This is a genomic window from Nonomuraea sp. NPDC001699 (assembly GCF_053596455.1).
In genome coordinates, this window is the sequence record NZ_JBSFGF010000008.1 from 109,380 (window position 1) to 328,542 (window position 219,163).

220 protein-coding genes, 1 tRNA gene and 9 pseudogenes (2 of these 230 only partly in view) are annotated in these 219,163 nt (G+C 71.1%); 124 read left to right on the forward strand and 106 right to left on the reverse strand.

From position 1 onward, the window contains the following. From ACWCSU_RS24750 to ACWCSU_RS24775, 6 genes are all read left to right on the forward strand, one after another. A protein-coding gene (locus tag ACWCSU_RS24750) for a hypothetical protein (protein ID WP_449937820.1) crosses the window boundary here: on the forward strand, positions 1 to 463 show its 3' portion. It extends 242 nt beyond the left edge of the window; 463 of the gene's 705 nt are visible here — the last part of the coding sequence; its start codon lies off the left edge, out of view; the stop codon is at positions 461 to 463. 300 nt (positions 464 to 763) lie between these two features. Continuing rightward, positions 764 to 997, forward strand: coding sequence for a hypothetical protein (locus tag ACWCSU_RS24755; protein WP_449937822.1), 234 nt, complete (start codon positions 764 to 766; stop codon positions 995 to 997). Next, on the forward strand, positions 994 to 1,254 hold the full coding sequence (locus ACWCSU_RS24760; protein ID WP_449937823.1) for a hypothetical protein: 261 nt from the start codon (positions 994 to 996) through the stop codon (positions 1,252 to 1,254). The genes ACWCSU_RS24755 and ACWCSU_RS24760 overlap by 4 nt, the downstream gene beginning before the upstream one ends. A 127-nt stretch (positions 1,255 to 1,381) precedes the next feature. Beyond that, positions 1,382 to 1,939, forward strand: coding sequence for a cysteine hydrolase family protein (locus tag ACWCSU_RS24765; protein ID WP_449937824.1), 558 nt, complete (start codon positions 1,382 to 1,384; stop codon positions 1,937 to 1,939). Between the two features lie 99 nt (positions 1,940 to 2,038). Next, positions 2,039 to 2,620: an ArsR/SmtB family transcription factor gene (locus ACWCSU_RS24770; protein WP_449937827.1), complete on the forward strand. Its 582-nt coding sequence runs from the start codon at positions 2,039 to 2,041 to the stop codon at positions 2,618 to 2,620. Then, positions 2,620 to 3,924 (forward strand): MFS transporter, encoded by a 1,305-nt coding sequence (locus ACWCSU_RS24775; RefSeq protein ID WP_449937830.1) that lies wholly within the window; start codon positions 2,620 to 2,622, stop codon positions 3,922 to 3,924. Before ACWCSU_RS24770 ends, ACWCSU_RS24775 begins: the two co-directional genes overlap by 1 nt. 21 nt (positions 3,925 to 3,945) lie before the next feature. Here ACWCSU_RS24775 and ACWCSU_RS24780 read toward each other — a convergent pair whose 3' ends face one another. After that, positions 3,946 to 4,266 carry a DMT family transporter gene (locus ACWCSU_RS24780; protein WP_357708955.1) on the reverse strand — a complete coding sequence of 107 codons (321 nt, stop codon included), beginning with the start codon at positions 4,264 to 4,266 and terminating at the stop codon, positions 3,946 to 3,948. Positions 4,267 to 4,295: 29 nt separating this feature from the next. After that, positions 4,296 to 4,640, reverse strand: a complete 345-nt coding sequence (locus tag ACWCSU_RS24785; RefSeq protein WP_357708957.1) for a DMT family transporter — start codon at positions 4,638 to 4,640, stop codon at positions 4,296 to 4,298. Between the two features lie 125 nt (positions 4,641 to 4,765). Here ACWCSU_RS24785 and ACWCSU_RS24790 point away from each other — a divergent pair, with 125 nt between their 5' ends. Continuing rightward, on the forward strand, positions 4,766 to 5,230 hold the full coding sequence (locus ACWCSU_RS24790) for a MarR family winged helix-turn-helix transcriptional regulator (RefSeq protein ID WP_357708959.1): 465 nt from the start codon (positions 4,766 to 4,768) through the stop codon (positions 5,228 to 5,230). A gap of 55 nt (positions 5,231 to 5,285) precedes the next feature. Continuing rightward, positions 5,286 to 6,191, forward strand: a complete 906-nt coding sequence (locus tag ACWCSU_RS24795) for an NADP-dependent oxidoreductase (RefSeq protein WP_449937834.1) — start codon at positions 5,286 to 5,288, stop codon at positions 6,189 to 6,191. A gap of 11 nt (positions 6,192 to 6,202) precedes the next feature. Here ACWCSU_RS24795 and ACWCSU_RS24800 read toward each other — a convergent pair whose 3' ends face one another. Next, positions 6,203 to 7,045 carry a LysR family transcriptional regulator gene (locus tag ACWCSU_RS24800; protein ID WP_449937836.1) on the reverse strand — a complete coding sequence of 281 codons (843 nt, stop codon included), beginning with the start codon at positions 7,043 to 7,045 and terminating at the stop codon, positions 6,203 to 6,205. Positions 7,046 to 7,117: 72 nt separating this feature from the next. Here ACWCSU_RS24800 and ACWCSU_RS24805 point away from each other — a divergent pair, with 72 nt between their 5' ends. The 6 genes from ACWCSU_RS24805 to ACWCSU_RS24830 are packed head-to-tail and all read left to right on the forward strand — an operon-like array spanning position 7,118 to position 14,478. Then, a complete protein-coding gene (locus tag ACWCSU_RS24805) occupies positions 7,118 to 8,353 on the forward strand; it encodes an MFS transporter (RefSeq protein WP_364091767.1) in 1,236 nt (411 codons plus the stop codon). Between the two features lie 17 nt (positions 8,354 to 8,370). Next, complete coding sequence (locus tag ACWCSU_RS24810) at positions 8,371 to 9,678, forward strand: CHAT domain-containing protein (protein WP_449937838.1); 1,308 nt, start codon at positions 8,371 to 8,373, stop codon at positions 9,676 to 9,678. Between the two features lie 10 nt (positions 9,679 to 9,688). Continuing rightward, positions 9,689 to 10,048 (forward strand): hypothetical protein, encoded by a 360-nt coding sequence (locus ACWCSU_RS24815; RefSeq protein WP_357708970.1) that lies wholly within the window; start codon positions 9,689 to 9,691, stop codon positions 10,046 to 10,048. Further along, a complete protein-coding gene (locus ACWCSU_RS24820; protein WP_449937840.1) occupies positions 10,045 to 10,665 on the forward strand; it encodes a hypothetical protein in 621 nt (206 codons plus the stop codon). The genes ACWCSU_RS24815 and ACWCSU_RS24820 overlap by 4 nt, the downstream gene beginning before the upstream one ends. Next, positions 10,658 to 13,246 (forward strand): tetratricopeptide repeat protein, encoded by a 2,589-nt coding sequence (locus tag ACWCSU_RS24825; protein ID WP_449937843.1) that lies wholly within the window; start codon positions 10,658 to 10,660, stop codon positions 13,244 to 13,246. Before ACWCSU_RS24820 ends, ACWCSU_RS24825 begins: the two co-directional genes overlap by 8 nt. After that, positions 13,243 to 14,478, forward strand: a complete 1,236-nt coding sequence (locus ACWCSU_RS24830) for a hypothetical protein (protein WP_449937845.1) — start codon at positions 13,243 to 13,245, stop codon at positions 14,476 to 14,478. Before ACWCSU_RS24825 ends, ACWCSU_RS24830 begins: the two co-directional genes overlap by 4 nt. A 2-nt stretch (positions 14,479 to 14,480) precedes the next feature. On the opposite strand, the gene ACWCSU_RS24835 is transcribed toward ACWCSU_RS24830, so the two are convergent. Then, positions 14,481 to 15,014: a DUF1062 domain-containing protein gene (locus ACWCSU_RS24835; protein ID WP_449937846.1), complete on the reverse strand. Its 534-nt coding sequence runs from the start codon at positions 15,012 to 15,014 to the stop codon at positions 14,481 to 14,483. A 173-nt stretch (positions 15,015 to 15,187) separates the two neighbouring features. After that, positions 15,188 to 15,562 (reverse strand): VOC family protein, encoded by a 375-nt coding sequence (locus tag ACWCSU_RS24840; RefSeq protein ID WP_357708982.1) that lies wholly within the window; start codon positions 15,560 to 15,562, stop codon positions 15,188 to 15,190. Positions 15,563 to 15,720: 158 nt separating this feature from the next. On the opposite strand from ACWCSU_RS24840, the gene ACWCSU_RS24845 reads away from it, so the two are divergent. Continuing rightward, a complete protein-coding gene (locus ACWCSU_RS24845; protein WP_449937848.1) occupies positions 15,721 to 16,845 on the forward strand; it encodes a glycoside hydrolase family 26 protein in 1,125 nt (374 codons plus the stop codon). Here ACWCSU_RS24845 and ACWCSU_RS24850 read toward each other — a convergent pair. The 8 genes from ACWCSU_RS24850 to ACWCSU_RS24885 are packed head-to-tail and all read right to left on the reverse strand — an operon-like array spanning position 16,761 to position 25,540. Beyond that, positions 16,761 to 17,972: a glycosyltransferase gene (locus ACWCSU_RS24850; protein ID WP_449937850.1), complete on the reverse strand. Its 1,212-nt coding sequence runs from the start codon at positions 17,970 to 17,972 to the stop codon at positions 16,761 to 16,763. The two genes, ACWCSU_RS24845 and ACWCSU_RS24850, sit on opposite strands and share 85 nt — an antisense overlap. Beyond that, positions 17,969 to 19,132 carry a GNAT family N-acetyltransferase gene (locus tag ACWCSU_RS24855; protein WP_449937852.1) on the reverse strand — a complete coding sequence of 388 codons (1,164 nt, stop codon included), beginning with the start codon at positions 19,130 to 19,132 and terminating at the stop codon, positions 17,969 to 17,971. The genes ACWCSU_RS24850 and ACWCSU_RS24855 overlap by 4 nt, the downstream gene beginning before the upstream one ends. Further along, the gene (locus ACWCSU_RS24860) at positions 19,129 to 19,743 is read right to left on the reverse strand and encodes a hypothetical protein (RefSeq protein ID WP_397041825.1); all 615 of its coding nucleotides are present in this window, start codon (positions 19,741 to 19,743) and stop codon (positions 19,129 to 19,131) included. Before ACWCSU_RS24860 ends, ACWCSU_RS24855 begins: the two co-directional genes overlap by 4 nt. Continuing rightward, complete coding sequence (locus ACWCSU_RS24865; protein WP_449937854.1) at positions 19,740 to 20,840, reverse strand: glycosyltransferase; 1,101 nt, start codon at positions 20,838 to 20,840, stop codon at positions 19,740 to 19,742. The genes ACWCSU_RS24860 and ACWCSU_RS24865 overlap by 4 nt, the downstream gene beginning before the upstream one ends. Continuing rightward, positions 20,837 to 21,550 (reverse strand): polysaccharide deacetylase family protein, encoded by a 714-nt coding sequence (locus tag ACWCSU_RS24870; protein WP_449937856.1) that lies wholly within the window; start codon positions 21,548 to 21,550, stop codon positions 20,837 to 20,839. Before ACWCSU_RS24870 ends, ACWCSU_RS24865 begins: the two co-directional genes overlap by 4 nt. Then, positions 21,547 to 22,881, reverse strand: a complete 1,335-nt coding sequence (locus ACWCSU_RS24875; RefSeq protein ID WP_397041827.1) for a lipid II flippase MurJ — start codon at positions 22,879 to 22,881, stop codon at positions 21,547 to 21,549. The genes ACWCSU_RS24870 and ACWCSU_RS24875 overlap by 4 nt, the downstream gene beginning before the upstream one ends. Next, positions 22,875 to 24,176 carry an O-antigen ligase family protein gene (locus tag ACWCSU_RS24880; protein WP_449937858.1) on the reverse strand — a complete coding sequence of 434 codons (1,302 nt, stop codon included), beginning with the start codon at positions 24,174 to 24,176 and terminating at the stop codon, positions 22,875 to 22,877. Before ACWCSU_RS24880 ends, ACWCSU_RS24875 begins: the two co-directional genes overlap by 7 nt. Continuing rightward, positions 24,158 to 25,540: a sugar transferase gene (locus ACWCSU_RS24885; RefSeq protein ID WP_449937860.1), complete on the reverse strand. Its 1,383-nt coding sequence runs from the start codon at positions 25,538 to 25,540 to the stop codon at positions 24,158 to 24,160. Before ACWCSU_RS24885 ends, ACWCSU_RS24880 begins: the two co-directional genes overlap by 19 nt. Positions 25,541 to 26,106: 566 nt before the next feature. On the opposite strand from ACWCSU_RS24885, the gene ACWCSU_RS24890 reads away from it, so the two are divergent. Continuing rightward, complete coding sequence (locus ACWCSU_RS24890; RefSeq protein WP_449937863.1) at positions 26,107 to 28,104, forward strand: vWA domain-containing protein; 1,998 nt, start codon at positions 26,107 to 26,109, stop codon at positions 28,102 to 28,104. Continuing rightward, a complete protein-coding gene (locus ACWCSU_RS24895) occupies positions 28,104 to 29,462 on the forward strand; it encodes an extracellular solute-binding protein (protein WP_449937864.1) in 1,359 nt (452 codons plus the stop codon). Before ACWCSU_RS24890 ends, ACWCSU_RS24895 begins: the two co-directional genes overlap by 1 nt. Here the strand turns inward: ACWCSU_RS24895 and ACWCSU_RS24900 are convergent. Continuing rightward, entirely contained in the window at positions 29,448 to 30,059 is a 612-nt protein-coding gene (locus ACWCSU_RS24900) for a TetR/AcrR family transcriptional regulator (RefSeq protein ID WP_449937866.1), read from the reverse strand. The two genes, ACWCSU_RS24895 and ACWCSU_RS24900, sit on opposite strands and share 15 nt — an antisense overlap. A 66-nt stretch (positions 30,060 to 30,125) precedes the next feature. On the opposite strand from ACWCSU_RS24900, the gene ACWCSU_RS24905 reads away from it, so the two are divergent. The 4 genes from ACWCSU_RS24905 to ACWCSU_RS24920 all read left to right on the forward strand — a co-directional run bounded on the left by ACWCSU_RS24905 (position 30,126) and on the right by ACWCSU_RS24920 (position 34,981). Continuing rightward, positions 30,126 to 31,373, forward strand: coding sequence for a glycosyltransferase (locus tag ACWCSU_RS24905; protein WP_449937867.1), 1,248 nt, complete (start codon positions 30,126 to 30,128; stop codon positions 31,371 to 31,373). Positions 31,374 to 31,440: 67 nt separating this feature from the next. After that, complete coding sequence (gene murJ, locus ACWCSU_RS24910) at positions 31,441 to 33,012, forward strand: murein biosynthesis integral membrane protein MurJ (protein ID WP_449937869.1); 1,572 nt, start codon at positions 31,441 to 31,443, stop codon at positions 33,010 to 33,012. Positions 33,013 to 33,137: 125 nt separating this feature from the next. Further along, a complete protein-coding gene (locus tag ACWCSU_RS24915) occupies positions 33,138 to 34,349 on the forward strand; it encodes a sensor histidine kinase (protein WP_357709255.1) in 1,212 nt (403 codons plus the stop codon). Next, positions 34,337 to 34,981 (forward strand): LuxR C-terminal-related transcriptional regulator, encoded by a 645-nt coding sequence (locus ACWCSU_RS24920; RefSeq protein ID WP_397041847.1) that lies wholly within the window; start codon positions 34,337 to 34,339, stop codon positions 34,979 to 34,981. The genes ACWCSU_RS24915 and ACWCSU_RS24920 overlap by 13 nt, the downstream gene beginning before the upstream one ends. Here the strand turns inward: ACWCSU_RS24920 and ACWCSU_RS24925 are convergent. Beyond that, positions 34,966 to 36,147, reverse strand: coding sequence for a serine hydrolase domain-containing protein (locus ACWCSU_RS24925; RefSeq protein WP_449937871.1), 1,182 nt, complete (start codon positions 36,145 to 36,147; stop codon positions 34,966 to 34,968). The genes ACWCSU_RS24920 and ACWCSU_RS24925 overlap by 16 nt on opposite strands. A gap of 443 nt (positions 36,148 to 36,590) precedes the next feature. On the opposite strand from ACWCSU_RS24925, the gene ACWCSU_RS24930 reads away from it, so the two are divergent. Beyond that, positions 36,591 to 37,103: a GNAT family N-acetyltransferase gene (locus ACWCSU_RS24930; RefSeq protein ID WP_449937873.1), complete on the forward strand. Its 513-nt coding sequence runs from the start codon at positions 36,591 to 36,593 to the stop codon at positions 37,101 to 37,103. A gap of 86 nt (positions 37,104 to 37,189) precedes the next feature. Here the strand turns inward: ACWCSU_RS24930 and ACWCSU_RS24935 are convergent, their stop codons facing one another. Continuing rightward, positions 37,190 to 37,843 carry a TetR/AcrR family transcriptional regulator gene (locus ACWCSU_RS24935; RefSeq protein ID WP_449937875.1) on the reverse strand — a complete coding sequence of 218 codons (654 nt, stop codon included), beginning with the start codon at positions 37,841 to 37,843 and terminating at the stop codon, positions 37,190 to 37,192. A 119-nt stretch (positions 37,844 to 37,962) separates the two neighbouring features. On the opposite strand from ACWCSU_RS24935, the gene ACWCSU_RS24940 reads away from it, so the two are divergent. Continuing rightward, positions 37,963 to 38,916, forward strand: coding sequence for an alpha/beta hydrolase (locus ACWCSU_RS24940; RefSeq protein ID WP_449937876.1), 954 nt, complete (start codon positions 37,963 to 37,965; stop codon positions 38,914 to 38,916). Between the two features lie 13 nt (positions 38,917 to 38,929). Here the strand turns inward: ACWCSU_RS24940 and ACWCSU_RS24945 are convergent, their stop codons facing one another. Then, on the reverse strand, positions 38,930 to 39,904 hold the full coding sequence (locus tag ACWCSU_RS24945; RefSeq protein WP_449937878.1) for a helix-turn-helix transcriptional regulator: 975 nt from the start codon (positions 39,902 to 39,904) through the stop codon (positions 38,930 to 38,932). A 103-nt stretch (positions 39,905 to 40,007) separates the two neighbouring features. Here ACWCSU_RS24945 and ACWCSU_RS24950 point away from each other — a divergent pair, with 103 nt between their 5' ends. From ACWCSU_RS24950 to ACWCSU_RS24980, 7 genes are all read left to right on the forward strand, one after another. Then, positions 40,008 to 40,403, forward strand: a complete 396-nt coding sequence (locus ACWCSU_RS24950; protein ID WP_364091964.1) for a RidA family protein — start codon at positions 40,008 to 40,010, stop codon at positions 40,401 to 40,403. Positions 40,404 to 41,311: 908 nt separating this feature from the next. Next, positions 41,312 to 41,572, forward strand: a complete 261-nt coding sequence (locus tag ACWCSU_RS24955) for a hypothetical protein (protein WP_449937880.1) — start codon at positions 41,312 to 41,314, stop codon at positions 41,570 to 41,572. Between the two features lie 179 nt (positions 41,573 to 41,751). Continuing rightward, positions 41,752 to 42,348 carry an ECF RNA polymerase sigma factor SigK gene (sigK, locus tag ACWCSU_RS24960; RefSeq protein ID WP_449937882.1) on the forward strand — a complete coding sequence of 199 codons (597 nt, stop codon included), beginning with the start codon at positions 41,752 to 41,754 and terminating at the stop codon, positions 42,346 to 42,348. Continuing rightward, positions 42,345 to 43,109: an anti-sigma factor gene (locus ACWCSU_RS24965; RefSeq protein WP_449937883.1), complete on the forward strand. Its 765-nt coding sequence runs from the start codon at positions 42,345 to 42,347 to the stop codon at positions 43,107 to 43,109. Before sigK ends, ACWCSU_RS24965 begins: the two co-directional genes overlap by 4 nt. 218 nt (positions 43,110 to 43,327) lie before the next feature. Beyond that, on the forward strand, positions 43,328 to 44,824 hold the full coding sequence (locus tag ACWCSU_RS24970; RefSeq protein WP_449938367.1) for a molybdopterin-dependent oxidoreductase: 1,497 nt from the start codon (positions 43,328 to 43,330) through the stop codon (positions 44,822 to 44,824). Between the two features lie 44 nt (positions 44,825 to 44,868). Continuing rightward, entirely contained in the window at positions 44,869 to 45,492 is a 624-nt protein-coding gene (locus tag ACWCSU_RS24975; protein ID WP_449937884.1) for a fasciclin domain-containing protein, read from the forward strand. 154 nt (positions 45,493 to 45,646) lie between these two features. Further along, positions 45,647 to 46,309, forward strand: coding sequence for a fasciclin domain-containing protein (locus tag ACWCSU_RS24980; RefSeq protein WP_449937885.1), 663 nt, complete (start codon positions 45,647 to 45,649; stop codon positions 46,307 to 46,309). 207 nt (positions 46,310 to 46,516) lie between these two features. Here the strand turns inward: ACWCSU_RS24980 and ACWCSU_RS24985 are convergent. Continuing rightward, positions 46,517 to 46,867, reverse strand: a pseudogene (locus ACWCSU_RS24985) (Sua5 family C-terminal domain-containing protein); the annotation flags it as partial. Between ACWCSU_RS24985 and ACWCSU_RS24990 the strand changes: the two are divergent. Then, positions 46,757 to 47,059, forward strand: coding sequence for a tyrosine-type recombinase/integrase (locus ACWCSU_RS24990; protein ID WP_449938369.1), 303 nt, complete (start codon positions 46,757 to 46,759; stop codon positions 47,057 to 47,059). The pseudogene ACWCSU_RS24985 and the gene ACWCSU_RS24990 sit on opposite strands and share 111 nt — an antisense overlap. A 132-nt stretch (positions 47,060 to 47,191) precedes the next feature. On the opposite strand, the gene ACWCSU_RS24995 is transcribed toward ACWCSU_RS24990, so the two are convergent. Beyond that, positions 47,192 to 47,635, reverse strand: coding sequence for a winged helix-turn-helix transcriptional regulator (locus tag ACWCSU_RS24995; RefSeq protein ID WP_449937886.1), 444 nt, complete (start codon positions 47,633 to 47,635; stop codon positions 47,192 to 47,194). A 140-nt stretch (positions 47,636 to 47,775) separates the two neighbouring features. Between ACWCSU_RS24995 and ACWCSU_RS25000 the strand changes: the two genes are divergently transcribed. Beyond that, the gene (locus ACWCSU_RS25000) at positions 47,776 to 48,648 is read left to right on the forward strand and encodes an aldo/keto reductase family oxidoreductase (protein ID WP_449937887.1); all 873 of its coding nucleotides are present in this window, start codon (positions 47,776 to 47,778) and stop codon (positions 48,646 to 48,648) included. 18 nt (positions 48,649 to 48,666) lie between these two features. Here ACWCSU_RS25000 and ACWCSU_RS25005 read toward each other — a convergent pair. Then, a pseudogene (locus ACWCSU_RS25005) lies at positions 48,667 to 48,762 on the reverse strand (IS5/IS1182 family transposase); the annotation flags it as partial. A 195-nt stretch (positions 48,763 to 48,957) separates the two neighbouring features. Between ACWCSU_RS25005 and ACWCSU_RS25010 the strand changes: the two are divergent. The 5 genes from ACWCSU_RS25010 to ACWCSU_RS25030 all read left to right on the forward strand — a co-directional run bounded on the left by ACWCSU_RS25010 (position 48,958) and on the right by ACWCSU_RS25030 (position 53,708). After that, entirely contained in the window at positions 48,958 to 50,031 is a 1,074-nt protein-coding gene (locus tag ACWCSU_RS25010; RefSeq protein ID WP_449937888.1) for a DUF4158 domain-containing protein, read from the forward strand. A gap of 357 nt (positions 50,032 to 50,388) precedes the next feature. Continuing rightward, positions 50,389 to 51,606, forward strand: coding sequence for an IS30 family transposase (locus tag ACWCSU_RS25015; RefSeq protein WP_449937889.1), 1,218 nt, complete (start codon positions 50,389 to 50,391; stop codon positions 51,604 to 51,606). Positions 51,607 to 51,660: 54 nt separating this feature from the next. After that, the gene (locus ACWCSU_RS25020; protein ID WP_449937890.1) at positions 51,661 to 51,813 is read left to right on the forward strand and encodes a hypothetical protein; all 153 of its coding nucleotides are present in this window, start codon (positions 51,661 to 51,663) and stop codon (positions 51,811 to 51,813) included. 164 nt (positions 51,814 to 51,977) lie between these two features. After that, on the forward strand, positions 51,978 to 52,592 hold the full coding sequence (locus ACWCSU_RS25025) for a hypothetical protein (RefSeq protein WP_449937892.1): 615 nt from the start codon (positions 51,978 to 51,980) through the stop codon (positions 52,590 to 52,592). A gap of 402 nt (positions 52,593 to 52,994) precedes the next feature. Continuing rightward, on the forward strand, positions 52,995 to 53,708 hold the full coding sequence (locus ACWCSU_RS25030; protein WP_449938370.1) for a carbon-nitrogen hydrolase family protein: 714 nt from the start codon (positions 52,995 to 52,997) through the stop codon (positions 53,706 to 53,708). On the opposite strand, the gene ACWCSU_RS25035 is transcribed toward ACWCSU_RS25030, so the two are convergent. Then, on the reverse strand, positions 53,665 to 54,087 hold the full coding sequence (locus ACWCSU_RS25035; protein WP_449937894.1) for an ATP-binding cassette domain-containing protein: 423 nt from the start codon (positions 54,085 to 54,087) through the stop codon (positions 53,665 to 53,667). The genes ACWCSU_RS25030 and ACWCSU_RS25035 overlap by 44 nt on opposite strands. 123 nt (positions 54,088 to 54,210) lie before the next feature. Next, entirely contained in the window at positions 54,211 to 54,810 is a 600-nt protein-coding gene (locus ACWCSU_RS25040; protein WP_449937895.1) for a CGNR zinc finger domain-containing protein, read from the reverse strand. Positions 54,811 to 54,896: 86 nt separating this feature from the next. On the opposite strand from ACWCSU_RS25040, the gene ACWCSU_RS25045 reads away from it, so the two are divergent. Further along, a complete protein-coding gene (locus ACWCSU_RS25045; RefSeq protein WP_449937896.1) occupies positions 54,897 to 55,685 on the forward strand; it encodes an MBL fold metallo-hydrolase in 789 nt (262 codons plus the stop codon). A 104-nt stretch (positions 55,686 to 55,789) separates the two neighbouring features. Further along, positions 55,790 to 57,046 carry an MFS transporter gene (locus ACWCSU_RS25050; RefSeq protein ID WP_449937898.1) on the forward strand — a complete coding sequence of 419 codons (1,257 nt, stop codon included), beginning with the start codon at positions 55,790 to 55,792 and terminating at the stop codon, positions 57,044 to 57,046. A gap of 26 nt (positions 57,047 to 57,072) precedes the next feature. Here the strand turns inward: ACWCSU_RS25050 and ACWCSU_RS25055 are convergent, their stop codons facing one another. Further along, positions 57,073 to 58,551 (reverse strand): FAD-dependent monooxygenase, encoded by a 1,479-nt coding sequence (locus ACWCSU_RS25055; RefSeq protein WP_449938371.1) that lies wholly within the window; start codon positions 58,549 to 58,551, stop codon positions 57,073 to 57,075. 232 nt (positions 58,552 to 58,783) lie between these two features. Here ACWCSU_RS25055 and ACWCSU_RS25060 point away from each other — a divergent pair, with 232 nt between their 5' ends. From ACWCSU_RS25060 to ACWCSU_RS25095, 8 genes are all read left to right on the forward strand, one after another. Further along, positions 58,784 to 59,527, forward strand: a complete 744-nt coding sequence (locus ACWCSU_RS25060) for an SDR family NAD(P)-dependent oxidoreductase (protein ID WP_357709203.1) — start codon at positions 58,784 to 58,786, stop codon at positions 59,525 to 59,527. Positions 59,528 to 59,617: 90 nt separating this feature from the next. Then, positions 59,618 to 60,121, forward strand: coding sequence for a hypothetical protein (locus ACWCSU_RS25065; protein WP_449937901.1), 504 nt, complete (start codon positions 59,618 to 59,620; stop codon positions 60,119 to 60,121). A 90-nt stretch (positions 60,122 to 60,211) separates the two neighbouring features. Next, complete coding sequence (locus ACWCSU_RS25070) at positions 60,212 to 61,195, forward strand: AraC family transcriptional regulator (protein ID WP_397041858.1); 984 nt, start codon at positions 60,212 to 60,214, stop codon at positions 61,193 to 61,195. Between the two features lie 99 nt (positions 61,196 to 61,294). Then, a complete protein-coding gene (locus ACWCSU_RS25075; protein WP_357709194.1) occupies positions 61,295 to 62,518 on the forward strand; it encodes a styrene monooxygenase/indole monooxygenase family protein in 1,224 nt (407 codons plus the stop codon). Next, positions 62,515 to 63,015 carry a flavin reductase family protein gene (locus ACWCSU_RS25080; RefSeq protein WP_357709191.1) on the forward strand — a complete coding sequence of 167 codons (501 nt, stop codon included), beginning with the start codon at positions 62,515 to 62,517 and terminating at the stop codon, positions 63,013 to 63,015. Before ACWCSU_RS25075 ends, ACWCSU_RS25080 begins: the two co-directional genes overlap by 4 nt. A 551-nt stretch (positions 63,016 to 63,566) precedes the next feature. Further along, entirely contained in the window at positions 63,567 to 66,605 is a 3,039-nt protein-coding gene (locus tag ACWCSU_RS25085; protein ID WP_449937904.1) for a Tn3 family transposase, read from the forward strand. Positions 66,606 to 67,093: 488 nt separating this feature from the next. Continuing rightward, positions 67,094 to 68,089, forward strand: coding sequence for an alpha/beta hydrolase family protein (locus ACWCSU_RS25090; RefSeq protein WP_449938374.1), 996 nt, complete (start codon positions 67,094 to 67,096; stop codon positions 68,087 to 68,089). 151 nt (positions 68,090 to 68,240) lie between these two features. After that, positions 68,241 to 68,852 (forward strand): recombinase family protein, encoded by a 612-nt coding sequence (locus ACWCSU_RS25095; protein ID WP_449937906.1) that lies wholly within the window; start codon positions 68,241 to 68,243, stop codon positions 68,850 to 68,852. Positions 68,853 to 68,991: 139 nt separating this feature from the next. Here the strand turns inward: ACWCSU_RS25095 and ACWCSU_RS25100 are convergent, their stop codons facing one another. Continuing rightward, positions 68,992 to 69,747: a TetR/AcrR family transcriptional regulator gene (locus ACWCSU_RS25100; protein ID WP_449937908.1), complete on the reverse strand. Its 756-nt coding sequence runs from the start codon at positions 69,745 to 69,747 to the stop codon at positions 68,992 to 68,994. Between the two features lie 87 nt (positions 69,748 to 69,834). Between ACWCSU_RS25100 and ACWCSU_RS25105 the strand changes: the two genes are divergently transcribed. Both ACWCSU_RS25105 and ACWCSU_RS25110 read left to right on the forward strand, forming a co-directional pair. Continuing rightward, positions 69,835 to 70,779, forward strand: a complete 945-nt coding sequence (locus ACWCSU_RS25105) for an ATP-binding cassette domain-containing protein (RefSeq protein ID WP_449937911.1) — start codon at positions 69,835 to 69,837, stop codon at positions 70,777 to 70,779. Continuing rightward, positions 70,776 to 71,594: an ABC transporter permease gene (locus ACWCSU_RS25110; protein ID WP_449937913.1), complete on the forward strand. Its 819-nt coding sequence runs from the start codon at positions 70,776 to 70,778 to the stop codon at positions 71,592 to 71,594. The genes ACWCSU_RS25105 and ACWCSU_RS25110 overlap by 4 nt, the downstream gene beginning before the upstream one ends. Positions 71,595 to 71,606: 12 nt before the next feature. Here ACWCSU_RS25110 and ACWCSU_RS25115 read toward each other — a convergent pair whose 3' ends face one another. After that, entirely contained in the window at positions 71,607 to 72,257 is a 651-nt protein-coding gene (locus tag ACWCSU_RS25115; protein WP_449937916.1) for a response regulator, read from the reverse strand. Next, positions 72,254 to 73,495: a sensor histidine kinase gene (locus ACWCSU_RS25120; protein ID WP_449937917.1), complete on the reverse strand. Its 1,242-nt coding sequence runs from the start codon at positions 73,493 to 73,495 to the stop codon at positions 72,254 to 72,256. Before ACWCSU_RS25120 ends, ACWCSU_RS25115 begins: the two co-directional genes overlap by 4 nt. A 116-nt stretch (positions 73,496 to 73,611) precedes the next feature. Between ACWCSU_RS25120 and ACWCSU_RS25125 the strand changes: the two genes are divergently transcribed. The 4 genes from ACWCSU_RS25125 (at position 73,612) to ACWCSU_RS25140 (ending at position 77,321) form a co-directional block, all read left to right on the forward strand. Further along, positions 73,612 to 74,532 (forward strand): ABC transporter ATP-binding protein, encoded by a 921-nt coding sequence (locus tag ACWCSU_RS25125; RefSeq protein ID WP_357709177.1) that lies wholly within the window; start codon positions 73,612 to 73,614, stop codon positions 74,530 to 74,532. Continuing rightward, a complete protein-coding gene (locus ACWCSU_RS25130; protein WP_449937918.1) occupies positions 74,529 to 75,329 on the forward strand; it encodes a hypothetical protein in 801 nt (266 codons plus the stop codon). The genes ACWCSU_RS25125 and ACWCSU_RS25130 overlap by 4 nt, the downstream gene beginning before the upstream one ends. 19 nt (positions 75,330 to 75,348) lie before the next feature. Beyond that, entirely contained in the window at positions 75,349 to 76,524 is a 1,176-nt protein-coding gene (locus tag ACWCSU_RS25135) for an alpha/beta hydrolase family protein (RefSeq protein WP_449937921.1), read from the forward strand. 107 nt (positions 76,525 to 76,631) lie between these two features. Further along, positions 76,632 to 77,321, forward strand: a complete 690-nt coding sequence (locus ACWCSU_RS25140; protein WP_449937923.1) for a DUF4097 family beta strand repeat-containing protein — start codon at positions 76,632 to 76,634, stop codon at positions 77,319 to 77,321. A gap of 94 nt (positions 77,322 to 77,415) precedes the next feature. Here ACWCSU_RS25140 and ACWCSU_RS25145 read toward each other — a convergent pair whose 3' ends face one another. Together ACWCSU_RS25145 and ACWCSU_RS25150 are read right to left on the reverse strand one after the other, a co-directional pair. Beyond that, positions 77,416 to 78,792 carry a hypothetical protein gene (locus tag ACWCSU_RS25145; RefSeq protein ID WP_449937925.1) on the reverse strand — a complete coding sequence of 459 codons (1,377 nt, stop codon included), beginning with the start codon at positions 78,790 to 78,792 and terminating at the stop codon, positions 77,416 to 77,418. Positions 78,793 to 79,131: 339 nt separating this feature from the next. Continuing rightward, entirely contained in the window at positions 79,132 to 80,244 is a 1,113-nt protein-coding gene (locus ACWCSU_RS25150) for an epoxide hydrolase family protein (protein ID WP_449937927.1), read from the reverse strand. 65 nt (positions 80,245 to 80,309) lie between these two features. Here ACWCSU_RS25150 and ACWCSU_RS25155 point away from each other — a divergent pair, with 65 nt between their 5' ends. Further along, entirely contained in the window at positions 80,310 to 82,940 is a 2,631-nt protein-coding gene (locus ACWCSU_RS25155; protein WP_449937929.1) for an ATP-binding protein, read from the forward strand. On the opposite strand, the gene ACWCSU_RS25160 is transcribed toward ACWCSU_RS25155, so the two are convergent. After that, a complete protein-coding gene (locus ACWCSU_RS25160; RefSeq protein WP_449937930.1) occupies positions 82,846 to 84,117 on the reverse strand; it encodes an MFS transporter in 1,272 nt (423 codons plus the stop codon). The genes ACWCSU_RS25155 and ACWCSU_RS25160 overlap by 95 nt on opposite strands. A 100-nt stretch (positions 84,118 to 84,217) precedes the next feature. On the opposite strand from ACWCSU_RS25160, the gene ACWCSU_RS25165 reads away from it, so the two are divergent. Next, a complete protein-coding gene (locus tag ACWCSU_RS25165; RefSeq protein WP_357708416.1) occupies positions 84,218 to 85,303 on the forward strand; it encodes a DUF5937 family protein in 1,086 nt (361 codons plus the stop codon). A gap of 41 nt (positions 85,304 to 85,344) precedes the next feature. Here ACWCSU_RS25165 and ACWCSU_RS25170 read toward each other — a convergent pair whose 3' ends face one another. The 7 genes from ACWCSU_RS25170 to ACWCSU_RS25200 all read right to left on the reverse strand — a co-directional run bounded on the left by ACWCSU_RS25170 (position 85,345) and on the right by ACWCSU_RS25200 (position 91,286). Beyond that, positions 85,345 to 86,103, reverse strand: coding sequence for a hypothetical protein (locus ACWCSU_RS25170; protein ID WP_449937932.1), 759 nt, complete (start codon positions 86,101 to 86,103; stop codon positions 85,345 to 85,347). Positions 86,104 to 86,254: 151 nt separating this feature from the next. Next, entirely contained in the window at positions 86,255 to 86,719 is a 465-nt protein-coding gene (locus ACWCSU_RS25175; protein WP_449937935.1) for a hypothetical protein, read from the reverse strand. Continuing rightward, positions 86,706 to 87,302 (reverse strand): hypothetical protein, encoded by a 597-nt coding sequence (locus ACWCSU_RS25180; protein ID WP_449937937.1) that lies wholly within the window; start codon positions 87,300 to 87,302, stop codon positions 86,706 to 86,708. The genes ACWCSU_RS25175 and ACWCSU_RS25180 overlap by 14 nt, the downstream gene beginning before the upstream one ends. 271 nt (positions 87,303 to 87,573) lie before the next feature. Beyond that, a complete protein-coding gene (locus ACWCSU_RS25185) occupies positions 87,574 to 88,437 on the reverse strand; it encodes an alpha/beta fold hydrolase (protein WP_449937939.1) in 864 nt (287 codons plus the stop codon). Positions 88,438 to 88,597: 160 nt separating this feature from the next. Continuing rightward, complete coding sequence (locus tag ACWCSU_RS25190) at positions 88,598 to 89,212, reverse strand: TetR/AcrR family transcriptional regulator (RefSeq protein WP_357708409.1); 615 nt, start codon at positions 89,210 to 89,212, stop codon at positions 88,598 to 88,600. A 269-nt stretch (positions 89,213 to 89,481) separates the two neighbouring features. Further along, positions 89,482 to 90,138: a response regulator gene (locus ACWCSU_RS25195; protein WP_449937942.1), complete on the reverse strand. Its 657-nt coding sequence runs from the start codon at positions 90,136 to 90,138 to the stop codon at positions 89,482 to 89,484. Next, positions 90,135 to 91,286 carry a sensor histidine kinase gene (locus ACWCSU_RS25200; protein ID WP_449937944.1) on the reverse strand — a complete coding sequence of 384 codons (1,152 nt, stop codon included), beginning with the start codon at positions 91,284 to 91,286 and terminating at the stop codon, positions 90,135 to 90,137. The genes ACWCSU_RS25195 and ACWCSU_RS25200 overlap by 4 nt, the downstream gene beginning before the upstream one ends. 142 nt (positions 91,287 to 91,428) lie before the next feature. Here ACWCSU_RS25200 and ACWCSU_RS25205 point away from each other — a divergent pair, with 142 nt between their 5' ends. From ACWCSU_RS25205 to ACWCSU_RS25215, 3 genes are all read left to right on the forward strand, one after another. Continuing rightward, positions 91,429 to 91,806 (forward strand): peptidase inhibitor family I36 protein, encoded by a 378-nt coding sequence (locus ACWCSU_RS25205; RefSeq protein ID WP_357708405.1) that lies wholly within the window; start codon positions 91,429 to 91,431, stop codon positions 91,804 to 91,806. Positions 91,807 to 92,110: 304 nt separating this feature from the next. Continuing rightward, positions 92,111 to 93,172: a M23 family metallopeptidase gene (locus ACWCSU_RS25210; protein WP_449937947.1), complete on the forward strand. Its 1,062-nt coding sequence runs from the start codon at positions 92,111 to 92,113 to the stop codon at positions 93,170 to 93,172. A 7-nt stretch (positions 93,173 to 93,179) separates the two neighbouring features. Next, complete coding sequence (locus ACWCSU_RS25215; RefSeq protein ID WP_449937949.1) at positions 93,180 to 94,406, forward strand: hypothetical protein; 1,227 nt, start codon at positions 93,180 to 93,182, stop codon at positions 94,404 to 94,406. A gap of 162 nt (positions 94,407 to 94,568) precedes the next feature. On the opposite strand, the gene ACWCSU_RS25220 is transcribed toward ACWCSU_RS25215, so the two are convergent. Continuing rightward, positions 94,569 to 94,742: a hypothetical protein gene (locus ACWCSU_RS25220; RefSeq protein WP_449937951.1), complete on the reverse strand. Its 174-nt coding sequence runs from the start codon at positions 94,740 to 94,742 to the stop codon at positions 94,569 to 94,571. A gap of 252 nt (positions 94,743 to 94,994) precedes the next feature. Beyond that, positions 94,995 to 95,813, reverse strand: coding sequence for an MBL fold metallo-hydrolase (locus ACWCSU_RS25225; RefSeq protein WP_449937954.1), 819 nt, complete (start codon positions 95,811 to 95,813; stop codon positions 94,995 to 94,997). Between the two features lie 115 nt (positions 95,814 to 95,928). Here ACWCSU_RS25225 and ACWCSU_RS25230 point away from each other — a divergent pair, with 115 nt between their 5' ends. Together ACWCSU_RS25230 and ACWCSU_RS25235 are read left to right on the forward strand one after the other, a co-directional pair. Next, positions 95,929 to 96,534, forward strand: coding sequence for a helix-turn-helix domain-containing protein (locus ACWCSU_RS25230; RefSeq protein ID WP_449937956.1), 606 nt, complete (start codon positions 95,929 to 95,931; stop codon positions 96,532 to 96,534). Positions 96,535 to 96,627: 93 nt separating this feature from the next. Then, complete coding sequence (locus ACWCSU_RS25235; protein ID WP_449937959.1) at positions 96,628 to 97,707, forward strand: LLM class flavin-dependent oxidoreductase; 1,080 nt, start codon at positions 96,628 to 96,630, stop codon at positions 97,705 to 97,707. A gap of 59 nt (positions 97,708 to 97,766) precedes the next feature. On the opposite strand, the gene ACWCSU_RS25240 is transcribed toward ACWCSU_RS25235, so the two are convergent. Continuing rightward, positions 97,767 to 98,087 carry a TetR/AcrR family transcriptional regulator C-terminal domain-containing protein gene (locus tag ACWCSU_RS25240; RefSeq protein WP_449937961.1) on the reverse strand — a complete coding sequence of 107 codons (321 nt, stop codon included), beginning with the start codon at positions 98,085 to 98,087 and terminating at the stop codon, positions 97,767 to 97,769. A 33-nt stretch (positions 98,088 to 98,120) separates the two neighbouring features. Here ACWCSU_RS25240 and ACWCSU_RS25245 point away from each other — a divergent pair, with 33 nt between their 5' ends. Then, the gene (locus tag ACWCSU_RS25245) at positions 98,121 to 98,549 is read left to right on the forward strand and encodes a GNAT family N-acetyltransferase (protein WP_449937964.1); all 429 of its coding nucleotides are present in this window, start codon (positions 98,121 to 98,123) and stop codon (positions 98,547 to 98,549) included. A 286-nt stretch (positions 98,550 to 98,835) separates the two neighbouring features. On the opposite strand, the gene ACWCSU_RS25250 is transcribed toward ACWCSU_RS25245, so the two are convergent. Then, positions 98,836 to 99,378: a TetR/AcrR family transcriptional regulator gene (locus ACWCSU_RS25250; protein ID WP_397041876.1), complete on the reverse strand. Its 543-nt coding sequence runs from the start codon at positions 99,376 to 99,378 to the stop codon at positions 98,836 to 98,838. Positions 99,379 to 99,437: 59 nt separating this feature from the next. Between ACWCSU_RS25250 and ACWCSU_RS25255 the strand changes: the two genes are divergently transcribed. The 3 genes from ACWCSU_RS25255 to ACWCSU_RS25265 all read left to right on the forward strand — a co-directional run bounded on the left by ACWCSU_RS25255 (position 99,438) and on the right by ACWCSU_RS25265 (position 101,612). Continuing rightward, positions 99,438 to 100,607 carry an FAD-dependent monooxygenase gene (locus tag ACWCSU_RS25255; protein WP_449937966.1) on the forward strand — a complete coding sequence of 390 codons (1,170 nt, stop codon included), beginning with the start codon at positions 99,438 to 99,440 and terminating at the stop codon, positions 100,605 to 100,607. 71 nt (positions 100,608 to 100,678) lie between these two features. Beyond that, positions 100,679 to 101,161, forward strand: coding sequence for a cupin domain-containing protein (locus ACWCSU_RS25260; RefSeq protein WP_449937969.1), 483 nt, complete (start codon positions 100,679 to 100,681; stop codon positions 101,159 to 101,161). 28 nt (positions 101,162 to 101,189) lie between these two features. Next, positions 101,190 to 101,612 (forward strand): DUF4267 domain-containing protein, encoded by a 423-nt coding sequence (locus ACWCSU_RS25265; protein WP_449937972.1) that lies wholly within the window; start codon positions 101,190 to 101,192, stop codon positions 101,610 to 101,612. A gap of 59 nt (positions 101,613 to 101,671) precedes the next feature. On the opposite strand, the gene ACWCSU_RS25270 is transcribed toward ACWCSU_RS25265, so the two are convergent. Next, complete coding sequence (locus ACWCSU_RS25270; RefSeq protein WP_449937975.1) at positions 101,672 to 102,247, reverse strand: TetR family transcriptional regulator; 576 nt, start codon at positions 102,245 to 102,247, stop codon at positions 101,672 to 101,674. Between the two features lie 95 nt (positions 102,248 to 102,342). Between ACWCSU_RS25270 and ACWCSU_RS25275 the strand changes: the two genes are divergently transcribed. After that, on the forward strand, positions 102,343 to 102,564 hold the full coding sequence (locus ACWCSU_RS25275; RefSeq protein WP_449937978.1) for a hypothetical protein: 222 nt from the start codon (positions 102,343 to 102,345) through the stop codon (positions 102,562 to 102,564). 305 nt (positions 102,565 to 102,869) lie between these two features. Here ACWCSU_RS25275 and ACWCSU_RS25280 read toward each other — a convergent pair whose 3' ends face one another. Next, positions 102,870 to 103,892 (reverse strand): quinone oxidoreductase family protein, encoded by a 1,023-nt coding sequence (locus ACWCSU_RS25280; RefSeq protein ID WP_449937981.1) that lies wholly within the window; start codon positions 103,890 to 103,892, stop codon positions 102,870 to 102,872. Continuing rightward, on the reverse strand, positions 103,889 to 104,287 hold the full coding sequence (locus ACWCSU_RS25285; RefSeq protein ID WP_449937983.1) for a hypothetical protein: 399 nt from the start codon (positions 104,285 to 104,287) through the stop codon (positions 103,889 to 103,891). Before ACWCSU_RS25285 ends, ACWCSU_RS25280 begins: the two co-directional genes overlap by 4 nt. Here ACWCSU_RS25285 and ACWCSU_RS25290 point away from each other — a divergent pair. Beyond that, the gene (locus ACWCSU_RS25290) at positions 104,273 to 104,560 is read left to right on the forward strand and encodes a winged helix-turn-helix transcriptional regulator (RefSeq protein WP_449937986.1); all 288 of its coding nucleotides are present in this window, start codon (positions 104,273 to 104,275) and stop codon (positions 104,558 to 104,560) included. The two genes, ACWCSU_RS25285 and ACWCSU_RS25290, sit on opposite strands and share 15 nt — an antisense overlap. Before the next feature lie 112 nt (positions 104,561 to 104,672). On the opposite strand, the gene ACWCSU_RS25295 is transcribed toward ACWCSU_RS25290, so the two are convergent. After that, positions 104,673 to 105,119 (reverse strand): hypothetical protein, encoded by a 447-nt coding sequence (locus ACWCSU_RS25295; RefSeq protein WP_357708386.1) that lies wholly within the window; start codon positions 105,117 to 105,119, stop codon positions 104,673 to 104,675. 478 nt (positions 105,120 to 105,597) lie between these two features. Between ACWCSU_RS25295 and ACWCSU_RS25300 the strand changes: the two are divergent. Continuing rightward, positions 105,598 to 106,455, forward strand: a pseudogene (locus ACWCSU_RS25300) (zinc-binding dehydrogenase); the annotation flags it as partial. 87 nt (positions 106,456 to 106,542) lie between these two features. Here ACWCSU_RS25300 and ACWCSU_RS25305 read toward each other — a convergent pair. After that, the gene (locus ACWCSU_RS25305; RefSeq protein ID WP_357708382.1) at positions 106,543 to 107,517 is read right to left on the reverse strand and encodes a helix-turn-helix domain-containing protein; all 975 of its coding nucleotides are present in this window, start codon (positions 107,515 to 107,517) and stop codon (positions 106,543 to 106,545) included. Between the two features lie 175 nt (positions 107,518 to 107,692). On the opposite strand from ACWCSU_RS25305, the gene ACWCSU_RS25310 reads away from it, so the two are divergent. Continuing rightward, entirely contained in the window at positions 107,693 to 111,652 is a 3,960-nt protein-coding gene (locus tag ACWCSU_RS25310; RefSeq protein ID WP_449937989.1) for a S8 family serine peptidase, read from the forward strand. Between the two features lie 133 nt (positions 111,653 to 111,785). Here the strand turns inward: ACWCSU_RS25310 and ACWCSU_RS25315 are convergent, their stop codons facing one another. Further along, the gene (locus ACWCSU_RS25315) at positions 111,786 to 112,091 is read right to left on the reverse strand and encodes a DUF1330 domain-containing protein (RefSeq protein ID WP_357708380.1); all 306 of its coding nucleotides are present in this window, start codon (positions 112,089 to 112,091) and stop codon (positions 111,786 to 111,788) included. Between the two features lie 188 nt (positions 112,092 to 112,279). Here ACWCSU_RS25315 and ACWCSU_RS25320 point away from each other — a divergent pair, with 188 nt between their 5' ends. Continuing rightward, complete coding sequence (locus tag ACWCSU_RS25320; protein WP_449937991.1) at positions 112,280 to 113,182, forward strand: LysR substrate-binding domain-containing protein; 903 nt, start codon at positions 112,280 to 112,282, stop codon at positions 113,180 to 113,182. A gap of 157 nt (positions 113,183 to 113,339) precedes the next feature. On the opposite strand, the pseudogene ACWCSU_RS25325 reads toward ACWCSU_RS25320, so the two are convergent. The 3 genes and pseudogenes from ACWCSU_RS25325 to ACWCSU_RS25335 form a co-directional block, all read right to left on the reverse strand. Then, positions 113,340 to 113,585, reverse strand: a pseudogene (locus ACWCSU_RS25325) (M55 family metallopeptidase); the annotation flags it as partial. A 68-nt stretch (positions 113,586 to 113,653) separates the two neighbouring features. Next, on the reverse strand, positions 113,654 to 114,055 hold the full coding sequence (locus tag ACWCSU_RS25330; protein ID WP_449937994.1) for a hypothetical protein: 402 nt from the start codon (positions 114,053 to 114,055) through the stop codon (positions 113,654 to 113,656). 1,007 nt (positions 114,056 to 115,062) lie between these two features. Further along, on the reverse strand, positions 115,063 to 115,695 hold the full coding sequence (locus ACWCSU_RS25335) for a CGNR zinc finger domain-containing protein (RefSeq protein WP_449937996.1): 633 nt from the start codon (positions 115,693 to 115,695) through the stop codon (positions 115,063 to 115,065). A gap of 88 nt (positions 115,696 to 115,783) precedes the next feature. On the opposite strand from ACWCSU_RS25335, the gene ACWCSU_RS25340 reads away from it, so the two are divergent. The 5 genes and pseudogenes from ACWCSU_RS25340 (at position 115,784) to ACWCSU_RS25360 (ending at position 118,694) form a co-directional block, all read left to right on the forward strand. Next, complete coding sequence (locus tag ACWCSU_RS25340) at positions 115,784 to 116,119, forward strand: VOC family protein (RefSeq protein ID WP_449937998.1); 336 nt, start codon at positions 115,784 to 115,786, stop codon at positions 116,117 to 116,119. A 54-nt stretch (positions 116,120 to 116,173) separates the two neighbouring features. Beyond that, positions 116,174 to 116,563: pseudogene (locus ACWCSU_RS25345) on the forward strand (SRPBCC family protein); the annotation flags it as partial. 36 nt (positions 116,564 to 116,599) lie between these two features. Next, the gene (locus tag ACWCSU_RS25350) at positions 116,600 to 117,502 is read left to right on the forward strand and encodes an alpha/beta fold hydrolase (RefSeq protein WP_449938377.1); all 903 of its coding nucleotides are present in this window, start codon (positions 116,600 to 116,602) and stop codon (positions 117,500 to 117,502) included. 227 nt (positions 117,503 to 117,729) lie between these two features. Further along, positions 117,730 to 118,155: a hypothetical protein gene (locus tag ACWCSU_RS25355; protein WP_449938000.1), complete on the forward strand. Its 426-nt coding sequence runs from the start codon at positions 117,730 to 117,732 to the stop codon at positions 118,153 to 118,155. Between the two features lie 191 nt (positions 118,156 to 118,346). Then, positions 118,347 to 118,694 (forward strand): hypothetical protein, encoded by a 348-nt coding sequence (locus ACWCSU_RS25360; protein ID WP_449938002.1) that lies wholly within the window; start codon positions 118,347 to 118,349, stop codon positions 118,692 to 118,694. A gap of 74 nt (positions 118,695 to 118,768) precedes the next feature. Here the strand turns inward: ACWCSU_RS25360 and ACWCSU_RS25365 are convergent, their stop codons facing one another. Then, the gene (locus ACWCSU_RS25365) at positions 118,769 to 120,022 is read right to left on the reverse strand and encodes an FAD-dependent monooxygenase (RefSeq protein WP_449938003.1); all 1,254 of its coding nucleotides are present in this window, start codon (positions 120,020 to 120,022) and stop codon (positions 118,769 to 118,771) included. 67 nt (positions 120,023 to 120,089) lie between these two features. Between ACWCSU_RS25365 and ACWCSU_RS25370 the strand changes: the two genes are divergently transcribed. From ACWCSU_RS25370 to ACWCSU_RS25380, 3 genes and pseudogenes are all read left to right on the forward strand, one after another. Then, complete coding sequence (locus tag ACWCSU_RS25370) at positions 120,090 to 120,227, forward strand: hypothetical protein (protein WP_449938006.1); 138 nt, start codon at positions 120,090 to 120,092, stop codon at positions 120,225 to 120,227. Beyond that, a pseudogene (locus ACWCSU_RS25375) lies at positions 120,227 to 120,657 on the forward strand (DUF4158 domain-containing protein). The gene ACWCSU_RS25370 and the pseudogene ACWCSU_RS25375 overlap by 1 nt, the downstream one beginning before the upstream one ends. A 53-nt stretch (positions 120,658 to 120,710) precedes the next feature. Beyond that, entirely contained in the window at positions 120,711 to 121,337 is a 627-nt protein-coding gene (locus ACWCSU_RS25380; RefSeq protein WP_449938009.1) for a hypothetical protein, read from the forward strand. A 769-nt stretch (positions 121,338 to 122,106) separates the two neighbouring features. On the opposite strand, the gene ACWCSU_RS25385 is transcribed toward ACWCSU_RS25380, so the two are convergent. The 3 genes from ACWCSU_RS25385 to ACWCSU_RS25395 form a co-directional block, all read right to left on the reverse strand. Beyond that, on the reverse strand, positions 122,107 to 122,748 hold the full coding sequence (locus tag ACWCSU_RS25385) for a phage minor capsid protein (RefSeq protein ID WP_449938011.1): 642 nt from the start codon (positions 122,746 to 122,748) through the stop codon (positions 122,107 to 122,109). Positions 122,749 to 122,887: 139 nt separating this feature from the next. Next, the gene (locus ACWCSU_RS25390; RefSeq protein ID WP_449938013.1) at positions 122,888 to 123,397 is read right to left on the reverse strand and encodes a WGR domain-containing protein; all 510 of its coding nucleotides are present in this window, start codon (positions 123,395 to 123,397) and stop codon (positions 122,888 to 122,890) included. A gap of 78 nt (positions 123,398 to 123,475) precedes the next feature. Continuing rightward, positions 123,476 to 123,895 carry a DUF1330 domain-containing protein gene (locus tag ACWCSU_RS25395; protein ID WP_449938015.1) on the reverse strand — a complete coding sequence of 140 codons (420 nt, stop codon included), beginning with the start codon at positions 123,893 to 123,895 and terminating at the stop codon, positions 123,476 to 123,478. 171 nt (positions 123,896 to 124,066) lie between these two features. Here ACWCSU_RS25395 and ACWCSU_RS25400 point away from each other — a divergent pair, with 171 nt between their 5' ends. Next, on the forward strand, positions 124,067 to 125,395 hold the full coding sequence (locus ACWCSU_RS25400; protein WP_449938017.1) for a protein kinase domain-containing protein: 1,329 nt from the start codon (positions 124,067 to 124,069) through the stop codon (positions 125,393 to 125,395). A gap of 55 nt (positions 125,396 to 125,450) precedes the next feature. On the opposite strand, the gene ACWCSU_RS25405 is transcribed toward ACWCSU_RS25400, so the two are convergent. Continuing rightward, on the reverse strand, positions 125,451 to 126,278 hold the full coding sequence (locus tag ACWCSU_RS25405; RefSeq protein WP_449938019.1) for a MarR family winged helix-turn-helix transcriptional regulator: 828 nt from the start codon (positions 126,276 to 126,278) through the stop codon (positions 125,451 to 125,453). A gap of 313 nt (positions 126,279 to 126,591) precedes the next feature. Beyond that, positions 126,592 to 127,251, reverse strand: a complete 660-nt coding sequence (locus ACWCSU_RS25410) for a hypothetical protein (protein WP_449938022.1) — start codon at positions 127,249 to 127,251, stop codon at positions 126,592 to 126,594. Between the two features lie 321 nt (positions 127,252 to 127,572). Between ACWCSU_RS25410 and ACWCSU_RS25415 the strand changes: the two genes are divergently transcribed. From ACWCSU_RS25415 to ACWCSU_RS25425, 3 genes are all read left to right on the forward strand, one after another. Next, positions 127,573 to 127,701, forward strand: a complete 129-nt coding sequence (locus ACWCSU_RS25415) for a serine hydrolase (protein ID WP_449938023.1) — start codon at positions 127,573 to 127,575, stop codon at positions 127,699 to 127,701. 35 nt (positions 127,702 to 127,736) lie between these two features. Further along, positions 127,737 to 127,961, forward strand: coding sequence for a hypothetical protein (locus tag ACWCSU_RS25420; RefSeq protein ID WP_449938024.1), 225 nt, complete (start codon positions 127,737 to 127,739; stop codon positions 127,959 to 127,961). 117 nt (positions 127,962 to 128,078) lie between these two features. Next, entirely contained in the window at positions 128,079 to 128,339 is a 261-nt protein-coding gene (locus ACWCSU_RS25425; RefSeq protein ID WP_449938025.1) for a hypothetical protein, read from the forward strand. Here the strand turns inward: ACWCSU_RS25425 and ACWCSU_RS25430 are convergent. From ACWCSU_RS25430 to ACWCSU_RS25460, 7 genes are all read right to left on the reverse strand, one after another. Then, positions 128,331 to 131,060: a S8 family serine peptidase gene (locus tag ACWCSU_RS25430; protein ID WP_449938027.1), complete on the reverse strand. Its 2,730-nt coding sequence runs from the start codon at positions 131,058 to 131,060 to the stop codon at positions 128,331 to 128,333. The two genes, ACWCSU_RS25425 and ACWCSU_RS25430, sit on opposite strands and share 9 nt — an antisense overlap. 1 nt (position 131,061) lies before the next feature. Next, the gene (locus ACWCSU_RS25435; protein WP_449938028.1) at positions 131,062 to 132,252 is read right to left on the reverse strand and encodes a hypothetical protein; all 1,191 of its coding nucleotides are present in this window, start codon (positions 132,250 to 132,252) and stop codon (positions 131,062 to 131,064) included. 9 nt (positions 132,253 to 132,261) lie between these two features. Continuing rightward, positions 132,262 to 133,389 (reverse strand): S8/S53 family peptidase, encoded by a 1,128-nt coding sequence (locus ACWCSU_RS25440; protein WP_357708358.1) that lies wholly within the window; start codon positions 133,387 to 133,389, stop codon positions 132,262 to 132,264. After that, complete coding sequence (locus ACWCSU_RS25445; protein WP_449938030.1) at positions 133,386 to 135,638, reverse strand: hypothetical protein; 2,253 nt, start codon at positions 135,636 to 135,638, stop codon at positions 133,386 to 133,388. Before ACWCSU_RS25445 ends, ACWCSU_RS25440 begins: the two co-directional genes overlap by 4 nt. Then, positions 135,635 to 135,760 (reverse strand): hypothetical protein, encoded by a 126-nt coding sequence (locus ACWCSU_RS25450; protein ID WP_357708355.1) that lies wholly within the window; start codon positions 135,758 to 135,760, stop codon positions 135,635 to 135,637. The genes ACWCSU_RS25445 and ACWCSU_RS25450 overlap by 4 nt, the downstream gene beginning before the upstream one ends. A gap of 49 nt (positions 135,761 to 135,809) precedes the next feature. Next, positions 135,810 to 138,617: an ATP-binding protein gene (locus ACWCSU_RS25455; RefSeq protein ID WP_449938032.1), complete on the reverse strand. Its 2,808-nt coding sequence runs from the start codon at positions 138,615 to 138,617 to the stop codon at positions 135,810 to 135,812. Between the two features lie 137 nt (positions 138,618 to 138,754). Continuing rightward, entirely contained in the window at positions 138,755 to 139,393 is a 639-nt protein-coding gene (locus ACWCSU_RS25460) for a TetR/AcrR family transcriptional regulator (protein ID WP_357708351.1), read from the reverse strand. Between the two features lie 61 nt (positions 139,394 to 139,454). On the opposite strand from ACWCSU_RS25460, the gene ACWCSU_RS25465 reads away from it, so the two are divergent. The 3 genes from ACWCSU_RS25465 to ACWCSU_RS25475 all read left to right on the forward strand — a co-directional run bounded on the left by ACWCSU_RS25465 (position 139,455) and on the right by ACWCSU_RS25475 (position 141,847). Then, complete coding sequence (locus ACWCSU_RS25465) at positions 139,455 to 140,123, forward strand: class I SAM-dependent methyltransferase (RefSeq protein ID WP_449938033.1); 669 nt, start codon at positions 139,455 to 139,457, stop codon at positions 140,121 to 140,123. A 188-nt stretch (positions 140,124 to 140,311) separates the two neighbouring features. After that, complete coding sequence (locus tag ACWCSU_RS25470) at positions 140,312 to 140,782, forward strand: SAM-dependent methyltransferase (RefSeq protein ID WP_449938034.1); 471 nt, start codon at positions 140,312 to 140,314, stop codon at positions 140,780 to 140,782. Positions 140,783 to 141,331: 549 nt separating this feature from the next. Further along, positions 141,332 to 141,847: a DUF3592 domain-containing protein gene (locus ACWCSU_RS25475; protein ID WP_449938035.1), complete on the forward strand. Its 516-nt coding sequence runs from the start codon at positions 141,332 to 141,334 to the stop codon at positions 141,845 to 141,847. Positions 141,848 to 142,038: 191 nt separating this feature from the next. On the opposite strand, the gene ACWCSU_RS25480 is transcribed toward ACWCSU_RS25475, so the two are convergent. The 7 genes from ACWCSU_RS25480 to ACWCSU_RS25510 all read right to left on the reverse strand — a co-directional run bounded on the left by ACWCSU_RS25480 (position 142,039) and on the right by ACWCSU_RS25510 (position 147,693). Next, positions 142,039 to 142,275 carry a hypothetical protein gene (locus tag ACWCSU_RS25480; RefSeq protein WP_449938037.1) on the reverse strand — a complete coding sequence of 79 codons (237 nt, stop codon included), beginning with the start codon at positions 142,273 to 142,275 and terminating at the stop codon, positions 142,039 to 142,041. 410 nt (positions 142,276 to 142,685) lie between these two features. Next, on the reverse strand, positions 142,686 to 143,303 hold the full coding sequence (locus tag ACWCSU_RS25485) for a hypothetical protein (protein ID WP_449938038.1): 618 nt from the start codon (positions 143,301 to 143,303) through the stop codon (positions 142,686 to 142,688). Then, the gene (locus tag ACWCSU_RS25490) at positions 143,294 to 144,775 is read right to left on the reverse strand and encodes a hypothetical protein (protein ID WP_449938039.1); all 1,482 of its coding nucleotides are present in this window, start codon (positions 144,773 to 144,775) and stop codon (positions 143,294 to 143,296) included. The genes ACWCSU_RS25485 and ACWCSU_RS25490 overlap by 10 nt, the downstream gene beginning before the upstream one ends. Further along, complete coding sequence (locus ACWCSU_RS25495) at positions 144,772 to 145,629, reverse strand: ATP-binding cassette domain-containing protein (protein ID WP_449938041.1); 858 nt, start codon at positions 145,627 to 145,629, stop codon at positions 144,772 to 144,774. Before ACWCSU_RS25495 ends, ACWCSU_RS25490 begins: the two co-directional genes overlap by 4 nt. Then, the gene (locus ACWCSU_RS25500; RefSeq protein WP_449938042.1) at positions 145,614 to 146,462 is read right to left on the reverse strand and encodes a zf-HC2 domain-containing protein; all 849 of its coding nucleotides are present in this window, start codon (positions 146,460 to 146,462) and stop codon (positions 145,614 to 145,616) included. Before ACWCSU_RS25500 ends, ACWCSU_RS25495 begins: the two co-directional genes overlap by 16 nt. Then, positions 146,459 to 147,076 carry an RNA polymerase sigma factor gene (locus ACWCSU_RS25505; protein ID WP_449938044.1) on the reverse strand — a complete coding sequence of 206 codons (618 nt, stop codon included), beginning with the start codon at positions 147,074 to 147,076 and terminating at the stop codon, positions 146,459 to 146,461. Before ACWCSU_RS25505 ends, ACWCSU_RS25500 begins: the two co-directional genes overlap by 4 nt. A gap of 254 nt (positions 147,077 to 147,330) precedes the next feature. After that, the gene (locus ACWCSU_RS25510; RefSeq protein WP_449938045.1) at positions 147,331 to 147,693 is read right to left on the reverse strand and encodes a TetR/AcrR family transcriptional regulator; all 363 of its coding nucleotides are present in this window, start codon (positions 147,691 to 147,693) and stop codon (positions 147,331 to 147,333) included. Between ACWCSU_RS25510 and ACWCSU_RS25515 the strand changes: the two genes are divergently transcribed. Continuing rightward, a complete protein-coding gene (locus ACWCSU_RS25515; RefSeq protein WP_449938048.1) occupies positions 147,613 to 148,182 on the forward strand; it encodes a maleylpyruvate isomerase family mycothiol-dependent enzyme in 570 nt (189 codons plus the stop codon). The two genes, ACWCSU_RS25510 and ACWCSU_RS25515, sit on opposite strands and share 81 nt — an antisense overlap. 130 nt (positions 148,183 to 148,312) lie before the next feature. On the opposite strand, the gene ACWCSU_RS25520 is transcribed toward ACWCSU_RS25515, so the two are convergent. The 4 genes from ACWCSU_RS25520 to ACWCSU_RS25535 all read right to left on the reverse strand — a co-directional run bounded on the left by ACWCSU_RS25520 (position 148,313) and on the right by ACWCSU_RS25535 (position 151,134). Then, entirely contained in the window at positions 148,313 to 149,566 is a 1,254-nt protein-coding gene (locus ACWCSU_RS25520) for a hypothetical protein (RefSeq protein ID WP_449938050.1), read from the reverse strand. Continuing rightward, entirely contained in the window at positions 149,563 to 150,081 is a 519-nt protein-coding gene (locus ACWCSU_RS25525) for a SigE family RNA polymerase sigma factor (RefSeq protein ID WP_364101359.1), read from the reverse strand. Before ACWCSU_RS25525 ends, ACWCSU_RS25520 begins: the two co-directional genes overlap by 4 nt. Before the next feature lie 88 nt (positions 150,082 to 150,169). Next, a complete protein-coding gene (locus ACWCSU_RS25530; protein WP_449938380.1) occupies positions 150,170 to 150,571 on the reverse strand; it encodes an NUDIX hydrolase in 402 nt (133 codons plus the stop codon). Positions 150,572 to 150,894: 323 nt separating this feature from the next. Beyond that, a complete protein-coding gene (locus tag ACWCSU_RS25535) occupies positions 150,895 to 151,134 on the reverse strand; it encodes a hypothetical protein (protein ID WP_449938051.1) in 240 nt (79 codons plus the stop codon). Positions 151,135 to 151,193: 59 nt separating this feature from the next. On the opposite strand from ACWCSU_RS25535, the gene ACWCSU_RS25540 reads away from it, so the two are divergent. Both ACWCSU_RS25540 and ACWCSU_RS25545 read left to right on the forward strand, forming a co-directional pair. Further along, complete coding sequence (locus ACWCSU_RS25540) at positions 151,194 to 151,577, forward strand: hypothetical protein (protein WP_449938053.1); 384 nt, start codon at positions 151,194 to 151,196, stop codon at positions 151,575 to 151,577. 298 nt (positions 151,578 to 151,875) lie between these two features. Continuing rightward, complete coding sequence (locus ACWCSU_RS25545; protein WP_449938055.1) at positions 151,876 to 152,982, forward strand: serine hydrolase domain-containing protein; 1,107 nt, start codon at positions 151,876 to 151,878, stop codon at positions 152,980 to 152,982. 104 nt (positions 152,983 to 153,086) lie between these two features. Here ACWCSU_RS25545 and ACWCSU_RS25550 read toward each other — a convergent pair. Both ACWCSU_RS25550 and ACWCSU_RS25555 read right to left on the reverse strand, forming a co-directional pair. Next, a pseudogene (locus ACWCSU_RS25550) lies at positions 153,087 to 153,299 on the reverse strand (Tn3 family transposase); the annotation flags it as partial. A gap of 537 nt (positions 153,300 to 153,836) precedes the next feature. After that, a complete protein-coding gene (locus ACWCSU_RS25555) occupies positions 153,837 to 154,391 on the reverse strand; it encodes a hypothetical protein (protein WP_449938057.1) in 555 nt (184 codons plus the stop codon). A 3-nt stretch (positions 154,392 to 154,394) separates the two neighbouring features. On the opposite strand from ACWCSU_RS25555, the gene ACWCSU_RS25560 reads away from it, so the two are divergent. The 5 genes from ACWCSU_RS25560 to ACWCSU_RS25580 all read left to right on the forward strand — a co-directional run bounded on the left by ACWCSU_RS25560 (position 154,395) and on the right by ACWCSU_RS25580 (position 159,813). Continuing rightward, positions 154,395 to 154,616 (forward strand): hypothetical protein, encoded by a 222-nt coding sequence (locus ACWCSU_RS25560; RefSeq protein ID WP_449938059.1) that lies wholly within the window; start codon positions 154,395 to 154,397, stop codon positions 154,614 to 154,616. A 134-nt stretch (positions 154,617 to 154,750) separates the two neighbouring features. Beyond that, a complete protein-coding gene (locus ACWCSU_RS25565) occupies positions 154,751 to 156,721 on the forward strand; it encodes a right-handed parallel beta-helix repeat-containing protein (RefSeq protein WP_449938061.1) in 1,971 nt (656 codons plus the stop codon). 595 nt (positions 156,722 to 157,316) lie between these two features. Next, complete coding sequence (locus tag ACWCSU_RS25570; RefSeq protein WP_357706019.1) at positions 157,317 to 158,210, forward strand: carbon-nitrogen hydrolase family protein; 894 nt, start codon at positions 157,317 to 157,319, stop codon at positions 158,208 to 158,210. A 93-nt stretch (positions 158,211 to 158,303) separates the two neighbouring features. Next, positions 158,304 to 159,710, forward strand: a complete 1,407-nt coding sequence (locus ACWCSU_RS25575; protein ID WP_449938062.1) for a hypothetical protein — start codon at positions 158,304 to 158,306, stop codon at positions 159,708 to 159,710. 29 nt (positions 159,711 to 159,739) lie between these two features. Then, positions 159,740 to 159,813 (forward strand) — tRNA-Lys (locus ACWCSU_RS25580). 358 nt (positions 159,814 to 160,171) lie between these two features. On the opposite strand, the gene ACWCSU_RS25585 is transcribed toward ACWCSU_RS25580, so the two are convergent. Continuing rightward, positions 160,172 to 160,810 (reverse strand): TetR/AcrR family transcriptional regulator, encoded by a 639-nt coding sequence (locus ACWCSU_RS25585; protein ID WP_449938064.1) that lies wholly within the window; start codon positions 160,808 to 160,810, stop codon positions 160,172 to 160,174. 49 nt (positions 160,811 to 160,859) lie between these two features. On the opposite strand from ACWCSU_RS25585, the gene ACWCSU_RS25590 reads away from it, so the two are divergent. Both ACWCSU_RS25590 and ACWCSU_RS25595 read left to right on the forward strand, forming a co-directional pair. Then, on the forward strand, positions 160,860 to 162,155 hold the full coding sequence (locus ACWCSU_RS25590) for an MFS transporter (RefSeq protein WP_449938066.1): 1,296 nt from the start codon (positions 160,860 to 160,862) through the stop codon (positions 162,153 to 162,155). Continuing rightward, a complete protein-coding gene (locus ACWCSU_RS25595) occupies positions 162,152 to 162,571 on the forward strand; it encodes a hemerythrin domain-containing protein (RefSeq protein ID WP_449938067.1) in 420 nt (139 codons plus the stop codon). Before ACWCSU_RS25590 ends, ACWCSU_RS25595 begins: the two co-directional genes overlap by 4 nt. Positions 162,572 to 162,604: 33 nt before the next feature. Here ACWCSU_RS25595 and ACWCSU_RS25600 read toward each other — a convergent pair whose 3' ends face one another. Then, on the reverse strand, positions 162,605 to 162,859 hold the full coding sequence (locus ACWCSU_RS25600; protein ID WP_449938070.1) for a hypothetical protein: 255 nt from the start codon (positions 162,857 to 162,859) through the stop codon (positions 162,605 to 162,607). Positions 162,860 to 162,886: 27 nt separating this feature from the next. Here ACWCSU_RS25600 and ACWCSU_RS25605 point away from each other — a divergent pair, with 27 nt between their 5' ends. Beyond that, positions 162,887 to 163,219 carry a hypothetical protein gene (locus tag ACWCSU_RS25605; RefSeq protein WP_449938072.1) on the forward strand — a complete coding sequence of 111 codons (333 nt, stop codon included), beginning with the start codon at positions 162,887 to 162,889 and terminating at the stop codon, positions 163,217 to 163,219. Between the two features lie 469 nt (positions 163,220 to 163,688). Here ACWCSU_RS25605 and ACWCSU_RS25610 read toward each other — a convergent pair whose 3' ends face one another. Then, positions 163,689 to 164,099 carry a RidA family protein gene (locus ACWCSU_RS25610; protein WP_364101404.1) on the reverse strand — a complete coding sequence of 137 codons (411 nt, stop codon included), beginning with the start codon at positions 164,097 to 164,099 and terminating at the stop codon, positions 163,689 to 163,691. Between the two features lie 563 nt (positions 164,100 to 164,662). Between ACWCSU_RS25610 and ACWCSU_RS25615 the strand changes: the two genes are divergently transcribed. Both ACWCSU_RS25615 and ACWCSU_RS25620 read left to right on the forward strand, forming a co-directional pair. Further along, positions 164,663 to 165,568, forward strand: a complete 906-nt coding sequence (locus tag ACWCSU_RS25615) for an LLM class flavin-dependent oxidoreductase (protein ID WP_449938074.1) — start codon at positions 164,663 to 164,665, stop codon at positions 165,566 to 165,568. Positions 165,569 to 165,618: 50 nt separating this feature from the next. Further along, positions 165,619 to 167,043 carry an FAD-binding oxidoreductase gene (locus ACWCSU_RS25620; protein WP_449938077.1) on the forward strand — a complete coding sequence of 475 codons (1,425 nt, stop codon included), beginning with the start codon at positions 165,619 to 165,621 and terminating at the stop codon, positions 167,041 to 167,043. A 69-nt stretch (positions 167,044 to 167,112) separates the two neighbouring features. Here the strand turns inward: ACWCSU_RS25620 and ACWCSU_RS25625 are convergent, their stop codons facing one another. The 5 genes from ACWCSU_RS25625 to ACWCSU_RS25645 all read right to left on the reverse strand — a co-directional run bounded on the left by ACWCSU_RS25625 (position 167,113) and on the right by ACWCSU_RS25645 (position 170,526). Further along, positions 167,113 to 167,934 carry a CPBP family intramembrane glutamic endopeptidase gene (locus ACWCSU_RS25625; protein ID WP_449938079.1) on the reverse strand — a complete coding sequence of 274 codons (822 nt, stop codon included), beginning with the start codon at positions 167,932 to 167,934 and terminating at the stop codon, positions 167,113 to 167,115. Then, positions 167,931 to 168,179: a hypothetical protein gene (locus ACWCSU_RS25630; RefSeq protein WP_449938082.1), complete on the reverse strand. Its 249-nt coding sequence runs from the start codon at positions 168,177 to 168,179 to the stop codon at positions 167,931 to 167,933. The genes ACWCSU_RS25625 and ACWCSU_RS25630 overlap by 4 nt, the downstream gene beginning before the upstream one ends. 35 nt (positions 168,180 to 168,214) lie before the next feature. Continuing rightward, complete coding sequence (locus ACWCSU_RS25635; RefSeq protein ID WP_449938383.1) at positions 168,215 to 168,424, reverse strand: response regulator transcription factor; 210 nt, start codon at positions 168,422 to 168,424, stop codon at positions 168,215 to 168,217. Between the two features lie 53 nt (positions 168,425 to 168,477). After that, on the reverse strand, positions 168,478 to 170,022 hold the full coding sequence (locus ACWCSU_RS25640) for an apolipoprotein N-acyltransferase (RefSeq protein WP_449938084.1): 1,545 nt from the start codon (positions 170,020 to 170,022) through the stop codon (positions 168,478 to 168,480). Positions 170,023 to 170,220: 198 nt separating this feature from the next. Continuing rightward, a complete protein-coding gene (locus ACWCSU_RS25645) occupies positions 170,221 to 170,526 on the reverse strand; it encodes a hypothetical protein (RefSeq protein ID WP_449938400.1) in 306 nt (101 codons plus the stop codon). Here ACWCSU_RS25645 and ACWCSU_RS25650 point away from each other — a divergent pair. Further along, positions 170,449 to 170,703 carry an MmyB family transcriptional regulator gene (locus ACWCSU_RS25650; RefSeq protein ID WP_449938385.1) on the forward strand — a complete coding sequence of 85 codons (255 nt, stop codon included), beginning with the start codon at positions 170,449 to 170,451 and terminating at the stop codon, positions 170,701 to 170,703. The two genes, ACWCSU_RS25645 and ACWCSU_RS25650, sit on opposite strands and share 78 nt — an antisense overlap. 9 nt (positions 170,704 to 170,712) lie before the next feature. On the opposite strand, the gene ACWCSU_RS25655 is transcribed toward ACWCSU_RS25650, so the two are convergent. Then, positions 170,713 to 171,705, reverse strand: coding sequence for a hypothetical protein (locus ACWCSU_RS25655; RefSeq protein WP_449938086.1), 993 nt, complete (start codon positions 171,703 to 171,705; stop codon positions 170,713 to 170,715). After that, positions 171,702 to 172,661: a helix-turn-helix transcriptional regulator gene (locus ACWCSU_RS25660; protein ID WP_449938088.1), complete on the reverse strand. Its 960-nt coding sequence runs from the start codon at positions 172,659 to 172,661 to the stop codon at positions 171,702 to 171,704. Before ACWCSU_RS25660 ends, ACWCSU_RS25655 begins: the two co-directional genes overlap by 4 nt. Before the next feature lie 118 nt (positions 172,662 to 172,779). Between ACWCSU_RS25660 and ACWCSU_RS25665 the strand changes: the two genes are divergently transcribed. The 4 genes from ACWCSU_RS25665 (at position 172,780) to ACWCSU_RS25680 (ending at position 179,808) form a co-directional block, all read left to right on the forward strand. Beyond that, positions 172,780 to 176,637 (forward strand): S8 family peptidase, encoded by a 3,858-nt coding sequence (locus ACWCSU_RS25665; protein WP_449938090.1) that lies wholly within the window; start codon positions 172,780 to 172,782, stop codon positions 176,635 to 176,637. Positions 176,638 to 176,882: 245 nt separating this feature from the next. Then, on the forward strand, positions 176,883 to 177,896 hold the full coding sequence (locus ACWCSU_RS25670; protein WP_449938092.1) for a hypothetical protein: 1,014 nt from the start codon (positions 176,883 to 176,885) through the stop codon (positions 177,894 to 177,896). A gap of 68 nt (positions 177,897 to 177,964) precedes the next feature. Further along, positions 177,965 to 179,170 (forward strand): sensor histidine kinase, encoded by a 1,206-nt coding sequence (locus ACWCSU_RS25675; RefSeq protein WP_449938094.1) that lies wholly within the window; start codon positions 177,965 to 177,967, stop codon positions 179,168 to 179,170. Further along, positions 179,167 to 179,808, forward strand: a complete 642-nt coding sequence (locus ACWCSU_RS25680) for a response regulator transcription factor (RefSeq protein WP_357705999.1) — start codon at positions 179,167 to 179,169, stop codon at positions 179,806 to 179,808. The genes ACWCSU_RS25675 and ACWCSU_RS25680 overlap by 4 nt, the downstream gene beginning before the upstream one ends. A gap of 74 nt (positions 179,809 to 179,882) precedes the next feature. On the opposite strand, the gene ACWCSU_RS25685 is transcribed toward ACWCSU_RS25680, so the two are convergent. Continuing rightward, positions 179,883 to 180,467 carry a TetR/AcrR family transcriptional regulator gene (locus ACWCSU_RS25685; protein ID WP_449938098.1) on the reverse strand — a complete coding sequence of 195 codons (585 nt, stop codon included), beginning with the start codon at positions 180,465 to 180,467 and terminating at the stop codon, positions 179,883 to 179,885. A gap of 88 nt (positions 180,468 to 180,555) precedes the next feature. Here ACWCSU_RS25685 and ACWCSU_RS25690 point away from each other — a divergent pair, with 88 nt between their 5' ends. The 5 genes from ACWCSU_RS25690 (at position 180,556) to ACWCSU_RS25710 (ending at position 185,944) form a co-directional block, all read left to right on the forward strand. Beyond that, positions 180,556 to 181,188, forward strand: a complete 633-nt coding sequence (locus ACWCSU_RS25690; protein ID WP_449938099.1) for an NAD(P)-dependent oxidoreductase — start codon at positions 180,556 to 180,558, stop codon at positions 181,186 to 181,188. A 26-nt stretch (positions 181,189 to 181,214) separates the two neighbouring features. Beyond that, complete coding sequence (locus tag ACWCSU_RS25695) at positions 181,215 to 181,997, forward strand: SGNH/GDSL hydrolase family protein (RefSeq protein ID WP_449938101.1); 783 nt, start codon at positions 181,215 to 181,217, stop codon at positions 181,995 to 181,997. Positions 181,998 to 182,168: 171 nt separating this feature from the next. Next, on the forward strand, positions 182,169 to 184,328 hold the full coding sequence (locus ACWCSU_RS25700) for a hypothetical protein (protein WP_449938104.1): 2,160 nt from the start codon (positions 182,169 to 182,171) through the stop codon (positions 184,326 to 184,328). 401 nt (positions 184,329 to 184,729) lie between these two features. Next, on the forward strand, positions 184,730 to 185,062 hold the full coding sequence (locus ACWCSU_RS25705; RefSeq protein ID WP_449938106.1) for a hypothetical protein: 333 nt from the start codon (positions 184,730 to 184,732) through the stop codon (positions 185,060 to 185,062). Positions 185,063 to 185,383: 321 nt separating this feature from the next. Continuing rightward, entirely contained in the window at positions 185,384 to 185,944 is a 561-nt protein-coding gene (locus ACWCSU_RS25710) for a GNAT family N-acetyltransferase (protein WP_449938109.1), read from the forward strand. A gap of 222 nt (positions 185,945 to 186,166) precedes the next feature. On the opposite strand, the gene ACWCSU_RS25715 is transcribed toward ACWCSU_RS25710, so the two are convergent. Both ACWCSU_RS25715 and ACWCSU_RS25720 read right to left on the reverse strand, forming a co-directional pair. Continuing rightward, entirely contained in the window at positions 186,167 to 187,276 is a 1,110-nt protein-coding gene (locus tag ACWCSU_RS25715) for a serine hydrolase domain-containing protein (RefSeq protein ID WP_449938111.1), read from the reverse strand. A 677-nt stretch (positions 187,277 to 187,953) separates the two neighbouring features. Next, on the reverse strand, positions 187,954 to 189,009 hold the full coding sequence (locus ACWCSU_RS25720) for a tyrosine-type recombinase/integrase (protein ID WP_364101469.1): 1,056 nt from the start codon (positions 189,007 to 189,009) through the stop codon (positions 187,954 to 187,956). 149 nt (positions 189,010 to 189,158) lie between these two features. Here ACWCSU_RS25720 and ACWCSU_RS25725 point away from each other — a divergent pair, with 149 nt between their 5' ends. Continuing rightward, positions 189,159 to 190,322, forward strand: coding sequence for a hypothetical protein (locus tag ACWCSU_RS25725; RefSeq protein WP_449938113.1), 1,164 nt, complete (start codon positions 189,159 to 189,161; stop codon positions 190,320 to 190,322). A gap of 290 nt (positions 190,323 to 190,612) precedes the next feature. Here ACWCSU_RS25725 and ACWCSU_RS25730 read toward each other — a convergent pair whose 3' ends face one another. After that, positions 190,613 to 191,665, reverse strand: a complete 1,053-nt coding sequence (locus ACWCSU_RS25730; protein ID WP_449938116.1) for a recombinase family protein — start codon at positions 191,663 to 191,665, stop codon at positions 190,613 to 190,615. On the opposite strand from ACWCSU_RS25730, the gene ACWCSU_RS25735 reads away from it, so the two are divergent. The 3 genes from ACWCSU_RS25735 to ACWCSU_RS25745 all read left to right on the forward strand — a co-directional run bounded on the left by ACWCSU_RS25735 (position 191,664) and on the right by ACWCSU_RS25745 (position 193,637). Next, the gene (locus ACWCSU_RS25735) at positions 191,664 to 191,924 is read left to right on the forward strand and encodes a hypothetical protein (RefSeq protein ID WP_449938119.1); all 261 of its coding nucleotides are present in this window, start codon (positions 191,664 to 191,666) and stop codon (positions 191,922 to 191,924) included. The genes ACWCSU_RS25730 and ACWCSU_RS25735 overlap by 2 nt on opposite strands. Positions 191,925 to 192,084: 160 nt before the next feature. Continuing rightward, positions 192,085 to 192,651, forward strand: a complete 567-nt coding sequence (locus ACWCSU_RS25740; RefSeq protein WP_357981796.1) for an RNA polymerase sigma factor — start codon at positions 192,085 to 192,087, stop codon at positions 192,649 to 192,651. Continuing rightward, complete coding sequence (locus tag ACWCSU_RS25745; RefSeq protein ID WP_449938121.1) at positions 192,648 to 193,637, forward strand: CU044_5270 family protein; 990 nt, start codon at positions 192,648 to 192,650, stop codon at positions 193,635 to 193,637. The genes ACWCSU_RS25740 and ACWCSU_RS25745 overlap by 4 nt, the downstream gene beginning before the upstream one ends. Positions 193,638 to 193,729: 92 nt before the next feature. On the opposite strand, the gene ACWCSU_RS25750 is transcribed toward ACWCSU_RS25745, so the two are convergent. From ACWCSU_RS25750 to ACWCSU_RS25760, 3 genes are all read right to left on the reverse strand, one after another. Beyond that, on the reverse strand, positions 193,730 to 194,011 hold the full coding sequence (locus tag ACWCSU_RS25750; RefSeq protein WP_449938123.1) for a hypothetical protein: 282 nt from the start codon (positions 194,009 to 194,011) through the stop codon (positions 193,730 to 193,732). A gap of 174 nt (positions 194,012 to 194,185) precedes the next feature. Beyond that, positions 194,186 to 194,713, reverse strand: a complete 528-nt coding sequence (locus tag ACWCSU_RS25755) for a tyrosine-type recombinase/integrase (protein ID WP_449938125.1) — start codon at positions 194,711 to 194,713, stop codon at positions 194,186 to 194,188. Between the two features lie 39 nt (positions 194,714 to 194,752). After that, positions 194,753 to 195,361, reverse strand: a complete 609-nt coding sequence (locus tag ACWCSU_RS25760; protein WP_449938126.1) for a TetR/AcrR family transcriptional regulator — start codon at positions 195,359 to 195,361, stop codon at positions 194,753 to 194,755. A 356-nt stretch (positions 195,362 to 195,717) separates the two neighbouring features. Here ACWCSU_RS25760 and ACWCSU_RS25765 point away from each other — a divergent pair, with 356 nt between their 5' ends. Beyond that, on the forward strand, positions 195,718 to 196,278 hold the full coding sequence (locus ACWCSU_RS25765; RefSeq protein ID WP_449938127.1) for a hypothetical protein: 561 nt from the start codon (positions 195,718 to 195,720) through the stop codon (positions 196,276 to 196,278). A gap of 623 nt (positions 196,279 to 196,901) precedes the next feature. Here ACWCSU_RS25765 and ACWCSU_RS25770 read toward each other — a convergent pair. Further along, positions 196,902 to 197,264, reverse strand: coding sequence for a Tn3 family transposase (locus ACWCSU_RS25770; RefSeq protein WP_449938128.1), 363 nt, complete (start codon positions 197,262 to 197,264; stop codon positions 196,902 to 196,904). A 452-nt stretch (positions 197,265 to 197,716) separates the two neighbouring features. Here ACWCSU_RS25770 and ACWCSU_RS25775 point away from each other — a divergent pair, with 452 nt between their 5' ends. After that, the gene (locus ACWCSU_RS25775) at positions 197,717 to 200,476 is read left to right on the forward strand and encodes an AAA family ATPase (RefSeq protein WP_449938130.1); all 2,760 of its coding nucleotides are present in this window, start codon (positions 197,717 to 197,719) and stop codon (positions 200,474 to 200,476) included. Here the strand turns inward: ACWCSU_RS25775 and ACWCSU_RS25780 are convergent. Next, positions 200,436 to 200,999 carry a ferritin-like domain-containing protein gene (locus ACWCSU_RS25780; RefSeq protein ID WP_449938131.1) on the reverse strand — a complete coding sequence of 188 codons (564 nt, stop codon included), beginning with the start codon at positions 200,997 to 200,999 and terminating at the stop codon, positions 200,436 to 200,438. The two genes, ACWCSU_RS25775 and ACWCSU_RS25780, sit on opposite strands and share 41 nt — an antisense overlap. A gap of 176 nt (positions 201,000 to 201,175) precedes the next feature. Here ACWCSU_RS25780 and ACWCSU_RS25785 point away from each other — a divergent pair, with 176 nt between their 5' ends. From ACWCSU_RS25785 to ACWCSU_RS25815, 7 genes are read left to right on the forward strand one after another with little or no spacing between them, the layout of a single operon-like run. Beyond that, a complete protein-coding gene (locus ACWCSU_RS25785; protein WP_357705980.1) occupies positions 201,176 to 201,481 on the forward strand; it encodes a putative quinol monooxygenase in 306 nt (101 codons plus the stop codon). A 14-nt stretch (positions 201,482 to 201,495) separates the two neighbouring features. Next, positions 201,496 to 202,434: an alpha/beta hydrolase gene (locus tag ACWCSU_RS25790; protein ID WP_449938133.1), complete on the forward strand. Its 939-nt coding sequence runs from the start codon at positions 201,496 to 201,498 to the stop codon at positions 202,432 to 202,434. Continuing rightward, on the forward strand, positions 202,431 to 203,042 hold the full coding sequence (locus ACWCSU_RS25795) for a class I SAM-dependent methyltransferase (RefSeq protein WP_449938135.1): 612 nt from the start codon (positions 202,431 to 202,433) through the stop codon (positions 203,040 to 203,042). Before ACWCSU_RS25790 ends, ACWCSU_RS25795 begins: the two co-directional genes overlap by 4 nt. Continuing rightward, the gene (locus tag ACWCSU_RS25800) at positions 203,043 to 204,266 is read left to right on the forward strand and encodes a low temperature requirement protein A (RefSeq protein ID WP_449938138.1); all 1,224 of its coding nucleotides are present in this window, start codon (positions 203,043 to 203,045) and stop codon (positions 204,264 to 204,266) included. Then, a complete protein-coding gene (locus ACWCSU_RS25805; RefSeq protein WP_449938139.1) occupies positions 204,263 to 204,805 on the forward strand; it encodes a (2Fe-2S)-binding protein in 543 nt (180 codons plus the stop codon). Before ACWCSU_RS25800 ends, ACWCSU_RS25805 begins: the two co-directional genes overlap by 4 nt. Beyond that, positions 204,802 to 205,761, forward strand: coding sequence for an FAD binding domain-containing protein (locus tag ACWCSU_RS25810; protein ID WP_449938142.1), 960 nt, complete (start codon positions 204,802 to 204,804; stop codon positions 205,759 to 205,761). The genes ACWCSU_RS25805 and ACWCSU_RS25810 overlap by 4 nt, the downstream gene beginning before the upstream one ends. Then, positions 205,758 to 207,815, forward strand: a complete 2,058-nt coding sequence (locus tag ACWCSU_RS25815; RefSeq protein ID WP_449938143.1) for a xanthine dehydrogenase family protein molybdopterin-binding subunit — start codon at positions 205,758 to 205,760, stop codon at positions 207,813 to 207,815. Before ACWCSU_RS25810 ends, ACWCSU_RS25815 begins: the two co-directional genes overlap by 4 nt. Here the strand turns inward: ACWCSU_RS25815 and ACWCSU_RS25820 are convergent. Then, entirely contained in the window at positions 207,769 to 208,689 is a 921-nt protein-coding gene (locus ACWCSU_RS25820; protein WP_449938146.1) for an AraC family transcriptional regulator N-terminal domain-containing protein, read from the reverse strand. The two genes, ACWCSU_RS25815 and ACWCSU_RS25820, sit on opposite strands and share 47 nt — an antisense overlap. Before the next feature lie 167 nt (positions 208,690 to 208,856). On the opposite strand from ACWCSU_RS25820, the pseudogene ACWCSU_RS25825 reads away from it, so the two are divergent. Then, positions 208,857 to 209,446: pseudogene (locus ACWCSU_RS25825) on the forward strand (IS701 family transposase); the annotation flags it as partial. A gap of 90 nt (positions 209,447 to 209,536) precedes the next feature. Continuing rightward, positions 209,537 to 210,366: pseudogene (locus ACWCSU_RS25830) on the forward strand (IS982 family transposase). A 21-nt stretch (positions 210,367 to 210,387) separates the two neighbouring features. Here the strand turns inward: ACWCSU_RS25830 and ACWCSU_RS25835 are convergent. The 9 genes from ACWCSU_RS25835 to ACWCSU_RS25875 all read right to left on the reverse strand — a co-directional run bounded on the left by ACWCSU_RS25835 (position 210,388) and on the right by ACWCSU_RS25875 (position 216,680). Continuing rightward, a complete protein-coding gene (locus ACWCSU_RS25835) occupies positions 210,388 to 210,810 on the reverse strand; it encodes a S26 family signal peptidase (protein WP_364104161.1) in 423 nt (140 codons plus the stop codon). Next, positions 210,807 to 212,645 carry an ABC transporter ATP-binding protein gene (locus ACWCSU_RS25840; protein WP_449938148.1) on the reverse strand — a complete coding sequence of 613 codons (1,839 nt, stop codon included), beginning with the start codon at positions 212,643 to 212,645 and terminating at the stop codon, positions 210,807 to 210,809. Before ACWCSU_RS25840 ends, ACWCSU_RS25835 begins: the two co-directional genes overlap by 4 nt. Further along, positions 212,642 to 213,190 (reverse strand): TlpA family protein disulfide reductase, encoded by a 549-nt coding sequence (locus ACWCSU_RS25845; protein ID WP_449938151.1) that lies wholly within the window; start codon positions 213,188 to 213,190, stop codon positions 212,642 to 212,644. Before ACWCSU_RS25845 ends, ACWCSU_RS25840 begins: the two co-directional genes overlap by 4 nt. Positions 213,191 to 213,268: 78 nt before the next feature. Further along, complete coding sequence (locus ACWCSU_RS25850; protein WP_357705966.1) at positions 213,269 to 213,445, reverse strand: hypothetical protein; 177 nt, start codon at positions 213,443 to 213,445, stop codon at positions 213,269 to 213,271. 44 nt (positions 213,446 to 213,489) lie between these two features. Further along, a complete protein-coding gene (locus ACWCSU_RS25855) occupies positions 213,490 to 213,660 on the reverse strand; it encodes a hypothetical protein (protein ID WP_357705965.1) in 171 nt (56 codons plus the stop codon). A 27-nt stretch (positions 213,661 to 213,687) separates the two neighbouring features. Then, positions 213,688 to 213,876: a hypothetical protein gene (locus tag ACWCSU_RS25860; protein ID WP_357705964.1), complete on the reverse strand. Its 189-nt coding sequence runs from the start codon at positions 213,874 to 213,876 to the stop codon at positions 213,688 to 213,690. A 74-nt stretch (positions 213,877 to 213,950) separates the two neighbouring features. Next, positions 213,951 to 214,706, reverse strand: a complete 756-nt coding sequence (locus ACWCSU_RS25865) for a tetratricopeptide repeat protein (protein ID WP_449938152.1) — start codon at positions 214,704 to 214,706, stop codon at positions 213,951 to 213,953. A gap of 18 nt (positions 214,707 to 214,724) precedes the next feature. Next, positions 214,725 to 215,480, reverse strand: coding sequence for a hypothetical protein (locus ACWCSU_RS25870; RefSeq protein WP_449938154.1), 756 nt, complete (start codon positions 215,478 to 215,480; stop codon positions 214,725 to 214,727). A 615-nt stretch (positions 215,481 to 216,095) separates the two neighbouring features. Next, a complete protein-coding gene (locus ACWCSU_RS25875) occupies positions 216,096 to 216,680 on the reverse strand; it encodes a TetR/AcrR family transcriptional regulator (protein ID WP_357705960.1) in 585 nt (194 codons plus the stop codon). 140 nt (positions 216,681 to 216,820) lie between these two features. On the opposite strand from ACWCSU_RS25875, the gene ACWCSU_RS25880 reads away from it, so the two are divergent. Both ACWCSU_RS25880 and ACWCSU_RS25885 read left to right on the forward strand, forming a co-directional pair. Further along, positions 216,821 to 217,615: an SDR family NAD(P)-dependent oxidoreductase gene (locus ACWCSU_RS25880; protein WP_449938156.1), complete on the forward strand. Its 795-nt coding sequence runs from the start codon at positions 216,821 to 216,823 to the stop codon at positions 217,613 to 217,615. After that, positions 217,612 to 218,553, forward strand: a complete 942-nt coding sequence (locus ACWCSU_RS25885) for a DMT family transporter (RefSeq protein ID WP_449938159.1) — start codon at positions 217,612 to 217,614, stop codon at positions 218,551 to 218,553. The genes ACWCSU_RS25880 and ACWCSU_RS25885 overlap by 4 nt, the downstream gene beginning before the upstream one ends. On the opposite strand, the gene ACWCSU_RS25890 is transcribed toward ACWCSU_RS25885, so the two are convergent. Both ACWCSU_RS25890 and ACWCSU_RS25895 read right to left on the reverse strand, forming a co-directional pair. Next, positions 218,460 to 218,762 carry a glycosyltransferase gene (locus ACWCSU_RS25890; protein ID WP_449938161.1) on the reverse strand — a complete coding sequence of 101 codons (303 nt, stop codon included), beginning with the start codon at positions 218,760 to 218,762 and terminating at the stop codon, positions 218,460 to 218,462. The two genes, ACWCSU_RS25885 and ACWCSU_RS25890, sit on opposite strands and share 94 nt — an antisense overlap. Positions 218,763 to 218,867: 105 nt before the next feature. Beyond that, positions 218,868 to 219,163, reverse strand: the end of a protein-coding gene (locus tag ACWCSU_RS25895) for a hypothetical protein (protein ID WP_449938164.1). The gene runs 1,180 nt beyond the window's last position; the window shows 296 of its 1,476 coding nt (coding positions 1,181-1,476); its start codon lies beyond the right edge, outside the window — the gene reads right to left on this strand; its stop codon occupies positions 218,868 to 218,870.

The following is a 219,163-nucleotide window of genomic DNA, read 5'->3' on the forward strand; positions in this document are numbered from 1 at the left end:
CGTGGACGACGGCTCCGCCGCGCTGATCGTCCTGGGGGACCTGCGGACGAGGAACATCTACCTGGCCGGCGACGCCAAGCTGATCGTGCAGGGCCACGTGACGTCCGAGACGTTCGTCGGCGACTGGACCGACAAGCTGGTGATGATCCATGGGGACCTGCGCACCACCGTCTCGATCTTCTGGAACGAGTTCTGCCCTGACCTGGTCGCCGGCACCCTCCACGGCAGGATCCTCGCGCCGGCCTACCTCGACCTGTCCGACGTCCCTGTCGGCGCTCTGGCCGACCCGTCACCGCCGGCCCCGCTCGGCGAGCTTCTCGTGCCCGAACTGCTGATCACCGGCGCCCCCGGCCCCGACGACCTCACCGAGATCGGCGTCCGCGGCGACGCCCTCCGCGACCGCCTGCTGTCCGGCCTCCCTCTCACGATCGCACCATCCACCCCGGACGTCGATCGCGCATGACGGGCGTTTCCGCCGCACCGGCCTTGTCCCCCGAACCACCCACGACCCCAGGTCCCGGTCAGACATATTGACGACGTGCCTTCGACATGGGCCGCGGTTCACGCTTTGGAGGCGAAATCCGCGATCTACCGAAGGACGGTCATGTCATTCCAGCTCAGGAAATGCCGGAACTTACTGTCGGCGGCGGTCACCCTGACCGCGTGACGGCGCTGACCGGCGCCGCCACCGCCCAGGCCCCCCACCCCTGCCGCTGCCGCCGACCAGAGCGTCAGCACCGTACGGACCGGTGACGGGTTCGACGTGCTGATCGGCGGCCAGGCACGCGTCCACCTCGCACAACCGGAGGAGTCGGACGGCGTCGTGACCGCCGCCTGCCCCGGGCGTGTCGCCATCATCCCCGACCACGACGGCTCCCGCGTCGAGGTGCTGGGCCTGTCGGACGACGCGGGCGCGGCGTTCGTGGCCGCCTACCCCGACACGCGCGACGACCGTTCGACGGCCGCGGCTCGTGCGGCCCGACGACCGCCGTCATGACGATGGCCGGGTACCAGCTCAAGGAGTGGGGGCTGTGGGTGAACCACTACTCGCCCTACGGCCGCCACGTGACCGACGAGTACCGCTACAACAACACGACCTTCAACCGGACCGCGCCCGACTTCTCCGGCAACGGCTCGTGGATGGGGGCGCACGGCGCGGTCTACGACCCGAGGTGGGGCGCGGGCTGGGAAGACATGCGCGACCAGGTGTACGACACCGCCTACCTGCGTCCCGTCCAGCTCTGGGGCAACTGACCCGGCCTGCCCGCCCAAGGTCGGGTTGCTGATATCTCAGCGCCCTCCTACTGTGATCCCAGTTGTTCGCGGACGGGATTCCACATCCCTCCGTCGCGAACGCCGGACACCTTGGACGGAGTATGTCGTGACCACTGCACTCATCATCGGCGACATCCAGCGGGGCATCACGGGCGGTTTCCCGTTCGCCCGGCAGGTCGTGCCACCGCTCACCGAACTGCTCCCCCGCGCCCGAGCCGCCGGTGCCCTCGTGGTGTTCGTGCACTTCGCCTTCCGCGCCAACAGGACCGACGTGCCACCCCACAGCGCGCTGATGAAGTCGTTCTTCGAGGCCGGGGACGCCTTCCACGAAGGGTCGGCCGGGACCGAGCTCGACCTGCCGGTCACCGAGCAGGACGTCGTCGTGCTGAAGCGCCGCGCGAGCGCGTTCGCGGGCACCGACCTCGACCTGGTGCTCCGCGCGCGCGGCGTCACCACGGTGGCCGTGGCCGGGGTCGCGACCAGCGCGATGGTGGCCGCGACGTGCTACGACGCGGCCGACCGCGGCTACCGGGTGTCCGTGCTGCGGGACGGCTGCGGCGACGCCGACCCGGCCATGCACGACTTCTTCATGGACGCCGTCTTCCCGAGCCGGGGCTTCGACGTGGAGTCGTGCGACGGATGGCGCCCGTCGGCCGAAGCCTGAGCGCCGACCTGACGCCGGTCGGGCTCGGGGCCGCGATTGCAATCACTTCTTCGCGAACGACTCTTTGCGAAGAAGTGTTTGCGGTCTAGGCTTCAAGGCATGACCGAACCTCCCGAGAGCGTGGTCGTCCTCGATGCCAAGGGCCTGCGGGCGCTGGCCCACCCCGTACGGGTGCAACTCGTGGACCTGCTGCGCAAACACGGCCCGTCCACCGCCACCCGCCTGGCCGAGCGCCTGGGGGTGAACTCGGGCACGGCCAGCTACCACCTGCGCAGGCTCGGGGCCGCCGGGTTCGTGCAGGAGGACACCGAGCGCGGCAACGCCCGCGAGCGCTGGTGGCGTTCGGTCCACCAGGTCACCCGGCTCACCGACGACGAACTGTCGGAGCGGGAGCCCGAGGCGGTGCTGGCCTACATGCAGTCCATCGCCGCCCTGTACAACCTGCGCACCCAGCGGACGCTGAGCGAGCTGCAGACCATGCCGGCGGAGTGGCGGCGCGTGCTGGACCTCAGCTCCGTCGCGCTGCGCCTCACCCCGGAAGAGGCACAGCGGCTGCGCGGGGAACTGGCGGAGGTCGTCGCCCGCTACCGCCCCGACCTGCCCGGCCAGGACGCGCCCGAGGACGCCGCGCGGGTCTCGCTGATCACCCAGCTTCTGCCCGAGCTGCCCGAGGACGCGTGATGGGGCCGCGCGGGTCCTTACGCCCGATGGCCGGCCTGCTCGCGGCCATGACGGTCTCGCTGACCGGCACGCGGGTGTCGGCCATCGCCCTGCCCTGGTTCGTCCTGACCACGACGGGCAGCGCGGCGCAGACGGGGGTCGTGGCGTTCGCGGAGATGGCCCCGTACGTGCTGGTCAAGGCGCTGGCCGGGCCGCTGGTGGATCGGGTCGGGCCGCGCCGGATCTCGTGGGCCGGGGACGTGGTGAGCGCCACGGCGGCCGGGACGGTCGTCCTGCTGCACGCGCTGGACCTGCTGCCGCTGGGCGCGCTGCTCGCCCTCGTCGCGGCGGTCGGCGCGGCCCGCGGCCCCGGGGACCTGGCCAAGGAGGTCATGGTCCCCGAGGCGGCCGAACGCGGACGGGTGCCGCTGGAGCGGGCCACCGGGCTGATGGGCGTGACCGAGCGGCTGGCCCAGACGGTGGGCCCCGCGGCCGGGGGCGCGATGGTGGCACTGCTCGGCCCGCTGACCGGCCTGGTCGTGAGCGTCGTCTGCTTCGCGCTCGGTTCGGTGATCGTGGCATGGGCGCTGCCGCGCGGCATGGGCCACAGCGCGCCGGCCCAGGAGGCGCGGGAAGGATACTGGCGGCGGTTCGGCCAGGGGTTCACGTTCCTGCGCGGCGAACCGCTGCTGCTCTCCGTGGTCGTCATGGTCGGCATCACCAATCTGCTCGACGCGGCCTTCAGCCAGGTGCTGGTGTTCGTCTGGGCGAGCGAGTCCGGCCAGGGGGCCGCCGTGGTCGGACTGAACAGCAGCGTGGCGGGGTTCGCGGCCGTCGGCGGCAGCCTGGTCGCGGCCGCCGTGGCGCACCGGATGCCGCGCAGGCCGGTGTTCTTCGTGGCGTTCCTGCTCGCCGGGCCGACGCGGTTCCTCATCCTGGCGGTGGACGCGCCGCTGTGGGTCATGCTGGCGGTGTTCGCGGTGGGCGGGTTCGCCGCCGGATTCCTGAACCCGATCCTCGGGGCGATCTCCTACGAGCGGGTGCCCCGGCACCTGCTGGGCCGGGTCAACGCGCTGCGGGACTCCCTGGCCTGGGCCGGTATCCCGCTCGGGGGGCTGGTGGGCGGGGCGGCGGTGGTGGCCGCGGGGCTGACGCCGGTGCTGCTCGCCGGCGGCGCGGCCTACGCGCTCACCACGAGCCTGACGGGGCTGCGGCCCGAATGGCGGCAGCTGGACGGGCCGCACCGCCAGGGCTCGCCCACCGTGCCGGCGTCACACGAAGGCGCCGACCGGGCGGGCGCGGCCGGCGCCGAACGTTCCCCCTGACCTGGAGCCCGTTGTCGCGGGTCAGATCCCCGCCGAGATCTTCAGGAGCACCACGCCGCCGATGATCGCGGCGAACGACGCGAGCTTGGCCGGAGTGATCTTCTCCTTGTAGATGAGGGCACCGAGGACGACCGTGCCGATCGAGCCGATGCCGGTCCAGATGGTGTAGCCGACGCCGACGTCGAGGGTCTTCAGCGCCAGGCTCAGGGTGAAGATGCCGCCGGCGGCCGCCAGCAGGGTGAAGACGGAGGGCCACAGCCGGGTGAAGCCGTGGGTGGCGTTGGTGCCGAGCGCGAATCCGATCTCGAAGACGATCGCGATGGAGAGGTAGATCCAGGCCATGGTGACGTTCCTTAGGAAGTGGTGGGTGGTCAGACGGTGGCGGGCTTCGACGCGGACAGGCGGTCGGCGAGCTTGAGCCCGAGGACGCCGCCGATGATCAGGACGAAGGCCAGCGCCTTCCAGACGGTGAGCTCCTCCCCGAAGATCACCGAACCGAGCAGCACGGTGCCGACCGAGCCGATGCCGGTCCAGACGGTGTAGCCGACGCCGACGTCCAGGGTCTTCAGCGCCAGGCTCAGGAAGAAGATCCCGCCGGACGCCGCGGCGGCGGTCAGCAGGGACGGCCACAGCTGCGTGAAGCCTTCGGTGGCGTTGGTGGCCAGGGCGAAGACGACCTCGAAGACGGCGGCGACGAGCAGATAGATCCAAGCCATCTCGGACCTCTCCTTATATGTATGTATGTGCAAACTTCTGGCGACAGAGAGAAGCTTGCATGTGCATGTATGCTTTTGTCAATCCCGTCCGAGTGGCCGGGTCCTCAAAGAAGGAGGAGGCTTCCATGGCTCCGACGGCTTCCACCCCACCCCCGGCTCCGGCGCCCTCGGCGCTCTCCGAGGCTTGGAACGACGTCCTGCTGCTGCACGCCCGCGTGGAGAACGCCCTTGCCGTCGTCCTCCAGCGGCGGCACGGCATCGGCCTGTCGGAGTACCGGGCGCTCGGGCATCTCGCCACCTCGGCGGCCGGCGAGCTGCGCATGCAGGAACTGGCCGACAAGATCGGGCTCAACCAGAGCTCGGTGACCCGGCTGGTGACCCGGCTGAACACGGCGGAGTTCACGTACCGGGATGTGTGCCCGGACGACAAGCGCGGGGTCTACACCGTCATCACCGAGTCGGGCCGGACGCGCTACGCCGAGGCGAACGCCACGTACGAGGCGACGCTCAGGAACGTCCTGGAGGAGGCCGGACAGGCGGACCCGCGGCTCGTCCCGGCGTTGTCGGCCCTGGGCCTGCTGGACGGATGACCTGCCCCTTGTCCCCGGCAGAACCGGCCTGCCACCCGATATCGAGGAGTTGAACATGCGCACTGTTCGGATCACCCGCTTCGGCGGCCCGGACGTTCTGACGATCGCCGAGGCGCCCGCGCCCAGGGCACAGGAGGGCGAGGTGCTGGTACGCGTCGTCGCCTCCGCCCTCAACCCGGTTGACGACAAGACCCGTGAAGGGGCCATCGGCGAGGGCGCCCCTCCGCTGCCGATGACCTTGGGCTGGGAGCTTGCGGGCATCGTCGTGGACAGCCGGGAGGAGTCGTTGCCCGTGGGTGAGCGGGTCTTCGGCATGTCCCACCAGCTTGACACCGCCCGGGGGACCTGGGCCGACCTCGTCGCCGTGCCGGTCGGCTCGCTGGCCGTCGCGCCGTCGGCGGTCAGCCTGGTGGAGGCGGCGACGCTGCCGTTGCCGGGGCTCACCGCCCTGCAGACGCTCGACTGGCTGGACCTGCGGGCGGGCGAACGGCTGCTGGTGGCGGGCGCGGCCGGCGCGGTGGGCGGGCTGGCCGTGCAGCTGGCGCGGGCGCGCGGCGTACGGGTGGACGCCCTGGTCTCCAGGCCGGCCCAGGTCGAGGCGGCCCAGGAGCTGGGGGCGGAGTGGGCCACGACCGACCCCGCGGATCTTCCGTCCGCCGCCTACGACGCCGTCTTCGACACCTTCGGCGCCTTCGTCACCGGGGCCGTGGCCGACGGGGGCCGCTACGCCTCCGTCGCCACCCAGGCCGGGCCGGTGCCGGACCTGTCCGGCCGGTCGGTCCGCACCACCGTCAACCAGGTGCGCGAGGACGGCCCGGGGCTCGCCGAACTGGCCAAGGCGGTCGACGCGGGCCAGGTCCAGGCCCGGGTCGAGGCCCAGTACGGCCTCCAGGACGTACGGGCGGCGCACGAGCACTTCCGGCGCGGCCGGCTGACCGGCAAGATCGCCCTCTTGCTCTGAGGCCACGGCGCTCAGATCATGCGTCGCAACGCGGTCTCCACGGCGTCGATCAGCGGATCGCCCTCGGTCCGCGGATGCCGGGCGAGGCCGAGCTCGACGTCCGGCAGGGCGGGCAGGGCGCCGGGATCGTGGCAGGCCATGACCGGTTCGAGGTTGCCGGGCATGAGCGCCGCGACGCCGAGCCCGGCCCGCAGCGCGGCCAGCACGCCGGCCAGGCTGTTGCTCTCGAACACCGCCCGCCAGCGCCGCCCGGTGCCGTCCAGCGTCTCGACCACCGACCTGCGCCACGCGCACGTGCCGGTGAACAGCACCACCGGCAGCGGGTCGGCGGTCGGATCGACGCCCTGGCCGATCGCCCAGACCAGCGGGCGGCGCACGGTCCAGCGCGGCGGGCCGGGCAGGTCCGGCACCTCGTCGAGCACGAGCTGGACGCGGCCCGCGTCGTAGGCCTCCCGGATCGCGGGGCCGGAGAGGCTGAGCACCTCCAGCGTCGCGCCGGGGTGCAGCCGGGCCAGGTCGGCGAGGGCCTGCGGAAGCTGCGCCGCGGCCAGGTCCTCCAGCAGCCCGACGCCGCAGCGGCCGGTGAGCGCCCGCCCGGTCGCGGTGAGCGCCTGCGCGGAGAGCGCGAGGATGCGCTCGGCGTACGGCAGCAGCTCCTCACCCGCCCGCGTCAGCGAGACGCCGGACGGCGACCGGTGGAGCAGCGGGCGGCCGACGGCGCTCTCCAGCTTGCGCAACTGCTGGCTGAGCGCGGGCTGCGTGTGCCCGAGCGCGGTCGCGGCGCGGCTGATGCTGCCGGCCCGCACGGCGGTGACGAACGCCCGCAGCAGCCCGGTCTCCAGGTCTCTGACCATAAGCATTCATTATGGCCCCTCCAACGAAACAACGACTTCCTATGGTCTGGAGGATGACCTAGCGTCGCCCGGGTGACCGGATACAGACAGGTTCTCGCCGTTCCCGGAATGGCCGCGCTGCTGGGCGTCTCGCTGCTCGCCCGTGCCGCGATCACCGCCGACGTGACGGCGCTGACCATGTACGTCGTGCTGGGCCTGGACCTGGGCTACGTGGCGGCGGGCGGCGTCGTGGCGGCCCTGACCGCCGGGGTGGCGCTGGGCGGGCCGCTGCTCGGCCGCCTGATGGACCGGCGGGGGCTGCGGACCGTGCTGCTGGCGACCGTCGCCGCGCAGGTCGTGTTCTGGGCGAGCGTGCCGGTCCTGCCGTACGGGGCGCTGCTGGGCGCGGCCGTCGTGGCGGGGCTGCTGATGGTGCCGGTCCAGGCGGTGACCCGGCAGGCGATCGCCGCGATGACGACGCCGGGGCAGCGGCGGCCCGCGTTCGCGCTGGAGTCGGTGCAGGGCGAGCTGTCGTACCTGGTGGGGCCGGCGGTGGTCGTCCTGTGCGCGGCGCAGTTGTCCCCCGAGGTGGTGGCGTGGGGGCTCGGCGCGGTGATCGCGACCGGCGGGATCGGGGTCGCGCTGCTCAATCCGCCGCTGCGGGCCGAGGGCGAGCCGGAGGCCGGTGCGCCCGGGCGTACGCGGCGCCGGGAGTGGCTGGGCGGCCGGATGATCGCCGTCCTGACGATGGGGTTCGGCGCCACGGCGCTGCTCAGCGGCATCGACCTCGCCATCGTCGCCACGCTCAAGGAGGCGGGTCAGGTGTCCTGGGCCGCCGTGGTCGTGGCCGTGTTCGGCGTCACCTCCGTCGCGGGCGGGCTGATCCACGGCGTGCTGCCCCGGTCGCTGCCCACGTGGGCGCTGCTCGGCCTGCTCGGGCTGGTGACGATACCCGCGGGGCTGGCCCACGACTGGCGCTGGTTGTGCCTGGCCGTCGTCGGCGCCGGGCTGCTCACCGCGCCGACCCTGGCCACGGTGGCCGACGCGGTGAGCAGGCTGGCGCCGGCCGGTGTACGGGGGGAGGCGACGGGTCTGCAGGCGTCGGCGGCCAGCGCGGGCTTCGCGCTCGGAGCGCCGCTCGCCGGGCTGGCGGTGGACGCGTCCATGCCAGGTGGCGGCTTCGCGGCCGCCGGGCTGGCCGGCCTCGCCGCCGCCCTGGCCGGGGGCCTGCTGTCCCGCTCCCGGCGCCCGCGCGGCGGGCCCGGCGAACCGGGCTTCACCGACAGCAGCACCCCGGTTACAGTACGAGGGCCGACACAGGTCTCGTGAGGGCGTGATGCGATGTGATGCCCGACGGACGGGCGGAGGTGTCCCGCGCGGTCGACCGGCGCGTGGCCCTGGCCCGGGAGTGGGACGCGCTGGTCCGGCAGGTCCGCGAGCTCGACGGGTTCGGCGACTTCCTGCGGCCGCCGCAGCCGAGCAGTCTGCTGCGGGCCGCCGCGCACGGCCCGGTCGTCATGGTCAACCTCAGCCAGTGGCGCTGTGACGCGCTGATCGTGACCGCCGACGGCGTACGGGCCGTCCCGCTGCCCGGGGTGACGCTGACGGCGGTCGCCGAGCGGACCGGCGGCTACCTCCGCGTCCTGCGCGCCGTCGACCAGGCCGTCCACGACCTGTACGCCGCCAGGGAGCGCTACGACGACGGCGACCACACCCCGGAGGCGATCAGGCGCTACACCGGCGCCAAGCTCGCGCTCAACCGGGCCGCCGAAACCCGCGAGGCCACGCTCACCGAGCTGCTGGCCTGGCTCTGGGACGAGATCGCCGCGCCGGTGCTCGCCGACCTGCGCCTCACCGCCCCCGTGGCGGAAGGCACGCCCTGGCCGCATCTGTGGTGGTGCCCGACGGGGCTGCTGACCCTCCTCCCCATGCACGCCGCCGGTCATCACGACGGCACGGGCCGCGCGGTGATCGACCGGGCGATCTCCTCCTACACACCCTCCCTGCGCGCCTTACGCGCGGCCCGCCGGCCCCTCGACCCGAACCCCGGCGACGAGCGCATGCTGGTCGTCGCCCTTGAGCGGACGACCGGCACGACCCCGCTCACCGACGTGGCACGCGAGCGCGACCTGCTCACCTCCCTCTTCTCCTCCCGGGCGACGCTGCTGGAGGGCGAGGCCGCCACCACCGGCGCGGTGCGCGCCGAGCTGCCCCGCCACAGGTGGGCGCACTTCTGCTGCCATGGCGGCCAGGACCTCGCCGCGCCCTCGCAGGGCGGCCTGCTGCTGCACGACCGCGTCCTCACCATCGCCGACATCAGCGCCGACCTCAGCGCCGAGCCGTGCCGGGGCGAGTTCGCGTTCCTGTCGGCCTGCATGACGGCCACCGGCGGGGTGGACCTCGCCGACGAGGCGATCACGCTGGCCGCCGCCCTGCACCACACCGGCTACCGGCAGGTCATCGGCACCCTCTGGTCGGTGTACGACGACCTGGCGGCCGACGTCGCCGAAGCCGTGTACGCCGACCTGACCGCGTCCGGCCGGTTCGAGCCGGGCCGCGCCGCCCACGCCCTGCACCGGGCGGTCCACGGTCTCCGCGACGCGCGGGGGCTCCCGCCGAGCGCGTGGACGCCTTTCGTGCACCTCGGTCCCTGAAGGAGGGTCCATGACGGCCAGCGTCCCTTCGCCGGAGGACGGCGAGCCCCTGCCCTACAAGGAGGTCACCGACGAGGCATACGCCCGGCTCGCCGCCGGCAGCTTCACGGTGGAGGAGCCGCGTCCGGGCACGCTGATCCTGCGCGGGCCCTGCCCCCGCTGCCGGGCGCCCATCGAGATCCCGCTCGTCAGCGGCATCGTCCGGTCGCCGCGCGCCGTCGGCGAACGGCTGCGCCGCAGGCCGCGACCGCAGCAGGAGACGGTGGAGCCGATGATGTGCACCTGCGAGGACGACCACCCCAACCGGCCGGAGGGCCGCTACGGGTGCGGCGCCTACTGGACGCTCACCGTCTCGGCGGGCCCGCGGTGAGCCACGTCCTCTCCCCTGGTCCGGGCCCCGCCGGTCCGGCCCACCTGCTGGCCGCCCAGGACCGGGACCACCTGCTCCGTACCGAGCTGCCCAGGGTCCGCGAGGCCGCGGTCGCCTGGCGCAACGGTCTCGGCGGGCTGCTGGCCGCGCTCGTCGGCTTCAGCCTGATCAAGGGCCGGACGGACGTCGGGCAGCTCGACCGGGGATGGGCCGTCGTGGTCGGCGTGCTGCTGCTGATCGCGCTGGTCGTCGGCGCCGTGGCCGCGCTGCTGCTCATCCGCGCGGCGCACGGACGGCCCGCGGTCGCCCCGGCCAGGACGCTGCCGCCGCGCCGCGCCGCCGACCACCTCGAAGCGCTCGACTCGGCCGCCGCCCTGCGCCGCGGCATCGCGCTGACGCTGCTGTGCGCCGCGCTCCTCGTCGCTGCGATCGGCGCCACCTGGTACGGCCCCGAGGCCGGCAGGCCGTCCCTGTCGGTGACCACCCCGGCGGGCACGACCTGCGGGGCCGTCGTACGCGTCGCAGCGGGACGCGCCGTCCTGCGGACCAGGGGCGGGGAGGTCACCGCCGACCTCGCCGCGGCCACGGCGATCGAGGCGGTCGAGGCGTGTGCGTGACCGTGACAGGAAGGACGCCGACCGGCTCGTCCGGGCCGTGTGGCGGCGGATCTCCCGGTGCGTCGACCGCGGGGACCGCGACGCCTTCGCCGGCCCGTCCGCCCTGGCCGAGACGGCCGCGCTCATGGCGGTCACGGCGCCCGGCGAGCTCGGTGACGCGGCCCGGCAGCACCGGCTGGTCGAGACGCTGGGCTGGGCGTGCTGGTGTCTGTATCGTGTCGCGCCGGTCGAGCGGCTACCGTACCTGCAGCTCGCGCTGGTGTACTTCGAGACCGCGGTCCGGCTCGGGGGCACCCGGCTTCCCGAGCCCCTGAAGTCGGGGTTCGCCGCGGGGGCCGGGCACGCGGCGAACCTGTGGGGAGACCGCGCCCACGCGACGCTGACCGGGACGGCCGAGCCCGACGGACCGGCGCTGGACGAGGCGGTCGAGCTGCTGCGGCTGGCCATCGCCTACGCCCCGGACCACGACGACCCCACGTACGCCGGCGACCTGGCGAACCTGGGCGCCGCGCTGAGCCTGCGCCACCACCGGCGCGGGCACCCCGGTGACCTGCGGGAGGCGATCGCCGTCCTGGAGCGGGTCGCGGCGCGTGACGACGCCGACCTGCCGTCGGTCCTGACCAACCTGTTCCACGCCCAGCTCCGGTCGGTCCGGCTGAACGGCGGGACGACCCGGTACGCGCTCGCCGACACCGCCCAGCGGCTGGTGGACAGCACCGCTCCCGACGCCCCCGAACGCCCGGAGAGACTGATCTACCTGGCCACCTCGCTGGGCAGGGCCGCCGAGCGCACCGGCCGGGTCGAGGACCTCGAACGGGCCATCGCGGCCGGCAGGGAGGCGATCGGCCTCTCCGAGCACCGGCCGGAGCTCCGGCCCGCGGCCTACGGCGCCACGGCGGGCCTGCTCCAGGACCGGTTCGAGTCGACCGGCGACCGCGCGCACCTCGACGAGGCCGTGGAGCTCCTGCGCGCGGCCGGCCACATGCCGCCCGCCCCCGGCCTGGACGTCCAGGGGCTCCTGCGCGCGCTGGCCACACTGCTCGCCGACCGGTACCGCGACGGCCGGGCGTCCGCCGATCTCGACGAGGCCACCCGGCTGGCGCACCGGCTGATGGCCGAGGCCCCACCCGGCGGCGAAGACGCCCGCGAGGCACGAACCCTCATGGCGCGAGTCCTGGCCTTCCGCTTCGAGCACACCGGGGAGCTGGACAGCCTGCTGGAGGCCGTCCGCCTGATGCGCGAGGCCACCGGCGTGGCCCACAGCACCTCGGCCGACCACGGGCAACTGGCCGTCGTCCTGCGCAAGCTGCACGAACGCACCGGCAGCCCCGAGGCGCTGCGCGAGGCCATCGCGGCCCACCGCACGGCGATGGCCATGGCGCCCCAGGACGAGCACCGGGCGTCGTCCTCGTCCAACCTGGCCTTCGCGCTGCGCAACGAGTTCGAGCTCAGCGGCGACCGGCAGAGCCTCGACGAGGCGATCAAGGTCGCGGGCGACGCGGTCGAGGCCACCCCTGGGGACCCCGTCGAGCGCGTCGACCACCTCGTCAACCTGGCCACCGCGCTGCAGACCCGGTACCAGCACTTCGGCGACTCGGCCGACCTGGAACGTGCGGTGGACCTCTACCGGCGATCACTGACCGGCCCCCTGCCCGGCACCGACCAGCAGGTCACCTGCCTGCTGAACCTGGCGCAGGCGCTGCTCGACCGGCACGCGGCGCGCCGTTCGGACGAGGACCTGGCCGCCGCCGTCGCCCTCACCGAACGGGCCGCCGGCCTGCTGCCCGACGGCCATCCCCGGGTCCCGGCGGCCCTGGCCGGGCAGGCCCTGGCCCTGGCCGCCCGCGCCTCGGGCCCTGACCTGCGCCGGGCGATCGGCCTGCTGGAACGGGCGGTGGACGGCCTGCCCGACGACGACCCGATGCGCTCGTTCCTCCTGTCCAACCTGGGCAGATTCCTGCGCGACAGGTTTTCCGAGGCGGGCGACCCGGCCGACCTGCGCCGGGCGGTGGAGGTCTCGGAGGCCGGGCTGGCCCACACCCCGCCCGAATCGCCCTTCCACGCGCAACTCCTGCTGAACCTGGGCAGCGCCCACGCCGACCTGTTCGGCCAGTCGGGGGCGTCCGCGTCCGCCGACCGGGCCCTGGACTGCTGGCGGCGCGCCGCCCTGTCCCCCACGGCGGCCACGTCGGTACGGATGACCTGCGCGATCGCCTGGGCCCGGATGTCGGCCCGGCTGTCACCGGGGTCGCCCGGCACGATCGAGGCGTTCGGCACCGCGATCGAGCTGCTGCCCGTGCTGACCTGGCCGGGCCTGCCCCGTGACGACCAGGAGCGGATGTTGCGGCCGACGATGCTCCTGGCCGGGGACGCGGCGGGCGCCGCGCTCGACGCCGGTGACGCCGGCCTCGCGGTCGCCTTCCTCGACCAGGGGTGCAGCGTCCTGTGGTCGCACCTGCTCGCCACCCGCTCGGACCTGTCGGAACTGCGCGAGAGGGACCCGGCGCTGGCCGCCCGCCTGGACGCGGTCCGCCACCGGCTCTCCGGCTCCGAACCCGCCACGGGAGGAGGACTGCCGTGACGCGTGAGGAGGAGGTACAGGCCGCCTTACGGCGTTGTCTGGACGTGGCCGGGGACTCCGGGGAGCTGGTCTCGCGGCTCGCCGGAGAGCCGCTGGCGGAGACGGCCGCGTTCGCCCGGCGGCTGCACGACCTGCTCCAGGGCGCCGGGCCCGACGCCGGGGCGGCGGCGATGGTCGTACGGTTGATCGACCGGCGCCGGTCGGCAATGGCCGCTCTGGGGATCGAGCACTCGTTCGGCGAGCATGTGCCCGACAGGGTCCTGGACGGCTGGGACGCGCTGGTCGACGCCGACGGTCTCGCGGCGGCCGCTGCGGCGGTGGTCGAGTTCTCGATGACGGCGCAGGAGGAGTTCGACTCCTTCGCGCAGGTGCTCGTCGCCGACGCGCTGGCCCGCCAGGACGAGGTCAACGCAGTGCGCTACCACGCGCGGTGGGAGCTGCTGCGCGAGTGCCGGGCGATCGGCGTACCCGCGACCCTCGCCCGGCGAAGCATCCCCGGCCTCACCGACGCACTGCACGCGATGACCGCCTACGTGGCAGCCACCCCGCCCCCACCTCCCACCGTGCCCCCACCTCCCACCGTGCCCCCGCCTCCGGTCGTGGCCCCGGCGCCGATGGAGGAGGTGCTTCCCCCGGTGGTGCGCGCCCTGCTCCAGGGCGCCGCCGCCCTGGCGCACGCGCTGCCCGAACGGGACGCGGCCCCTCTCGACGGCGCCTCTCTGGATGCGGCTGTCGAGCTTGCGCGGTGGGCTCGGGAGGCGACGCCGGATCTGGCGCCGTACGCGCCGCTGCTCCGCGGCTTCCACGCGACACTGCTTCTTGTCCGGCACCGAAGGACCGGCGACCGGAACGACCTGGAGGCCGCCGCCGACGGCCTGCTCGCCGCGGTGGACGAGTCCGCCTGGATCGACCCGTACGCGCCCGTCCTGGTGGCGGCGGCGAACGTGTGCCTCGCCCGCCTCTGGAGGTCGGACGCCACGCACGACCGGCGACGCCTGGACGCCTTGATCGGCTGCCAGCGCGCCGCCGGGACGTTCGCCACGGGCGAGGCCGAGGCGGAGCTGTCGTGGTGGGCCGGCCGGATGAGGGAACTGGCCCGGTCCGGGACCGGATCGGTGACCGCCGCCGACGTCGCACGCCTGGAGAGGGCGCGCACCGCGCTCCCCGCCCGCGCCGGACCCGGTGGCGAGCTGCCGATCCCCCTCCTGCCGGCCCGATGGACCCGCCGCTGAACCTAGGGACTGATCAGGAGGAAGGAGAAGTCCTGTTTCGTCCTGCGGTTCGGCGGGATGTCGATCTTGACCCGGCGGGCGATCTCGTCCCGGCTGACGCCCAGCCCGAGGCCGATGAGCCGATCGGGACGCACTGGCACGGGATCGTCGAAGGTGACCATGACCCGAAGGGGCCACGGACTCTCGGGGACGGCGGGCGCGTGGAGTTCCCAGCACCCGTCCCAGTCGAGCGCGTACCGGTTGCGGCGGGCGGTCAACGGGTCGAGAAGGACCTGCGCGGCGAGGGACGGCGAGTTGGCCGAGTAACCGGCCAGCAGGCGGGGGGCCAGCGACCGGACCGGAACCCGGTCGTGGACGGTGAGCTTGCCGGTCCGGTCACAGGAAACGCAGTTGACCAGGAGCCAGACGTCGAGGAGCTTGCCGTTGGCGTTGACCCGGAACCTGCCGTCACCGACGGTGGCGCGGTCGGACGGGCAGGCCACGCACCGCAGGACGAGCAGGGGCAGGCGGGTGCGCCGCAGCACCCAGGGCAGCACGATATGAGGATGTGAAGACATGATCTCTCTGAAGACCTGACGAAGAGCACGGAAAACAGAGCCGACGGCGTCCGTCGGCGACCGATGCGCAGGAAGGTGTCAGGTCTAGAGAGCAGGCGGCGTCATGCGCGCGAAGTCCTCACGAAGGGATGGGGGCCGGTGGGGGCGGGGGCTCAGCTCAGGCGGGTGCGCAGCAGGCAGAACTCGTTGTCCTCGGGATCGGCCAGGACGTGCCACGGTTCTTCGCCGGTCTGGCCGACGTCGGCCGGGCGTGCTCCGAGCTTCAGCAGGCGTTCGAGTTCGGCGGCCTGGTCGCGGTCGGTGGCGTTGACGTCGAAGTGCAGTCGCAGCCTGCCCGTCTTGGGCTCGGTGGTGGGGCTGAAGACGAGTGTCGGCTGCAGCCCGCCGAACCCTTCCCGCGGCCCGATCTCCACCGCGCCGTCGTCCTCGGTGTCGAGCACGACGAAGTCCAGCACCTCGCACCAGAAGGCCGCGAGCCGGTGCGGATCACGGCAGGGGACGATCAGTTCGGAGATGCGGCTGGCCATGATCGGCACACTACCGGCGGCGGGTCGCACCCGGCCAACGCTTTACGGCCCGGGGTGACTCCCCCGTGCGGCCACCTTCACGATCACTTTTGCTGTGACTTGATCACCGGAGTTCTCTCTTTGGGTACGTGAGCTGATACACCCAGTAAGGGGGAGCGATGACCGTGAGGATAGCCTGGGTCTGCGCGCTGTTGGTCGTGATCGCCGTGGTGGTCCCGACGGCGCTGAAGGCGAAGCCGCGCAAGCAGCCATCCGCCGCCCGCCCTGACGTGTCCGGCGTCCCGTTCGGGGTGTTCCTCGCCTCAGACTGGCGCGGGCCGCACCTGATGAGCGCGTTCGAGGCGTGGCTGGGAGCGGAGGTCCGGGTGGGGCGGACGTACGTGCCGGGCGAGGCGTGGAACGCGCTGGGCGGGCCCGACTTCGTCCTGCAGCCCTGGATGCGGTGGCGGGCCGCCGAGCCGTCGCGCATGCTCGTGCTCAACGTGCCGATGGTCATGCCGAACGAGGGCGACCTCCCGGACGACACGGTGTCGGTGCTGCTGAACGCCGGCGCGGACGGCGCGTTCGACCCGTACTTCGACCGGCTGGCCCGGACGCTGGTCGCCGGGCACGCGCCGGACACGGTGATCGTCCCGGGCTGGGAGATGAACGGCCTGACCTACTCCAGCCGCTGCTCGGCCGATCCGCAGGCGTGGATGGCGTACTGGAGGCGGATCGTCACCGTGATGCGGGCGGTGCCGGGGCAGCGCTTCCGCTTCGACTTCAGCCCCAACCGGGGCCCGGACGCCATCGGCTGGACCGAGTGCTACCCCGGCGACGACGTGGTGGACATCATCGGCATGGACAGCTACGACCAGGGCCCGGGCCAGCAGTTCTCCGACTACGTCGACCAGCCGTACGGGCTGAAGGCGCAGGCCGAGTTCGCGTCCTCGCACGGCAAGAAGATCTCCTTCCCCGAGTGGGGGCTGTTCCGGTACGGCGACCGGCCGGAGTTCGTGCGCGCCATGCTCGACTGGATCGCCCGGCACGACGTGGCCTACCACTCGATCGTGGACTACTGCCCGCACGGCGTCTGGCGTTGCCCGGCCAACCCGAAGTCGTCGCGGGTCTTCCGTCAGCTCATGCGCGACCCGGGCTTCCAGCCGGGGCCGTCCGCGCCGCCGACGTTCCCACCGACCTTTGAGCTGCCGACGCCCCCTCAGCCCAGCCCGGCCGTCTCCTCCGTGGCCGTCTCCTCGGCTGCGGACGTCCCCGCCCCGGCGGCCGCGCCGGCTTCGGGCTGACCCGGCCGCGCCAGCCGCAGCGTGTGCGCGGCCAGCCGGTCGAGGGTGACGCCGAGGTCGAACTCGGCCGCCCGCGACGGCGCCGCCCGCTCCTCCTCGTGCCGCATGGCCGGGTCGGTCAGCCGGGCCACGATCGCCACGGCCAGCGCCGCCGGGTCCTGCGGCTCGACGAGCGCCCCGGTCTCCGGGGTGACCACCTCCGTGAGACCGGGGACGGCGGCGGCCACCACCGACCGCCCGGTGGCCATGGCCTCCAGCACGGTCAGCGGCAACCCTTCCCACCGGGACGGCAGCGCCACCAGGTCGGCGGCGGCGTACCAGGGCCGCGGATCGCCGCTCGCCCCCGGCATGAGGACGCCGGGCGGAGCGTCGCGGCGCAGCCGGCCGTAGTCGTCCCCGTCGCCGACGAGGGCGAGGCAGGCGTCCGGGACGTGGTCGGCGATCTGCGGCCAGGACTCGACCAGCAGGTCCTGGCCCTTCTGCCGGGTGATCCGGCCGACGCAGACGACCAGCGGCGCTCGCCGGGAAAGGCCCAGGTCACGGCGGGCGGCGAGGCGCTCGTCGGGCGTGGCGGGCGGGAAGCGGGCCAGGTCCACGCCGTTGCGCACGACGGTCAGCGGGCCGCCCACGCCCGCGTCCCGGGCCTGCCGGTACTCGCCCTGGCCGACGCAGAGCCCGAGCTGCGTCCACCGGGTGGCGACGCGTTCCCAGAGGGTGGAGGCGGTGGCGAGCGTCCCCCCGCAGGCCAGCCAGGACCAGCCGTGCGGCTGGAACAGCGTCGGCACGCGGCCACGCAGCACCGCCCGGCCGACCAGCCCGGCCTTGGAGGAGTGCAGATGCACCACGTCGGGACGGAACCGGCGCACGATGCGCCTCAGGGCGACGGCGGCGGCCAGGTCGGCCGGGTGCGGCGCCCGTGCGGCGGGCCACGGCAGGTGCGGCAGCCCGATCGCGGCCAGCCGCTCGCCGAGCCGCCCTCGCGGGGGTGCGGCGACGGCGACCGTCCATCCGCGCCGGCTCTGGTCGGCGCAGGCGCTCTCGACGTAGGCGGCGACGCCGCCCTCGGTGGGCTGGGTGACGTGGAGCACGCGCGGCGCCCGCGGGCCGCGCGGGACGAAGGACGTCATCGCGCCCTGCGCAGAACCCGGTCGAGCGCTTCCCACCGTCGGCCGAGCGCGCGGCCGCGCACCCGGTCGAGCCTCGCCCACCGCCCGCGGAGCGTCCGGCCGCCCACGCGGGCGCGGGCCGCGAGGGCGTAGGCCGTCGCGGCGGGCGTCCTGGCCAGCAGGAGCCGGTGGCTGACCGCGCACTGTCCGCCCCATTTGGTCTTGTGGGACTCGGCTCCGCGCAGCAGCGACATCGTCGGACGGCCCAGCTCGTGCGCGAGCCCGAGGTCCGTGCGGAGCAGCAGGGTCACGACGTCCACCTGGGCGCGCAGGTCGGGGTGGGTGCCGTAGAGGTAGCCGCCGACGAAGTCCTTGCCGACGATCACCAGGTCCACCGCGACGACCTGGCCGTCGAGGTGGTACTCGATCAGCCGCGCCTGCTGCTCGGCCACCAGCCGCCGGGCGGCGCGGGCCAGGTGGGCGCGGAAGCGCGGCCTGGTGTGCTCGACGTTGATGCCCCGGCCCTGCCACTGCAGGGCGTGCAGGTCGAGCAGGCGGGCGACGGCGTGCTCGGCCTCGGCGGCCGGGACGTCCCTGACCTGGATGGGGGCCTCGTCCACGCGTCTGAGCTCGCGGCGCAGCTTGTTCCCGTTCTTGCCGGGCAGCCCGGCGAGCAGCCGGCCGAGAGGGACGCCGGGCAGTTCGACGCACGTCGAGGCGGGCAGCCGCCAGGAACGGCCCGGCCAGGCCGCCGCGAGCCGTTCGGCGTCCGCGCCCGGCCGCACCTCGGGCAGGTCGAGCACGTCCCATCCGGGCAGCTCGGCGAGGGCCCGGCCGAGTGCCGCCGGGAGGTCGGGGTCCCCGTCCTCGATCAGGACGTCGGTGAAGTCGGACTGGTCGCCGCCGAGCGGCCGCAGGACGCGCAGTCCCGCCCGGCGCACGGTCATGACGGGGGCGGCGGCCACCAGCCGTCCCCTGCGGCGCAGCAGGACGGCGCTCAGGTTCGCGTTCCGGCCGTAGGTCTCCCACCACGACGACAGCCAGACGTGCGACTGGAACGGCGTCGCGGCCGGGGAGCGGTCGTGCAGGTCGGCCCACTCCCCCGCCAGGGCGCGCAGGCGGCCGGAGCCGGTCACGACCTCGGTGGCCAGGTCAGGGGTCTGCCGGGTCGTGGTCGTCATGCGGACACCGTGTCGGCCGGCCGGCGTGCGGGCGCGGCCTCCTGATCGTCCCGGCGCCCCCGGGCGGGGACCGCCATCCAGATCAGGGCGGCCAGCAGGAGCCCGGCGGCCGTGGCCACGGCGGTGGCGATCAGGGGCTGGGGCGAGCTGGGCGAGGCGGGCGGCACGGCCGGGGCGAAGCTGGACAGGCGGACGCCGGTGTCGGCGCTGTGCCGGTTGGCGTAGGCGGTGAGCGCGCTCGCCACGCTGTTGGCCCGCCTGGCGGCCTCCTCCGGGGTGCCGGCGATGGCGGCCAGCCGGATCAGCGGCGCGTCGGGCGAGGCCGACGCCTGCAGAGTGGTCCGCAGCAGCTCGCCGTCGGCCAGGTAGGCGTCGCCGTTCCCGGCGAGCAGGCCGGGGTGGACGGCCACCCTGGCGTAGGCCTGGGCGAAGTCGGCATCCTGCGTGGGGACGCCCTGCCGCGCCGAGCTGACCACCGCGTAGGCGTCGGCCGTGTAGACGGGCTCCTGGACCAGCGAGTACGTCAGCCCCGCCCCCATGCCGATCAGCGGGAGCGCGAGCAGGGACCAGGTGCGGAGCGCGCCGGCGGCGCGCTGGACCGGGTGAGTCATGACAGCCTTTCCTGGTGGCGCCTGGCGAGCAGGCGGTCGTAGAGGTCGTGTAGGCGCCGGGCTTGCCGGCGCACGTCGTAGCGGTCCAGGGCGGGGGGTGGCGGCAGGCGCGTGCGGGGCGCGGCGAGGAGCGCGGCCAGCTCGTCGGCCAGCCGGTGTGACGGCACCCGGCGGGCACCGGGCACGGCTCCGGGCTGCAGGTCGTCGATCGCCGGGCACGAGCCGTACAGCACGGGCAGGCCCGCGGCGAGCGCCTCGACGACGGCCAGCCCGAACGTCTCCTCCTGCGAGGGGGCGGCCAGCACGTCCATGGCCGACAGCAGGGCCGGCACGTGCGCGGTCTCCCCGGCGAACACGACGCGCCGCTCGACGCCGAGCCGCGCGGCCAGCCCGCGCAGCCGGGGCTGTTCAGGGCCGGTGCCGACGAGCAGGAGCACCGCGCCGTCCAGCCGCGGCAGCGCCTCGACGAGCAGGTGGAAGTTCTTGCCCGCCACCAGGCGGCCGACCCCGCCGACGACGAACGCCTCCGGCGGGATCCCCAGGCTCAGCCTGGCCGGTCCGGCGGCCCGCGGATCGTGGCGGAAGGCGGACAGGTCGACACCGTTGGGGATGGTGACCACGCGTGCGGGCGGCAGGCCCCAGCCGTGCAGCCGGTCGGCCACGGCCGGGGAGACCGCGACGACGGCATGGGTCAGGCGGGCCGTCGTGCGGTAGAGCGTGCGGATCGGCGCGGTGACGGGCCGTCCCTCGATGTGCCGGGCCCCGGCCGAGTGCTCGGTGGTGACGACGACCGGCACGCGGGCCAGCCGGGCGGCGAGCGGCGCGTAGACGCAGGCCCGGTACAGGTGCGCGTGCACGACCTGGTAGCGGCCGGCGCGCATGAGGGCGGTGAGCCGGGGCAGCGCGCGCAGGTCCCGGTTGCCGCCCATGCCCACGGCGCGTACGGGCGTCCCGCCGGCGCGGATGGCGTCGGCCAGGGCGCCGGGCCGGGTCAGGACGGCGACCTCGCTGGCGCAGTCCATGTGGGGCAGCAGGGTCCGCAGTTGCTGCTCGGCCCCGCCGGCGGCCAGCCCGGTGATGACGTGCAGGACCTTCATCGGGCCAGCCCCCAGCGCAGCCGGTGGCAGGCGTTCTTGGCGAGCAGCCGGGCGGCGGTGTCGCGGTCGCCGACGTAGCGGCGCGGCAGGGCGTGCGCCCCGGCGAGCCTGCCCGGACGGACGGCGCAGGCGTGCTCGTACCCGGCCCGTCGGACGGCGGCGACCTCGCGGGCGGTCAGCTCGCCGTAGGGATAGGCGAAACCGGTGACGGGGGCGCCGAGCACGTCCTGGAGCATGAGCTTGCTCGTGGTCAGCTCGTCGGCGAGCTCGCCGGGGCCGGCGGCCGGCAGGTGGGGGTGGCTGTGGGTGTGGGAGCCGACCTCCATGCCGGCGGCGGCCACCCGGCGCAGCGTGTCGGCGTCCATCAGGGGGCGGGGGGTGACGTCGCGGTCCCAGGCGTTGTGGCCGCCGATCCGGCCGGCGACGACGTAGACGGTCGCGGTGAAGCCGTAACCGGCCAGCACCGGGACGACGTCGGTGGCGAAGTCGGCGTAGCCGTCGTCGAAGGTGAGCCCGACGAGCCCGCGCCGGTCGCCCGGATGGTTCAGCAGCTCGTGCACCGAAACGCCGCGCAGCCCGCGCCGGGCGAGCCAGCGGATGTGCGCGGCGAAGCGCTCGGGGGTGACGACGATGTCGAAGGGGTCCTCGTCGCGTTCGGCGACGGAGTGGTACATCCAGATGAGCGGCAGCGCGCCGATGCGCGTGCTCATACGCGCTCTCCTTCCCTGACGGTCGTGACGGCCCTCCGGAACGGCGACAGGCCGAGGCGATGGAGACCGGCCAGCATGAGCGCGGCGGTCACGGTGATTCCGACGGCGTTGGCCAGGGCGATGCCGCCCTGCGCCATGCCGGGGACGAGCGCCACGGACAGCGTCGCGGTCAGGGTGAGGCCGGCGGCCATCGCCAGGGCCGGGTACCACAGCTCGCGCCCGCCCCCGGCGCAGAAGTAGGCCCTGCAGACCACGCTCACGACGGTGTGGCCCAGCAGGCCGATCGTGTACAGCCGCAGGACGTGCTCGGTGGCGGCGGCGTCCTGGTCGTCGAAGGCGCCGCGGTGCAGCAGCAGGCCCACGACCATCGGTGCGAAGGCGACCAGCAGCGCGGCGGCGCCGACCGTGACGGCCGCCGCCGTCGCCAGGTCGCGGGCCAGCAGCCGCCAGGCCCGTACGGTGTCCCCCGCGGCGATGCTGCGGGCCAGGTGGGGATAGGTGACGGTGGCCAGCATCAGCGAGACCACCATCGGCACCTGGGCGATCTTCTGGGCGTAGTTGAGATGGGAGATCGCGCCGGCGGGCAGGTCGGCGGCGAGCACGCGTTCGACCAGCACCTGCCCCTGCCGCAGCAGCGTGAAGGCGACGATGGGCAGCAGCGCGGCGACCGGCAGCACCAGGCGGCGGGGCATCCGGCGGGGCAGGCCGACGCGCCGCAGATACGCCGGCGCCTGCATGCCGACCATGAGGACGGCGCCCACCGCGACCCCCCACGCGGCGGCCCGCACGCCGAGCGTGTCGTGCCAGACGACCAGGCAGCCGACGAGGGCCACGTTGTAGGCCAGGCCGGTGGCCGCGGGCGGGCCGAAGACGTGATGGGCCCGAAGGGCCGCGCTGGCGTATCCCGCCAGCGCGAACGGCAGGACGCAGCCGCAGCAGATCCGCCAGCACTGCACGGCCAGCCCGGCCTGCGGAAGGCCGGGGGCCAGCGCCGCCACCAGCCAGGGCGCGAACGCCGCGGCGCACACGGCGACGGCGGCGAGCGCGGCGGCCAGGGCGGGCAGCGTCCGCTCCACCAGCGCCGCCCGCTGTCCGTCCCCGGTCGCCGTGCTGAACAGCGGGATCAGCCACAGGGCCATCGCCCCTTCGATGAGCAGCGGCGCGGCGGTCTCGGGGACGGTCCAGGCGACCAGGAAGGCGTCGGTGTCGGCGTTGGCGCCGAACAGCGCGGCCATCAGCAGGTCGCGTACGTATCCGAGGGCCGAGCCCGCGCCGACGAGCATCGTGGTGAGGGCCGCGGCGCGCAGGTCGGCCGCGCCCCGGCTCAGCACGCGGGCCGCCGCGACGGGAGCGCGGCGTCGGCGCGTCCCATCGCCAGGCCCAGCATGACCGACATGACCAGGCTGGTCGCGCCGCCGATGTCGGCGTAGGCGAAGTCCACCGCCAGCCACGTCATGAAGCCGGCGGCGCCCAGCCCCGCCGGGCCGGACCGTCCGGGGCGGGTGAGCGTGCGCACGAGCACCCCGCCCACGAGCAGCGCGAACGCCGACAGGCCGACGAGCCCCTGCTCGCTGAGCACCAGCAGGTACATGTTGTGCGGGGACAGCAGCGGCTGGCGGCGGTAGCCGCCGGTCGCGTCCTCGATGTCGCTGCCCGAGGACAGGGCCAGCGGCGCGTAGGTGTCACGCCAGGCGGCGAACCCCTTGGGGCCGACGCCGGTGACCGGGTGGTCCTGCCACATGCGGGCCGCCGCCTGCCACAGCTGGTACCGGTCCGACACCGATCTGTCGGGCTGGGCCACCGAGGAGGAGATGGAGGCGACGCGCTCGGCGACGACCCCGCCGGCGGGCCCGCCCAGGAGCGTCAGGAGCACGGCCCCGGCCGTGGCGGCGACGGCGGCCCCGACGGCCGGCCGTGCGCCGCGCAGCACGAGCATCACCGCCACGGCGCAGCCGACCGCGACCCAGGTGCCGCGGCTGAGGGACATGACGAGCGGCGGGCAGAGCGCCGCCGCGGCGATCAGGGCGGCGACGCGCCGGCGCGAGCCGCCGGCGAGCGCGACCGCCAGGGCGATGATCAGTCCGAAGCTGACCATGCTGGCCAGCGCCATGACCTCGCCCGCGCCGAACGTGCCGACCGCGCGGATCGGCAGGCCCGCGTAGGAGGCGCCGCTGCCCGTGAGCGCCTGCCGGCAGCCGATCACGGCCTGGACGAGCGACACGGCGGCGACGGCGCCGCCCACCAGCAGCAGGTCCGACCGCCGCCGTACCGCCACCGTCACGGCGACGGGGACCAGGACGAACACCTGGAGGAACCGGGCCAGGCCGGGCAGCGCGAGCAGGACGTCGGACGCCGTGAGGGCGGCCGCCGTCGCCGCGAGCGCCGCGGGTGCGACGAGCAGGACCCACCTGCCGGGACGCCCACCGCCCCGCGCCAGGCTCACCACCACGGACACCAGCAGCGCCAGCGACATCAGGTCGGCGACCTGCGGCTGGACGACGTCCGCGGCGTGCGGCGCGGCGGGCACGCACACCGCGATCACCGTCAGCGCGGCCCAGAAGCTCGGACGGGCCGGCAGTCGGCCCAGGGACGGCAGGAACGTCCTGATCACGATCGTCCCGGCCACAGCAGGCAACCGACCGTCCGGATCATGATCTTGATGTCCCGGCGCAGGGACCAGGTGTCGATGTAGTGGTTGTCCAGCCGCGCCCGGTCCTCGATCGAGGTGTCGCCGCGCAGGCCGTGGGTCTGGGCCAGGCCGGTGAGGCCGACGGGCAGGCGGTGGCGGCGTCCGTAGTGGTGGTCGCCGCGCGAGAACAGCTCCACGAAGTGCGGCCGTTCGGGCCGGGGGCCGACCAGGCTCATGTCGCCGCGCAGCACGTTCCACAGCTGCGGGAGCTCGTCCACGGAACAGGAGCGCAGCAGCCGGGCGGACCGGGTCAGGCTGGGGTCGTCGGCGATGCTCCAGCGGGTGTCGGACTCGCCGGCGCGCAGCGGGGCGAAGGTGCGGAGCTTGACGATCTCGATGGGCATCCCGGCGATCCCCACCCGGACCTGCCGGAACAGCACCCCTGGTCCTCCCTGCCTGCGCAGCAGCAGCATGCAGGCGAGCAGCACCGGGGCGCTGACGACCAGCCCGGCCGCGGCCAGCCCGACGTCCAGGGCGCGCTTGAGCGGCCAGGACGCGCGCCGCTGCGGCAACGGCCGCATGCGCAGCACCGGGAACCCCCGGACGTGCTCCCCCACGGGGACGAAGTCGACCAGCACGCCGCCGGGCTGCGGCGCCAGGTACACCGGGTAGCCCGCCTGCCGGGCCTGCTGCGCGAGCCGGTGGGTCTGCTCCTCGCCGCCCGGGGGCGGGGCCAGGACCACCACGCGGGCCAGGTGCCTGCGTGCCATGGTGAGCAGGGTCTCCGGGTCGTCCACGATCGGCTCGTACGGGGCCTGGCCCAGCACGTCGCCGGCGCCGCCGACGGGCAGCAGGCCGTACTCGGTGTGGCGCAGCAGGGTCAGCGCGAGGTTCCTGGCGTGCGCGCCGGAGCCCACCACCAGCGTGGGCACCAGTGCGCCGCGGCGGCGGGCCTGGCGCAGCACCGCGTAGACCAGTCCGCGCCCGGTCAGCGTCAGCCCGAGGTAGGCGACGACGACCCGCGACGACTCGCCCGTCCAGGTGATCAGCGTCGTCTCGTGGTCCAGGGCCACGACGGTCAGCGCGCCGGCGATCGCGGTGGCGCATCCCCCTCGCCACATCCATCCGTCCATGACGGACGGCGACAGCCGGATCCGGTACGTGCCGCCCGCCAGGTTCAGCAGGACGAGCAGCCCCGCCGCCAGGCAGGCGAGCAGCACGCCGTAACCGGCGTCGAGAACGGGCGCGGCCAGCGCGACGGCGTCGACGCTCGCGTCGGCCAGGGAGCAGATGGTCCAGCATGTCACCGGACGCCGCCGGCCGGGGGCGCGGCGGGAGGCGCCTCGCTGAGACAGCAGCATGCCCTTTGACGGGGAGTGCGGGAAGGGTTCTTCTTCCCGAAGGGGTGTGACCATATCTGCTCCATTGCAAAAAGACAACGGCGATCCATAAAGAGTGTGATATCCACGAACAGGGGATGGATATGACTGTCCTACTTATCGCGAAAATTCGCTCATCTTTGGCCTCCATTCCGATAATCGCCCTGATTCGCGGGCAGCGACCAACTTACTTGGCGGGTTCACAGGTACGGCCGTGTGGACGGGATGGCGTCCCACAAAGATTGCGAATTTTCGGGTGTCGCGAAGCTAGGCCATTTGTCCCGGTTCGCCGTTCAGGTAGCGATGAAGATCTTTGCCGGGGCATGGCGACGGTATGACGCAACCGGACGGACGGGTTCAGGAGGCGGGTTTCGGGAGGTCCGCGAGGGTCCGCGCGCCGGCCGCCCGGCGGTGGCGAGCGACCCGCGGGACAGTCCGAATGGGCATGACCGCCACACTTGGGGAGCCGGGCGGCTAGGCTCCCCAATCGCCACTGGCCCCCGTCCGCCGATTTCAGTACGTTCTCACTGGTCCCTACGGAAGCCCCCATGCCGTCATTACGTTCGCGTGAAGAGAACTCGCGCGACGGCGAGGACGACAGCCCGCCGCCGCGCCAGGACGCTCCGCGCGCCATCGCTGCCGAGACGGTGCTGAGCACTCTGGTGGGTGTGATCGTCACCCGGATATGGACGGATTTCACCGCCTTTGTGGAACAAATCCCCGGCGGCTACTACGTCGGGGTGTCTCTGCTCACCGGGGCGGTCTTCCTGACGATCTGGGCCGCTTCGCGACTGAGCCCGGCACGGGTCCGGGCCGCGGCCGCCGAGCGGGGCGCCCGCGCGTGGCGGTGGATCTGGCGGAAGACGCCCCGGGGCCTGCGCCGGGCCGCGCGGATGTTGCGCCTCAACCGCGCGGTCCGGCTGCTGCTGGCGGTCTACCTGGCCGCCGTCGCGGGGGCGTGCGTGGTCGCCGTGGGCGCGGGCGGCGTGTGGGCGTACCGGCGGCTGGGTCTCGGACCGTGCGATCCCCCGCAGGAGCTGACCGTCATGACCGCGCCGGAGAACGTGAGCGCGCTGCGGATCGCCGCCGAGGCGTTCGTCGGGAGCCGGTCGGAGCACGGTTGCGCGTTGCACCGCGTCTCGGTCTACCCGGAGGCGTCCGTCGAGGAGCTGGCCTACGGCTTCGACAACGACTGGCAGCGGGACGGCTACAACCAGAACGGCGACCCGTACACGCGGCTGCTCACCCCGCGTCCGGACCTGTGGGTGGCGACCACGGCGGCGGAGCTCGGCCTGGTGTTCGGCGGGGACGACCGGATCAGGGCCGCGCCCGTGCGGATCGAGCCCCTGGGCGACGCGGGCGCCGACCGGCTGACGCTGGCGGTGTCGAGCTCCCGCTACGGCGTGCTCAACCAGATCCTGCCCGCGCGCGGGCCCGGCCGCCGTCTCGACGCGGCGCTGGCGGCCGCCCGGGGCCGGCAGCGGATGCGCCTGACCTACCCCGAGCCGAGCCTGTCCGTCGCCGGGCTGGTCGCGGCCGCGCGGGTCGTGGACACCGACAGCGGCAGGGAGATCGCCCGCAGCGCCGGCCTCGGGGGAACCGTCGGGGAGACCTTGTGCCGGTTCCGCACGGGGTCGAAGGACGAGCGCGACGACCTCGCCTTCCTCGTGCCGTCCCGTGCCGTCGTGGACCTCAACGCCGGCCTGCCGGGCTCCACCCCCTGCCCCGGCAGGCAGCTCAGCGGCGGCGACGCCCTCATGGACGTGAAACCCGAGGCCGGCACGCTGATCACGCATCCCGTCCACGGGGTGAGCTGGCCCGGGGACGCGCCCGCGCGCATGGAAGCCGTGCGCGACCTGGCCGCCTGGCTGTCCCGGACGCGCCCGCTCGACACCCGCCCCGACCCGGCAGGCAAGGCGACCCAGGACGACCTGGGCATGGTCCGCGAGCGGATCGCCGCCAAGCTGCCGTCGGTGAGCGTCCAGGTGGCGCTGGACGGGTCGGGCTCGATGGCGGAGTCGCCCTCCTCCCTGCTGGCCAGGGTCCGGGACGCGCTCTCGGCCGTACGCGGCTCGCTGGGCAACGACGACCGGCTGTCCGTGAGCCTGTTCCACCGGCCAGAGCAGGGCGGGCGGGTGGTCAGGTTCGACCCCGAGGTCTACCACCGGCAGGACTGGGAGCGCCTGCAGTCGCGGCTCGCCGAGGCGCCGCGCGGCGCCAGGGACGCGCCGATCTCGCAAGCGTTGAGGGACCTGGGCCACGAACTGGACCCGCCCGGCAGGCCGGTCGTCGTGATCACCGACGGCGGTCCCTTCAGGTCCGACGAGAAGGACGACGACAAGGTGGCGCAGGCCCTCGAACGGGCGGCGCGCGACGCGGCCACCGTCCTGGACGTGCACGTCCTGGTGGTCGGCGACGCCGCCTGCCCGCCCGGACTCGGACCGGGGCCCGTCCCGGCCGGCGGGGTGACCTGCACCGCCGTGGCCCACAACAACCTGGAGGACGCCTTGCGCAACCTGGTCTCGGCGATCAGAGGGCGGCCCTGATGTCCGGCCGGCCGGTCGCCGAACGGGTGGCGGCGGGCGTCGCGTTCGTGGTGACGGTGTGCCTGCTGGCGTACCTGCTGGTCGCCGACCGCACCGCCCGGTCGGACCGCGTGTGCCCGTCCCATCTCCAGGAAGGGCTGCGGGTGGCGGCGGGTGACGACATCAGTGCCAGCACCTACCGGCGCGAGCTGTTCGACGAGTGGAACGCCCACCACCAGCCCCGCGTGACGCTGGTGGAGATGGGCGAGACCACCGACGACGAACGCAAGGAGATGGTCACCGCGGCCCAGGCGGGGCGATGCGCGTACGACGTCCTGGTCATGGACGTGGCCTGGGTGCCGGAGTTCGCCCGCAACGGCTTCCTGCGGGAGACCCCGCTGACCCCGCAGGAACGCGCGGCCTTCGTGCCGCAGGCCCTGCGCACCGGCGAGGTGGACGGCACGCAGTACGCCGTCCCCTTCGGCACCAACGTCCCGCTGCTGTATTACAAGTCGGGCCTGCCCTACCCCCGCACCCTGGACGAGTTCCTGGACCTGGCCTCCCGGCACCGCTACGCCGCCCAGCTCGACGACTACGAGGGCGGCACGGTCAACCTGCTGGAGGCGATGCTCTCCGGCGGCGGCGAGATCATGCGGGACGACCGCGTGGTGCTGGACGAGCCGGGCAACGCGGACAAGGCGCGGACGGCGCTGGCACGGTGGAGCACGATGACCCGCGCCGTCCTGGAGGACCGGCCGCGGTACGCGAGTCTGCAGGAGCGTACGAGCATGCGCGAGTTCCGCCGGCCGGACGTCGGCTACCTGCGCGACTGGGCGTTCTCCTTCCACGAGCTGGCCGCCGACCCGGCCCTGCGCCCCGCCTCCGGAACCCTGCGCTTCAAGGTCGGCAAGTTTCCCACCCACGGCACCCTGGGCGGTTTCAACCTGGCCATCGCCAGAGACTCCCCGCACGCGAAGGAGGCCATGGAGCTCATCCGGTTCCTGACCGGGCGGAAGCGCCAGAGCAGGCTGTTCGCCTGCGGCGGCTACCCTCCGGTGATCGAGGCCGTGTACGCCGAGTTCCGCGACCGGCCGACGGCCTGCCGGAAGACGACCACGGACCCGCCCGGCGACACCGTCGGCCCCCGGGAGCTCAGCGCGCTGGCCGGGGCCGTCCACGCCGGTCTCCAGGACACCGTCACCCGGCCCGCCTCCCCGTACTATCCGGCGTTCAGCGAGGTGTTCCGGAGCTGCGTCCGCCAGGCGGTGCTGAAGGGCCCCGACTCACCGCCGATCGACTACCCGGCCTTCGCCGCCGCCCTCCGCGCCGCGCTGGACGGCCGCCCCGCCGACCGGAACGCCTGTTCAGGCTCCACCTGAGGGCGCCTGAGGCCGTCCGAACAGCCGTTCGAGCTGGTGTTCGACGAGCGCCGCGGCGTCCTCGGCGGTGTAGTGGCCGATGACGATCGGGTTCACCAGGCCCTGGGCGAAGGCGAACAACATGGCCGCCTCCTTGACGGCGTCGACGTCGGCGGCCACCTGACCGGCCGCCTGGGCCGCCCTGAGCTGACCGGCGTAGAAGTCGAGGACGATCGGCAGGCCCGCGCGCAGCAGCGCCGCCAGCGGCTCGGCCACCACCGAACGCGCGAGGAAGGCCAGCCCGACGCGCGCCTCGAACCGGCGCTCCTCGTCCAGCGGCAGGAGTTCCAGGAGCGCCACGCGCAGGAGGCCGAGGGGGGTGCCGTCGTGCGCGGCGGCGGCGACCCGGAGGCTGATCCGGGTGTTGAGGTGCTGCAGGGCGAGCGTGAGCATCTCGTCCTTGCTGGCGAAGTAGTGCTGCACCGCGCCCATGGACATGCCCGCCTCGGCCGCGACCTCGCGCAGGCTGACGCTGTCCATGCCCTTGGCATCGATGACGCGATGCACGGCGTCGGCGATGTGCCGCCGGCGCGTCTCGTGGTCGACGATCTTCGGCATCGGTTCCCAGTTTTTGTCATGCGGTCGCATTGCGAAGCGAGCGCCCGCCTTTTACCATGCGAGTGCATGATAAACGAGGGCGAGGTGGACGTCGTGCGCGTACTGATCGTCGGGGTGGGCACGCGGGGTGACGTGGCCCCGTACACGGGGCTGGGCGTACGGCTGCGGGAGGCCGGGCACGAGGTGGCCGTCGCCTGCCACCAGCCGTACGCCGACCTGGTGACCACCGCGGGTCTGGAGCATCGGGACATCCCGGGCGACCTGTTCCCCCTGCTGCCCGCGGGCAAGGGCGGCGCGCGGGTCTCCCCGGCCGCCAAGCTCGCCCTGTTCGCCGAGTACGGCAGGCAGGTCTCCGGCGGCATCGTCCGGGCCGCCGCGGCGGGGACCGACGTCCTGCTGCTCAACGTGGCCGCCTCGGCCGGGTACCACGTGGCCGAGGCGATGGGCGTGCCGAGCATGGGCGTGCACCTGCAGCCGGTGGAGCCCACGGGGGACTTCCCGCCGGTCATGAGCGTCGTGCGCCGCTCGCTCGGCCGGTGGGGCAACCGGACGGCGGCCCGCCTGGCGTTCGCGCTGCCCTCGCCCGCGCACGCCGGGTCGGCCAAGGAGTTACGGGCCGCGCTCGGGCTGCCGCCGATCGGCTCGCGGGAGGCGTACCGGCGGCGGGAGGCCGCGTGCTGGCCGGTCCTGCACGGGTTCAGCCCGTCGGTGCTGCCCCGACCGGCCGACTGGCGGGCGGGGCTGGAGGTGACGGGCTACTGGTGGCCGGTACGTCCGGCCGGCTGGCGGCCCGACCCGCGCCTGCGCGACTTCCTCGACTCCGGCCCGCCCCCGGTGTTCGTGGGCTTCGGCAGCCAGGCGGGCCCGCGCGCCGACCACTACACCGACCTGGCCCTTCACGCCCTGCGGCTGGCCGGCCTGCGCGGAGTGCTCCAGACGGGCGTGCCCGGAACGCTGAACGACGACGTGCTGGGCGTCGCGGACGTGCCGCACGAGTGGCTGTTCCCGCGCATGGCCGCCGTCGCCCACCACTGCGGCAGCGGGACCACGGGGGCCGGGCTGCGGGCGGGCGTGCCCGCCGTCGGCCTGCCCGCCCTGGCCGACCAGCCGTTGTGGGCGTCCCGGCTGGCCGCGCTCGGGGTCGGCCCGGCCGCCGTCCCCTTCCGCCGCCTGTCCCCGGAACGGCTCGCGGCCGCCCTGCGCGCGGCCGTGAGCGAGCCCTCGTACGCGCGGCGGGCCGCGGAGCTGTCGGAACGCATCAGGGCGGAGGACGGGGGCGCGGCCGTGATGGCGGCGGTGAACAGCCTGGCGTGACCGCCCGCCGCATCCCGGCCTCCTGGCGGGCATAATGCGTTGATCGCCGCGAGGAGAGGCAGGATTCATGATGGATCAGCCGAGTTTCGCCCGGACCGGCCAGACGATGGTGGTCGCCACCCTCGTGTCGAGGATCACCGGCTTCCTCCGGACGCTGGCGCTGGTCGCCGCACTCGGGCTGGGCACGCGGCTGCTCGACGCCTACACCGCCGCCAACGTCCTGCCCAACAGCATCTACGAGCTGGTGATGGGCGGAGCGGCCGCGAGCGTGCTGGTCCCGCTGCTGGTCCGGGTGACGGCCGACGACGACGTCGACGCGGACCTGTTCACCCAGCGGCTGCTGTCCCTGGTGTTCTACGGACTGTCGGCGGTCGTCGTCGTGACGATCTGCGCGGCCCCGCTCATCGTCGACCTGACCGTCCCCGGGTTCAGCTCCGCCCAGCGGGAGCTGGCCGTCGACTTCGCCCGGATCTTCCTGCCCCAGATACTCTTCTACGGCCTCGGCGCGACACTCACCGCGATCCTGAACGTCCGAGGCCGGTTCGCCACCCCCATGTGGGCCCCGGTGGCCAACAACGTGGTGGTCATCGCCACCGCCGGGACGTTCCTGCTGGCCGGCGGAACCGGCCACCTGGAGAGGCTGCCCCAGGGGCAGATGTTGCTGCTGTCGATCGGCACCAGCGCCGGGGTCGTCGCCCAGATGATCGTCCTGGCGGTCGTCACCCGCCGGGCGGGCCTCCCGCTACGGCTGCGCGCCGACCCGCGGGGCATCGCGGTACGCAGGATCCTGGCGATGGCCGGCTGGACGCTCGCGTCGGTGACCGCGGCGCAGATCGCGCTGATCGTCGTCAACCGGCTGGCGTCGCAGGCCGGGCCGGGGGCGGTGGGTGTCTTCTCCAACGCGTACACCTTGTTCCAGCTGCCGTACGCGGTCATCGCGGTGACCGTGATCACCGGCCTGCTGCCCCGCATGAGCCGGGCGGCCGGCGAACGGAATCTGGCCCAGATCACCGCCGACCTGTCGCACAGCCTGCGGGTGACCGGCGTGATCCTGGTTCCCGTGGCCGCCGCGCTCGTGGCGCTGGGGCCGCAGCTGGCCATGCTGCTGTTCGCGCACGGGAACGCCTCTCCCCGCGCCGCTCATCTCACCGGTGTCGTGCTGGCCGCGTACGGGCCGGCGCTGGTTCCGTTCGCGGGCTACCAGATCCTGCTCCGCGTCTACTACGCCCTCGGTGACACGCGCACGCCCGCACTGGTCAGCGTGGTCGTCTCCGCCGCCCTGCTCGTCACGAGCCTGGTCGCCGCGCGCCTCTTCCCGGGCACGGACATGGTCGTCGCCCTCGCCGGCTGCACGGCCGTCGCCTACGCCTTGGGGTTCGTGATCGTCGCCCAGCTGTTGCGGCGCCGGATCGGCCGCATCGACGGCCACCGGCTGCTCAGCTCGTACGGGCGCATGTCGGTGGCCGCGGTGGTCGCCGCCGGTCTCGGGCTGGCCGTGGGGGCGGGGCTCGGCGGTCCGCTCGCCGTCGTGTCCGCCACGACCGTCGTCGGCGCCGGCCTCTACGTGTTGATCGCCCGCCTTCTCCGCATCGGCGAGTTCGCCGTCCTGACAGCCGGCCTGCGCCTCCCCCGCCTCTGACCAGGGCGCGGCCGCGGTCGGCACGCCGTTCTCCGTGTGAGAGGTGCTGATCGGCCACCGGCTGCTCGTACGGCCGGGCCGGGCGACGGGCGGCGCTGCGGGCACCACCAGGCAGAATGTCGGCCATGAAGGTCCTGACGGCCACGCGGGACGCGGCGCTCTTCCTGATGTCCGGAGCGGGCGCCGCGCTGCTCGCGCTGCCGCTGTTCTGGCTGGTCGGCTGCGTCGCGCTGCTGAGCCTGGCCGGGGTCGGCCTGCCCCTGATCCCGCCGGTGACGCGGCTGGTCAGGCGGCTGGCCGGGTGGCAGCGCCGCCGTCTAGGGATCCGGGTTCCGCCGTATCTGCCGCTTGAGGGGACGCTACCGGTACGCGTGCGCGCGGCCGTGGGCGACCCCGCCACGCCGCGGGAGGTGCTCTGGCTTCTCGCGCACGGTCTCACCGGCAGCGTGCTCGGCTTCCTGGCGCTGGGCCTGCCGCTGGCGGCGCTCAACGCGGCCACCCTGCCGCTGTGGTGGTGGCTCCCGCCGGGCAGCCCGCCGTCGGTGCTCGGCTACGCCGTCGACTCCTGGCCGACGGCCCTGACGGGCCCGTTCGTCGCCGCGGCGTACGTGGGCGTGGCCCGCCTGGTCCTGCCGAACGCCGCCGTCCTGTCCGAACGACTCAGCCGCCGCCTGCTCGAACCCGTCGGCCGGGTACGGCTGGCGCAGCAGGTGGCGATGCTGACCGCGGCCAGGGCCTCGGCGCTCGAAGCCCACGCGCAGGAGCTCAGGCGCATCGAGCGCACCCTCCACGACGGCACGCAGAACCGCCTGGTCGCCGTCGTCATGCACCTCGGCATGCTCGAACGTGCCCTGGGCGCCGCCCCCGAGAGCACCCGGCAGCTGGCCGTACGGGCCCAGGACGCGGCCTCCGACGCGCTGGTCAACCTGCGTGACGCCATCCGGGCCATCCACCCGCCCGTCCTCACCGAGCACGGGCTCGACGGCGCGCTCGCCGCGCTGGCCGCGCGCAGCCCGGTCCCCTGCGTCGTCGAGGTCGCCGGCTTCCCCCGCCTGCCGGCGGCCGTCGAGGCGGCCGCGTACTTCACCGCCGCCGAAGCGCTCACCAACGTCGCCAGGCACAGCCGTGCCGGCAAGGCGGCGCTACGCGTGCACCTGGACGGCGGCCTGCTGATCGTCGAGATCGAGGACGACGGCGTGGGCGGCGCCAGGAGCGGCGCCGGAAGCGGCCTGACCGGAATCGACCACCGGGCCGCCGCCTTCGGCGGCCGGAGCACCCTGACCAGCCCGCCCGGCGGGCCGACCGTGTTGACAGTGGAGTTGCCATGCGGGTTGTGATCGCCGAGGACGACGCGCTGCTGCGCGAGGGGCTGGCGCTGCTGCTGGCCGCCGAGGGCATCGAGGTGCTCGACGCCGTCGACAACGCCGCCGACCTGCTCGCCGCCGTCTCGGCCGAGACGCCCGACGCGCTCATCGTGGACGTACGGCTGCCGCCGGACTTCCGCGACGAGGGCCTGCGCGCGGCGATCGAGGCCAGGCGGACGCGGCCCGGGTTGCCCGTCCTGGTGCTGTCCTCCTACGTGGAGGACACCTACGCGTCCGCCCTGCTCAGCGAGGGCGGCGTGGGCGTCGGCTACCTGTTGAAGGAGCGCGTCGGCAAGGTGCAGTCCTTCCTGGACGCGTTGCACCGGGTGGCCGACGGCGGGACCGCGATCGACCCGGAGGTGATCGCGCAGCTCCTGGTGCGCCGCCGGGCCGGTGACCCGCTCCACGCGTTGACCGCCCGGGAGCGGGAGGTGCTCGCGCTCATGGCCGAGGGGTTGTCCAACACCGACATCGGCGTCCGGCTGGTGATCAGCGAGGGCGCGGTCAACAAGCACATCAGGAACATCTTCGCCAAGCTCGGCCTGCAGCCCTCCGACAGCGGCCACCGCAGGGTGCTGGCCGTGCTCGCCTACCTCAGGGCCTGACCCGCGGCCGGCCGTTGCCCGGCGCAGAGGGCGGTGTCGAGGAAGCGGTCGAGCCGCTTGTCGCCCTCCGCCGTGAGCGACTTCTCGGTCGCGGTGACGGTGGCCGAGCGGCCGCCCTCGGTGACGCCGCCGCGGGTCGAGTATCCGCCGACGTCACCGCTGTGCCCCCAGGCGAGGCCGCCGCAGCTCAGCGAGATCTTCGTCAGGCCGAGCCCGTACCCCCACCCGCGCGGGGCCCCGGGCACCGGGACGGTCCGCTTCATCTGCTCCAGCATGGCCGGCTTGAGGAGCCGGCCGCCGAGCAGCGCGCCCAGGAACCGGTTGACGTCCCGCGGCGTGCTGACCAGCTGCCCGGCCGCCCATCCCCGCGACGGGTCCATCTCCGACGCGTCCACCGGCTCGCCGCCCGGCTCGCCGGTCCTGGACTTGTAGGCCCTGGGGTGGGCGCCCCGGATCCGCTGCTCGCCGGGGTTGGGCCAGTAGGTGTCGCCGAGCCCCAGCGGCGTGATGATCCGGTCGGTGATCTCCGCGCCGATCGGCCGGCCCGTGACCTTCTGCACCAGCAGGCCGAGCAGGACGTACCCGGTGTTGCTGTAGCTCCAGCCCTTGCCGGGCGGGAACAGCGGCTGCTGCGTCAGCGCCAGGTCGACCAGTTCCCTCGGCTCGAAGTAGCGGTGCCGGTTGTCGAAGAACGTCCCCGGGATGGCCTTGCTGTGGTCCGGCAGGCCCGAGGTGTGCTGGAGCAGCTGCCGGACCGTGATCAGGCGGCCGTCGTGCCCGTTGCCGCGTACCAGCCGCGGCAGGTACCTCTCGACCGGCGCGTCCAGCTCGACCTTGCCCTCGCCGGCCAATTGCAGGACGACCGCGGCGGTGAAGGTCTTGGTGGTGCTGGCGATGCGTACCTGGCCGTTGACCGGGACCTTCGCCCGGGTGGCCAGGTCGCCGACCCCGGCGGTGTAGTCCCGGCCGCGTCCGCCGGGTTCTCTCACCGCGGCCAGCGCGCCCGCGAACTCGCCGCCGCCGGCCAGCTCGTCCAACGCCGACCGTACGGCGTCGCCCGGACGGCTGCGCGGAGCGGCGTCGGCGGCGGCCGGGGTCGCGGCCCCCAGCGCGAGGGCCAGCACCACCGCGGCGCTGCGGAAGGTGACGGCAGGATGCTGAGACATCCGGAAACTCCCTTGATGACGTGGTTGCGATGTCCTTCAGCATGTCGGCGCGACCGGCACACGATCGATCCCACGCGTGGGTGTCTCCGCACTACAGCCAGCACCACCCCGCCCGTCCTCGACCGCGCGGGGCGGGTCCTCCTCCGGGCGGGGTGCTAGGCTGCCGTTCGTCCGGTGTCGGATCAGTGCTGGAAGGGAGGTGAGGTTCGATGACCGCGGTGAAGACCGCTGCCATGGGCAGCGCCCGCGCCGACCTCACGTCCCGGGCCTCGGTCTGACCCACTTCCTCCCCCGGCCTTGAGCCATCCGGCTCGCAGGGCGGGGTGATTCCGCGTCTCACCCGCGCGCCACCTTCGGGTTCCGAGGCTCCGCGACGATTCACCCTTCACCAGCACTTCGGCCATGTCCCGCATCCGCAGAAGGACGAGGAGACGATCCCGACCATGACCTTTTCCTGGACCACCCGATCCGAGAGCTCCGGCGACGTCGCCGCCATCCGCGACGTCAATCTCGCCGCCTTCCCCACCCCGTACGAGGCCGACCTCGTCGAGGCGCTGCGGGCCGACCCGGAGGCGTGGCTGCCCGGCCTGTCCTGGCTGGCCGAGTCCCCCGGCGGCGAGCTCGCCGGATACGCGCTGCTCACCCGCTGCACGGTCGGCGGCACACCCGCCCTCGCCCTGGGCCCGTGCGCCGTCAAGCCCGAGCACCAGCGGCGGGGCGCCGGTTCCGCGGCCATCCGCGCCGCCCTGCACGCGGCCCGCGAGCAGGGCGAGAACCTGGTGGTCGTGCTCGGCCACGCCGAGTACTACCCGCGCTTCGGCTTCACCCGGGCCTCCGGATACGGCATCCGCCCGACCTTCGACGTCGAGGACAAGTACATGATGGCGCTCGCCCTCGACCCTGAACGGCCGGTCCCGAACGGCGTCATCCGCTACGCGACGGCGTTCGGCATCTGATCCCCCGCTCCCGGAACGCGACGAACGGCCCTCAGCGCGGCTGGGGGCCGTTCGACCGTGCGGCCTCACGAGCCCGCGAGGGCGCGTCAGGGAATCGCGATCTCGATCTGGGCGAGGTGGGCGGCGATGATCTCGTCGAACGCGGCGCGACGGTCGACCCCGAGGGGACGGATCTCGCGGGCGAAGTGGGACAGCGCCGGGAAGCGGTCGGGGTCGGCGCCGAGGACCGCGACCCGGAACTGCTCCATGCCCTGTTCGTACTCCTCGGGAAGGAGGGCGCCGACGCCGGCCTCGGAGGCGATCAGCGCGGTGACGAGGATCACGATCCGGTGGTAGCGGGCCGGGATCTCCTCATCGGGCAGGCCCGAGGCCCGCAGGGCCTGTAGCACCTCCTCCATGACCAGCCGGGAACCGGGGCCGCCGGACCCGTAGCGCCCCCAGATCGCGGCGACCTGGGGGTGCTGCCCGAACGCCTCCCGCAGGCGCAGCGCCGTGGCGGTGAGGCGCTCTTTCCAGCCGTCCGGGGGGCGGTAACCGTCCATCGCGGCTTCGAGGGTGCGGTCGGCGACCGCGCGCAGCAGCTCGGTCTTGTTGCGGAAGTGCCGGTAGAGGCTGGAGGAGTCGGTGCCGAGCGCCGCGGCGAGCTTGCGCACGCTGAACGACTCGGCATCGCTCGTACGCAGCAGTTCCGCCGCCGTGCCCAGGATCTCGTCCGTCGTCCAACGCCTTCGGCCCGTCATCGTGCCCCTCTCGTCCGCGTCCAGACTAGCACCAGCCTGTGCACTTGCCGTTGCACGCACTGCGTGCATAATGGGAGCCCGCCGGCGAGAGACCGGCTCGGAGAAGGAGAGACGGGGACATGAGCGAGACCACCACTGTGCGACGGCCGCCGGAGCCGGACTTCCCGGCGCTGACGACCGAAGAGCTGATCACCTACCGCACCGAGGAGAATCGCTGGCGGGCGTCCGGCGCGGCGCGGGCGATCCTCGGGGAGCCCGACCCCGGGGCCGCGATCGAGTGGCAGCACCTCGCGCTGCCGGGCCGCGACCTGCCGGTCCGGGTGTACCGGCCGGTGTCGCACGACGACGGCGAGGCCGCCGCCCTGCCGCTCGTGATCCACGTGCACGGAGGCGGATTCGTGGGCACGGCCGCGCAGTGCGACTGGACCAACAGCCACCTCGCCGCCCGGCTGCCCGCGGTCGTCGTCTCGGTCGAGCACCGCCTCGTCGCCCCGGACAGCCCGATCGCGAACGCCGCCGACGACGGCTGGGACGTACTCCGGCACGTGATCGAGCACGCCGAGCAGTGGGGCGTCGATCCGGCGCGCACGGCCGTCTTCGGTGAGAGCTTCGGCGCGCTGATCAGCGCTCTGACGGCTCTGCGGGCCCGGGAGGCCGGGCTGCGGCTTAAGGCGCAGGTGCTGGTCAACCCCGTGGTCGAGGTTACCGAGACGATGTGCGACCACCCGTCCGTGGCCGAGTACGCCTACAGCCCGAGCCGCGCCCTGCCGCTGCTGCGGTTCCTGCGGCGGCTCGCCGTCCCGCCGGGAACCGACGCCCGCGCGTTCTCGCCGTTGTACGCGGAGGACCTGAGCGGGCTCGCCCCCGCGCTGCTCGTGGTGCCGACCCAGGACGCGGTCGCCGACCACGGCCGCCGCTACGCCGAGCGGCTGTGGTCGGCGGGCGCGTCCGTGCAGGTCACCGAGTACCCGGGGGCGCGGCACGCGTTCCTCACCCTGCCGGGGATCGAACCGCAGGCCGGAGACGCCCGGACGGAGATCTTCGAGTTCCTCCGCGCGGCCCTGGCCGGGTGACGGCGGCCGGTTCTCAGGACGGGGGTTCGTAGCGGGCGGTGAGCGCGGCGGCGCGGTCGCGCAGGGAGGTGCGCAACCACTGCGGGGCCAGGGCCTCGGCGTCCATGCCGAGCTGCCACAGCGCCCAGACGGCGTGTCTTCGGTCCTGGAAGGTCACCTCCAGCCGCAGCCGGCCGTCCGCGTCGGTCTCCTCGGCGAGGACGGCCAGCGCGGTGCCCAGCAGTTCCTCCCGCCGCGCCGGGTTCATCAGTACCAGCACGGCGACCTGGTCGCCGCCGGTGCGGAACCGGGTGCTGCGGTCCTGCCAGGCCCGGTCCAGGTCGACCCGGTCCGGCCGCTGCGCGGGTTCGGGCAGCTCCTCGGCGGCCGCGATCCGCGACAGGCGGTAGGTGCGGTCCGCGCCGGACCTCGTGGCCAGCAGGTAGCCCCGGTCGCGGATGGTGACCAGGCCGATCGGGTCGACCGTGCGCCACTCCGGGGCCTGGTCGGCGGCCGCGTAGTGGATCCGCAGCCGGTGTCCGGCGAACACCGCGCGCAGGACCTCGGCCGCGATGGCGTCGGGCACCTCTTCGGCGGACAGGCGGCGTGACAGCAGGTCGGTCTCCGGATCGATGAGCAGCCGCTCGGCCGCGCCGGCCGCGGTGTCCCGGTAGCTCTCGGGCAGCGCGTCGACCACCTTGAGCATCGCCGACGCGAGCGCCGAGCCGAGGCCGAACGCCTGCGCGCCGCGCCGCGATCCGGCCACCAGCAGGGCGAGGGCCTCGTCGGGGTTCAGCCCGGTGAGCTCGGTCCGGAAGCCGGGCAACAACGCGAAGCCGCCGTGCCGGCCGCGCTCGGCGTAGACCGGGACGCCCGCCGCCGACAGCGCCTCGATGTCGCGCAGCACGGTGCGGGTGGACACCTCCAGCTCGCGGGAGAGCGTGGCCGCGGACAGACGGCCGTGCTGCCGCAGCAGCAACACCAGCGAGACCAGCCGATCGGCACGCATTCGAAAACTCTACCGAAATACACGACACAGGATGTCGTGATTCGTTGGGAGGCTGATCACCATGACGTCAGAAATCGTGACATCGAATGGAGCTGATGTGGCAATGGAACGAACGGCGATCAACCCGGTAACGTGGTCGGTGGAGATGGGGTTCAACCAGGGAGAGCTCGTCACCGGGCACACCCGGACCCTGTACTGCTCCGGGCAGACCGCGACGGGCGATGACGGCAAGCCCCTGCACGACGGTGACATGGCGGCGCAGCTGGCACTGAGCCTCGACAACCTTGAAGCCGTTCTCGGCGAGGCCGGCATGTCCCTGGCGGACCTCGTCCGGCTCAACGTCTACACCACCGACGTGGATCTGCTCTTCCAGCACTACGGCGTGCTGGCCGCGCGGCTGGGCGGGGCCCAGGTGGCGCCGGCCACCACGATGCTCGGGGTGACCCGCCTGGCGATCCCGACCCTGATGGTCGAGCTTGAGGGGACCGCCGTCGCCTGACGTGACGGCCTGCCACCGCGTCCGGCGCGGTGACGAGCGGGATCGGTCCGTCGAGCCCGGCCAGCCGGGCCGGGACGCCGTCCACGGGATGGCCCGTTCGGCACCGGCGGTGTCCGTACGCGGTCGAGGAGGTCGGCGGCGATCGTTCCCCCGGCGGAGGTGAGGGAGGCGTCGACGGGGTGCTGCCTGTCGCGTTCCTCCTCCAGCGCCGCGCTCGCCGTGGCCATTCCGGTGAGCACGGCGGACGTCACGGTGACGCCGACCAGCAGGGAGGCGGTGGTGGCGGCGGTCCGGCGCACGGCGTTCCTGGTCGCCAGCCGTCGGGCGGGGCCGAGCAGCGCGCCGGTGATCCGGATCAGGCGGGGAACGAGCACCGGACCGAGAAGGAGCACGCCGGTGAACACCGAGCCCCGGCCCGCCACCATGATCGGCGTGCTGTCCTGGACCATCGCCACCCCGAGCAGGGCCGGCCCGACGACCAGCGGGAGCCCGGCGAGCGTCAGCCGCACCCGGCCCGCGGCCGAGTGCGCGTCGACGGGCGCGTCCGGGCGCAGCGCCGCGCCTGGGAAACCGGCAGCTGTGACGAAGTGCCGTACCCGCTGCCCGAGCATCCCGAAGTCTTCGGTGATGGGCACCACCACGTGCTCAGAACGCCCATGGCCCACCCATCGCCTCGCGCGACACCAGTGTTCATCTTCCATGCCGCCATCACTTGCCCTCCAGCATGCCCTGCTGGAACACCAGCGAACAGAACAGGAACTCGTAGGTCCCTCAGACGGGAGAACCAGCACTGCGGGGTATGGCGCATCGATGCCTGTCCCGACGGGAGAGGCAAGGTCAGGGTGCGCCAGCCGACCCCGTCGTGAGGTCCTGCCCGTGAACTTTGATGGGGAGTATCTGCAGCGGACGTGCCCGTCCCGGACGGCATCGGCATCGGCATCGGCATCGGCGCCGACGGTCAGCAAACGGCGCGGCCGGCCTGGCGGGACCAGCACCGCCAGGCCTTCCTGCGCGCGGCCGAAGCCCATGAGCGGGCCACTCACCAGCACGCCCGGCTTGCCGAGATGGAGCCGGCCAACGCAGGCCACCATCGTGCGCTGACGGCGTTGAACCGGCGGGCGGCCGTCCGCGACCGTAAGGCTGCGGCCGCGACGGCCGTGTATCTCTGATGGGGTGTAGGCGCAGTCCTGGCCGTCTCAGGTGTGCGCGTGGTTCTGAGGATGCACCTGGGCAACCCTGCTGGTTGCCGCCGCTGATGCCGCGTCACCAGCGGCGACCCATCCGGTAGGCGGGCGGCTCCGAAACCTGGGTGGCCGGTGCTGTGCCGGTCGGGGGCAGGAGGGGCTGTATGGGAGCGCGTGACCGGTCGACGCCGAGCCAAGACCGTCCGGGCAGTGGTCCGCCCGGACTGGAGGAATTGCTGCAGGCGGTCGGCAGAGGTGACCGCGGGGCGTTCGAGCGGCTGTATGACGTGCTGGCGCCGCGAGTGTACGGGCTGGTGCTGCGGGTGCTGCGAGATCGCGCGCACAGCGAGGAGGTGGCGCAGGAGGTGCTGGTGGAGGTGTGGCGCAGCGCCGCCCGCTACGAACCGGCCAGGGGCTCGGTGATGGCGTGGGTGCTGACCATCGCGCACCGGCGGGCGGTCGACCGGGTGCGGGCGGCGCAGGCGGGCACCGATCGGGAGGAGCGGGCCGCACGGCTGGAGCCGCACCGCTGTTTCGACGAGGTGGCCGAGCTGGTGGTGGGCCGGTTGGAGGGCGAGCGGTTGCGCCGCTGCCTGGACAATCTCACCGAGCTGCAGCGGGAGTCGGTCACCTTCGCCTACTACGGCGGCTACTCCTACCGGGAGGTCGCCGAGCTGGTCAAGGCGCCGCTGGGGACGGTCAAGACACGGATGCGCGATGGGCTGATCCGGCTGCGCGACTGCCTGGGAGTGGAGCGATGAAGGCGGCAGAGGACGGGTTCGACCCGCACACCTTGGCGGGCGCCTATGCGCTGGACGCCATCGACGAGGGCGAGCGGCGCCGTTTCGAGCGGCATCTGGCCGGGTGCGCCGAGTGTGCGCAGGAGATCACCGGGTTCGCCGAGACGGCCGCTCGCCTTGGGGTAGCGGTGGCGGGCGAGCCGCCTTCCGGCCTGCGGGCGCGGGTGCTGGCCGAGATCGAGCAGGTGCGTCAGCTGCCGCCGGCGCTGTCGCCCGCAGCGCCTTCCTGGCGGGTGTGGCGGGTCGCGTGGCGGCCGTGGCTGGCGGCGGTGAGCGTCGCCGCGGCCTTGGCCGTCATGGCCGGGCTCTGCGTGAGCACGCTGCAGGCGCGTCAGGAACTGGCGCAGGCGCGGCGGGCCGAGCAGCAGATCGCCGCGGTGCTGAGCGCGGATGACGCCCGGATGGTCACCGCACCGGCTACCGGGGCGAGGCGAGGCGGGCGGGGCACGGTGGTGCTGTCACGTTCGCAGGGCGTGCTGGTGTTCTGGGCTGCCGGGTTGGGCGAGCCGCCTGCGGGCCGGGTGTATCAGCTGTGGCAGCTCGCCCCGGGACGGATCACCTCGGCCGGGTTGCTGGCCTCCAGCGGCTCCGGCGGCACAGTGCCGGTCCTCAGCGCCATCAGCGCCGGTGCGGGCCAGGTGGGGGTGACGGTGGAGCCGGCCGGCGGGTCACGGCAGCCGACCAGTACGCCGTTGCTGCTGGTGGACATGCCCGCCGCCTGACCTTCCCGCCGGCACCCGCCACCGGGGAAACCGGCACCCATCCGTTTGGGCAGTGGCTCCGAAGCCCTGCTGTGACTGCTGAGAAACAAGCCAACGAGGGGGCGGCTTCCACACCGCCCCCGACACCAGCCGCCGTGTCCTCGGGCCGGATGCCGGGGGCCGGCGTGTCGGGGGTCTTCGGTGTGCTGGCCGCGGCGCTGGCGCTGGGGGTGGCGGAGATGACCGCCGCGTTGGTGGGCCGGCCGCAGGCCGGTCCGCTGCTCGCGGTGGGGTCGGCGGTCATCGATGCGAGCCCGGCATGGCTGAAGGACTTCGCCATCCGCACCTTCGGCACCGCCGACAAGCCGGTCCTGCTGCTCACGCTGGCGGCCGTGATCGTGGCCGTGTCGGCGGCCATCGGAACGGCCGCGCCCCGGCGACCGCGCCTGGCCATCGCAGCCCTGGCAGGGCTCGCGGCGATCGCCGGGGCCGCGGCGCTGTCCCGGCCCGAGGCCGGCCCGATCGACGTGCTGCCCGCCGTGGTGGGGGCGGCGGGCAGCACCCTCGCCTTGCTCTACACCCGCCGCCGGCCCCGCCCCGCGCGTGAGAGCCGCATCACGCTCGGCGACGTGGTGTGCTACGTCCATCCCCTCCAGCTGCCGGTGCCAGCAGCCGATCGGCGGGCGTTGCTCACTCGCGGCGCCGTCGTGCTCGGGGCGGCTGTGCTGACCGGCGGCGCCGGTCGGGCGATCACTTCGGCACGGCAGGCGTCCGCCGACGGCCGCGCTCTGGTGCTGCCGCCTCCCGCCGATCCGGCCCGGCCGCTCCCGCCGGGCGTGGGATTGAGAGTGCCGGGGCTCGGTCCGTTCACCACCTCCAACGACGCCTTCTACCGGGTCGACACCGCGCTGGTCGTCCCGCGCGTACCGCACCAGGAATGGACGCTGCGCGTCCACGGCCTGGTCGACCGCCCGGTCGAACTGTCCTTCGCCGAGCTGCTGGCCCGGCCGCTGACCGAGCGCGACATCACCCTGACCTGCGTGTCCAACGAGGTCGGCGGCCCGTACGCGGGAAACGCCCGCTGGCTCGGCGTCGACCTGGCCGCGCTGCTGCGCGAGGCCGGCATCCAGGCCGGGGCCGACCAGGTCCTGTCCCGCTCCGCAGACGGCTGGACCGCCTCCACCGCCCTGGAATCGGTGCTGGACGGCCGCGACGCGCTACTGGCCATCGCGATGAACGGCGTCCCGCTGCCACCCGCGCACGGCTTCCCGGCCCGGATGATCGTGCCCGGCCTGTACGGCTACGTCTCGGCCACCAAATGGGTCACCGACCTCAAGCTCACCCGCTTCGCCGACGAACGCGCGTACTGGACCCGGCGCGGCTGGGCCGAACGCGCGCCGATCAAGACCGCCTCCCGCATCGAGGTGCCCAAGCCCTTCGCCGAGGTACCCGCCGGTCCGGTCACCGTCGCCGGCACCGCGTGGGCGCAGCACCGCGGCGTCGCCGCCGTCGAGGTGCGCGTCGACGACGACCCCTGGCGCCCGGCCGACCTGGCCGCCTCCGCCGGGCCCGACACCTGGCGGCAATGGCACACGACCTGGCAGGCCACCCCTGGCCGGCACCGCCTGCGGGTCCGCGCCACCGACGCGACCGGTCACACCCAGCCCGCCGAACGCATGCCGCCGATCCCGAACGGCGCCACCGGCTGGCACACGGTCCTGGTGACCGTCACCTGAGCTCCCCTCAACGAGTCCATCCACACAACGAGCGAGGAACCATCATGAACCTTCGTCATGTCGCCGCCGGCCTGCCCATCCTGGCGCTGGCCGTCTCGATGACCGGCACCGGCGCATCAGCCTCCGCCGCGGGGCACGCCGGGACCACCGCGAGCGGCGTGTCCTGGACCGGCGCGGCCCAGCCGATGATCGCCCGGCGTCCCTTCGGTCCAGCCTGCTCGGCCGTGCCCACTTCCGGCAGGGGCAGCTTCACCGGCATGGCCGCCGACCCGGTCGCCACCGCCGCCTCCCACAACCCCGTGCTCTCCACGCTGGTCACGGCGGTGAAGAAGGCGGGTCTGGTGGACACGCTCAACGGCGCCGACGGCATCACCGTCTTCGCCCCCACCAACGAGGCGTTCGCCAAGATCCCCAAGAAGACGCTGGCCAAGGTCCTGGCCGACAAGAAGATGCTGACGTCCATCCTCACCTACCACGTCGTCAAGGGCCGCGAGACCCCGGCCGACCTGCGCCGTGGCACCTTCACGACGCTGCAGGGCGGCACGATCACCGCCCGCGGCTCCGGCACCGCCTACAAGGTCAACAACGCCCGCGTCGTCTGCGGCGACGTGGCCACTCGCAACGCCACCGTCTACATCATCGACACCGTCCTCATGCCCACCAGGTAGCCGTGCATCCGGCCCGCCGCACCGGCGGGCCCGATCGCGACGACGGCACCGAGGCCTGGCCGCGCCCGCACAAAGCATGATCACGGCCATCTGCTGGCCCCCACCTCCTCTTCTCTCACCGTCACCGCCTCACCTCGGTAAGGAACCCATGCACATGATCACGAAAAAGCGCCTGACCGCCGCTGTGCCCCTGCTGGCCTTGGCCGTGTCCCTGACCGCCTGCGGCGCCCACAGCGGCGACACCAGCGCCGACACCGGCGCGGCCCCCTCCACCAGCAGCGCCGCCCCGGCCCCCGCCAGCAGCGCCCCGATGGCTACCGACTCGGCCACCGAGCCCGCCGCCGATGCGCCGTTCGGCACGGCCTGCTCCGCCGTTCCCACCTCCGGCGAAGGCAGCTTCACCGGCATGGCCGACGACCCGGTCGCCACCGCCGCCTCCCACAACCCCGCCCTGTCCACCCTCGTCGCCGCAGTGCAGAAGGCCGGCCTGGCCGACACGCTCAACTCCGCCGACGGCATCACCGTCTTCGCCCCGACCAACGACGCCTTCGCCAAGATCGACAAGAAGACGCTGGACAAGGTGCTGGCCGACAAGAAGGCCTTGACCGACATCCTCACCTACCACGTCGTCCCCGGCCGCAAGACCCCCGGCGACATGCAGAGCGGCTCCTTCACCACGCTGCAGGGCGGCAAGGTCACCACGACAGGATCCGGTGAGGACTACAAGATCGGCGACGCCGACGTGGTGTGCGGCAACGTGCACACCCGCAACGCCTCCGTCTACATCATCGACACCGTCCTCATGCCCAAGAAGTGACCCCGAACAACGGGCTTCGCACACCCATGGCGCCTGCCCGGCCACTCCGGCCGGGCAGGGGCACCGCGGGTGCCGCTCACCCGGTGGGCCGGGGTCCTGCGGCCCGGCGTAGCCTGTTGGCGATCGCGGCTCCCAGCCCCTGCTCGCCGGCGGGGACGCGATGATGAGGTCGCAGCCTCGCTGGTCGAGCTCGCGCAGCAAGACATACAGCTCGCGCGCGTAGGCGGGCATCGACGCGGGAACCGCCACCACGGCGTGCGCTTTCACCTCGGCGTCGGCGAAGGCGGCAGGAAGCAGGACGCCCACCTGGCGCCCCGACTCCTGCGCGCGTTCCGCTTCGGCGACCACCTGCTCGGGCTCGACCAGGACGACCCGGGCCCGCGGCGCGTAGTGCGGGGGATGCTGGCCGGGCACCCGGATGTGGCTCGTCGCAGGGACCGCCAGCGGATGTCCCAGCGTCGTTTGCAGGCCCGCCGCCCGGCCGCTGGTGATCTCTGCCCGCACACCGGCCGCGCCCGCCTGGGCTACGACCGCGCCCGCGTCCCGCTGGAGAAGCACGCCGGCCTCGATCTGCACCAGTTGCGCCACAGTGCCGCCACCCACCTTGACGAGGCCGAGGTCCCGCTGCAGCTCATCATGGGCAAGACCCGGCACAAGAACCCCCGCACCGCCATGCGCTACGTCAAACCCGGCCCTGAGGCCATCGCCAAGGTCACCGAGATCCTGGCGCCCCGCCGCCACACCCACTGATCAACTGAGTGGCGGCTCGCCGGAGCCATTGGAGTTCCGGGCCTTTACGCGCAGACTGTTCCTGCCGGCCAGCGCCCCTGATCCAAGCCAAGGCCTGAAACGGGCAACCGGCCACGTCTTGCCCCCGGGATTTCAGTCGACGCGGCCGTCGTAGGTCCCGCGGTTGGCGAGCACGTCGTCCATGTGCGTCTCGGCCCAGCTTTTGAGGCCGCGCATCATGTCGTACAGCGACAGGCCGAGATCGGTGAGCTCGTAGGAGACCGTGACGGGCACGGTCGGCGTCACGGTGCGGGTCACCAGGCCGTCGCGCTCCAGGGAGCGCAGCGTCTGGGTGAGCATCTTCTGGCTGACCCCGGCCAGGAGGCGGGCCAGCTCCGAGTAGCGCATCGCCCGGGGCTCGCCGGCGCAGTCGGTGCCTGCCTGGTGCGGGCTGCCATTGCCGAGCGCGGCCAGGATCAGCGTGACCCACTTGTCTGAGATCCGGTCGAGCAACTGCCGACTGGGGCATGCCGCCACGAACGCGTCGTACTGCACCTTAGCCTGCGCCCTCTGCTGGGCCGCCGTCATAGCCGCCATCAAAACCACTCCTCACACCCCTTCGGGTGCCTTACGCACTCCGAGGTACCTACTTCCTCTTGGAGAGCTACATGTCAATGATGGTGCAAGAAGCCATCAGGCACCAGTACCTGGTTTGACACGAAAGGCAGCGCAGCAGCATGAGCACGCTTCCCGCTTCACTTCCCGGCGGCACCTGGACCCTGGGCGACCTGACCGTCACCCGGTTCGGCTACGGCGCCATGCAGCTCGCCGGCCCCTGGGTCATGGGGCCGCCCGCCGACCACGACGGCGCCCTCGCAGTCCTGCGCGAGGCCGTCGACCTCGGCATCACCCACATCGACACCGCCGACGCCTACGGCCCGCACATCACCAACCAGCTGATCCGCGAGGGGCTGCACCCCTACCGCGACTCGCTGCACATCGTGACCAAGGTCGGCGCGACCCGCGACGAGCAGGGCGGCTGGCCCCCGGCCCGCAAGCCCAACGACCTGCGCCGCGCCGTCCAGGAGAACCTGGAGAACCTCGGCCTCGAGACGCTGGACGTGGTCAACCTCCGTCTCGGCGACGCCCAGGGCCCCGTGACCGGCTCGCTCGCCGAGGCGTTCGAGACGCTCGTCGACCTCCAGCGGCAGGGCCTGATCCGGCACCTCGGCGTGAGCAACGCGACGCTGGAACAGGTCGCCGAGGCACGTTCGATCGCACCGATCGTGTGCGTGCAGAACATGTACAACCTCGCCCACCGCCAAGACGACGAGCTCATCGACGAGCTCGCCGAGCAGGGCATCGCCTACGTGCCCTTCTTTCCGCTCGGCGGCTTCACCCCGCTACAGTCCTCTGCCCTCACGGCCGTGGCCGCCCGGCTGGACGCGACGCCGATGTCGGTCGCCCTGGCCTGGCTGCTGCAGCGGTCGCCGAACATCCTGCTGATCCCCGGCACCTCCTCGGTGGCGCACCTGCGCGAGAACGTCACAGGCGCGGGACTCTCGCTCTCCGATGAGGATCTCGCCGAGCTCGACAAGATCGGCCGCTAACCCCACGTCATCATGATGAAGCGGATGGATCGGATTGGCCTTCGGCCGCTCAGGCAGCAGCGCCGCGAATTGGTCCCACAGCGGATCGATCAGCCATGATGGAAGGACAGGCACAGGTCTCCCCAGTAGTCACAGAGCGTCGCAACTCCATGATCACTGGCACCTGTGGCCGCCTTGTTGTCGAGGTCCCACGCCGCCACTGGCCTTCGGGGAGGATCGGACCGGGTTTTGGCGCTACAGAGTCGATCTTGACGACGATTCGGTGACGACGACTGTTTGCCCTGGTCGAGAGCCCTAACGTGCCTGTTCATGCCTGTGGATTTCCTCTCAGATGAGCAAGTAGCCCGCTATCGCCGGTTCCGGCCCGAGGTGTCGGTGGCCGAACTCGAGCAGTTCTTTCGGCTGGACGCCAAGGCGCTGCAGGCGCTGGCGGGTAAGCGCCTACCGGCGACGAAGCTGGGATGGGCAGTGCAGTGGGGCACCGTGCGGATGCTCGGCACCTTCCTGGCCGAAGACCCTCTCGACGTGCCCAGGGACGTGTTGGAGTTCGTCGCCGAGCAACTCGACATCGATCCCACCTGCGGGCCGGAGTACCTGACCCGGCCTAAGACCGCCCACGAGCACGCCTGGGAGATCCGGGACCTGCTGGAGCTGTCGGAGTTCTCCAAACGCGAGCAGGAGGTCCGCGACTACCTGGCCGCGCGGGTGTGGTCGACGATCGAGGGGCCGCGGGCGTTGTTCGACCGCGCCGTGGTGCACATGCTGCGCGAGGGCATTCTGCTGCCCGCGGGTATCACCACGCTGACCCGGCCGATCAGCGAGGTGCGCCGGGCCGAGCATGCCCGGTTGTATCGCACGCTGGCTGAGCGCGCGGGCCCGGAGCTGCGGGCGCGGCTGGCCGATCTGCTGCAGGTGCCCGCCGATCGGCGAGTGTCGGAGCTGGAACGGCTACGTACCGCGCCGACGCGGGCCTCGGGGCGGGTGATGGTGGCGGAGTTGCATCTGGAGACCTCGTCGGTCGATGACGCGCTGGACGTGCTGGATCTGCTGATCACCTCGAATCTGCCGGCCCGGGCCGAGCGGGAGGGCAAGGCCGAGCAGCTGCGCACGTTTCCCAAGCTGCGCAAGGCGGCGCGCGCGATGGCCTCGGCGGTGGAGGTGCTGATGTCGGCGCCGGAGGCGACCGAGGATCGGCTGGTGTCGCTGGTGGAGGTGTGGAAGGCGATCGAGGAGGTGGTTCCGCGGGAGAAGCTGGCCTCGGCGGTGGAGACGGTCGCGGCGTTTGTGCCTGCGACTGACGATGACGCAGCCGCCGAATGGCGGGCCGAGCTGGTCAAGCGCTACCGCACTGTGCAGGCTTCATCGAGCTGCTGCTGGAGATGATCCGCTTGCGCGCGGTCGAGGCCGGCAGCGCGGTGCTGGCGATGGTGCGCACCGCCGCGGCTATGGCCAAGAGTCGCCGCCGCTACGCGCCGAGCGATATCGCAGCGCACGAGGAGCTGATCACAGGGTCATGGCGGCCGCTGGTCTACCGCAACCCGGATGTGCCGGAGGGGCAGCTGGAGGTCGAACCGGCCACCCGTAGGGCACGGTCGCGCATCTCGCGCCAGGGGGAGGGTTCTGGAAACGGTGGATCTAGCCTCCTGTCCGCCCAGCAGAAGCCGCAGACCTGTAGCACCCCCCGACGGGTCTCCCCCTTCCTTCTAGCGGTCGTCGCAACACCCCAGGTTGGGGAGTGCGATGGAAGAGTTCGAGATCCGCAAGATCCGATCTCCGCAGGGCCCGAAGAACCTGACCCGTGAGCGGGAGGAATACTTCCGGCTTATGGATCAAGGTTTCAGCAGCCGGGAAGCGTGCCGGATCGTTGGGATCAACATCCGGACCGGGAAGCGGTGGCGCAACGGCTGGAATCGCACCAAATGGAACAAGGGGGCACCGCCCGGATCACGGACGGTGCCCCCACCGGGCGAGTCCCGATATCTGCGGGAAGACGAGCGGATCTACATCGCCGACCGGGTACGAGCGGCGATCCGCGAGATCGCCCGCGAGCTGGGCCGTGCGCCGTCCACCATCAGTCGGGAGATCCGCCGTAACCGGCACCCCACAGGCGGCCAGTACCGGCCGCACGCCGCTCAGGCCCGAGCCGACGCGCGCCGGCCCCGCCCCAAGCCCAGCAAGATTGGCCAGAACCGCGAGTTACGGGCCTACATTCAAGAGCACCTGCACAAGCGCTGGAGCCCAGAGCAGATCGTCCAGAGCCTGCGCCGGACCTTCCCCGAGCGGGCGGAGATGCATGTGTGCCACGAGACCATCTACCAGGCGCTCTACGTCCAAGGCCGCGGCGAGCTGCGCCGCGAGCTGACCCGGGCGCTGCGCACCGGCCGCGCCATGCGCAAGCCGCGCCGCCTGGCCCAGCAGCGCCAGCCCCGCTACAGCGCACCCATGGTCATGATTAGCGGGCGGTCCGCCGAAGCTGACGACCGGGCCGTCCCCGGCCACTGGGAAGGGGACTGCATCATCGGCAAGAACGGCAGCTCGGCCATCGGCACGCTGGTCGAGCGCACCACCCGCTACGTGATGCTCCTCCACCTGCCCATCGACCGCAGCGCCGAGCGCATGCCCGACGCCCTGGTGGAGACCATGGCCACACTGCCCGCCCACCTCAAGCGCTCCCTCACCTGGGACCAGGGCAGCGAGATGGGCCGCCACCACGAGTTCACCGTCGCCGCCGACATGCCCGTCTACTTCTGTGACCCGGCCAGCCCATGGCAGCGCGGCTCCAACGAGAACACCAACGGCCTGCTGCGCCAGTACTTCCCCAAGGGCACCGACCTGTCCGTCCACACCCGCGAGGAGCTCGACGCCGTCGCCGCCGAACTCAACGCCAGACCACGAAAGACGCTCGACTGGGACACCCCAGCGGAGCGTCTCGCCATGCTGCTCACCGCCAGCAACTAGACTGGCTGATTACGTCGGTGAAGGGCAGCAGCGTTGTCGGCCAGCGTGCCTCGAATGACGACGATCAAGCTGAACGCGGCCATCGCCGCGATTCTCGGGCTGGCATGGCCCATTGAGCACTCCAGCGGCAAGTTGGGATGTCGGGAGTATGGCGTCGTGACACCACGCCTGAACCGCGCGCCGAAGGTGATCGTCTTAGGGGTATGAGATGGAGTTGGGTCGTCGCTCTGGTGTTGGTGCTCACGGCGTGTAGCGGCACAGGTGTTCAAAAGACCGGCGAGACCATACCGAGTCTGAAGCAGACTGGTCGGCCGGTCCCTGAGCCGGCCTCAGCCGGACCTGCGCGACACCCTGTCGCCGAATGGCTGCGTGTGGGTGGTTTGGTGGCCCCCGGCCTCGCCGCCGCCCGCCCTCCGATGCTGGTGGTCTACGCCGACGGGCTGGTCGTGGCCGGCGCCGCGCACGAGCTGCGCCTGCCGCCCGCCGAGGTCGGAGCCCTGGTCAAGGCGCTGGAGCGCGACCTGGCGGGGCAACCGGCCACCGCCACGCCCCGGCCGGGCACGCCGACGGTGTACGACGCGCCGGCCACGGTCCTCGGCGTCGACAGCGGTGCCGGGATGCGCGAGGTGTACGTCCCGTTCCTGGACCTCGCAACCGACGACTACGCCGCCGGGCTCGTCGAGGCCCGCGACCGCCTCAGCCGCCTGGCCGACCGCGCCACCGCACAGGGCCGGAACTACTCCACCGACCGCGTACGGCTGTCCGCCGACCAGGTCACGGCCCCTGCGACGACCGCCAGGCCCTTGCCGGAGGGCGTCCCCCTGCCACCCGAGACGCAGGCGCACTCGGGGCGCAAGGACTACAAAGGCAACAAGGCGCACACGATCGCCCGGCTGATACCACGAGACGGATCCTGGCACGTCTATCGCACCTCAACCGGCGAGCACATCGCGCTCTCGTGGCGTTACCTGCTCCCTCACGAGTAAGACTCCGGCTACGGATGAGCAGGTGGGGCCCGCGGAAGCCGTTCGGACTCGGCGCGCTGCTGCGGGAGTCGGGCCACCTCGACGAATCGCTCTCCCAGGCCCAGCCTGGCAAGGGTGATGGCAGGCCGCTGGAACCCCATGGGCACCTCACAGACCAGGCCTGACGGTTAACCGCTCGCGATCCCAAGGCCTGGATCTCTCTGCCAAACAGCGAAAACGCTTGGCTGGGGTGCCCAGCCAAGCATCTCGCTATGCTTGTCGCCGCCAGTACTTGATCACTGTGTTGCGACGACCCCTGGAATTCGCCCCCCGTCGAGCGAGATCGGACAGTCCCGTGCCAGGCACCACCGCGCCACGTGGAGGGGAGGGGCGTGGGACAGTGCTGGGGTGAGGATCGCGTTGGTGGGGCCGGAGCGGTGGTCGGCTGATGGGCATATGAATTTTGACGGGATCGAGGGGGTGGTTCCGGCGGGGGCCGACGTGGTGTTGTTACCTGAGTTGGTGGGGTCGAGCCTGGCCAGGGGTGACTATCTCGAGCGGTTACGTGGCTTGGCTGCCGAGACTGGTGCGACGGTGGTGGGTGGGTCGTATTACGACCGGACTGAGGCCGGGGTCGTCAATCGGGGTGCTGTCGTGGATCCTCGGGGCGAGGTGGTGGCCGAGTACGACAAGGTGCATCCGTACGGAGTTGAGCAGCAGACCGGTGTGGTCCCCGGGGCGACGTCGGACGGGTTCGAGTTGCTGGGGCGGCGGGCGCAGGTGCTGCTGTGTGCGGATCTCTGGTATTCCGGGAGTCTGGCACGCCTGGCCGATCCGGTTGATGTGGTGCTGGTCCCGGCGTTCTCGGTGACGCAGTGGGGGACGCCGCTGCCGGCCCGGACGTTGTGGGAGCACATGAGTGTCGCCCGGGCCTACGAGTTCATGACCTACGTGGCGGTCAGCGACTGGCACCACGAGGCGACCTACCACGGCCACCCCTGCGCCGGCGTCACCGGCCTGGCCAATCCCTGCCCCACCACCGGCGTCTTCTTCACCCCCGGCGCCACCGTCCACGACCTGGACTTCCCCCGCCTCACTGCATTCCGCGCCGACCGCGCCACCCGCAACTTCCGATGACACCCCCGATGTACGGCAGACCCCCACACCCCACGAGCTCCACCCTCGGCACCCGGCAGCCCACGCCTCCGACGCGCGAAACGGCCGGTGGCTTGCCGTAACGCAAGAACTCGCCGCCGTAGCACGAGAGCTCGCCGTCGCTCGCCTGATCGAGGGCGGCCAGGCAGTGCATCAGCGTGGACTTGCCCGATCCGCTCGGTCCCATGATCGCCGTGAACCCGCCGCGTGGCAGGTCGAGGTCGATGCCGCGCAGGGCCCGCACCCGGGTCTCGCCCCGGCCGTAGGTCTTGGTCAGGTTCCGCGCGGCGGCGGCGACGGTGTCCCGATACGCCCGCGATATGCGCCGGCTCCTGGCCCCGCCGCCCCGGACGGCGGTCATCGGGCGGGCTGGTAGGCGCCGCCCCGCCGGCGGTTGATGACGGCGAAGCGATTGGTGGCGTTGATGAGGGCGATGAACGCGACCAACGCGGCGAGCTGGTCGTCATCGTAGTGCTCGGCGGCGTCAGCCGGGGTTCGGCTGGGTGCGGCGGGCGTAGGCGCGGGCGGCGCGGGCGCGGTCACCGCATCTGGTGGAGCACCAGTGGCGGCGGCCGTGACGCAGCAGGTAGCGGTTGCAGGGAGGAGAGCCGCAGCTGGTGAGGCGTTCGGCGTCGGGGCCGGTGAGCAGGTCGGCGGTGTTGGCGGCGATGGTCGCGAGAGCGCGGTCGAGGATCTCGTTGGTGGGGCACGGCGCCGCGCGGTAGGGGCCGCTCCTCTCGTCCCAGTACAGCAGGGCGGCCGTGGGGGCCTTGCTCAGCGCGTCGTTGACGGCGGACAAGGCCGCGGGCAGGGCGGGCAGTCCGTCGACCTGGGCGGCGAACAACACCCTGACGTGCTCGCGCAGCGAGCGCAGCTGGGCCGCGCACATCTCCCGCACCCCGGCGTCGGCCGGCGCGAGGCCGCGTTCGGTGAGCCAGCGATTGGTCGCCGCGGGGGTGCCGAGGAGATCGACGAACTGCCCTCCCGGCAGCGCGATGGCGCTGTTGACGAAGTCGAGGGCGAGGTGGTCCGCCGCCCCCGGCGCGGGCGGCAGCACGGACTCGGCGGTCAGGGTCTCGCTCATAAGTCTCATGGTACGGGTTGCGCTCGTCCGTGAGACACCGTTACTTTCATCACGGATAAACCGCTTCTCATCCGTGAGGTATCTGAATGGCCAGTTCCAGTGCGACCACCGAGCAGCTCCCCGTACGCGTCTTCGGCGGTCCGACCGCCCTCTTCGAGTACGGTGGCCTGCGATTCCTGACCGACCCGACCTTCGACGCCCCCGGCGACTATCACGTGCCGGGCGGACGGCTGACCAAGACGGCTCCCACCGCCGCCGTCCCCGCCGACCTCGGCCGGATCGACGTGGTCCTGCTCTCCCATGACGAGCACCCCGACAACCTGGACGACTCCGGCCGCGCGCTGCTCGCCGACGTCCCCCTCACGCTGACCACGCCCGGCGGCGGCCGGCGTCTGGGGGACGGCGCCAAGGGGCTGGCCGACTGGGAGCCGGTCGAGCTGGACCGCCGTGACGGCGGCACGATCACCGTCACGGCCGTTCCCGCCATTCACGGCCCCGGCAGGCGCGAGGAGGTCGAACCGCTCACCGGTCAGGTCGTCGGATTCGTCCTGACCGGGGAGGATCTGCCCACGATCTATGTCAGCGGCGACAACGCCTCGCTCGACGTGGTCAAGCAGATCGCCGACCGTTTCGGCCCGGTGGACACCGCCGTCCTGTTCGCCGGAGGCCCCCGGATCCCCGTGCTGTTCGGCGGCGAGCTGATCGTCCTCGACAGCGCGCAGGCCGTCGAGGCGACCGGGATTCTCGGCGCCCGCCGGGTGGTTCCCGTCCACTACGACAGCTGGGCCCACTTCACCGAGGGCCGCGACGAACTGGTCGCCGCCTTCACCGCCGCCGGCCTGCTCGACCGCCTTGACCTGGGCGTCCGAGGCTGACCACATGACCGGCCGGGCCGGCCTCCCTCCGGCCCGGCCTGCACGACGATCCGCGCCCGCTCACCGAAGCCCTCGGCGACATCTCCCCTTCCGAAAGAACTCTCGTGACGACCAATGTGCCTGTCCGGATACACGACGTCCCGCGCCTTCAGGCACAGCGCCGCTCCCTGACCGTCCTGGTCATCGCCCAAGTCCTCAGCGGCGTCGGGCTGGCGGCCGGCGTGACCGTCGGCGCCCTGCTCGCGCAGGACCTGCTCAGCTCCACCGGCCTCGCCGGCCTGCCCAGTGCCGTGGGCACCGCCGGCTCCGCCCTGGCCGCCGTCGCCGTCGGGCGCGTCTCCCAGGCCCGCGGGCGCCGGCCCGGCCTCGCCCTCGGGTATCTGGCGGGTGCCGTCGGCAGCTTCGGCGTCATCGCCGCCGCCGTCGCCGGCAGCCCCGTCCTGCTGTTCCTCGCCCTGTTCCTGTACGGCGCCGGCACCGCCACCAACCTCCAGGCCCGCTACGCCGGAGCCGATCTGGCCGCCCCCGAACGCCGGGCGGGCGCGGTGTCCGTCGTGCTGGTCGCCACCACCCTGGGCGGCGTGGTCGGGCCCAACCTCGCCGCCCCGACCGGCGGCCTCGCTCGCGCCTTCGGCATCCCCTACCTGGCCGGGCCGTTCCTGCTCGCGGGCGCGGCCTACGCGCTGGCCGCCCTGGTCCTGGCCGTCTGGCTGCGTCCCGATCCACTGCTGCTGGCCCGCGCCCTGGAGGACGGTCCCGCCGCCACACCGGACGCCGCCGCCGGCAGGACACCTCCGGCCGTCGCGCGGCGCGGGCCCGGCGTGCTGGTCGGCGCGCTGGTCATGGTGATCACCCAGCTCGTCATGGTCGCGATCATGACGATGACCCCCGTCCACATGCACGACAGCGGGTCCGGGGCGGCCGCCGCCGGCCTCGTCATCGCCGTCCACATCGGCGCGATGTACCTGCCCTCGCCCCTGACCGGCTGGCTGGTCGACCGCTACGGCCGCCTCACGGTCGCCACCGCCTCCGGCCTGGTTCTCCTGGCCGCCGGACTGGTCGCGGCCGGCGCGCCCGACGACTCCGTCGCCGCGTACGCGGTGGCGCTCGCGCTGCTGGGGCTCGGCTGGAACCTCGGTCTCGTCGCCGGCACCGCGATCATCACCGACGCCGTCCCACCGGCCACCCGTGCCAGGACGCAGGGCCTGGTCGACGTCTCCATCTCCGTGTCCGGCGCCGTCGGCGGCCTGGTCTCGGGCCTGGTGGTCGCCGTGGCCGGCTACCCTCTCCTCGCCGTCGGCGGCGGCGTTCTGGCGCTGGTCGTCGTGCCGGTGGTCGTCGTCGCGGCCCGCAACCGGTGAGTGCCTTCCACCCGGACGGATCAGGTTCACCGGCTTGGGGCGCCCGCCCACCGCGTCAGGGCGTCGGCGAGGCCGGAGGCGTCGGCGATGGAACCGGCCCAGCAGACGTAGCCGTCGGGCCGCACCAGCACGCCGTCCGCGCCGAGCTCGGCCTTCACGTGCGCCCGGCCGACCCTGGCCGACCACGGCCCGGCGGCCTCGGCGAACGCGGCCTCGTCGGCGGTCGTCAGCAGCAGGCCCCGGCCGTCGCGCAGCAGCTCCGCCACGCGACCAGGCCCGGCCGCCGTCACCACGTCGAGGTCGGGGACCTGGCGTCCCAGCAGGTCGTGGCGGCGGCCGGGCAGGTCGTGGCGGACATCCAGCCCCGAGATCATCCCGGCGACGATCCGGTTGGCCTCGGGCACCCGGACGAGCTGCTCGACGATGTCCCGCAGGGCCAGGTTCTCCTCGTCGTGCACGATCAGCACGGCCTGGGCGCGGGTGTTGGCGAGGACGCGCGCGCCGACCGGGTGCCGTTCGGAGTGGTAGGTGTCGAGCAGCCCCTCGGGCGCCCACCCGGCGATCTCCCCGGCCAGCTTCCAGCCCAGGTTGAACGCGTCCTGCAGACCGAGGTTGAGCCCCTGACCGCCCATGGGCGAGTGGATGTGCGCGGCGTCCCCGGCCAGCAGGACCCGCCCGTGACGGTACCGCTCGACCTGCCGCGAGGCGTCGGTGAACCGGGAGGCCCATCGCACGCCCGTGAGCCGGACGCCGGGGCCGAACTCGTTGTGGAGGGCCCGCTGCACCTCGTCCTCGGTGATCGGGGTGTCGCGGGACAACCGCTGCTGCTCGGCCCCGTAGAACAGGAACCGGTGGACGCCGTCGCCGATGGGAGCGATGTAACCCTTGCCGGTCTTGTCGGGCGTCATGACGGGCAGCATCCAGGTCTCCGGCACGGCGCCGTCCGGGTCGGAGATCGTGATGTCGGCGACCACCGAGAGCAGTCTGCCGTCCAGGCCGGGAAAGCCGATGCCCAGCAGCTCGCGGACGGTGCTGCGGCCGCCGTCGCAGCCCACCAGGAAGCGGGCCGTGAGCCGTGACTCGCCCGCGGGCCCGAGCAGGGTCGCCTCGACCCCCTCGGCGTCCTGGGACAGCCCGGTCACCTCCTGCCCGCGCAGGACCTGAACGCCCAGCTCGCCGAGCCGTTCCTCCAGCAGCGCCTCCACGCGCCCCTGGGGGATGCCGATCGAGTACGGGTGCCGGGTGTCCCAGGCGGTGTAGTCCAGGCGGAGCCCCGCGAAGTGCCCGCCGGGCACCCGCTGGATCGCCCGGTCCATGAGGGGCTCCAGGAGCCCGCGTAATTCGAGCGCCTCCGCGGAGCGCGGCTGGATGCCGAGCGCCTTGGACTGCCCGCTGCGCCGCGCCAGCCGTTCGACGACCACGGCCCGCACCCCGGCGAGGCCCAGTTCCGCGGCGAGCATGAGCCCGGTCGGCCCGGCTCCGACGACGACCACATCGACGTTCATCACGGATGCTCCGTTCGACAGGGATCGGTGATGAGGTCACCGATCGCTGCGCAGACGGTAACGGCGGACGGGCCGGTTCCCGCAACGATAGTCACCCCGACAGGCTGCTCCACTTCCGGATTTCCTCCGGCACGGACGGTTTTTCTCCGGCACGGATGTAGAGACCGGGACGGTCGCCACGACTCCACTGCGAAGCGCCCCACCAGGGGGCGGCCGACGGCGGGGAGCCGACATGGGAACGCTGGAGAAGAAGAGCGCACTGGTGACCGGCGGGTCGCGCGGAATCGGGCGAGCGATCGTGACGAGGCTGGCCCGCGAGGGCGCGACCGTGTTGTTCACCTTCAACCGCGACCAGGCCGCGGCCGAGGACGTGGTGGCCGAGGTGGCGGCCTTCGGCGGCCGGGCGATCGCGGTACGGGCCGACCAGGGGCGCTTGGAGGACGTGAAGCACCTGTTCGGCGAGGTCGACCGGTGCCTGGACGGTTTGCACGTGGTGGTCAACAACGCGGCGGTCAACCCGATGGGCATGATCTGCGACGCCACTGAGAGCGACTTCGACGACGTGATGGCCGTCAACACCAAGGGGCCGTTCTTCGTCATGCAGGCCGCTGCCGAGCGGCTCGGCGAGGGCGGCCGGATCGTGAACATCACCTCCGCCGGTGAGGCGCCGGGGCTGGCCCTGTACTTCGCCAGCAAGGCCGCGCTGGAGTCGATCACCGTGGTCGCCGCCCGCGAGCTCGGGCCGAGGGGCATCACGGTCAACAACGTGATCCCGGGCGCCACCGAGACGGACATGATGCGCGCGGCCGCCGGGGAGAACCTGCAGCAGGCCGTCGACCACGTCGTGACCATGACGCCACTGCGGCGGCTGGGCCGCCCCGAGGACATCGCCGACGTCGTCGCCTTCCTGGCCGGGCCCGACTCGCGCTGGATCACGGGCCAGAGCCTGCGCGTCTCCGGCGGCCTGATGATCTGACCGCACCGGACAGATCCTCAACGGATCCTCAACCGGCACCGGCCTAGCGTCCTTCTCGACAGGCACGACGACGGAGAAAGGGACGGTCTCATGGCTTCGGTCAGCACACGGCTCATCACCCTCATCGGCGTGGCCGGCGCGGCGTCCGCGCTGGTCGCGGCGCCCGGCTCGGCGACGGCGCGGACGACCCCCACCACCACGGCGGCGACCGCCGCCGTGGCGCAGAAGTGGAGCTACGCCCAGCCCCTGGCCACCCAGCCACGTACGGCGGCGGCCGGCGCCTCGGCCAAGCGCTGCCTCACGCTGCTGCGTCCCTGGGGAAGGTACGAGGGCGGCAAGTGGCGCATGTACGGCACCGTCAGGGCTCACTGCAAGGGCAGCAGGAACGGCTCGTGGTGGATGGCGCTGCAGAAGAAGACGAAGATCCTCGGCATCCCGCACTGGCAGCGGCTGGCGGGCCGGACCCTGCGCAGCGACCAGACGGGGGCCTTCCACGTCCGGGCGACGTGCAAGAGCATGAAGAAGAACACCTTCCGCGTGGTCACCAGCGGCACCACCGTGCTGAGCAGCCCCACCCTCACGGTCAAGTGCTGACCTCACCAGCTCACGGTGGATGATCGGCCGGCGCCGGCATGTGCGTCCTTTTACCTGGAACGCCGGGGGCGGCCGGGCCGATCATCTGGTGTGCTCCTCAGCAACCGGGCCGTCTTCGCCAGCTCCGACCTCGACGAGGTCCGCGGCGAGGTCGCCAAGGTGTTCTGCCCGCACCGGCTGGACCTGGCCGGGGACGCGAACCTGCTGTCGGCCAGGTTCAACTCCGTGCAGCTCGGCTCGGTCCGGGTCAGCTACCTGGACTACGGCGCCGACGTGCACATCGAGCCGGGCGACCTCGACACGTTCTTCCTGGTCATGATCCCGCTCGCCGGACGCAGCCTGATCCGCGCCGGCGACGAGGAGGTCGTCTCCAGCCCGTCCCTGGCCACGCTGCCCTCGCCGACCCGGCACCTCGACATGCGCTGGGCCGCCGGCTGCCCCCAGCTCCTGGTCAAGTTCGAGCGCTCCGCGATCGAACGCTCGCTGGAGCAGATGCTCGGCGAGCAGCTCGGCGGCCCGGTCGTCTTCGACCTCGGCATGGACCTGACGACGGGCTGGACCCGGTCCTGGCGCGACATGGCCGACCTGCTCGTCCGGGAGGCCGAACGCGACGACGGGCTGGCCGGCCACCCGCTGGCCGTCGCGCACCTGGAGAACGCCCTGATCACCCTGCTGCTGACCATGCAGCCCTCCAACTACCTGGAACGGCTGACGGCGCCGAGGCCGCCCGCGCTGCCGAAGGTGGTGCGCCGGGCGATGGAGTTCATCGAAGGGCACGCGCACCTTCCGCTGAGCACCACCGACATCGCGGGCGCGGTCGCGGTCAGCAGCCGCTCCCTCCAGGAGGGTTTCCGCGCGCACCTCGGCCTGTCCCCCATGGCTCACCTCCGGCAGGTACGGCTGGCGCGCGTGCACGACGAGCTCAGGACGGCCGACCCCGCCAGGGCCACGGTGACCACGGTGGCCGCCCGATGGGGCTTCCTGCACCAGGGGCGTTTCGCCGCCCAGTACCGCGAGAGGTACGGGCAGCCGCCGTCGGAGACGTTGCGAAGGGGTCCCGCGTCAGGCGGATGAGATCCGCGCTCAGCGGATGGCCCGGGCGGACCCGCCGCCCGTACCGTTCTTGTCAGGCGCCGATCAGATCCCGTACCCGACACCCGAAGGACACCACCCATGCGCGACATCCTCGTCGTCGGCGCCGGTCAGGCCGGTCTCCACCTCGCCATCGGCCTGCTCCGGCACGGCTACGACGTCACCGTCGTCTCCAACCGCACCCCCGAGTCCATCCGCGACGGCCGGGTGATGTCGGGCCAGGCCATGTTCGGCACCGCGCAGGCCCACGAGCGCGAGCTCGGCCTGGACTGGTGGGCCGACGTCTGCCCGCCCATCGAAGGCATCGCCCTCACGGTCCCGAGCCCGGAGGGCGGCAAGGCCCTGGACTGGGCGGCGCGGCTGGACGTCCCGGCCCGCTCGGTCGACCAGCGGCTGAAGATGCCGGCCTGGCTGGGCGAGTTCGAGCGGCTCGGCGGCAAGCTCGTCCTGCACGACGCCACCCCCGAGGACCTGGAGAGCTACGCGGCCCGGTACGACCTGGTCCTGGTCGCCGCGGGCAAGGGCCAGATCGCCTCGCTCTTCGAGCGCGACCCCGCCCGCTCCCCGTACGCCACCCCGCAGCGCGCGCTCGCGGTCACCTACGTCAACGGCCTCGCCCCGCGGCCCGGCCACTCGGCGGTCTGCTTCAACCTGCTGCCCGGCGTGGGCGAGTACTTCGTCTTCCCCGCGCTCACGCACACCGGCCCCTGCGACATCATGGTGTTCGAGGGCGTGCCGGACGGTCCCATGGACTGCTGGAGTGACGTCCGCGGCCCCGCCGAGCACCTGGCCCGCAGCCGCCGGATTCTGGAGACCTTCTTCCCGTGGGAGGCCGAGCGCTGCGCCGGGATCGAGCTCACCGACGCCAACGCGGTGCTGACCGGCCGTTTCGCCCCCACGGTCCGCCGTCCCGTGGCCGTGCTGCCGTCCGGGGCGCCGGTGCTCGGCGTGGCCGACGTCGTGGTGCTGAACGACCCGATCACCGGGCAGGGCAGCAACAACGCCGCCAAGTGCGCCGCCACCTACCTGCGGGCCATCGTGGAGCGGGGCGACCGGCCGTTCGACGCGGACTGGATGCGGCAGACGTTCGACCTGTTCTGGACGCAGGCCCGGCACGTCACGAACTGGACCAACGCCCTGCTCGCGCCGGCCGAGCCCCACCACCTGGCCCTGCTGGCCGCCGCCCAGCAGCGTCCGGAGATCGCCTCCCGGTTCGTCAACGGCTTCGACGACCCGGCCGACTACGCCGACTGGTTCATGGACGCCGGCCGGGCCGAGACCTATCTCGGCGGGGTGACGGCATGAGATCGCTCCGTGACGCCTTCGGGCAGTTCGCGACCGGGGTGGCGGTGATCACGACGGCGACCGCCGACGGGGAGCGGGCCGGGGTCACCGTCAACTCCTTCACCTCGGTCTCGCTCGATCCGCCGCTGCTGCTGTGGTGCCTGTCGAAGCGGGCGCCCAGCGCTCGGCTCTTCCTGCGGGCCGGGCGGTTCGCCGTCAACGTCCTGGCGGCCGGGCAGGGGCACCTGTCCAGGCGCTTCGCCGCCCCCGCTGCCGACAAGTTCGCCGGGGTGGAGCTGGTGCCGGGCACGCCGTTGCCGGTGCTGGCCGGGACGCTGGCCGGGTTCGTCTGCCGTACCGAGCGCGTCCACGACGGCGGCGACCACCACATCCTCGTCGGAGCGGTGGAACGCCACCAGCGGACCGGAGGCGAGCCGCTGGTCTTCCACTCCGGCCGCTACCGGGAGTTCTGGCCCGAGATGACCACCGGCGAGGGCCGCCTGCCCAGCCGCGTGTGACGTTCCCCCAGGCCACGCCGGCTCACTCCCGCCCGGGCGCCGGCAGACGTACGTGCGGCAGGTTGCGCCAGACGGTCCTGGTCGTCAGCACCTCGTCGAAGGCCGCCCCAGCTCCGGCACGGTCGGCGCGCCGCGCTTGGGCACCACCCCGACCAGTTGCGCGGCCAGCGGCTCCCCCGTGGGGGCGAACGCGCCGATCACCAAGGGCCTGCGCCTTCAGGAAGACGCCAAGGTCAGATCGCATGCATCGACGCCAGTGACGCGGCGGTCCGGCCGACTCCTGCCTGGTGGCGATCTCCCGCCTCCGACCATCAGCCGGGCCCGGCGGCCTGCGCCGCGTGCCGGGTCCTCCACGCGGAGGACGGGGTGCCGGTAACGAAGCTGTCATGAAGTACACGCGTTTATGCTCGTCCAGGTCAGCGGCGGGGTCTGGGCTCGTTTCCTGGATCAATAGGCGGGCTCGATCTTGCCCGGCCAGTATTGATCCGGATTCGTCGGTTTGCTGTGGTTCGCGAGACGGGCGTCTGCAGTCTGCGAGAGCCGGGTGAGCCGTGGTGCGTGTGCTGGACGAGGACGAGCTCGTCGGAAATTGGACGCTGGTCGGGGACGAGCTGGCGCTGCTGTCGAATCGCCGTGGGCCGACGAAGTTGGCGTTCGCGTTGTTGCTGCGTTTCTACGCGCTGAACGGCCGGTTCCCCAAGGGCCGTTATGAGCTGCCGGACCAGGCGGTCGACTACGTGGCGCGGTTGGTGAAGGTCCCGGCGGAGGACCTGGCGTCGTATGAGTGGGATGGCCGGACGATCAAGGATCACCGCAAGGACATCCGCGAGTTCTTCGATTTTCGGGAGTGCTCGGTCGCGGACGCTGACAAGGCCGCGGACTGGCTCGCGGTGAACGTGTGCGATAAGGAGCGGCAGGAAGACCGGGTGCGGGAGGAGCTGCTGGCGCACCTGTGGGAGGAGAAGATCGAGCCTCCCACCCGGGACCGGATCAAAAGGATCATCGGTTCGGCGATCAGCCAGGCTGAGAAGGCGCAGACCGCGCTGATCGCCAGCCGGGTCCCGTCCGAGGCGGTCGCGCGGATGCTGGCGTTGATCACGCGGACATCCGACCCTGGCGTGGAGGAGGACGCCGAGGACGGGGATGAGGGCGCGTTGTTCGACGCGGCCGAGGTGTCCGGGGCGGATGTGTTCGCGCGGATCCGGGAGGAGCCGGGGAACGTGAGCGTGAAGACGATCGAGAAGGAGGTGGCCAAACTCAAAGCGGTCCGTCAGGTCGGCCTGCCCGACGGCCTGTTCAGCGACGTCGCGCCGAGGATTCTCGCCGCGTGGCGGGCGCGGGTGGCGGCCGAGGCACCCAGCCAGCTGCGGCGGCATCCGCACGACATCAAAGTGACGCTGTTGGCCGCGTACCTGTCGTGCCGCGGCCGCGAGATCACCGACACGCTCGTCGACTTGCTGATCGCGACGGTGCACCGGATCAACGCCCGTGCGGACACGAAGGTGACCAGCGATTCTGTGGCGGAGCTGAAGCGGGTGTCGGGCAAGGAGGCCATCTTGTTCAAGATGGCCGAGGCCGCGTTGGAGGCACCGGAGTCCCGGGTCGAGGACGTGATCTATCCGGCGGTGCCGGGCGGCCACAGGACGCTGGTGTCGCTGCTGCACGAGTTCAAGGCCAAAGGGACGTCGTACCGGCAGCACAAGCAGCGGGTGTTCAAGGCCTCCTACACCAACCACTACCGGACCGGCCTGATCCAGATCATCGAGGCCCTGGAGTTCGGGTTTACGAACACGATGCACGCGCCGATGATGGACGCATTGGCGCTGATCAAACGCTACAAGGCCGAGCAGTCGAACCGGATCAAGTGCTACGCGCTCGGCGAGCGCGTTCCGGTCGACGGAGTGATGCCGGCGGAGCTGGTAGAGCTGATGTACTGGGCCGACGGCCAGCGCCGTCAGCGGATCCTGCGGACGGTGTATGAGTGCGGGGTCTTCCAGAGCCTGCGCGACAAGCTGCGCTGCAAGGAGATCTGGGTGGTCGGGGCGGACCGGTGGCGCAATCCCGACGACGACCTGCCCGCGGACTATGAGGCCCGCCACGCCGAGAATTACGCCAAACTCCGCAAGCCCCTCGATCCGACAGTCTTCATCGACGAGTTGCGCGATGAGCTCGACTTCGAACTATCCCAGCTCAACGATGCGCTCGGCGGGCGTGGCCTGCCCTGGTTGAAGATCTCCGACCGCAAGTCCGGCGCGATCCAGTTGTCTCCGTTGGAGGCGGCGGCCGAGCCGGTCAACCTGCGGCGGCTCAAGGCAGCGATCCGGGCCCGGTGGGGCGTGGTGCCGCTGATGGACATGTTCGCCGAGACCGCTCTGCGCACCAGCTGCCTGTCCGTCCTGAACCCGGTCGGCGTCCGTAGCGAGCTCGACCCGCAGGACCTGTTCGAACGGCTGCTCCTGGTGATCTACGCCTGCGGGACCGGTACCGGGATCCGGGCCGCCGCGGCCGGCGACCACGCACACAGTGAAGATGACCTGCGGTACGTGCGGCGCAGGTTCCTGACCGTCGAGGGCTGCCGGGAGGTGGCCCGCGTCATCGCCAACGCGACCTTCGCCGCCCGGCACACCACGCTGTGGGGCGAAGGGACGACCGCGGTCGCCTCGGACTCCACCCACTTCTCGGCCTACGACCAGAACATCTTCACCGAATGGCACTCCCGCTACCGGCGGGCCAAACGCGGCGTCCTGATCTACTGGACGGTCGAGACGTCTGGGGCGATGGCCGTGCACAGCCAGCTGATCAGCTGTTCCGCCTCCGAGGTCCACGCGATGGTCGAGGGCGCCATGCGGCACGGCACCGACATGGAGATCCAGCAGAACTTCGTGGACTCCCATGGCGCCAGCATCGTCGGTTTCGGCATCACCAGGCTCCTGGACTTCGACCTGGTCGCCCGCTTCAAATTGATCAACCGGATGAAGCTGTACGTGCCTGGCCGCGGCGACAACGCCTCCTACCCGCTGCTGGGCCCGGCCCTCACCCGCCCGATCCGGTGGGACATCATCGCGAACAACTACGACCTGATGATCAAATACGCCACTGCCATCCGGCTGCGAACCGCCAGCACCGAAGCGCTGCTGCGCCGCTTCACCTCCGACACCACTCACCCGGCCTACGCCGCCATGCTCGAGGTCGGACGCGCCCAGCGGTCGATCTTCCTCGCCCGGTATCTCCGAGACCGGGACCTGCAACGAGAGACCGAATCCGGGCTGAACGTGGTCGAGAACTACAACGGCGTCAACGACTACATCCGCTTCGGCAAACGCGGTGAGCTCGCCTCCAACCGCAAGGAGGAACAAGAGCTCGGCATGCTCTGCCTGCACATCCTCCAGTCCTGCCCCGGCTACATCAACACCCTCATGATCCAGGACACCCTCGCCCTCCCTGAATGGCAGGACGCCCTCACCGACGCCGACCGGCGCGGCCTCACCCCCGTCTTCCACACCAACATGACCCCGTACGGAGAGATCCAGCTCAACCTCGACAAACGCTTGGCACTCAGCATCACCGCCCTCACCGCGCCCAGCCGCTAACCACGATCGTTGTGGAATTCCGGCTGACCGCGAAGAGCAAACCCGGTCCTTCGAGACCCGGAATCTACCGGGTCTGCACCCCGAGGGCGGGTCAGGGATATCCCCGGTCATCCCCTGAGATCACGTCCGGGGCCTGTCGCTGTGTTCGCTCGCGCCAGCAGCATCGGTGGACCGCCTTCGTGATTTGCGACTTGAAATGAAGGGTTCCGATGAGCGCGCTTACCCCTGGTCCGACACGTCGATCAGTCCTGACAGCAGCTGGAGCAGCGGGACTGCTGTTTGCCACTACTGGGACGGCCGCGGCCGACCGCCGTGCCACTGCTCCGGGCTCAGAAGCCACACGCCCGCCTGCCGGACTCGCCAGGGGCGGGGTTCGGCTGACGTTGCCGAGGCCGACCGGCCCGCACCGGATAGCGACGACGTCAGTGCATCTGATCGACCATTCACGTCAGGATCCGTGGACAGCGCCGCCCACGCCACGCGAACTGATGATCAGCATGTGGTACCCAACCTGGAACAGCGGTGGGCGGCCCGCTCCTTGGCTCCCGCCAGAGGCGATGGAGTTGTACCGGCAACAGGCCGCCCGCAGCCTCCAGACGTCATTGGACGACGTTGTCTTTCCAGACACGCACGCCCGCCAGAACGCTCCTGTCAAAGGGCACCAGCGGAGTCATTCAGTGCTGCTCTTCTCCCCGGCCTATCGCACGATGCGCGAATTCGGCACGTCCCTGGTCGAGGACCTGGCGAGCCACGGTTACGTGGTTGTCACCATCGGACACACCCACGAAGCACAGATCATTGAATTTCCGGGCCGTAGGCTCGAGCTGAGCCGGCAACCAGCCAAGCCAACCGATGACGACTACGCGCTGGCGCTCCAGGTCCGTCAAGCCGACACCCGGTTCGTACTCGACGCACTCTCCACGTTGAACGCCAAAGGACACCTCGGCGCCGAGGACCAACATCTGCCCTCAGGCCTGAAAGGCTCGCTCGACCTGTCCAGGGTCGGCATGTTCGGACACTCGCTCGGCGGTGCCACGGCCGCCGAGACGATGGCCCAGGACCCTCGAATCCTCGCCGGCGTCAATCTGGACGGCAGCATCATCGGGCCTGCCGCCGAGACCGGCCTTGACCGCCCCTTCTTGCTCATGGCCAGCGCCGGCCACGGACGTGACAACGACCCGTCCTGGGCACAGTTCTGGTCACACCTGCGCGGATGGCACCGCCACCTGCTCCTTCACAACTCGGGACACCAGACCTACACCGACCTCGCCCCCTTGGCCCAGCAGCTGATCAAGAAACTCCCGATCCCCACTCCGGTAGTCGCGGCCCTGACCAACGACATTGGCATGATCAACGCGGATCGGGCCATCGCCGTCCAACGGGCCTACTTGACCGCCTTCTTCGACCTCCACTTGCGCCACCGCGATGGCCACCTGTTCGCGAAACCATCCTCGCGATACCCCGAGATCGAGTTCGTTCCCTGAACCGCCATCGCTCGGACAGCGTCCCAGAAACGTCCGATTTCGGGACGGCGGTCAGCGTCGAATGGGCGCCCAGATCACGACGTCCCGAAACCCGTCCCGAACACATGGCTCCGGCGTTGAATTCCGGGACGGTTTACGGGACGCTTCTGAGATGCGCCCCGCCCCGCACAACCCTGCCGCCTACACCAACACCGTCCGGATCGGATACGCCCGGGTCTCCAGCCGCACCCAAGATCACCAGATGCAGTTGGATGCGCTCGCAACCGCCGACTGCCGCGAGGTACTCGTGGAGATCGCGAGCACCCGGGGTGCACGCCCAAAGCTGCGCGCAGTCCTGGAAGCCCTGAAGCCTGGCGACACTCTGGTGATCTACAAGCCGGACCGCATCGCCCGGTCAATGAAGGAACTGCTCGTCCTGCTCGAGGACGAACTGCACGCCCGCGACGTCAACCTGGAGATCCTCAGCGGGATCTGTGCCGGCCTCCACAAGCCGAACGGACAGACCATCGCCGACAAGATGCTGTTCATGGTCGCCGCGATGGCCGCAGAGATGGAACGCGAACTCATCCACGAGCGCACCATGGACGGCCTCGCCGCCGCCAACGCCCAAGGCCGCTACGGCGGACGGCCAGCCGCGGTCAATGACGACACTCTTGCCGTCGCCCGCTCCCGCCGCGCCCGCGGGGAGTCTGTCACCTCGATCGCGCGACACCTGAAGATCGGCCGGTCAACGCTCTACCGCGCCCTTGCAGAGCACGACTAATGAACCCCACCTGCGACAGGGATCCTCTCCCGCTGAACTGAGCAGATGTCGACGCGTGTACTTCATGACAGCTTCGTTACCGACACCCCAGGACCGGTCCGGCCTGCCGGCCGCCCCTTCGCGGACGGGTGCGCGGGTGCTACGCGCCTTGCCCTGACTCCCGCGTCGCGGACCCGGCCGCTGCCGGGAGGGCCCCGGCGACGCAGTCGAGGACACGCTGGAGCCCGTGCCGGAACTGGTCGTCGCGACTCAGGTGCGGCCTGCCCGCCTGCATCACGATCTTCGTGAAGATCGGGTACTCCCCGCTGTTCACCAGTTGCTCGATGCGCGGGCCGCTGCGCGCCATCCACTCCGACTCGCTGAGTCCGCTGCGGCGGAACTCCCCGGCCGAGCTGATCTCCTCGCGGACGGCGCCCTCGATGTAGCCGTTCAGCAGGGCCATCAGGGTGAGGTTCTCGTCGATGGGGACGAAGGCGTCGAGCACGCCCATCAGCCGTTCGATCAGGAGCACCTGGTTGGGGCCGAAGCTGGGGAGCGACCGCTGCACGGTGGCGACCCACGGGTGTCTCAGCCACATGGCCCGCAACTCGTCGGCGTAGCGGGTCAGGTCGGCGCGCCAGTCGCCCGAGGGCAGGCCCGTGACGTCGATCTCGCCCGTCAGCCGGTCGGCCATGAGCTCGACCAGGTTGTCGCGGTTCGGGACGTACCGGTAGAGGGACATGGCGCCGGTGCCGATCTCGGCGGCGATCCGCCGCATGGTGGCGGCCTCCAGCCCCTCGGTGTCGGCGATCCGGACGGCCGCCTCGGTGATCTGCGCGCGGCTGTAGGCGGGCTTCGGCCCGCGGGCGGGGCGCTCCGGCCGCATCCAGATGTTGACGTACTCGGCGTCGGTCACCGTTCCACCTCCGTGTTGCGTACATCGTACCCAGTGGTTTAGCGTGACTGCCAGAAACCGCGTACAGCGTACCCAGTGGAGGGGTTCATGCCTGATCCGATCGTGGTCGCCGAAGGGCTGCACAAGTCCTTCGGCGACACCCATGCCCTGCGCGGCCTGGACCTGAGCGTCCCGGCGGGAACGGTCTGCGGCCTGCTGGGGCCCAACGGCGCAGGGAAGACGACCGCCGTCCGCATCCTGGCGACCCTGTCCGATCCCGACGCCGGGCACGCCCGCGTCGCCGGGCACGACGTCGTCCGCGAGCCCGACCAGGTGCGCGCCAGGATCGGGCTCGCGGGCCAGTACGCCGCGGTGGACGAGAAGCTCACCGGCCGCGGCAACCTGCGCCTGTTCGCGCGCCTGTCCCACCTGTCCCGGCGCGACGCGCACCGGCGGGCCGACGAGCTGCTCGAACGCTTCGGCCTGGTGGACGCCGCCGATCGCCAGGTCGCCGGCTACTCCGGCGGCATGCGGCGCCGCCTCGACCTGATCACCAGCCTCATCCTGCGCCCCGAGGTGCTCTTCCTGGACGAGTCGACCACCGGCCTGGACCCGCGCAGCCGCGGCGAGATCTGGGACAGCGTCCGCGAGCTGGTGGCCGACGGCACCACGGTGCTGCTCACCACGCAGTACCTCGACGAGGCCGACCGGCTTGCCGACGACATCGCCGTCGTCGACCACGGACGGGTGATCGCCACGGGCACCCCCGACGAGCTGAAGGCCACGATCGGCGACCGCCTCGACGTCGTCCTCGAAGACCCCGCCGCGCTGCCCGCGGCGATGACCGTGCTGAACGCCCTCACCGGCACCGATCCCACCACGACGGGGGCCGACCGGCTCAGCGTCGCCCTGCCCGGCGGCCGCCTCCGACTCGCCGACGTCGTGCGCGACCTCGACCACGCCGGGGTCGCCGCCGCCGACGTGAGCCTGCGCCGCCCCACCCTCGACGAGGTGTTCCTGCGCCTCACCGACCGCAAGGAGACCGTTCGATGACCGCCCTCACCTCACCGATGGGCCGCCTGCGCTGGACGTTCACCGACGGGCTGACCCTGGTCGGCCGCGAGCTGAGCCGGCTGCGCCAGGAGCCCGGGCAGATCGTCGCCGCGCTGGTCTTCCCGGTCATCATGGTGGTGCTGTTCGGTTACGTCCTGGGCAGCGCCATCCAGGTGCCGGGCGGCGGCGACTACCGCGAGTACCTCATGCCCGGCCTGTTCGCGATGGTGACCTTCACCGCCGCGCAGGGGGTCATGGGCCGGATGGCCGCCGACGGCTCCCGCGGCGTGATGGACCGCTTCCGCTCCATGCCGATGGCGCGGCTGGCGGTGCCGTTCGGGCACACCGGCGCCGACTCCCTGATCGGCGTGCCGTTACTGGCGGCCATGGTGGTCACGGGACTGCTGGTGGGCTGGCAGCCGCACCGCGGCCCGCTCCCCACCGCCGAGGCGTTCGCGCTGATCATGCTGCTGCGCTACGCGCTGGGCTGGGTCGGGGTCTACCTGGGTCTGGCGGTGAAGGACGAGCGGATCGCCGAGGCGATGGTGCCGCTGTTCCTGCCGGTCACGATGTTGTCCAACGCGTTCGTCCCGACCGGCGGCATGCCCGCCTGGCTGCGGTTCGTCGCCGACTGGAACCCGATCAGCGCGCTCACCGCCGCCATCCGGCAGCTGTTCGGCAACCCGGGCGTCGTGTCCGCGGACATGACGTGGCCGCTCGCGCATCCGGTGGCCGCCGTCCTGTTCTGGTCGGGCGCGCTGCTGGTGGTGTTCGTCCCGCTGTCGCTGCGCGCCTACATGCGCAAGGGACGCTGATCGGCCCTGTCCTCATGGGGCCGGGGACACCAGGCCGGCGTCGTAGGCGGCGATGACGAGCTGGACGCGGTCGCGGGCCCCGAGCTTGGAGAGCAGGCTGGCGATGTGGGCCTTGGCGGTGCCGGGGCTGATGTGCAGACTCGCGGCGATCTCGGCGTTGGACAGGCCGCGCCCGGCCAGCGTCAGCACCTCGCGTTCCCGGGCCGTGACCCCGGGGAGCTCGCGCGGGCGAGGCTCGGGACGCCCGGCGAACTCGGCGATGAGCCGGCGGGTGACGCCGGGCGCGATCAGCGCGTCCCCGGCGGCCACGACGTGGACCGCGGACAGGATGTCCTCCAAGGCCATGTCCTTAACCAGGAAGCCGCTGGCCCCGGCCCGCAGGGAGGCGTGGACGTTGGCGTCGTCGTCGAACGTGGTGAGCATGATCACGCGGATGGCCGGGGACTCGGCGGTGATGATCTGGGTGGCCTCGATGCCGTCCGTGCCGGGCATGCGGATGTCCATGACGACCACGTCGGGCCGCGACCGCCGGGTGAGCTGGACGGCCTGGGCCCCCGTCCCGGCCTCCCCCACGACCTCGATGCCGGGCGCGGTGTCGATGACCATGCGCAGGCCGGCGCGGATGAGCGGCTGGTCGTCGGCGAGCAGGACGCGGATGGTCAACGTGCCTCCACAGGGGCGTTCCGTCCGGACTCCCGCACCGAGGCGGGACCGGGCAGCGGCAGGGTGACGGTGACGCGGAAGCCGCCCTCCGGGCGTGGCCCGGCGCTGAGGCGTCCGTCGAGCAGGGCGGCTCTTTCGCGCATGCCGGCGATCCCGTACCCGCCGCCGGGCCCTGCCGCGGCGGTGGCGCGGCCGTCGTCGGTGATGTCGATGCGCAGCTCGCCCGGCGTGTGGTCGAGGACGACCCGGCAGTGACGGGCGTCGGCGTGGCGGATGACGTTGGTCAACGACTCCTGGACGATGCGGAAGGCGCACCGGTCCACCGCCGGGGGCAGCGGGCGCGGGCGGCCCCGGCGGCGCACGTCCACGCGGAGTCCGGCGGCCGCGGTCGTCTCGGCCAGCCGGTCGAGGTCGGCCAGCCCCGACCCGGGGGGCGGCTCCGCGGCGGCGGGGTGCTCGCGCAGCAGGCCGAGCAGGTGCCGTAGCCCCTGCAGAGTCTGCCGGCTGGCGGTCTCGATCGCGCCGAGGGCGTCGCGGGCCTGCTCCGGGCGGGTGTCGAGCACCCGGGCCCCGGCCCCGGCCTGGATGGCGATCACGCCGATGCTGTGCGCGACCATGTCGTGCAGCTCACGCGCGATGCGCAACCGGTCGGCGGTCACCGCCTGGAGCTCGGCCTGCGCGCGCAGCGCGGCACCGTACTCGCGTCGTTGCCGCAGGACCGTCCCCGCCGTCCAGGCGATCACGACGCCCAGGCCGAGCAGGACCGACAGCGCGAGGAAGCCCGGCGCGAGCACGCGCAGCCCCTGACCCAGCAGGGCCGCGTGCCAGGCCGCCTCCTGGACGGTCAAGGCGACGGCCGCCGCCACCAGCCCGGTACGGCGCGCGCGGGTGGCCGTGACGACGCAGACCAGCACGTCGGCCGCCGGCAGCAGCGGCCAGACCCGCTCGACGGGCTGCGCCGCCGCCATGGCCACGAGCAGTTCGGCCAGCAGCACCGCCAGCACCACACCTGGCCGCCGACGTGCCCAGACCAGCGGAAGCGCCATCGCGACGGCGACTCCCGCATGGACCGCGTCCGCCGGCAGCGGGTCCTCGCCGTCGGTCAGCGTCACGACGTACAGCAGCGGCAGGGACGCCACGACCGCGCACCAGGCGAGCGCCGTACGCACACCGTGCGGCAGCCGCTGCGTCAGGGGTGGCCTGGGCGTTTCTTCGCGCACCCGGACGATCGTAGTCATCCATGGACACCGCGGGCATCGGCCTACGGGCATAGGCCCGTGGGCCACCCCGCTCGCGCGTGAACCGGCCCGCGGCCAGATGTCCCGCCCGCCCTGCCTGCGACAACGTTGGCCGGGTGATCGAAGTCAACGAACTGACCAAGCGCTACGGCGAGGTGACGGCCGTCAACAGCCTGACCTTCACCGTGCGACCGGGCTGCGTCACCGGGTTCCTCGGCCCCAACGGGGCCGGCAAGAGCACCACGATGCGGATGATCCTCGGCCTGAACCGCCCCACCAGCGGCAGCGCCACCGTCGAGGGACGCCCCTTCGCCCGGCACCGCGCCGGGCTGCGGCATGCCGGCGCGCTGCTGGACGCCGGCGACGTGCACGGCGGGCGCACCGCCGCCGCCCACCTGGGCGCGCTGGCCGCTGGCAACGGCCTGCCGCGCCGCCGGGTGGGCGAGGTGCTGCGGGACGTGGGCCTGGAGAGCGCTGCGCGCCGCCGGGTGGGCGGGTTCTCGCTGGGGATGCGCCAGCGGCTCGGCATCGCCGCCGCGCTGCTGGGCGACCCGCCGGTGCTGCTGTTCGACGAACCGGTCAACGGCCTGGACCCCGAGGGGGTGCGCTGGGTGCGCGGCCTGTTCCGCCGCCTGGCCGGCGAGGGACGCACGGTGCTCGTCTCCAGCCACCTGATGAGCGAGATGGAACACACCGCCGACCGGCTCGTCGTCATCGGGCGCGGCGAGCTGATCGCCGACGAGAGCGTGGCCGAGTTCGCCGCCCGCGGCACCGGCGCGGGCGTCATCGTGCGCACGCCCGACCCCGCCGAACTGGCCGCCGTCCTCACCCAGGCCGGCGCCCACGTGCGGCAGGACGACGGCGACGCCCTGACCGTCACGGGACTGACCGCCGCCCGCGTCGGCGAACTCGCCTACGAGCGGCGCATCCTGCTGCGGGAACTCGCCCCCCGCGCCGCCTCGCTGGAGCAGGCGTTCATGGAGCTGACCGCCCGTCATGCCGACTACCGGGCCATGGACGGGGCCGGTGCGCCTTGACGGAACCCGCCCGCTTCCGCGACCTGCTCGCCGCCGAATGGATCAAGCTCTGGTCGCTCCGCTCCACCCGGTGGCTGGTCGGCCTCGGCGTGCTGGCCATCGTCGCGTTCGCCGTCCAGAGCAGCCTGAACGCCCACAACAGCTGGCCCGGCTTCACGGCGCGGGAGAAAGCCCTGTTCGATCCACTGAGCGAGGCGTTCAGCGGGCTGGCCGCCACCCTGCTCATGATCGGCGCGGGCACCGTCGGCGCGCTGACGATCGTCGGCGAGTACGCCACCGGCCTCATCCGCACCACCCTGGCCGCCGTCCCGGCCCGCCACCGGGTCGTGGCCGCCAAGCTCGTCGTCGTGGGCGCCGTCACGCTGGTGACCGGCGCGCTGGTCTCGGCGGCCACGTTCGGCGTCAGCGAGGCCATCCTGTCCGATCTCGGCGTCGCCGTCCGGCCGGGCGACCCCGGCGTGCTGCGCGTCCTGGCCGCCAACGCCCTGCTCGCGCCGGTGTCGGCGCTGGTCGGCATGGGCATCGGCGCGCTGGTGCGGCACACCGCGGGCGCGGTGGTCTCGGTCTGCGGCGTGCTGGTCATCGTGCCGACCTTCTTCCGGCCGACCGTCCACCAGTGGCTCAACGACCTGTACGCCCTGGTCCCGTTCTACGTCTGGCGCACCTGCCTGGGGCTGCCCCAGCTCCGCGACGACCCCGCCCTTCCCACGGTGACCGGCTCCTGGGCCGTCTTCGCGGCCTGGCCGCTGGCCGCCGCCGTCCTGACCCTCGTCGTCGTGCATCGCCGCGACGTCTGACCGTACTGAGAGGAATGCGATGATCTCGCCTCTGCTGACCGTCCCGCTGACGGCCTGCCTGGCCCTGACCGCCATGACCTGTGCCACGGCGACCGCGTCCGCCGCGCGAACCGGCGCCGGGTCCCCGCCGCCGGCCACCCTCCGGCTGGAACTGCCCCGCCCCACCGGCCCCGATCCGGTCGGCCGCGACACCCTGTACCTGGCCGACCAGAGCCGCAAGGATCCCTGGGTGCCCTCCTCGGGGCCGCGTCGTCTCATGCTCTCGATCCACTACCCCGCCCGTTCCGTCTCCGGGCCGCCCGCCCCCTACATGAGCACGGAGGAGGCCGCGTCCCTCCTGCGGCGCAAGGCCCCCGGCGCCGACGTGCCCGCCGAGGTCATCAGCGGCATCCGCACCCACGCCCGCGCCGGCGCCCCGCCCGAGAAGGGCCGCCACCCGCTGGTGGTGCTCTCGCCCGGACTCGGCCTGCCCCGTGCCAGCCTCACCTTCCTGGCCGAGGACCTGGCCAGCCGCGGGTACGTCGTCGCCTCGATCGACCACGCCTATGAATCCTCCGGCACCGTCTTCCCCGGCGTCGGGCTGCTCACCTGCGCACCCCTGTGCGACCAGCCCAGACCTCCCGAGGGCGGCAAGGCCACCATCAGCAGGAACCGCGCCAAGGACGTCTCCTTCGTCCTGGACCGGCTGACCGGCCGCCATCCCGCCTGGAAACGCGCCGGCCTGATCGACGCCAGGCGCATCGGCATGGCCGGCCACTCGATCGGCGGCGACGCCGCCTCCACCACCATGCTCACCGACCTGCGGGTCAAGGCCGGGATCAACCTGGACGGAACCGTCGACGCCACCCTCCCCGCCACCGGACTCGGCAAGCGTCCCTTCCTGCTCATGGGCAGCCAACGCGACCACACGCCCGGCAAGGACGACACCTGGGACAGGACCTGGAAGGTCCTGGACGGCTGGAAGCGCTGGCTCACCGTCGCCCGCGCCGAGCACAGCACCTTCACCGACCTGGCCCTCGCGCAGAGCAAGCTCGGCCTGTCGTCCCCCGACGCCATCGACGCGGAACGCGGGACGGCGCTCACCCGCGTCTACGTCGCGGCCTTCTTCGACCAGCACCTCAAGGGCAGGAAGCAACCCCTGCTGGACGGCCCCTCCCCCGCCAACCCCGAGATCGCCTTCCACCGGCCCGAGTGACGGAGGACGCCCCTGACCCCGCGCACGGACGGGGGCGTCCAATCCCGGGGGCCCGTCGGGGGCATCCCTGATGCAGGCCGGGCGGCATCCCGGACAGGATGGACGACATGAAGATCACTGCGATCGCGGGCGGCCTGCTGGCCTCCGCGGTACTCCTGACCGGGTGCGGCCTGGACGCCATCGGCAAACCGAAGAACGAGGAGACCAGCACGTACCAGGTCAAGGAGAAGGTGCAGCGGCTTCACCTCAGAAGCGGCAGCGGGGACGTGACCGTCACCGAGTCGGACGCCACGAACGTCAGCGTGACCGAGAGGCTCTACTGGAGCAACGACAAGCCGCAGGCCGCGCACAAGGTGGAGGGCGACACGCTGTCCGTCTCCTACGACTGCCAGAAGTCGTGGGGCACCTGCGGGGTCGAGTACAAGGTGGAGGTCCCCAAGGGGACGCAGGTCAAGCTGAACTCCGGGTCGGGCGACCTGACGCTGAGGTCGCTCACCGGCCCTCTTGACGTTGAGGCCGGCTCCGGCGACATCAAGGGCGACGGCCTCGGCGGCAAGAAGCTCCTGGTCAAGGAGGGATCCGGCCAGGTCAACCTGAAGTACGCGGTCGCGCCGGAAGGCGTCGAGGTGTCGGCCGGCTCGGGCGACGTCGTGCTCACCGTCCCCGACGAGACCTATGACGTGCGGGCCAGAACGACCTCCGGTGACGCCGACGTCTCCGTCAAGAAGGACAGTTCCTCACCGCGCAAGCTGTCGCTGACCACGGGGTCCGGAAACGTCACCGTCTCGGCCGGGTAACCGGCTTCCCCGCCCCCAGCTGTTCCGGTCCGCAGGACGGGACGCGCCCGGCGCCGTCCCCGTCGGCTGAGGGACGGGCGCCGGGCGCGGTGGGTCAGCCGGTGTAGTCGGTGGCCTTGGCGGTGCCGGCCGGCCACAGGTACTTGGCGTTGTCGGCCGGCGTGTAGCCGCGGTTGCCGTCGCCGGTGCGCGCCTGGACGCGGTTGTCGCGCCAGGTGGAACCGCGGGCCGTGCCGCCCCAGATGCCGCCGTACAGGAAGCCGTGCAGCTGGTCGAGCTCGGCCGAGAACACGTTCCCGGTCACGGTGATGTTCTTGGCGTTGTCGGCCGTGCCGATGCTGAGGGCGTAACCCCATCCGGAGATGTAGTTGTTCGTGACGGAGACGTCCTGATAGACACCCTTGCCCTGCAGCGCCAGGCCGTTGGTGTTGCCCAGGGACGCCAGGGTGTTGTGGTTGACGATCATGTGGCCGCCGTTGCCCTCGCTCTGCGGACCGATGCCGTCATGGTGGTAGACGTCCCGTGCGGTGTCGGCCATGTCGTGGATGTAGTTGTTCGTCCACGTCGAGGGCCGGCCGGGGAACCCGGTCACCATGATCAGGCCGGCGTTGCCCCAGATGTCGTTGTGGTCCATGACGGCGACGGCTTCCTTCATCGTCGTCATGAGCTGCCACGACTTGTCGAAGGGCGTGCCCGGCTTGGCGTGCGCGGACGACACCTTGCCGTCGTTGCCCGGAGGCGTGGCGTAGGAGCTGGGCTTGAACGTCGAGTACAGGAACTTGATGGTGGTGTCGGAGTAGATCTGCACCAGGTTGTCGTTGGGGTTCGTGCCCTCGAACAGGCAGCCCACGAACGTCAGGTTGTCACCGTAGATGTACACCTTCGAGGCGGTGAAGCGCTTGAAGGAGATGACGCTGTTGTCGGGGTACTCGACCCGCAACGGCTTGTCGGCGCTCATGCCGGTCGCGTAGTCGGCGAGCTTGCCGGGATAGGCGCCCAGCCCGAGGCCGGCGGCGTTCGCGGGGGTGCGGGAGTAGCCGGTGTTGGAGAAGTCCGGCCAGTAGCCCGAGCCGTCGTTGGGCCGCGCCGTGAGGGCGGAGCCGTTCGAAGGGGGCGGCGACGCGGTCGGCGTCTTGGTGGGGGTCGGTGTCGTGGTCTTGGTGGGGGTGGACGACGGCGTCGGCGTTTTCGTCGGAGTCGGCGTCTTCGTCGGCCTTGCGGTGGCGGTGGGCCTGTGGGTGGGCCTACGCTTGCGGGTCGGCCTGGGCGACGCGGTCGGCGTGGCGACCCCGGTGTTCCCGCTGGTCATGGCCATCAGGGCGGCGTCCTGGAGGGCGGCCTGGCCGTTCCGAGCGTCCGCTCCGGCCACCATGACCGAGGCGACGAGCGCCGCGGCGGCCGAGACGCCGCCCCATCTGATCAGGCGGTTGACCAGGAAACGGCGCGATCGAAATAAATGCTGAGGTGACATATGAGGGGTCCCCGTGGTATTCGGCGATGAAATCTTCGGCCGGACGCCGAACACCATAAGCCATGATGATCACTTGACACAACGAACGGGAAATCGACCGGCGAGGGGCCGTTCTGACTCGGAACGGGCTTCCGGGGCGCTTTAATCATTCGGCTGACAACTCGCAACGCGATGCGCTAGGGTCTCCAAAATTCCGACCAGAACGGCGAATCGCGAGCATTCATGGATCGGTAACGTCGCTTTCCGTGTCCGGAGCGGTTCGCTGTTAATTCACCCGCATGACGATGACGTATTCGGGCACCGTGCTCGGCCGAGTTCCGAGCACGATGCCCGCGCGGGTCACTCCCCAGTGGTGGTGAGGTCGGCGTAGAAGGCCCGCACGTCCTCCACCAACAGCTCTGGCGACTCCAGCGCCAGATACGCCCCGCCCCCGGCCAGCTCGGTCCACCGCACGACGTTGGCATCGCGCTCGGCGAAGCGGCGGATCGTGACGTCCTCCCTGGCCAGCAGCACCCCGGTGGGAACCGTCACCCGGGGCTTGGGCGCGTAGGCGCCCGGGTCGTGGCCCATCTCGTAGTAGAGGTTGGCCACCGAGCCGGCGGTGGCGGTGAACCACATGACGCTCACGTCGGTCAGGATCCGGTCACGGGAGAAGGCGTCCTCGGGCAGCTCGGCGGCCGAGTCGGTCCACTCCTTGAACTTCTCCACGATCCACGCGAGCTGCGCGACCGGCGAGTCGGTCAGCCCGTAGGAGATGGTCTGCGGCCGGGTGGACATGATCTGGTTGAAGCCGAGGCCCTCCTGCATGAAGTTCTGCATGATGCCCAGGCGTCGCTGCTCGTCCGCGGTGAACTCGCTCTCCTCCGGGGAGGGGAAGGCGACGAAGGCGTTGACGTGCACGCCCACCAGCCGCTCCGGCACCTGGCGGGCCAGTTCCAGCCCCAGGTTGGCGCCACCGCCGCCGCCCTGCGTGCCGTACCGCTCGTAGCCGAGCCGGGACATCAGCTCGGCGAAGGCGGCAGCCGTACGGGGGACGGTCCAGCCCGGCGAGGAGAGGTAGCCGGAGAAGCCGACCCCCGGGCACGAGGGGACGACCAGGTGGAAGTCTCGCGACAACGGTTCGAGGACGTCGAGGAACCCGATCACACCGCCCGGATTGTCGTGCAGGAGCAGCAGCGGCAGCGCGTCCTCCGAACTGGAACGCAGGTGGAGGAAGTGGATGTCCTCCCCGTCGATCTCGGTGACGAACTGCGGGTGCTTGTTGTACTCGGCCTCGGCCACCCGCCAGTCGAAGTCGTTGAGCCAGTAGTCGGCCAGCCCCTTGAGGTAGTCGAGCGGCACGCCCCTGCTCCAGCCCTGCCCCGCGATCTCCCCGGTCCACCGGGTGCGGCGCAGCCGTTCGTGCAGGTCATCAAGGTCGGCCTGGGCAATGTTCACACTGAAGGGCTTCATGTCCACAACGTTAGGCAACAGGCGACACGCCAGCATGAGTCATCTCATAGGTAATACTGCGACACATGCTTCGGGGGCGAACGCGCGAGACGCGCACCATTGACACGTTGCTCGCCGGCGCCCGAACGGGTGTCAGCGGCGCCCTGGTCCTCCTCGGCGAGCCGGGTATCGGCAAGACGGCCCTGCTGGATCACGCCGCGGCGGCCGGCGATCTGCGGGTCCTGCGGACGACCGGCATCGAGGCGGAGGCCGAACTCCCGTTCGCCTCGCTCCACCTGCTGTTCAGGTCGGAGCTCGACCGTCTGGACCGCATCCCCGAACGGCAGGCCGCCGCGCTGCGCGGCGCCTTCGGGCTCGGCCCGGCCGGCACGGGAGACCGGTTCCTGATCGGGCTGGCCGTCCTGTCGCTGCTCGCCGAGCTGGCGGAGGACGGCCCCGTGCTGTGCCTGGTCGACGACGTGCAGTGGCTCGACCATGCCTCGGCGGACGCGCTGGTCATCGCGGCCAGGCGGCTGGCCGGCGAAGGAGTGGCGATGCTGCTGGCCGCCCGCGCCGGGTTCACGGCACCCGGCCTGACGGTGCTGGAGCTGGCGGGCCTGGACGAGGCGGCCTCAGGTGAGGTGCTCGACTCCGCCGCCCGCCCGCTGACCGAGGAGTTCCGGCGGCGCATCCTCGCCGAGTCCGCCGGCAACCCGCTGGCGCTCCTGGAGCTGCCGAAGTCCGGCGAGAGCCAAGGGGAGCTCTCGCTCACCTCACGGCTGGAGGAAGCCTTCGCCCACCAGGTGGACGGGCTGTCGACGGCGGCCCGCGTCCTGCTCCAGGTCGCCGCCGCCGACGCCACCGCCGAGTCGGCGATCGTGCTGGCGGCGGCGCGCGTGCTGGGCTCCGCTCCCGAGCACCTGGAAGAGATCGGCGCGGCCGGTCTGATCCGGACGGCCGACGGCTCGCGGCTGGAGTTCCGGCATCCGCTGGTCCGGGCGGCCATCTGGCAGCGGACACCACTGGCCCGGCGCCTGACCATCCACCACACCCTCAGCCAGGTCCTGGAAGGCACGGCCGACGCCGACCGCAGCGCCTGGCACCTGGCCGCCGCCACGCTCACCGCCGACGAGCAGGTCGCGGGACGGCTGGAGGAGACCGCCACCCGCGCCCACGCCCGCAGCGGTTACGCCGCGGCGGCCGCGGCCTACGAGCGCGCCGCCGCGCTGAGCCCGTCGGCCGGGGAACGTGCCCGCAGGCTCACCTTGGCGGCCGAGGCCACCGAGTTCAGCGGTCGCTTCGATCGGGCCAGGGCTCTGGCGCTCGGCGCCGGGAGCCCGGGCGCCGAGCTGACCTCCCGGCTGATCCGCGTGCGGGCCTGCTCCGACTACGGCGAGGGCCACCTGCAAGGGGCGCACGCGATGTTGTCGGCCGGTGTGGACCACCTGGCCGCCACCGACCCGGGCTCGGCCGCGTGGTTGCTGCTGGACGCCGCCTCCATGATCTGGCTCGACGGCGACCGCGACATGGCCCACCGTACGGCCGAGCAGCTCGACGCGCTGAAGGTGCCGCCCGGCGACGACGTCGTCCCGATCCACCAGCTGTGCCGGTGGTTCGTCACGCTCACCCTCGGCCGCCTCACCACCGAGCTGCCGCCGCTGGCCGAGGTGGTGGAGCGCGCCCGCGCCCAGGCCGGACCCGACCGGCGCGGGCTGCTGCTGATCGGCGGACTCGGCCTGGCCGACCGGGACGCCCGCACCCACCAGCTCGCCCTGGCCGCCACCGCCGCCATCCGCGCCGAGGGCCGCGTCGGGCTGCTGCCCCAGGCGCTGACCTTCATGGGCCACGTCGAACACGCCCGCGGCCGCTACGCCGACGCGCGCGCCTTCGCCGAGGAGGCCGTGAACATCGCCGCGGACACCGGACAGCCCGCCTGGTCACGCCTGGCCACCGCGTTGCTGGATCAGCTCGCCGCCGTTCAGGGAGAGCCGCTGGACCCCGCCACCGCCACCCCGGCCGCGCTCGCGCTTCTCGACCTCGGCCAGGGCCGTCCCGAGCAGGCGCTGCTCGGGCTGGAGTCGCTGGTGTACGGCAAGGCACGCAACAGAACCCCCGCCATGCACCTGGTGCCCGACCTGGTCGAAGCGGCCCTGCGCAGCGGCAGGAGCGCCCGCGCGGCCGAGCCGTTGGCCCGTCTGGAATCCTGGGCCGGGATGCTGCGCCAGCGGTGGGCCGACGCCCTGGTCTCCCGCTGCCGTGCCCTGCTGGCCAGCACCATCATCCCGGACCCCGGAGCCGACGCGCACTTCCGCGCCGCGCTCGACGCGCACGAGCGCCCCTTCGACCGCGCCCGCACCGAGCTGCTGTACGGCGAATGGCTGCGCCGGGCCCGCCAGACCGGCGACGCGCAGGAGCACCTGCGGGCCGCGCTGGAGACGTTCGAGTGGCTCGGCGCGCGCCCCTGGGCCGACCGGGCACGCACGGAGCTGGGCGCGACCGGCTGGAGCACCCAGCGCAACACCGGCGCCGACCGCTTCGCCCAGCTCACACCGCAGGAACGGCAGATCGTCAACCTGGCCGCCCAGGGGCTGTCGAACAAGGACATCGCCGCGCACCTGTTCCTCAGTCCGCGAACCGTCGGCCAGCACCTCTACAAGGCCTTCCCGAAACTCGGCGTGACCGCCCGCGCCCAGCTCGCGGAGCTCGTTCTCCCCTGACGACACCGGCGGACAGGAGCGTCGCGGTGGCGAGGCCGCCCCAGAGGGCGGCCGGGCCGTGGGGGGCGAGAGCGGTGATGACCGCCGGGGAGACGGCGAGGCCGAAGCCGGTGGAGAGCTGGAAGCGGGCGAGGGTGCGTCCCAGGACCCGCGCCGGGGCGAGGGCGGTGACGAGCGCGGTGGCGCTGCCCGCGTAGATGATCTCGCCGAGGGTGCAGACCACGGACACCGCCGCGACGGCCGGGGCGCCCCAGCCGGGTCCCAGGAAGGCGGCCGCGAGGAAGCCGAGGTAGGACGCGGTGAGCACCACCCCGGCGAACGCCAGCACGGACCGGCGGGAGAAACGGGACATCAGGACGGTGACCGGAACCTGCAGCGTGACCACCAGGACCGTGTTGGCCACGAAGATGGCCGCCGACCACACCGGGGACGCGTGCATCTGCGTCACCAGGACCAGCGGAAGCGCGATCTCGGGGACGTTGAGGCAGAAGACGTAGATCACGTTGGCGGCCAGCAGCCCGCGCATCCGGGGTGCGGGCTCGCCGTCCCCGTCCGTGGCCGCGGCGGCGGCGGCCGGATGAGCGTGCACGCGTACCGACCACGCCAGAGCCGCCGCCACGAGGTAGGCGAGCCCGGTGACGGCCGCCAGCGCCTGCAACGCGGTGGCGCCACCCGCCAGGCAGGCGGTGGCGAGGAGCGCACCGGCGCCCAGGCCGGCGTTGCGCAGCGCGCGGCCCCCCGCCAGGGCGGCGTCGCGCTCCCGGCCGTGGGAGAGCGTGGCCACGAGGGCGGCGTGGGCGGCCGGCCAGGCCTGGTTGCCGATGCCGAGGAAGAGCGCCGCCGTCGCGAACAACCAGACGTTCCCCGCCGGGGTGGCCGCCAGCAACACCACGCCCAGCACCCGCACCAGCATCGACGCCGCCACGACCGTGCTGCGCGCGCCCCGGTCCAGCCATCGGCCCACCGCGGGCATGCACCCGAGACCCGCGACGACACCGGCGGTCATGGCGGCGCCGGTGACCGGCCCGGACAGTCCGAGCACCGTCACCCCGTAGAGCAGCAGAAAGGGCCGCAGCAGGCCGGTGCCGAGCGCGTCCACGGCCAGGGCGACGGCGTAGCGGGGGCCTCCGGAGGCGCGGAGGAGGACGCGGAGCTGGACTCCGGTGGTGGGTGCCATGGCGCCAACGGTCGTGCCGGGTCGCCGGACGCGGCACGTCGGTTGACGGAGATCGTCAACCGACGCCGTCATCGGCCGTCCGGCCAGGGATGATGGAGGGATGACGCTGCGCATCGACATCACCGGCCTGCCGGCCGAGCGGCTGCGGTTCGCCGCCTCCCCGCTGGCCGAGCTGACCGCGATGTTGCACGTCCTGGCCGAACCCGGGCATCATCCGCGGCTGGCCGGCTGGGCCGGGGACGTCTGGTCCGGGATGCCGCCGGAGCTGGCCGAGCGGTTGCGAGAGGCGGAGTTCCTCTGGCGTTCCTCGCGAGCCGATTTCCTGGTCCCGGCCCGGCCCCGCCAGACCCTCGCCGAGGAGCTGGACGATGTCGACCGGATCGACGACGAGACCTATGTGACCGCCGCGCTCGTCACCACGTGCGGCAGCAATCGGGTGCACTTCGCCGCGCCGTCGCCGCTCGCCGACGCGACCGCGCGCGAGCGGGCCCTCGACCTGGCCCAAGCGCGCGGCGAACGTCAGGAGGCGTTCGCGGAACGGCTGCTCGCCGACCCGGCCGCGGTGCGGGCGCGGGTGCGCCACACCCTCGAACAGTGCGCCGAGGCGTTCTTCGACGCCGCCTGGACGGGCGTCGCCGTGCGGCTGGCCACCGACCTGCGGCTGAAGAACGACCTGCTGAAGCGCCAGGGCATCGGGGCGGCTCTCGCCTCGGTCTCCGGCGCGGTCACCCTGACGCCGGACGGCAACCGCATCGTCGTGGACAAACTGCAGGACAATGCGACCGCCGCCCACGGCGCCGGGGTCACCTTCATCCCCAGTGACTTCGGCCGCCCGCACCTGGTGGTGGTCCACGCGCCCGGATGGCAGCCGGTGGTGCAGTATCCCGTGGCCGAGCCGGATCCGTCCGAGCCGGTGTCGCTGGAGACGGTCACCCTGCGGCTGGAGGCACTCGCCCATCCGGTACGACTGCGGCTGCTGCGCACCCTGGCCCGCGGCCCGCACACCACCGGCGAGCTGGCCCACGCCTGGGAGCTGTCGCCCCCGGAGGTCTCCCGCCACCTCGCCGTCCTGCGCCGCGCGGGCCTGCTCACGACCCGGCGGCACGGGCGCTACGTCCACTACACGCTCAACCTGCCCGAGATGACGACGCTGGGCACGGACCTGCTGGCGGCCGTCCTGCGCTGACCTCCGGCTCCTGTGTCGTCCGGCAGGCGGCCGGTCACCTGTCAGCTGGTGAAACGTCCCTCACGGGTGTACTTGCAGGCTCCGCCGAGGCAGTTGGGGCTGGACCCCCAGCCGTCGTCGTAGCTGACCCTGCGGTGGAGCTTGATCTTGCCTTTGACCTCTTCCGCCTGGTGCCCGGGGGCGACCTTCTCGTCAGCCTGCTTCCACCAACTGGTGCCGTTCCAGTAGTACAGCCGGTGCCGGGCCCACAGGGAGCTCGGCGAGCCCATCGGCAGGCAGTTGAAGATGAAGCTCTCCGCGCGACGCTCCTTGAAGCCGCCGAAGTCGAGGGTGGTGTACGACTTCGGCGCCAGGCCGGCCTGGGCGTTGTCGTGCCAGAGGTGCGACCCCCAGTGTTCGGCGGTGCACGACGCGGAGAGCACGGCCGCGGCCGGAGCGGTCAGGCCGCGTACGGTGACCGGCTCGCTGGTGATCCGCCGCCCCCGCAGCTCGGCGGGGAGGTCGGCGCCGTGGTCCTCGACGAGGCGCTGGGGCACCGGCACGTCGGGCGGGGTGATCTCCAGGTAGGTCTGCAGGTAGCTGTTGCTCCGGTCCCAGGCGATGAGCGGCGCGCTGCCGATGATCCCGACCTGGGACATCCCCACCTCGTCGGACGGCTGGCTGTCGGAGAAGCTCACGGTGAGACCGGTCGTGTATTCGATGTGCGCCAGGGGGATCTCCCGGTCGCTGTCCTCGGGTTCGGCCGCGGCTGGGGAGGAGGCGAGCATCAGCGTGGCGGCGATGGCGGCGATTGTCCTCATGTCACTCCTTGCGGTTGACGTTGCCGCGCAGAACGTTAGACACCGCCCTTTCAGCAACCTTAAACCTGAGCTCAGCGCACACCGGAGACCCGCGAGGAGAGGGTCGCCTTCGCTTCCCGCCGCCCCGGCTTGTGAGCCGTGGGCCTGCTCCTTACCTCAGGAGCTGGTCGGCGTTGATCTTCACCTCGAACTCGAAACGGTACGGGCTTCCTCCATTGGTGGGCACGGGCCACAGGTAGGGCAGTGGCTGGGTCAGGTCGAAGGAGATGGGCGGGTTGGTCGGCCGGACGGTGTCGACCGGATAGATGGTCCACCGCGGCGTCTGCTCCGGCGTCCCCGTTCCCGAGGTGGGCTGTGCGCTGGGCTGTGAGCTGGGCTGGGGACCCGGGTGGAAGGGCGGCGTGTCGATGTTGACGAACCACATGGTCGAGCGTGGGCCCACGTGGGAGGTGCTGGTGCCGCCTCCCCCGCCACCACCGGTGCCGCCGCCCTGGGTGGCCGTGGCGGGCAGGTAGTGGCGGTCGCTGGGCTCGGCGTCGCACGGCTCCGCCGCCCCGGCCGGTGGGGGCGCTCCGTCGGCCGCCTTGAGGCGCAGCCCCAGCTCACCCGCGATCATCAGGGCGTAGTGACCCGCCAGCGCCCGAGCTCACCAGCCACCTCATCAGGCCTCCCGGTGTGAGACCTTCCGCCAAGGGCTGGGGATAGTTGACCATCATGATCCTGGCCTTGCCGCTGGTGGCGACGTTCATCGCCCGCACCAGTCGCACCAGACGCGCCGAGAGGGTCGTCGGCTGCGTCAGCGGGCGGACGAACGGCGGACGCGGCGGCTCCGAGTCCGCCCATTCCTGCTCGGAGGTGCGGGTGACGTCGAGCAGCGGCGCGACCTCCGCCACGATGCTGTTCCGGAGGCCGATGTTCTTCGCGAGTATGGCGGTCAGCATGGGCCCGAAGCGGGCGTCGTTGCCGCCGAAGCCGGAGATCACCAGGTCGGTGGCGGCGTCCAGCCCCTCGTTCTGCGGCGGGTTGACGCGGCCGTGGTCGTTCTGGCCCACGAAGAAGTGCTCGGTGGCCCCGCCGGAGGAGGCGTTGAAACGGACGTCGAAGAAGACCTCGGGATTGGCGCGGCGCAGCAGGTCGATGGCCTGCAGGACCGCGGCGTCGGCCGAACGGTGATTTCCGTGGCAGGGGGAGGCAGGCATCGGCCAGTTACGGGGAGTGATCTGGTGACACGTCAACGCCCCCCGGCGAGCGCACTGCTCGGCCGCCGGGTTCCGCGCTTCCCCGAAGGCGGGTCGGTCCGATCAGTTGTGCCCGGCTTCGCCCAAAGCCTCAACGCCCGTCCCGCGAACCGGGCGTGTCTCCCCGTCGAACACGAGCTGCGGAACGCAGCATCGAGCAGTGCGGGCGTAGAACGTCGAGGAGGCACGACCTGCCGTACGCGGGCGGCTCCCCGCGATCGACGGTTGTCGGCTATCGCCCGGTGTGCCGGAGGATCGCGCCGGAGATCCGAGGAATCACCGGCGGCGGGAACCCGTGCCCCATTCCCTCGATGGGCAGGAACTCGCTGCCGGGAATCGCCGCCGCCAGGGCCTTCCCGTGGGCGAAGGGCGCCATGGGGTCGTCCGAGCCGTGAATCACCAGAGTCGGAGCGGTGATCGAGCCGACAAGCCCGGAACGGTCGCGGGAGGCGAAGGCCGCGAGGATGTGGTTCTTCGAGGCGTGGCCCGCATCGGTGGCGTTCTCGATCTCCCGCTCGATGATCGCGCGCGTGGCCGCCTCGTCGAACGCCGTCAGCCGTCCGGCGAGAATGCGCGCCAGTTTGAGATGCGACTCGACGTGCTCCTCCCGGGTGCTGGGCGGATTGGCGATCTGTTCGGCGTCCCAGGCGGCCAGCCGTGGATCGCGTACCGTGCCCCGGAAGGTGTTGGTCGCGGGGTCGAGGGGCTCGGCGCTCGACATGATGACCGTCAGGGTGCGCAGCCGGTCAGCGTGTTCGAGCGCGATCTCCTGGGCGATCATGCCGCCCATCGACGCGCCGACCACGTCCGCCGTGGCGATGCCCAAGCCGTCGAGCAGGCCGACCGCGTCCTGGGCGAGGTCGACCATGGTGTACGGGTTGGCCTCGTAATCCACGCAGCCGGACAGCCCGGTGTCCCGGTTGTCGTAGCGGATGACGTACCGGCCTTCCTCCTGGAGAAGCCGGCAGAGCTCGTCGGGCCAGGTGGCGCCCCGGGCGCCGAGCCCCATCACGAGCAGCAGCGCGGGGTCGGCGGGATCACCGAACGTCTCGCACCACAGACGGATCCCGTTGGCCTCGACTGTGCGTTCCATCATGTTCTGCCCCTCGTTCTGGCTCGCACCAGTGGCGACGACTGGCGCTACGACGTCCCATAAGAGGACGAGCGCTCACGGACCGTGCGCCGAGTCCGCTCCGACAGCGCCCTCCCATGGCAAAAAGTATATACAGATTAACTTTTTGCTTGATCCAGAGCCGTCACAACCCAGCCGGCACATGCAGGACGGCGAGCATCTGGGCCCGCAGGTGCACACTCAGCGCCCGGACGTCGTCGCTCAACCGGGCGGCGAGCACCGCCGTCACCATCCCCATGACGGAGGTGACGGCGATCCGCGCCGCGAGGTCCGACAGCTCCGGCCGCACCTCGATCAGCAACCCGACCCACTCCTCACGTATCTGCCGCATCTGGCGGTTGAGCCGCCGCCGATCCTGCTCCGGCAGCCACAGCAGCTCGGCCTGCATGATCAGAGTCAGACTCCGGTTCTCGACGGACGACCGGGAGAACCAGTCCACCAGGGCGATCAGCGCCTCCTGCGGGTCCCGGTCCCGGTCGGCCAGCGCGGCTTGCGTCCCCTCCTGAAGGCGTTCCAGCGACAACTCGATCAGGGCGAGGAGGATGGCCTGCTTGCCGGGGAAGTGCCGGTAGACCGCGGGGCCGGAGATGCCCACCGCGGCCCCGATGTCGTCGATCCCGGTGTCGGCGTAACCGCGCTCCACGAAGAGCCGGGCCGCCTGCAGCAGGATGACCCGCTTGCGCACCCCGTGTTTGCGCCCCTGCGAGATGAGGGATTCCAGCTCGTCGGACTCGGCCACGTACGTACCTCTCTGAAAGAAACGGGAACCACGGTTAACATATTGGATGGAGGCTGGCCAGGCACACCGTGGAGGGCACCCCGTCAGCTCCGCCGTTGCCGCCAGAACCCTCGTCGACCAGACAAGGCCGCGGCCCGGTCGAGGCGGTCGCGGACCTCGCGCAGCACCGGGACCAGCTCCGGCGGATCCAGCACCTCGAAGTCGCACCCCCAGGTGAGCCAGGCGTGCTGTCGCGGGCGCGGCCGGCTGCGGAGACAGCGCCTGCGCGCTCACATCGGAGGGACCAGGCCGGACTGGATGGCGAACACCACCAGCTGGGCACGGTCACGGGCCTTGAGTTTGAGCATCGCGCGGCTGACGTGTGTGCGCACGGTTTCCGTGCTGATGGCCAGACGGGCCGCGATCTCGTCGTTGGAGAGGCCGGCCGCGACCCAGGCCGTCACCTCGCCTTCGCGTTCGGTCAGGCCCTTGATGCCTGGATGCGCGACCACCGAGGGGGTGCGCCGCGCGAACTGGGAGATCACGCTACGGGTGATCGACGGGGACAGCAGCGATTCGCCCCGGGCCACCACACGTACCGCCTGTAACAGCTCGGCCGGGTCGGCGTCCTTGAGCACGAATCCGCTGGCGCCGTCCCGTAACGCCTCGAAGACGTATTCGTCCAGGCCGAAGGTGGTCAGCATGACGACCCGCACCGATGCCAGCGCCGGATCGCCGGTGATCTCCCGCAGCGCGGTCAAGCCGTCCACCTCGGGCATCCTGATGTCCATCAGCACCACGTCCGGCCGGGTGCGGCGGATCAGCGCCAGCCCGGAGCAGCCGTCGGCGGCCTCACCCACCAAGTCGGTGTCGGGCTCGGAGCGCAGCAACGTCCGGACGCCGACGCGGATCAGTGCCTGGTCGTCAACGGTCACCACGCGGATCATGTCCCGGCCTCCATCGGCAGAAGAGCCCGTACCGCAAAGCCCCCGCCGGGCAGCGGACCGGCCTCCATCTTCCCGCCGAGTCGCTCGGCCTGCGCGCGCATGCCGCGGATGCCGAGTCCTCCCGGGGCCGCCGGGCCGGGGCCGGCTTCCGCCCTGGCGCCCGTGTCGGTCACCTCGACCAGCAGGTCGTCCCCGTCGCGGCGGACCACGACCCGGGCGGGAACGGCACCGGCATGGCGCAGGACGTTCGTCAGCGCCTCCCGCACGATGCGGAACACCGCTTCCTCCACCGGGCGGGCTAGATGAAGGTCCGGCTGGAGGTCCACGTCCAGCTCGACCCCGGCCGTCCGCACTCGGTCAGCCAGCTCGTCCAGTAGATCCAGCCCAGGCCTGTCGGGCACCGGCCCGCGCTGCGCGGGCTGGTCGCCGCGCAGCCGCTCCAGCCCGGCGCGCAGGCTGTCCAGCCCCTCGCGGCTGGTGGCGCGCACCGCCTCCAAGGCGTGCCGGGCCTCGGTCACGTCGCGGTCGAGCATGTGCAGGGCGACTCCGGCCTGCATCGCGATGGCCGCCAGCCCGTGGCCGATGGTGTCGTGCAGATCCTGCGCCATGCGCAACCGCTCCTCGGAGGCCATGCGCCTCGCCTGCTCGGTGCGCAGGCCCGCGGCGGCCTCCCGCCGCAGCCGTACGGTGATCCCGGACGCCAGCGCGGCCAGGGCGATCGCGCCCCAGGCGAACACGTTCACAGAGCCGATCCCGTCCTCTGCGAGGGTCTTGGCGTACAGGGCCACCACCAGCACCCCGAAGTCCGCCGCCACGACCGCCACCGCCCGACCGACCGGCCACGCCGCCGCGACGTAGTACATGGCGGCGGGCACCGTCAGCAGGATCGGTCCGAACGGATATCCGGCCGCCAGGTAGGCCGCCACCGCCGCGCCGTTGATCGTCAGCACCATGCCCGGCCTGCTCCGCCCGGCCAGCGCCAGTGCCGCGACCACCACCAGTGCGTACGCGGGCGGCCCCAGCGGACGGGTCGAGTCGGGTTGGAACAAGGCCGCGGGCTGGGTGCCCACCAGGCCGGCGGCCAGGAACGGCAGGCATGGCCACCCGTCCGCCCACCAGCCCTGCGCTCGTTTCCTGGCGCCGTCCACCCTCACGACCCTAGCCGCGGGCGTGGGCCACGCGCTGTACGCAGATTTGCGTACACGGGAAAGCCGCGTTCAGGGTGACGACCCGGCTGCGGCGTCCTGTCCACGATGAAGGCCCATTCGCCAACGAACCAGGGGAATACCGATGAAACGCAACTTCACCCGAATCGTCCTGCCTCTCTGCGGCGCGGCGGCGCTGATCGGCGCCATGATGGCGACGTCGGCTCACGCGGAGCCGACCATGGAGCCACAGTCTCTGAGCGACTGCAAGTCGGGAAACGTCTGCCTCTGGGTCGACGCGGGCTTCCCCGGAATTCCGCGCCAGTACGGCAGCCCGGTGTTCCGCAACGTCGATGCCGCTGACCACGACAGGGTGAGCAGCTGGGCGAACAAGACGAGCTACACCTACTGCCTGTACGACAACGGCAGTTCGATCACTCTCGACCGTCTCGGGCCCGGGGCGACAAGGCCCAACATGCCGGGCGGCACGAACGATCGGGCCGATGCCATCGGGCGCTGCTGAGGCGCGAGCGTCCAGGCGGCGGACGGGTCCGGGAGATCTCTCCCGGACCCGGCCTCGGCGGCATCGTCCGAGCCCACCACAACCAGTGCGGAACCCGGCAGAACCTCCGGCCGGCCGGCTCCCAGCCCGGCCAAGCCGCCCATCCCTGCGGCGCCGCGCCGGTCGGAGGGTCGCCACCCATCTCTGCGGCGCCGCGCCGGTCGGAGGGGCCGCCGCCACCCTGGTGGCGGCCGCGGCGAGGTGTGGCGCGGCGCAATCGATGATCTTGATGACGAAGAGTCCTTCACATCGATGGAGTGATGCCATGCGTGTCCGAATGGTCTTAGGGGCCGTCGCAGTCGGCGGCCTGCTCACGTCAACGGCGGCGCCCGCGCAGGCGGCAGGCCCCCGGCCCGATTTCCAGGCGCCGTGGCCCTGCGGCCAGGTCCGGGACTACTTCCACCACGCCGAGGAGGTGCCGAACGCCATCGACTACAACGTCTCCGGCCCTTCGGACCTGGGGACCCCCGCCCTGGCCTCGGCCGCGGGCACCGTCGTGTCCGCGGGCCCGAACAACGGGTACGGCAACGAGGTCGTGCTGGACCACGGTGGCGGCTGGCGCAGCCGGGTCGCGCACCTGAGAGCGCTGTCGGTGTCGGTCGGCCAGAGTGTCGGACGCGGCCAGAAACTGGGGGAGGTCGGTGAGACGGGCCAGGCGACCGGCCCGCACCTGCATTCCGAGCAGCTCGCCGACGGCGTCCGGGTGCCCATCGTCATCGACGGCGTGGCGATGATCTCCGACGGCCAGGTCCGGCAGCACACCAGCGGCAACTGCGCGTTCACCACCGCCGTGTCCAACCTCGCCGTCTACCGCACCTCCAACAGCACCTTCTACATCCGCAGGCACACGGGCGGCCTGCTGAGCGAGGTGCGCTTCGGTCAGGCCGGCGACCTGCCCGCGCCCGGCCACTACCAGAACAGCCCCTACGACAACCTCGCCGTCTACCGCCCCTCGGACGGCACCTTCCACATCCGCAGGGCCGACGGGACCGAGCAGGTCATCGCCTTCCCCGGCGCCCAGAGCGGGGACGTGCCGGCGATCGGCCGGTACCAGCCCGGCGACTACGACAACCTCGCCCTCTACCGTCCGTCGGAAGGCGCCTACTACATCCGCTGGGCCGACGAGCAGATCGGCAGGATCGCCTACGGCGCCCCCGGCGACCGCCCGGCGCCGGGCTACTTCGAGACCGGGCGCCTCACCAACCTCGCCGTCTACCGGCAGCAGAGCAGCACCTTCCACATCCGCAGAGCCGACAACACCGTCGCGCCGGTCGTGTTCGGCGACGGCACCAAGGGCGACATCCCGGCCGTCGGCCACTTCCAGTGAGGACCTGATGAAGACAACCGCCGCCCTGCCGGCCCTCGTCGTCCTGCTGACCGGCACGCTGGTGGCGCCGCCGCCCGCGTCAGCGCTCACGGCCTTACCCTGCGACCCCAAGGGCGTGCCGGCCGCCGACGCCTGGAACGCGAGCCAGCTCTCCCCGGCGCTGACCGGGCGGATGCACGACAGCCTGTCGGCGTACCGCATCTCGTGCGCGAGGGTCGTCACCCAGGTCGTCAGGGACCGCGGGCTGCCGATCCGCGCGGCTGAGCTCGCGGTGACGACCATCATCACCGAGGCGACCATGGACAACCTCGACGGCGGGGACGGCACGAGCGTCGGCCTGTTCCAGCAGACCGAAGGCTCCTACGGCAACATCGACAGGAACGATCCGGTCGCCGCCACCAACGCCTTCCTCAACGCGATGCTGCGCGAGTTCCCCGACGGGAGCTGGCAGACGCGCCCCTTCGGCGAGGTCTGCCAGAAGGTGCAGCGCTCCGCCTACCCCGACAGGTACGCGCCGGAGGCCCACGACGGCGTCCTCGTCGCCCGCGCGGTATGGGACCGATCACCCTCCAACCTCGCCGTCTACCGCCCCACGGACAACACGTTCTACATCCGCAAGCTGGACGGCACACCGCTCACCCGGGTGAGCCTCGGCGTCCCCGGCGACCTGCCCGCGGTCGGACACTACGAGCGCGGCAACTTCGACAACCTCGCCGTCTACCGGCCATCCGCGGGGGCCTTCGTCATCCGCTGGGCCGACGGCAGGACCGAGAACGTCCCGTTCGGCCAGGCCGGCGACCTGCCCGCGACCGGCCGTTACGAGAACGTCGAGTACGACAACCTCGCCGTCTACCGCCCGTCGGACCGGACCTTCCACATCCGGCGTGCGAACGAATCGGTGTTGAAAGTGCCCTTCCCCGGCGCCCAGGACGGCGACGTGCCCGCCGTCGGCCACTACGAGCTCAGCAACTACGACAACCTGGCCCTCTACCGCCCGTCGGAAGGCGCCTACTACATCCGCTGGGCCAACGGGCGCATCGAGAGGATCGCCTTCGGCGCGCCCGGCGACCGCCCGGCACCCGCCCACTTCCAAGCGGGCCCGTACACCAACCTCGCCGTCTACCGACAGCAGAGCAGCACCTTCCACATCCGCAGAGCCGACAACACCGTCGCGCCGGTCGTGTTCGGCGACGGCACCAAGGGCGACGTCCCCGCCGTCGGCAAGTTCGAGTAGCGCGCGAGGGGCTCAGCGGAGGAGCTTCGCCCAGGTGTCCGTGGCGATCACCATGTCCGGCCGGCCGCGAGCGCGGCGTGGTGGTCATCACCGACGACACGATCTCTCCCGTCGCCGGCCAGGCCGCGAGCGTGCCGGCGACCGAGGTGAGTGAGACAGGTTTCAGCACCGAGACGAGCCTGAGGGCGGCACGGCCCAGCCGCTCCACGACCCGAGCCACGGCAGCGTGCGGAGCTGGACCAGCATGCCCAGCCGATCGACAGGGCCCCGGCCGCCGGGACTCGTGAACGCCGCGTCGGCCGCCGTCGGCGTGAACACCGCGTGGTCGGTGAGCACGTGCTTGGCCTCGGCCGGTCACGGCTTGGAGAGAACGGCCATCCGGCAGCAACGCGGCCGGCGCCCACCGCGTGCCGCGACGCCGAACAGACCGGTTACCGTCCCCGGTCGCAACCGCACTCCGACCAGGGGGCCGCCCCCGGGCAGGGGTCCCCGCCGTCCGCCAGCGATCAAGCGGCCCCAGGACGGGCACCGCGGCATCGAACTCACTGCCCGTCTTGGCCGCCGTCGCGGGCGCGGCGCCAGATTCGATCAGCCGATCGGTGGCGCGAGGTACTCCAGCGCATAACCCCCGCCGGACGAGCTCACGCGGGCGATGCCGGGTGAGTCGAGGTGGGCGCCCGCCACGAAGTGCTGCGGCCGGATCAGCTGTTCCAGAAGGCCCGCTCGTGCGGCACGGGCCTGGGACTGGTCGCCGTCGAACTCCCACGACACCTTCGGCCGGTCGAACTGGAGCGTGGGCACGTGAACGGTGTCGCCCCAGACGAGAAGGCGGCCGGCGCCGCTCCTGACCTCGTAGACGGTGTGACCGGGTGTGTGGCCCGGTGTCGGGATCGCGGTGGCCCAGTCGTTGATCGCCATGTTCTCCGACACCGGCACGACCCGGTCGCGGATCGGCTCCAGCCGCCCCCTGAACACCGAGGTGTCGCCCGCGCCGATCCACACGCGTTCGAGTCCGGGGAACGCCTCCGCACCTTCCGGCGTGATCAGGCCGCTCACGTGGTCTTCGTGGTTGTGGGTGATGGCCACGTCGGTGACCTGCGCGCGGTCGATCCCCGCTTCGTCGAGCGCGTCGTAGATCAGCCCCATGGTGGGGTCGTGCCAGACGTCGGACGCGCCGGTGTCGACGAGCAGCGACCGCGTGCCGTCGGTGACGAAGAAGGCGTTCACCGCCAGGCGCAGGTTGTCCCCGGCCAGCGGGACGGCGGCCGGCAGCTCGTCGAGCGTGCGCCCGTCCTCGTCGCGGAGCCGTGTCGGCGGCATGTCGATGTACCCGTCCCGCAACGAGACCACCTGTAGATCGCCGAATTCGAACGTGGCATGGAGCCGGCCACTCGACATCAAACGCATGGAAACCTCCGTCGTGCTGGGCGCACAGGGCGCCCGTCTTCAATAGAAGACTCTATCTTCTTTAGAAGAAACCCTACACTGTGCACAGCGACGTACCCATCGATCGAGGAGCACGGTGACCGAGCAACACGGCAACGCGGCCGGACCAGAGCACGGTGACGACCTGGCCGGCGCGTTCGGCGGCAACGTGCGGCGACGCCGCGAGGAGGCGGGCCTGACGCTGGAGCAGCTGTCCGCGCAGTCGTCGGTCAGCCGGGCGATGTTGTCCAAGGTCGAACGCGGTGAGAAGAGCCCGACGATCGGCGTCGCGTCCAGGATCGCCCACGCGCTCGACGCGTCGCTCTCGGACCTGATCGGCGCGCCGGCCGCCGCGTCCGGGGTGGCCATCGTCATGCGCAAGGACGACCGCCCGATCTTCCGTGACCCGGAGACCGGCTTCGAGCGGCACATGGTGTCGGCGGCCCCGGGCGCGGGAGGCGCCGAGATGATCGTCCACCACCTGCCCGCGCAGGTCTCCACCGGGCTGCTGCCCGCGTATCCACCGGGCACGGAGAAGCAGCTCGTGGTGCTGGAAGGCACCCTCACCGTCGCGATCGGCGGGATCGTCGAGACCCTGAACGCGGGCGACTCCCTGTTCCTCCAGGCCGACGCCGACCACGGCTTCGCCAACCGCACGAACGCCCGCTGCGAGTACATCATGTTCATCTCGCGCAGAACCTGATCGGCCGCGGCTTCCCGGCCTGGACGTGCTCGATCCACCGTCTGATGTCAGGCTGGGTACGTTCAGGTCGGTCCCTTGCGCCTTGGAGGTCTGATGCGGGCGGGCGTCGTGGTCACGGCACACCCCGGTGTGGAGGACCTCGCCGTGCGGGCCGAGGAGCTGGGCCTGCACAGTTTCTGGGTCAACGACACCCCGATGGTCCACGGCGACCCCTTCATCGCCCTGGGGCTGTGCGCGAAGGCCACCAGCCGCATCAGGCTGGGCATCGGCGTGACCTCACCGGCGCTGCGCTCGGCCCCGGCCGCCGCGAGCGGGTTCGCCAGCCTCAACGCCCTGGCCCCGGGCCGGATCATCTGCGGGATCGGCACCGGCAACACCGCCCGCCGCACGCTGGGCATGCGGCCGACCACGGCGGCGACGATGGAGAACTTCACCGCCGCCCTTCAGGACCTGTGCGCCGGACGAAGCATCGAGTACCGCGAGGGCGACCGGGTGCGCGACGTCCGGTTCCTGCACGCCGGGGCGCACGTGAACACGGCCGACCCGATCGAGTTCGTCGTGGCCGCGCAGCTCGGGCCGAAGGCCGCCGCCGTCGCCGGCCGCCGTGGCACCGGCCTGATCTCCTTCGGCCTGCTCGACCCCACCGCGTGGCACGCGCTGCACGACGCCCGCCGCCGCGCCGCCCGCGTTCCCGGCTCCCCTACGAACTCCTACGTGGTCACCGCTCTGCACGTACTCGACGAGGACGAGGACCCCCACGGCGACGCGGCCAGGGACGCGACGGGCCACCTCGTCCTGTCGTTGCTGGCCTTCGCCGCCGACACAGCCGCCGACACAGCCGCCGACACAGGCGCCGACACAGGCGCCTTCGCCGAGCGACTCGGCCCCGAGGAACGCGAGGCGGTGCGGCGACTGCTCGACCGGCGCGGCACCACCGCCACCGCACCCGACCGGCACACCAAGCTTTACCCCGACTACCTCGGACGCATCGCGCCGCAGGACCGGGACCTGATCCTGCCCTCGCTGATGAACACCCTGGCCCTGGTCGGCACCCGCGACGACCTCCGCGCCCGCATCGCCACCCTGGAACGGGCCGGCATCGACGAACTGCTCATCCAGCCGGTGATCGACCCGCCCGCCGAGATGGCCCAGCTCGTGGGCCTGCTCACCTGAGCAGATCGTCCTCGTCCCGCACATGCGCCAAGACGGCCCCGGAGGGGGGCCAAGGCCGGTTAACGGGCTGGGCGGGCGATCAGGGCCTCTATGCCGTCCAGCAGGAGGTTGAGGCCGAACCGGAAGTCAGCGTCCTCCGTCCAGCCGGTGGAGTCCCTGAGCAGGCCGGAACGCATCATGGCCGACAGTGCCGGGTACGTCTCGGGGTCCAGGACCTCGGTGAGTATCTCGCCGTACTCGGCGGCTCCCTTGGCCCTGGCCGCGAGCTGCGTGCCGCCGGCGCCGAGCGAGTGCGTGAGTGTGGCGTCGGTGAGGGCGTAGCCGCTCAGCACCGTGGCGGCGTTGAACGTCTGGCCGTCGTCCAGCCCGGTGTCGGACAACGCGTCCAGGGCCCGGTCGAGCCAGAGCAGGCGATGCGGACCTACCGGCTGGTCTTCCGTCCCAGGCCGGCGGCCTTCTTCGCGCGCAGCCTGGCCGATCTGGCGTGGGCCGCGGTCCGCAGGCAGCCTGGCGTCGGCGAGTTCGCCGACGCCAGGTGGCCCGCGCACCTGCACATCAACGTGGCACCCGAGGCACGAGGGACCGGCGCCGCCGACGGGCTGATGAGTCGATGGCTCGACCGGCTCAGGAAGGCCGGATCTCCCGGCTGCCACCTGCAGACCCTGGTCGAGAACACCCGGGCGGTGCGGTTCTTCGAGCGCATGGGCTTCGCCGAGCACGGCCCGGCACCACTGGTGCCCGGCCTCCGGCACGACGGCCGGCGGGTCCACCAGCGGACGATGATCTGGAGCGCCGGCCGCGCTGCCGAGGCCGGCGCGTGGAGGTCCACAGAACGTCAATAGTCCCGGCCGCACCGGACCGTAGGGGCGGGCGTATCCGGGGACCGGCGTGCGCCCACCGACGACGAGCCAAAGCAGTGACGATCAGCATGCCCTGGGCCGGCTGCCAGGCCGGGGTCCTGGGATTCCTCGTAGGCCTTGGTCTTGGCGGGCCATCACCGGAGGGGCCGAACTTCGCAGCACGTCAAGCGGAAATGGGGCGCGTTCCCGGACGTCGTGGCTCTCGGGGGCTCTCCTTGCTCAACCCCGAGATCGTTAGTCGCTCGGAGCGGACCACCGGTGCGCGGCCTCACCGCTCGGACGGCACCTGCGCGCGCCCCATCAGGACCCGCAAGCCCTCCAGCAGGTCCGCCGGAGCCGGCGCGCCGTCCGGGTCCACCAGCCACTGCGCCGCCAGGCCGCCCACCAGCGTCTGGATCACCGCCCCCACCTTCTCGGAGTCGGAGCCGAACAGCTCCGCCAGCCCCAGCCTGGCCTGCCGTCCCGCCTCCGCGAACGACTCGCGCAGCTCGGGGGTGCGCGCCATGTGCGCGACCAGCTCGAACTGGATCACCCAGAGCGGCCTGGCGCGAGTGAAGGACTCGATGACCTTGGCCCAGGTCGTCTCGAAGTCTCCCGGCTCGGCCAGCGCCCGGCCCAGGTCGTCGGCCCATTCCTGCATCGCCTCCACCACCGCCTCGTTGAGCAGCGCGTCCTTCGTGCCGTAGTGGTAGCCGATCGCCGCCAGGCTGACCCCGGCCGCGGTGGCGATGTCACGTGCGGTCGTGTGGAAGTAGCCCTTCTCGTAGAGGCAGAGCTTGGCGCCGTTCAGAAGATCCTCTCGATTTCCCATGACGCCATCTTACACATCCGTGTTGCACATCTGTCTAACACATGCGTACTATTCGGGTCATGAAGAACATCCTGATCTCCGGCGCCAGCATGGCGGGCACGACCCTGGCCTACTGGCTTCGCGAGCACGGCTTCACCCCGACTGTCGTCGAGCGCGCCACCGACGTCCGCGAAGGCGGCTACAAGGTCGACATCCGGGGCGCCGCCCTCGATGTCGTCGAGAGGATGGGCCTGCTGGAGGAGATCCGTGCCCTCCGCACCGACGTCCGCACCGGCTCGGTCGTCGACGGCGAGGGCCGCAAGGTGGCCAGCATGGACGGCGACAGCTTCGGCGGCCGCGTCCACCAGGACGCCGAACTGCACCGCGGCGACCTCGTCCGGCTCCTCCACGAGGCGACTGACGGCGTCGAGTACGTCTTCGGCGACTCCATCGCCGCCATCGACGGCACCCGGGTCACCTTCGCCGGCGGGCTCGTCCGCGACTTCGACCTCGTCATCGGCGCCGACGGACTGCACTCCAACACCCGCGCCCTGGCCTTCGGGCCCGAGGAGCGCTTCGTCCACGACATGGGCTACAACGTCTCGATCTTCAGCGTGCCCAACCACCTCGGGCTCGACCGCGAGGAACTCACCTACGTCGGCCCCGGCCGCACGGCGCTGCTCTACAGCACCCGCCAGGACACCGGCGCGAAGGCCATGTTCCTGTGGGCCGCCACCGGCAGGGCAGGCGACCGCGCCGAGCAGCAGCAGGCCCTGGCCGACGCCTACCGCGGCTCAGGCTGGGAGGTGCCGCGCCTGCTGGAGGCCATGACCGGCGCGCCCGACTTCTACTTCGACTCCATGAGCCAGGTGCGCATGGACACCTGGCACACCGGCCCGGTCGCGCTGGTCGGCGACGCGGCCTACTGCGCCTCGCCCGCCTCCGGCCAAGGCACCAGCCTCGCGCTGGTCGGCGCGTACGTGCTGGCGGCCGAGCTCAAACGGGCCGGCGGCGACCACACCATCGCCTTCCCCGCGTACGAGGCGCGGATGCGCTCCTTCGTCGAGGCCAACCAGGCCCTGGGCACCGCCAACATCAAACGGATGGTCCTGTCGAGCCGTTCCCAGGTGCGCCTGTCGATGCTGATGCTGCGCCTGGTCGGCCTGCTGCCCGGCAAGGACCGGATCATGGCCAAGGTCGTCGAGCCCATCCACCGCGCCGCCACCGCCATCGACCTGCCCACCTGGTGACACCTCGCGGCCCGCGAGCCTGCGCAGAAACGACCCGTGTCCCCTGCCCTCGAAGTGAGCCTGACTTGTCAATGATCGTAGAAACGGCAGTCGTCCACGAGATCGACGCCGAGACCATCATCTCGCCCACCGCCACCGGACGACTGCTGCTCGACTCCAGCGACACCGGCGGTGCGCTGAGCACCATCAGGATGACGCTCGCCGACGGCGCCGACGGCGCCGTGCCGCACCACCACGCCACCTCGACCGAACTCTTCTACATCCTGGACGGCAGGGCGCGCGTCCTGGCAGGCGAGGAGATCGTGACCTTGGAGGCGGGCGACGTGGCGTCCGTGCCCCCGTTGACGCCCCATGCCTTCGCCGCGGCCCCCGGCTGCACAGCCGACCTTCTCGTCATCGTCGCCCCTGGCATTCAGCGCTTCGAGTACTTCCGCCTGCTCGACCGCCTACGCAAAGGCGAGGCCACGCTCGAGGAACTGCTGGCCTCCCAGGACCTCTACGACAACCACTTCCTCGACAGCCCCGCCTGGACCCGCGACCGCCAGGCGTCCTGACCCCATCAGCATTGAAGGAGATGTCTTGATGTCCGCAAAGGTGCCATCTCGTACCACTGTCGGTGTTGTTCTCGCTTTCGTCGGCGCCCTGTTCATCGGCTATGTCGGGGTGAGCTATCTGCTGGCCCCTCAATCCATGGCGCCCAACTTCGGCCTGCCGAGCTGGCCGCATGGCGAGGGTGCGGGATTCCTCGCCGTCAAGGGCGTTCGGGATCTGGCGTCCGGCCTGGTGATTCTCGCGGTCCTGATGACCGGCAACCGCCGGGTCCTGGGGTGGGTGATGCTGGCTGCGGCGCTCACCCCGATCGGCGACATGTTCATCGTGCTGCTCTCCGGTGGAGACCCCGCAACCGCCTTCGGCGTGCACGGCGCCACCGCCGCGGCGGTCGTCCTCGCCGGCGGCCTGTTGCTCAGCGGTTCCCGGACCGGGTCACCGCAACCCGTCGCTTGACGGGCCGGCCCCCACCCGCCTGGCGTTTTCCCACGTTTGGGGCGGGCTGTGGGGTGGCGTCATGCGACGATCTTGGCGACCAGGCCGACGAGGGTGTCGCGAGCGTTGTCCGCACCGTCCTGTCCCATGATCATGTGAACCAGCTGCGGCGTGGCGTACCACCATCCGGCCAGGGCGATCACGGCGTGGAGCAGTTCGCTGGGCGCGAAGTCCGCGTTCAGGGCACCCGCCTTCTGGGCGGCGGCGAGCGCTGCCAGCTTGGAGGCGTAGTGGGCGCCGCGCTCCTCCCCCGCCGCGATGGGGCCGGCGGCGCGGTGCAGCCCCTCCCAGTGCAGCAGACGGATGAACTGCGGATGCTCACGGTGGTAGTCGTACACGCGGCCGGCGTACTCCGGCAGGTCGCCGGCCAGGGCGTCGTCCAGCGGCACGGCCTCGGCGAGCTGTTTCAGCGCCCAGGTCAGCACGGCGGCGAACAGTTGCTCCTTGTTGCCGAAGTACTGGTAGATGCGCTCCTTGTTGACGCCCGCGGCGGCGGCCACCCGATCCAGCCGGGCCGCCTCCGGGCCGTGGTCGGCGAACTCCCGCACCGCCGCGTCCAGCAGGAGCTTCCGCGTCCTCTCCGTGTTCCAGGCCATGGCCGAAGCATAGCCGAAAATCCAACTGGACAGTTGGAGTCTGTCATGCCAATATCCAACCAGCGAGTTGGAAATGTACTTCGAAAGGCTTGATCATGACTCCCGCTCCCTCCGTTCACCGTCGCGCCGCGATCACCTGGCTGTCGGTCTATTCGATGATCATGCTGGTCCAGGTGGTGATGGGGCCCGTCCTCGCACCGCTGCCGCTTCCGCTGCGCACCCTCGTCCTCACCGGAATCGTGGTCCCCGCCGTGGTGTACGCCATCGTCCCCGGCCTCCTGCGCGTCCACACCCGCCTTCACCGGCACCCCCGCTGACATCGGAGATCCGGGAGAGCGCCCGCGTGGGCGAGCTGCACCTCAATGGCCTTGCGGGCCGCGTACCGCAGCACCGGCCGTAGTGTCGGGGCACGCCGTCAGCACGTCCTCGACCTGCGCCGCTCCTGGGAGAAGCCTCTGCGGACGATCACCTGGCTCCACGGACCGACCCGCACCCCGCCGCGAGGTCGCCAAGGTCACCGAGGTCCTGGCGCCGTCCGGCCGGCCGGAGCTGTGGGACGTCACGGCCATCACGTCACGGATCGCGGACAGGCGAAGAAGCCCCAGGTCGCTACTTCCGGCACTCAGCCTCCTCGAAGGCCCTTCTGTGCCTGGGGGTCGAGGAAGACTCTGCCGATTGGACGGTCCTCGACGACCCGGCGCTGTGCCTCGGCGGCCTGCTCCAGCGGATAGACCCGGTCGATCGCCGGTCGCAGGGCGCCTGCGGCCAGATGCCCGAGCAGGGTGCCGTAGGCGTCGGCGAGGTCCTGCTGGGCGAACGCGGTGAACAGGAATCCTTCGAGCCGGGCGGTCTTCCAGATCAGGTCGGTGACGTCGATGGCCGCCTTGGTGCCGGCCGTGTATCCGATGCTGACCACGACCCCGCCCTGACGCAGCGCACCGAGCGCCTGACCGATGAGGTCGCCGCCGAGACCGTCGAGGACCGCGTCCACGCCGGCGCCGTCGGTCAGCCAGGCGACGCCGGAGGCCAGTGTTTCGGTTTCGAGGTCGATGACGTCGAGGCCGTCGGTCTGCGGGAGCGCCGCGAGACGGTCGGCGCCGCGGGCGGTGGAGATGACCCTGGAGGCGCCGAGGAGCGGGGCCACCTGCGCCGCGGCCGAGGCCACCGCGCCGTAGACGCCGGGCGCCAGCACGACCTGCCCCGGCTGGACGCGGGCGACTTCGGTGAGCGCCAACCAGGCGGTCAGATATCCCGCACCGGCCGCCAGGGCCGCGGCCTCGTCATCGCCGACCTGCTCCGGGATGGGAACGAGGTGGCTGGACGGGACGGCCGCCTCTTCCCGCCACGTGCCGTCGAGTTTCGTCCCGTAGCCCCAGCCGCACAGCAGGACGCGCGTCCCGGGCGCGGGTCCGGAGGCGCCGGGGTCGATCACCCGGCCCACGGCGCTGGCGCCGGGGAGCAGCGGCAGCGGTTTGCGCATCGACGGGGGCAGCACACCGTTGCGGACCTTGTCGTCGAGTGGGCTCACCCCGGCGCGGGTGATCTGGATCAGCACCTCGGCATCGTCCGGCGTCGGTCGCGGCACCTGGTCGATCCGCAGGCTCTCCAGGCCGCCGAACTCGTGGAACCGTACGGCGCGCATCATGCCAGCCGCTGCGCGTTGAGCCAGACGGTGCCCGGGTTGAGGCGGTCCGGGTAGCGCTGGGTCATCTCGTCGAAGAACTCCCGGGGGGTGGGCTTGGCGGCGACCACCTCAAGAGCGGTACGCAGGTATTCGGCGGTCTCGTCGAGGATGCGTGGATCGTCCGGGCGATCCGGATCCTTGTGCCCGGCCACCACCGCTGCGGGCCGCAGGGCGCGGACCGTCTCGATGGCCTGGAGCCAGGCGTCGATACCGCCGTCGGCGAGGTACTGGTGCACGTTGTTGTACGCGACGTCACCGGCGACGACCAGGCCGAGCACCGGTACGTGCAGCACGGTGGAGTCGTCGCCGTCACTGTGGCCGACCTCGATCGGACGCAGCTCGTGCCCTTCGAGCACGAGTCCCCCGGCCGGCACCGGCTGGGCGGTCACCCGCAGGTCGGGAAGCGGTTCAGCGACATCGCGGCGGCCGTTCCCGGCATGACCGACAAGCTGCTGTCGCAGCGCCTGAAGGATCTGGAGGCCGACGGGCTCGTCGAGCGGGTCGTGCAGGCCACCACTCCGGTACGGGTCGACTACCGACTGACCGAGAAGGGCGCCGCGCTCGGCACCGTGCTGCTCGACCTCAACCGCTGGGCGCTGGACTGGATCACCCTCCCCACCAACCCTTGAGGGGCGCTCGGCGGGCGGGTGGTGCATTCGGAAAGGAGCACGCCCGGGGCGGCGGAAAGGTGGTCGGATAGCTGGGGCTCATCTACCGGGGGACGAAGATGTTCGTCGGCCGTCAGTCGATGCGCTGGCAGATCGTCACCGGCAGTCGCGGCGACCAGGTACGAGTGGCCTCGTCGTAGGCCTGCGCGTAGCCGTTCTTGCCTCCGGCGCAGGGGGCGGCGATGGTCGTCTCCACGTAGACGGCACCGCCGGGCGTGACCGGGTGCGTGCGGGCGATCACCCATCTGGAGAACTTCGTGACGCCGTTGTTGAACTTGACGGTCACGAAGACGCGGCGGTCGACGGTGAAGTTGCCGCCGGCGACCTTGAGGTGGTCGTTGAAGGTGTAGGTGAACAGGAACGAGCGCGCCCGGGCGAGATCGTGGGCGTGGCTGGGGTTGTTGATGTCGGAAGGCGAGGGCGGCGACGCGTTCGCGGCGACGCTCATGGCCGGGACGGCCAGGGCGATGGCCGCGGCGGTGGCGGTCAGGCCGAACAGGGTACGCAAGCTGCGGTTCATCAGATCCTCCTCTTGCATGGGGACTTGACCACCATTGAGGAGCAGACCGCCTGCAACGCACTTTCAGCGGCCCAACCAGGTTCGGGCACGGCGAACGGCGCGTGCCATGAGCTCCGAACGCGTCCAGCCGTACCTCGGCGTAGGGCTGGACGTGCTGCAGAAACAGCGGCGTCAGCTCATCCCAGACGCATGCGCGGCGCCGACTCCGCTCTCAGGCGTGATCGAGAAGTTCATCCGTCTTCGCCGTAGCTGAAGCGGTCTGCCCGCCGGTCGTTCGACGACCGGCGCGATCTGAGGCGACCCCGCGGACAGGTGCGGTGGCACAAGCCGCGCACCACATGGGTTCCGCCCGCAGCCGACCGCCGGCCTTGTCCCACGGCTTGTCCTGTCGCGTTCTCACCCGGCAGCCGCACGCCGTTCCCGGTAAACGCTCGCCTACCAGGCTCCCAGGACCTCGACGCGTGGGCGACCGAGCCGTCCACTGGGCCACGAATACGTCGGCGTCGTCGAGGAGGTCGGCAGCGAGGTCACCACGATCAAGCCGGGCCAGTTCGTGGTCGGCTCGTTCTGCGCCTCCGACAACACCTGCGAGATCTGCCGCTCGGGCTACCAGAGCGCCTGCGTCCACCGCGTCCTCATGGGCGCGATCGGCACCCAGGCCGAGTACGCGCGCATCCCGCTCGCCGACGGCACCCTCGTGGCCACCCCCGGCATGCCGACGCCAGAGCTGGTGCCGAGCCTGCTGGCCGCGTCCGACGTGCTGGGGACCGGCTGGTTCGCCGCCGTCGCCGCACAGGCCGGACCTGGCAGGACTGTCGCGGTCGTCGGCGACGGGGCCGTCGGCCTGTGCGCGGTGCTGGCCGCCAGGCAGCTCGGCGCGGAACGCGTCATCGCGATGAGCCGCCACGAGCCGCGCCAGAACCTGGCCCTGCGGTTCGGCGCCACCGACATCGTCACCGAACGCGGCGACGAGGGCGTGGCCCGGATCAAGGAGCTCACCGGCGGGCTCGGCGCGCACAGCGTCGTCGAAGCCGTCGGCACCCAGGAGTCGATGACGCAGGCCATCGGTGCCACGCGGCCCGGTGGACACGTGGGCTTCGTCGGCGTCTCCCACGACGTCGCCCTGCCCGGCGACGAGCTCTTCTTCTCCCTCGTCCACCTGCACGGCGGGCCCGCCCCGGTCCGCCAGTACCTGCCCGAGCTGATCGACCTCATCTGGAACCGGCGGATCGACCCAGGACAGGTCTTCGACCTCGCCCTCCCCCTTGACCAGGCCGCCGAGGCCTACCGCGCCATGGACGAACGCCGCGCCGTCAAGGCCCTCCTGCTGCCCTGACCACCACGCCAGTCGTGCGTGAACGCCTGGCGAGGTCCCCGTCCTCGCCCAGCAGGGCCAGAGCCCACGCGCCGACCTGTTCGACAGCTAGATCCAGCCGCGCTCCCGGGCCTCCAGGCCGGCCTGGAAGCGGGTCACGGCGTTCAGGTCGCGCATGACGGCGTGGATGCGGCGCTGTACGGTACGCAGCCCGAGCCCCAGTGCCCGCGCGATGGCCTCGTCCGTCAGGCCGCCCGCGAGCAGCCCGAGCAGTTCCCTGGTCAGCTCGTCGAGCTCATCGGTGTGCGCAGCGGGTCGGGGGGCCGCGCGTAAGGGCAACGCCCGCTGCCACTCCCGTTCGAACAACGCGATCAGCGCGTCGAGCAGGGCCGACTGGTGCAGGATGAACGCCGCGTCGATGGAGTTGGACCTGTTGCGGATGGGGATCAGCGCGAGCGCGTCGTCGGCGATCCAGATCTTGGCCGCCGCCTCGGCCACCACGCGGGCCTTCTCCCCGTGGGCGATGGACTCCTGGATGAGGCGTAACTTGCCGGGGACCTCCAGGGCCTCCCGGTCGTACACGGTGCGGTAGTCGATGCCCGACTTGAGCATGTGCCGCTCGCGCGCGACGTTGTCGCCGTGACCGCGCATGGCGTACGGGGGCTTGTCGATGTTGCGGAACATGACCTGGGCGCTGTCCTGCAGCGCGTACGCCCTGTTGACGATGTTGTCGGTCCCCGTGATGACCTCCACCTGCTCGGCCGGATGCGTCGCGTAGCGGGAGGCCAGGTTGAACGAGCTGGTCAGCTCGCTGATGGCCGTACGTACCTGGTGAAGCTCCTCCTCGTGACGGGCGAGCAGCGGCCTGATGGCGATGTCGGGAGCGACGGCGACATAACGGGCGCGGCGGCCCGGCAGCCTGCTGGCGAGGCCGCGCCGCGCGAAGGCCGCCAGCGTACGGCCCGCGAGCAGCGGCGAGATCCCGCACTGCGTGGCGAGCTCGTCGGCGGACGATCGCGGGTTCTCGACGAGTGTCGCGTACAGACGGCTCTCGGCCGGTGAGAGGCCGATCGCTTCGAGCATCGACGGCTCCCCTTCTCCCGGCGACAGAGGCGGCGGGTTACCGCCACCTGGCGGGTTTTGGCCCGTTCTGCGCTCTTGTGTCCTGACTGAATCCCAGATTAGGTCAGCGAGGAAACGATCTCCATTGCGCATGGGCGACGATGGACGATCTTTCAGTCTGGAGAGAGTTGTGCGCATGCTGTCCGCCCCTCGGCGCCGCAGACTCGTGGCCTTACTCGCAGCCGCACTCGCCGTGCCGCTCGTCGCGGTGCCCGAAGCGGCCACCGCGACGACCGCGACACCCCTGGCCGCCAAGACGGACGCGCGGGTGACCGGCACGCCACCGGTCAAGATCACGCTGATCACCGGGGACACCGTCACCTACACCAAGGACGGCAAGGGCCGCGCGTCGGCGACACTGGAGCCCGGCGACGGCCGGGAGGCTCGGACGTTCCAGGCGCAGCAGGACGATCACGGCTACTACGTGATCCCCGCTGACGCCGGGCCTTACGTCACCAAGGGAATCCTTGACAAGGAACTGTTCAACATCGACTACCTGGCGGCCAACGGGTACGGGGACGCCAAGTCCGCACAGATCCCCCTCATCGTCCAGTACCCGCCGCAGACCAAGGCCGGCGACCTGGCGGGCAAGGCGAGGTCGCTGAAGGGCGGCGCGGAGCCGATGGTGCTGGACAGCATCGACGGCGCCGCGATCAAGGTGGACAAGAAGCAGGCCACCACGTTCTGGCAGTCCCTCGGACGGGACCAGGGCCTCGGCAGCGCCAGGTCCGCGGCGGGCGGCCTGCGCAAGGTGTGGCTCGACGGCAAGGTCAAGGCGTTCGACGACGTCAGCAACACGCAGATAGGCGCACCCACCGCCTGGGCGGCCGGCTACGACGGCACGGGCGCGAAGGTGGGCATCATCGACACCGGGATCGACACCGCGCATCCCGACCTGCAGGGCATGATCGCCGCGGCGCGCAACTTCGTCCCCGAAGGCAGCCCGGGCGGCGGCAACCCTGACGAGGTCACCGACCGGTTCGGCCACGGCACCCACGTGGCCTCCATCGTCGCGGGCAGCGGCGCCGCCTCGAACGGCAAGTACAAGGGCGTCGCCCCCGGCGCCAAACTGGTCATCGCCAAGGCGCTGAGCGACAACGGGAGCGGCAACGACTCCGAGATCATCGCGGCGATGCAGTGGCAGGCGGCCGGCGAGCACGTCCGGGTGGTCAACATGAGTCTGGGCAGCTCGAACCCGACCGACGGCACCGACCCGCTGAGCCAGGCGGCCAACGAGCTCACCGCCCAGTACGGCACGCTGTTCGTGGTCGCGGCGGGCAACTCGGGCCCCGGCCGGTACACCGTCGGCGCTCCCGGCGCGGCGACCTCGGCGCTCACCGTCGGCGCGGTGGACCCGGCCGACAAGGTCGCCTCGTTCTCCAGCCGCGGTCCCCGCCTGAGCGACGACTTCGCGATCAAGCCGGAGATCACCGCACCCGGCGTGAACATCATCGCGGCGCGCGCGGCGGGCACCTCGCTGGGCTCGGGCAGCAGCATCCCGGGCGGCGGCCCGATCGACGACAACTACACCGCGGCGTCCGGCACCTCGATGGCCGCGCCGCACGTCGCGGCCGCCGCCGCCATCCTCGCCGCGCAGCACCCCGACTGGACGTCCGAGCAGCTCAAGACCGCTCTGACGGCCACCGCGAAGCCGGGCGACGACCCGCTCTACGACCAGGGCTCCGGGCGGCTGGACATCGGGCAGGCCGTCACCCAGCAGGTCTTCGACGACCTGGCGACGGTCTACGCCGGCTTCAGCGACCCGTACACCGGCCAGACGCTGACCAGGAAGGTGACCTTCCGCAACACCGGCAAGGAACCGGTCACGCTGAACCTGTCCATGACGCTGAAGCACGGCGACGCCCAGCCGCCCTCCGGGATGGCCACGCTCAGCCCGTCGTCGCTGACCGTCCCCGCGGGCGGGTCCGCGGGCGCGGACCTCACCATCGAGCCCACGCTCGGCGACCCGGGCTGGTACGAGGGGCGCCTGACGGCCACGGCGGGCACGACCCGCCTGACGGCGCCGATCGCGTTCCGCAAGGGCGCCAGGACGGACACCGTGCGCGTCAGGTTCGTCGGCCGGCCGGAGTGGACGGTGCTCCAGAACGTGCTGTCCGCCGTGCGCGTCAGCGACACCGACCCGCTCCTCGAAGGGGAGCCGATGAACACGGACGTTCTGGACTGGCGGACCACCGACACGCCGGGCACGCTGGAGACCGAGCTCAAACTCGCTCACGGCGGCGTCTACTCCCTCAGCGCCACGCCTTCGTGGTTCACCAAGCCGGACCGGCAGATGCAGTACTCCGTGCTGCTCGCTCCCGAGATCAAGCTCGACGGCGACACCACGGTGACCCTCGACGCGACCGACGTCGAGCCCATCCAGGTGAGCACGCCGCGCCCGTCAGAGCCGGTGTTCACGAACGTGATGGCCGCCCGCACGACCGCCTCGGGGCAGATGTACGCGAGCGCCTCGCTGCTGAGCTACCAGGTGCTCAACAGGGGCAAGTACTGGGTCACGCGGGTGCGGAAGGCGCCCACGGTGGGCACGTCCACGGTGCTCTTCGACCAGATCCGCCGCGCTCCCGAGGTCGAGCTGGCCGTGCCGGGGCTCCGGCTCAGCCCCCACTACATCAGCGAGCACGACGCGCTGGTGCCGAAGTTCGCCGCCGACCGGCGGCTGAGCCTGACCACGGGCGACGACCTGCGCGGCGGCGCGGACGCGCGCGGCAAACTCGTCTTCCTCCCGGCCAGGGACGCGCTCGACCCCTTCCTGGCCGACCTGGACCTGGCCATCAAGGCGGGGGCCGCGGGCGTGGTCACCAGCGACCGGTTCGCGTGGATCCTCCATGACCCCGCCTACGCGGCGCAGAACAGGATCCCGCTGTTGTGGATCGACAGCGGCGAGGCCGACCAGCTCGGCAAGGCCCTGGCTCGCAAGCCGTACCCGAGCGCCGGCCTGCACGTCACGCCCACCACCCCGTTCGAGTACAAACTGGCCTATTACGTGAAGGGGACCACAGCGGGCCGCCTGAACTTCGCCCCGAAGCCCCGCGACCTCACCGAGGTCGCGACCACCTACCACGCGCAGTTCCCGCCGCCGGCGGGCACGTGGGGGCCGGACGCGAACTTCATCGAGGTCGACCACACCTACTCCCCCGAGCAGCGCTTCAGCATCCGCGGCTCGCACAGTTTCACCGGGCCCACGACCAGGACCGAGTACTACAACGCGGCCGGCCGGGACGTGCTGTGGGGGCGTGACTACGCCTTCTTCGACCTCACCACCTCGGGCGAGGCTCGCGTCGCCAGCTCCCTGCGCGGCTTCGCCGGCGCCGCCAAGGAACGGGAGGACTGGAACGAATCCATCGTCCCCTCCCAGTTCACCACCGGCCCCGACCTGCCGGACTGGGTCACCTCGGCCGTCTACTGCGACGGTTGCCGCCAGGGCGACCGGCTGCGGCTGCGCGCGCTCACCTCGCTCGGTTACGGCTACTACTCCGACGCCTCCAACCCGGGCCACATGTACCAGGGCGCTCCGGGGACCGAGGAGATCCACCTGTTCAGCGGCGCCACCGAGGTCAAGCCGCAGTACGACGACATGGGCCTGCCCTACTACACCGTCCCCGCCGGGTCGGGCGCGTACCGGCTCACGGACTCGTGGAAGGACGGGTTCGCCGGCAAGCACTCCGGCACCGGCGTCGAGACCACCTGGACGTTCCGGTCCGCCCGTCCGACGGGCGACAGCGCCCCGCAGCCCTGCCTGGACACGGTGCTGTGGGGTGACAAGCAGCCCTGCGCCCAGGCGCCGCTGATCCACCTCGCGTACGGGCTCGGGCTGCCGGAGAACGACACCGTCCAGGCGGGCAAGCCGTTCACCTTCACCGTCAAGCCGCAAGGCGGCAGGGCGCCGTCGCTGCGAGGAGTCTGGATCTCCGCCGACAAGGGCGCGCACTGGACGGCTGCCACGGCGGTGGCCGGCGAGAAGGTGCTCGTGCAGAACCCCGGCGGGCCGGGCAGCATCTCGATCAAGGTCGAGGCGAAGGACAAGGACGGCAACTCCGTCCAGCAGGTCCTCGCCGACGCCTACTCCGTGAAGTAACCGCGATAGCGGGGGCAGAAACACTCTGCCCCCGCTACGGCCCGGAGGCGCTCAGGGTATGGCGGCGGCCAAGGACGCCGTTGACGGTGTGCGTATCAGGTGACGGATGCTCAGCGACGGCTGGGCCCGCCGGTCAGTCGTTGCCTTCGATGATGCGGAAGTCGCGCTCGACGCCGTCGGGGAAGACCACCAGCGCCTTTTGGTATGCCTCGCTCTCGTATGCCGCGACGGCCTGTTCAAAGCTGTCGAACTCGATCAGAACGACGCGCTGCGTGATCCCGGCCTCGTGGGCGACGACTCGACCGCCAAGGGACGGGAGGAGGGCCAGGTTGCGCCCGCCCCCGGCCTGGACAGCGGGACCGGCCAGCTTGTCGTAGGCAGCCAGCCGCTCAAGGTCGGAAATGACGGGGTAGACACTGACCCAGTAGCCCTTGGCCATGGAAGCCTCCTATGTTCGGCCGGACACGTCCGACTGCGAATTGACACTCAGATCGATCGATCCCGGCGACGGGTAATGCGGTCGGCTGAATCGTCATATGCGCAGGTTAGGGCTCGACAGGCGATCGAGGGAAAGACCGGTTCGGGCTAGACTCAGAACGGATCGTTATCAATCGGCAGGGAGGGCGCGTGGCGCCGGATACGGTGAGCCTGCGGTACTTCCTGGTGCTGGCGCAGGAGTTGAACTTCACCCGCGCGGCCGCACGGATCGGTATCGCACAGCCCGCACTCAGTGCCCGGATGCGCCGATTGGAGGCGGAACTCGGTACGGCCCTGCTGGTCCGCAACACCCGTACCGTCGTCTTGACCAGGGCCGGTGCGGCTTTGGCGGAGTCCGCGCCACCCGCGCTGGCGGCGCTGGACCGGGCATGGGACACCGCCCGGAGCGCGGCGGCCGGTGAACTGGGCACGCTGCGCATCGGATACAGCCTCAGCACCGGGGCCGAGACGGCACCGGCCCTGGTGGACAGGCTGATGCGCGGCAACAGCGGACTCGCGGTCGGCGCGGTCCCGATGGCGACACCGGAGATCTCCCCCGCGGTCGCCGACGGCCGCATCGATGCCGGGATCACCCGCGGTGAACAGCCGGGCCATGGCGTGCGCCGGTTCCTGCTGCGGCGTCAGCGCGTCGGGGTCCAGCTGGCGCAGCACCATCCGCTGGCCGAACACCCGGAGATCGAGATCGCCGACGCGGCCGCGTATCCGCTGCGACTCCCGGACCGTGCGGCCAACCCCGTGATCCACGATCAGCTGTCCGCACTGTTCCGAGACGCCCGGCCACACCCCCGATTCCACACGCCCGCAGTCTCTTTCGACATGTCTCAGCACGACCTGCGCGACGGGGTCACCCTCGCCCCGGCCGGAGAAGCCGCGGTCATGACACAACCGGCCGGTCTCACCTGGCGACCGCTGCGGGGCGCGCCCAGCCTGACGATCCACCTGGTCCTCCCACGCGAGCCATCGCCGCTGCACCGCCGCATCCGTGCCGTCGCCAAAACCCTGGCGCACGAGCTGCACTGGCTGCCGGACTGACGCGCAAGAGGTCAAGCGAGAGACGGACGCCTGCGCCGGCCCGCGCAGCTGCGTGAGCTGGGGCTGACGCCCTGACCCCGGTGCTGTTGGCGGGCGATGGCGTAGGCGGTTGGTCGTAGGGGTGGCTCCGCGCCGGGCGCGGGCCACCCCTTGGTGCTCACGGCCCGTTCTGGGTGAGCGCGACGATGACGTGGAGCATGCCGTAGGCGGCCGTCATGGTCTCGGCGTCGAAGGCGACGGTGCGCCCGCGCCGGGTGACGCTGGGTAGGAGCGCGGCCAGATCCGCCGCGCGCGGCTGATGCAGGTCGACCTCGATGCGGAGCGGGTGCGGCACCGAGGCCGGCGCTATGGTGGCGTGGAGCCGCATCGCCTGACCGGTGCCGCGCCGCAGGAGATCGTGTGCTTCGGCCGAGGTGAGCGGTTCAAGGAACGGATCTACGCGGCATCATCAGGCTTTCCGTGGTGGTCGGCTTAGAGAGTCGCGGCCACGGGACGGCGGCCGCCAAGGTGGGCGGGAACGGAGGTGAGCGCCGCCACCACGAGCACGGTCGCCAGCACCAGGGCGATCAGCTGCCAGGGTGCGGGAAGCGTGGCCTCATCGCTGTCGCCGCCGGTGTAGACGTGGAGACTGCCGTCGCTCTCCCGGTGCGCGAGAACACCGCGTTCGTCCCCCAGGGCGATGAAGAATCCGCCACCGATGACCGCGGTGCTGCGCCGGTGGCGGGACTCGGCGTCGAACAGGTCGGTCTCGACGAAGGAGATCCCGGTGTAGGCGGGCCAGGCGTCCGAGACCAGCGGACGGATCCGGGACCAGGTGCCGTCCGCGCCGATCAGCAGGTCGGTGGTGATGGCCGAGCCGTCGGCGAACCTCACCTCGTGGCGCCCGTCGCCCAGCGGCCAGGCACCGGTGACCTTCCGGCTCCAGTGGATCGTGCCGTCGGGCAGGGAACCGAGCAGCAGGTCACGAGACCGACAAGGCTGGCGGCGGCCATGGCTACCGCCCCAGCCACAAGACTGGGTTTGATCATGTGAGGAATTCCTTCCGTTAGCAGCTGCATTTGTGTGACCTCCCGCCGCGCCCTGATCGGGCGCGGGCTTCAGCGCACAACGGCCTTGGAGCAAGCCCAGGCAGTGAAACGTCAGCCCGCCGAGCAGGTAACGGCAGGCAGGGGCCAGTCTTGATGGCTGCTGGATTGTCTGGAACCCCGATTCGCCCCCTAGACAAAGACTTGATCATCACCACATCGCCGGGTACATTGTGCTGTTTTGTCGCATTCGGGGGATGTGGGGACAAGCGTGGGGCGTCGTGAACAGCCAGTGGATCCGGCCGACGGCCCGGTGGAGGCCTTCGCCGTGGAGTTGCGTCGCGCTTTCCTGCGATCAGGTCGCGCTCTTCGTCAAGGATCGTCCAGTGCTCGACCAGATCGTCGATGTGCATCGGGGGGGTGTTTCATGACCAGCCAGCATTGACCAGGCAAGTCACAGCAAGATCAACGCCGTTTGGGGGTCATGACACGTTTCTTACCAGCACCCCATCTACCAATCCGTAGGGTGCGGGAACTTGAGGTCCCGGGAGTCCGGAACCCCTCTTCGATCAAGGCTCCGACCTGCCCCGACTCGCAACTTTGCACTTGGGCGCACGGACCCGGGTAGGGGGCCATATACAGCTCCTCGACCAGGCGGCGGCCCTGCTCGATGACCGGGTACCGGTCGACGCGTCGGCGGCATCAGCGCGGGCCAGCGGCGCACCTGGGCCACCGCTTGGCGCAGTAGCTCGGCAACGTCCTGCCCACTCAGCGCCCGGCCTGCCGCGTGGACCTGGGCGGCAAAGCCCCGCGCCTGCCCGGACGGAGCGAGGCCGGCGGGCCGACGGCGCGGGATTATCGGTTTGTCGGCTGGCCCGCGGTCAAGGGCGCGGTGGACTTGCGGTGGTGAGAGGCGCGGGCTTTGGCGCGGTTGCCGCAGATGCCCATGGAGCACCAGGTCCGGCGCCGATTGCGGGAGTGGTCATAGTAGGCCCATCGGCAGCTCGGCTCCCGGCAGGCCTTCAGCCGCGTCCACGTGCCTTCCGCCACGGCCTCGGCCACGACGACGAGGAGCCTGGCCAGCGCCGCCTCCACCGGCTCCCGGGCGCGGGCGACCAACCGGGGCGGGGAAACGGTCACGTCGAGCATCAACGGGAAGTCACGGGTGAGATCGGCGAGTTCGTCGCGAGCGGCAGGGTTGAGGCCGTCCGGGCGCGGGCTGGAGACCGGCTCGGTGTTGTTCTCAGCGATCAGCGCGCGTAGTCCCTCGCGGATCCGTTCGGCACGGTCGCGCTGCTCGTCGTTCACCACCGTGTCGGCCGGCATGAGGCCGCGGGCGTGCAACCACGTCACCAGCTGCTGCGGGGTTGCGATCTCGTCGCCGTCGCGGCGGCGGGTGTTGATGAACTCCTCGATCACGCGTAGCGGCATCGGCGCCGTCCCGGCCTCAAGGTTGTCCGGCACGGGCTCGGTGGCGCGCTCATCCATCACGCCTCGCAGTCTATCCGGCCATCGGCGATGGTAGGTTACGTAACCGACGTAATTGGTACGTCAGTTAGATTAGAAGGGGTCGCTGGTGAGCATCAGCATCGGCAACATCTGCATCGACACGAACGACCTGGTCGGCAGCACAGCCTTCTGGCAGGCGGTCACCGGATACCAGGTCGCGTCCTCGGACGAAGGCGCCACCTACCTGGAGGACGCGAACAAGAGCGGCGTGGGCCTGTCCCTGCAGGCCGTGCCCGAAGGCCGGGAGGGCAAGAACCGGCTGCACCTGGACCTGTCGACTGATGACCTGGCAGGCGAGGTCGGTCGGATTCGGGCCCTTGGCGCGAGTGAAGTCCAGCGCTTCGACGGCTGGGTTGTGCTGGCCGACCCCGAGGGCAACCAGTTCTGCGTCGTCGCCGCATAGACGAACTCGCCACCGCGCGGACACCCGCTTCCACCACTACAGGAGAGAACAGATATGGCCTCCGTGCACAAAGAGATCATCATCGATGCCGACCCCACGGCCGTGTGGGCGATCATCAGTGACTTCACCGACGGGCCCGTCCGGATGGCGCCGGGCTTCGTCACCGACAGCCGACTCGACAAAGACGAACCGGACGTCAGGATCGTCACCTTCACCGACGGAACGGTGCTGCGGGAGCGGCTCATCGCGCTCGACGATGAGCCGCGCCGGCTCGTCTTCTCGGTCACCGGCGACACCATGCAGCCTGAACACGACAACGCCTCGATGCAAGTCTTCCCGCACGGGGACGGCGGCAGCCGGCTCGTCTGGATCCACGACGTGCGACCGGACGACCTCGCCATCGCGATGGGCGCCGGAATGGACCACGGCCTGAGCATCTTCAAGCAGACGGTGGAGTCCGCCGCGCCTGACGCGAAACGCATGACCACCCGACTGACGATCAGCGGCTTCGACTACCGGACCATCCCCGGCGCCAACGGCGTCAACCTCAACGTCGCCGTCGGCGGGAGCGGGCCGGCCGTGGTCCTTTTGCATGGGTTCCCGCAGACCCACTACATGTGGCGCCACGTCGCGGCGAGGCTCGCCGACGACCACACGGTTATCGTCCCTGACCTGCGCGGCTACGGCGACAGCGACAAGCCGGACGGGAATGACCCCGCCACGTACTCCAAGCGCACCATGGCTCAGGACATCGTGACGGTCGCGTCCACCCTCGGCGTGGACCACTTCGGGCTCGTCGGGCACGACCGCGGTGCACTGGTCGCCGTCCGCGCAGGCTTGGACCACCCCGCCATCGTGGACTACCTGGGGATCCTCGACGTCCTGCCCACCCTCGACACGTGGGCCGTTCTGCAAGGAGTCGACGCCAAGGTCGCCTGGCACCTGTATCTGATGGCTCAGCCCATCGGTCTTCCCGAGAAGATGATCCGCGCAGTCGCTCCGGAGTTCTTCGGCTCATTCCTGGACGCATGGGACCCCAGCGGCACGACTTTCACACATGAGGAGCGCGCCTACTACATCGACAGCTCGATCGCCGCGATCGACTCCATCGTGGCCGACTACCGGGCCACCGCGAGCATCGATCTCGAGATGGATCGAGCCAACCGTGAGCATGGCGCGCAGCTCGCGATGCCGGTCGGCGTCATCTCACAGGACTGGGGCTCCCAGCTCGGCTTCGACGCCGCATCGCTGTGGCGGGCCTGGGCACCGGACCTGACCTACCAGTCGACCGCATCCGGGCACTTCATGGCCGAAGAGAACCCCGACGAGATCGCCGCCTTCATCACCACCCTTGCGAGGCGCCCGAGCGCGCGGCCCCACTGATCGCACCCACATGGCCCCCTACTCGGGTCCGTGCGACCAGTGCAAAGTAGCGAGGCGGGGCAGGTCGGAGCCTTGATCGAAGAGGGGTTCCGGACTCCCGGGACCTCAAGTTCCCGCACCCTACCGACTGGTAGATCGGGACTGCTGTCCCGTTCTGTCGTAGTTCCAACGTCACTCTCAGCTACTTTGCGGCTGGTGACGCGGACCCGAGCGGAGGGCCCAGGACGGTGAACAGGATCGTGGCCGCGACCTGCGGGTCCACCGGGCGGAACGCGCCCGTGACCGCGACGTTCGCCAGGCGTGTGCCGATCGGAGTCTCGCTGCCGGCCACCATGGTGCTGGTGACGGCGGGCATGTACGTCGTCGGGACCTTCGGCCACGACGACAACTGGACCCGTTTCCTGCCAGGCATGATCATCGGTGGGGTCGGGCTCGGCTCACTCACAGTAGTCAACCAGGCCGCATCGCTGACCTTCGCCTCGCAGGAGAACGCCGGCATGTCCAGTGCCACGTTCGGCACCCTGCGGCAGATCGGCATGGCCACGGGCATCGCCGGGCTCGGTGCGGTGTTCAGCCACGTCGCTCAGAACAAGGCGGAATCGGGGCTCGCGGCGATCCCCGAGAGCGACGAGTCGGCCGCGTCAGCGCGCTGACCGGTCGGAACGCTCAATGCCCAAAGAGCAGGTGGCCGAAGCCCGCCCTCTTGACGTGCGCTGCGGTCAGGTGCCGTTTGGCGGATGCCGCATGTTCGGTGCCGGACAACAGCGGGCAGGCGAGCGTCGTTGTGGCGCCGTGCCGAAAGAGGCTTGCATTCGGTACCCAGGTACAGGCTTACCGTCGAGGCATGACGCAAGACATCACCCTTGACCAGGGATGGGCTCCCTCCGCCTGCACCCTGCCCACCGCCGAGCAGCCGCTGCGCGTGGCCGAGTTCGACGCCTTGTTCGCCGACGCGGTGCAGGGCCTGACGCGGCCGGAGAGCACCCGGCTGCGTCTCGATCTCGTCTTCGGCCCGGGCACCGCCGCCCGGACCGCCGAACTGACGGCTCGCGAGAACGGCTGCTGTTCCTTCTTCACCTTCACCCTGACCATCGCCGACGGCGGCCTGACCCTGGACGTGTCGGTGCCGCCCGAGCACGTCGACGTGCTGGACACGCTGCAGGCCCGCGCGGGCGCCGCAGCCACCCTGTGAGCTCTGGGGGACGATGGTGATGGACCGCATCAGCCGTGAGGACCTCTGCGGCGGCTGCTGACCTTCCTCCCAGCTCAGACGGTGCTGATCGGCGCCGGGTTCTCGGGGAGCCGCCAGTTGCCGCCGCGGTCCTCCTTCGAAGGGCGTGCGACGAGATCGGGAAGGTGCAGGAAGCAGGCCAGTGCGGTGGCGGCCCGGAAGGCGTCGATCGCACGCTGGGTCATCGGCATTCCCAGGCGCAGGAGACGCGGATTCACCTCGCCCTGGATCTCGTCGACGAAGGGCCGAAGCACGCTGTCGTAGTTCGCCAGTGCGGTCGGCAGGTCGCCCGGATGCCGGTTGATCTCGCCGGCCAGGACATAGGCGCTCACCAGACCACCGGAGACGCCCATGCCGCTGTAAAGGGAGACGCAGTGGGCGGCGTCGCCGGCCAGGACCACGCGGCCCTCGGACCAGGTGCCGGTCCGGACCTGGACGATCTCCTGGGAGTAGAAGAACGGGCTCGTCCGCATGCCGTCGATGAAGCGCTCGGTCTGCCGGCCCGCGTCGCGGAACCTGCTCGCCCAGAACTTCTGCTGACGCTCGACGGATTCCCGGTGGATCGCCGAGGCTTCCTCGGATTCCTCCCGCATCACGAAGTACACCTGCGTCTCGGTGTGGTTGTGGCTGCGGCGCATGATCTGACGGCCACCCGGGACCATGCAGGTGTCCCGGATGTTGCCGTCGGACGCGATGCGCGGGACGAACCAGTAGGCCATGTGGATGCCGACCCGCCAGTACGGGTCGCAGCCCGCGGGGAGGATCGCCCGCCGGATGCGCGATCCCTGCCCGTCCGCGCCGACCAGGAGGTCGAACTCGCCGGAGGACCCGTCGGAGAAGTGCGCGACGACCTTCTGTTCGTCCTGGTCGAAGCCGTCCACGCGCACGCCGAAGACGTACTCGGTGTCGTCCTTCGAGGCGTCGTGCAGGATGCGTACCAGGTCGCCGCGCATGATCTCGTACTCGGAGGTGAGGGGCTGCCGGCCCTGGCCGGAGGTGTTGGCCATGATCGTCGCCTTGGTCCTGCCGCGGACCTCGACGAAGGAGACGCCCGCCTCGTCCACCCGCTTGCCTCGGACGGCGTCAAGAAGCCCCATCCGTTCGACGGCCTCGATGCCCTGTCCCCGGAGGTCGACCTGCGCCCCGGGGGCCCGCAGCACCGGGAAACGTTCGACGACGGTCCCCCTGTGGCCGCCCCGCGTGAGCCAGAAGGCCAGCGCCTGGCCCGCTATCCCGCCGCCGGCGACGAGGACCCGCAGGGGGGTACGGCCTGAGTACGCCAGAAACACACCGCGGGCTGGCAACTGATCGTTAGGGTGAGTGCCGTCATGTTGGTGGTGGTCTGGGAGGTTGTGGGTGACCTCGATAAACCGGACCGCATATCCGCGATTTCCGCGGGTGGTCACGGCGCGGGATCTGGCGGAGAACTTCACGCCGGTTGATGCCGAGGTGGCCTGGGCGCGCGGCCGCACGCAGGATGAGATCATCTGCTGATGCTGGTGGTGTGGCTGAAGTCCCATCAACGGCTGGGGTACTTCCCGAAGATCGGCGAGGTGCCGACGGCCGTGGCCGGGCATGTGCATGAAGCGCTGGGGCTGGCGGAGGAGGTGAAGTTGCGGCAGGCGGCTGCGAGGACGGCCAGCCGGCATCGGGCGTTCGTCCGCCAGCGCACGGGGTGTCGTATGAGGCATCGCGGGCGCGGCAGGTCGCTGAAGATGCGATCCGTAAGGCCGTGCAGTCCAAGGACAACCCGGCTGATCTGATCAATGTGGCGTTGGAGGAGTTGGTCCGCACTCGGTGTGAGCTGCCGGGCTACACCACGCTGGACGCGATGGTGGCGGCGGTCCGCGCCGAGGTAAACACCGGGTTCTTTCAGACGGTGACGGGGCGGCTGGATGCGGCCGCGCGGGCACGGCCGGCCTGACTCTGCTGGGTGACATCGACGCGCTGGGGCCGACCGGGACGTGGCTGCAGAGCGTGCCGCCGGGCGAGGTCGCCCATTTCGCGGGGGAAGCGCGGGTCACCGACGCGGCCGACATGCGCAAGGTGGGCGAGGACAAGCGGCTGACGCTGCCGGCGAGCTTCGTCCACACGGTGGCCATCGGGATCCGCGATGACGTGGCGACCATGTTCTGCAAGCGTATGGCGGCCATCCACAAGAAAGGGCGCGATCAGCTGGAAGCGCTGCGCGAAGCTCATCGGGCCGAGTCTGAACGCCTGCTCGGGGTGTTCGGTGATGTACTGTCGGCCGTTCGCGACGCCCTCGTCCTGGAAGAGAGCAGCACGCCGGAGGGCGGCCAGATCTCACCGCAGCAGCCAAGGGGGACGGCGCACGGGGCGGGGCCCGAGGTCGCCGAACGGGCCGGGCACCTGGTGCTGAAGACGCTGGAGCGGGCCGGCGGCGTGGAGGCGCTGACCGGGGCCCATGAGGCGATCTCGGCGCATCACGGCAACAACTATCTGCCATTGCTGGAGCAGTACTACCAGAGGGCTGCTGGTCGGGCTGCGTGGCCTCGGCCGAGTCGGGAGCGCCGCCCTGTTGCGGCTCGCCCTGCGGCTGACCTTCGCTCCTTCCCTCTCCCTCGGGCGCTCCTCCGGCGATGAGCCGGATCGGCTGGCCGTTCTTGCGGTAGCCGATGATCGCGCCAGGCGTCGTCGGCAACATCGAGTGATCGAACATCGCAGGCCCTCCCGGAGCCGGACATGAGAAAGGGCCCGCGCCAGGCGGACCGGAATAATTCGATCCTGCTAGAGGTGGCATGACACAGCGCCGCATCAAGTAGGCGAGGCCAAATTGGCAGCAAGCCGCGTAAATCGCCAGGTCGAACAGCACATCAGCCCTGGTCGCTTACTTGTCCATGATGTCAAGTCGCCGTTTATAGGGACATTGGTTCGGGACACACCTGGAGAATTCACTCATCGGGTGTGGTGTATTCGGGGACTGACACACACGGGGACTTCCTCGTTTAATGAAGAACTGTCAGCAACTTTCTCTTGGAAAGGCAGGCCAGCGTGCGCATACCAACGCGAGCGCTCAAGCTCGCCCTCGCGGCAGCAACTATCGCCGCCCCCATCGCGCTCGTCGCCCCAACTCCAGCCTTGGCCGGGGAGCTTCCCTGGTGTACGGCCGGAGTAGACGGCGGCAGACGAGGAATGCTCAATTGCAGTGGAGCAGCCGGGCATGTCCGGCTGATCACACACTGTTCCTGGGCGCTCTGGGCCGACAGCGGGTGGCTGTGGAAGAACGAGGGTTCGTTCCACTACGAGAACGAATGCCTTGGCCACGCAGATGCGGCAGAGTGGTCGGCTTCTCCGTGATCACGGCATGGGTGCAGGGCCAGCGCCCGCACATGATCGCTAGATCCGCTCGCGATCACCTCTCCGAGGCATGCCAGCGTCGTGGCTGAGCTGAGTCAGCCGATTTTCCAGAGCGGCAACACGAGCACCGGCCTTGCGCCGGTGCTCCGTGTCGAGCGCTACCGCCGCCTGCCGTTTCGCGCCACGCAGCTCGGACTCCAGGCGGCGCATCTTCTGGGCCGCCCGGCAGGTAGCCGCTGAGCGTGTGCCCGCAGCCGGGATGCAGCAGGCCGGCGGCGCGGGCCTGGGCGACGGTGCCCTCCACGAGCACGTCCACCATGTCGTCGGACACGGCGGACTCAACCTGCCGGAAGCCGATCGGCCCGTCCTGCGACAGGATCTTCCCCTTCCAGAGGGCGCACCGCGGGCACGTGAACGGCAGCCGAGACACGATCACGAGGTCGATGCCGTTCTCGGCGAGCGTGGCCAGGTCGCCGTCCGTCGCGGCCTGCGCCATCGCGGTCCGCACCGCCGCTTCGGCGTACGCGGTCACCGACCAGACGCGGCCGGAGGAGTCGGTGAACCCGGTGATGCCCCGGCGGGCCACCTTGTCCAGCGCGCGCGCCTGCGCCTCGCGGCGGGAGATCGCGCCGGTGAGCGCCTGCGCGGCCACCTCGTTGACGATCTGCCTGAAGATGAACTCCGGCGCCGACCGCATGCCCGGCTGGGTGGAGGCGACCAGCCGCGTGGCGCGGCGGGCGATCTCTATGACGCCCTGCCCCTGCGGGAGCCGAGCCGTTCCAGATCTTTGGTGGCGCGTTCCGCGCCGCGCCGCCACGCCGCGTTGACCCCGGTCGTCACCAGCCGTTCAGACAAGCGTTCCAGCCGACCGGCCCCGGGGGCAGCGACGCCGCCGCCGATGCGAGCGCCGGATCCGGGCACTTCGCCACCATGTCGGCGAGCATCTTCCAGCGTTTGTCCAGCTCGGCGGCCAGCTTCTCCGGCGCGCTCGCATCCGGCCGCTTCACCGAGACCTTCGCTCCGCCCCGCCGGGGGTGGAGAGCGCGCAACCAGGTGGGCGGCAACGTCAGCCGGTCCTCGTCCTCGACGCCGCCGGCGGCCGCGGGCGAAGCCGCCTGCGGTAAGGGGGCCGTTTCGTCCTCCGTGTAGCCCTTGCGTAACTTCTCCGCCACCAGCTTGTCCGCGGCAGCCGTGGCGGCGGCGGCCGAGCCGAACGACTTGACCTGCGTCTGACCGGCCGCGCCCATCCGTCCATACCGGATGTGCAGCTCCGCGCCGTCCTGGCGCACCTCCCAGAACTTGGCCGAACCCCCGCCGACGAACGCCAGCGTGCGCTCCATGCTCATGCTGATACCTCCACCCTGCCTGCTCTTGATCGACAGCGGCGAGTATGGCGAGAACGACCGACAAAGTCGCGCGGAAGATCAGACGGGGAGGCCCTCGGCGGCGGTGGTCTCGCGCTCGGCACGCAGGCCATGGTCGTTCCCGACGACCTGTTCGGGCAGGGCCGCCGTCTCCCGTATGGCGGTGACGGCCGCCGTGGGGAGGTAGTCGTCGGGCAGACCGTCGACCATGATGATGTCGCCCTCGATGTGCCGCGAGCGCAGCGGCGCGATCTCCCGGTACGCGGGAGAGTCCCACCATGCCCGTGCCTCGGCGATGCCCGGGAACCCCAGCATCACGACATGGCCGGGCCAGGTGCCTTCCTTCACCTCGTGCTGGGTGGCGTGGACGAGGTAGCGGCCGCCGTACGGCTCGAAGGTGGTGGGGAGCCGTTCCATGTACTCGGCGATCTCCGGATGCGGGGCAGCCTCCTGCAGATGGGCGATGACGTAGGCGGGCATGGCGTCCTCCTGGTGCAGACGTGTTCGGTACTGCCGATCCTGACACGCACCTCGTAGGCAGGGCGATTACCTGACAGGTAGGCGATCAGGTGAAGCAAGCGGGCATGCACCGATGACGGTGGCTTGTACGCTGATCATCTGTTCGCGCCAGGGCGATGGCAGGAGACGGGCATGACTTCGAGGCTGGCCGGTTACGTGGTCGGCGGGCGCTACCGGCTTGCGGACGAACTGGGGTCCGGTGGTTTCGGGCGGGTCTGGCGGGCCCGCGACGAGACCCTCGACGTGGACGTCGCGATCAAGGAACTGCGGCTGCCGCCGTGGATGCCGGAAACCGAACGGGCCGAGCGGCTGGCGCGCGCCACACGCGAGGCACGCAACGCCGCCCGGTTGCGCCAGCACGACGGCATCGTCGCGATCCACGACGTCGTCATCGAGGACGGCCTTCCCTGGATCGTCATGGAACTGATCGAGGGTTGCTCGCTGAGCGAGTACGTCGAGGAGCACGGACCTCTTCCGATGGACAGGGCCGTCGAAGTCGCCGGGGCACTGCTGACGTCGATCGGCGCAGCACACCGGGAAGGCGTCGTGCACCGCGACATCAAACCGGCCAACGTCATGCTCGCCGAGAACGGAAAGGTCCTGCTCACGGACTTCGGGACAGCGATCCACCACACCGATTCCGCACTGACCGCCACCGGGATGTTCATCGGCTCGGCGGAGTACATGGCGCCCGAGCGGTTGCGCGGCAGTGACGGCCTTCCCGCCGGGGATCTGTTCTCCCTCGGTGTGACCCTCTACCAAGCGGTGGAGGGCGTCTCACCGTTCCGCCGCGACACCCAGGAAGCGACTTTGGCCGCGGTACTGCTGGACGAGGCCCCGGCACCGCAACGCACCGGACCGCTCACGCGGCTCATCACCCGGCTGCTGGACAAGGACCCGGGCCGCAGGCCGACGGTCGACGAGGCGCTGGCCATGGCAGGTGCGCAGTCCGCGACCACGGTCCGCGTGCGGCGCGACACCAAGATCCTCCCAGTCCGGACGCAGGAGGGGGGACGCTCAGGCGTCGCCGCGCTGATCGTGGCCATGACAGCGGTGGTGGGCCTGACAGCGCTCGGCGTCGCAGGACTCCCCGATGCCGGCGGCACGTGGGAGCACTTCGAGCGCTTCAGGGACGACACCGCACTGATCGTCGCCGTTGCCGATGTCGTCATCACCGGCTTGCTGTGCGCCAGTCTCGCGCGGTTCCTGCCGAAGAACGCCGGCAGGACCGTGACCGCTGTCGCCGGTGCCGCCGGGCTCGTCTTCGGCTGTGGCGCGACCGCTTTCGCCTTCCACGGCGCCGGCGAAACCCTCCGGAACATGATGCAGTTGCCCGGACGAGATGCCGCGACGGTGTCGCTGGCCCTGATCAGCATCGTCGTCCTCGTCGCTGCGGCGGCGGCCTGGACCTCGCATCGCATCGATCGACGAGGAGGGATCAGAGGTCGAACACGATCCTGATCGCCCGCACTGCCGTACATCACGCCGTCGCGCCACTCGCCCGCAGGGCACTCGCTCAGTTGTCGAAGGCCCATGCCGCGGCGGCGATCGGCTGGAGCCCCGCGGCCAGCTCGTCGAGCTCGTCCGCGCTGAGCACGTCGTACGCGGGGGCGGCCAGGTCGTCGGTGAGCGCCTCGATCCGCTGCTTGGTCTCCCGGCCGGCGGGGGTGAATCCGCCGTCGGCGTCCACGAGGCCGCGGTCGCGCAGCCCGTCGACCACGGCGGCCAGCTGAGCCTTGGGCAGGTGGTGGACGCGGCCGAACTCCTCCGCCCTCATTCCGAGGGAGAGGGCCATGAGGACGTGGGCCTCGGTGCCGCCGATGCCGTGGGCGAGAAGGGCGGCGTTGTGGCCGTCCCCTCGGTGTTCCCGCAGCAGCGTCGCCACGTGCCAGAGCCTGGCCACCGGCTCTTCGGGCACGTCGAGCGCGCGCAGCCCGGCGTACAGTGGCCGGCCCTCGGTCGGCGCGCTGAACGCTGCTCGGATGGCGAGGTCGGTGGCCCGCACCAGACCGGGCGAATCGGCCAGCTCCCCGATCATCTGCCGTAGGGCGGCCGCGCTGCCCCGTTCGCGCACGGTGATCGCCTCCTGCGGGGTGATCTTTCCCCACACCCACGGGATGTGGCGCGCCACCTCGCCGTCGGCGAAGTTGTAGAAGACCGCGTGCACGACCTCGGGCGGTGCCGTCCCCAGGGGTGCGGCCCGGCCCGCGAAGTATCCGTCCCAGTAGTTGCGCATGCCGACGGCCAGGAACGCCTCGTTCGCCACCTCGGAGAAGGTCGCGGTGGCGATCGGCTCGACGAGCTCGGCCATGTGGCGGATCTTGGCCTGTGGGTGCTGCTGCATCGGTCGGCATCTCTCTTCGTCGTGACGGCTGGTCGTGACAGCGCCCTTGTGGGCGGCCGTTCACCTTGGCTACGAACGCCGCGGCCCAGATCCGACAACCCCGGTCGAAAATTTTTGGGTCGATTCTGCCAGGCAGCGTCGGGGTGCCACCCAAACTCGGTCACCGCTCGGTCATGGCGGTCATCCGTCCACGCATGGAGCCCACGTCCGCGGGCATCCAGGGATCTCCCGTCCTGGCGAGAGAGCTCCGCACGGAGAGGAGCCCCCGGCCCTCTCACAGTTCATGGGGCCGAGGGCTCGCGGGGGTGCCTGTTCAGGCGGTGGGGGTCTGCTTCACGTAGCTGACCTCGACGTTCAGGTAGGTCGCGACGCCGTAGTCATGGCCGCGGATGGCCAGGAGGTTGCAGCGCTCCAGGTGTCTGACGGGTATGACGACGTTGATCGCGCCCGCGGCGCAGCCGCCGCTCCTGACGGTCTGAACGAGGCGGCCGTTGAAGTAGACCCGCGCGTCGTTGTCGATCGTTCCTTGGATGCGGACCTGCTGTGCGTCGCGCGGGATGTGCACCCAATGGCGTACCAGGATGTCGGTGTTCGCCGCCCAGGACGTCTTGACGTTGGTGGAGTTGTTCCAGGCGCAGGTGCCGTTGGTGGTGCCGAAGCCTTCTTGTCCGCTCGCCCAGTCACTGTCATCGAAGTTCGGATCGTAGAAACGCGGGGCATTGGTCCCGGGCGGCACCTGGAGGTATTTCCAGTCGGTGCTGTTGTAGCCGAGTACGGTGACGACATTCTGTCGCATTCCGGTCAGGGAGGCTGACGCCGATGCCGGAGCGGGCAGGGCCACGGTGGCCAGCAGCGAGCCGACCGCGAGGCCGGCGGGAAGGAAACGCAGCAGTTTTTTGAACATGGCGATCTTCCTCCGTCGATTGTTCGAAATGTCGATCCTGTGGCCGCCGAAAAGGACATGTCTATCCATGTCGCAATTCTGCCGCCTTACATCCCGGCCGGAATGGGTAAATCGAATCATAATCTCATCACGCACGGACACGTTAGGCAATGGCCAAGAAAGGCCGACGAGAATGGGCGGACGCAATTATGAGCAAAGAGGAATTTTCCGATATGCCGATTATGAGTGCCGTCCTCTCGACCGAAGCCGAGAAACATCGACACAGCCGCCACCAAGGCGCTCTGGTACGAATCGCACGTTCGCGCTACTGGCGAACAAGTCCGGGGCGACGCGGCTCGGCTTCGGTACGGTTCGATCGAGCCGGGGATCCCCGCAGCGGGCAAGGAGTGGGTGGACAACCGGTTCAAGACCTACCAGCCGGAGGAGCTGGTGCGCTTCGCGATGTCCAGGCCGGCGCGGTTCGAGCCGGGAAAGGGCTGGAGCTACTCCAACACCAACTACACACTGGCCCGCTGCTGATCGAGAAGGTCACCGGCCACTCGATCGCCGAGGAGATGAAGCGGCGGATCCTGCGGCCGCTCAAGCTGCGAGGCACCGTGGTGCCGGGATCCACGGATCTCCCCCACCCGCACGCCCACGGCTCCTTCCGCTACCAGGACGCCGGCCGGTGGAAGGTGGTCGACGTCACCCGCCAGAACCCCTCCATGACGGCCGGCGCCGGTGACATGATCTCGACCACCGGCGTTCAACTCGTAATCATCTACGTGAGACCGGCCTGATTTCACGTACATGAGCGATCACGTCCGCGCGGCGACCAGGAGAACCGTCCGCCGGGACGGTGCGCGACTCCGGTACGTTATCCGGTACATCGTCGCCGAGGTCGCGCGGCGGCCGGCATGAGCGCCGCGCCGAAGATCACTGCCCCGCGCGGTGAAGGCGTCAGCCTCGCCGTGGCCGCCGACGCCTTTCTCGCCACGCCGCGCACGGTCAACCCCGACACCCACCGCGCCTACGCCTCGGCCATCGACCGCGTCGCCGCCGCGGCCGGCTGGCGGACGACGCCGGGTAGGCCCCCAGCACGGAGACCCTTGGAACGGGCGGCGCAGACGTGCCGCGCCCCCGGCAGAGGGCTGCCGGGGGCGCGGGGATCAGGATGACGCGAGCTTCACATCGAGCCCGGTGATCCGGTCGACGGCGACGGCGGCGGTGGCGGTCGTGGCGGCGTAGCCGCTCTTGGTGACCGTCACCTCCCGATCACCGGTCTGGGCGGAGAACAGCCAGTAGGCGCCGGAGGCGTCGGTGGTGGCCGTGCGCCCGTCGGAGGCGACCGCCGCCCCCTGCACGGGCTTGCCGGTGGCGGCATCGGTGACCGTGCCGGTCACCAGGCCGCCCTGGACCTTCTGGCAGGTGCGGTCACCGACGTAGACGTCGTCGATCGCCCACCAGCCCGAGCGGTTGCCCCGGTAGTGGAAGCGGACCTGGGCCTTGGTCTTGGCCGCCGCCTGCGGCATCGCCACCACCTGAGCGGCCGGGCCGGAAGCGCCGGGGAAGCCCTTACGGGTCCACACCGTCGTCCAGGTACGCCCGCCGTCCAGGCTGAGGTCGGCCCAGGCGATGGCGTTCACGCCGGGCTTGAGGTCGCCCGCGAACTCCAGCACCGGGCTGGTGTGCTTGGCCAGGTTCAGCACCGGGCTGGTCAGGTAGGTGTCCTGGACATGCCCCTTGCCGGAGTGGTCGGAGTCGACGATGGCGAACCTGCCGCTCCCGCCGGTCCGGTTCTCCCGGGCGCCGGGGTTGTCGAAGACCCAGCCCGGCTGGTGGTCGAACCCGGGGAAGCCGGGATCGACATTGGTGACCTGCCACCCGGTGGGCTTGCCCGAGCTGAACGGCTCGGGCGTGCCCGCCCTGCTCGCCAGGTAGCCGGGGGCCACGCACGCGAGGGCGGCGGGCAGGGCGGCGTCCACGGTCTGGTTCTCCGCCCCCAGACTGACCTTCCTGCTGACCGGGTCGTAGCCGGGTGCGCCCGGGGTGATGCGCAGCGTGTAGTCGGTGGCGGGCAGCAGGGACAGGGAGTAGTGGCCGGTGATCGCGTCGGCGGTGGCGTCCCACGTGTGGCCCTTGCCGTCGTCGGCGGTCACCTTGGCGCCCAGCGGCCAGCCGTGGCCGGAGCCGTCGGTGAGCGTGCCGGACAGGATCTTGCGCTGGGTCGGGGTGAGCGGGACGTCCTGCTTGATCGAGCCGTCCTTGGTCACCTTGATCGCCACGGTGGCGTCCTGGTAGCCGTAGGCGCTCACCTTGAGCTGGTAGTCACCGGCCAGCAGCTTGAAGGTGTACGTGCCGTCCTCGCCGGAGGTGGACTGGCGGTTGAGCTGCCCGTTCAGCGACACGGTGGCGTCCTTGAGCGGCTCACCGGTGGCGGCGTCGGTGACGGTGCCCGAAAGCGTGCCCAGGCCCTGGGCGCCCGCCTGCACCAGCGCCAGCGCGTCCAGGCGGCCCTCGCCGTAGACGTTGTTGTTGGCCGCGTCGCCGCCGCACTGCGGGTCGGCGGTGTCGATGGCGGTCAGGTCCAGCAGCGTGCGGGTGCCCTCGATGTCGCGGGCCAGCGACGGGTTGGCCGACCAGAGCAGGGCCACCGCGCCCGACGCGTGCGGTGTGGCCATCGAGGTGCCCGACATCAAGAGGTAGCCTCCGCCCTTGACGGAGGAGCGGACGTCCACGCCGGGAGCCGAGATGTCGGGCTTGATCTGCCCGTCCTGGCCGTCTCCCCGGCTGGAGAAGCTGGCGATCTTGTTGTTGCTGTCGTAGGCGCCCACGGAGTAGTTGATCGTGCGGCTACCCGGGGTGCCCGAGGTCCGGCACTCGGGCCCTTCGTTGCCGTTGGCCCACATGCCGAAGATGCCGGACGCCGCCCAGGCCTCCTGGATCTCCTCGAACATCGGCTCGTTGGAGGGCAGGTCGCTGCCCCAGGAGTTGTTGACGATGTGCGGGCGCTTGGCCGGGTCGGGGTTCTGCCCGGCCGCGTCGGTGGGCGCCAGCATCCACTGGCTGGCCCGCATCAGGTCCAGGTCGCTGCAGCCGCCGGCCTGGCAGCCGCTGGCGGCGATCCACTTGGCCTTGGGCGCGACGCCGATCTGGTTGCCCTTGCCGTCGTCGCCCACCATGGTGCCCATGGTGTGCGAGCCGTGGTTGTGGCCGTCGCACGGGCCGGGCTCGTCGCAGTTCCCGGCCGCGTCGTACCAGTTGTAGTCGTGGGTGAAGGTGCCGTCGCCGTTGTTGCCCCGGTAGGAGCCGATCAGCGCCGGGTGGGTGTACTCCACGCCGGTGTCGACGTTGGCCACGACGATGTCCTCGCCGCGCACGCCGTACTGCTGCCACACCTGGTCGGCCTTGATGTTGGCGATGCCCCACTCCACGGCGGCGGCCGTCGCGGCGGCGCCCTTGGTCTCCACCGGCAGGGCCACCGGGTAGGTTCTGGGCGCCCGGACCTCGCTCACCCCGTCCATCTTCGCCAGCTTTTCGGCCAGCTTCAGGGGCACGTCGCGGACGTACACGGCGTTGGCCGCCCAGAACGTCTCGCTCTTGCGGCCCTCGGCCTTCAGCAGCTTGCGCAGCGGGGCCTGCGAGCGGTCGGCCGTGTCGCGCAGGGCGCGCACGACCTGCTCGCCGCGCGCGGTGCGGGTCCTGGCCCGCTCGGCGCTCTTGGTGTCGGCCTTGTCGGACAGCAGCACCCACAGGTCGGTGCGGTCCTTGGCGGCGTAGGCCGCGAGCACTTCCCCGCCCAGCGGACGCGGATCAGCCGGCGCGGCGGCCGCCGCCGGGGCGGAGGCCAGGAGGGAGGCGGCCATGAGCGCGCCCACCGCTGAAGTGATGATTTTCATGTCAGCGTCCTTCGCAGCTCAGGTGCGCGACGAGTGGCTGGGAAGTGGTCTCCCAGCCGGTGCCGTTGAGAATCTGGCCGCTCGCCCAGACGTCCTTGGGCCCGGAGCCGGTCAGCGCGGTGTAGATGTACGCCGAGCCGGGCGCCTGGACGCCCTCGGGCCGCACGTCCGTCCAGGACTTGCCGTCCCAGTGCTGCAGCGGGGGCTGCGACGAGCCGTCGGCCGGCGACGTCGCGGTGATCCACACGTCGTTTGGGCCCGCGGCGTAGACAGAGAAGGGCGAGGTCCAGGCCGCCGACGGCGTGGGCGCGGCACTCCAGGACTTGCCGTCCCAGTGCAGCGCCACGGGGGCGAAGGTGCCCGGCTTCCGCTCGTAGCCGACCGCCCAGACGTCGTCGGCGGCACGAGCGCTGACGGAGACGAGCTCGGCGAGCAGCCCGGGCACGCCGGGCACTTCCCTCCACGCCTTCCCGTCGTAGTGCAGGATCAGCGACTCGATCCGCGCGGGGTCGGTGTACTGCCTGCCGACCGCCCAGACGTCGTCACGGGACCGCGCGTGCACAGCGCGCAGGGTGGCATTCGCCCGGGTCATCGCCGGATGGTCGACGTTCTTCCAGACTCTGCCGTTCCACTGCTGGATGGCGGCGCCGGCGGAGTCCGCGCTCTGTGTGGTGTACTCACCGACGGTCCAGGCGACCGAAGGCGAGACCGAGTCGATGGACTGAAGATTGGGCCTGGTCGCGGTGGGGTCGGGGGAGATCGCGGTGGGCACGAAGGACCACCGCCCGCCGTCCAGGCGCGCGAAGACCGGGACGCCGCTGCCGTAGGTGTCGCCGTAGCGGAACTGGTAGCGCGCCCACCCGCTGGACGTCGAGTCGAAGGTCGTCTCCCAGGCGCCGCCAGGGGCCATGGCCGCGTGCGGGATCTGCTTGGGCAGGAGCTTGACCGACCTGCCGTCCGAGGTCAGGGTGGCGGAGGTGCGGTCACCCTCGGTGGTGAACACCGCCTGCTTGGATGAGACGGACGACGCGTGGGCCACCGAGACGCCGCCGTCGGGGATGGCGGGCACGTCGAGCAACTTCCAGGTGGGGGTGCAGGCGGCGGCCGAGGCCGCCGTCGCCGCGCCGGTCGTGAGCGCGGTGGTCAATGCCGTCGCCGCCAGGGCGACCGCGGTTCTGCGTATGCTGCGCACGAATGCTCCTCAGAAGGCGCCGATGCCGTTGGGTACGCCCATGCCGGTGGGCCCGTCGTGTCCGCGCCTGGCGGTGCACAGCGGCGAGCCGCCGCAGGCCCCGTTGGCGCCGGTGGTGATGTCGAACAGGTACTGGCCGGAGCCGTAGAGCTTCTGGCCGGGCACGATCTCCTGGCCGTTGTCGCCCAGCGCGTACACGCCGCCGATCAGCGCGACGCTGATCGGGGTGCCGCTGACGCCGATCCAGCCGCCCCAAGAGGTGCTCTCGTAGAGCTGCACGGGCGAGCGGGCATCGCCCACCGCGGCCACGTCGGCGACCGTGCGCTTGGCGCCGCACTGCCCCTTCGGCTGCCAGGCCGGGCGCGCCTCGTACACCGAGCAGCCCGAGCCGGACCCCGAGGAGGCCATCTCGCTCCAGCCGCGCGCGTTGCCCGGGTCACGCCACAGGGTGGTCGCGCCCACCGCGATCACCGATCCGTAGGCGGCCGGGACCATCTGCCTGCCCACGCCGTTGCCGAACCCGCTGCCGCCGCCCGCGACGATCGGGACACCGGGGTGGTCGTAGTGCGCCGCGTCGGCCCGCTGGCCGGCGTACTCGTAGAAGCCGGTCATCACCGAGACCGCGTCAGCGCCCTGGACGACCGCCTGGTCGACCGCGGCGCCTATGCTGGCCGGCGTCTCGTCGTCGGCCTCGACCAGCAGCAGCTTGCAATTGGGGCAGGCGGCCGAGCCCAGGTCGAGCCCGGCCGCGGTGTGCAGCGCGTAGCCGTTGTGGGTCGGTGGCCTGGTGGTGCCGCCGCGCTGGTCCACGTGACGGAAGCAGGGGAACATCTCATCGCACAGCGGCAGGTCGTTGCCCTTGCGATACTCGTTCAGGTCGCGCTCGGCGCTGGGATGGCCGTACGGGACCACGACCGCGAGGGTCTGGCCGCCGCCCAGCCAGGACGAGGGCAGCTTGTAGGCGTCCTGCAGGTCAGCCGCCTTGAGCCCGTCGCTGACGTTCGCGTCGGACTTGGAGGTGACCTTCAGCAGGCAGTCGGGGGTGGAGCAGTCGCCGGCGGCCTGAGCCGACGCCGGCACCAGCAGGGTCAGGCCGAGCACGATCGCGGGGAGCAGCCGGGAGATGATCACGGTCACTGGTCCTTCGGTGCGAGCCGGTAGGCGCGGAGGTTGGTCTGCTCGACGGCGTTGCCGTCGCGGTCTACGGCCTTGATCCGCAGGGCGGCGTACCCGTCGCTGGCGGGGCTGGTGAGGGTCGTGGTGAAGCGGCCGTCGCGTCCCCGGTTCGCGGTCTGGGGCTCCGACCACGTCGTGCCGCCGTCGTAGGAGACGGAGACGGTGGCGTTCACCCTGCTGGGGTCGTCCTGGTACTGCTGGTGCCGCACCGTGAAGGCCACCTCGAACGGCTCGCCGGCGGGGGTGGCGTTGTCGATGTCCAGCGGCAGGTCGGGCCGTACGAACAGAAGGGGCAGGAACGAGCAGCGGCGGGTGGGGTCGGGTGCGCACATCGCCTGGTCGGGCAGATCGGCCGACCGGTCGCGGTTCGTGATGCGGAAGGTCCAGTCGGTGGTGCTGGTCGCGTCCTCCACACCAGGGTTGTCGCCGGTCACCTTCAGCCGGTATTCGGCGGGCTGCGGCAGCAGCGGCAGGTCCAGCAGCTGCGTGAGGCGTGTGCCGTCGCCCCGGGTCGCCGAGGTGAAGGCGAGCGCGCCGTCGCGGTAGAACTCCACCTTCGCGAGTCCGTCGAGGGCCGAGCGGTAGTGGCCGGCGGTGGAGTCGGCGTACGGGTTGAGGTACAGCAGGCCCAGATCGCCCTGCCGGCAGGCCACGCACACCTGCTGCAGCGCGCTGGTGACGTTCGTGTCAGGGGTGTTCTGGATCCCGATCAGGGCCTCCTGCACGTACGGTGCACTGCTGGAGGGCACCTGCGGTCCCTTGTTCCAGGTCTCGGTGAGGTGCTGGCCCGGCCGGATCAGCCGGCGCTCCCCCAACAGGCGCAGCCCCAGGTCCGGTCGCAGGATGGGCTCCCAGGAGACCTTGCCGGGGGCGTTGCTGTACCAGTAGTCGGTGCGCTTGCCGCCGTACAGGGGGCTGGTGACGCCGAAGGTGGTCTGCGTCCACGGCAGGTAGACCGTGCTCAGGAGCTCTGGGTGCTGGGAGGTGGCTCCCGGAGTGTTGTGGATCGTGGAGTCCACGGTCGTCAGGTCCGAGCGCCTGACCGTGCGGGTGAGTGAGGCCGGCACGCCGCCGGGCTCGTGGAAGGCCACCTTGTACGTGGGATCGGCCCCGGTGGGACCGCCGATCGAGGTCATGGCCAGGAAGTCCAGGCTGCCCTTGGTCACGCGCCTGGTCGGCGTGGCGTACAGGGTGTGGACCCCGAAGTCCCCTCCGGAGACCAGGCGCATGAGGAACAGCGCCGTGACCGAGTTGCCGAAGGGCGGGTTGCCGACCTGGTCGCCCTGGACGGTGGTGCGGTTGTAGGTGATGAGGTCGTACTGCGTGTCGGCGGTCTCGGGCACGCCCTCGATCGTCGTCTCGTACGGCACGGCCTTGCGCGCGTCCAGCGTGAGCGACATGTCCTCGGTGACGGAGAACTCCGGCTCGATCACCAGGGCGCCGGTGGAGCCCATGTCCAGGACCGGTCCGGTCAGGACGCTGGCCTCGATGCTGTAGTGGCCCGCCGGCACGCTGAAGACGGCCTGGGAGGTGCCCTCCACGCCGTCGCCCACCTGGAACAGCGTGAACGTCGGGTCGTCCAGGCTGTGGATGGAGCCGAGCATGACGCCGGGCTTGCCGGTGCGGTCGATGGAGTCGACGGTGACCGTGTGGTACTCGGGATAGTCGGCCGGCGCCGCCATCGGATCGGCGGGCAGGGCCGGGGCGCCTTCGGGCTGGGCCAGCGTGATGCGGCCGGTGCCCGGCTTCTGCCCGGCCTTCCACTTGCCGGCCAACTCCTGGCCGAAGCCTTCGGCGTCCTTCTTGGCCAGGGTCCTGGACTGCGGGCCGAGCGTGGCCACGCCGCCCGACTCGACCTTGACCGGCAGGGCGTCGGCGTGCGCGTCGTCCAGCCCGGCGCGCACCAGGTAACTGACGTTGAACAGGCGGACGTCCAGCGTGCTGCCCAGGAAGGGGGCGGCCTCGGCGGGGATGACGTACTCGTCGCCGTTCAGGGTGAGCTGGGCGAACACGCCGTTACCCGGGTCGATGACGGTGGCGCTACCGGCGAGGTCCACCTGCACCTTGTCACCGGTCACCAGCGTGACCGTGGCGCTGGGCCCGGTCGCGGCCTTCGGCGGGGGTTCTGTCGTGGCCTCGGCGGTGCCGAGCCCGGTGACCAGCGTGAGCGCGAGGCAGGCCGCGCCCAGCCGGGAGGTTAACTTGTTCATGCCTTGACCCAGCCGTCCTTGTCGTCTTCGCTTGCGCCTTCTTCAGGCGCGATCTCCGCGCCTTCGTCCTCGGTGAGCTCGTCCTCGACGGGCTCGTCCTCGGCCTCGTGTACGTCGGACATGCGAAGAGCGTGACGAATAGGACATTCAGCTAGCTATGCGGGAGATCCCTCATTCCGCCGTGGCGGCGTCCCCCATGAGGGCCAGCTCGATCCGCGAGCGCAGGTTCAGCTTGCGCAGGACGGCGCTGAGATGCCGCTCCACCGTCTTGGCCGACAGGAACAGCTCCTGCGCGATCTCCTTGTTGGTCAGCCCGGAGGCGGCCAGCCGCGCGACGTCCCGCTCGCGGGGTGACAGGGCGTCGCCGTAGCCGCGGGTGCCGCCCCGGTGCCTGGCGGGCAGCGACAGGCCGCGCTCGCGCGCCAGGCGAGCCGCGCGGTCCAGGTCCCAGCGGGCGCCGAGCGCCTCGTAGGTCTCGATGGCCCGCCTGAGCTGCTCATCGGTCCCGGCCTGCTCCCTGGCCTGGGCCGCCTCGTACGGGCACTGGATGGCCTCGTAGAGCTCGGCCGCGGCGGTGAGGTGACCGCCGGAGGGGTCGAGGACGCCGCGGGCGTGACGCAGCGCGGCGGGAGCAAGCGGCGCGTGCAGGCCCGCCATCGCCCGTTCGGAGCGGTTCACCAGGTCCGCGGCCTCCGCGGCACGCCCGGCCGCCACCATCGCCTCAACCAGGGCGGGCACGGTCCGCACCTCCGAGGGCCCCAGGCCGCGCTCGAACCACGACTCGATCAGCGGCAGGACCTCCGCCACCGCCCGGTCCGGCTCGCCGCGCGCGACGGCCTGGCGCAGCAGCGCGGTGATCAGCAGCGTCGTCTCGTCCATGATGCCCGGGACCTCGGTCATCACCTGGCGGATGCCGAACTCGGCGCCGGCCGCGTCGGTGCGGGCCAGCGCCAGGCAGGCGGTCACGGTCGCCGCCGCGTACCTGTCCTTGGGCCGCTCGCTGAGCCGCTCGGCCAGCATGGCCGTCTCGGTGGTCAGTCCGTCCCAGGAACCCGCGCAGTAGTCGGCCACCGCCAGCGCGGAACGGCACCGGTCGATCATGTCCCCGCCGCTCACCTCGGCCAGGGGGGCCGCGCCCTCCAGGGCCACCCGTAGTATCGTCTGCGCCTGGACGTGGTCGCCGACGAAGGCCAGCGCCGAGCCGATCGAGTAGTAGGCGTTGACCTTCGCCCGGTGCCAGGACCGGTGCCCGAGGCTCCCGCGCACCTCCTCGATCAGCTCGGCCCAGCGCGGGTCGCCCACCAGCACCATGCTGCTGGTGATCTTGCCGAGCACGAAGATCTGCAGGGGCGCGTTCTTGACCGCGGGCAGGACGGCCAGCGTCCTGTCCATCCAGTGCCGGTCGGCGGTTCTGGCGTCCCGCCCCATGCTCAGGACGGTCATTATCCGCACCGCCAGCTCGGGCTGGGCCTCGATGTCCAGGTCCGCCACGGCGGAGGTCAGCGCCTCGAACCAGGGGCCGGGCTCCTGTCCTGTCGCATCCTTCAGATAGAGCAACAGCAGGGTCAGCTCGGCGCGCAGCACCGGCGAGGGGCCCTGGTCCAATGCCAGGGCCAGCAGGTCGATGACGTCGGGAATGTGCAGCAGCCCCTCGGCCGCCCAGCCGAGCTTGACCGTCAGCCGCCCGCGGTGCTCCGCCTCCAGCGGAGCGTGCCGCAGGACCGCCTCCAGGATCCTGACCACCTCGGCGTCGTCGCCCAGCCGCAGCGCCTGGTCGGCGGCTCGTTCGGCGGCCTCCACCCAGGCCGCCATGTGCCCGGCGCGCCGGTGGTGGTGGGCCAGTTGCCCCAGCGGCACCGACGACATCGCCTCCACCGCGGCGGCGGCCCTGGCGTGCAGGTCGCGCCGCCTGGCCGCCGGAATGTCCTCGTACACCGCCTGCGCCGCCAGCACGTGCCGGAACGCCGCCGTCTCACCGCGCGCGGTCAGCAGGCCGTGCTCCACCGCCTCGTCCAGCCCGTCCAGCGCGCTCTCATACGGCAGGCGGGCGGTGGCCGCCAGCACCTCGACCGGCATCGGCTCCTGCAGCACCGAGGCCGCCCTGACCACTGCCTCGGCCTGCGGCGACAGGCGGCCCACCCGCTCCAGCACCGGGTCGCGCACGCCCGCCGGCACGTCGAGCCTGGCGATGGTCCTGCGCGCCCACTCCCCGCCCCGGTGCATGAGCGTCCCGCGCTGGCGCAGCAGCGCCACCAGCTCCTGCACCGCCAGCGGGACGCCGGAGGCCCGCTCGCACAGGTGCTCGGCGAAGTCGAGCGAGATCTCCTCGGTGTCCAGGATCGCCGCCGCCAGCGCCCTGGTCTGCGCCACGTCCATGGGCGCCAGCCGTACGCGGGCATGGGCGACGGCGCGCGGCAGGCGGGCCGTCACCGCACGCAGGTCGGCGGAGGCCTCATCGCCGCGGTAGGTCAGGACCACGGCCAGGTCCCGGGGCGGGTCGGACAGCAGGTAGCCGAGGAACTCCACGGTATGCTCGTCGGCCCAGTGCAAGTCCTCCACGACCAGCACGGCCTGGCCCAGCGCGCGCAGGAGCTCACTCAGGCCGCGGAACACCCGGTGGCGCTCGCCCGCGCGGTCGTCCAGGGGCTCGGGGGGCTCCGGCAGGCGTTCGGCCAGCTCAGGCAGGAGCGGGCGCAGCGCGCCCGCGACCGCTGACAGCCCGGTCAGGTCATCGGGCACCTCGCGCAGCGCCTCGACGATCGGGCCGAGGGGGAACGGCTCCCTGATCCTGGCGCAGCCGCCGGTCAGGATGCGGAGACCGGTCCGGGACAGCTCGGCCACCAGGCGGGTCTTGCCGATGCCCGCCTCGCCCTCGACCACGGCGACCGCTGGGGTGTTGGAGACGGTCTCGGTCAGATGGGCCAGCTCACCGGCGCGGCCGACGAGTGTCGGCGAGATCATCAGCCGCTCATGGATCACGTCTGTTCCCTGCTCGACCCAATGCCTAGATCACACAAATACCACAAAATCCCCTTTCCGGCCCGTCCCTTTCTCGGACTTCTGCCAGGTTGGCCACCGGCATCGTGGGCCGGCGGACCATCGTGACGTCCGTCCGCTCAGCCGGGGTCGGCGCAGAGTTGGGAGGTCAAGGCGGTGCGGGCCCACTCTTCCCACGTGTCCGGTGACCAGTCGCGGTCGCGGACGAAGATCAGGTAGAGCTGCGGGCTGAGCAGGCCGAACAGCAGGTCCGCCGCCATCTCGACGGAGAGGCCGGGACGGGCGTCGGGCTTGCGGGCCAGGGCTTCGGCCGCTGCGTACTGGACGGTGTAACGCGGGTCGGGGCCGTCCGGCCACTGTGCGGCGATCTCAGGGTCGGTGGCCGCGGCAGCCGCGATCAGCGGCATGATCGGGGCGACCCGGCCCAGGATCTCGCGGGTGCCGTGGACGTGCGCGCGCAATTGCCCGGCTGCGGTGGGCTCGGCGCACGCGGCGCGAAACCACTCACGATCCATGGTGGCGACCGGCTCGCTGTCCCCGGCGATGGATGTGTCGACGACGTCCTTGAACAGCGTGCGCTTGTTGCGGAAGACGAAGTAGACCGTCTGGACGGCCACGCCCGCCCGGTCCGCGACCTCCTGCAGGTTCGTCGCCCCGTAACCCTGCGCGACGAACAGCTCGCGAGCCGCCTCGACGATCTTCTCACGGGTGCGGCGTGAGCGCTCGGCTCGCTTGTCCGGCCGTTTGACTTGGTCCATATTGCGAGTATATCTCTAGATAATGTCACTAGAGTTCAGCTCTAGATTCTTGGAGGAGACGATGGACCAGCTCAACGCCGCCCAGACGCCGGAACCGGACCGGGCCCCAACGCGTCGAGACCACGAGGAGGAGTCCGTTCGCCGCGCGCTGGAGGGCTTCTACCGCGCCGGCAAGGCGCCGTGGGACACCGGCGTGACGCCACCCGAACTGGTCGCCCTGGTGGAGGGGCACGAGGCGCTGCCGCCCGGCCGCGTCCTCGAACTCGGCTGCGGTACGGGGACCAACGCCATCTACCTCGCGCGGCACGGCTGGGATGTGGCGGCCGTCGACCTGATCGACCGCGCCGTCGACCAGGCCAGGGAGAAGGCTGCGCAGGCGGGGGTGGCGGTACGGCTGCTGCACGGAGACGCCACCCGCCTCGACGAGTTGGACGTGCCGGGCCCCTTCGACCTGTTCTTCGACCTGAGCTGTTATTGCGGGGTCCCGCTGCACCGCCGCGACGCCTACGTCGCCGGGCTCACCGACCGTGCCGCTCCCGGAGCACGGTTGCTGATGTTCGGGTACGGCCCCGAGCCGCTCGGCAGTCCGATGCCCGAGGTCAAGTCGTGGGCGGCGGGCGTCACAGCCGACGAGCTCCGCGCCAGGTTCGCCGGCTGGGAACTACTCGACGTCACGCCGGGCACCAACTCGGTGCCGACCTTCTGGTTCACGCTGCGCCGCGACGCCTGACAATCTCCGGCCGCGGGTTTCTACAGGTCTGTGGCAGATCTCAGGCCGCCCGAGCAAGTCGAGCTCGGGCGGCTCCGGCGGCTGAATCCCGATTTATCTGAACGGCGAATCCGCGCTGTTCAACCGGCTCGAACACCCTCGCCGAACACCGCGGTGCCCTCGGGCGCCACAAGAACGTGGAGATCACCATGACAACCGACACCGTGACCCTGCGACCAGTCGGCCGGGTGGTGGGCGGCCGAAGTGAGATGGTCGAAGACGACTGGCACGACGTTCGAGCCGTGATCCGGCTGGACGGTGAGACCTTCACCGCCTCGGCGGTGCTCGGCCTGGAGGGCTTCTCCCACCTGGAGGTCGTCTTCCTCTTCGATCGGATCGACCCGGCCAAGGTACGCACCGATCCCCATCCCCCACGAGGGAACCCGAGCGCGGCCCCTGTAGGGATCTTCGCCCACCGGGGGTCATACCGTCCCAACCGTCTTGGTGTCTCCCGCTGCCGACTCCTCGCCGTGGACGGCCTGAACGTGCACGTCGCCGATCTGGACGCGCTGTCAGGCACCCCCATCCTGGATATCAAGCCGTACCTGATCGAGTTCGCTCCCCGCCATCCGGTCACCCAACCGGCCTGGGCCACCGAGCTCATGAGCTCCTACTACTGAGGCTCCGGCCGGCGGGCCCCCGCCGGTATCGTCCAATGAAGAGAGCTATGACATGAACGTAGTTCGGCTTGGTCGGGGTGATGAAGTCCATCCGGCCCAAGGAGAAGCTGCGCCCCGCGATGCCTTGGGTGGATGCGCCCACTCGGCATGGATGCTCCAGGGCGGAGGCCGTCACGTCCTGGACGCGGTCTTCCAGCGGCGCGACACAGCGTCAGCCCGCTTGTGGCCCATCTCATCGATCTCCAGCAGCCACCTCGCCGTCATAGATCCGCAGCCGAGGTTGGCCCTCTCGTGCGGAGCGTGCGCTGCAGCATCTCGCACAGGCCGGGCGTACCGCCCTGAACTCTGGGCCACGCCACCTGGCAGGGGGTGGTGGCGCCTGCCGCCGAACCCGCTGAGCCGCGACTACAACAGCCCACGGCCCCTTCCTGGCGTGTTCCGGCCGTTCCCGTTGCACGCGGATGTTCGGAAACCGGCGACGAGTAGCGCCGCGAACCATGAACCGTCGTCGATCGTTGTCCGGGTGTTGCCGATTCCAAGGGGAGCGCGATGGAGCAAGTATTCGAGTACCTGCCCCTTCTGTTCGTGGCGTTCGGCGCCGTGGTCGTGCTGGTGTCGGTCAGGGGGATCGTGCACGGCAGGCGGTTCGTCCGCGGGGCGCGGCGGGTGCCGGGCGTGGTCACCGACGTGGCCACCACGTTCACGGGACGCGGCGAGCATCTGAGGGCGCACCGGCGTCCGGTGCTGACCTTCACGACCGCCGAAGGGCGGGAGGTGACCAGCGAGTCCTGGACCGAGTCGCAGCTGGGCGTCGGCAGGGAGACCGACGTCCTCTACGACCCGCAGGACCCGACGAAGGCCGCGCCCGCCGGTGACGTCGGCGTCGGCGGTGGTTACGGCGGCATCGTCATCGGGCTCATCGCCGCCGCCATCGGCTTGGCCCTCTTCGTCGCCATCTCAGGGCATTTCACCCCGTCCGACGGCCCAGAGAACGGCTGCCGGATCGAGCACGCCGACGGCACCTCCGAGCCCGTCGACTGCCCTCCGGGCGTGGACGTCGGCTGACACGTCCCGCCGCTCCCGAACAACGGGAACAGCGAGGACCCCCGCGGTGGTCATCTTGGGCACGCCCATCGACCGTCTCGTGAAAGGGCCGTGGTTCACGATCGCGGGTCGATCAGCGGGCGGCGTAAGCCCGGATGACGGTCCAGCCGGATCCGACCGGGACGATGGGCACAGGCAGCCAGCTCTCCCCGTCATCTCCAGCCTGAGCGACGCCACCTGGGCCTGCGGTGCACCGGGTCACGCTCCCCCCGGACGGGCCCCCTGGTCACCGTGCCGGTACGGGCACGGTTGAAGGCGTCCAGATCCGCCGGTGCGTAGCGGACGGCGAGCAGCGGCAGCGGCTTGGCCTCAGGCGTCCGCTCGGAGGGGAACGTCCAGGCCGTCTCCACGCTCGACGACAGCACCGAGTGCGGGACCTGCCTGCGCATCGACAGCCGCCGATCAGATTGACCAGGTGCTCGTCGTGGGGGTGGCGGGTGACCTGCGCCCAGCCGGGTAGAAGGCTTAGACGTACGGGTTGAGGAAGGTGAACCGTGTCGAGTTGATCGGCAGCGCTTCCCCGGGCCGTGACATCGGCGAGTACAGGGCGATGGCCAGGATGTCGAAGCGGTGGTCGCCATCAGCGCGGGCACCCTGCTCATCGACTCCAGCACCCGGCGGACCGGCACCCAGGCTGCCCGCTGAACGACGCAAGACCCTTTCCGCACACGGGCGCCGGCCCGGAGTCGCTGGCTACTCCGCATGGCCGAGGAACTGCGCACCGGCGACGTGGCCGTGCTCGGCTCGAACGAGTACGCCGACCGGGGCGCCCAGCTGACCGCGGCCGCTCACCTGAACGTCAGCGTAGATCCCGGCTCGCCCAGCCCAGTGCGGCGAGCACGGGCGGCAGCATGGCCAGCCACCCGTGGTGCACGATCTCCCAGTTCTCCTCGTCCGGATAGAGCCACGGCCAGTACGGTCCCCGCAGAACCAGGCTCACCAAGACGATCACCAGCAGACCGCCCATGCCCGCGAGGGCGGCCGCCTTCCCCTGGTGCATGCGCCCGGCCACCGACGCCGACAGCAGGCCGATCGCGATGCACACCGCTGCCTCCACCGCCATCCCCGCCACCTTGAGCTGTCCGCCCTCGGGCAGCCGGGCCACGGCGATGGCGCACGCGATCCCCCAGAACAGACCCGCGAAAAGGCCCCCGAAGCCGCAGCGCAGCCACTGGCGGAGCCAGCGGGGCACCGGGGCCGCGCCCGTGCTCGCGGTCATCTCGTCGATCACGGCGAATCCAGCGGCGGCGCCCAGCATCACCCCCATCATCCTGAGCAGGGAGAAAGCGGTCCCGACGCCTAACGCGGAACCGGCCTCGATCACCGAGACCATGACCGCGGCGAGCATCCCGGTGACTGCGAGAGGAATCCAGTCGATCGCCCGCGCGATCGGTCTGATGAGCTGGATCACGAGCATGGCTGCCCCTTCAACGGCTCAGCGGGGTACTCGGGGCGCAGGCCCAGCAGCGGAAGCGCCTGCTCGACCGTCGTGCCGGGCTTCAGCAGTGTGTCCCAGTGCGTCCAGATCCGTTGCCGGGCGTCGGGCGTGGCGAGCAGCTTGCGGGCGTACCCCAGCTCGGCCGCGCCATACCGGACCATGCCCAGGGGGGACTGCACCGAGCTGAAGAGGGAGGAGCCGAGCTGGATCTCCCGGTCCTCGGGCGGAGCCGGCGCAACGGCTTGGCCGAGCAGCCAAAGACCCACCAGTGCCCTGCTCTGGCCCCGTAGGTCGCAACCTGTCCTCGGCGGTCGCAGTCCCAGCACGGAGCGAATGACCTGGGAGGCGAGCACGGCCCGGTAGGTGTCCTCGGCTCCGGCGCGTCCCCACATCATATAGGTGCTGATGGACTCCCCCTCGTCGCTGTCCGCGCTGAGCCAGCTGTCGGTGAATTGCCGGACGGCCGGCAGCCGGTCACGCTCCGCCGGGGGCAGCGCCTGCGCCACCGGGTTCACCGCCGACACCCACGACGGAATCCAGGCGACGTAGTCATGGAAGGCGCAGTAGGTGATGGCGCCGTGCTTCTCGCACTGCCGCGCGTCCCGCGCGAAGTACCGTTCCCGGACCTGGGCGTCCATGCCGTCGAGGAACGCGGCCGGATCTCCCTGCATGGTCTCGAACCGGTGGTTGATCTCCTCGCCGGGAGCGGCGGCGGTCGCGGCCGCCCCCGTGGGCACCACAACCGCCACGGCGGCCAGGGCCGCGACCAGGCGCACCGGCCTGGCCCCATGCCACAGCAGGGCCAGGGCGGCGAAAAGAGCGACGGAGGCGAGGAGATAGACGGCGTGCAACGCCGATGGGCGCTGCGGCCAGTCGGGCCCGTGGAAGAGCACGACGGGCAGAAACCAGCCCCCGTAACCGCTCTGCTGACTGTTCAGCCAGGTGAAAGCACCGATCAGGAAGGCCGTCACGGGAACCGCGACCAGCCAGGGAGCCCACCTGCCGAGCAGCGCGCCGAGGGCCGCGGCGAAGGGCACGGCCAGCACCCCGCCCAGCGCCTCGTAGGGGTCGAACACGCCCGCCACCGGACCCATCGCGAAACGCGCCGGCAAGTAGACGACCATCACCAGCAGCGCGACCCCGGCTCCGACCGTCACGGCAGCCGAAATCGCGGCTTTGGTCCGCTCCGCGGCGTGGCCGGACAGCGCTCCGAGCGTCTCCGGCATGCCGCCTCGCATGTCCCGGGACGTCGCGAGGTTGGCTGCGAGCAGCATGGCCGCCGCCAGGAGCAGCATCGCACCCGACGTGCTCGCCGGATCGACACTCAGGTCGGGCAGCCACTGCCAGGTCGCGACGAACCGCAGCCCCAGGCAGAGCGCGGCGGCACCCCAAGGGACGGGGCTGCGCAGCAGCCTGATGACCTCGAACAGGAACAACGATCGGAAAATCATGTCGCCGCCCCGACCGGTTCGCCGAGCAGAAGCAGATAACCGTCCTCGACGGCCGGCGCGGCAGGGGCCGCACCCCGCGGGCCGGCTCCCAGCGTCCGGTAGCGGCCGTCCGCGGTCCGCCAGAACAGGCGAGAGTCGTGGGGAGGCGCATCGGAGATCCACACCTGGCCGGAGGCGACGGTGGCGAGCTCACCGGGGGTGCCCTGGAACACCACGCGCCCCCGGTTCATCACGATCACGCGCTCGCACAGAGCGGCGACGTCCTCGGTCTGGTGGGTGGACAGCAGCACGGTACGGCCTTCTCCGAGCCGGGAGACCAGCGCCCGGAACCGCATGCGCTGCTCGGGGTCCAAGCCGACCGTGGGCTCGTCGAGGATGAGCAGGTCGGGCTCGCCGAGCAGCGTCTGGGCCAGGGCCAGTCGCTGTTTCATGCCACCGGACAGCTTGCGCACCTTCGTCCTGGCGCGGTCGGTGAGGTCGACCTCGGCAAGGACCCGGCGCACCTCCCGGTGGCGTTCACGCCGGTCCGTCAGCTCTTTCAGAATCGCCACGTAGTCGACCAGTTCGAACAGCGTGAAGTGAGGGTAGAAGCCCGGTTCCTGCGGGAGATAGCCCAGGCGGCGGCGCAGGGCGGTCCGCTGTTCCCGATCCGCGGGGTCCAGGCCCAGAGCGCGCACCTGGCCGCCGTCGGGGGCCAGCGTGGTCGCCAGGCTCCGCAGCAGGGTGGTCTTGCCGGCGCCGTTGGGGCCGAGCAGTCCTGTCACTCCCCGGCCGAACTCCAGGTCGAGGCCGTCGAGAACGACGGCCCGGCCGTATTTCTTGGTCAGGCCGCGAACGGTCACGGTCGGGTCCATTTGGGCTCTCCTGAGTCGAAGCGGGCACGCCGCAGGTAGATGAGAGGGATGAGGATCAGTGCGGCCGCGCCGTACAGGGCCTGGGCCGCCGGCGAGAAGGGCGCCAGCGCGTCACCGGTGAGCCTGGCGGAGGCCACCACGGCGCCGAACCAGATGGCGGTCAGCGCGGCAGCCGAGATCAGCGGCGGGAATCGGGTCGACATGGCCAGGGTGGCCGCGGTGAGTGCGAGAGCGGGCAGCAGCCACGCCGCCGTCAGCCCCGGCGGGCCGGGCAGCAGCGGCGTCGCCATCCCCGTCAGCACGATCGCGGTCACCAGCACCGCGACGGCGCGCAACAACAGGGCTCTGGCACCTCCCATGGGAGTGGCGGCCTGCATCTCGTGGACGGGATCGACCCGGGGCCCGTAGGCGACGGCGATGCCCGCCAGCGGCAGCACGGGCGCGATCACGAGGAAGGGCACCAGTGCGTCGAAGGCGGGCTGAGGATCACGGCTGACCAGGTGGGCGGCGGCCACGGCGAAAGCCGTCACCGCAGTGACCGCGACCAGCCACCCCCTGGCAAGAGCAGGGGTCGCCGCGAGAAACGTGGCCACGTGCTCGGGGACGCCGACCCGGCACAGGAGCCGTGCCACCGGCCGCGGCCGGGGCCGGTCCACCAGGTCCTCGATCCTCGCCCAGCTCACGGCGAGCCACTCCCGCTCGTACGGCACCGCCGCACGGCAGCGTTCACACCGGGCGAGGTGGCTCTCCGCCGACATCACCTGGACCGGTTCGAGATGGCCGCTCACGTAGCACTCGATCAGCTCCTCGGGCAGGTGCCATTGCGCGTTCATGCGAGATACCCCCTGAGCTGAGCCTTGGCCCGCATGACGCGGGTCTTCACGGTTCCCTCGGGGATGCCGAGGAGTTGGGCGGCCTCACGCACCGTGATGCCGTCGAGCACGGTGGCCTGGATGGCCGCGCGCAGGTCCGGCGACAGCCTGGCCAGCGCGGCGCCCAGGTCGCCGTGCTCCACGCCGACCAAGACCGCGTCCTCGGCCGACTCGGTGATCAGCTCTGCGGAGATCGGGCGGCCTGATCGGCGGCCTCCCGTCGCGAGAGAGCCGTCAAGTGCGGCGACGGGCGGGGCGGCGCCGCTCCGGCGCAGCGCGGAGATCAGTCTGCGGATCGCGATGGTCCAGATCCACGCCGCCGCCTCACCGTCCTGCGCCCGGTAGCGATGCGCGTCGCGCCAGACGGCGACGAAGGTGTCCTGGATCGCGTCGTCCACCAGGTCCGCGTCGGAGCACCGGCGGGCCAGCCGTACTCGCAGCCAGGGCGCGTGCCGCTGGTGCAGGATTCTCAGCGCCTCCACCCGCTCGGCGGCAACGGCCGCCAGCAGCTCCGCATCGTTACTGTCGGGACCGACCGGGGGCGGTTCCCGGTGGCGTTTGAGGAATCTGCGCACATTCCGATCTATCGCAAGATCTGCCGGGTCCGGTTCCGTGGTGGCAGATATATCTCAACTTCGGGAGTCACCCGCCATCGGTCGCAGAAGCGCCGGCCGGACTCGTGGTCCGCGCCATGCGCCTCGATGTCGTCCCGCTCTTTGAGGCGCCAGCACTGTGAGTGATCCATGGTGTACGCGTTCGCGCAGTCCGGCGCTGGACGCCGGCAGGACGAGCGTGGCCACGGTGCTGTCCCTGTGCTCGGGCGGCGACGTCAGGGCAGGCCGAGGTAGTCGGTGACCAGGGCGACGAGCAGGCCGTTCTTGCTGCCGAACAGCGAGTAGACGGCGCCGGTGGTCATCTCGGCCTGCTCGGCGATCTCCTCCAGCCTGGCCCGGTGGCCGTCGCGGGCGACGATCAGGCGCGCGGCGGCCAGCAGGGCCCGCCGGTCTCGCGCCTGGGACCCGCTGACCCTCTCCTCGACGGCTGACCAAGAAAGAGCGCAACCATGGACATCACCACCGCGATCGCGTCCGAACGCCGGGAGCTGGCCACGATGCTGGACAGCCTGCCCCCCGCCCAGTGGGACGCACCGACCTTGTGCGCCGGATGGCGCGTACGAGAGGTCGCGGCTCACATGTCGATGGGGTTCCGCTTTTCGCTGCCCAGGATGGTGCTCGAAGTAGTCAAGGCACGGGGTGACATCAACCGGATGGCAGACCGGCGGGCCCGCCAGGACGCGGCCGCCCTGTCCACGGCCGAGCTGGTCAGGGCGATCCGCGACAACGCGGACCATCCCTGGAAACCGCCGGTCGGCGGCATCGCGGCCGCCCTGGGCCACGATGTGATCCACGGCCTGGACATCACCGTCGCCCTCGGCATCGACCGCCGTGTGCCGGAAGACCGCGTGCGCCTCCTCCTGAAGCACGTCACCCCCCGGAGCCTCAGATTCTTCGGAGCCGATCTCGACGGCGTCGAACTGCGCGCCGACGACCTCGACTGGTCTTTCGGGACCGGCACTCCCCTGACCGGCTCCGCCCAGGACCTCCTGCTGGTCACCTACGGCCGCAAGCTCCCACCGGGACACCTCCACGGCACGGCACGGGATCGGTACATCACCACCTGAACCGAACGGCCCGATGGATCGGCGTCCTGGGTTCGGGGCCGTCGGAACGTGCGGGCGGGGTGATCTATCGGGGGTGATGCGGATGGTTGCCGGCTGAGGAGGCCGAGGCCGACCAGGTTGTCCTGGTTCGTCAGCCGCCGGGGAAGCCGGGCGCCGAGATGCTGCCGCCCCACGGTGGCAGCCGGTAGTCGCCGAGCTTCCGGATCTTGCCGGTGGTCACGTCGATGGCGTAGGCCGTGTCGCCCAGGTCCGGCGACCGGCCGGAGTCCGGATCGTGTTCGGCGCTGCCCAAGGCCAGGACCTCACGCTCGTTGAGCCAGTTTCCGAGCCGGTAAGGACGCAGCCGCCGCGGCGGGTCGAGCTTGACCTCGGACTTGACCTTGCCGCTCGCCCAGTCCACGGTGACGACCTTGTCGTACGGTTCGCCGTTCGTCATGCTCTCCCCCTGCGCCGTCGGGCCGGTCAGCATGGCCACGGTCGCGCCGTCCGGGCCGACGGCTCCCGTCAGCGCCCAGGTCTTCGGCTCGGCGAAGACCGTCACCTTGCCGTCCGAGAGCACGCCGAACCGGGCGCGCTCATGCTCCACGACCGTGGGTACGCCCTCGTCGGCGGGATTGAGGAAGAACCAGCCCTTGGGCGCCTCCTCGACGACCCGCCCGCTCTCGACGTCCACGATGACCTGGGGAATGCCGCTCAGGCTCAGTCCGAGCCGGCGCCCGTCCGGCGAGAAGGTGATCAGTCCGCCGCCCTTGACCATGGCCTTGCGCCGGACGACCTGCGGGATCTCCCAGACCTGGCCGGTGTCGAGCTCGCGGACGGTGAAGCGTTCGCGGTCGGGGGCGTAGTAGGCGATGCGGCGTCCGTCGCGGGAGATCGCCAGCGGGGCGGCGGTGTTCATGTAGTTCTTCTTGGTCTGGTCGGTGTAGACGCTCAGTGCATCGGCGACCCGGTACCGGGTTCCGTCCTGCAGGACCACCTTCCACTGCAGGCACGTCTCGTCGGCCACCGGCGCGTTGTCCTCGCCGGGCTTCCACGTGTCCTGGCAGAAGTCGTAGTAGGCGTAGCGCACCGGCCCCACCCCGGACGCGGGCAGGACGGCGCGGACGGGGACGAGGTCCTCCGGCGACGGCGTGGGCCGCGCGGGGATGCCGTGGAAGGTCGCACCGGACGAGGGCGTACCGCTCGTGACGGTGCCGACGCCGGCGGGCCCGCCGGGATTGATGAGAACAGTGACGGCCAGCGTCAGTGCGGCGACGGCCGCGGTCGCGGAGCCGCTGATCAGAGCCGTTCGCGTACGCCGGGCGCCCCGCAGCGCGACCTCGGCGAGATCGACGTCGGGTGCTTGTCGGGCGATCGAGTCGAGCTCGTCACGGAACCTCGTCATCGCGGCACCTCCACCGGATCGACTTCGGACAACAGATCGGCCAGTTCGGGCGCGAGGACGCGCAGACGGCCCAAGGCGTAGTGGGTCTGGCTCTTGACCGTGCCGGGTGAGCAGCCCAGCGCGTCGGCGGTCTCCTCGACGCTGAGGTCCTCGTAGAAACGCAGCACGAGGACGGCGCGCTGCCGCGGAGTCAGCCGGAGGAGCACCTGTTGCAGGACCATCCGGTGCAGCCCGGCGGACTCCGGATCGTAGGCCGGTTCCGGCGGTCTGCTGGTCAGGATGTCCGAGCGTCTGCGCCGCAGCCAGGACACGTGCTCATTGACCAAGGCCCGCCGGGCATATGCCTCCGGATTGCCGTCCTTGGCCAGCTTGGGCCAGTGTCTGGCGATCCGGGTCAGCACGGTCTGCAGGAGGTCCTCAGCCCGGTGCGCGTCCCCCGTGAGCAGGTACGCGGTGCGCATCAACGCCTGCTGACGGGCGCTGACGAACTCCCGGAATCCTTCATATCTGTCCATACGACTCCTTCCGCCCTAATGAACGCCGGACGTCGGAAGCCGGTTGGAGGAAACCCACGCCCGGGCCCGATGGAAGAACCGCGGACAGTCAGATGGCCGGCTTCAGGTATCCGGCGGCGACCAGCCCCGCGAAGGCGACGTCGGTGTCGGTCAGCTGCCCGCTGAGCACGTGCTGGACGAACGCGCCGACCGGCATCAGCACGGTCTCGATGAACTCGGCGTCGTCCAGACTCGGCTCGGCGACTTTCCGGCAACCGCGGGCCAGGACCGCGTGGCGGCGATGTGAGGCGTACGACGACAGGAAGGTCTGCATGACCACTTCGAGGGTCGCAGCTTCGTAGCCGGTCTCCTCCAGCAGTTCCCGAGCGGCCGCGACCTCGACCGGCTCGTCTCCGTCAGCGTTTCCGCCCGGCAGCTCCAGCAGCACCCGTCCAGGCCCCGGCCGGCTCGTCCAGCTCGCCCATCCGCGTCCACTCGCCGGCCCTGGCATCACCCACACGCCCAAGCCTATGGATCATCAGGCCCTCGGCGAGGACACATCGCCTAAGACGACGTGCTCCGACGTGCCGGCCCAACGCTGAGCAGCGGCTCGGCCGTTCGTTTCGGCCTCGTCTCCGGAGATCAACCTTTCGGCCGAGGACGTCCTGGACTCGCGGCCGATGCCGGCGCCGATCCGAAACCACAAGATCAACCCCAATGACACACCACACCCCCTCCCCCGCGCGAAGAAGGCCCGCAATCGTGGCCGCCGTCGCGGGAGCTCATGGTCTCCCTGTGGTATCCGACGGCGGCGCACACCGGCCGGCGCGCGCCTTACGTCACGCCCAAGGAGTCGGAGCTGCTCCTGAAAGGCTCTGGGATCAAGGAACTGGAGACCATCCCGCCGGACGGGCTGAGCTGGACGCGTACGAACGCCTTCACCGACGCCGAGCCCTCGGGACGCCGGCGCAGCCTCCCGCTGGTGGTGCTGTCGCCCGGCTTCACCTGGCCTCGCAGTTCGCTGACGGGCCTGGCCGAGGACCTGGCGAGCAGGGGGTACGTGGTGGCCGGCATCGACCACACCTACGAGAACTGGGGCCGCCGTCCCGGAGACCATGTCGAAGGATTCCCGGGTGCGCGCTGGGATCAACTTGGACGGCAGCCTGTTCCTCCCGATCCGCGACAGCGGACTGGCGCGACCTTTCATGCTGATGGGCGCCCCCTCGAACGACGGCACCTGGAAACGCGACTGGGAACGCCTGACCGGATGGAAGCGCCGGCTGGTGGTGAATGGGGCGCTGCACCCGTCCTTCACCGACTACGACATGCTGCTCCAGCAGCTCGGCGTGAGCCTCGGCAGCGGCCTGAAGGCAACCCGCTCCGTCGACATCACCCGCGAGTACGTCACCGCCTTCTTCGACCTGCACCTGCGCGGCAGGCCGCAGTCCCTCCTGGACAAGCCCTCCCAGCGCTACCCCGAGGTGCGATTCTGCACACCGTCGGCCAAAAACTGCTGAGGTGAACGCCGGTCCACCCTGAGAGGGCGGACGTCCCGGGCGCAGTGGGCCAGAGCCGTGAAGCGGTCGGGGTCGGCGCCGAGCACCGCGACGCGGAACAGCTCCCGAGCTCTTCTGGGGTGAGGATGCTGATCCCGGCCTCGCGGAATGAGGACCACGAGCCGGTATTGGCGCCCCGGGGATCTGCGCACGCGCAGGGCCAGGGTGTTGCGGGATCGGCAGACGTATGCACTTGGCGATGCACGCGGTGCGTGCATAATAGGGACTTTAGTCCGGCCCCGACGAAAGGACGCGTGTCATGAGAAGTCCCGAAGAGCTGAACGCCGCCCTGGAGAACGTCCACCGCGCCGGCATGCCCGGCCTGTTCGCCGAGGTACGGGACGGCGACGAGGTCTGGCGCGGCGCCGCCGGGGTCGCCGACCTCGCCACCGGCCGCCCCGTCTCCCCCGACATGCGGCACCGGGTCGGCAGCATCACCAAGACCTTCACCGCCGCCGCGGTGATGCAGCTGGTCGAAGGCGGTCAGATCGGTCTCGACGCGCCGATCGGCCGCTACCTGCCGAAGCTGGTTCCCGGAGAACGCGGCGACGCGATCACGGTCCGGATGCTGATCAACCACACCAGCGGCCTCGCCGAATACCTCCCGTACGTCTACCCCTCCCTGAAGGCCTTCCCGGCCCTGGCCGACACCAGGCCGCAGAGCTTGGAAGACCACCGGCTCACCCGGTTCCACCCCATCGAGCTGATCGAGAAGGGCGTCTCCGCCCCCGCCTTCAGCGCGCCAGGCGGCACTCCGGGGTTGTACTCCAACACCAACTACCTCCTGCTCGGCCAGCTTCTGGAGCAGGTGACCGGCACGACGGCCGAGACGTACATCACCCGGAACGTCATCGAGCGCGCCGGGCTGCGGGACACCGAGCTTCCCGACGAGCCGCGGTTCGGCGGCCCGCAGTCGCAGATCTACGAGGCGTGGTTCGGCATGATCGAGCCGCCGCGCGACTTCAGCGTCTTCGACATGTCGTTCGCGGGACTGGCGGGTTCGCTGATCTCGACCGTCGCGGATCTCAACCGGTTCTACGCCTCGCTGTTCGCCGGTGAGATCATCGGCCCGTCGTCGCTGGCGGAGATGCGGCGTACCGTCCGCGTCGTCTCCCAGGAGAGCAAGATCATCGAGTACGGGCTGGGCCTGTACCCGATGGAGACGCCCGGCGGCACCTTCTGGGGGCATGGCGGGACCGTCTGGGGCGCCGGAGCGCTGGCCATGAGCAGCGCCGACGGCAAGCGGCAGATGTCCGTCGCGGTGAACATGCAGAGGTGGAACAGGCTCGACTCCACGGGCAGGCCGCACCCCCATCCCATCGACGAAGCGCTCGCGGCTCTGTACGACGTCGCGCTGCACGGCTGACCGTGCCGGAGAAGCGGCGCGCAGCCGGTCGACCGCGGCCGACAGGTACGTCGAGTTCCACAGCGCGGCCGCGTTGACGACCAGCCCCAGCGGACCTGGTTGGCGACCAGGCATCCGGCGACCCGGGCCATGTCCGACCACTGCGTAGCGATCTTCTGCCGGTTGATCTTGTTACGGGCGATCGCCTCCAGCGGCCCGTACGACGGCGTCGTCACGTCGGGCACCTCGGCGCGCCAGAGCCGCTGGTCACCCAGGTCGGCGAAGCGAGGCGCGAACCGATGGCCCAGCATGGAGAAGATCCCGAATACCGTGTCCAAATTCCGATCCCCATCATCTGATCATTTACTGGGCCAGAGCACTTATTCGATGGATGCAGCATTCCGTGATCAGTACTGCCAGATGGCGTTGCGACGGTGTCGCGCGGGGAGAACTTCGAGATCACCAATAGCCTCGACGGCAAGAGAGCCATCGGCAGTGGCGTTGACCCTCTTGCGGATGGCTTCGAGCCTGAGGCGCAGGCGTTGGCGTGTCCGACGCTCCTCGACGTCGGCCCACTCTGATACCGACTGGTCCCGCGGGTCGGCCCTGGCCCAGGAGTAGACGTCGACCTTGCGGCGGAGGGGCATCGGAAGTGGCCGGTGACCGGCCCGTCGTGCCTGTCGCAGGCATGCGGCGCTGTAACGGCGATCAACTATCGTCACTGATCGCCATGGGACTCCCCTCAGGTCACCCCCGTCGGGAATCGGACGATCAATGTGATGGGCAGTGCGGGACATGAGGCTCCCCGGGTAGCACCGCCAGGTATTTCCTGGCGCACTACTGGAAGCCGGTCGGTCCCGTTGATCGCTGTTGAGTCATGGCGGGACCATAGCATTGCGGGCGGCGAGGTAGGCGCTCCAGTTGGGCATGCCGAACAGCAGGAGCAAGGCTCCGGCGGCCCGGACGTCGAGTGGCAGGGCGGAGTCGGCGAGGCAGCGCTGGAACTGGTCCCAGCGCTCTTGCTCGTCCAGGATGCCGGCCGGGTCCTGGACTGGAATGGCTGGATGGTCAGGCGGGCGGCGATGCCGCGCGCTGCCGGGCATTGAGACGGTCTCTCTCAGGATCGTCCCACGCGGGAGAGCGCCGCCACGGCGCTCGGCATCCGCGTCGGAACGGTCCGCTCGCCCGTCAACCGGGCTCGCGCGAAGGTCCGGGCGGAACCGGGCGGGGCCTACCCCGCAGCACTCGTCATGGATGAGCCGGCCCAGCTCGACCGTTTCCGCTCCGAGGTCCCCGCGCAGGAGGACCTGCGCGCCGAGGCGGAGCGCCTGATGGTCGCAGAGCATGGACATGTCCGGGGGAAGCGAAGGGGGCTGGTTGTCGCGCTCCAAGCGTACGATCCGGCTGCCGGTCGAGGGCAGCGCGGTCAAGGGGTGCTGCAGGTGGAGGTGCTGGTGGGCAGGCCCGGCCGTCCCGATCGGACGGCCGACTTCGACGATCGCGCCGAGTTCCTGCGCAACGACTACGCCTACGTCGGCAGACTCCCGACAGGCGGACGCCGTGCTGCTCGCACAGGGGCGAGGTGGTCGTCCACGGTCCAGCCCGATGACGGGCGTGACGGGGCGGTCGGCGTCACTGAGCGGGGGCCCGATTGACCCCTAGTGTGTCCAATTTGTCCAAGCTTCGATCTTGTGAGCGAGCGGGAGCTACAGTGTTGACGGCTAGCAGTAAATGACAGTAAGGGCTGGCCGAAAACCCGAGGAGAACACGAATGCGAAGAACGTGGCCAATGGCGTTGGTCGCACTAGCCACTGTCGTCATGGGCGGCGCGACGCCGGCGAATGGCGATGCCGTCAATCCGGCGACCAAGGCTACGACGGCAACGGCGACAAAAGCTGCGGTCTGCGGAAGTTCGTCGCTGAACGGCCCCACCACACCACCCGCCGGTGCGGTAGTGGTGCCCGCGGGCGACAACAGCGGCGTGGATTTACGCAAGGCGAACACCACGTACTACTTCGAGACCGGCACGCACACGCTGGAACCCGCCCAATACGCCCAGATCCTGCCCGGTGAAAACGCGACGTTCATCGGCGCGCCCGGCGCGGTGCTGGACGGGAAGGGGGTGAACCAGTACGCCTTCGGCGATACGGCCACCGGGGTCACCATCCGGTACCTGACCGTCACCGGGTTCGTCGCGCCGCAGGAAGAGGCTGTGGTCAACCACAGCGCCGCCAACGACTGGGTCCTGGAGCACAACACGTTCCGTGACAACTCCGGCGCGGCGCTGATGGCCGGGGCCAGGAACCAGATCCGCGGCAACTGCATCAAGGACAACGGCCAGCTCGGCCTGAACGCGTCCCAGCACGGCGACCACATCACCGGCCTGGTGGTGGCGGACAATGAGGTCACCGGCAACAACACCGACGACTGGGAACACCAGGGCCAAGGGTGCGGATGCACCGGTGGCCTGAAGTTCTGGGCGGTGAACGGTGCCGACGTAACCGGCAACTGGGTGCACCACAACCACGGGCCGGGGATCTGGGCGGACACCAACAACAACGACTTCCTCATCGAGAACAACCTCATCGAGGACAACGAGTCGATCGGGATCTTCTACGAGATCAGCTACAACGCCGTGATCCGGAACAACACCCTCCGTCGTAACACCTGGAAGGCCGGCGCCGAGCGGGCGGCGAAGGGCGACTCGTTCCCCGATGCGGCGATCTACCTGTCCGAGGCGGACGGTGAGCCGCGCATCCCCGCGCGGACCAGCAAGATCGAGGTCACCGGCAACCTGCTCGAGAACAACTGGGGCGGGATCACCGCGTGGGCGAACGCCGACCGGTTCTGCGGCAGCGCCGCCTCGACCACCAGAGACTGCACGCTGATCGTCGGGCCGGCCAACACCTCGAAGTGCTCGGCGCCCGCCATCAAGGACCAGCCGCTCTACACCGACTGCCGCTGGTGGACGAAGAACCTCGACATCCACCACAACACGTTCTCCTTCGACCCCGGTACCGTCGACGGCGGCTGTTCGACGCAGTACTGCGGGCAGATGAGCCTGCTGTCGAACTGGGGCACGGCGCACCCGGATTGGTCCCCGTACCTGGGAGAGAAGATCGAGAAGTCGATCGTCTACGAGTCGAACAACTCCTGGCACGACAACACCTACACGGGACCGTGGCAGTTCAGGATCTACGACATGGGCAGACGCGTCACGGCCGCGGAGTGGGTCGGCCCCCAGTACGGCCAGGACGCCGGCAGCACGTTCGACGGCAAGGCGCCCGCGACGCCGCCGATCACCGAGCAGAACTTCGAGGACGTCTCGACGGCGCCCTACTCCGCCTGGTACGGATCCAGCGTGACGCACCAGGCCGGCGACGCGCACGGCGGCACGGGCTCGCTGCAGCTGACCAGCACCGAGGGGGCCGGCAGCGCGGTGGCGATCGACAAGTACCCCGGCTACAGCGGTGTGATCGCCGGTAAGAGCTACCGCGTTTCGCTGTGGTACCGCGAGGCCGTGGCCACCATGCCGACTGTCACCTGGAACGTGCGCTGGCGCGACGAGAACGGCACGGTGCTGCGTACCGACCCCATCTCCCTGGCCCAGCAGACGGCCTGGACCGAGGCGGCCGGCACGTTCACCGCGCCGACGGGCGCGACCCGCGTCGACTGGACCTTCGTCTGGAGCGCCCCCACCGGGTCCGCCTTCCGGATCGATGACGTGGCGATGCGCGGCGCGGAGACGCAGAAGGCCTGAAGAACACGGAGGCCCCTCTGATGGGTGCCTCATCCCGGAAAGGTGCGTGACGCACCCGGCCTGAGGCCCCACAAGTGGTCAGGGGCCCGGTTCTCGACTTGACGGGAGCCGGGCCCTTGACGTTCGGGAAACGGCGTCGGCCATGGCCGGGTGTCGGCATACCCGACACCGGAGACGATCTTGCCGTGGACGTGCTCCGTCCGCGTTTCGGACGCGCCAAGGTGGGTGAAGGCCAGTTCGAGCACGGCCGTGCGTCAGGTGGCCAGGCGCAATCCGAGCAGAGGCCACACCTCCACCAGCGTGGTGTTGTGGCGCCCGCGGTCCGCCTGAACGCCGTTGTCCGTAGCCTGCTCTCCAGAACGCGGGTCCCGGCCTCGCTGTCGGCTGCCGGTCACATCGCCTCCCCTCGCTTCGCGCGTGCGTCATCACTGGCTCTCGACGGCCGTGGGCCGCGGTGATGCGCTTCGAGGATCGCACTGTGGGGGTGCACGGCCGGCCGTCCTCGTTCGACGCGGACCAGACGTTGCGCAACGCAGTCGGCACGCCGCCGTCACAAGGCGTGGTGCCGGCTCGGCATCTGCCATATCGTCCGCGGATGGCGAGGACGTTGCGACTGGCGGTTGCGCAGAGCACGGTACCCGAGAATCCGGCCGATCCCGGTGCGCTACGGGCCAGTGGCGCGCAGGTGCGCGCTCTGATGCGAGAGGCGGTCGCGGCCGGGGCGCGGCTGGTGCAGTTTCCGGAGGGGGCGATCACGTATCCGAGCAAGCACGTGATGTCTTCGGGGCCGCCTGGGACGCTGAGCGCATCGGATTGGAGCCGGGTCCGATGGGACGTGCTGCGCGAGGAGGCCGAATCGATCGCCGAACTGGCGGGAGAGCTCGGGCTCTGGGTGGCCTTCGGCTCGATCCACCCGCTGACCCCGCCGAACCGGCCGCACAACAGCCTGTACGTGGTGTCCGATCGAGGCCGGCTGGTCACGCGGTACGACAAGCGGTTCTTGTCGAACACCGAGGTTTCGTACATGTACGCGCCTGGTTCGTCCCCGGTCGTCTTCGAGGTCGACGGCATCCGGTTCGGGTGCGCGCTGTGTATCGAGGCCGAGTTCCCCGAGGTGTTCGCCGAGTACGAGCGCCTGAACGTGGACTGCGTGCTGCTGTCGGTGATGGTCGACGACGCGGCGCGGGCGGTTGTCGCGCAGGCATACGGGAGGCTGTACGGCTACTGGATCGGGTACTCCGTCCCGGCGCAGTTCAGTGCGACCGTCCCGTCGGGGATCGTCGCGCCGGGCGGCCGCTGGCTCGCGCGCTGTCCGGCGAACGGCCGACCGGCGCTGGCCGTGGCAGATCTCGACCTGGACGCGTCAGAGGCGGATATCGACGTGTCGGTCCGCCTGGCCCGGCCCTGGCGCCGCCTGGCACGCGCCGGACTCTATGACGATCACCTGGTGTCGGGAGATCCCCGCAGTGAGACACGCACGACGTTCTGACCGTGCGACGGCGTCACCCGCCGAGCCTGAAACCGCATCGCGTCCGGCGACACGCTCGGGCTACCCTCCCCTAAACAACTCAGGAGCCCCACGATGACGACCACGTCACTGCTGGACTTACACCGCTCGCTCGACCGCCGCATGCGTCCCGAGGACGTCGCCGACCTGATCTCGCTCGCTCTCGACGGCGCGCTCTCCGCGCCTGAGCGGCTGACCCTCGACCAGGCTGCCGTGCACTCCTTCCGCCGCCGCGGCTACGTGTCCTCCATGACCGAGGAGTTCGCGAAACCTCGGGGTGGCGGGCCGCAACTCGCTGCGGTGGCGCGGCTGTTCACCCACACGGAGTGGACGGAGAGAAACGCCGACGACCCCGTGTCGCTGGCGGAGGTGGCACAACTCGCGGGACAGGCGATCGGCTGGAGCCCGGACCAGGCCGACTACAAGTACGACCGGCTCAACCGGGCGGCCCGCCGGGAAGCGGGCATCGACCTGCCCAAACGGCAGTACAACCGGCGGTTCCGTGCGCTCGGACGCCTCTCGGCCAAGGCCGCCAAGCTCGGCGACGGCCAGGAGTTGCGGAAACTGCTGCTAGTGGGCCGCAGCGGATTCGCGGCCACCCTCGCCGAGGACAGGTTCGCGGCAGATCCGGACGCCGCCTGCTTCGTCGCCTACTTCACCGCCCGCCGCAACCTGCGCCGCCAGTTCAGCCTGAACGGCAAGGACAACCCGTTCGACGACATTGCGCAGATGCTCCTGGCCCGCTGCGAGAAGAACCCGGGCGCCGACTGGGCGATGATCGCCGTCGTGTACGCCAAGCCGTCCATCCTCGCCCGGCTCTCCGGCGCCGAGCGGGGGCAGATGCTGGGCGCCTGGTACGCGGTGATGCGGCAGTGCGCGGAGCGGCTGGAGAAGCTGTGGAAGACCCGTCCGCTCAACCGGCAGTCGATGGTGGTGCGCCGCGGGGACGACTCCTCCACCTGGAACACTGTCGCGCAGGCGTACAACGCCGCTCGTGCCGGCTGGCTGGCGTGCCTTCAGTCGATGAACGCCCTGCCGCTGCTGGACGCGGCCTGCCCAGGGAAGGTGATGCGGCTCATGGCCGCGGACCTGGCCTGGTGGCATCGAGAGACCGGCGGCGATCTGGACCCGAACACGAAGGTGTGGGCGGAACTCCCCCTGCCGTGGGAGGTACTGTCCGGGCGAGTGACGTGCACCCGCGCGGATGTGGAGCAGGCGTGCGAGGAGGCGGGTCTCGACCCGGCGGAAAGCGGCTGGACGGCCGGCCCCGCCAAGCACCGCGTGGCACGGTTCACCCCGACGCCAGAACTGGTGCACGGGGTGACGATCGCCGATCCGGTGTGGGCGTCGCTGCTGCGCCGGGCCGGCGTGTTCAGCGGTAAGCGGATCAACCCCGACATGGCCGATGACGCCGCTCACGGCCTGGCCGCCGATGTGGTCGTGGCGGATCTCCCGTTGCGCCCCTTTTCGGGTGGCGAGTAGAGACCCTCATACGCGAAGATGAGGAACGCCTCGCTGTAGCTCAGTGGTAGAGCGCCCGGCTCTTCGGACCGGGTGGACGCTGGTTCGAGCCCAGTCAGCGAGGCCTGATCATGCCTGGACCCCGGTCGTTGACGGGCGTTCCCGCGAGGAACAGGGCGCTGGACGTCCACCAAGGGCACGACCCAGGCCGATTCCCGGGCAAGACCAAAGGCGAGCCGGGGAGCCCTGGCGAAGCGGCCGGTGTGATGGGCGCCGGACCGTGACCGGCCGGACGATCCGGGTGGGACGCCGCATCGCCGACAGGGGTGACGTTCGATCTCATCGGCGGCGCGGGTGAGGTCGTCGGTGGTATCGGAATCGGTCGTCTGCGAGAGCCTCGGATGTCGATCATTTTTCCCGGCCTCGGTCCACCGGATCACCGGACTTGGCCGCTTCACGGGCCACCCTCTCGGGGCGATGATTCACGGGAGGAGGCCGTTCACGATGGCACGCACGCCCTTGGCGTAGGTGTCGTGGGCGGTCAGGTCTTCCCATCGCCTTGCCACCGTGCTCAGCCGGGGGAACTCCTTGGCATCCAATTCGGCGAAGACCCGCTCCCGGTAGGTGGGCCCGCCTTCTTCTCGCCGCCGGCGAGCCGCCGCCCGGCCGCTGATCTCGCCGGCGGTGTAGCGCCAGATGATCCGGTACGCGTCCACCGCCTCCTCGATCGTCAGCCCCCCGCGTACGGCGGCATCGACGATCTGCTCCGGGTACCACAGCGCGCCCACCGACATGAGGTCGTCGGCCTTGAGGACGTCCACGGCCCACCGGCATCCGGACACGGCGTCATGCATGGCCATGGCGGCGGCCACCATGCGCTCGTGTGGCTCGTCCGGCAGTTCGGGGCGGGGAATTCCGGCCGCGTAGTCGTCAAGGAGCAGCAGGAGGAGTTCCTCCTTGTCGCGTACGTGGTGGTAGAGCGCCATCGCCGTGCTGCCGACCTCTCTGGCCAGCCTGCGCATGGTGAGTGCGCCCGTCCCGTCTTCCTCGATCACTCGCAGGGCGGCGGCGAGGATCTCTGGCCGCGAGATCTTGGGTGGTCGTCCTGTACGCGTCGGCATCCTGCCATGCTACTTTCTATACGTGTACAAAAACTCATGGGTCGTAGCGGTGCTCGCATTCGCGGTAGCCGTGGGGACCCTCCAGATGACCGTGGTCGTACCTCTGCTACCCGGCCTCGAACAGCAGCTCCACGTCCCGTCCACCACCGTCTCGTGGACGCTCACCGCCGGGCTGCTGTCGGGAGCGGTCTCGATCCCGCTGCTGGCGCGGCTCGGCGACATGTACGGTCGGCGCACGACATCGCTGGTCGCACTCGGCCTGCTCGTGGCCGGTTCGACACTCAGCGCCTTGGCGGGCACGCTGCCCCTGCTCATCGCCGGCCGGGTGCTGCAGGGAACGGCCGCGCCGCTGCTCCCACTGGCCATGGGCCTGGTTCGGCAGGTAGTGCCAGGCCACCGGCTGCCCAGCGCGATCGGGGTACTCAGCGCCACCATCGGGGTGGGCAGCGGCGGCGGCATGATCCTCGCCGGGGTGCTGGACGGTAACCACCGGACGGTGTTCTGGGCGCTGGCCGGGCTGGCTGGGCTGAGTTTCGTCCTGGTGGCGGCCGTGGTGCGGGAGGCGCCGGCGCGCGGATCCGGACGGCCGGACCTGGCCGGGGCGGCGCTGGTCGCGGTATGGCTCGTCTGCCTGCTGCTGGCCATCAGCAAGGGCGCGGCCTGGGGCTGGACCTCGCCACTGACGCTGGGCCTGTTCGCCATGGCGGTGGCGGTGGCCGCGGCGTGGGTCACGACCGCCCGCCGTACCGCGTCGCCACTGATCGAGATCCCCATGCTGCTGCATCGGGGGACGGTGGGGGCCACCGTGGCGTCGTTCCTGCTGGGGTTCGCGCTGTTCGCCGCCATCACCACCGTGTCGGCGGTGGCCCAGGGCGCGCTCGGGGCCTCGGTGCTGCAGGTCGGGATCTACCTGCTGCCGACGACGGTGCTGATGCTCGTGGTCTCCGTGCTCGCGGGTCCCCTGATGCGCCGTTTCACCGCTGCCGCGCTCGTGGCGGGCGGCTCGGTGCTGGTGAGCGCCGCCGCCCTGTGGCTGGCGGTGTCCAGGTCCTCAGGCGCAGACCTGTACGGGGCCGCGACGCTGCTGGGGCTGGGCATCGGACTCGGCTACGCGGCGCTCGGAACGATGGCCGTCGAGCACGTGGAGCCCGCCAAGACCGCGGCGGCCGGCGGGGTGAACGCACTGGTCAGGGTCGTGGGCAGCAGCGTGGCCGGGGCAGTGGGGGCGGCGGTGCTCTCCAGCGGGGGCGCCGGATGGACCTTCGGCATCGCGGCCGGCGCGGCCCTGCTGGCGGCCCTGTTCTCCGCCATCCACGGAAACCTCTCGCGAAAGGAACTGGTATGACGGACGAGCAGCGCATCGTCGCATGGGGCGACGAGCTGATCAAACTGCACGACGGCTTCCGCAGGGACCTGGCGGACCTGCGGTCACCGCGGGCCGGTGCAGTGGACTTGCGTACACACTGCCTGACGTTCTGCGATGCCCTCCACGCCCACCACGAAGGCGAGGACAACGCGCTCTTCCCCCATCTCGGCGCCGAGCACCCCGAGCTGGCTGAGACCCTGACCCGGCTCCGCTCGGAGCACCGGGTGGTGGCCCGGCTGATGGAACGGATCAGGCAGCTTCTCGACCACGACGGTACGGCGATCGGCGAGGAGTTGGACCGGCTCGCCACTGAACTGGAGGCCCATCTGGACTACGAGGAGGAGCAGTTGGTCCCGATCCTCAACAAGATGCTCACCCTCCCCGAGGACGTCTAGGCTCGCCGCAGGACATTGGGGACGAGGTGACCGTCAGCGCGTCTGAGCGTCGTAGGGCAGGCCATCGGTCGCGCCGCGCAATGCCAGGACGTGAGCGGGACTGCCGAAGTTGACCGCCATGGTCGGGCGCAGAGGCCGCCGGCCCTCGATGTCGAACAGCCCGAAGTTCGCCAAGGTCGCGCCATGGGTGTCGGTGGCGTTGCCGAGCAACTCGTCCAGGGTGTCGTGGCCCTCGCGGGCGGTCGGGACGATCTGCTTGGTCCCGTAGCTCGACCACTGATCGGACACGTGGGTGTAGGCCGGGGGCTGACCGCTGTGGTGGTCGTCGCCGCCTTGTCCACGGCGGTCTCGTCGCCTGCCTACGCGGCCAGCAGCACCTGTTCAACCCCGCAGAAGCCGGACAACACATACGGCTCGTGCACCACCGGCACCCTGGCGGCGACTAACGGCTGGATCAGTTGGCAGGCATCCCCATACATGACCGGCGAACTGTGGGACGTTGACCTCAACGTCAAGGTTGGTCCGACCTACACATGCGGTGGAACGACATGCGGTGCGGTCACGCGAGGCCTGACCAACCGCTACCGGCTCAAGATCACCCACCTCGTCCCCCTGCAGTCCGGCTGGGGGAAGATCAGCAACAGCTAGTGCCGTGACCGGAACTTGCCGGGTTGCGTGCCTGCTCGCGGTCGGGTGCCCGTGCGCAGGCAGCAACCCGGTGAACTCCTCTCGGACGCCCCTGGGGGGCGGTTCCCACAGCGCGTCCTGTGGATCTTCCTGGCGCCTCCGTTCGGGCTGCGATCATCGCAAGGATGTTGCTCGGCGCCCGGGAACGCCTTTGCGGTCAGACGCCCGGCTTGCACCTGTCCGGATCGCGGGCCGATTGGACCTGTCGTACGCCGAGGTGCAGCACCCACTGATCTTGACCAAGTGTGAGTTCGAGGAAGCGCCGGTCCTCGCCGGAGCCCGTACTGGCCTGGTGGATCTCGCGGACTCCCAGGCGCCCGGACTACAGGCCGTAGACGTCGTGATCGGCGGGGCACTGCGCCTGGAAGGCTGCGAGATGGCCGGCTGTGCTCCTCCCGTGGCGAACGCCGCGTCGATCAGTTCATCAACCTCAGGAGTCGAGCACGGCGGCGATGGCTTCGATCTCCACGAGTTGATCTTCGTAACCCAGCACCGTGACGCCCATCAATGTGCTGGGAACGTCGTGATCACCGAAGAAGGCCCGGACTACCGCCCAGGCGGCCCCCAGGTCCTGCTGCCTGCTGGACGCCACGAGAACCCTGGTGCTGATGATGTCATGCAGGGAGGCGCCGGCGTCCGTCAGCGCGGTCTGCATGTTTTCGAGGGCCTTCGCTGCCTGACCTGCGTAGTCTCCCACCGCCGCTGTGGATCCATCCTTGTTCAGCGGGCAGGCGCCGGCAAGGAAGATCAGGCGGGATCCGGGGGGTGCCGTGGCCGCGTAGGCGTACTCGGCGACGTCAGACAAGGAGGACGAGCGGATCAACGTAACTGCACGGCCCATGGTCGTTTCCCTTCGAATCAGCCAAGAACGTGGTCACCATGTCAAAGGATCTTTCGTTACGCCACAGGTTTATCCAGCCGGGGAGCCTCGCCGCTGCCCTTCCTGTGGTGGGTGAGTTGTGGCCTTTGTTCCTGCCAGTGGGGATGAGGAGCTTGCGGGCGATGTCGGGCTCCGGTACGCCGCGGGCGCGGGCTGCGAGCGTAGGCGATCATGTCGTCTGAGGCCGGCGAGCGGCCGCCCTCACGGACCGAGGAGTCGTGGAGGCCCTGCACCGGGCCGGTGGACAGTTCCAGGTCCTCGGCGATGGTCGGCAGCTCGGCCGCGCTACGGCCGAGGCGTTTCCTCTCGTGCACGGTGAAGATGACCCGCTGGTGCGCAACGGCCTGCTCCCGCGGTCCCGGTCAGGTGGGAGATCCCCGGAGCGTGTCCGATCCGTACAAGACCGATGCCGATCTCGCTGAATATCGTCACGGCTGTGCGCCTCGCCGGCGCATGAGGACAGCCGGAAACGGACTGTCCGAATCGTTGTGCCCGTAGTGAGATCTGGTTGAGACGGAGTGCTCGTGAATATTGGAATTGGTCTGCCGATCGCCGTTCCCGGACGTCCTGCGCGGGAGGTCAAGCAGTGGGCGGAGGACAGCGAGCGCCTCGGCTTCCACTCCCTGGGATCCATCGACCGCCTGGTCTACGACATCCTGGACCCGCTGGTCTCCCTCGGCGTCGCCGCGGCGGTGACCGAGCGCGTCCAGCTGTTCACCAGCGTGCTGAACGTCGGATGGCGGGGCAACCCGATCCTGTTCGCCAAGCAGCTCGCCACCATCGACCTGATCTCGGAGGGCCGGCTCACGGCGGGCCTGGGCATCGGGGGCTGGCCGGACGACTTCACCCTCAGCGGTGCTCCCGAAAAGGGCCACGGCAAGATCTTCGACGACACCCTGACCGAAATGCGCCGTGTCTGGGACGGGGAGGTCACCAGCGTCTCCGGCCCCGCCCCGCTGCCCGGCAAGGGCCGTCCCAAGCTGCTCATCGGTGGCCTGATCCCTGCGGGCTATGCCCGCGCCGCCCGCTTCGGCGACGGCTGGGTGGCGCCGACGCTGAGCCTGGACCTGCTGGTGAACGGCGTGCAGGGTGCCTGCGAGGCATGGGCCGCGGCTGAGCGGCCCGGCAAGCCGCACATCCTCACCGGCCGCTACTTCTGCTGCGGTTCCGAGGCCGTCCAGCTCACCGACGAGTACGTGGCCCACTACTACGGCTCCAGGGAGTCCCCGTACTACGAGCCGGTCCGGGCCGACTCGCTCGACTCCGACGAGCGCCTGCTCAAGGAACTGATCGCTTTGTCGGACGCGGGCGTCGACGACCTGGTGCTCTACCCGGCCAGCAGTTCCCTGGACCAGGTCCACCTGCTGGCCGAGGCGCTGGAGCGGGTGGGGGCCCGGCGGAACCCGACCTTCGAGTTCACCACGGGCTGACCTGGACCGGCCGACGCACCACCTGAACGACGACACGTGAGGACATGTCAGTGATCGAGCAGACCCAGCCAACGGGTGCCCCTATTCTGACCGCCGGGGCGGTGACGAGACTGGCCGACAGCGTCAAGGGCCCGATCTTCCTCCCCGGCGACCCGGGATACGCCGAGGAGGCGGAGGGCTTCGACCGCTCCGTCGTACACCACCCGGCCGTCATCGTCGGCGCGGCGGGCGCCGACGACGTGGTGGCCGCGGTGCGCTTCGCCCGCGACCACGGCCTGGGCGTCGCCGTACAGGCCACCGGCCACGGTGTGGGATTGCCCGCCGACGGGGGCCTGCTCATCTCCACGCGGCGCATGGACGGCCACCGGATCGACCCCGAGCGCCGCACCGTGCGGCTGGAGGCGGGCGCGCTGTGGCGGGAGGTCATCCCGTCCGCCGCCCGCCACGGCCTGGCCCCGCTGAACGGCTCGGCACCGTTCGTCGGCGCCGTCTCCTACACGTTGGGCGGCGGCATCGGCGTCCTGTCCCGCCGTTACGGTTACGCCGCCGACCACGTCCGCACCATCGAGGTCGTCACCGCCGACGGCGAACTGCGCACCGCCTCGGAGGAGGAGAACGCCGACCTGTTCTGGGCGTTGCGCGGCGGCAAGGGCAACTTCGGCGTGGTCACCTCACTTGAGGTGGAACTGGTGGAGGTGTCGCGGATCTACGGCGGCGGCCTGTACTTCCCGGCCGAGTCGATCCGGGACGTGCTGCACTTCTACCGCACATGGGTCACCGGGGTGCCCGACGAGCTCAGCTCCTCCTTCTTCATGATGCCCTGGCCCGATGTGCCCGAAGTCCCCGAGGAACTTCGCGGGCGTTTCGCCCTGCACCTGCGCCTGAGCTACCTCGGCTCGCCGCAGGACGGTGCCCGGCTGGTCAAGCCGCTGCGCGAGATCGCCACGCCGCTGCTCGACACGGTCACCGACATCCCGTACACCGAGGTCGGCACCATTCACAACGATCCGCCGACGCCCGGCTCGTACCACATCGACAGCTTCCAGCTCACCCACCTCGACCATGACGCGGTCGAGGCGATCCTGGCGCTGGTGGGCCCCGGGTCGAACAGCGCGGTCGGCATCGAGATCCGTCATCTCGGCGGCGCCCTCGCCCGTCCGCCGCGCCTGCCGAACGCGGTCGCGCACACCACCGCCCAGTTCCAGCTGTACTCCGCCGGTGTCCTCGGCATCGGTGAGGACCAGGCCGTGTACGCCGGGCACGACCGGGTCATCAAGACCCTCGCCCCGTGGAACAGCGGGACGCGCATGCTCAACTTCATGGCGGGCGTCGCCCACACCGACCCGGAGGACGTGCGCCAGGCGTTCACGCCGGAGGCGTACGAGCGGCTGGTCGCCGTCAAGACGGCCCACGACCCCGGCAACATGTTCCGCTTCAACCACAACATTCCGCCGGCGGGCGGAGGGAGTCGATGAGGAGCTGAAGCGGGCCCCGGCAGCCTTCACCGACGGGGTCACCGCCGACGGCCGCTCTCGAACCGGAATCTACCTAACCTTCAAAGACCCACGGACGAGCCTCGCCCGGCTCGGGCGCATCAGCCACCCGGCAGCGGCGAGCGTGAGCACCCAGCCGATCACTTCGATGAGCAGGTGATCGGTTGCGCTGGGGACGGATTGCAGCAGGTACACCCGGACGCTGTTGATCGCTCCGTGTGTCAGGACCGCGGGCCAGACACTCCCCGACTGCCGGCGAAGTGCGAGCAACAGCGGAGCCCATGGCAGCATGCCCGCGAAGTAGATGACGATGTCCCAGGGTGGTCGATCGCCGATGACGGCGAGGACCGGCAGGTGCCAGACGATCCAGACCAGACCGCTGACAAGGGCCAGCGGCCAGAATCCCCATGACGCGGCGCGCGTCGCCAGCCAGCCGCGCCAGCCGAACTCCTCGCCGATGGCGAAGACCGACTGCATGAGGAAGACCGGAACGATCCACATGGTCGCCGTGAGGATCTGGTCAAGCGGGTTGAGCCGCCAGATCCCCAATGCCAGTGCGGTGGCGGTTTGGATCGCGGCGATCGCGGCGATGAGGCCGATGCCGATGCCGGCCCACTTGGGTGTGCCGCGCCACCTGGTGGCGAACGTCTCTCGGAACGTTCCGGGGCGTCGGGCAAGCCACATGATGATCGCTGCGAGCAGCGGGGTCAGTTGCAGGATCGGAGTGATCAGGTTGTAGAAGTCCGTCGGGACCAGCCGGAAGACCATCGGAACGGACAGCGCGAAACACAGCAGGACGGCGATCGCGAAGAACCACGTGACATCGATACCTGTTGATCTGGCAGATCCGGAGCGCGTGGAGGACACCGTCATGATGACCTCGTTTCGTGCGGGCGCGAGGATCCAGCTCGATGAGTGATCTTGGTGTAGCGCGGATCGGCCATCTTGAACTCGGGGAGTACCTGGACGACCGGGTCGTCCACGGAGCATCGGTCCGTCAGCAGCGTGATCGTCTCGACGGACGAACCGTCGATCAGCTCCTGGTCACCGGCATAGGACGGGGCTGTCCAGCCGACGGGCATGACGACGCCGAGAGGTATGAGACGTAGGAAACGCACGATCTCGAAGCTAGGGCGGGCGGAATCGTCCGGCCTCACCCGAAGGGGTGAACCTGGTACCGCCCGTCAGGATGGAAATGGTGGCGAGCGATGAGCCCGTCCTCGCAGGCGTAGATCACCACGTGCACGCGGTCACGCAGGTCCAGCTTGTGCAGGAGGGCCCGGACGTGCGACTTCACCGTGCTCTCACTCGCCACCAGTGCCCCGCCGATCTCGCCGTTGGACCCTCCATGAAGACGCCTGATCGTCCTGCAGGATCGGAGGCGACAGGTTCATGCCACGAGCAGCCGGCGCGGCCTCAAGCGCCCTGAGGTCGGGTACCCGGTCCTTGAACCTCGATCTCTTGCCTCGCACCGGTCACCCAGGGCCCGGCCACGGTCAGCCGCCTGGTGCGCAGGGCCACGGCCCCGAGGGCGGCCATCGCCGCGAGGCAGAGCCAGGCGAACACGTCGCCGATGCGCGCATATATCGTCGGATCACTGGCGACAGGCACATACGCGGACATCGTCTGCTGCTTGGTGGTGAAGTAGTCGGCCGAGGTGAGCGTCCGGCCCTGCGGGTCGAAGACCGCGGCCAGGCCGTTGCTGGCTTGCCGGATCAGCGAGTAGCCGTTCTCCACCGCCCTGACGGCCGACTTCTCGGTGTGCGTGGCGCCGAAGCCGTACCAGTCGTTGGACGGCACCATCATCAGGTCCACGTCGGCGGCCTGCCTCATCAGGGCGGGGAAGTCGGCGTCGAAGCAGATGACGTTGGCCAGGCGGCCGAACGGGGTGTCGGCGGTCGGCACCCTGCCGTCCCCGGGGTCGAACGGATCCATGCCCGGCACCGGGCGGGCCTTCTCGTACGTCCATCGGACCCGCCCTCTCGGATCGACGAGCACCGTCTCGTTACGCATGTACGGCGGCGCACCTGTGATCACGATCATTCCGGCGTTCACATAGCTGCCGGTCCTGACGGCGACGGCGGCGATCCTGTCGATCAGCCGCTGCCTGTCGGCCTCGCGTGCCGCACCGCCCGCCTCCGGCCAGACCACGATCTTGGCTCCGGCGCTCGCCTCGCGTTCGGTGGCGGTCAGCAGGGAGTCGTTGACAGGGGCGAGCGCCCGCCGAACCGTGTCGGGATCCGCCCCGGCGAGCTGTTCAGGCGAGGGAAAACCGTTCAGGGCCTTGTTGGACGCCTCCAGAACCGACCGTGCGGGACTGACCCCGGCCACCCGTACGGTCTCGCCGGCGGGCGCCGCGAACGCCAGGCGCATGCTTCCGCCGACGAGCACCAGCGTCAGCACGGCCCCGAAGGGGGCCACCCGCCGCCAGGTGAATCCATCCTGCCAGAGGTGGTTGCAGACGGCGGCGAACCAGGCGATGAGGAAGCTGATGCCATAGCCACCGGTCACCGAGGCGAGCTGGAGCAGCGGGAGGTTGTCGTGCTGGGTGGCGGCCAGCGAACTCAGGATGTTGCCGACGGGACTGACATTCGCGAGCGCGTACTCCACGCCGACCACCCCAAGGGGGAAGACCAGCGTGGCCCACGCCCCGGGTAAGGGCGCCGCGACGAGACGGTCGAGAACGTACGGCACTACGCCCGCCAGCGCCATGATCAGGGAGAGCGCCAGCACCGGGCTGAACACCGGCAGCCCGCTCTCGTAGAGCCAGAACGTGGTGGACACCACGGTGGCGAGTGCGATGCCGCCCATCGCCGGAAGCGTCCGGCTGGTGCGGGAGAAGCGTAACAGCAGGATCAGATAGATCCATGCCGCCCCTGCCACCTCCCAGCGGCCGTGCGCGGCCACGAGCGAGAGGGCGGTTCCGGCAGCGAGCGCTGCCCAGCGAGTCACATGATTCATGCGGCGAATGTAGGCAGCGCGGACCTCACCTCCCCATCCCGAACACCCCCGAACCGCAGTAGGGAACACCCCCGGCCTGGTGCCGCGCCCCTGATCCCACCCGGACGTCCCGAAGCGCAAGGACGTGCCCGCGGTGGTCTCCGCCGGAGAGGGCTGGAGGGACTCGGAAGGCCGCGCAGGCAAGGGACGAACCCACCTCTACTCAACCCGGGACACACCAGTCGCGGCGGTCGCCGCCGATGGGGACGGGACGTGGAGGGCCAGGAAGACGGCTCCGAGGCCGGCGATGCCGGCGACCTGACCGAGCTGGGTCGCGGTCGACATCAACCCGCTGGCGTTCGCCGTGTCCGTCGGCGCGACACGGGTCAACGCCGCGTTGAGGGCGGGGCTGCAGGCCGGCCCCATGCCGGCTCCGACTTCGCCCGGATCTGGAGCGCTCACGACGTAGCCTCCCCCGGGCCGCACATCAAGGTCCTCCGCTACGCCGAAGTCGGCGATCCGCATCTGACCACCACCACTCTTACCGTGACCGGCGCACCAGAGGCCCGCATGGTCATCTATGCACCAGCAGACGAGGCGTCGAAGGCGCGACTGGCCCATCTGGCCGAACCCCCCTCCCGGCACTGCTCCCTTCCCGACCACCTCCATGAGCCCGGCGGCACAGCAGACGACCTTCGATGAGCGGCGATCTCAGGCACCCGACGCCCTTGGCGCGCCGCGCGGGTCCTCAGGGGTGCTGCGGGCCTGGGATCGGGCGGCCTGTACGCCGGCCTGGAAGCGGGTGTGGGCGCCGAGCCTGGCCATGAGCTCGGCGATGCGCCGCTGGGCGGTGCGGTAGCCGATGCCGAGCTGGCGGGCGATGGCCTCGTCGGTCAGGCCGGTCAGGAGGAGGGCGATCAACCGTTCGTCGTCCTGCGGTGCCTCGCGCGAACCGGTCAGCCGCATCGGCAGCGCCCGCTCCCAGGTCCCCTCGAACAGCCTGCTCAGCGCCTCCAGCAGCCCGGAGGGGTGCACCAGGAGCGCCGCGGAGTCGGGTGACTCGTAGCGCAGCACCAGCAGCGCGAACCGGTCGTCGACCAGGTAGAGCTTCATCGGCAGGCTGGGCAGCACCCTCGCCAGCTGGCCCGCGCCGATCATCTCCTCGATCAGCCGCAGCGCGCCCGGCCGGTCGATGAAGTCGCGCTCGTAGATGACCCGGCTGGTGATGCCGCGCTCCAGCAGCTCGCGGTGGGCGGCCACGCTGGCGTGCCGGTCGAAGTACGGCGGCTGGGAGAAGGTCCGTACCTGGTGGCGGGCCGCGCGCTGGAGCTGGTGGAGGCGTTGCCGTACCGCGGCGGCGCCGGTGATCACCTCCACGACCAGCGGCTGCCGCTGCTGCCCGGAGGCACGCTGCTGGAAGGCGTCGTCCAGGTCGGCGGCACGCTCCCTGGCGCGTACGAGCCCCTCTTCCGCGACGGTGAGCAGCGCGTCGAGCGCGACGTCGGGGGCGACGGCGACGTACCGCGGCGGTTCGTCCGGCAGCCGGTTGACCAGGCCCTTGCTCTCCAGCCCGCTCAGCAGCGCGGGCAGGCCGGGGCCGGCGAAGCCCGCGGCGAGCCGGTCGAGGGTGGCCGGCGAGCACTCGACGAGCAGCTCGTAGAGCTCCTCCTCGGCCGGGTTCAGCCCGAGCGCTTCGAGCGTCATCGCAGCCAGCCGCGCAGGACGGCCTGGTAGCCGGCCTGGAACCGGGTCTGCGCGTCGAGCTGGACCATCATCGCCTGCACCCGTCTGCGCACCGTGCGCACGCTCCAGCCGAGCTGCGCCCCGATGGCCGCGTCGGTCAGCCCCGAGATGAGCAGGGGCAGCAGGTCCTCGTGCGCGTCGGCGGGACTGCGCTCCTCGGGCAGCCGGGCCTGCCCCTGCCGCACGCCCAGCGGGACGGCGCGCTGCCAGTTCATCTCGAACAGCGCGCCGAGCGCTTCCAACAGAGTCGGGTCGTGCACCACCAGCGCGGATTCGACCAGGTGCAGGTCGTGCCGGAGCGGCACGATCGCCGTCGGCCGGTCGTTCAGGACGAGCTTCATCGGCACCTCGCCGACCCTGGCCTGCTCGCCGGCGGTGATGTAGTCGGTGACCACCGTCAGCGCCCCGGGCAGCTCCATCGCCTTCCTGTCGTACAGGACGCGGTAGTTCACGCCCCTCGCCAGCAGGTCGAACTCACGCGCGTTCTCCCCGATCACCCCGGCGTACGGCGGCGCGTCGAACACCCGGATCGAGCGGTGCGTCTCCCGCTGGAGCTGCTCGAAGCGGTCGTTCACCGCCTGCCTGCCGATCACCACCTCGACCAGCCCGGCGGCGTCGCGCTCGGTACCCGCCCGGTGGAAGGCGGCGCTGAGCCCGGCGATGCGGCCCCGGGCGGCGGTCAGTGCCCTGGACCTGGCGCTGATCAGCGTGTCGAGGCCCATGCTCGGGGCTACCGCGGCGTACCTGGGTGGGTCCTCCGGCAGCCGGGTGACCAGGCCGAGTTCCTGGAGCCTCGCGCAGAGCGCGGCCTGCGGGCCGATGAGCCGCTCAAGGTCGGCGGCCGTGATCGGCGAGACCTCGATCAGCGTCTGGTACAGCGCCTCTTCGGCCGTCGACAGGCCCAGGGATTCGAGCATGCGCCCATCGTGTCCTCTTCCCGCCAACGGCGTGAAGAGGTCGAAAGGTCATCTTTCCGGATATAGCGCGGAATGGGAGGTTTTGTGTGCTCGATCTTGTACTACTCCGAGGAGAACCATGGCTCGCCGCCCGCTCGCCGGGCTGACCGCGTTGGGGTTGGTCCTGTCCATGGGGATGGCCACGCCCTCCCCTTCACCCGAGTCCGCCGACACCCCGCCCCCCACCCCGGGCGCCTTACCCTCCGCCACCCGGCTCACCCTGATCACCGGCGACGTGGTGACGTACGGCAAGGCCGCCGACGGCACCCCTCGCGCCGACGTGGAACCGGCCAAGCGCGCCGGAGGAGCGCCGGTGTCCTTCGTGACCCTGCGGAAGGGCGACTCCTTCTACGTCTTCCCCTCCGACGCGATGGCCCCGGTGGCCTCGGGCCAGGTGGACAAGGGCCTGTTCGACGTGGCGTACCTGGCCGCCAACGGCTACACCGACGCCGAACGCCCGACCCTGCCGGTCATCGTCCAGTACGGCACCGCCAAGCAGGCCGCCGCGACGCTGTCGGCACGGGCCGACGCGCTCCCGGCCACCGCCTCGCCCGTCGCCCTGGCCAGCGTCGGAGGCGCCGCCGTCAAGGTGGACAAGAAGGCGGCGCGGGAGTTCTGGGCCGCGGCCGCCGTGTCCCCCTCCGCACGCGCGACCGCGCCGACGACGATCTGGCTCGACCGCAAGATGAAGCCCGTGCTCGACAAGAGCGTGCCGCAGATCGGCGCGCCGCAGGCCTGGGCCGCCGGCTACAAGGGCAAGGGCGTCAAGGTCGCCGTGCTCGACACCGGCGTCGATCCCGACCACCCCGACCTGGCCGGCCGGATCGGGGCGATGGCCAACTTCACCGACGATCCCGACGCCCGCGACGGCCACGGCCACGGCACCCACGTCGCCTCCACGATCGCCGGCTCCGGACGGTACACGGGCGTGGCGCCCGAGGCCACGCTCCTGGTGGGCAAGGTGCTCGGCTCGTCGGGCTCGGGCACCTCGTCGCAGGTCATCGCGGGCATGCAGTGGGCCGCCGCGCAGGCCAAGGTGGTCTCGATCAGCATCGGCGGCGAGTACGAGGACCAGAACGGCCCCATCAACCAGGCGGTGAACACGCTCAGCGCCGAGACGGGCGCGCTGTTCGTCGTGGCCGCCGGCAACGACGGCGGCAACCGTACCGTCAACGCGCCGGGATCAGCGGCGGCGGCGCTGACGGTCGGCGCGATCGACCGCGAGGAGAAACTGGCCCCCTTCTCCAGCCGAGGCCCGAGCCCGTTCGACTACGGGCTCAAGCCCGACGTGGTCGCGCCCGGCGTCGGCATCGTCGCGGCCCGCGCGCGGGGCACGTCGATGGGTTCGCCCGTGGACGAGCTCCACACCGCCGCCTCCGGAACCTCGATGGCGACCCCGCACGTGTCGGGCGCGGCGGCCATCCTCGCCGGGCAACACCCCGACTGGACGGGCCCGCAGCTCAAGGCGGCGCTCATCGGCACCTCGAAGGACGACGGCCTGACCGCCTACCAGCAGGGCGCCGGGCGCATCGACGTGGCCAGGGCGGTCACCCAGCAGGTACGCGGCTCGGGCAATCTCGACTTCGGCTTCCTGAGCTCCCCGCAGAGCGGCCCGGCCACCAAGACGATCACCTACACCAACGACGGCGACCAGCCGCTGACGCTGGCCCTGCGCGCGAGCATCGCGGCGCACCGCGGCACCGCCCCCGATCGGGCGCTCAAGCTGGACCGCGACACGGTGACCGTCCCCGCCCACGGCGCCGCGGACGTGGCCGTCTCCTTCGACCCGTCAGGACCGGCCACCTGGTATGAGGGTTCGGTGGCGGCCACCGGCGGCGACGTGGTCGTGCGCACGGCCGTGGGCGCGTTCGTCGAGCCGCGCAGGGTCAAGCTCAAGACCGAACTGATCATGCCGGACGGCGCGACCGACGCGGTCTCCGTCCCGTGGATGTTCCTGCGTACCGACGACCGCGACGACCTGGACTCCTTCTACCAGACGGTCGAGGGCGAGGCGAGCGTCTACCCGGGCACCTTCAGCGTCAACACCATCGCCGCCTGGCGAGGTGAGAACGGCGAGTGGCAGCAGTCGCTGCCGACCGCGCCCGAGGTCAAGGTGGACCGGGACACGACGGTCACCCTCGACCTGCGCAAGGCCCGCGAGGTCCGCCTGGACACCCCCCGCACGACCGAGACCTATCTGTCCCACTACGCCCTGCGGCGCACCACCGCGAACGGCATCGTGGCCGACTTCCTCTCCTCCTACCCGGCGTACGGGCTGCACCATTACTGGATGTTGCCTACCGAACCGGTCAAGCAGGGCGCCCTCGACCTCACCGGCCAGTTCTGGCAGGGCGCGCCGCTCGTCACGATGAAGGCCGCCGGACGCACGCTCGCCCCCCGCTACGCGGGCATCACCCCCGACATCCCCAAGCTGACCGGCAAGCAGACCCTCCCCCTGGTGGACGTGGGCCACGGCACCGACCTGTCCGGCCTGGACGTACGGGGCAAGCTCGCCCTGCTCGACCTCGGCGACCTCTGCCCGGAGACGACCTGCTCCGGCGACGGGCTCGACCGCGTGGAGGCCCTGGCGGCCGCCGGCGCGGTGGGCGTGCTCGGCTACGGCGCGTCGGGACGGGCCTTCCTCGACCCGACCGGAAGCTGGGCCTTCTACCCGATCCCGACCATGAGCCTGCCCGCCGACCAGGGCAGGGCGCTGGCCCGCAAGCCGGTCGACGTCAAGGTCGAGGGCAGCCCGGCCACGCCGTACATGTACTCGCTGTTCTTCCCCGAACGTGGCCGGATCCCCGCCGGCCTCGACTACCGGGTGACCAGGAAGAACCTCCAGGAGATCGACGAGCGCTTCCACTCGGACCGCCCCGGCACGGTGCGCATGAGCTGGACCCCCGTGCTGATCAACGGCTCCGAACCGTTCGTCGCGTGGGGTCTCGACGGCACCTTGCAGGCACGGACCACGGTGACCGAGTACGTCGGGCCGGTCTCGCCCGACGTGACGTGGCAGCGTGACGTCCGGATGCGGTACGACGAGGGCACCCCCTCCAGGACCGGCTACACCACGGTCGCGCTCGACGTCTTCACCAAGGCGGGACGTCGCACGGAGCGGTGGGGCATGCAGCCCCGAGTGCCCGGCGGCCCGCGCGACAGTGACCGCGTGATCGACTCGGGCACGGTCACCTGCTTCGCGTGCCGTACCGGCGACCTGTTCACGGCGGCGGTGCCCGTCATGGGCCCCGAACCCAACCACCAGGAGCCCTTCACCTGGAGTGCCAACTTCCAGGCGTGGGCCGGCGGCAAGGACGAACTGCACCTCTACCGCAACGGTCAGGAAGTGCCCCTGGAGGAGAAGATCGGCGCGCTCGGGCCCGTCGGGATCAGGCTGCCGACCTTCACCCTTCCGTCCGGCGAGGCCGAATACCGGCTCACCGACACCTTCCACACCCCTCAGCCGGGACAGCGGTTCGCGACCGACGTCGAAACGGCCTGGACCTTCCGCTCCAAGCGCCCCGAATCCGGGATGAAGGACCTCACCGACGGCCTGTGCGCGGGCTGGCTCGTCACCCAGATCCTGGCTCCCTGCGCGCCGGTCCGCCGGCTCAACCTCAGCTACGACCTGGACCTCGACCTGGACAACCAGACCACGGCCGGGGTCGCCCGCCGCATCACCGTCACCGGCTACAACGGCTCCTTCGGGCAGCCCGACGCCAAACTGACCACGCTCCGCCTCTCGGCCACCTTCGACGGCGGCGCCCACTGGGTACCCGTCCCCATGTCGGCCTCCGGCGACCGCACCTTCACCGGCACCATCACCCACCCGCCCCTGCCCCGGACCGACGGCACCGTCGGCCTCCGCGCCCAGGCCACCGACCAGGAAGGCAACACCGTGGACCAGACGATCCACAAGGCCTACGGACTGAAGTAACCCGGACGAACAGCCAGAAACCCCCAGCCCGGCGTACCCGAGCGGGGGGTTTCTGCCGGAACGCGAACAGCGCACCCTTGCAGTGAGGGAATGCACTGTTCGCGGCCATGGAATCCCCCGCTTGGGGCGCCCCGCTCTCGCGTCGAGCGTCATCCTTTGGGACGACGCCGTCGCGACCTCCGGAGGAGCCGGCCGAGACCCCGTGACGATGTGCGGGGCACCCCCGCGGCAGCAGATTGGGCCGGGTGAACACCTCTCCCCCACGAAACCGTCCCACGATCGTGCCGACCCTGATCGTCGCCGTCTGGTCGGTGAGCTATCTGCCCCTCAGCCTGCTCTGGGCTCTCGGAGGGCCCGCATATCCCTTCGACGCCGGCCGTACGGGCGCGGGCAGCACCCTGCTCGATCCTCTTCCGGCGGCAGTCGGCGGGGCCGTGCTCGCGGTGTCGGCGCTGGTGGCCGGCGTCGTCGCCGTGCTCGCCGGCAGAGGTCCGCTCGACCGGGCCCCCGCCGTCGTGGCCGTCGCGCTCGGCGCCGGCCTGGCGGTGCTGCTGCCTGACGTGCGCATCATGATGACCGCTGGATATCTGCCGGTGATGCTGGTCGCCGCGCTCGCCGGCCAGGCCGAGTTCTCGATGATCGCGACCATGCTCACGTGGCCGAGCGTCAACCTGCTCATCCTGATGGCGGCCGGCGTCAGCCTGATGCTCCTGGGGACGCGCGCGCTGACAGCAGGGGCCGGGCGGCCCGGTGGCGCCGCCCGCGCGCTACGGGTCGGGCGGTACGCGACCGCCGTCGCGGTCGCCGTCCCCGTCGTCTACGCCGTCACCCGCTTCGGCTGGATGCTGGGTGTGCCTGTCGGGATCAGCGACCGGTTCCTGGCCCACATCGCCGAGATCACCCCGATCGGCGCCGGTCTCAGCACGCTCGGTCTCATCGGTGCGGGCCTGACCTTCGGCCTGGTGCGGCCGTGGGGCGAGATCTGGCCGCGCTGGGTGCCGTTCCTGCGCGGGCGTGCGATTCCGGCACGGCTCCCGGCCTGCTCGGCTCTGGCCGTCTCCCTCCCCGTCACCTCCGCCGGGCTGATGTACGTCCGCAAGAAGCTCACCGGCGAGCAGGTCGGCCCTGCGGGGGCGGACACCGAGCTGGGGGCCTGGCTGCCGGAGATGTTGTGGCCGCTGTGGGGGGCGGCTCTGGCGGTGGCGGCGCTGGCTTACCTCTCCCGCCGCCGGCACCTCGTTCACGCACACCGACCATAATGGTGGGCGTGCGAGAGTCCCCGTCATCTTCCGATGCCGCGGTTGACTCGTTTCTCGACCGGCATCAGGTGAGCACCGATGCCCTGCTCGCGGTCCTGCTCTTCCTGCCGCTCGGCCTGGTCTCGTTGAGCCTGCTCCGGGCCTCGGACAGTCCTCTGGCGCTCCGCCTGCTCGCGGGTCTCGGCCTGCTGGTGCTGCACGGGTGCGTCGTTCCGCGTCGGCTGCGCCCGCTGGTGGCGTACGGCGTGGCCGCCGCGGCGATGCTGCTGCTGGTGGCACTCCCGCCCCTGCATGACCCGGGCGGCGCCTACTACCCGGCGGTGCTGCTGCCGAGCACGCTGGTCTTCGGGCTGCTGCTCTACACGGCCTGCGGCCGGCTCGGCCTGCTGCCCAGCCTGGCCTGTCTGGGTGTCGCCCTGACGGGTGTGGCCCTGGTCCTGGCGCGCCTGTGGAATCCGGCCTCATGGGGCGGCTCGTCGGGCTCCTACGAGCTGGTCGCTTGGCGGATCGGACTGTCGGTCGGCCTGGTCGCCGCAGCGGCGTGCCTGTGGTCGCTGGGCCGCCTCAGCCGGATCCGGGTGTTGTTCCTGTCCGAGCTCAGAGCGAAGGCCGAGCGCGCGGAGGCCGACCGTGCGCGGGAGCGGCAGGAGGCGGCGCGGGCGGAGCGCGACCGCATCAGCCGCGAGATGCACGACGTGGTGTCCCACTCGCTCGCCGTCATGGTCAGCCAGGCGGAAGGTGGCAGGCTGTCCGACCCAGGCTCGCCCGGGGCGGACGTGTTCGCCACCATCGCCGGGGTCGGGCGCGAGGCCCTGCGGGACATGCGCGGGCTCCTGGGCGTGCTGCGCGCCGACGGCGGCACCACTCCGCAACCGGGCCTCGGCGATCTCTCCGACCTGCTCGACCAGGTACGCGACACAGGCGTCCGGCTCGCCGTACGGGAGGTCGGGGACGCCCGGCCGCTGCGCCCCGCCGTCGACCTGACCGCCTATCGTGTCGTCCAAGAGGGACTGACCAACGTGATCAAGCACGCGGGGGCGACGGCCGCCGCCGACATGACGCTGGCCTGGCGCGCGGACAGACTGCACATCACCATCACGAACGACGGCGCCGGCCCGCCCGCCGGAGAGGCCGGCGTCGGGCTGACCGGGATGCGCGAACGTCTCAGCATGGTGGGAGGCACCCTGGAGGCCGGCAGACGCTCCGGCGCCGGCTTCGAACTGTCGGCCACCCTGCCTTACGAGCCGAGGAGTCTCCCATCATCCGGATCATGATCGTCGACGATCAGGAGCTGCTGCGCAACGGCCTGACCATGGTCGTCAGGTCCCAGCCCGACATGGAGGTGGTCGCCGAGGCCGCTGACGGCCTGGCGGCCCTGTCGGCGCTGGAGTCGCGGCACGTCGACGTGGTGGTGATGGACATCCGCATGCCCCGGATGGACGGTGTCCTCGCCACCAGGGAGATCCAGCGGCTGGACGACCCGCCGAAGGTGCTGGTGCTGACCACGTTCGATCTCGACGAGCACGCCCTGGCCGCGCTGCGCGCCGGTGCGAGCGGGTTCATGCTGAAGGACGCGCCAGGTGAGGAGATCATCGCTGCGATCCGGCACGTGCACCGGGGTGACTCGATCATCGCGCCCGCCACGACCCGCCGGCTCATCGGGCGGCTCGTCGCCAAGGCCGACACCGACCCGGAGGCCGTGCTCAAGGTGCTCACGGAGCGTGAGCGTGAAGTCTTCCTCAGCCTGGCCGGAGGCGCGTCCAACGCCGAGATCGGAGTCGAGCTGTTCCTGTCGGAGACCACGATCAAGACCCATGTGGGGCGCATCCTGACGAAGCTCGGGCTGCGCGACCGGGTCCAGGCGGTGGTACTGGCGTACGAATCCGGCGTTGTCACTCCGGGCGAACGTTAGGCGCCGACTCACGCGCATCGCGTCCAGGCCGCCGGGTTGAGGTCGGCGCCCGGACTGGTCGATCCCATGGGCCATCAGGGGGCGAGGGACTCGTACAGGGTGCGGGCGAAAGCCGCGGCCGCCTCGTGGGTGTCGGAGTGTGCGGGGGTGGACATGTGGCCGAGGAAGGCATGCTGGAAACAGGCGCCGACCAGGAGACCGGCGGCGGCCTGGACGTCCGCGTCCGGATTCAGGCGGCCCTGTTGTTGTTCGGCGCGCAGGTACGCGGCGATCGCTTCGTTGACCTTGTGGGGGCCGACGTCCTTGCGCCGGATCTCGGCCTTGTGAGCGGCAAGGGTGGCGGGGTCGGCGAACATCGAGGCGAACATGGGGAAACCGCCGCTGTAGAAGGTGATCGCCGCCGCGGCGATGGCGGTGAGGTTGTCCACGACGTCCCCGGTTCCGGCCTTGCCGTGCAGCACCTCGGCCAGCCGGCCGAAGCCGGGTGAGCGTTCGCGCATCACCGCGACCAGCAGGTCGGCCTTGTTGGTGAAGTGCTTGTAGAGGGCGGCCTCGGTGAACCCTGCGGTGCGGGCGATCTGTCGCGTGGTCACGTTGGCCAGGCCCTGCTCCGCCATGACCGTGGCGGCCGCGTCGAGAATCGCGTCCCTGGTGCCCATCGCTGCTCCTTCACACTTGACGTAGTTAGTAAACGCTCGCTAACGTCACCCTACCAGTTAGCGAGCGTTTACTAACCAGGAGTCCCTGATGAAACTTGCCCTTTTCGGCGCTACCGGCGGCACCGGACAGCAGTTGCTCGACCAGGCGCTCGCCGCCGGCCACCACGTCACCGCGATCGTCCGCGATCCGACCCGGCTGCGCCGGCCGGACCGCCCCGGGCTCGACGTGGTGACCGCTGAACTGACGGACGCCAACGCGATCGGCGCCGGCGTGACCGGCCAGGACGCGGTGGTGTCCACCCTGGGGCCCAGGCCGGGCGCGGGCGGGTCGGTGTGCGCCGACGGCGCCCGCGCGATCATGACGGCGATGCGAGCCACCACGACCCGCCGCCTGATCGTCGTCACCGCCAGCGGGCACATCGTCGACGAGGGCGACGGGCCGCTGAACCGAGCCCTGGTCAAACCCCTGCTACGCCGTCTTCTGCGAGAAGGATTCGCCGACTTCGCCCGCACCGACGAGGCCGTCCTCTCCAGCGGTCTGGACTGGACCATCATGCGGCCTCCGCGCCTGACCGACGGCGAGCGCCGCCCCTACCGCACCGCCATCGACCGCAACGTGCGCCGCGGCATCACCATCGCCCGCGCCGACCTGGCCCACGCCATCCTTGCCGCACTCGCCGACCCTGCCACCGTCGGCCACAGCATCAGCCTGGGGTACTGACCATGAGAAGACGGATCGTCATCTCCGTGATCCTGCTGGTGTCCGTCGTGCTCACCGGCACCGGCGCCGTGGCCTATCTCACCTTCCTCCGCCCGCCCGACAACCCTCCGGCCGACCTGTGCGCTCAGGGCCCGCCGGGCGAGCGCCCCCACGTGGTCGCGGCCGGCGCCAGCATGACCCAAGGCACGCTCGGCGCGGACTGGGTGGCGGCCCTGCGCGCACGGCCCGAGCACCGCGCATACGAGTTCGTCAACGCGGGCATCAACGGCAACACCACCGCCGACCTGCTAAAGCGCCTCGACACCGACATCCTGGCATGCCGGCCGGCCGCGGTCCTGCTCCTGATCGGCACCAACGACGTCCGCGACGGCGTGGCGCTGGAGCGCTACCGGGCCAACCTCGGCGCGATCATCGCCCGCATCCAGGCCCGCACCGCCGCGCGGATCGCCGTGATGTCCCTGCCGCCACTCGGCGAGAACCTGGACACCACGATCAACCGATCGCTCGCCGGATACAACGCCGCGATCAAGGAAATCGCGCACCGGGCACAGGTCCAGTACCTGCCCGTGCATGAGCGCATGGCCGACCACCTGCGGACACAGGGCGGACGACAGCCGTACGCCTTCAGTTTCCCGCTGGCCTTCGCCATCGCCGCCCAGCATTACCTGCTCGGGCGCAGCTGGGACGAGATCGCCCGCGACAGCGGGCGCGACCTCCTCGTCGACCACGTGCACCTGAACGACCGCGGCGGAGCGATCGTCACCGATCTCGCTTCTCGCTGGCTGTCCGAGCGGCCCACCGCCTTTTAGTGCGACAGCCGTCCCCGTGATCAGCGCGGCCGAACGCCGGCCACCGGAGGACCACAGTCGCGGCGTTCATGTCCCCGATCCTGCACACGATTCGTATTGACGCGGGCTGGGACGCGATGGATTCTTGCGATGCCTTCCCCTCCTTCTGGCCGCGTTGACAGGAGTGAACCGATGAAGCAGTTCAACCAGCGGTCGAAGCGGAAGTCGACGCGCCGGGGGCCGCCCCCGGAGCGCGGGGCCGACGATCAGGTCCAGCCCGGCGGCGCCCAGGTCAGGCCGGAGGATCAGGACAGCGACGATGAGGGCACGGTGGCGGTCGTCGAGGAGACCGCGTTCGTCGTCCACCAGGCACAGGTCGTCGGTCAGGAGCCGCTCAGCACGATCGAGCCGCTGGCCAAGACCAAACGCACCGAGACAGTCGTCGTCGAGACCGTCGTCGCGAAGGCGGCCGACCTGGTCAAGCTGCTCGGCGTCAAAACCCCGGAAGAGCTCCAGAAGATCATCCTACGGCCGCGTCTCGCCCAGGCGGTGGCCGAGGAGGCCGTCCTGTACTTCGCCACGGAGGGGAGACTGGGCGATTGGCCGAAGCTGCTGCGACTGTGGGCCGAGTGCACGGAGGCGGATCGGGAGAAGGTCTTGAACACGCTCCCGGACGTCGTGATCCAGCCAGTGTTCACCCAGATGGTCGACACGTACGTGGAGGCGATGTCGAAGCACTCGGAGCCGGACTATTTCGACATCTCCGCCGCGTTCGAGGTGGCCATCGAAGATTCGGCGCTGGAGGCGTCGCCCAGCCTGGACAAGGAGGCGGCGCCGGGCGCCGTCGGCAAGGCGATCGTGCTCGGGCCGCCGAACGTCTTCGCGACCAAGGACGGTCGCATGATCGACGTGCCCACGCCCGCGAAGCCTGGCAACCTGTACACCCATCCCTCGGACGAGGTGCTGGAGACCATGAACGACGTCTCCGGCGTGAACCTGCCGACGACGGTCACCCTGACGGCCAAGAACGAGCTCTGGCTCGGGGGCGGCCCGAGCCCCGACGACGTACGCCAGGGCGAGCTCGGCGACTGTTTCCTGCTGTCGCTGCTCGGTGCCATCGCCCAGCATGACCCCGACCACATCCGGCGGATGGTCAAGAAGGACGACGACACGTACGTGGTCACCTTCACCCGCACGATCAAGGACAAGAACCAGGAGTTCCGCGTGCCCCAGCAGGTCAAGCTGGACACCCTGATCTTCCCGCACAGCAACCAGAACGCCCTCCTGGGGGCCCGCGCCCGCGTCCAGATCGGAGCCCCCGTCCACCGGCGGCGCAGGACGCGCGGCGCCGACGACGATCCGGGCGACGAGTACCTGGAGAAGTCCTACAAATTGCGCACCGCCATGTGGGTGCCGATCGTCGAGCGCGCGTACGCCGTCCTGGCCGGCGCCCACGGCCTCTTCGCCAACAAGGAAACCCCCGACGAGGACGTCAACGGCTACGTCGCCATCAGCAACGGCAGCGTCGCCAGTCACGCCATCCTCGCCTGCCTGTACGGCCACCGCTTCCGGCGCAGCGGCTCGGTCCAGGTGACGAATCTGAACAAGTCGATCTCCCGCCCATCCGGCTCACTCGACCGGCCCAGCTCGGAGCTGTTCAACCTGCTGCTCATGGTCGGTCATCAAGCCGCGAACCCCTCGCCCTGCCTGGCGATCCCCACCGCGGCCATCAGCTGGCGCGACGTTGGCGGGCAACTGGTCGACCTGTTCCGGAAGCAGCTCGGCGATGCCCGGCTCGTCGACTTCGAGCGCCTCGACCCGCATCTCGCCGTCATCGTCGAGAAGCTCGAAACCGCCATCAAGGCGGGCGAAGAGGGCCTCACCCCGTTGGAATCCGACGCGAAGTTCCAGGACGCGTGCGCCGCCGTCATCAAGGACCTGCTCCCCCGCCGGTCAGCGGCCCTATGGGCGAGCCAGGTCGTCAAGCTCCTCGCCGCGCTGGCGCCGCCGGTGAGCATGCCCGCGTCGCAGCCGTACCTGTTCGCCCGGCACGCCTACATGATCGGCGCCGTGGATCTCCAGCCTGCCGGGAACTGGCCGGCTCCCGACTACGAGACCAACCCGGCGCGCGGCGGGTCGCTGAACAACCTCGCGGCCATGGCCACCGCCCTGGCCACGCTCGACACCCGGGCGTCGACCATCACCCTGATCAACCCCCACCACAAGAACTCCCCCAACCTGGACAAGAAGCTCGACGCGGCGACGGACACCGGCACGTTCCGCCTGACCCTCGCGGAGTTCCTGGGCTTCTTCACCCAGGTCGACTACGGCATCGTGAGCCGAGACGCCTAACGCCCGCGGCGGGCCGGGCACAGGATCGTCTCGACGTTCAGCTTCGGGCCCCGGAACCCGGCAGAAACGCGCCGCGCGAGAACAGGGCCGCTGCTCAGCGCCGGGCCGGCAGTGGAGCGGCCGAGCTTGAGGGTGCGGGCGGCCTCGGACCGAAACCCCGCCGGACGCCGATGCCCACGAGGGCCCGGCTGACGAAGAGGGCTGCTCCTGATGGCCACCCCCGCCCCCTCGCCCGATGCCGTCGACACCGTGCGAGCCTGGCTGGAGGACCTGTCCAGGATCGAGCCCGAGCCGGGCCGCCGGGTTGGTCCACCCTTCCCCGCGATCCGCTGTTGCCGACACGCCATTCCGATTCGGCGGCATGCCAGAGAAGGCGGCCGCACAAGCAACGGTCCCCGCACTTGGATGTGTTGTTGTCGATGAAGATCGCGGCTTCCCAGATGGATGGCGAACGCGGGGTGGCGACGAGCACGGTCTTGGCGCCGTTGATGTCCGCGTCGAGCTCGATGCAGTACTCGCCCGTGCTGATCTTGCGGACGTTGGTGACGCCGGTGGAGCGCACGACGGTTCCGTCGGCGTTGACCATGGCGGCGGCGCGTGCTCCAGGGGTGTGCGCGCCGCCGATGGCGGCCAAGGCCGGAATGGCGGCCGCGAGCCCCCCCGACACGGAGTCCTTCGCTCTGACCGCCCCAAGTAACAGCGCCTCGCAGGGGAATCTAGGACCCCGCGCTTGAGTTGCGGCAAGAGGGTTCCCGCACGTTGACGATCAGCAGTGCGGTGGGGGCAGGTGCACCTTCATCACGTTGATCTGCTTGAACCGGGTGATGAGGTCGAAGTTCAACAGCCAGGTGATGCCGAACCCGATGAGCGAGGCGCCGCGGGATCGACAGAGTTGGTCTCCACGTTCAGGTTCGTCTCGAGCCGTGCTCGCCGGCCGCAGCCCGGTCTTCTCACCGACCGGCGGCCCGGCCCGCACCCCCGCCGGAGCCGATCTTGCCCGGTCACCGTCCGAAATTCGTTGGGCGTCTGTCGGACGTTTGTGCGATCATCCGCACGTGACAGATGAGGCCGATCGGCACACATCGTTCCCCACCAGTTCGAAGCAGGTGCGCTTTGTCGAGCTGTCGAGCGCTGTGATGTCCGCTCTGCTCGATGGGGATCTGCCCGCGGCCAGCGACACGGCTGGGGTCGCGCTGACCGAGTACTTCGTGACAGATAGAGCGCGGTGGCTGTGGCAGGTTCGGATCGACCAGATGGCCGCCGATCCCCGCCACGCCCGGTGGATGGCGCGGCAGGCGGTGACCGGGCCTGAAGGTGTCGTCATCGGTCATGCCGGGTTTCACGGACCGCCCGATGAGGCGGGCATGGTGGAGATCGGCTACGCCGTCGCCCCTGACTTCCGCCGCCAGGGCTACGGCCGAGCCATCCTGATCGAGCTGTTGCGTCGGGCGGCGGCCGAACTGGAGGTCAAGACCGTACGGGCGACGATCAGTCCCGACAATGCGGCGTCCCTGGCCACGATCGCCGGCTTCGGCTTCGTCCAGGTTGGCGAAGATTGGGACGAAAAGGAAGGTCTCGGACTCATCTTCGAAGTCCCCGCCAACCGCAGCGGCTAAGGCGCGACTAACCTGGTGAAGGTTGCTCGACGGCGGCGGCGGCGAGGGCACTGGAGAGTTTCAGAGCCCGAGTCATGTGACTGTCCCCGCTCTGGGGGTGACGGTGGGCGCGCCTGGGGCTGAGCCGCGAGATATCCCGATCACGGCAGTTGGACCGCCAGGAGCGGCAGTGGTAAGAGTAGCCCACCACCTTCACCGCCAAGACCTCGGCCTTGATGCTCTCTAAGGGCACAACGCAGAGGTCAGCAGGGTCATGGCCGCCTGGTGAGGGTCGCCGGAGAACGGGGTGATCGACAATGTGACCTGTCGCGAACCGTCGGCCGAGTTGAACGCCACCGTGAGGTAGCCCGGGGCGCCGCCGCCGTGGCCGAACGCAGTGCCGCAGGGAAGAGACGCCAGCTCCAGCCCCAGCCCGTACCCCTCGGTCGTGCCGGGATCCTTCATCTCCTTCAGCAGACCAGGGCGGAGCAGTTTGCCCTGGAACAGGGCGCGGTAGAACCGGTTGATGTCCCCGGTGGTGGAGATGATCTCGCCCGCCGCGCCGGCCATCGTGGGATTGAACCGTGTGACGTCAACGGGGGCGACCTCGCCACCCCTGGTGACCGGCACATAGCCGTGGGCGTGCGGGCCGTACACCTCCGGTGAGGCTCCCGGCAGGCGGGTGTGCCGCAGGCCGAGCGGCCGCAGGATCCGCTCCCTGATCTCTGTCGCGTACGGCCTGCCGGTGACCCTCTCGATCAGCATGCCGAGCACGATGTAGTTGGTGTTGGAGTACCTGTACTCAGCCCCAGGCGGGAAGTCGCGCGGGAGCTTCTCCGCTCTTTCCACCAGTTCGCGTGCCGACCAGGTGCGGTAGCGCTCCTTGGGGATGCCTGCCTCGTCCATCATGCCCGTCGAGTACTCGGGAAGGCCGCTGGTGTTCTGGAGGAGGTGCCTGATCGTGATGTCGGCGCCCTTGTCCACGAGCTCCGGCAGCCACTGCTCCACACTGTCGGACAGGTGCAGCTTTCCCTCTCCCACCAGTTGAAGCACCGCGGTCGCCGTGAACGACTTGGTCACGCTCCCGGCCCGGAAGCGCCCGTCCACCGGGGCCGGCTGAGCATGGTTCATCTTCGCCTTGCCGCTGGCGGCTCGCCAGGTCCTGTCCCCGTCGCGAACCTCGGCGATCGCGGCGACCGCACCGCCTGCGACGACCTTGTCCAGCATCGCCTGCAAACTCGGCCGGCCGCTCGGGCTCGCGTCTGCCGCCGCGGTGGCGGTCACGGCGGGCGTTGCCGGCAACGACACGGTCAAGCAGGCCAGGACGGCCGCGCCGGCGCGTCTTCCCTTCACGTTGCTCCTCCGATTCACGGAGTCCGGCTCTCGGCCTCCGCCGTATCAAGATCCGACACGAGAGGGGGGTACGGCGTCGGAGTTGTCCCCTACGGAAACCCTGATTCCCCACCGACGATCTCCGACTTGGGAAGGACGCCGAGGTTGGCCTTCAGGCCAACCTCGGCCTTGCAGCTCTCTGCAGCTCAACGCCGTTCGGGGCTCATGACACGATTCCTACCGGCACCCCGCGGTCGCCACCCGAGTGGGGTTGCTGCCGCCGGCGGGCTCGCGGCCACTGTTGCGGTCCCGGATTCGCCGGCCCTCCGGTGAACAGACCTCATGAACCTGACCGAAGGGCATCAGCGGAGTCTGCAACGGGCGGCCTGACGGGTGACAGCACCGAAGGTGCCACCAGGCAGCCGCACGCCGGGCCATCCCTCGACGTCGGCCAGCGGCACGACCAGCCCGGTGGCGGCCTGAGCGGCGGCGAGCTGGTAACACAGGATCTGCAGTTCGCGCTCGGCCGTCTCCAGGCGGGTTTCGGCCGTGGCGTGGCCCAGGCGGGCCTGGTCGTCCTGCGTTCGTAGCCGGTCGCGTTCGTCCTCGAAGCGGCGGCGGCCGGGGTGTCGCGAGCCGCGCGGGGCTCGGCTCGCGCCTGCTCGGCCGCGGTGCCGGGGCCCCGCAAAGCCGGCTGGTCAGAGGCCCACATTGCGCATGGCGTTGTCCCGCCAACGGTCCACGGCCCTGATGTACCGCAACACCACCGGTGAGGCGGGCGCCCAGCGGCCGTGCTTGGCGATGACCGCGACCGGGACGCCGGCGGCGTAGGCGACGGTGGCGCCGCCGGCGCGCAGGCTGTGCGCGGTGACGGTGTCGGCGTAGGGCACGTTCGCGCGTACGGCCAGGTGGCGGACGATCGTGTTGACCGCGTCGGCGCCGAGCGAGGGGCCGAGGCCACCGTGCCGATTGACCCGGCGCAGGAGCCTTCCGGTGGTTTGTCCGGCCTGGCCCAGATCGTCGAGCCAATCGCGCCAGGCGGCGACCGGGTCGGTGAGCGGGTGCGTGCCGCGCGGGATGGCGATGGTCTCGCCTGTCGAGTCCTTGTCGGTCTTGGAGGTGCGGATGGTCACCTCGAGGCCGTCGGCGACCTCGCGCACGTCCTCCCGCGTGAGGGCGACGAGCTCGCTGCGGCGGCCCATCAGGGCCAGGCCGAGCACGAGCAGCAGCCGGTCGCGTCGCCCGATCGCGGTGGTCAGGTCGCAGGCGGAGACCATGGCGCGCAGCGCGTCGATGGTGATGGGCGGGGCCTCGCGCTGGCCGCGGCCGCCGGATTCGGCGCGCTGGCGTTTGTAGGCGCGCAGGGCGAGGCGGGCGGATTCGGTGGCGGGCCGTCCGGTGTGTCCGGCCAGGCGGTGCATGGTGCGCACGGCGGCGATGGCTTGCTCGATGCTGGCCGGCGCCTGGCCGGCCTCGCACAGCTGGGAGGTGTATTCGGCCAGGGTGTGTGCGGTGGCGGGCAGCGCGATGCGGCCGTGCTCGGCGCACCAGGCGGTGAAGAGGGTCCACTGGCGGGCGTAGGCGCGGCGGGTGTTGGCTGGGACGCCGTCGGCGATTCGGGCTTGAGTGGCCGCGCTGAGGGTGTAGTCGGCTGCGGTGTGCCCGCCGGTTTCCGCCGCATTCTCTGGAGGCGCGAAGATCGGCGGCCGCTCCTGCGCGGCCGGTGTCGGCAAGGTCTCCCGCTCGTCGTGCACGCCTGTCCCCCGCCCTCCGGCGCCGATCCGGCGCCATATTCTGACCCGCGATAAGGAAGGTTATCACGGGTTAGGTTTCGAAGGCATTTGCGTTTGCGTTCGTACGTAACACGTGCGTTCGTTCGCAACGAACGCTAGTCTGGCTGACTGTGGCAGACGATCAGGAACTTGCGGCAGCCGACTCATCAGCCGAGGGCGACGAGCTGACCCTCCACGACGAGACGATGGAGACGGCCGAGGAACTGCGATGCGCCGGGCCCGGTTGCGCCAACGCCCTCCCCGGACGTAGCAGCCGCGCCAAGTACTGCAGCGACGCCTGCCGTGCCGCCGCCTACCGGGCACGTACCGCCTCCCATGCCGCACCAGTGGCGAACGCGCTGCTGCATGCCCAAGGTCTCCTCGGCCCGCTGCTGGCCGCCGGCGAGCAGTGGCAGGCTGCCCAGGCTGCGTTGAGTGCCCAGTTGACCGAGCTGAGCAGTGGCGCCCTGGCACAGGTCCAGGCCGCGGAGCAGGCAGCCGAGGAGGCCCGCGTCGCCGCGGCAGCAGCCGACCAGCGAGCCGCGGCGGCAGATCAGCGCGCCACGACGATCGCCAACACCGCCGCCGCCCATGTCGCCGCCGCCGAACAGGCGCAGAAACAGGCGGAGACCGCCCGCGACCGCGCCGAGGAACGCGAGCAGGACGCCTGGCGCCAGGTGGGCGAACACCAGAACGCACGTTCTCAGGCCGAGCAACGCGCCACCGAAGCCATTGGCCGGCAACGCCAGGCCGAGCAGCACCGTGACACCGCCCGCCACCGAACCGCCGAACTGACCGAGCTGCACACCGCGGCGACCGCCCGTATCGCAGACCTGGAACGCCAGGCCACTGTCCAGCAGCACGACCTCACCGACCTCCGCCGCCACCTCCAGGAGCAGGAAGTCCAGACCCGCAGGGCCGAGCAGCAACGCGACCAAGCCCGCGGCACCGCCGCAGCGCACGCGGCGGAAGCCGACCGGCTACGAGAGGCGCTGATCGTCGAACGTCAGCAGCGCGAACAAGCGGTCACCGCGGCCGCCGTGGCCGAACAAGCCCGCACCCTCGCCGACCAATCCAGAACCGCGTCCCTGAGCGAGACCGAACGACTGCGCACCGAACTCACCGACCTCGCCAACGCCCTGAAAACCGCCCAGCAGCAACGCGAAGAGGCCGTCACAGCCGCCGCCGTCGCCCACGCCCTCCTACGCCAGCAACAATCCCCGCGCGTATCCGATCAGCCAGAAGCCCCGGATGCCGGCGACTCGGCGGAGGAGTCAAGAGCATCGGACTTCTAATCCGTAGGTTCCGGGTTCGAGCCCCGGGCACCCTAGCCACTTCACACCCCATCTGACCTGTGGCTTCTCGGTTCTTGCCCCCTCTCTTGAGACGCGAGAATGGCCGAGTTGGTGGTCGTCCCGTGCTCTTCGGCACGCATCCGGTACATCCACGACCGGACAGCGGGGGCGGTTTGGCGCGCTGCTTGCCTCGCCAGTCAAGTCAGACTCTCGAGAGTTCAAGTGCATACCGAACCGGAAGCCCGGCCACGCACTTCGGCATAGACACCGCTCGCCAATCAACGCGGCGATCACAATGCAGAAGCGTCGCGGCTGCGTGGACCGGCCGTCCAGACCCAGCCCGCTTCGCCCGCTGAGCGGTAGCCGTCGCCATTGTACGGGCAGGCCACAGCCGGGCCCAGGCCGTCTGGATCAGGTGAATCCCACGCTCCGGACGCCCTGGGCACCGTGCTTCGGGGCACGACGAGCATCCGAACGAAAAGTCCCGTTAGCAGAGCAGCGTTGAGCTCCAGCGCGGCGCGATGGCGTGTGAGCGGGGCCGTGATACGGACCGAGTAGCCGCGGCCGCGGCGGATGGTCCGCCCGGAAGCGAGAGCCTGGCGGACGGTTTCATCACCAGTGGTACGCAGGTGATCGGCGGGCAGTCCCGGCAGATCGAGGGTCGCGTCTGGGTCCGATGCGGGCACGCGATACTGCTCACCGGTGTTGGTCGGCGGCGCGTCGAGCTGGTCGGGTAGGTTGCGAGCGCCGGCGGCGTCCAGGACGCGGCAGATGGTCTTGGGGGCGACTTGGTGCTTGCGGGCCAGGGCCTTGATGGCGGCGCCCTGCCGGTACTCCTCGACGATGGTGGTGGCCTTGCCGTGGTCGATGGCGGCGGGGCGGCCGAGGGTCTTGGCGGCGACGCCTTCGCGGGTGTTCTCGCTGATCATGTCGCGCTGGAACTCCAGGACGGCGGCCAGGACGGAGACCATCATTTTGGTGCCGGGGTCGTCGCTGGCCAGGTCGATCCCGGACAACAGTCCGGGATCGACCCGCAGGTGGAGGTCCCGGCGGATGAGCACGGGGCGCAGGGCGAGGATGTCGGCCACGGAGCGGAACAGGCGGGCGGCGTCGGCGATGCGGATGGTGTCGCCGGTGGCGGCCTCGTGCAGCAGTGTGGTGAAGCCCGCGCGGTCGAGGGAGAGTTGCCGGCTGGAGGTGGCGGAATCTTCGTAGACGGGGGGCGCCTGCGACCAGCAGGGCGGTGAGGGCGTGCCGCTGGCGGGCGTCGGTCTGCTTGTCGGTGGAGTGCCGCAGATAGACCAGGTCAGCCACGCCCGGCATGCCCGGTTGACCGGATGCATGGCGGTCTGGTCCTCACCAACCTCTGACACCACCTGCGGCTGGCGCAGCAGATCCGTTGCCACCTGGGCCGCGACCTTCTACGCCGGCGACCGCCTCGTCCCCACCTGCTCGGACCTGCTCGCCGACCTCCACCGGGAGCGCGACCGCATCGCCCAGGCCATCAGCGACCTCCAGACCTCCATGGACGCGCTCGACGACGTCATCGCCGCGGCCCCGTCCGACGTCACCCGCCGGGCCCTGGCCGCACTCGACGCCTGAACGGCACCCACCACACCGGCCGCGGCGTGCCCTCAGGGGTGGCTCGGTCCCCGCCGATGAGTTCCGGCTCCCTGCAGGCTGTGGTGAGTGGACGTCGTGAACACTTGTCTCGTGATCGGTGAAGAACCGGTGTGAACCCAGGGATCGAGAGGTGACCTCGATGTCACGCGCGCTGCCGGCCCAAGCAGCGGACGCCGTGATCATCGAACAGTCCAGGCGGGAGCCGGAGCGCTTCGCCGCCATATTTGACCGCTACTACCCCGAGATCCACGGCTATGCCGCGCGCAGGTTAGGCGCGGGCCTGGCCGACGACGTCGCCGCGGAGACGTTCCTCATCGCCTTCGACAAACGGGCAGGCTACGACGTCTCCCGCGCCGACGCGCGGCCCTGGTTGTACGGCATCGCCTCCAACCTCATCGCCCGCCATCATCGCGCCGAAGTACGCCAGTACCGGGCCCTGGCCAAGGCGGGCGCCGACAGCCCCGTGGAGGACCACGCCGATCAGGTCGCCGGGGCCGTCGACGCGGGAGCCCGCACGTCCCGGCTGGCCGAGGCGCTCGCCGAGATCGCCGATCGCGATCGGGACGTGCTGCTCCTGGTCGCCTGGGCGGAGCTGACCTCGGAGGAAGCGGGCAGCGCGCTCGGCATCCCGGCCGGAACGGCCCGCTCACGACTGCACCGGGCCCGCAGAAGAATCCAAGCCGCACTGGAAAGGGACGGATCATGAACGACCTCGAGAGGCTGCGCGAGGACTGGGCGTGCCCGGCGCCGCCGGCCCCCGACGCCCAAGCCGCAGCGCGGGCGGCTCTCCTGGCCCGCGCCGGCCGTCCACGCTCCAGGCGCGGATGGGCGATCCGGGCGCTGGCGGTGGCCGCCGGCGCCGTGATCATCACGACCGGGGTGAGCGTGTTCCAGGGAGAGCGCACGCTGCCCGCCGCCAACGCTCAGGTGGTGCTGACCAGGATCGCGGCGGCCGTACAGGAGAAGGAGTTCACGCCGCCCCGCGGCGACCAGTGGATCTACACCGAGAACCGGGTCGCGGTCCGGGACCAGGGCATCGGCAAGGGCGAACGGCTCACCCCCCAGACACCGCTGCCCGACACGGTCGAACCGCTCTGGACCCGGGCCGACGGCAAGCGGGTGGGCTATCTGGTGGACGGCAAGCTGCAGACCATCGATCCCGGTGAGAGGGCGCCGGAGAACACCTACGCGCTGCTGGCCTCGCTGCCAACCGACCCTGACGCGCTCCTGGCCGAATACCGTGAGCTCTACCAGGGGCAGGTCCCTGCCGACGACGAGTGGATCTTCCTGCGCTTCGCCGTGACCCTCAGCCAGAACCTCGTCTCACCGGAGCACGAGGCCGCGATCTTCCAGGCGATAGCCAAGCTGCCCGGAGTGACGGTGGACGAGACGGCGACCGACACCGAGGGACGTCCCGCGGTATCGGTCTCTCAAGTCGCCGAAGGCTGGCGCAAGGTCGAAATCCTCCTGGACCCCACGACCTATGCCTACCGGGCGCGGCGGGAGACGGCGATCACCGACCACGAGGAGCGTTACCCCAAGCCGAACGGCGTCCTGATGTTCACCTTGAAGGACGGCAAGCAGGTCCCCGTTCCTCCTCATCTGGAGTGGAGCATCGAGAGAGGAACGATGTGGTCGATCTCCACCCGCGTCGCGATCGGCGTCGTGGACCAGGCCGGGGAGCGGCCATGACCCTCCTGGGCCTGGACATCTCCGACATCACCACCACGGAGGCCGTCGCCGCGATCAACCGCACCACCGCGGGCGCACACGGGAGAGGCGCGTCAGGCCGTCTCCCGTCTGGTCCATGCGCGCACGTGCGAGACGTCGAGGAGTTCGGCTCCGTCTCCGAGCGGCAGCGCCTCGGAGGCCCTGCCCTCGACGTACCGGTCGAGGAACGCCAGCGTCAGCGCGCCCACGAGCCGGGTGACGCGCTGCCCGTCCACGAGGCCGAGGTGGCCGAGGTGACCCAGGCGGTGCTTGTCGGGCAGCAGCGCCAGGTCCGTGAAGTCCCGGTGCCCGGCGCCGGCGATCTTGACCCGGACGACGTCCCCGCGCAGCCCCATGTGGCGGAACTCCTCGTAGAACAGGTCGCTGTGGTGCCCGCCGCCCTCGAAGGGCCTTCGAGGAGGCTGGGTGCAGGAATTAGCGGTAGCGACCTGGGGCTTCTTCGCCTGTTAGTAATCCGTGACGTGATGGCCGGGAAGTCCTACAGCTCCGGCAAGCCGCCACTGGGCTGATCAGTGGGTGCGGCGGCGGAGCGCCAGGATCTCGGTGACCTTGGCGATGGCCTCAGGGCCAGGTTTGACGTAGCGCATGGCGGTGCGGGGGTTCTTGTGCCGGGTCTTGCCCATGATGAGCCGCAGCGGCACTTCGGCGTCGCCGAGGTGGGTGGCGGCGCTGTGGCGCAGCTGGTGCAGATCGAGCCCTGCGTACTTGTCCAGCGGGACGCGGGCGCGGTCGTAGCCGAGGCGGGCGCGGCCGGTGTGCGGGCAGATGTCGACGGCCGCCGGTCGGCGGGCGGGGCGGCGTTCAGACAGGAACAGCGGGCCGTGCGTGCGCGTGCTGCCGTCCAGGAGCCAGAGGAGGCGGGGCAGCAAGTGGGCGGCGCCGCTGTCCCAGTACACCCACTCGGTGGCGCCGCCCTTGGAGCGGACGGGGGCGCGGCGGTGCTCCAGGTCGAGGTCCTCGACGTTCAGCGCCAGGATCTCCGCGGCCCTGGCCGCCGTTTCGTAGAGCAGTGGGATCCGGCCGGCAACCGCCGACAAGGGCTCGACCGCTTCATTCTTGAGCGGAGGCCCGCGGCTTCAGGCTCCCGCCGGTCTGCTGTAGTCGGTGGCGGCATAAACCTGCAGGAGCCTCTCGACTCCGCGCAGGAAGGTCTCGCAGATCAGCACCGGGTCGAACAGGCAGCCGGCGGCCATGGCGCCGTCGCGCATCATCACGAAGTGGCGGGCGGCGGACTCGGCGCCGGTCTCCTGGATCTTGGCCAGCAGTTCCGTGACGGTTTCCAGGAACCATTGGCGGTGGGCGAGCACGGCCATGTGCACTGGGGACTCGCGGTCAGGATGCTCGGCGGCAGCGTTGAGGAAGGCGCATCCCCGGAAACCGGGGGACTGGATGCTTTGGGCGATGGACTTGCTGAGGGCGAGGATGGTGTCGGCGGCCGGTAGTCCGGCGGCGATGGCCTCGTCCGCCTGACCCCGCATGGCTCGGTCGACCTCGTTCAGGTAGGCGAGGACGAGGTCTTCCTTGCCGGGGAAGTGCCGGTAGAGGGTGGCCCGCGTCACCTGCGCTTCGGCGACGATGCGATCGATGCCGACGGCGTGGATGCCCTCCGTGTAGAAGAGCCGGGTGGCCGTGTTGAGCAGCCGGGACCGCGCTTCGGACGGCCGGCCTTCGGATTCGCTGCGCATGAGACCATCCTAGTAGGTAGAACGTTCGGTCTTGACAGTTTGCACTGTAGATTGCAGGCTATGCGAGATAGAACGTTCTGTCTTGCAGGAGAGTTGCTCCAGTGGCTCGTCGTCTTTACGTACGCACCGCCGCGCTGTCCATCGGTACGGCCGTGGTCGTCGCGGTCGGCCTATCGGCGGCGGGTCCGGCGTCCGCGGGACGGAGACCTCGGGCTTTCCGTCCTTCGTGAAGCCGGCCCGGATTCCGATCGAGGATCTGCCGCGACCATGGCAGTCAGCAGCGCCCGTGCGCCGGGAGTGCCTTCCCGGAACGAGCAAGGCAGTCTCCTCGTCACTCAAACTCTGAAAGGATCACCATGAGCTCCATCGCTGCTTCGCCCGGCATTTCCGGGACCGCGTCCGCGCTGCGGCGGCTGTACTTCGTCCGGTTCGCGTTCGCCATCGTCTGGGCCCTCGTGATGTTCACGACCGCCGCGAACCTGGGTCCGCTCGCGGTCACTCTGCTCGTGCTCTACCCGCTGTTCGACGTGGCCGCCGCCATCATCGACGCCCGCGCCTCGCGCACCACCGGATCACCTGCCCTGCTGTACGTGAACATCGCGGTCAGCCTGATCACCGCCATCGGCGTGGCCGTCGCCTGCACGTCCGGTATCCCGGCGGTGCTGCGCGTGTGGGGCGCCTGGGCGGTCGTGGCCGGGCTGGTCCAGCTGATCGTGGGGGTCACCCGCCGCAAGATGGGCGGCCAGTGGCCGATGATCATCAGCGGCGGCATCTCCGTCCTCGCCGGCGCGTCGTTCATCCTCGGTGCCTCCGCGGCCAACCCGACGCTGATCAACGCGGCCGGCTACGCCATCCCCGGCGGCATCTTCTTCCTCATCTCAGCCATCCGCCTCGGCCGCGCCGCGAAGGGAAACTGACATGGACGGCAGCACTTACGACAACACTGACGACGTCGTCGTCATCGGGGCCGGCCCGGTCGGGGAGAACGTCGCCGACCAGGTGGTGCGGGGGGCTGAGCGCCGCTGTCGTCGAGCGCGAGCTCGTCGGTGGGGAATGCTCCTACTGGGCCTGTACGCCGACCAAGGCATTGCTGCGCAGCGCGGCGGCGTTGCGGGCGGCGCGTCAGATGCCGGGAGCGCGCGGGGCGGTGACGGCGGTCTCGACGCGGCCGCGGTGCTGAACCGCCGGGATTCCTTATGTGCACCGCGACCTCGCGCACCCGCCATCCGGCGCACAACGTCGGCGCGTCCCATGTCGCTGGATGCCGGTCAAGGGATCGGCCTACTACACCGCCCGCAGTGAGGCCGAGCGCGAGGCCATCAACGCCTGGATCCGCGCCTCCGCCCCGTTCGACGCGGTGGCGGATCTCGACCGCATCACCGCCTCACCCGCCGACCGCGACCGGCTCGACCCCGCCTACGACTCAGGCGATCACCTCCACCTCAACGACGCCGGCTGCCGCGCCCCCTGGCACCGCACGTGTGGAGGCGATCGTGGAGGCCGTGGGCCCAGGGCTGTCTGCGGTCTGGCGCCGGACGGGTCAGGCCGCGTCACGCAGCCTGGCGAAGTCGATGTCCAGGCGGGGCTCGTACGCCTCGGGCGTGATGGCGAGCTCGTGGGTGGAGTACTCGCCGAACCTCATGATGTGCTCGGTCAGGTAGGGGGAGACCTCGGCCAGGTCCTCGGGGTCAATCTTCCATCCCTCGGCCTGCAACTGCCGGACCACGTCGGCGAGGTCGAGCGTGTTGTGGAAGATTACGCAGTTGGTGAGCAGGGAGTTGAACTTCATCGCCTTCTCCCGCTCGATGGGGTCGTTGTCGGCGATCACCCGGCGCTGGCCGAAGTGCAGCCACTCGGCGAAGCCGTTGTAGGCCCGGCGGCCACGGTGGTGCCGTTGCCCCACGCCTGCGACATGTCCAGCCGGGCGTGCGCGTCGACCACGGAGTGGCGCGTTCCAGGCCGCCTCGCGTTGCAGGGGCAGGCCGTTGCCGACGATTACGGTGGAGCCCTCATGCCCGGTGACGCCGAGAGCAGCGGCGATTCGCCGACCAGGCCGGCCCTCGAAGAGGCTGAGCGCAGAGGCGCGCCACCCGTCTCGGGTTCGCGGTGACGCGTTCCCCATATGGTGATCTCGATTACGGTCACAGATACGGTCAGCTCACAGCCCAGTAGGGGCGCGTCTGCCCATAGGGGTGAGGCGCGGCAGACTTGCTCGATAGTGGCGATCTCTTGCTCAATCCCGCTCTCCTCAGCGGGGAGGCGGAAGCAGCGCCTGCGGATGATCACGTGACGGCTATGCTCGCAGCAGCCTGTATCCGGAAGTGGTGAGGCACTGACCGACGCAGTGAGGTATCCGTGGCCAGTAATGCACTCTTCGGCCGCCGTGCCGAGCTCGAACAGCTGTCTAGCTTTCTCGACGCGGCTCGGCGGCATGGCGACGCGCGGCTGATGTGGGGTGACCCCGGCATCGGCAAGTCCGCTCTCATGGCCGCTGCGGCCGAGCTGGCAGTCACGGCGGGGATGCGCGTGCTGCGAGCGTCGGGGTCCGAGTTCGAAGCCAACGTCAGTTACTCCTGCCTCAATCAGCTGCTCCTGCCGGTCGAAGCCGACATCCAGCACCTGCCGCCGCAGCTTCGAGAGGCATTGTCGGTGGCGTTGGGGTTCGGCATCGGCGCGCCCGCAGACGCGCTCCTGGTCTGCAACGCCGCACTCCTGCTCGCCAAGAGGGTCGCCGCTGAGACACCGCTCGCCCTTCTGGTGGACGACGTTCAATGGATCGACCGGGCCAGCGCCGTCGTGCTGGGATTCGTCGCCCGCCGGCTGCAGGGGGTCGGGGCCGCGCTGCTGTTCTCCGCCAGGACGGGCGCAGTGAGTTCCGCGGCGCCTCGCGGGTTGACCGAGATGGCCGTCCAGCCCTTGGATCGAGCGGCGGCAGGGCAACTGGTCGACGTCCACTTCCCGGACATGCCGGTACGGATCAGGAATCGGCTGCTCGATCTGGCACAGGGCAATCCGCTGGCCTTGACGGAACTGCCTTCGACGTTGCTGGGCGCGACGCATCCCGCGGTGGCGCACTCGGAGGTGGTCCCGCTCAGCGACCGGCTCCAGGCGATGTTCGCCGCGCGGATCGCCGATCTGCCGGCATCGACCCGGAGAATGCTGTTGCTGGCCGCGTTCGAGGGCACCGGCGACGTCCGGGTGCTCAGGGTTGCCTCGGCGAATGAGGCCGGGCTGGCCGACCTCGCCCCCGCCGAGCGGGCGCAGTTGGTACGCGTGGACGACGCCACGGCGCGGATCGCGTTCCGGCACCCGCTGATCAGGTCGGCGATCGTGGCGGGGTCCACGCACGAAGAGCGCCGGACCGCGCATGTCGCCCTCGCCGGCGCCCTGCCGGGTGACCAGGAACGTCGTGCGTGGCATCTGGCCGCGGCCGCCGTCGGCCCGGACGAGACGGTGGCGGCGCTGCTGGAGGGCTCGGCGCATCGCATCATGCTGCGCGGTGACGCGTTAGCCGCGGTCGCCGCGCTGATCCGGGCGGCCGAGTTGAGCGTGACGAGCGCCGATCGAGGGCGTCGGCTGTCCGAGGCCGCGTACATCGGCGCGGAGGCGAGCGGGGCCATCGACGACGCGAAGACGCTCCTGACCGACGCGCGGCGGGCGGCTCCGGATTCCACTGGCTCGCTTCACGCGGCCAACGCGGCCGCGTTCCTGATGCTCAACGGGGACGGCGACGTCGCCACCGCCCACCGGCTCCTGCTCGGCGCCATCGAGACCGCCGAGCACGGCTACCGGGCGGAGGATCCCGCGCTCGTCGAGGCCATGCACACGTTGATGCTGTTGTCCTGGTACGGCAGCGCTCCGGAATACTGGGAGCCGTTCCACCGGGTGTTGGAGCGGTTGGAGCCGCGACCGCCCGACGTGTTGTCCCTGGCGAGCAGGACCTTCCCGGACCCGGTCCGCACGGGGGCGTCGGCGCTGGCGAGCAGCCGGCGCATCCTCGACACCATGGCGGACGAGACCGACCCCACGCGGATCGTGCGGGTCGGCACGGCCTCGGTCTATCTGGATCGGCTGGGTGACTGCCGCGAGTCCTCGTGGCGGCTGGTCCAGCAGGGACGGGACGGAGGCGCGCCCCGGCGGCACCTCGGCGCCCTCATGCACCTGTGCCTGGACGACTTTCTCGTCGGCCGATGGGACGAGGCCGAGGAGCTGGCCGGCGAGGGCCAGCAGGTCTGCGAGACCAGCGGTTTCTCCTTCTTCGCGTGGTACTTCCTGTACAACAGGGCGATCCTCGCCGCCGGACGGGGACGCTTCGAGGAGGCGTACGCGCTCGCCGACGAGATCACCCACTGGGCGCTCCCCCGCGGTGTGACGGCCGCGGCGCTGTTCGCCCAGCACCCGCGTGCCCTGGCTGCGCTGGGACAGGGGGACTTCGGCGCGGCCTTCCACCACGCGGCCGCGATGAGCCCGCCCGGCGCCCTCGCCGCGTACGTGCCTCACTGCACGTGGGTCATGCTCGACCTCGTCGAGGCGGCGGTGCGGACAGGGCGGATGGTCGAGGCCAGGGCGCACGTCGAGGCGATGCGGGCCGCCGACGTGGCCGCGTTGTCGACCCGGATGACGCTGGTCCAGGCAGCGGCGGAGTTCCTCGTGTCCGACGACGACGGGACGAGGGAGCGGCTGGAGTCGCTGTTGTCGGGCCACGTGGCGGAACGGTGGCTGTGGGACGCCTCCCGCGTCCGGCTCGTCCTCGGCGAGAGGCTGCGTCGTGACAGGTCGGCGTCGCAGGCGCGCCGGCACTTGCTCATCGCCCGCGACGGCTTCGCCGCGATGGCCGCCGGGCCCTGGGTCGAGCGTGCGCAGAACGAGCTGCGCGCCGCCGGACACCGGACGGCCGAGGCCTCGGCAGGCGGCCCGGCCGCCCTGACCGCGCAGGAGTTGCAGATCGCCGAGCTGGCGGCGAGCGGCCTGACCAACAAACAGATCGCCGAGCGGCTGTACCTCTCGCACCGGACGGTGGGCGCGCACCTGTACCGCATCTTCCCCAAGCTCGGCGTCGCCTCCCGCGCCGGGCTCAGGGATGCTCTCTCCCCGGATTCCGAAGCCCCGCGCTGAGCTCGTCGGCCTGTGCCTCCTTCTCCTCCAGCAGCCGCTCCAGCAGGCGCCGGGTGGTGGGGTCGTCGGCCCCGACCCAGCGCACCGCCTCCTGCAACGACTGGACGAGGATCCGCGCCCCCACGAGGTCCTGCGTCACGATGCCGGTGAGATCGCCGTCCTGGAACGCCTGGAAGGTGATGCGTGACCGCGCCGGCAGGTGCCGTGGGTCGTGGTCGGCGGCGAACCCGAGCTGAGCGATGCGGGTCGCGAGCAGCCGCGCGCCGGCGCGGTCACGGTCGGCGCAGCCGTGGAGGAACTCCGCGACCGCTCGATGCGACGGCCCGCGGACGAGCAGGGCGTGCTGCTCGTACTGCAACGAGGACACGACCAGGCTGGCCAGCAGCACGTTCAGCAGGTGTGCGACCGCTTTGAGCTCGGCCCGGTTCGAGGGCGTGACCGCACCGTCGTCCGGGTCGAACAGCGCCCGGTCCCGGACCTCCCGCATGCGCAGGACGGCCGGCGGCTCTGAAGGACTCGTCACGTGTCGATGGTCGGGCACACGCCCGAGCCGCGCATCTGTCAAATGACCTAACCGCATCAGCAGTTAGGTCATCGGCCGCCATGGGCGCTCAAGGCGGGAGTCGGATGACTGATGTGGCGCCGGCCGGGCGGCGCCGACAGTGGGCTGCGACAGATCCACCCGTGAGGAGTGATCCCATGACCATCGGCCACGGCTTCCACGCCGCCATGACCGCGCAGCCCGGCCGGGGCGACGACCTGATCGCCGCCCTGCTCGACGCGCCGTCCCTGCCGAACGACGACTGCCGTGTCTTCCTGGTCGGCCGCTCGGCCGGCGACCCGGACACCGTTTACGTCACCGAGGGCTGGGTCAGCCAGGAGGCCCACGCCAGGTTCTTCGCGACCGAGCAGGCACAGACGTTCGCCGCCGCCCTCCAGCCGTTGCTGGCCGGGCAGCCGCGGTACGCCGACGAGATTCCCGTCGGCGGCAAGGCCGCCCTGTGAACGAGGAGACCACCATGCCCCGTCCCGGCCTCGACCCCGAACTGCGCGCGTTCCTCGCCGACCTGCCTCCCATGCCCGAGCTCGACGCGGAGGTGCTCACCGAGCTGCGCAGACTGCCGTCCACGCCAATCGACGTCATCCTCCAAGGCCGCGCCGCCGGCCACCGCGAGATCACCGCGCCCGTCCCCATGTCGATCTTCACCCCGGCCAGGACCGGTCACGCGCCGGCCCCGTGCGTCTACTGGGTCCACGGCGGCGGCATGGTCATGGGAGACCGCTTCTCGCAGATCGACATCCCCCTGGACTGGCTCGACCTGTTCGGTGCCGCCGTCGTCTCCGTGGAGTACCGGCTGGCGCCGGAGGCCACCGGCACGATCCCGGTCGAGGACTGTTACCAGGGCCTGCTCTGGGTCGCCGAGCACGCCGACGAGCTGGGCATCGACCCGAGCCGGATCGTCGTGGCGGGGGTCAGCGCCGGCGGTGGCCTGGCCGCCGGGCTCACCCTGATGGCCCGTGACCGGGGCGGGCCGCCGATCGCCGGGCAGGTGCTGATCTGTCCCATGCTCGATCACCGCAACGACACCGTCTCAAGCCGCCAGTACTCCGGCGCGCCCGGGGTCTGGACCCGCGAGATGAACGCGTTCGGCTGGCGGTCGCTCATCGGCGGCGGCGAGGTGTCCGGCTACCTGTCGCCCGCGATCGCCGACGACCTGTCCGGCCTGCCGACCACCTACGTCGACGCAGGGACGGCCGAGGTGTTCCGCGACGAGGACGTCGCGTTCGCCACCCGGATCTGGGCCGCGGGCGGTCAGGCGGAGCTGCACGTCTGGGCGGGCGGTTTCCACGGCTTCGACGCGCTGTGCCCCGGGGCTCGGGTCTCGGTCGCGACCCGGCGTACCAGGAACGACTGGCTCGCCCGGGTGCTGGGCACGTCTCCCGGAGCCGTCCGGTGAGCGCCCACGACCGCGCCGCGTTCCTGCACGAGTTCGCCCGCGCCCCCTTCACCGTCGGCGCGGTCGCGCCGAGCGGCGAGCCGCTGGCCGACCTGATCACCGCGCCTGTCACACGTGACGGTGACCCGCTGGTCGTCGAGGTCGGTCCGGGCACGGGCGCGTTCACCGCGGCGATCCAGCGCCGGCTCGGCGGCCGTGGCCATCACCTGGCCGTCGAGGTCAACGAGCGCTTCGCGCGGCGTCTCGCCACCCGGTACCCCCGGATCGACGTCGCCGTGGCCGACGCCCGGGACCTGGGCGAGGTGCTCGCGGCGCGCGGCCACCACCGCGCGGACGTCATCGTGAGCGGACTGCCCTGGGCGGCGTTCACCGCGAACCGCCAGCACGACCTGCTCGACGCCCTCACCGGCGCCCTCGCCCCGCACGGCGCGTTCACCACGTTCGCGTACGCGCACACGCGATGGACGCCGCCGGCGCGACGGTTACGGCGATCCCTGGACGGGCTGTTCGAGGAGGTCGTGGTCAGCCGGACGGTGTGGGCCAACGTGCCGCCCGCGTTCGTCTACTTCTGCCGCCGGCCCCGTGTCCCGGCCCTGGCCCTCGATTAGATGCGGCAGAAGACTTCGCCGGTCGGCGAGGACCACCGGGCGACGCCCTTCGAACTGTTCTTCGACCTCGTCTACGTCTTCGCGATCACGCAGCTCACCGGCTCCATGGCACGCGAGCGCGACGCCGACGGCGTGTTCCGGGGGCTGCTGATGCTGGCGCTGCTGTGGGGCACCTGGTCCGGCTACACCTGGCTGGGCAACCATTCCCGGGCGGACGGCGGTCTGCTGCGGGGCGGGATGGTCGTCGCGATGGCGGCGATGTTCGTGGTCGGCCTCACCATCCCGGAGGCGTGGGCCGACGGGCCGGGCGCCTTCGTGCTGGTGGGCGCCTACCTGGTGGTCCGGTGGGTGCATCTCGTGGTCTTCGCCGTGGCCGCGGACGGTGACACCGGGCTGCGCCGTCAGATCGCCATCACCTGGCTGCCCATGACGGCGAGCGCGGCGCTCCTGGTGTCCGGGACGGCGCTGGGGAGCTGGACGCAGGTGCTGCTGTTCGCGGTCGCCCTGGTGGTGGACTGGGCGGGCATCTACCTCACGGCCAGGAACGGTCACTGGCGGCTGCGCAGCCCGGCGCACCTGACCGAGCGGCACGGGTTGTTCCTGATCCTGGCCATCGGCGAGTCGGTCGTCGCCGTCGGCGCCGGCGCCGCAGGACGGCCCATCAGCGCGGGGCTGCTGCTGGCGGCCGTCCTCGGCATCGCCGTCGCGGTGTGCCTGTGGTGGCTCTACTTCGACGTGGTGGCGGGCGCGGCGGAGCGCAGGCTGCGCGGCGTACGTGGTGAGGAGCAGGTCATGCTGGCCGTCGAGGCCTACACCTACGGGCACTTCCCCATGATCGCCGGGATTCTGCTCACCGCTCTGGGCGTCGAGGGCGTGGTCGCGCACGCCGGCGAGGGTGCGCCCCTGGGCGTGTTCTCCGCGCTCGCGCTCCATGGCGGGGTCGCGCTCTACCTCGTGGGACATCTGCTGTTCAGGCTCCGGACGCACCGCACGCTCGGCCGCCGGCGACTGGTCGCCGCCTGCGTCGTCCTGGCCGCGGCGCCGGTCGCCGCGGTTCTCCCGCCGCCGGTCGGGCCGGTCGTCGTGGTGGCCGTCCTGGCCGCGCTAATCGCCGCCGAGAGCCGCCCGCCTCGTGAGCAGGAATGGGCAAGGACGCGCGAGCTTCGGGGATCGTCCGCCCGGCGCGGGACTGATTACCTAGCCCCGACAGAGGGAGGACGATGACGAACCATCACCGCAGCGTGATCTCGCTCCAGGTCAACGGCGTGCCGCACCGGCTGGACGTCGACAACCGCACGACGCTGCTGGACGCGTTGCGCGAGGACGTCGGCCACACCGGCCCCAAGAAGGGCTGCGACCACGGCCAGTGCGGCGCGTGCACCGTGCTCCTCGACGGCCGGCGGATGGTCTCCTGCCTCACGCTGGCGGTGGCCGCCGAGGACGCCGAGGTCACGACCGTCGAAGGGCTGGCCGGTGACGGCGAGCTGCTGCCGCTGCAGCGGGCGTTCATCGGGCTCGACGGCTTCCAGTGCGGATACTGCACGTCCGGGCAGCTCTGCTCGGCGGCCGGGATGCTGGCCGAACACGCGGCGGGCTGGCCCAGCGCGGTCACCGCCGACGTGTCCCCGGACGGCCCCCCGTCGGTGCTGGACGCGGCGGAGGTGCGGGAGCGGATGAGCGGCAACCTGTGCCGCTGCGGCGCCTACCCGTCCATCGTCCGGGCCGTGCTGGAGACGGTCGCCCGGAAGGAGATCGCGGGATGAGGGAGTTCGCCTACGAACGCGCGACGGACGTCCGTCAAGCGTTGATCGCAGCCGGCGGCGGCGCCCGGTACCTGGGCGGCGGCACCAATCTCGTCGATCTGATGAAGGCCGGGGTGGAGGCTCCCACGAGGCTGGTCGACATACGGCGGCTGCCGCTCGCCGGCGTCGCCGAGGCCCCGGACGGCGGGCTGGTCGTCGGCGCCACGACGACCAACAGCGACCTCGCCGCCCACCCCGAGGTACGGCGGCGCTACCCGGCGCTGAGCCAGGCGGTGCTGGCCGGCGCGTCCGGCCAGCTCCGCAACATGGCAACGGTGGGCGGCAACCTGCTCCAGCGGACCCGGTGCGCCTACTTCGCCGCGCAGGTGTGCAACAAGCGCGTCCCCGGCACCGGCTGTCCCGCGATCGCCGGGGAGCACCACAACCACGCCGTCCTCGGCTGGACGCCGAGCTGCGTGGCCACCCATCCCTCCGACATGGCGGTCGCGATGCTGGCGTTCGACGCGGTCGTGCGTTACGAGACGCTCGACGGCTCCGGGGAGCTCCCGCTGGCGGAGTTCTACCCGCCCGTCGGGGACACGCCGGACCGCGAAACGGCGCTGCCGCCTGGCGCGTTGATCACCGCGGTGGCCCTGCCCGGGAGCGCGGTGTCCCCGCGCTCGCGCTACCGGAAGGTCCGCGAGCGCGCGTCCTACGCCTTCGCCACCGTCTCCGTCGCGGCGGCGCTCGACCCGGACGACGGCTCGGTGCGCATCGCTCTCGGCGGGGTCGCCTCGCGGCCCTGGCGCGCCCGCACCGCCGAGGCTTTCCTGTCGGACGCTCCCCTCACGCCCGAGGCGTTCCGGGCCGCCGCGGACGCCGAACTGGCCGCCGCCGAACCGCTGCCAGGCAACGGCTACAAGGTGAGGCTGGCCGGCAATCTCATCGAGACCGTCCTGAAGGAGCTCCTGCCATGAAGAACGCGGTCGGGGTCGCGCGGCCGCGGATCGAGGGCCGGGCCAAGGTCACCGGCGCCGCCCGCTACGCCGCCGACGTGCCGGTGCCTGGCCTGGCCTTCGGCGTGGTCGTGCTGGCCACCGTGTCGCGGGGCCACATCAGGGACATCGACGTCTCCGCCGTCCAGGGCATGCCCGGCGTGCTGGGTGTGATCGACCACCGGAACGCGCCTCGTCTCGACCCGGCGGCGGGCGGCTTCTTCGGCCCGGACGGCCAGTTGCAGCTGTTGCAGGACGAGGTGATCCCCTTCGCCGGACGGCCCGTCGCGCTCGTCGTGGCCGAGACGCTCGAACAGGCCCAGGCAGCGGCCGAGGCGCTGCCGGTGACCTACGACGAGGAGCCGCACGACACGGCCTTCACCGCCGACCACCCGGCGAGCCGTCCAGCGGTGACGATCTTCGACGAGCCCGTGGACGTCGGCGACGTGGAGGCGGAGCTCGCCGCGTCCAAGGTGGTGGTCGAGGAGCGGTACCGCACCCCCGAGGAGCACTGCAGCGCCATGGAGCCGCACTCGGCGACCGCGTGGTGGGAGGGCGAGCACCTGGAGGCGATCGACTCCAACCAGGGACCGTTCTCCGTGGCCCGCACCCTGGCCACGCTGTTCTCCTTGAGCCCGGAACTGGTACGCGTCCGCACCGAGCACGTCGGCGGCGGCTTCGGCTCCAAGGGACTCTGCGGTCCGCAGCTGATCCTGGCCGCGATGGCCGCGCGGCTGTTCGGCCGGCCGGTGCGGGTCACGCTCACCCGCGCCCAGGTGTTCCTGGCGACCGCGATGCGGCCCGCGACCGACCAGCTGATCCGGATCGGCGCCGACGCGGACGGCCGGCTGCGGGCGATCCACCACGAGGCGGCGTTCGAGATCTCGCCGCTGGTGGAGTACCTGGAGGGCTGCACCGAGCTCACCAAGACGCTCTACGCGGCCCGCGCGATCCGGACCCGGCTCAGCGCGGTGCCGCTCGACATCCTGCCGCCGTACTCGATGCGGGGACCGGGCGCCGCGCCCGGGTCGTTCGCCCTCGAATCCGCCATGGACGAGCTGGCCGAGCAGCTGGGCATGGATCCGCTGGAACTGCGGCTGCGCAACGAGCCGAAGGTCGGTCCTGTGTCCGGCCTGCCGTTCAGCAGCCGCAATCTGGTCGCGTGCCTGCGCGAAGGCGCACGCAGGTTCGGCTGGGACACCCGCGATCACCGGCCGCGGACGCGGCGGAAGGGGCCTCTGCTGGTTGGCACGGGGCTGGCCGCGACGTCCTTCAGCGCCGGGGCCTTCCCCTCCTCGGCCACGATCACCGCCGAGGAGGACGGGACCTTCACGGTCGCCGTCGGCGCCACCGACCTCGGCACCGGCGCGCGCACCGCGCTGACCGCGATCGCCGCCGACGCGCTGGCGGTCGGCACGGACCGGATCCGGCTCCGGATCTCCGACAGCGGCCTCGGTCCCGCGTGGGGCGCGGGCGGTTCCCGGGGGACCACGTCCTGGGGCTGGGCGATCACCGAGGCCGCGGAGAAGCTACGCGGCCAGGGCCGCCGCGGGACGGTCACGGCCGACACCACGAGCTCGCTCGGCGGGTTGCCGTCCCTGGAACGGCACGCCTTCAGCGCCGTGTTCACCGAGGTGACCGTCGATCCGATGACGGGCGAGGTGCGGGTGCGGCGGCTGCTCGGGATCTTCGCGGTGGGCCGAGTGGTCAACCCGCTCATGGCCCGCAGCCAGGTCGTCGGCGGGATGATCGGCGGGCTCTCCATGGCGTTGCACGAAGAGGGCCTGCGCGATCCGGTCTCCGGCCGGCACGTCAACGCGGACTTCGCCGGCTACCACATCGCCGCGCACGCCGACGTGCCCGACATCCAAGCCGACTTCGTGCCCGACCACGAGCCCGGCATCCCCATGGGCGTCAAGGGCGCCGGCGAGATCGGCAACGTCGGCACGGCCGCCTCGATCGCGAACGCCGTCTGGCACGCCACCGGCGTCAGGCAGAGATCCCTGCCGATCCGTCTCGATCGCGTGCTGGAGTGAGGCGCCTGGCGTCCTGGCTCGGCGACGCGCCGAACTGGCGACGATACTCGCGGCTGAACTGGGACGGGCTGGTGTAGCCGACGCGCCGGCTGACGGCGGCGACGTCACCCGGCGCCGCGGCGAGCTGGAGCCGTGCCTGCTGGAGGCGGATCTGCTTCTGGAACTGGATCGGGCTCATCGCGGTGACGGCGTGGAAGTTGCGGTGGAAGGCCGAGACGCTCATCCTCGCCAGTCTGGCCACGTCCTCGACGCCGAAGGGCTGCGCGTAGTGGTCGCGGATCCACTGCACCGCGCGGGCGACGTGGCTGAGGCTGCTGTCGGGAAGCCCGAACTGGCGCACGATCGCGCCCTGCTCCCCCGTGATCAACCGCCACAGGATCTCCCGTTTGACCAGCGGCGCGAGGACGGTGACATCGCCGGGCCGGTCGAGCAGGCGCAGCAGGCGGACGAGCGCGTCGAGCAGCTCGGCGGAGGCGGTGCTGACCGCCAGCCCGGGCGGCGCATCGTCGCCGAGCTCCGGCAGATCGTCCGGGCCCGCCTGCAGCAACACCTCCGCGATGGCCGCCGGATGCAGGGTCAGCCCGACCCCGAGCCCGGGTCGTTCGGCGTCGGCCTTCGCGAAATGGGCGGTCACCGGCAGGTCGATCGAGGCGACGAGGTACTGCCCCTCGTGGTACTCGTACAGGCGGTCGCCCAGCGCGAACCGTTTCGTGCCCTGGGCGACGAGCGCCAGCACCTTGCCGTAGGTCGTCGGTGTCGGAGGCTGGGGGCGTTCGGCCTTGAAGATCAGCACATCCTCGATGGGAGTGGCGAGATCAGGTCGAGCATGGCGGATGAGGAGGTCGCGCAGCTCGTCGAGGGCCATGGTTCCCATCCAAACACCGCGCGAGGTTCGGCGACAATCGGGCCCACACACCCGGGTGGAGGCGTGGCGGCCGAGGAAGCAGAAGATGGCGCCAGCGCCAGTGCGCTGATCCGCCAGAGGGCCGCTCACGCCGCGGTGAGGTCGAGCGGGTTTCCCTGTCCAGCCGGAACCGGGCGACGTACCTGCGTGGGTTGCTGCTGGACGGGCGGCGTAAATCGATGCAGCCGATGGCGCAGCGGCTCGGGGTGGATCACCAGGCGTGGCAGCCGTTCGTGACCACCTCGACCTGGGACACCCGGGCGGTGCGGGCCAGACTGACCCGACGGGCCGTCGAGGTCGCGGAGCCGGTGGCGTGGGTCATCGACGACACGGGCTTCCCCAAGGACGGCACGGGCTCGCGTGTGTGGCGCGGCAGTACTCCGGCGCCCTGGGAAAGGTGGCCAACTGCCAAGATCGGGTGAGTGTCCACGCGGTCAGCGACACCGCGTCCAGCCCGCTGGATTGGCGGCTGTTCGTGCCCACGTCATGGGATGACCAGGCCTGTGATGCCGCCACCGGTCTGCAGGTGGCCGCGCGACGGGACCGTTGCGGGACCCCCGATGGCGAACGCCATCGTCCGAAGTGGATGATGGCGGTGGAGATGCTCGATGCGCTGATCGAGCAAGGACTGCGGCCTCCGCTGGTCGTGGCCGATGCCGGTTACGGCGACAGCAGTCAGTTCCGCGGCGCTGTGGACGAGCGCGGGATCGGCTACATCGTGCAGGTCTAAGGCGACGCCCTCGCGCACGCCCCAGACGTGGTCGCAGTGCCCCGGGTCTGGTCGACCGCACTCTATGTGCATCTGGACGATCACGTGATGCCTTCGCGGGGCCGGCCTCGCGGGCGAGGCCGACCGCCGGTGCTGACCCCGGCCGAGGCGGTGGTCGTGGCAGTGGCGCAGGTGCTGCTGCGCTGTGATGACGAACGCCGCTGGATGCGGATGCCGGCCGGCCGGATCGGGCACCTGTTCCCCAGACTGCCGTCCCAGTCGCAGTACAACCGGCAACTGCGTGACCTGGGGCCGGCCATGTCAGCGGCGGCGCTGTGGCTGGCCCGCCAGATCCCGACCTGGCACGCACGAGCCGTTGCGACTGATGGACGGTATCCCGATCCGCTGCGGCGCCTCGCGGGTGACGGTCAACAGATCACACCTGGGTGAGATCGCCGGATACGGCATGGACAAGTCCCACCACGCCTTCTACTGGGGCGCCACGCTGATGCTGATCACCACCGCCGACGGCGCGGTGACCGGCTTCAGCCTGGCCCACCCCAAAGAGCTCGATGAACGCAAGCAGGCCCTGCACCTGCTACACGTCCACCAGATAGCCGACGGGCCATGCCCGATCGTGTGCGACAAGGGATTCGCCGGAGCCGGCATCGAGAAGGCCGCCGCCGATCTCGGCCATCTCCTGATCCGGCCGGCCCGCGAAGACGAGCCCGCACCTGCCCTGCCATTGCCCGGCTGGCTGCGTCAGCGCATCGAGGCGATCATCTGGACCCTGAAGAACCAGCTCGGCCTCGAACGCCACAACGCCCGCCACCCGAACGGCCTCTGAGCACGCATCAGCCAGCCCTCAACGCCGCCATCTGGCACAACTGGAACACCGGCGCACCCGTGAAACGGTCCTGACTGCCTACGACCACTGACCCAAACTTCACATCAGCGATCTAGCGTGGGGTCAGCTTGCGCAGGACCACGCCGAGCAGGCGGTCGGCCCTCAGGTACCCCGACACGCGGGAGTCGTACGACTGCGCGGGGTTGTCGCCCACGACGACGAGGCGACCGGCGGGCACCTGAGTTCCCGGCGCGTCGCGGAGCGCGGGGATCTGCTCGCGGGGGATCGGGTCGCCGGGGACCGCTGCCAGGCGTTTGATGATCCACCGAGTCTCACCCTCGTCCGCCATCCGTGCCAGCACGACGACCTGGCCGGTGCGGACGCGGGTGGGTCTGACCCGCCGTACGAGGACGCGCTCTCCTGGCTGGTAGGTGGGCAGCATGCTGTTGCCCTCGACGGTCACCACCAGGTAGCGCAGCCGCAGCCAGGCCAGCGCGAGCAGCGCCGGGGCGGCGATGGCGACGACGGCGGTCACGGCGTGACCGCCAGGTCGTCGCGGTAGCCGCTGGCCTGGCGGCCGTACAGGCCCGCGTAGGTGCCGCCCGCGGCCAGGAGTTCGGCGTGCGTGCCCCGCTCGGTGACGACGCCGGCGGACAGCACCACGATCGCGTCGGCGTCGCGAGTCGAGCCGAGCCGGTGCGTGATCACCACGCTGGTCCTGCCCCTCCTGAGGCGCGCGAGCTGGGTGTGCACCTCGTACTCGGCCTCGGCGTCCAGGCCCGCGCTCGGCTCGTCGAGGATCATCAGGTCCCTGTCGCTGCGCAGGAACGCCCTGGCCAGGGCCAGGCGCTGCCACTGCCCGCCGGACAGCAGCACCCCGTCCTCCTCCTCGTCCTGCTCGGGCGCGAAATCGCGGCTGAGCAGCGTGTCATAGCCGTACGGCAGGGCCGACACCGCATCGTGGACCCCCGCCTCGCGGGCCGCGCGCTCCAGCCGTACGTGATCCTGGGCGGCGGTCAGGTCGCCGACGCCGACGTTCTCGCGGGCGGTCAACTCATAGGCGACGAAGTCCTGGAACACCGCGCCGACCCTGGCACGCAGCGACTCGGGCGGTACGTCGCGGATGTCGACGCCGTCCCACAGGATAGAGCCCCGGGTCGGGTCGTAGAAGCGGCACAGCAGCTTGACCAGTGTGCTCTTGCCCGCGCCGTTGCGCCCCACGAGAGCGACCGTCTGCCCGTGCGGGATGAACAGGTCGACGCCGCGCAGCACCCACGGGTGCTCGTCGCTGTAGCGGAACCACACGTCGCGCAGCTCGATCCCGCCCCGCAGCTCGGGCAGTACGGCGGGCTCGGCGGGGGCGGGCAGCCCCGGGCCCTCGCCGGTAATCCTGATGTGGTGGTGGAAGATCAGCAACTGCTCGTGCGCCATCACGCCGGCCGACACCACCGTGTTCAGCGCGCCCTGCACGCCCGCCACGGCGGCCACGAACATCGACACGTCACCGACGCTCAGGCTGCCCTGCCCGGCCGCCAGGATCGCCCAGACCAGGCCGATCCCCGCCACCACCGCCGCCGCGCTCGCCAGCCCGGCCTGCACGGCGAACTCGCGCCTGTCCATCGAACGGCGGGCGGCGTTGGCGGTGCGCACCTCGCCCAGCATGCGCCCGCGCAGGAACGAGCCCAGGTCGAACAGCCGGATCTCCTTGGCGGCCTCCGCGGTCGACATCAGCCGGGCGTAGAACATCTCCCTGCGCTCGACCGGGCCGATCCGCCACATCATGTTCACCCGGCTGCGCGAGAGCCGCAGCTCGATCAGAAACGCGGGCAGCGCCGACAGCAGCACGAGCCCGGTGAACAGCGGGCTGATCACCAGCAGCGAGCCCACGAAGCCCGCTACGGTGATGGCGCTGCGCACGGCTGACAGCCCGGTGTCGATCAGCCTGCCGGGGTTGCTCGCGCTCTGCTGCGCCATCCGCAACCGGTCCAGGAAGGCCGGGCTCTCGAACGGCGCCAGGCCGGTGAAACCGCAGATCGCGGTGAACAGCTCGTCCTTGGCCCGCAGCGAGACCCGCCTGTCGACCTCGGCCCGCAGGTACTGCCCTGCCTGCGCGGCCGCCGCGGCCAGCGTGGTGATCACCGCGATCCCTACGGCCTGTCCCGGCAGCGCGGAGACCTCTCCGCGGGCGATGCCGTCGAGCACGGCCTTGGTCAGCCAGGCGAGCACGACCGGCGCGCCCGCGCCCACCAGCGTCACGGCCAGGTAGCCGATGACCTGCGCGGGCGCCGCCCTGCACACCATCGCGGCCCCCCGCGCCGCGCCCGCGGCCAGGTGGCTGAACCCGGGGGTCTCCCGCCTGCCGCCTATCACGCCGCGGACCCGCTGGGCAGCCGCGTGACGTCGCCCACCCTTCCTGTTACCGCGCCCTCCCCGACCAGGAAGAAGCTGGGGAACGAGTTGACGTCGAACGCCGCGCTGACGGCACCGCCGCCGTCCTCGAGCACGACCTGGGCCACCGGGGACAGGCTGCCGACCATCTGCTCGTGGCCGCCGCCGTGCCCGTCGACCACGACGAGCACCCGGGATCTGTCCTGGCCAGATGCCCAGGAGACGAGTTCGGGCAGCTTCTTGCGGCAGGTGGCGCACTCGGCTGCGATGAACGCGACCACCGTGTCGTCGGGGAGCTTGTCTCGTGCCACCACGGCGCCGTCCACCGTACGCACGTCGAAGTCGCCGACACGGTCGCCTACGGCCAGGCCACCCTTCCCGAACAGCCCGCCCATCTCCACGACCTCGTCCAGGGCGTCGATCAGCTTGACGTGTTCCTTCAGCCGCCTGGTCACGGCGAGGGTCATCGCCAGGTCGACCAGGCACAGCACGCCGACAAGCACCGCGACGGCGATCACGAACGGCACAGCACACCTCCGGTCCGTAACGGGGGTGCCCGGCAGGGGGCGGCCGGGCACCAGATCAATCAGCGAGGCCGCTTACCGCTAGCAATAGCGGCGCGTGCAGTCGCCGCAGTGGCTGCTCCCGTTGGGGTAGAAGCAGCAGTACGCCCCGTTGAACGTGGCACCGCAGCAGTAGTAGCCGCAGTCGGTGGCGCGGGCGATGGCGTGAGGGGCGACCTTTTCCAGGATCCGGTCGGCCAGGTTGGTCAGGGTCTTCATCGAATCTTCCTCCGTTGTCACGGCATGTCGGTCCGCGGCGCCGCTCACACAGCGTTGTTCTCCTGTTTGGCCTCCAGCTCGCCCGCGACGGCGGCGTAGAGTGCGTCGATCCGCGTGGTGTGGTCACGCAACCGCCTGACCACCGCGAGGGTCAACATCAGGTCCACCGCGCACAGCGCGCAGGCGAAGACCACGAGAGCTACCGCGAACGGCATGACTACCTCCGGTTACTTGGGGTTACTTCAGCACCATTTCCGCGCGTCGTAGCTCGTGATGCAGGAACCGCAGTAGCTGTTGCCGTTGGGGTAGTAGCAGCAGTACCTCCAGTAGTCCGCGCGGCAGCACTGGTACTCGCAGTCGGTCGCACGGGCGGTGGCGTGCGGGGCGACTCTCTCCAGGAGCCGGTCGGCCCACCTGGACATCGTGCGCATGGAACCTCCCTTGTGGGGATTGGCCGGTTGCCCGGAGCATGCGCCGAAGGTCTCAGTGGATTCTCAACGGTTTCTCAATGCCTGCGCCCGCTGCCTGATCTTCGTGGCGTTCGCGTCGCCGACGGCCTCGTAGCACTCGATCGCCCGTTTCCACGCCTCGTACGCCGCCTCCACATTGCTCGCCTCCGCCTGCGTCTCGCCGAGCCTGACCAGCGTCTCGGCGGCCGCGTGCAGGTCGTCGCAGCTCTGCAGCAGGTCGGCGGCACGCTCGTGGCACTCGTCCGCCCGCGCTTGGCCCGCCACCAGCTGGTGTTGTTCAGCGCCCGCGGCTTGCCGATGGCGTCGCCCGCCTGCCTGAACAGTTCCATCGCCCGTACGGCGTGCCCGAGCTCCCGCCCCGGCCTGATCCTGCTCAGCGGCACCGTCAGGCCCAGGTGGACGTGCGCCTCCAGCACCGGCTCGTCGAAGTCGGCGTGCATCCGCAGCGCCCGCTCGAAGTGGGTGACGGCATCCCCGTCGTGGCCGAGCCGCAGGTGCGCGCGGGCCAGGCTGTTGTGGCAACGCGCCGCGGCCAGCCCGTCGCCCAGGCGTTCCGCCGCGCCGAGCGCGACCTCCTGGACGTCGAGGATCTCCGTCCACGGTCCCCGGCGCTGCCCGAACTCGGAGAACCCCCACCCCAGCAGCCGGGTGTGCCTGTCCAGCCCGGCCGCGACGGCCTCGGCGAGCAGCGCGGGCAGCACCAGCGGCTCCGCGACGAACCAGCGGGTGGCCTGGGCGGGACCCGCGAACGCCTGGACGATCACGCCGGAGCGCGGGAGATCCAGCGGCATGTTCTCCCAGTGCGGATGTCAGGCAGCGCTTGCCGCCGCCGCCGTGTGCACGTAGTGGTCGAGCAGGCGGCGCGTGGCGGCCTGCCGTACGGGCTGGTCGTCTGTGTCACGGCTGCGCTCGGCGGCGTACTCGCGCAGCAGGTCGTGCAGGCGCAGCCGACCGCCCATGCGCAGCTCGACCAGGTTGGCGTGGTCGAGCCGGGTGACCGTCTCCCTGGCCACGGGCACCGGCAGCGCCGCCAGGCTCGACACGGCCGCCAGCGGCAGATGGGCGCCCGAGTCGCGGCCGAGCAGGCGGAACAGCCGGGCGGCGGGTTCGGGCAGGTCGCGGTAGGAGCGACCGAGCACCTCGCGCAGGTCGATGGCCGGATCCTCGTGCGCGAACGGCTCCAGCCCCGGCCGCGCCGGATCGGCGGCGTCGGACAGCGACAGGTCGGTCCTGCACGACAGCCGCGCGCCCACGATCGCCAGCGCGAGCGGCAGCCGGCCGCACCGGCGGATGGCCTGCTCGGCGGCGTCCGGCTCGGCGCGCAGCCGGGACGCGCCGAGCCGTTCCGACAGCCCGGACAGGTCCGAACGGCTGATGATCAGCGTCAGGCAGCCCTGCGTGCCCGCGAGCAGCGGACGGACCTGGGCCGCGTCGCGGGCGTCGTCGAGCACGACCGGGACCCGGCGCGAGGACAGCACGCTGCGGTAGAGCCCGGCCTGCTCCTCCAGGCTCACCGGCAGCTCCCCGTCGGGCACGCCGAGCGCGCCGAGCAGCCTGGGCAGCACCGCGGCGGCGTCGCTCGCGCCCAGGTCGGCGTGGAGCTGGCCGTCGGGGTAGCGCTCGCGGTTCAGGTGCGCCCAGCGCAGCGCGAGCGACGACTTGCCCCCCGGGCGGGCCGTGGATCACGCGGACGGCAGCCCGCTCGCTGCCCAGCCGTTCGAGCTCGGCCTCGCGGCCGACGAAACAGGCCAGGTCGAGCGGGAATCGCGCGGGCGCGGAGGACTCGGCCGCGCGCGACGCGTGCTTGTCGGCGTGCAGCAACCGCTGGTGCACCCGCTGCCGCTCCGGGCCTGGGGCGACGCCCAGTTCCTCCGCCAGTACGGCACGCGTGTTGGCCCGGCGCTCGGGTCCGTGACACCAGACGCAAAGTAGCTGTGAGTGACTGTAGGCTCCCAGACGCGTGGACATAAGCACCATTGGCGAGCAACGCAACCTGCGGAAACGTGCTCGCCACCGTTATCGGGGCAGGGGGCGCCGGACTGGGCGCCGGACTGGGCGCCGGACTCATCCCCGAACGCCTGGATCGAAATCCGGAGTCGAGAGCCGCAGCCCTCACGCGCCGCGACCTGCGTCAACGCTCTACTTTGCCCCCAGTGACGGCGACCCGAGCACCGGGCCGTCTAGGGGGCGGAACGGGACGGCCGCGGCCCGGCGCCGTGGAGGAGGGTGTCGATGATGCGCGCCGCGAGCGTGTCGGGGTCGGCGCCTTCCGCGTTGCCGTGGAGCGATTCGCCGATGAGCGCGTAGTAGACCCTGCGCACCCAGTCGAGGTCGGCCTTCTCGTCGATGAGCCCGTCGTTCTGGGCCCTGCGCAGGGTGAGGGCGCAACTGTCGTTGATGTCGCGCTGCAACAGCGAGGCCTCGCTGCCCGGCTCCGCGGGCAGGGCCAGGGCGAAGGCCCAGGCGCTCTTCACCTCCAGCACGTTCGCGGTGATCCTGTGCATCGCGACGAGGGGCGGCGCGGTGTCGGGCCTGCCGTCGTCGATGGCCTTGACGAGCTGGCGGGCCGCTGAGGTGGCGAGCGCGTCGGTGAGCGCCTGCCGGTTGGCGAAGCGCCGGTGGATGGTCGTGCGCGCCACACCCGCCTCGGCGGCGATCTGTTCCATCGACGCGCCCGGGTCTGCGGCGAGCACGTGTTCTGCCGCCTCCAGGATCACGCGAACGCTGCGTTCCGCGTCCGCGCGCAGTGTCTTGTCACTCATCATGCCTCCGGTATAGCCCACTTAACCAGCAGAATCTTACAGCACCGATGCAGTTCGAAGGCTAACTGCATCATCTGTGTTGCAGATTTTCTGAATATTGATACATACTGCTCTCAGTTGCTCCACCTCACCAAGGGGAAGACATGAACCGCACCGCTCTCGTCACCGGCGCCTCGTCCGGTCTCGGCGCCGAGTTCGCCATCCAGCTCGCCGCCCAGGGACACGACGTGATCCTCGTGGCCCGCTCGGGCGACCGACTGGCCGCGCTCGCCGAGCGCCTCGTCGCCGACCACGGCGTGCGTGCCCACGTGCTGGTCCAGGACCTCGCGAGGCCCGACGCCGCCCGGCGCGTGGCCGAGCAGGTGACAGACCGCGGTCTGCACGTCGACCTGCTGGTCAACAACGCGGGTTTCGGCACGTGCGGCCGCTTCGAGGAGATCTCGACCGAGCGTGACCACGAGCAGTTGATGGTCAACGTGGTCGCCCTCGTGGACCTCACCCACGAACTCCTGCCCGGCATGCTCGCGCGCGGCGGCGGCTCGGTCATCAACGTGGCCTCGAACGCCGGGTTCCAGCCTTCGCCGTACTTCGCGGTGTACGGAGCGTCCAAGGCGTTCGTCCTGAACTTCGGTCTCGCTCTCCGCCAGGAGTACCGCAAGCGCGGCATCCGCGTGCTCACCCTGTGCCCCGGCCCGGTTGAGACCGGCTTCTTCGAGGCCATCGGCACCCGCAACGCCGCCGTCACCGGCTCGTTCACCACGCCGAAGCCGGTCGTGCGCGCCACGTTGCGGGCGCTGGAGCGCGGGCGCGGCTACGTCGTCCCCGGGTTCGGCAACGCGCTGGGCGCGCACCTGACGCCGCGCCGTCCCCGCACGCTGGTCGCGGCGATCGCCGAGCGCGTCACCCGCAAGGTCCTGGTCGCCGAGTCCGCGGCGTGAAGCTCTCCGCTCCCCTCGCCGCGGGCTCGGCGATGCTGCTCGTCGGCACCTCGACCGCGGTATCGGCGACCGTCGCCGCCTACCCCGTCTTCACCGGCCAGGCCCTGCGTTACGCGCTCGCCGCGGTGATCCTCCTGTTCGTCGTCCGTCGTCAGCGGCTCCCCCGCGTCCGGCTGAACGCGCGTGACGTGCTGCTGCTGTTCGCGCTGGCCGGCACCGGCCTCGCCGGGTTCAACCTCTTCCTCGTCGAGGCCACCAGGCACGCGGGCCCCGCGATGATCGGCACGGTCATCGGCGCGGTACCGCTGGTCATGGCGCTCGTGGGACCGTTGTCGGAAGGACGGCGTCCCGCGCTCCGCACGGTCGGCGCGGCCCTCGTGGTCGCGCTCGGCGCGGCGGTCGCCGCCGGGCTCGGATCGGGAAGCGTGAAGGGCCTGCTGCTGTCGCTGGGCGCGCTCGCCGGTGAGGTGGCCTTCTCGCTGCTGGCCGTGCCCTTGCTGCCCAAGCTCGGCCCGCTGCGGGTCGCGGCCTATCCCGCGGCACTGTCGGTGCCGATGCTGCTGGTGGCGGGGCTCCTGCTGGAGGGCACGTCGGCGCTTCGGCTGCCGACGGCCGGGGAAGCGGCCGGTTTCGTCTACCTCGGCGCGGTCGTGACGGCCGCGGCCTTCTTCCTCTGGTACGACGCGCTGCGCCGGCTCGGCGCCGACCGCGCGGGACTGTTCGCCGGGCTCGTGCCGGTGGGCGCGTTGCTCACGACCGTCGCCCTCGGCCTCGGCGAGGCGGGTCTCGCCGACGTGGCGGGAGCGCTGGTCGTCGCCCTGGGCGTGGTGCTCGGGGGGCGCGGTCAGCGGGCACCGAGAAGGCGGTTGACCGCCGTGACGACGGGCGCCGCGCCGCCCTCGGCCGCCACGCCCGCGGCCGGCGCCTCGGCCCGTTGACGGAAGCCGGGCTCGGTGAGCGCGGCGGTGAGGGCGTCGGCCAGGCGGGCGGGCGTCAGGCGGCGGAACGTGATCGGCGGCGGCGCCACGCCGGGCGCCGCCAGCCTCGACGCCCAGAACGGCTGGTCGTTCATGACCGGCACCGCCACGGCGGGCACGCCCGCCCGCGCCACGGCTCCCGTCGTGCCGCCGCCGCAGTGGTGGGCCACCGCCGCCACCTGGGGGAACAGCGAGTCGTGCGGGACGTCGGGGTTGAGACTGGCAGGAGTCGTTGATCAAGTGGTCTGTATTCAGGCCAGTCGGGCTGAGGGCGTTCACTGTGAGTGGTCATTCGGGGCGTAGCGGTTCCAGGTTCCGCCTGCGTCAGCGGCGACTCGGGTGGTGGTCTTGTCGTGGAAGCCGAGGGCCCGTGCAATGACCGGTGCGGGGGCCTGGAGGACGAGTTGGCGCAGTGCTGCTGGTCGTGCGGTGCTGGTGAGGAATCCAGCGAGGCGTAGATGCTCGCGGAGCGTGCCGGGGTTGGCGGGTTGGTCGGCTCGGCGGCCGGGAAAGAGCCAGCGGGCGCCGGGGTTGGTGGCGGTGTTCAGATGGGGCCGTTCGTCGGCCAGTT

What these genes read in the sequence shown, in the direction of transcription:
- ACWCSU_RS25875 (WP_357705960.1), bottom strand. Translation starts at nt 216,680, where the DNA reads ATGATGAGTGACAAGACACTGCGCGCGGACGCGGAACGCAGCGTTCGC.
- ACWCSU_RS25420 (WP_449938024.1), top strand. Translation starts at nt 127,737, where the DNA reads ATGAAGCGGCGGATCCTGCGGCCGCTCAAGCTGCGAGGCACCGTGGTG.
- ACWCSU_RS25255 (WP_449937966.1), top strand. Translation starts at nt 99,438, where the DNA reads ATGAAGAACATCCTGATCTCCGGCGCCAGCATGGCGGGCACGACCCTG.
- ACWCSU_RS24895 (WP_449937864.1), top strand. Translation starts at nt 28,104, where the DNA reads ATGTCCGGCCGGCCGGTCGCCGAACGGGTGGCGGCGGGCGTCGCGTTC.
- ACWCSU_RS25270 (WP_449937975.1), bottom strand. Translation starts at nt 102,247, where the DNA reads ATGGCCTGGAACACGGAGAGGACGCGGAAGCTCCTGCTGGACGCGGCG.
- ACWCSU_RS25665 (WP_449938090.1), top strand. Translation starts at nt 172,780, where the DNA reads ATGGCTCGCCGCCCGCTCGCCGGGCTGACCGCGTTGGGGTTGGTCCTG.
- ACWCSU_RS24775 (WP_449937830.1), top strand. Translation starts at nt 2,620, where the DNA reads ATGGGGCCGCGCGGGTCCTTACGCCCGATGGCCGGCCTGCTCGCGGCC.
- ACWCSU_RS25010 (WP_449937888.1), top strand. Translation starts at nt 48,958, where the DNA reads ATGCCTGTGGATTTCCTCTCAGATGAGCAAGTAGCCCGCTATCGCCGG.
- ACWCSU_RS24975 (WP_449937884.1), top strand. Translation starts at nt 44,869, where the DNA reads ATGAACCTTCGTCATGTCGCCGCCGGCCTGCCCATCCTGGCGCTGGCC.
- ACWCSU_RS25460 (WP_357708351.1), bottom strand. Translation starts at nt 139,393, where the DNA reads ATGGACCAAGTCAAACGGCCGGACAAGCGAGCCGAGCGCTCACGCCGC.
- ACWCSU_RS25520 (WP_449938050.1), bottom strand. Translation starts at nt 149,566, where the DNA reads ATGACGAGGTTCCGTGACGAGCTCGACTCGATCGCCCGACAAGCACCC.
- ACWCSU_RS25160 (WP_449937930.1), bottom strand. Translation starts at nt 84,117, where the DNA reads ATGGCACCCACCACCGGAGTCCAGCTCCGCGTCCTCCTCCGCGCCTCC.
- ACWCSU_RS25470 (WP_449938034.1), top strand. Translation starts at nt 140,312, where the DNA reads ATGACAACCGACACCGTGACCCTGCGACCAGTCGGCCGGGTGGTGGGC.
- ACWCSU_RS25405 (WP_449938019.1), bottom strand. Translation starts at nt 126,278, where the DNA reads ATGCAGCAGCACCCACAGGCCAAGATCCGCCACATGGCCGAGCTCGTC.
- ACWCSU_RS25855 (WP_357705965.1), bottom strand. Translation starts at nt 213,660, where the DNA reads ATGCCGTTCGCGGTAGCTCTCGTGGTCTTCGCCTGCGCGCTGTGCGCG.
- ACWCSU_RS25485 (WP_449938038.1), bottom strand. Translation starts at nt 143,303, where the DNA reads ATGCTCGTGATCCAGCTCATCAGACCGATCGCGCGGGCGATCGACTGG.
- ACWCSU_RS25065 (WP_449937901.1), top strand. Translation starts at nt 59,618, where the DNA reads ATGGCTTCGGTCAGCACACGGCTCATCACCCTCATCGGCGTGGCCGGC.
- ACWCSU_RS24915 (WP_357709255.1), top strand. Translation starts at nt 33,138, where the DNA reads ATGAAGGTCCTGACGGCCACGCGGGACGCGGCGCTCTTCCTGATGTCC.
- ACWCSU_RS25120 (WP_449937917.1), bottom strand. Translation starts at nt 73,495, where the DNA reads ATGACTACGATCGTCCGGGTGCGCGAAGAAACGCCCAGGCCACCCCTG.
- ACWCSU_RS25105 (WP_449937911.1), top strand. Translation starts at nt 69,835, where the DNA reads ATGCCTGATCCGATCGTGGTCGCCGAAGGGCTGCACAAGTCCTTCGGC.
- ACWCSU_RS24855 (WP_449937852.1), bottom strand. Translation starts at nt 19,132, where the DNA reads ATGACGACCACGACCCGGCAGACCCCTGACCTGGCCACCGAGGTCGTG.
- ACWCSU_RS25495 (WP_449938041.1), bottom strand. Translation starts at nt 145,629, where the DNA reads ATGGACCCGACCGTGACCGTTCGCGGCCTGACCAAGAAATACGGCCGG.
- ACWCSU_RS25150 (WP_449937927.1), bottom strand. Translation starts at nt 80,244, where the DNA reads ATGAAGCCCTTCAGTGTGAACATTGCCCAGGCCGACCTTGATGACCTG.
- ACWCSU_RS25195 (WP_449937942.1), bottom strand. Translation starts at nt 90,138, where the DNA reads ATGATCCGCGTGGTGACCGTTGACGACCAGGCACTGATCCGCGTCGGC.
- ACWCSU_RS25170 (WP_449937932.1), bottom strand. Translation starts at nt 86,103, where the DNA reads ATGAGGACAATCGCCGCCATCGCCGCCACGCTGATGCTCGCCTCCTCC.
- ACWCSU_RS25530 (WP_449938380.1), bottom strand. Translation starts at nt 150,571, where the DNA reads ATGCCAGGGCCGGCGAGTGGACGCGGATGGGCGAGCTGGACGAGCCGG.
- ACWCSU_RS24885 (WP_449937860.1), bottom strand. Translation starts at nt 25,540, where the DNA reads ATGCTGCTGTCTCAGCGAGGCGCCTCCCGCCGCGCCCCCGGCCGGCGG.
- ACWCSU_RS24795 (WP_449937834.1), top strand. Translation starts at nt 5,286, where the DNA reads ATGCGCACTGTTCGGATCACCCGCTTCGGCGGCCCGGACGTTCTGACG.
- ACWCSU_RS24770 (WP_449937827.1), top strand. Translation starts at nt 2,039, where the DNA reads ATGACCGAACCTCCCGAGAGCGTGGTCGTCCTCGATGCCAAGGGCCTG.
- ACWCSU_RS24965 (WP_449937883.1), top strand. Translation starts at nt 42,345, where the DNA reads ATGAAGGCGGCAGAGGACGGGTTCGACCCGCACACCTTGGCGGGCGCC.
- ACWCSU_RS24865 (WP_449937854.1), bottom strand. Translation starts at nt 20,840, where the DNA reads ATGAAGGTCCTGCACGTCATCACCGGGCTGGCCGCCGGCGGGGCCGAG.
- ACWCSU_RS25475 (WP_449938035.1), top strand. Translation starts at nt 141,332, where the DNA reads ATGGAGCAAGTATTCGAGTACCTGCCCCTTCTGTTCGTGGCGTTCGGC.
- ACWCSU_RS25690 (WP_449938099.1), top strand. Translation starts at nt 180,556, where the DNA reads ATGAAACTTGCCCTTTTCGGCGCTACCGGCGGCACCGGACAGCAGTTG.
- ACWCSU_RS25400 (WP_449938017.1), top strand. Translation starts at nt 124,067, where the DNA reads ATGACTTCGAGGCTGGCCGGTTACGTGGTCGGCGGGCGCTACCGGCTT.
- ACWCSU_RS25790 (WP_449938133.1), top strand. Translation starts at nt 201,496, where the DNA reads ATGCCCCGTCCCGGCCTCGACCCCGAACTGCGCGCGTTCCTCGCCGAC.
- ACWCSU_RS25260 (WP_449937969.1), top strand. Translation starts at nt 100,679, where the DNA reads ATGATCGTAGAAACGGCAGTCGTCCACGAGATCGACGCCGAGACCATC.
- ACWCSU_RS25145 (WP_449937925.1), bottom strand. Translation starts at nt 78,792, where the DNA reads ATGTCACCTCAGCATTTATTTCGATCGCGCCGTTTCCTGGTCAACCGC.
- ACWCSU_RS25805 (WP_449938139.1), top strand. Translation starts at nt 204,263, where the DNA reads ATGACGAACCATCACCGCAGCGTGATCTCGCTCCAGGTCAACGGCGTG.
- ACWCSU_RS25210 (WP_449937947.1), top strand. Translation starts at nt 92,111, where the DNA reads ATGCGTGTCCGAATGGTCTTAGGGGCCGTCGCAGTCGGCGGCCTGCTC.
- ACWCSU_RS25685 (WP_449938098.1), bottom strand. Translation starts at nt 180,467, where the DNA reads ATGGGCACCAGGGACGCGATTCTCGACGCGGCCGCCACGGTCATGGCG.
- ACWCSU_RS25820 (WP_449938146.1), bottom strand. Translation starts at nt 208,689, where the DNA reads ATGGGAACCATGGCCCTCGACGAGCTGCGCGACCTCCTCATCCGCCAT.
- ACWCSU_RS25020 (WP_449937890.1), top strand. Translation starts at nt 51,661, where the DNA reads ATGACGACGATCAAGCTGAACGCGGCCATCGCCGCGATTCTCGGGCTG.
- ACWCSU_RS25385 (WP_449938011.1), bottom strand. Translation starts at nt 122,748, where the DNA reads ATGCGGTCGGCGCCGGAGTTCATCTTCAGGCAGATCGTCAACGAGGTG.
- ACWCSU_RS24925 (WP_449937871.1), bottom strand. Translation starts at nt 36,147, where the DNA reads ATGTCTCAGCATCCTGCCGTCACCTTCCGCAGCGCCGCGGTGGTGCTG.
- ACWCSU_RS25785 (WP_357705980.1), top strand. Translation starts at nt 201,176, where the DNA reads ATGACCATCGGCCACGGCTTCCACGCCGCCATGACCGCGCAGCCCGGC.
- ACWCSU_RS25680 (WP_357705999.1), top strand. Translation starts at nt 179,167, where the DNA reads ATGATCGTCGACGATCAGGAGCTGCTGCGCAACGGCCTGACCATGGTC.
- ACWCSU_RS25575 (WP_449938062.1), top strand. Translation starts at nt 158,304, where the DNA reads ATGACGACCACGTCACTGCTGGACTTACACCGCTCGCTCGACCGCCGC.
- ACWCSU_RS25295 (WP_357708386.1), bottom strand. Translation starts at nt 105,119, where the DNA reads ATGAACCGCAGCTTGCGTACCCTGTTCGGCCTGACCGCCACCGCCGCG.
- ACWCSU_RS25305 (WP_357708382.1), bottom strand. Translation starts at nt 107,517, where the DNA reads ATGCTCGAAGCGATCGGCCTCTCACCGGCCGAGAGCCGTCTGTACGCG.
- ACWCSU_RS25760 (WP_449938126.1), bottom strand. Translation starts at nt 195,361, where the DNA reads ATGCGCAGCGAATCCGAAGGCCGGCCGTCCGAAGCGCGGTCCCGGCTG.
- ACWCSU_RS25215 (WP_449937949.1), top strand. Translation starts at nt 93,180, where the DNA reads ATGAAGACAACCGCCGCCCTGCCGGCCCTCGTCGTCCTGCTGACCGGC.
- ACWCSU_RS24905 (WP_449937867.1), top strand. Translation starts at nt 30,126, where the DNA reads ATGATAAACGAGGGCGAGGTGGACGTCGTGCGCGTACTGATCGTCGGG.
- ACWCSU_RS25535 (WP_449938051.1), bottom strand. Translation starts at nt 151,134, where the DNA reads ATGCCGGCCACCACGTACCCCCTGCTCGCCAGGTCCTCGGCCAGGCCC.
- ACWCSU_RS25490 (WP_449938039.1), bottom strand. Translation starts at nt 144,775, where the DNA reads ATGATTTTCCGATCGTTGTTCCTGTTCGAGGTCATCAGGCTGCTGCGC.
- ACWCSU_RS25410 (WP_449938022.1), bottom strand. Translation starts at nt 127,251, where the DNA reads ATGGATAGACATGTCCTTTTCGGCGGCCACAGGATCGACATTTCGAAC.
- ACWCSU_RS25110 (WP_449937913.1), top strand. Translation starts at nt 70,776, where the DNA reads ATGACCGCCCTCACCTCACCGATGGGCCGCCTGCGCTGGACGTTCACC.
- ACWCSU_RS25265 (WP_449937972.1), top strand. Translation starts at nt 101,190, where the DNA reads ATGTCCGCAAAGGTGCCATCTCGTACCACTGTCGGTGTTGTTCTCGCT.
- ACWCSU_RS24900 (WP_449937866.1), bottom strand. Translation starts at nt 30,059, where the DNA reads ATGCCGAAGATCGTCGACCACGAGACGCGCCGGCGGCACATCGCCGAC.
- ACWCSU_RS24860 (WP_397041825.1), bottom strand. Translation starts at nt 19,743, where the DNA reads ATGACTCACCCGGTCCAGCGCGCCGCCGGCGCGCTCCGCACCTGGTCC.
- ACWCSU_RS25015 (WP_449937889.1), top strand. Translation starts at nt 50,389, where the DNA reads ATGGAAGAGTTCGAGATCCGCAAGATCCGATCTCCGCAGGGCCCGAAG.
- ACWCSU_RS25640 (WP_449938084.1), bottom strand. Translation starts at nt 170,022, where the DNA reads ATGAATCATGTGACTCGCTGGGCAGCGCTCGCTGCCGGAACCGCCCTC.
- ACWCSU_RS25850 (WP_357705966.1), bottom strand. Translation starts at nt 213,445, where the DNA reads ATGAAGACCCTGACCAACCTGGCCGACCGGATCCTGGAAAAGGTCGCC.
- ACWCSU_RS24800 (WP_449937836.1), bottom strand. Translation starts at nt 7,045, where the DNA reads ATGGTCAGAGACCTGGAGACCGGGCTGCTGCGGGCGTTCGTCACCGCC.
- ACWCSU_RS24980 (WP_449937885.1), top strand. Translation starts at nt 45,647, where the DNA reads ATGATCACGAAAAAGCGCCTGACCGCCGCTGTGCCCCTGCTGGCCTTG.
- ACWCSU_RS24970 (WP_449938367.1), top strand. Translation starts at nt 43,328, where the DNA reads ATGACCGCCGCGTTGGTGGGCCGGCCGCAGGCCGGTCCGCTGCTCGCG.
- ACWCSU_RS24890 (WP_449937863.1), top strand. Translation starts at nt 26,107, where the DNA reads ATGCCGTCATTACGTTCGCGTGAAGAGAACTCGCGCGACGGCGAGGAC.
- ACWCSU_RS24760 (WP_449937823.1), top strand. Translation starts at nt 994, where the DNA reads ATGACGATGGCCGGGTACCAGCTCAAGGAGTGGGGGCTGTGGGTGAAC.
- ACWCSU_RS25525 (WP_364101359.1), bottom strand. Translation starts at nt 150,081, where the DNA reads ATGGACAGATATGAAGGATTCCGGGAGTTCGTCAGCGCCCGTCAGCAG.
- ACWCSU_RS25660 (WP_449938088.1), bottom strand. Translation starts at nt 172,661, where the DNA reads ATGCTCGAATCCCTGGGCCTGTCGACGGCCGAAGAGGCGCTGTACCAG.
- ACWCSU_RS25515 (WP_449938048.1), top strand. Translation starts at nt 147,613, where the DNA reads ATGCTGGACAGCCTGCCCCCCGCCCAGTGGGACGCACCGACCTTGTGC.
- ACWCSU_RS24995 (WP_449937886.1), bottom strand. Translation starts at nt 47,635, where the DNA reads ATGGCGGCTATGACGGCGGCCCAGCAGAGGGCGCAGGCTAAGGTGCAG.
- ACWCSU_RS24840 (WP_357708982.1), bottom strand. Translation starts at nt 15,562, where the DNA reads ATGGCCAGCCGCATCTCCGAACTGATCGTCCCCTGCCGTGATCCGCAC.
- ACWCSU_RS25565 (WP_449938061.1), top strand. Translation starts at nt 154,751, where the DNA reads ATGGCGTTGGTCGCACTAGCCACTGTCGTCATGGGCGGCGCGACGCCG.
- ACWCSU_RS25425 (WP_449938025.1), top strand. Translation starts at nt 128,079, where the DNA reads ATGAGCGCCGCGCCGAAGATCACTGCCCCGCGCGGTGAAGGCGTCAGC.
- ACWCSU_RS25350 (WP_449938377.1), top strand. Translation starts at nt 116,600, where the DNA reads ATGACCACCCGACTGACGATCAGCGGCTTCGACTACCGGACCATCCCC.
- ACWCSU_RS24950 (WP_364091964.1), top strand. Translation starts at nt 40,008, where the DNA reads ATGGAACGAACGGCGATCAACCCGGTAACGTGGTCGGTGGAGATGGGG.
- ACWCSU_RS25595 (WP_449938067.1), top strand. Translation starts at nt 162,152, where the DNA reads ATGACGGACGAGCAGCGCATCGTCGCATGGGGCGACGAGCTGATCAAA.
- ACWCSU_RS25205 (WP_357708405.1), top strand. Translation starts at nt 91,429, where the DNA reads ATGAAACGCAACTTCACCCGAATCGTCCTGCCTCTCTGCGGCGCGGCG.
- ACWCSU_RS24810 (WP_449937838.1), top strand. Translation starts at nt 8,371, where the DNA reads ATGCCCGACGGACGGGCGGAGGTGTCCCGCGCGGTCGACCGGCGCGTG.
- ACWCSU_RS25815 (WP_449938143.1), top strand. Translation starts at nt 205,758, where the DNA reads ATGAAGAACGCGGTCGGGGTCGCGCGGCCGCGGATCGAGGGCCGGGCC.
- ACWCSU_RS25740 (WP_357981796.1), top strand. Translation starts at nt 192,085, where the DNA reads ATGTCACGCGCGCTGCCGGCCCAAGCAGCGGACGCCGTGATCATCGAA.
- ACWCSU_RS25860 (WP_357705964.1), bottom strand. Translation starts at nt 213,876, where the DNA reads ATGCGCACGATGTCCAGGTGGGCCGACCGGCTCCTGGAGAGAGTCGCC.
- ACWCSU_RS25625 (WP_449938079.1), bottom strand. Translation starts at nt 167,934, where the DNA reads ATGACGGTGTCCTCCACGCGCTCCGGATCTGCCAGATCAACAGGTATC.
- ACWCSU_RS25700 (WP_449938104.1), top strand. Translation starts at nt 182,169, where the DNA reads ATGAAGCAGTTCAACCAGCGGTCGAAGCGGAAGTCGACGCGCCGGGGG.
- ACWCSU_RS25135 (WP_449937921.1), top strand. Translation starts at nt 75,349, where the DNA reads ATGATCTCGCCTCTGCTGACCGTCCCGCTGACGGCCTGCCTGGCCCTG.
- ACWCSU_RS25155 (WP_449937929.1), top strand. Translation starts at nt 80,310, where the DNA reads ATGCTTCGGGGGCGAACGCGCGAGACGCGCACCATTGACACGTTGCTC.
- ACWCSU_RS25250 (WP_397041876.1), bottom strand. Translation starts at nt 99,378, where the DNA reads ATGGGAAATCGAGAGGATCTTCTGAACGGCGCCAAGCTCTGCCTCTAC.
- ACWCSU_RS25645 (WP_449938400.1), bottom strand. Translation starts at nt 170,526, where the DNA reads ATGCGGATCGCCGACTTCGGCGTAGCGGAGGACCTTGATGTGCGGCCC.
- ACWCSU_RS25040 (WP_449937895.1), bottom strand. Translation starts at nt 54,810, where the DNA reads ATGAGCGAGACCCTGACCGCCGAGTCCGTGCTGCCGCCCGCGCCGGGG.
- ACWCSU_RS25500 (WP_449938042.1), bottom strand. Translation starts at nt 146,462, where the DNA reads ATGAACGCGCAATGGCACCTGCCCGAGGAGCTGATCGAGTGCTACGTG.
- ACWCSU_RS25445 (WP_449938030.1), bottom strand. Translation starts at nt 135,638, where the DNA reads ATGAACAAGTTAACCTCCCGGCTGGGCGCGGCCTGCCTCGCGCTCACG.
- ACWCSU_RS25880 (WP_449938156.1), top strand. Translation starts at nt 216,821, where the DNA reads ATGAACCGCACCGCTCTCGTCACCGGCGCCTCGTCCGGTCTCGGCGCC.
- ACWCSU_RS24785 (WP_357708957.1), bottom strand. Translation starts at nt 4,640, where the DNA reads ATGGCTTGGATCTATCTGCTCGTCGCCGCCGTCTTCGAGGTCGTCTTC.
- ACWCSU_RS25480 (WP_449938037.1), bottom strand. Translation starts at nt 142,275, where the DNA reads ATGCGCAGGCAGGTCCCGCACTCGGTGCTGTCGTCGAGCGTGGAGACG.
- ACWCSU_RS25180 (WP_449937937.1), bottom strand. Translation starts at nt 87,302, where the DNA reads ATGCCTGCCTCCCCCTGCCACGGAAATCACCGTTCGGCCGACGCCGCG.
- ACWCSU_RS25280 (WP_449937981.1), bottom strand. Translation starts at nt 103,892, where the DNA reads ATGATGCGCGCCGTACGGTTCCACGAGTTCGGCGGCCTGGAGAGCCTG.
- ACWCSU_RS25225 (WP_449937954.1), bottom strand. Translation starts at nt 95,813, where the DNA reads ATGCGTTTGATGTCGAGTGGCCGGCTCCATGCCACGTTCGAATTCGGC.
- ACWCSU_RS25570 (WP_357706019.1), top strand. Translation starts at nt 157,317, where the DNA reads ATGGCGAGGACGTTGCGACTGGCGGTTGCGCAGAGCACGGTACCCGAG.
- ACWCSU_RS24870 (WP_449937856.1), bottom strand. Translation starts at nt 21,550, where the DNA reads ATGAGCACGCGCATCGGCGCGCTGCCGCTCATCTGGATGTACCACTCC.
- ACWCSU_RS25865 (WP_449938152.1), bottom strand. Translation starts at nt 214,706, where the DNA reads ATGCCGCTGGATCTCCCGCGCTCCGGCGTGATCGTCCAGGCGTTCGCG.
- ACWCSU_RS25095 (WP_449937906.1), top strand. Translation starts at nt 68,241, where the DNA reads ATGCGCCCCGCCCCGCACAACCCTGCCGCCTACACCAACACCGTCCGG.
- ACWCSU_RS25335 (WP_449937996.1), bottom strand. Translation starts at nt 115,695, where the DNA reads ATGGATGAGCGCGCCACCGAGCCCGTGCCGGACAACCTTGAGGCCGGG.
- murJ (WP_449937869.1), top strand. Translation starts at nt 31,441, where the DNA reads ATGATGGATCAGCCGAGTTTCGCCCGGACCGGCCAGACGATGGTGGTC.
- ACWCSU_RS25245 (WP_449937964.1), top strand. Translation starts at nt 98,121, where the DNA reads ATGCGGACCTACCGGCTGGTCTTCCGTCCCAGGCCGGCGGCCTTCTTC.
- ACWCSU_RS24920 (WP_397041847.1), top strand. Translation starts at nt 34,337, where the DNA reads ATGCGGGTTGTGATCGCCGAGGACGACGCGCTGCTGCGCGAGGGGCTG.
- ACWCSU_RS24935 (WP_449937875.1), bottom strand. Translation starts at nt 37,843, where the DNA reads ATGACGGGCCGAAGGCGTTGGACGACGGACGAGATCCTGGGCACGGCG.
- ACWCSU_RS25090 (WP_449938374.1), top strand. Translation starts at nt 67,094, where the DNA reads ATGATCAGCATGTGGTACCCAACCTGGAACAGCGGTGGGCGGCCCGCT.
- ACWCSU_RS25080 (WP_357709191.1), top strand. Translation starts at nt 62,515, where the DNA reads ATGAGATCGCTCCGTGACGCCTTCGGGCAGTTCGCGACCGGGGTGGCG.
- ACWCSU_RS25430 (WP_449938027.1), bottom strand. Translation starts at nt 131,060, where the DNA reads ATGAAAATCATCACTTCAGCGGTGGGCGCGCTCATGGCCGCCTCCCTC.
- ACWCSU_RS25655 (WP_449938086.1), bottom strand. Translation starts at nt 171,705, where the DNA reads ATGACGCTCGAAGCGCTCGGGCTGAACCCGGCCGAGGAGGAGCTCTAC.
- ACWCSU_RS25390 (WP_449938013.1), bottom strand. Translation starts at nt 123,397, where the DNA reads ATGAGCATGGAGCGCACGCTGGCGTTCGTCGGCGGGGGTTCGGCCAAG.
- ACWCSU_RS25810 (WP_449938142.1), top strand. Translation starts at nt 204,802, where the DNA reads ATGAGGGAGTTCGCCTACGAACGCGCGACGGACGTCCGTCAAGCGTTG.
- ACWCSU_RS25465 (WP_449938033.1), top strand. Translation starts at nt 139,455, where the DNA reads ATGGACCAGCTCAACGCCGCCCAGACGCCGGAACCGGACCGGGCCCCA.
- sigK (WP_449937882.1), top strand. Translation starts at nt 41,752, where the DNA reads ATGGGAGCGCGTGACCGGTCGACGCCGAGCCAAGACCGTCCGGGCAGT.
- ACWCSU_RS24815 (WP_357708970.1), top strand. Translation starts at nt 9,689, where the DNA reads ATGACGGCCAGCGTCCCTTCGCCGGAGGACGGCGAGCCCCTGCCCTAC.
- ACWCSU_RS25450 (WP_357708355.1), bottom strand. Translation starts at nt 135,760, where the DNA reads ATGTCCGACGTACACGAGGCCGAGGACGAGCCCGTCGAGGACGAGCTC.
- ACWCSU_RS25175 (WP_449937935.1), bottom strand. Translation starts at nt 86,719, where the DNA reads ATGATCGCGGGTGAGCTGGGGCTGCGCCTCAAGGCGGCCGACGGAGCG.
- ACWCSU_RS25075 (WP_357709194.1), top strand. Translation starts at nt 61,295, where the DNA reads ATGCGCGACATCCTCGTCGTCGGCGCCGGTCAGGCCGGTCTCCACCTC.
- ACWCSU_RS24940 (WP_449937876.1), top strand. Translation starts at nt 37,963, where the DNA reads ATGAGCGAGACCACCACTGTGCGACGGCCGCCGGAGCCGGACTTCCCG.
- ACWCSU_RS25235 (WP_449937959.1), top strand. Translation starts at nt 96,628, where the DNA reads ATGCGGGCGGGCGTCGTGGTCACGGCACACCCCGGTGTGGAGGACCTC.
- ACWCSU_RS25315 (WP_357708380.1), bottom strand. Translation starts at nt 112,091, where the DNA reads ATGGCCAAGGGCTACTGGGTCAGTGTCTACCCCGTCATTTCCGACCTT.
- ACWCSU_RS25750 (WP_449938123.1), bottom strand. Translation starts at nt 194,011, where the DNA reads ATGGGGCTGCGCGGGGACGTCGTCCGGGTCAAGATCGCCGGCGCCGGG.
- ACWCSU_RS25310 (WP_449937989.1), top strand. Translation starts at nt 107,693, where the DNA reads ATGCTGTCCGCCCCTCGGCGCCGCAGACTCGTGGCCTTACTCGCAGCC.
- ACWCSU_RS25360 (WP_449938002.1), top strand. Translation starts at nt 118,347, where the DNA reads ATGACGCAAGACATCACCCTTGACCAGGGATGGGCTCCCTCCGCCTGC.
- ACWCSU_RS25055 (WP_449938371.1), bottom strand. Translation starts at nt 58,551, where the DNA reads ATGAACGTCGATGTGGTCGTCGTCGGAGCCGGGCCGACCGGGCTCATG.
- ACWCSU_RS25545 (WP_449938055.1), top strand. Translation starts at nt 151,876, where the DNA reads ATGAGAAGTCCCGAAGAGCTGAACGCCGCCCTGGAGAACGTCCACCGC.
- ACWCSU_RS25035 (WP_449937894.1), bottom strand. Translation starts at nt 54,087, where the DNA reads ATGACCGCCGTCCGGGGCGGCGGGGCCAGGAGCCGGCGCATATCGCGG.
- ACWCSU_RS25610 (WP_364101404.1), bottom strand. Translation starts at nt 164,099, where the DNA reads ATGGGCCGTGCAGTTACGTTGATCCGCTCGTCCTCCTTGTCTGACGTC.
- ACWCSU_RS24845 (WP_449937848.1), top strand. Translation starts at nt 15,721, where the DNA reads ATGACCGTGAGGATAGCCTGGGTCTGCGCGCTGTTGGTCGTGATCGCC.
- ACWCSU_RS25745 (WP_449938121.1), top strand. Translation starts at nt 192,648, where the DNA reads ATGAACGACCTCGAGAGGCTGCGCGAGGACTGGGCGTGCCCGGCGCCG.
- ACWCSU_RS24790 (WP_357708959.1), top strand. Translation starts at nt 4,766, where the DNA reads ATGGCTCCGACGGCTTCCACCCCACCCCCGGCTCCGGCGCCCTCGGCG.
- ACWCSU_RS25060 (WP_357709203.1), top strand. Translation starts at nt 58,784, where the DNA reads ATGGGAACGCTGGAGAAGAAGAGCGCACTGGTGACCGGCGGGTCGCGC.
- ACWCSU_RS25275 (WP_449937978.1), top strand. Translation starts at nt 102,343, where the DNA reads ATGACTCCCGCTCCCTCCGTTCACCGTCGCGCCGCGATCACCTGGCTG.
- ACWCSU_RS25765 (WP_449938127.1), top strand. Translation starts at nt 195,718, where the DNA reads ATGAGCTCCATCGCTGCTTCGCCCGGCATTTCCGGGACCGCGTCCGCG.
- ACWCSU_RS25165 (WP_357708416.1), top strand. Translation starts at nt 84,218, where the DNA reads ATGACGCTGCGCATCGACATCACCGGCCTGCCGGCCGAGCGGCTGCGG.
- ACWCSU_RS24945 (WP_449937878.1), bottom strand. Translation starts at nt 39,904, where the DNA reads ATGCGTGCCGATCGGCTGGTCTCGCTGGTGTTGCTGCTGCGGCAGCAC.
- ACWCSU_RS25185 (WP_449937939.1), bottom strand. Translation starts at nt 88,437, where the DNA reads ATGATGGAACGCACAGTCGAGGCCAACGGGATCCGTCTGTGGTGCGAG.
- ACWCSU_RS25395 (WP_449938015.1), bottom strand. Translation starts at nt 123,895, where the DNA reads ATGCCCGCCTACGTCATCGCCCATCTGCAGGAGGCTGCCCCGCATCCG.
- ACWCSU_RS25045 (WP_449937896.1), top strand. Translation starts at nt 54,897, where the DNA reads ATGGCCAGTTCCAGTGCGACCACCGAGCAGCTCCCCGTACGCGTCTTC.
- ACWCSU_RS24850 (WP_449937850.1), bottom strand. Translation starts at nt 17,972, where the DNA reads ATGACGTCCTTCGTCCCGCGCGGCCCGCGGGCGCCGCGCGTGCTCCAC.
- ACWCSU_RS25735 (WP_449938119.1), top strand. Translation starts at nt 191,664, where the DNA reads ATGGCGGTCTGGTCCTCACCAACCTCTGACACCACCTGCGGCTGGCGC.
- ACWCSU_RS25800 (WP_449938138.1), top strand. Translation starts at nt 203,043, where the DNA reads ATGCGGCAGAAGACTTCGCCGGTCGGCGAGGACCACCGGGCGACGCCC.
- ACWCSU_RS25585 (WP_449938064.1), bottom strand. Translation starts at nt 160,810, where the DNA reads ATGCCGACGCGTACAGGACGACCACCCAAGATCTCGCGGCCAGAGATC.
- ACWCSU_RS24990 (WP_449938369.1), top strand. Translation starts at nt 46,757, where the DNA reads ATGTCCCAGCGTCGTTTGCAGGCCCGCCGCCCGGCCGCTGGTGATCTC.
- ACWCSU_RS24930 (WP_449937873.1), top strand. Translation starts at nt 36,591, where the DNA reads ATGACCTTTTCCTGGACCACCCGATCCGAGAGCTCCGGCGACGTCGCC.
- ACWCSU_RS25000 (WP_449937887.1), top strand. Translation starts at nt 47,776, where the DNA reads ATGAGCACGCTTCCCGCTTCACTTCCCGGCGGCACCTGGACCCTGGGC.
- ACWCSU_RS24780 (WP_357708955.1), bottom strand. Translation starts at nt 4,266, where the DNA reads ATGGCCTGGATCTACCTCTCCATCGCGATCGTCTTCGAGATCGGATTC.
- ACWCSU_RS25730 (WP_449938116.1), bottom strand. Translation starts at nt 191,665, where the DNA reads ATGCATCCGGTCAACCGGGCATGCCGGGCGTGGCTGACCTGGTCTATC.
- ACWCSU_RS25140 (WP_449937923.1), top strand. Translation starts at nt 76,632, where the DNA reads ATGAAGATCACTGCGATCGCGGGCGGCCTGCTGGCCTCCGCGGTACTC.